Here is a 230,686-nt window from a genome sequence, read left to right on the forward strand (position 1 = left end):
ACTTCACCATTATCCATGATAAAGCAGTTTTCTTCTTCCACACCGCAGTCAATTGCTGTTTGTGTGTGGATTTTTTGCATTCTGAATTCTCCGTGAATAGGCATGAAGAATTTAGGTTTAATTAATCGCAGCATAAGCTTTTGCTCTTGCTGTCCGCCGTGACCTGATGTATGAATATTGTTTAAAGGTCCGTGGATAACTTCGGCACCAGCGCGGTAAAGCTGATTAATTGTTTTATTGACACTTAATGTATTCCCAGGAATCGGGGAAGATGAAAAGACAACTGTATCTCCAGGTATGATCTGGATTTGGCGATGTGTGCCGTTGGCAATCCTAGACATCGCTGCCATCGGTTCTCCCTGGCTTCCTGTACATAGAATCGTTACTTGATTTGCAGGTAAACGATTGATATGGTGCGGTTCAATAAACGTTTCTTTCGGAGCTTTAATAAACCCAAGCTCAAGACCAATATTGATTGCAGCTTCCATGCTACGTCCAAACACGGCAACTTTACGGCCAAATTCTACTGCTGCATCTGTAACTTGCTGCAGTCTGTAGATATTTGAAGCGAAAGTCGCGAAAATCAAACGTCCGTCTGCTCTGCGGAAAATATCTTGAATGCTTTCGCCGACTTTTCTTTCAGACATAGTGAAATTCGGCACTTCACTGTTTGTGCTGTCAGACAGTAGGCAAAGCACGCCTTCTTTTCCAATTTCAGCCATTTTTGTTAAGTTCGCAGGTTCGCCGACAGGAGTAAAGTCAAATTTAAAGTCTCCTGTATGAACGATTTGCCCTGGCGGTGTCTTAACGACAATCCCGTAAGAATCAGGGATGCTGTGTGTTGTCTTAAAGAAGGAAACAGATGTTTTTCTAAACTTAATCACATCATCTTCTTTAATTTCATGCATAGTTGTTTGTCTTAATAATCCATGCTCTTCAAGCTTATTGCGAACAAGAGCAAGAGCAAGCTTTCCGCCATAAAGAGGAATATTTACTTGTCTAAGCAAGTAAGGAATACCGCCAATATGGTCCTCGTGACCATGTGTAATGAATAATCCTTTAATTTTATCTGCGTTTTTCACAAGGAAACTATAATCAGGAATTACATAATCGATACCGAGGAGCTCGTCCTCAGGAAACTTAATTCCAGCATCAATAAGTATAATTTCATCTTGGAATTGCACACCGTATGTGTTTTTACCGATTTCCCCTAGTCCACCTAGAGCAAATACAGCTGTTTGATCGTTTTTAACAAATTTCATTATTCAATCTCCAATACTGTAAAATCTTCATTTTGTTTTTCATAGTCTAGGTAAGCTCCATCTACTGGGCGTACAAATTCAATATTGTAAGGTTTTTCAGCTAGTTTAGTACGGACATCTCTTTCTGATATACCTTCAACGTAAATTGTTTTTGTTTTTTCTCTTACTGGTACCTCTGTTTTTAATTCTTGGAAGTAAACTTTATAAACCATTTGAATCGCTCCTTAAAAAAATATTATCTAATTTTTATTATATAAAAGATTAACATGTTTTTCATGTTTTTCTATATAGAAATCGCTTTAATGTAAAGATATGTAAATTTGTAGGTTTCAATCTTTCCTGAAATCCTGCTTATTTTAGAACAATGATAATCGTATCATAGCATTATTTTCCCATAAATAATATAGATGAAACAGATGTTCACAAGCAAGTCCATGAAAAAAATAAAAGGCCCAACCCTCTGATAAGTGTACATGCATATAAAGGGCCATTCGACAGCCGTGCTTTATATACGTGTTGGCAAAATGAGGTCAGACCCTAATGGAACAATCGGTTAGTTTTTAAGCAATTGTTTTTTTACGCAACAAATCTTTCCACTGTCTACGAAGCTTTTGACGAAGCTTTTTTAACATAGTGGATCATCTCCTTACTTCCTATTTTAAACCATTCTTGTACAAAGTAAAGCCTTGCTTCTTAGTATATGGTGTATTTTGTCCTGAAAAGAGAAAATTATGTCTATAGTGGAGAATATTATAGGAGGAAAATTAGTAATGACTCTATATTGTTAGTATATGTAACACTAGTTAAATCTTTTATGTCAGGAGAGGTTTTTTTGAAAATGGGCGACAGAAGGCACTGCCTAATAGCAGCGCCTTAACCCATTATCTATCAATTGGAATCGCGTTTTCAACCGGTGTATACGGAGCTTCTGAATTGATATGGTCATAGAACATAACACCGTTCAAATGGTCAATTTCGTGCTGGAAGACGATAGCAATAAGTCCCTTAAGACGCAGCTTTATCTCCTTATTATCAAGGTCGACTCCCTTAACAGTGACTCTAGCATATCGCGGCACGAAACCAGGGATGGTCTCATCCACAGACAAACAGCCTTCGCCGCCAGTTAAATAAGACTTTTCAACAGAATGACTGATTATTTTAGGATTAAACAAGCAATAGCTGTAAAGTTTTCCATCCTCATCTTTAGCATGAACGGCAATCATGCGTTTTGGAACATTAATCTGTGGTGCTGCAAGGCCCACACCGCCCCTTAAGCCATACTTTTCAGCTTTTTCAGGGTCTTGGCTATTTATTAAATACTCCATCATGCTTTGTAAAATCTGTTTGTCTTCCTCGCTGGCAGGCAGAGAAACTTCTTCTGCTACATTTCTTAATGTCGGATGACCGTCACGAATGATATCCTTCATCGTTATCATACTGATCACGTCCTTTTGCATACATAAAATGATAAATACGAATATAAGTCTAACAGACAAATGCTAAAAAGTTAATCTTTTGGAATTCATCCAAAATTATATGAAAAATAAAATACTAGAATAAGTAATATAAAAGAAGAGAACGGAATAGCTTTTAATAGAAGATTACTATTTGGGTTTTCGTAAAGGTATTTGCCCTTATGTTTCACAAATGGCAGAATAGAGTGGTTATATCATAAAACCATACAGCATTATATTTATACTTAATAGCAAATGAAACGAGAGTGGGGAGGATATAATTGAAAAAAGCGAAAAGACTGGCAGCAGCAGCACTTATGATTGTCATTATTACCAGCTTGTCCGCTTGCAAGGGCTTCGAATCTTCTGGTGAAAAAATGCATGGCAAGCTGGAAAAGGTAGTAGAGCTAGAGAAAGAGTTTGAGGATCAGCAAGATCCGCTAGTAAAACTAGAAAAGAGTGAACAAGAGATTTACGCCAACATCATCTCGTTAGGGCTCGAAAAAATGGATGAAATAAAAAGTCTCTCAGATGAGGCACTTGCATCAGTAGCCAAACGGGAAGAATATATGAATAAAGAGGAAGAAAGCATCCAGAAATCAAAGGAAGCTTTTAAGAAGGTTAAACCAATTATTGAAGATATGGATGAAGATGAAAAAGACCTTAAAGCAAAAGCAGAGGAGTTATACAATGTCATGATAGACAGGTATGAAGTGCATGACCAATTGTATGCAAATTACACTACCGGCTTAAAGTATGATAAAGAGCTGTATGAAATGTTTAAAGACAAAGATGTAAAAATAGATGCGCTTGAAGAGCAGATTAATAAAATTAATGAAGTATATCAAAAAGTGCTTGCCAATAATGAAGAGTTTAATAAATTGACGAAGCAATACAATGAACAGAAGCTCGATTTTTATAAAAAAGCGGGAGTCGAAATTAAAGTAGAAGAAACACAAAATAAATAGACTAAAGTAAGCGTCTTAAGAGATTGGATGCCAGATAGGTATTGGATGTATATTCATTTACTTATCTGGGCATTCATTACACTAGGGCGCTTTTTGTTTTACATAGGCGTTTTTTAGGATGTTTTCGACAAAATGGCGAGCTGGAAAAAAATGTTGATATTATAATACAGTTTCGGATAGTGTTATTTTTATAGTACAGATATATAACAGCTGATAATACAGTTTAAATAAATATTTTTTAGCAAAATAAAAAAATACACAAAAAACATAGTACTTTAAGATTGACGGATAATATTTATGTATATTAAACTTATACATGTATTAAAAAGTTGTATTAATATATTTTATTGTACTTATTGATACAGAACATACGGATACCGAATTATTTATAAAGACGTTTTTTCTAGCGGATTTTGTGGAAAACTGCATAAGTATGGTTTTTTTTAAGTTGAAAAACAATGTGGAGGATAAACTAGAAAGCGCTGTCTAACTAGGTTACCACATTTTCATTACCATGAAACAACGAAAAGAAAATGCGTTAGATTTTTTTGATGCGTCTTTTTAAAAAGAAAGGAAAGGGTGGCTTAAATGGCTTCTAAAACGAAGAAGGCTCAATTAGATGTGCAAGCACAGCTTGAACAAGTAGAAAACCAATTTCAAACACTTCAGATTCTAAATGAAGAGGGCGAAGTGGTAAATGAATCTGCAATGCCTGATTTAAGTGATGAGCAATTACAAGAATTGATGACTCGCATGGTGTACACTCGTATTCTTGACCAACGCTCAATTTCTTTAAACAGACAAGGTCGTCTAGGTTTCTATGCACCGACTGCAGGTCAAGAAGCTTCTCAATTAGCTTCTCAATTTGCATTGGAGAAAGAAGATTTTATTCTTCCAGGATATCGTGATGTTCCTCAGTTAATCTGGCACGGACTTCCTTTATACCAAGCATTCTTATTCTCTCGTGGACATTTCAAAGGTAACCAAATGCCTGAAGGTGTTAACGTAATTTCACCGCAAATCATCATCGGTGCACAATACATCCAAACTGCTGGTGTAGCACTAGGTATGAAAAAACGCGGAGCGAAATCAGTAGCTATCACATACACAGGTGACGGCGGTGCTTCACAAGGTGACTTCTATGAAGGTATTAACTTTGCTGGTGCATTCAAAGCTCCTGCTATCTTTATCGTACAAAACAACCGTTTCGCAATCTCTACTCCAGTTGAAAAACAATCTGCTGCAAAAACGATTGCACAAAAAGCAGTTGCTGCTGGTATCCCAGGTATCCAAGTAGACGGAATGGATCCATTGGCTGTTTATGCAGCTGTTAAAGATGCTCGTGAAAGAGCTGTTAATGGTGAAGGTCCAACATTGATCGAAACACTTACTTATAGATATGGTCCACATACAATGGCTGGAGATGACCCAACTCGCTACCGTACATCAGATCTTGATAGCGAATGGGAAAAGAAAGATCCATTGGTTCGCTTCCGTAAATTCCTAGAAAACAAAGGAATCTGGAACGAAGAAAAAGAAAACGAAGTAATCGCTCGTGCTAAAGACGAAATTAAAGAAGCAATCAAACTTGCTGATGCTGAACCACAGCAAAAAGTAACTGACTTGATCAACAACATGTTTGAAGAGCTTCCAAATAACTTGAAAGAACAATATGAAATCTATGCAGCAAAGGAGTCGAAATAAGCCATGGCGCAAATGACAATGATTCAAGCAATCACTGATGCGTTACGCACAGAATTACGTAATGACCCGAACGTTTTAGTATTCGGTGAAGACGTAGGTGTTAACGGCGGTGTATTCCGTGCAACGGAAGGACTTCAAAAAGAATTCGGCGAAGATCGTGTATTCGATACTCCGCTAGCTGAATCCGGTATTGGTGGTTTGGCTGTAGGTCTTGGTCTTCAAGGCTTCCGTCCAGTTCCTGAAATCCAATTCTTCGGTTTCGTATATGAAGTAATGGACAGCATCAACGGTCAAATGGCTCGTATGCGTTACCGTTCAGGCGGACGTTACAATTCACCTGTTACTATCCGTTCTCCATTTGGCGGTGGTGTTCATACTCCTGAGCTTCACTCAGACAGCTTAGAAGCACTTGTAACAACTCAACCTGGTTTGAAAGTTGTTGTTCCATCAACACCTTACGATGCAAAAGGTCTATTGATTGCTGCGATCAGAGACAATGATCCAGTTGTTTTCCTTGAGCATTTGAAATTATACCGTTCATTCCGTGAAGAGGTACCTGAAGAAGCGTACACAATCGAAATCGGTAAAGCAGACGTTAAACGTGAAGGTAAAGACCTATCATTGATCGCTTACGGTGCAATGGTTCACGAATCACTTAAAGCTGCTGAAGAACTAGAAAAAGAAGGATACTCTGTAGAAGTTGTTGACTTGCGTACAATCAGCCCATTGGATGTTGATACAATCGTTGCTTCTGTTGAAAAAACAGGAAGAGCTGTTGTAGTTCAAGAGGCGCAAAGACAAGCAGGTATCGCTGCACATGTTATCGCAGAAATCAACGAGCGCGCTATCCTTAGCCTAGAAGCTCCAGTATTGCGTGTAGCTGCTCCTGATACTGTTTATGCATTTACACAAGCTGAGAACATTTGGCTTCCAAATTACAAAGATATCATTGAAACAGCTAAAAAAGTCCTTACTTTCTAATAAAGTAGTTATTAGTCAGGGATAATAAGAAGCAACGTAAATAATGGAAATGTAGGAGGTTGAATTACTTTGTCTTTTCAATTCAGATTACCGGATATCGGTGAAGGTATCCACGAAGGTGAAATCGTAAAATGGTTTGTTAAACCAGGCGATAAAGTTCAAGAAGACGACGTTTTGTGTGAAGTACAAAACGATAAAGCAGTAGTAGAAATTCCGTCTCCAGTTGACGGTACAGTAGAAGAAGTACTTGTAGAAGAAGGTACAGTTGCAGTTGTAGGTGATATCCTAATCACTTTCGATGCTCCTGGTTATGAAGACATTCAATTTAAGGGCGACCATGGACATGACGCTCCTAAAGAAGAAGCTAAAACAGAAGCTCAAGTACAAGGCACAGCAGAAGCTGGCGATACTGTAGCTAAAGAACCAGTCCAAACTCCTGCTGCTGCAGAAGAAGTGGATCCAAACAGACGCATTATCGCTATGCCATCTGTACGTAAATATGCTCGTGATAAAGGTGTGGAAATCCGCACAGTATCTGGTACTGGCAAAAACGGCCGTATTTCAAAAGAAGATATCGATGCATTCTTGAACGGTGGAGCTGCTGCACCTGCTGCAACAGAAGCTGCTGAAGCTACTCCAGCTGCAGAACAAGAAGCACCAAAACCACTTGCAATTCCAGAAGGCGACTTCCCAGAAACTCGCGAAAAAATGAGCGGTATCAGAAAAGCAATCGCTAAAGCGATGGTAAACTCTAAACATACAGCTCCACACGTAACACTTATGGATGAAGTAGAGGTTTCAAACCTTGTTGCTCACCGTAAGAAATACAAAGAAGTTGCTGCTGCTAAGGGCATTAAATTAACGTTCTTGCCATATGTTGTTAAAGCATTGACAAGTGCATTAAAAGAATTCCCAGCACTTAACACTTCTTTAGATGATGCTACAAGCGAAATCGTTCACAAGCACTACTACAACATCGGTATCGCTGCTGATACTGAAAAAGGACTTCTAGTTCCTGTTGTAAAAAATGCTGATCGTAAAGGAATTTTCAATATTTCTAACGAAATCAACGAACTTGCTGGTAAAGCTAGAGACGGTAAACTTGCTCCAGCTGAAATGAAAGGTGCTTCTTGCACAATTTCAAACATTGGATCTGCTGGCGGACAATGGTTCACTCCAGTTATTAACCACCCAGAAGTGGCTATCCTTGGAATCGGACGTATTGCAGAAAAAGCGATCGTTAAAGACGGCGAGATTGTTGCTGCACCAGTATTAGCTCTATCTCTAAGCTTCGATCACCGCATGATCGACGGAGCTACTGCTCAAAATGCAATGAATCACATCAAGCGTTTGCTAAACGATCCAGAACTATTGTTAATGGAGGCGTAAAAACATGGTAGTTGGAGATTTTCCTATTGAAACAGATACTATAGTCATTGGTGCTGGCCCTGGTGGGTATGTAGCTGCAATCCGTGCGGCGCAACTAGGACAAAAAGTAACAATCGTTGAGAAAAATGTATTGGGCGGAGTTTGCTTAAACGTAGGCTGTATCCCATCAAAAGCATTAATCACAGCAGGTCATCGTTTTGAGACTGCTAAGCATTCTGACGATATTGGGATTACTGCTGAAAATGTAAAAGTAGATTTCTCAAAAGTTCAAGAATGGAAAGCAAGTGTTGTTAACAAGCTTACTGGCGGTGTAGAAGGCCTTCTTAAAGGAAACAAAGTAGATATCGCTTATGGCGAAGCATACTTTGTTGATGCTAACACACTAAAAGTAATGGATGATAAGTCATCTCAAACTTACACTTTCAAAAATGCAATTATTGCAACTGGATCTCGTCCAATTGAAATTCCTGCATTCAAATACTCTAAACGTGTTCTAGATTCTACTGGTGCACTTTCTCTTAAAGAAATTCCAGAGAAAATCGTTGTTATCGGTGGAGGTTATGTAGGTACTGAGCTTGGTGGAGCATACGCTAGCTTCGGAACTAAAGTAACTATTCTAGAAGGTGCTGACGATATTCTTAACGGTTTCGAAAAGCAAATGTCTTCATTGGTAGTTCGCAACTTGAAGAAAAAAGGTGCGGAAATCATTACTAAAGCAATGGCTAAAGGTGTCGAAGAAACAGATACTGGCGTTACTGTAACATATGAAGCAAAAGGTCAAGAGCAAAAGATCGAAGCTGACTATGTATTCGTAATGGTTGGAAGAAAACCAAACACAGACGAACTAGGTCTTGAACAAGTAGGAATTGAACTTGCTGAACGCGGACTTATCAAAACTGATAAGCAATGCAGAACTACTGTAAGCAATATCTTTGCAATCGGTGATATCATTGAAGGACCACCACTTGCACATAAAGCTTCTTATGAAGGTAAAATTGCTGCAGAAGTTATCGGTGGTCACAATTCTGAAATCGATTATCTTGGTATTCCTGCTGTTGTGTTTGCTGAGCCAGAATTGGCTACAGTTGGACACACAGAAGCTTCTGCTAAAGAAGCTGGAATCGAAGTTACAGCTGCTAAATTCCCATTCGCTGCTAACGGCCGTGCACTTGCACTTAACCAAAGCGAAGGTTTCATGAAGCTTGTTACTCGTAAAGAGGATGGCCTAGTAATCGGTGCTCAAATCGCTGGTGCAAACGCATCTGATATGATCGCTGAACTTGGTCTAGCAATCGAAGCAGGTATGACTGCTGAAGACTTGGCAATGACTATCCATGCTCACCCAACATTGGGAGAGATCACTATGGAAGCTGCTGAAGTTGCAATTGGTAGCCCAATTCATATCATTAAGTAATAATAAAAAAACCTCTCTTTATAGAGAGGTTTTTTTTGTATTATTTAACAGTTTTCTATGTTTGGGTGCTGAGAATGGTTTGCAAGTTTGAGGGGACTATATAATGGAAGGAAAAATCGTTATTATACGGCATGAATTGTGAGGACATGCATAAATATAGTGTATCATACTTACATTTCATAATGGACGAACTTAAGCGGAATGGAGAGTGGGGTGTTTTCCTTGAAGGTTTATACGACAATTCTACTGCAACTTATGTTATGGAGCGGTTACTCTATCATTGAATGGCTGTCAGAACATGACCTTTTCATTTATAAAGTGGTGATGTTTGGCGTGTTTTTATACTTGGCTGTTATACTAGGGAATTACGTAAATAGGTCGCAAAGGAAAACCATGCTGGCTACTGCCATAAGTCTTTCTATTTATGGCTCCTTTCAGATGATTATGAGTATCATAGCAGTCGTTTAAGAGTGAATAAGGGTTCCTATCAATGTTTAGCATAACTTCTTGCCTTCCAGTCATTGTGGGCGTCTCACGCAACATTATATAAAAATAAAAAAAGCCTTCTATAATAGAAGTCTTTTTTCGTATAGTAGATCTTTAAAAATTAAAGTTCATCTTTTTTATCTTTTTTTCTGCCATTTTTATTAATTGCTTTTGTGCTGAAGCTTGCAACTACTGTGTATACACTGAAAATTAATAAGAAATAACAGATGAATGTAAACACAAGTGGAAATGGTTGAAGCTTTGTTTCCGTTTCTAAAGGTGATTGGAAAGTGAATTCAGCAGGGTAGGCATTTTCCTCTTCGGGTAATTGTACCTTTTGTTCAGCAAAGGGGATAGGTCCGCCAAAAACCAATGTTTCTTTCTGTTCTAACGGTTTTTTCTCTAAGTAGTTATGAAAGATGAACGGGGAACTTAAGCTGACGATAAGACTGATAATTGCAACTATAATAACTCTCTTCAATGAATAATTCTCCTATCTTTATCTATCTTTTCCCGCAAATAAATATATACGGATGCAGGTAGTTGCATCCGTATATGATTATGCAAATTTAAATTTAGCGGATAGCTTTATGTTCTTTAATAACGCGCAGTTTTTTGAAATCATAATCCTCAGGACCTTGCACAGGTAGTCCTGCTTCCATATTCCTGCGAATGTATTCCAGATTGTCCTCTGTAATAATTTCTCCAGGAATGAAAATAGGAATTCCCGGTGGATAGACCATGATGAATTCAGCAATAACTCTTCCAACAGAGTCATTAAAATCAACAAGCTCTGTTTCCGAATAGAACGCATCACGAGGAGTGACGGCAAGCAACGGTATATTAGGAAGCATTACTTTTGCTTCTACCTTGCCTGCTTTACTATGACATTCTTTGGACAGTTCATTTAATGCATGAAGGAGCATGTCTGCTTCTTTTTTTGTATCTCCTGGTGTAATAATACAAAGGATATTATATAAATCAGACATCTCTACTTCAATATTATAATGCTTACGCAGCCATTCTTCCACATCATGGCCTGTTAAGCCTAAATCCTTCACAGAAATAACTAGTTTAGTCGGATCAAAGTCGAAGGCCATAGATGAACCAACGATATCTTCACCTAAGCAATAAAGATGTTCGATTTCATTCACTCGTCTGCGAATGTTTTGGGCAAGCTCAATCGTATTATCAAGAAGTTTTTTTCCTTCTGTTGCTAAACGTTTTCTTGCTACATCTAATGATGCGAGCAATAAGTATGATGTGCTCGTTGTAGTCAGCATGCTCATAATCGCTTGGACGCGTTTATAATTAACAAGATTGCCCCTCATATTCAAAATGGAGCTTTGCGTCATCGAACCACCTAGCTTATGAACGCTGGTTGCTGCAATATCTGCGCCTGCCTGCATTGCTGACATTGGCAGCTCGTCATGGAAGTGTATATGCACACCATGAGCCTCATCGACGAGGACTGGTATATTATAAGAATGGGCTAAATCCACAATTTTTTTTAAGTCTGCAGCTATGCCAAAGTAAGTAGGATTTATTACTAATAAACCTTTTGCATCTGGATGTAAATCTAGGGCATGCTGAACAGCTTCCACTGTTATACCATGCGAAATGCCAAGCTCTTTATCCACTTCTGGGTGGATGAATATTGGAATAGCACCAGCAAAAACAATGGCAGACATAATAGATTTATGAACATTTCTTGGTACGATTATCTTATCTCCTGGACCACAAACGCTCATAATCATGGTCATAATGGCGCCGCTGGTTCCTTGTACCGAGAAAAAGGTATAATCAGCACCAAATGCTTCCGCTGCCAATTTTTGCGCTTGTTTAATAATTCCTTTCGGTTGATGAAGATCATCAAGTGGACCAATGTTTATTAAATCGATGGAGAGGGCATTTTCTCCAATAAACTCTCTAAACTCTGGGTCCATTCCATTTCCCTTCTTATGTCCAGGAATATGAAATTGAACAGGATTTTTTTTTGCATGTTCCAATAAACCGTGGTATAACGGTGTTTCGTATTGTGACAATTTATTACCACACCTCTTTAAGTTAGTATTTTGTTTGCCGTTTTCATAACGGATTTTGATCCTCCTAAAAATAGAAGTTTTCCACTGTTTGTAAAAACAAATGGATATTGGGTTTTACCCTTAAAAACTTATTAAATTCATAAAACAAAAGAATTATAGCACTTTTTATTTTTTTTGCATACAATTAGTTTTTACTATAAAGGAAAGAATTATTGTAACGAATTTATAAAATATATATTTGCCTTGTAATAACAGCCTAATTTCCGCAGTGAATTAAAGCTGGAAAGCATGTAGAAGTGTTTTAAACTGCGGCAGAATGCGTATAGTAGGAAGGTGTTTTACAATTTGTTTTTATTCCACTAAAATAAAGAGAACTAAAAATTTTAAAAAACAAAAGAGGTACTTATATGGAATATCAATACCCGATAGATATTGATTGGTCAACAGAGGAAATAGTTGAGGTAGTAAAGTTTTTTGAATGCATCGAAGCAGCATATGAGAAGGGGATTGAAAAGGAAGCACTTATGGAACAGTATAAGTTGTTCAAAAAAATTGTCCCTGGTAAAGCACAAGAAAAAAATGTATGTGATGAATTTGAAGAAGTCAGCGGCTATTCTACGTATCGCACTATAAAGAAGGCGAAGGAAGCGGAAGCTGGAACTAAAATAAAAATGCCTTAATAGAAAAGAGGAAGAAAACATATTGTTTTCTTCCTCTTTTTTAGATGGATAGTTTATAAAATGGCAGCAACGTTTCATATGTGTTGTCCACTAATTCAGCAAACTTTGCTCCGTCTTGTAAGATTGGATCATTTGCATCGAAATGTCTGCCAACAAGGAATTCGGCTTTTTTGACATCTCTGAATCTTTCCAATGCCTTTTGTAAGTCAATTTCAGCTATTGGGAAAGACTCCTTTTTCATATGATCCATTGATACTACAAAATCTCCTGGGATTTCTGTAGAGAATCGCTCCATATTCTCTAAAAATACATTTGCGATGCTGCTTTTGTTTGGCAGCTCGTAAATATAGGCAAGCCATATAAATACATGATCATCAAATAATCCAAGCTGGAAATGCGGATGCTGCTTATAGCCTCGTTTGTTCCCTGCAATTGCCATCCATGTATCCTTCGGAGGATTTACGGTGCGGCGTGCATGCTTCGCAATATGCAAATGCATTTCGATTCCTAGCTTGCTTGAAAGGCTGTCAGTCAGCTCTTGACCAATCTCCTTAAATTTCGGCTGTATGCGAGTTTGGATTGCTTCCATTCTTTCCTCTAAACCATCTATTGTAAATGTTTCGAAATCGTTTTTGTTAAAACCAGCAAATTTCATAATTTCTAGAAACTCCTTTACTCGTTTATATCTTAGCTTTTTGGGTAAACAGATTGTAAGAAGGAAAGCAAGTTAGTTAGAGAGCGTGTGATCATTTCTCTAAAACTTTTCTTAAATTAACTATCTGCTTACAGTAATTCCTAATTCTGTACCGCTATTCTGTATTTTAGCATACATATTGCTGACAAGAGAAATGATTAGGACTAAAGGTTAGGTAATAGCACATATTTGTACCACTGATAAGGAAAGCGACATATTATATAAGAAATAAAAGAAGCAATCCACTAAAGTCTATGGAAGGGGTGTACTGTCCGTGAAACAATTAATGAATTCATCAAAAAGAAATAGACTAGAAAATGAGAAGAAAGCTGTTTTGCGATTAGAAATGGATTATGAGCTTGCTACATTATTTGATGCAATTAAGGAAAACAATGAAATGCAGAAAAAAGCTAGCAAACAGAAGCTTGAAAAGATTCGACAGGAACTTCTGAGACTTAAGGCATTATAGGTAGCGGTTTAAAAATCATAAATAAAACCCTTCTCCCGGTTTTATTTATGATTTTTTCCGTTGTTGTCATTTTGTTGGAATTTATTTCTTCATGCATGATAAAATAACGATAAGCAAAAATATAAGAATAGCATACGGAATAGGGCAGCCTGAAAAAATTATTTCAGTACGAGAAGGATGAGAATATGACAAATTGGCAAGAGGTCGATACATATGCGAAACTTTGGATTAAAGAAGCGGGGGATAGGATAAAAAAATCCTTCACCAAAGAATTAGTAGTAGAAACAAAATCTAACAAAAATGACTTAGTTACAGAAATAGACAAAGGGACAGAGCAATTCCTAATAAGTAAAATAAAAGAGGTATACCCGGAACATCATATTCTAGGCGAAGAGGGCATGTCATCAGGAGTTAATGACCTGAAAGGGGTTGTCTGGATTATTGACCCGATTGATGGAACGATGAATTTCGTCCATATGCAACGGGACTTTGCCATATCAATCGGAATATACGAAGATGGAGTCGGCCAAATCGGACTTATTTATGATGTAGTCGCTGATGAACTTTATCATGTGAGAAAAGGGAACGGCGTATATATGAACAAAACGAAATTGAAGCCGTTAAAGCCTACTAAAGTGGAAGAAGCTATCATCGGCTTGAATGCAACATGGGTAACGGAGAATAAAAGGATTGATCCTAAATATCTTGCTCCGCTTACGAAGGATGCAAGAGGCACCCGCTCGTTTGGTTCAGCTTGTCTGGAGCTTGCCTATATCGCAGCAGGACGAATGGATGCCTATATAACGTTAAGGCTGTCTCCGTGGGATTATGCTGCAGGCAAGATAATGGTCGAGGAGCTCGGCGGTAAAGTAACCAGTCTCAAAAATGAAGAACTTGATATGCTGACGCAAAATTCATTCTTTGCCTCAAAACCAGATCTTCATGAAGAGATATTGCAAAACTATTTAAATAATGGAAAATGGTGAGACAGCAAATAATTGCTGTCTTTTTTAAATGTAAATAATGTTTCCGTTTACATTTATTTTTTTTACTGTTTTTTTTGTTTTAAGAGAAAAACCCTTTAGGTTATTCTCATTTTCTATGGTATAATGACTCAGTTATAATGTGTAAACTAATGATAAACGAGATAGACATTTCAGGTAGGAGTGAAATTTTTGAAGATTAGAGAAGATATTCGTAATATCGCTATTATTGCCCACGTTGACCATGGGAAAACAACGCTAGTTGACCAGCTGTTAAAACAATCTGGTACATTCCGTACGAATGAACATGTAGATGAGCGTGCAATGGATTCAAATGATTTAGAAAGAGAACGCGGTATTACAATCCTTGCAAAAAATACTGCAATTCAATATAAAGATACAAGAATCAACATCTTGGATACTCCAGGACATGCTGACTTCGGTGGAGAAGTAGAACGTATCATGAAAATGGTTGATGGTGTGCTTCTTGTTGTCGATGCATATGAAGGCTGTATGCCACAAACACGTTTCGTTCTTAAAAAGGCGCTTGAGCAAAACTTAACGCCAATCGTCGTAGTTAACAAAATTGACCGTGATTTCGCACGTCCAACAGAAGTTATCGACGAAGTACTTGATTTGTTCATTGAACTTGATGCATCTGAAGAGCAGCTTGAATTCCCAGTTATATATGCTTCTGCAATTAACGGAACTGCAAGCACAAACCCAGAGCAGCAAGATGAAAACATGCAATCATTATATGATGCAGTTGTTGAGCATATTCCAGCTCCAGTTGATAATAGAGATGAGCCGCTTCAATTCCAAGTATCTCTTCTTGACTACAATGACTATGTAGGACGTATCGGAATTGGCCGCGTATTCCGCGGAACAATGAAAGTAGGTCAGCAAGTTGCTTTAATGAAGCTTGATGGAACGGTAAAACAATTCCGTGTAACAAAAATCTTTGGTTTCTTCGGTCTGAAAAGACAAGAGGTAGAAGAAGCTTATGCTGGAGACTTGATTGCAGTTTCTGGAATGGAAGACATCAACGTAGGAGAAACAGTATGTCCTGTTGAGCATCAAGAAGCATTGCCTGTATTGCGCATTGATGAGCCGACATTGCAAATGACATTCCTAGTGAATAACAGCCCATTTGCAGGTAGAGAAGGTAAATACCTGACTTCAAGAAAAATTGAAGAAAGACTTCGTGCACAATTAGAAACAGATGTAAGCTTGCGTGTAGAAAACACAGATTCTCCTGATGCATGGACAGTATCTGGACGCGGTGAATTGCATTTGTCTATCTTGATTGAGAACATGCGCCGTGAAGGTTATGAACTACAAGTTTCTAAGCCAGAAGTTATCGTTCGTACTATCGATGGAGTTCGTTGTGAGCCAATCGAGCGCGTACAAATCGATGTGCCAGAAGAGCATACTGGAAGCGTTATGGAGTCTATCGGTGCCCGCAAAGGTGAAATGCTAGATATGATCAACAATGGTAACGGCCAAGTTCGTTTGATCTTCAATGTACCTGCACGCGGACTAATCGGATATACTACTGAGTTCTTAACACTAACTCGCGGTTACGGAATCATCAACCACACATTTGACAGCTACCAGCCAATGGCTTCAGGTCAAGTAGGCGGAAGACGTCAAGGTGTGCTTGTCAGCATGGAATCTGGTAAAGCATCTACTTACGGTATCATGCAAGTAGAAGACCGCGGTATCATTTTCGTAGAAGCTGGTACAGAAATCTATGAAGGAATGATCGTCGGAGAACACACTCGTGAAAATGACATCACTGTTAATATCACGAAAGTAAAACAAGCGACAAACATCCGCTCAGCAAACAAAGACCAAACAGCTACAATGAAAAAACCAAGAATCATGACTTTGGAAGAATCTTTAGAATACTTGAATGACGATGAGTATTGTGAAGTAACGCCTGAATCTATCCGTCTTCGTAAGAAGATCCTTGATAAATCAGAGCGTGAACGTGTAGCGAAAAAGAAAAAGCTTGCTGATCAATAATAATTAAAAAGGCTGTTCCTTTAGGGAACAGCTTTTTTTGTGTTTGATTTTTGAGTTCTGTTGAGATAGGTACTAGCGCTTTTATAGGGGCGTGTGATTGTTTGGGGAGGAGGTCATAGGTAAATAAAGCCAAGGAGGTGAAAACCGCACCTCCTTGGCTTATTCGTCTTATGCTAGTCGCCGATAAGCAGGCGCTCTGCGCTTTTCGTAATGTCTAGCTCCAGGCGGCAGCTGCTCGATGAACTTCCCTCTCCTCCCTACGATAAGTCAACATCGCTTCACTATCGTTCAGCGTGTTTCCTTTATCTCAGTCGAAGAGCTCCAGTTCATCAGCAGCTAAACGCCGCCTTCCGCTTTTCGGTTGTCCAGCTCCGAGCGCCATCGGCTCGAGGTCATAAGCCAAATAAGCCAATGAGGTTGAAAACCGCACCTCCTTGGCTTATTCGTCTTATGCTAGTCGCCGATAAGCAGGCGCTCTCCGCTTTTCGTAATGTCTAGCTCCGAGCGCCATCGGCTCGAGTCATAAGCCAAGCTGTCAAAGGGAGGTAAAGAACACCTCCCATTGCCACCTCGTCTTATGCTAGTCGCCGATAAGCAGGCGCTCTGCGCTTTTCTTTTACCATTCTTCTTCTTTTATTTTGCTTCTGTAGAGTACGAATTTTCCGGAGTCGATTCGTTTTTGTGTGTTTTCGGTTATTCTTGTTTCGCATTCTTTGCACATATATGTGTGAATGGGTCTGTTTCTTAGTCTTTTTGCTTGAAAGGAGTTTTCTTCAATATCTTCGATTTTGTCGCATATTACACATTTCACTCTCAATACGTGCACCTCTAATCAATCTTTGTTATTTATTTGATTATAGGTTTATTATAATAAAAAATGCTGTGGAAATCGAATGTTAGTCTTTCAAGTGATTGTTTGATTGTTCGTCTTGGTCTTTTTTGAGCTGATTCTTTTCGTTTTCGTTCAGTTTATTGTCAGGTGTTTTCAGATTGCTGCCTGGGTCGTTATTCAGGATATCTGCTGGTAATTCTGGGATAATTCTGCCGGTAATGTCGGCGAGTTCATTGAATATGCCTTGTACTGGTTCACCGTCCTGGATGTCTTCGGCAATTTCTGCTAGGCGCGCATTGATATCAGGATCTGCAACAATCATCGCATTTGCGCCATTTGGGTCGTTTTTAAGGCTTTCTGCTACAGCATACTTAATGGAGCCAACCTCTGATCGGTCTAAGTTAGAATTTATATCAATTCCGACAATAGCATATCTTCCTATTACTACGGCTGTGGCATCATTCACATTAGGAATGCTTGTTGCTAAATTTACAAGACGCTCGGAAATTTCTTGGCCGGATTTTCGATTTACATCATCTATCGTTGAGTTTTTAACGTCCGCTAGATCGTTGTCTGTTTGTGCATCACGATTACCGTTAGCGGCACAGCCAGCAAGCAATAGTACAAGACAAGTACATAAAATGCTTTTTTTCATGCAGGATTTCCTCCTTTTATGATGATTCCTCTAAAATTTTTTTACACTTCTAATGTTTATTGTGCAAAATATCTTCTATCTTTATTCGATAAAACATATATTTTATCAAGGTTCTTTCCGATATCGGAGAGTAGGGCAACTCATGACGTTTTAGAGCAGGAGGCATCAGTTTGAGTAAAATTTATGTTTTAGATACAAATGTCTTGTTACAGGATCCTTATTCCATTTTTTCTTTTGAAGAAAATGATGTAGTCATTCCAGCAGTAGTTTTAGAAGAGGTAGACAGCAAAAAAAGGTATATGGATGAAATAGGGAGGAATGCAAGACAAATATCCAGACTAATTGACAATCTAAGAGAATCAGGAAAGCTGCATGAAAGAATACCACTCGAAAATGGCGGCACATTACGAATCGAATTGAACCATCGCTCTTTTCACCAGCTGCAGGAAATTTTTGTGGAGAAAACAAACGATAACCGCATTCTGGCAGTTGCAAAAAACTTGTCTTTAGAGGAAGAGAAAAAAGAGGATGGACGAACTGTCATACTGGTTAGTAAGGATACGCTCGTCCGAGTGAAGGCAGATGCAATCGGCCTTGAATCAGAGGATTTTCTGAGCGACCGGGTGGTGGAAAACGATCATCTTTATACTGGTTTTACGGATGTACAAGTAACCTTAGATATATTAAATAAGTTTTATGAAAAAGGGCAGCTGCTTATTTCTGAATTGGGAGCTGGTTATAATACAGGAGCTTTTTATCCAAATCAATTTATCCTCCTGAAGGATGTACTTGGTTCGTCCTCATCAGCGTTAGCAGTGGTGGATGCAACTCGTAAGTATGTGAAGAAGCTCATTTTTGATCATGAACATATATGGGGAATTCGTCCGAGAAATGTTCAGCAGACGATGGCGATTGAACTGCTGCTGAAAAGAGACTTGCCGCTTGTCACATTGATTGGCAAGGCTGGAACAGGTAAAACTTTGCTTGCATTAGCATCAGGTCTGATGCAGACAGAGGATTATGGAGATTATAAAAAACTGCTTGTTGCAAGACCGATTGTACCAATGGGGAAGGACTTAGGTTTTCTTCCTGGAGAAAAGGAAGAGAAGCTGAGACCTTGGATGCAGCCTATCTTTGATAATCTGGAGTATCTTTTCAATACAAAAAAACCAGGAGAGCTGGAAGCAATACTAGCTGGAATGGGGTCTATTGAAGTAGAGGCGTTAACCTATATAAGGGGAAGAAGCATACCAGATCAGTTCATCATCATTGATGAAGCGCAAAACTTAACAAAGCATGAAGTGAAAACGATTCTGACACGAGTGGGAGAAGGCAGTAAAATAGTACTCATGGGAGATCCGGAGCAAATTGACCATCCGTATCTTGATGCTTTCAATAATGGTTTGACATATGTAGTCGAAAGGTTTAAAGACCAGCAGATTGCAGGGCATGTCAAGCTTGTCAAAGGAGAGCGGTCTGGTTTAGCCCAATTGGCTGCAGACCTGCTGTAATAAAGTATGTGCATCTATTTCAGGCTGTTGTGACAGTATATCCTTCTGAAAGTGTGTCTGATAAAAACGCATCTCGATTGACAGCTTGAGATCACGTTTAGAAAGATAAGCGGTTTCAAAACAGCCTGGCATAGTTGGATTTAAAGTACTTTAGTTAGTAACCATAAAAAGGGCAAGCTGATATAACTAAAAAGCAATGTTTAAGTAAGTTCAAATCCTGTGATGGACGTTAACGGCGTTTGGTCTATTCCTTTGTTTTTAAAAAATAAATGAATAGGTCCGCTGTCCGTTAGCGGCTTTCCGTTTTTGCAGAAAAGCAGCACCATCTCATCTACAACGCTTAGTGGGTAAGTAAGCTCCTTTTCTGCAGATTGGATCACAATTTGCTCTGCTTCTTTTAATGGCTCGGCATTTTTTATAAAAGGCGCAAGCGGCATGTAAAATGTACCTGTTATTATCTCTTGTTTTTTAAATTTTTTTCCTGCAGCTTTTTCAGGCAAATGTGCACCTTCAAGCAATTCCCGGTCCCAGTGCTTCGAAACCTCTTTCGTATATGCTTCCAAATCAGACTCAGATTGCGTCAAAGCAAATATTTCCTCACTTGTTTTTTTTCGGTCATCAAAAATCCAAACACTTGGATCGATAGTAATTGGAAATGCGACTAATCCCTTTACTTGCATGATTTGGTTCATATTTTTATCTCTCCTGTCTGTATGACTGCAATTAGTATGTATGTTTTTAGTATATCTTTTCTATGTTTCTTTGTCAGTTTTTAACTTTCGGCAGGTAAGGAGAATTCTAGATTAGCTTTCCTGTAAATAACTTTCTTGTGATAGTTCTTGCAATTTTCCTATGTTGAGTTTAAACTTTATAGATAGGATAATCGCTCGGAAACGGGGGGATAGGGTTGACTTCTGATATGATCATAAACCATAAAGAGAAAGCAAATGCACTGTTAAAAGCAGATGCTGACAAAATACTAAAGCTTATAAAAGTTCAAATGGATAACTTAACAATGCCGCAATGTCCTTTATATGAAGAAGTTCTGGATACACAAATGTTTGGATTATCCAAGGAGATAGATTTTGCTATTCGGTTAGGGTTAGTGGAAGAAAGCGTCGGCAAGAAGATACTAGACGAATTAGAAAAAGAACTCTCAGTATTACATGAAGCGTCTATAAGAAAATAATAAGCGAACTCAAACAAACGAACTTATTGTTTGAGTTTTTTTATTGTTGAAATCCATGTGATATTTTTTATATCATGTTAGAATAGTAAAAGCAGCAAAAGAAAAACTTCCAAGCTAATAGGCAGGAATTGAAACAAATGGCAGCGAATGTATTGTCATTGCTTAAACTTTAGTAAGGGGTAGCAGCGGATGTTCAAAAAAATCTTAAAATCATATGATTATACACTGATTGTTGCAATGGTATTACTTTCTCTATTTGGAGTAATTATGATATACAGTGCCAGTATGGTATCATCTGTCCAATATTATGGGGAAGACAGCAGCAGTTTCTTTTATAAGAAACAGATTCTTAACTTGCTTGTGGCAGGAGTGGCCTTTATTGTTGTCGCCCTTTTTCCTTATAAGGCATTTATGAGCAATAGATTTCTCGTTCCCATGGTTTTTATATCGTTAATTGGTCTTTTCGGTGTTTTTGTTCTTGGTCATGTGGCAGGAAATGCACAAAGCTGGTATAAGCTTGGAACGGCAAGCCTGCAGCCTGCGGAATTCGTTAAGCTGTCGGTGATTGTTTATCTCTCCGCCATCTATGCGAAAAAGCAATCTTACATAAACGAATTTAACAGAGGGGTTGCACCTCCGCTCGCATACTTATTGCTTGTATGTATGCTTGTCGGCTTACAGCCTGACTTTGGAACAGCAGCGATAATCTTCATGATTGCGGCAACGATTATTATCTGTTCCGGAATGAGTTTGAAGAACTTGTCAAAGCTAGCCGGCATCGGCCTTGCTGTAGTGGCAATTGCTGTAGTAGTTCTTCAGCTTTTTGGCAAAGATGTCTTGACTGAAAAGCAGCTGAGCAGGATTTTCGTATTTATGGATTCGCCTTTTGCTGAAGACATGGTCCAATCCACCGGCTACCAAATGAGCAACTCGCTTATTGCCATAGGCGGAGGAGGCTTAAAAGGTCTTGGATTAGGACAGGGTATACAAAAGCTCGGATATTTAACAGACGGCCACACAGACTTCATTATGGCGGTAATTGCAGAAGAGCTCGGTATTTTTGGAGTAGGCTTTGTAGTCGTATGCTTAAGCTATATCGTGTTAAGAGGTATATATATTGGATTGAAATGCAAAGATCCTTTTGGCAGCCTCCTTGCAATCGGGATTTCAAGCATGATTGGCATCCAGTCTTTCATTAACATCGGCGGTGTGTCAGGAGTGATACCTCTAACAGGTGTTCCGCTCCCTTTCGTAAGCTACGGAGGGTCATCGCTTGTACAGCTCGCCATAGGCATGGGAATATTGCTGAATGTTTCGATGTTCACTAAATATGAAAAAGTGTATAAAAATCGAGAAGAGGCTGTTCCTGAGGTTCCTTTGAGAAAAAGAATCGCACAGCAGGAAAGAATCTAGCATAAAGAAGATGCCCTAGTGGATTAGGGCATCTTCTTTAATTTTCCTATGTAAGTGAAGTATATCCATTTCAGTTATTTTATTTGGCTAACGGGGCAATTAGATTTATAATAGATTGTGGGTCGAAGGAATCTATTTCGCATAGAGAGACTTTTATTTTTTTGTAAAAAAATGCGGAAAAAAAGATTGAAATATGTTTTAATTATAAAAGGGCCTTTTTTCATCGTTTAAATGTTGTTAATAATTGTGAAATTGGGCACAAACAATCATTTACCTTTATGTTTATATAAAGGAAAGATGAGTTTAAGTGGGAATGAACAGTAATTCCAATTGCACTTTTAAGCTTTTTATAAAGGATATAGATTTGGTTTAAATAAGGGAGGAAACATCTATGGCAAATTATAGAGCGTATCCTGAAGCTCAGGTTGACGGGGAAGAATCACTGCCAAAAACATCTGCGTGGAAGGATTTCTTAGCGCTGATCAAAGTAGGTATTGTAAATTCTAACCTAATTACAGTCTTTACAGGATTGTGGCTGGCGCTGCATTTTTCTGGAGAGAAATTTTTGGTGAATATCGACACAGTCTTGTATACATTAATTGGTTCAGCCTTAATTATTGCAGGATCTTGTGCACTAAACAATTATATTGACAGGGATATTGATCCGCTGATGGAAAGAACTAAGGAGAGACCGACTGTTACTGGGAAAGTCACACCAGGCAAGGTTGCAGTTCTCGGATTCGGTTTGCTTGCAATCGGAACATTCTTTATGCTTCTAACGACTATCTCTGCAACGGTGATTGCATTGGTAGGAGCTTTCAGCTATGTGGTTGTCTACACAATGTGGTCTAAGAGAAGACTTGTTTCAAACACAGTTATCGGTAGCTTTTCCGGTGCTGTTCCGCCTTTAATCGGTTGGGCGGCAATTGATCCGAATCTTGATATTATGGCATGGAGCTTGTTCTTAATTATGTTCTTCTGGCAGCCACCGCATTTCTATGCATTGGCAATTAGAAGAGTAGAGGAGTACAGAGCAGCAGGAGTGCCGATGCTTCCTGTTGTAAAAGGCTTTGAAGTAACAAAAAAACATACGTATGCATGGGTTATCGCTTTACTTCCATTGCCATTCTTATTAGTGAAACTTGGTATTCCTTTCTTAATTCTGGCAACATTGCTTAATATCGGCTGGATTATCACAGGTATTATTGCAAGCAAGAAAAAGGACGAGATTAAATGGGCGACTGCTATGTTCGTATATTCTCTTCAATATATGACCATTTTATTCGTTGCCATGGTCCTTGTCACATTCATCATCTAAGTAAGAGGATATTCTATCAATGGATAGACACGATCATTCAACATAACTCCAATACTTAAGGCAGACTTACTTAACAGTAATTCCTAAAGCAGGCACAGTATACTTGATTCTTGCTTTAGGAAGCCGTTAAGATGAAAGGGAAAGCTAGACAAACTTTGGAGAGATTGTCGAATAGAAGTGTTATCCTTTTGCTAGAATATCCTTTTTTTGTCTTGCTTGTTTCGTACATATTTTTATTGTGTGCAAGGTACACTTGTTAAAAGCTTAGGGAATTCCCTTTAAAAATACTTATTTAGAGAGGGTTTGAAAATGAATTATTCACTACCGGTTTTACCTACTATTAGCACTGCATTTATTGTATTGAGTGCGATTTTTGTCGCAATTGGCTGGGGCTTAATAATCAAACGAAAATTGGAAGCACATCAAAAAGCAATGCTTATTGGCGCAATCTGTGCGGTTATTTTCTTTGTCATCTACGCTTCCAGAACTATTTTTATTGGGAATACTGCATTCGGTGGACCAGATGATATTAAAATATACTACACAATATTTCTGATTTTTCATATCACTTTAGCAACAACAGGCGCTGTGTTAGGAATTACGATGCTTGTCACAGGTTATAAGAAGAAATATGAAATTCACCGTAAGATTGGCCCAACTACGAGCATCATCTGGTTCTTCACTGCCATTACCGGTGTTGCGGTTTATTTACTGCTTTATGTAATCTATCATGGCGGAGAGACTACCTCTGTTATTAAAGCTATACTAGGATTTTAATTTCTAAAAAGTTCAGTCTATCAGATTTTATTTTAATAATGCTATACTATTTAGTAAGCAGCAAACATATAATGATAGAAATGATGGTAGAGAGGGGGTTCAGCCTCTGAAGACATTACTCAGAATTGTAATTATTATTTCTATATTGCTAGCGGTCTGGTTTTACATGAGTATTACTGATACAAGTGAAAACTCTGATGCCCTTGTAGATGACGGCACGAACTCAGCGAAAGTCGATGAAGGTCTTTCAGAAGAAGCGGACGAAGACACATCGATTTCAATGCCTGAAGAGGGGCTTGGAAGCATGATCGGCAGCAGTGCAAAGGACCTTGTCAAAAAATACGGAGAACCAGCAAGAAAAGACCCATCCAATTACGAATATGAATGGTGGATATACAATCAAGATTCCTCTAAATATTTTCAGGTTGGTGTGCTCGATGATAAAGTGGTGACGATTTTTGCAATTGGACAAGATGTGAACATAGCTCCGTACAAGATTGGCGAAGAAATCGGCAATATATATGAAAAGACACCAATCGAGACAAATATCAGTTTGAATTATGAGGACTCCTCCTACCGGTTTGAGCTTTCAGAAGATGAAATTAACAACAGGCCTCTTGTGAAAATGGGCGATTATTATGTGCAGCTGTACTTTGATAAGTTTACAGGAACACTCTCAAGCGTCCGTTATATGGATGCACGAACATTGCTTCAAATCAGGCCGTATGAGCTTGTATACAGAGGAGAGCTTTTGGAAGCAGATTTGGTAGTGAAGGAAAATGAAGCTGTTGAGGATGGCAATGAACGTCAAATATTAGATATTACGAATGTTATTAGAAGCAGGTTTAATTTAGGGAAGGTTCAATGGGATGAAGACACAGCAACAGTAGCTTTAGGTCATAGTGTAGATATGTATGATACGAAGAATTTTTCCCATACATCTGATAAATATGGCGACCTGGAGGAACGGCTCAAGACAGGAGATGTTTTTTATCAGCTTGCAGGGGAAAATATAGCAGCGGGATACACAGATGCAGCTGCTGTTATGGAAGGCTGGCTGAACAGCAAGGGGCACAGGGAATGCCTCTTGAATGAAAGCTTCACCCATTTAGGTGTAGGAGTATATAATAAATACTACACGCAAAACTTTATTGAAAAATGGTAAAAGGTTAACTGCAGCACTTTTATTGCTAAGAATCCACTTAACAATAAAAGTGCTTTTTTATGCCCAATTTTCTTTTGCCAACTAGGCACCTTTTAAGGAAGTTAACATATAGTAAGGTAGGCAAATTCAGCGTAATAGAGGTGAAAAAAGCATGTCAGGTAAACAACTTCATCCTTCAGTCCAACAATTTAAAGAGTTTGTGAAAGAGAATCCCCACATTATTCAAGAGGTGAGAAGTGGCGAAGCAACATGGCAGCAGTTATTTGAAGATTGGTACTTGCTGGGAGAAGAAGACGCTCGCTGGAGCAGTGAGCAAAATACAGGGCAAAGTACAGAAAAAACCGAAGAGACAGGAACAAATACAAGTAAATCATTATGGATGTCTTCTATTATGGATTCCATAAAAAATATGGATCAAAATCAGCTGCAAGGCTATATCGCTAATATCAACCAAGCGCTTGGTACAATTCAAGGTGTCATTGCGCAGTTTTCTCCAAACAGCAGCCCCTCTCAAGAGGCCAGCAAAGGTAAAGTGCAACAGCCGACAGGTCCTTTTGCATTTAGAAAAGATTAAGGAGGCAAATCTTTGAGGAAAAACGTGAAAGAGTACTTAGAGGAAAACAGGGAATTGCAGCAATTTATCCGGGAACAGCCGCTTTGGTACAGACAATTAAGCAGAAATCCAGGTGAATTACAGAGTTTTGAAGTTGCTTCATTACATTATTATAAAAAGACTATTCCTCATCATGTGGAGAAGTTTTCCAATGGTGTCCAAATGGCCTCGATGATGGTCGGGATGTTCCAAGCAATGAACTCACAATCGTGATGGTAAATTTTCGGCACTCTGTGTGAGTAAAAAGGGAAGCAGCAGCGAATACTAAACGAAAAGAATTCATGTTAGGGAGCTGTTCCTTATGAAAAAAATTCTAATGTTTTGTATTCCTGCTTTATTCCTTTTGAATGGCTGCAACAATGACGTTCCAGATCCTCAAGTGAAGGAGGAAGGACAAGCAGCAATGAATTTAGGAAGTGAAACAGCATTAGCATCAGCATACGTTCAGAGTCAAGATATTACCGTGCATTACCTCATTAAGGGTAATAATGTTTATATTGATTGTAAAGCACCATCTCTTTCTTTTCGCGAAGACAGTGGCAAGGAAACAGGGAAAATTATATTAGAAATGGACGGCAAGAATGTAGGGGAATACAAAAGCGCCGCATTTGTTGTCAGGAATGTAGAAAGCGGCCAGCACCAAGCTCTTCTTAAAATTATTAATAACAAAGGGATAAATTTGTTTCAAAAAGAATTTAGCGTGACAATCAACTAAGTCCTGTTAAGGCAGGTTTATGTACAGCTGTTTTCGTAACAGATTGCTTTCTTTTCTCGTATTTATCAGTTAAAATGAGAATTGGAGGTGAGCTAATCGTGCTTGCTACAACTGAAATGCTTATGTTACAAGAAGAGGCAGAGTCCATAGCGGAAATGATATTGGAATCAGATGTGGCAGAACAATATCGTATGCGCATGGCAAACCTTATAACTGATAAAGAAACACAGGGGAAAATCATTTCTTTTAATGAAATGAAAGAACTGTACGAAGAAGTGCAGCGCTTCGGCAAATATCATCCTGAGTATAAGAGAGTTATGATGGAAATCAGACAGCTCAAAAGGGATATGGATATGGACGAGAATGTTGCTGCATTTAAGATAGCAGAAAATAATCTGCAAAAATTGCTCGATGAGGTCAGTGTTATCATCGGAAGATCTGTTTCTGAATTCGTAAAGGTACCAACAGGAAACCCATTCTTCGATGAGCTTTCCGGCTGCAGCGGAGGCTGCGGAAGCGGAGGCAGCTGCAGCTGTTCGGCATAAATGATAGAAGGCGATGATGATTGCTTCATCGCCTTTTTTATGGATTAATGAAGGCGGAACCTTTCTAAAATTTACATAATTCATATGAATTTTTTTATTGCTATGCTAGAATATAAAAAAATAGAAGCGGGGGAATATCATGCTAGGGCAGAGACAAGGCATCATCGTGTACCTTTATTCGTTGAAGCAGGCGAAAATGCTGCGCAGATATGGAAATGTCCACTATATTTCCAAACGATTAAAGTATGTTGTGCTATATACTAATTTAACGGAAACAGAAGCTCTAATGGAAAAGTTAAACTCCTTTTCATTTGTGAAAAAAGTAGAGCCTTCGTATAAACCGTTTTTAAAAATGGAATTTGAAAATTCTAAACCGGACAAAGCAAAAGAATATGATTATAAGATGGGCATATAAAAAAACTAAGAATACATCTTGGTTTTTTTATTTTGAAAAAAAAAACCTGCAAGCTATTTGCTTGCAGGCTCCTTCTATATCCTCTTACAGGAAAGAAGGTAAAGGGAGAGGAGAAACCGGAGGAAGAACTTATGGGGAAACGTAAGTCTTCTCCGCGGTTGGCAACAACATCCTCGAATAGATGTTGTTAATTACAGTATTGCCAAGGAAGCGCACCTTATACATCAAAGTTTGCTTTTTTGTGAAAAATTAAAAACAGCTTGAGATTTGTGTGTGCCGATATCTGATTCTTTATAGAAGTGTAAATGAGTGTTGGAATCCCGGGAATGTTTATGATAGGATAGTCAATGATAAACTATCAACTAATAAATCAGTGGTGATGTATGATGAGAGTCGTTTCAGGAACGAATAAAGGCATTTCATTAAAGGCGGTGCCTGGCAATTCGACAAGACCGACTACGGATAAAGTGAAAGAAGCAATCTTCAATATGATTGGCCCGTATTTTGAAGGCGGAATTGGTCTCGACCTGTTTGCCGGCAGTGGTGGATTAGGGATTGAGGCGTTAAGCAGGGGGCTTGAAAAGGTCATTTTTGTTGATAAGGATGGAAAAGCTATACATACAGTTAAGACGAATATCGCTGCTTGCAAATTGGAAGCTAAAGCAGAGGTTTATCGCAATGAAGCAGACAGGGCGCTTAAAGCGCTAATAAAAAGAGATGTAGTTTTTGATTACATATTTTTAGACCCGCCTTATAAAAAACAGCAATTGGAGAAATTAGTCCTGATTATTAATGAAGAGGGCCTCCTTGCTGATGATGGTGTAATAGTTTGCGAACATGGTTCAGAAGTAGCACTCCCGGAAAAAATCGGCAGTTTTCAGCAAATTAAATATGAAAAGTATGGAATCATTGCTGTATCGATTTATTCAAAACAAACAGATATGGAGGAAAATGCATAAATGGCTAGTATTGCAGTATGTCCTGGCAGTTTTGATCCAATCACAAATGGTCATATCGACATTATTAAAAGAGGGGCAAAAGTTTTTGATCAAGTTTATGTTTGTGTTTTAAACAACTCATCGAAAAAGCCGTTTTTTTCTGTGCAGGAAAGACTTGAGTTAATAAAGGAAGTAACAAAGGACATTCCTAATGTAACTGTCTCCTCATATGAAGGTCTTCTTATTGAATATGCGAAAAGTGTCAATGCAACTGCCATCATTCGCGGCCTTCGTGCTGTTTCTGATTTTGAGTATGAGATGCAGATCACATCTATGAACAGAGTCTTATCAGATGAAATTGAAACTTTTTTTGTGATGACAAATAACCAATATTCATTTTTGAGCTCTAGTATTGTGAAAGAGGTCAGTAAATACGATGGAGATATATCTGAACTCGTACCGCCATCGGTTGAGAGTGCGTTAAAGGAAAAATTTCGTCAGTTAAAAAGTACAGATAAAAAGGGATTGTGAAGATTTTTCACAATCCCTTTTTTGTTAAACTGTCCGTTTCTTTCCTGGAAGCCGGAAGAAAAGGATGACAACATAAACGGACAAGCAAATAATGGTAAATGCCGGACCTATCTCCATCCATTTTTGCATAGCTTGGCTAATCCATCCCTGGTCTTCTAAAAACGCGGGCATCGCAAACGCTGGTTTATCATCATTAAGGAAATTCGCGCTGAAAACATCCCAGAACAAATACGTGTAAATACTTGCAAAAATAGCTTGCAGAATTCGTGCGAAGAAGAACGGCTTAAAACCAATATCTGTTTGTGCTAAGATACTTGCAACCTGTGCTTGCACACTCAATCCGCAAAAGCCAAGAATCATGCTTGTCACAATTGCTTGTTGCATTAAAGTGCTCGATTCTACTCCGCTTGTTAATTTACTTCCCAGCGTAATCTCGAAAATCCCGGCAATAAATGGGATAGACAAAGCGGTGGAGAAGGAAAAAAGCTCAAAGAATTTATCTATGAACCCAGCCAAAAGGGAAGTTACCTGCAAGTGAAACAGCAAGCGATTAATAACAGAAAAAAGAATGATGAACCCGCCTACCATTAATAGAGACTGTATGGAAGATGTTACAGCATCACCTAGCAGCTTTCCTAATGGACGCTTATCCTTCAAGCGGGTGTGATGAAGCTCCCGCAATGCACGCTTCAAAGAAGGAACTTTGCTGCTCTTTTTATCTTTCGGAATCTTTTCATCTACTCCGTAAAATCTCATACAAAGACCGACAGTAAAATTCGCTAAGTAATGGGCTCCTGCCAGCAGAAATCCAAGCTTCGGATTATGAAAGAAAGCAGCAGAAACGGCGCCGATAATGAACATCGGGTTAGAAGCATTTGAAAAGGAAACGAGCCTTTCAGCTTCAACCTTCGTAATTTGCTTTTCTTCTCTTAACCTGGCTGTTAATTTTGCTCCTGTAGGGAAGCCGGATACCATCCCCATCGCCCATACAAACCCGCCGACACCTGGAACTTTAAAAAGTGGGCGCATTACCGGTTCTAGTAAAACCCCTAAAAATCGAACAACTCCAAATCCGATTAAAACTTCAGATAAAATGAGAAAAGGAAGCAATGATGGAAAGACGATTGTCCACCATGTGTTTAGACCGTCCTTGGATGCTTCGACTGCTGTTGCAGGGAATGTAACTAGTGCAAAAGCTAAAAAAGATGCAGTGCCAGCTAGAATTATGGTTTTCACTTTCGAACGATACAAGAATATATTCCCTCCCCTTTATAAAACATCTATTTCAAACTCGTCCTTTTAGCCCTCTACCAAACAATATACTCATAAGCAGAAAAAAAAGACCATAAGATTACTATGACCAAATTAAATAATTGGAGGGTTTTCCTTTAATGAATAGACCGAAGATTGGATTAGCACTTGGTTCCGGCGGTGCCAGAGGGTTTGCGCATATCGGCGTCATCAAAATATTAAAAGAGGCCAATATTCCGATAGATTATATCGCAGGAAGCAGCATTGGAGCGATAGTTGCTTCCCTTTATGCGGCAGGCTCAGATATTGACAGACTTTATTTCATCTCTAAATTTTTTAAACGAAAATATTATCTTGATTTCACACTCCCGAGAATGGGTTTTATAGCAGGAAACAAAGTGAAAGAGCTTATTCATTTGTTTACGTATGGAAAAAATATTGAAGATTTGGATTTCCCTATTGCGATTGTCGCAACAGATTTGTCGTTGGGAGAAAAGGTTGTCTTTAAAAAGGGGCCGATTGCAGAGGCTGTCAGGGCAAGCATTTCGATTCCAGGCATTTTTGTGCCGGAAAAAATGGACGGGCGGCTTCTAGTGGACGGAGGAGTAATCGATAGGATTCCTGTTTCTGTCGTGAAAGAAATGGGGGCAGACTTAGTGATTGCCGTTGATGTAGCAAATGTAGGCAATGATGCCGAGATAAGCTCTATATACGATGTCATCATGCGCAGTATTGACATTATGCAGCGGGAGCTTGTTAATTATCGGGAAGAGGCGAGTGATTTTATGATAAGGCCCCAAGTTGAAATGTTTAACAGCAAGGCTTTTACCGATTTAGAGAAAATAATTGAAAGAGGAGAAGAGGAGGCAAGACTGCATACAGCTAACATAAAAAAAGCGATAGCAAAATGGAAAAGAGAAAAAAAGGAATGACCTGTTTTTACTTGGTCATTCCTTTTTTTTATTCATCTACCATGATAGGAACATGACTGTATTCCATCGCTAATAGCTCCTTCTGGTTTGCAGGGTGTGCACCCAGTGCATAAATAGATGCTGCTCGTATGTCTAAGTCAATTTGATGATGTTGTATGGAAGAAAGCTTGCTGATAAGTGGGAGTTTAAGTGTCTTTTTGTGCTTCTTCAAATAAGCTCTCCCTAGTTTTGTGCTGCCTAACAGTCGCAAGTATGCAGGTGTGTCGTTCTTTTGTATTTCCCCTTTTGTTGTGTTTGTCAGAATATGGACACATATTCGCTGGAGCCTTGTCCAAGTGTAGCGTTTCGTTTTCAACAAGGACATGAACTCCTGAAAGGAATCTGCTTTTTGACAAATCGCCAAAATTCGGTTCTCAATACCTTCCTCCACTTCATAAATCGTTTGCAGTTCACTCGGTGACATTTGTATAAGCCTAAACTTAAGATATGGCCAGTAATTTTCCCAATGATGAAAAATAGAGAAGGTTTGTTTGTAGTCTTCTAAGATCTTCAGAGTAGTGGTATTCACGTAGGGTGCAATCGTTTGAACGCTATGTTTTTCAAAAATTTCCTTGCGGATGCTCGTAGCGCTGGCAATAGTCTCGGAACTAAAATATGAATCATGATAATTTGCTTTAATCCGCGGAATTGTATAAAGACCCATCTGCAAGCCTTTTGACATTACTGCTTTTACATACTCAAAGCCCAAAATATTGTTTGGCAATGTTAAGTCGGCAATATTATCCTCACCTGTTGTTAAATCCGTAAAGGCAAGTGACATTGCTTTTGGATAACTGCAGCCTTCCTGCAGATGCTGCTTGATCCTTTCAGCGAATAAAGCATTCTTGCTAGTCAAGATATGGTATGCATTCATAAATTCATTGATTTTTCCAGACTCGCTGCCAAAGCAAACAGCATGACAGTGTAAACTGTCCAACAACTGTACTGCTCCTTGTGCAAAAATGGTTGCATGTTGTACGCTGAACGCATAGGGAAGTTCAATGACAAGATCAGCACCGCCAGAGATCGCCATCTCTGCTCTGTGCCATTTGGAAACTAATGCAGGTTCGCCCCGCTGCAGGAATGGTCCACTCATAACTGCTATGACAATATCTGCATCTGATAATTCCTTTGCTTTTTGGATATGATGTAAATGTCCATTATGAAATGGATTATATTCGACAATTATCCCAACAGCTTTCATTTCAAATCTCCTTACAAGTTTCTTTCAAGAATGATTGGCATTGCTTTCGTAACTATATCGATTAAAGCTCAATTTCTTATCCTAGAATACATGATAAAGAAACGATAAGCAAAGCTTATAAAGCAAGGATTCTTTTTGCGGAAAAAGGTGCAGCCATAATATTTGCAATTCCGTCTATTCGAGGTAGAATAGATACAGTGCTATTGCATTAGAATTGCAAACCCATCATGCTTTTAAGTATAAAAGGGAAAAGCAAAGATAGTGTAAAGAAAAAATATTGACAAATAATTATATGAAAGCTATAATTACCTTTGTTGCCTTGGGGTGATATATATGAAATGGACGTTAAGCCAGTTACAAAAATACCGAAGTAAGGGACTATCTATTGATGAAACAATCAACGCAGATGGAATTAAGGAAGTTGATTCCTCCATCAGGCGTGTATCTCCTATGCATATTACAGGAAGAACAGATATTGATTCAAAGAAAGTGACTTTTCATTTAAAAATACAAGGTCATTTAGTATTACCTTGCTCTCGTACTTTAGTAGACGTGGATTATCCAATTAATGTAGAAACGACTGAAACTTTCCTTTTGAATGTTCCGGATTATGAAACAGGAGAAGAGGAAGTTCATCAAGTAAAGGGCGATGTAATTGACTTATTGCCAATTATAGAAGAAATACTTTTACTTGAAGTACCAATGCAAGTCTTCTGTGAAGACAGTACAGAAGAGGGTGCTCCTCAATCCGGTAAGGACTGGGAAGTTATCCATGAGCAAGAGAAGAAGGAGAAAGTTGATCCTCGGCTTGCAGGACTTGCGAAATTTTTTGAAAATGAGTAAAGCTCCTTGCTTTATGCTTGGACAAACAAGAAAACCTGAGAATGGATTGTATCTGCTCTCAAGACTTTCTTAATACTCTTTAAGGAGGTGGGAAGAATGGCTGTACCTTTTAGAAGAACATCTAAAACTGCAAAAAGAAAACGTCGTACACATTTTAAATTACAAGTGCCTGGTATGGTAGAATGCCCTAACTGTGGTGAAATGAAACTTGCTCACCGCGTATGTAGCGCTTGCGGAACATACAAAGGTAAAGAAGTTGTAAGCAACTAATTTTCCTTTGAAAAAAGCACCGGACAAATAGTCCGGTGCTTTTTTTGTGCTTAAGTTAATCTTAGGAGAAAAAAACACTTAGTTATTTGTATAATAGAGGTATTAAATAGTAGTGACGAAGGAGGCAGCTTTGGCGTGATTGTGGTCAGTTCCTGTTTAGCAGGGTTGAAGGTAAGATATAACGGGTCGCATAGTCTTAATGAAAAGATTAAAGAGCTGATTGACAAAAAAGAGGCGATTGCCGTTTGTCCAGAATTGCTGGGAGGTTTTCAGACACCAAGAGAGCCCTGTGAAATTAAAGGCGGCAATGGCTATGATGTGCTCGATGGTCATGCAATTGTAATAGATAAAAGTGGGAATGATGTTACAGATTTATATGTAGATGGTGCCTTTAAAACACTGGCTGTTGTGAAGCAGCTGCAGGCGAGTACAGTCGTTCTTAAAGAGTCTAGCCCATCTTGTGGTAGCAGCTATATATACAATGGTAATTTTGAAGGGATACAGCATGAGGGAGCAGGAATTACAACAGCGCTATTAAGAAGGGCAGGAATTAAAGTTATATCAGAGAACGAACTCGCAAAAGCGTTGCTGTGATAGACTAGCTTTTTAGAAAATTTCAGAGTAGATTCTTTGTGAAATGCAGGTTTAGGCCAATAACTAGTCTAGTTAAGACAAGTCTTGTTTTGTTCTAGTGTGATTTTAAATATTTTTTTTCTAAAAGACTAAATATCAGTCTATCTTTTCTAGTATACGCATATGTATGAATAAAAAACACTAGGAGGGATTTAGCTGATGTCAACAACAAGACAAGATGCTTGGTCAAAAGATGAAGATATACTGCTAGCAGAAGTAGTACTCCGTTTAATTAGAGAAGGTGGAACACAGCTTCAAGCGTTCGAGGAAGTAGGAAAGCTATTAACAAGAACAAGTGCAGCATGCGGATTCCGCTGGAATTCATATGTGCGCAAACAATATAAATCAGCTATTGAATTAGCAAAGAGCCAAAGAAAGCAGTTAAAAAAAGGTTTTGTTCTTGTGGAAGAGCCAGTGGAAGAAGTTTCTTTCATAGGCGGTCAGCCAGAGCCTGTTGAAACGAAAAACTTTGAAGAAATTTTAGAATATTTAAAAGATATATATCAAAAATCTTTACAGCTTGAAGAACATCATAAGCTTGATAATGCAGCTGTTAAAGAGACTGCTGAACTTGAAGCAAAAATTAGTGAGCTGCACAATGAGAACCAAAAGCTCCAAAAGGAATTGCAAACAATGGATGAAGCCTATAAAGCGCTAGTTGATTTGATGGAAAAGGCTCGTAAAATGGTTGTATTTAAAGAAGAAGAAAAACAACAAAACGCTTAACAAAAGCAACATGGTCTTGCCCCCTTGAACCTTTCTTTGCAAAAGGATTCAAGGGGGCTTTTTCGTCTAAACGGATATATCTCCCTATAAAATTTTTCATTCATAATTATTTTTTCTGATCATATGGAACTGTTTTTGCTTTACACCTTTTATATTTATAGGTACTTTGGTCTTAATTGCTACTAATTTAGCTGGAAAATGTTAAGATGGTACTACAGAATAATAAAGAATACAGGGGAAAAGGTGTTGAAATGAAAATAAGCATTATCGGCGGTGGGGCTATTGGCTTGCTTTGTGCAGCTTATTTAGCACCAAAACATGATGTAACCGTATTTGTCCGCACACAAAGCCAAAAAGCACAATTAAGGGAAAAGGGACTGACCCTTTTTTTGGCGAATAAAGAAGAACAGCATCATTTTACGGTAGAATTATTTGAAAATTGGGATGGAGCAGGAGATCTGTCCATCATAACTGTTAAGCAGTATCAGCTTTTGCCTGTGATGAAAAAAGTGACGGAACTGTCATCCGAAATCAGAGGGCTTTTGTTTCTGCAAAATGGAATGGCTCACCTGGAAGCACTAAATAGTTTGGCAGTGGAAGAATTATATGTTGGGATTGTAGAGCATGGTGTGATGAAGCTCGACAGCACTTCTATTAGACACACCGGAATCGGGACGATTCAAATTGCTAGTCTACCATTTAAAGACCAAGTCCGTTTGAATCTGACAGGCACTATTCTAGAGCAGGACAGTATTCCAGGATTTTTGGTGCAGATTCAGCCAGACCCGATATTGATGATGCAAAAAAAACTGGTAGTAAACTGTTTGGTTAATACATTGACAAGCATTTTGGAAGTGACTAATGGCCAGCTACTCGAAAATCCTCACTATAAACGACTTCTAGCACCTTTTTTAGCAGAGATAACGGATACCTTCGGCTGGAATGAACAAAAAAAAGAGACATGCAAACAGTACGTTTGGAAGGTTATTAAGCAGACAGCTGCAAATAAGTCTTCTATGCTGAAGGACATAGAGGCAGGGAGAGAGACAGAAATTGATGCTATCTTAGGGTATGTGTTGAAGATTGCTGCACAGACAAATAAACATCTGCCGTTATGCGCTGCCTATTATGCCATGCTAAAAGGCAAAGAGCAGGAAAGGAAAGGGGGGATATAATGTTTCAATTTACGTCTGCAGTCATTAGTTTTTTCGTTGCATTCCCAGTTATTTGCTATCTTTTGATATTTATCCTCAGTAAACAAATGACGAAAAAACATAAATTATCTGTACATATTGCGTTAGATATAAGCACGCTCTTTTTTATCATTTCTGTCCATTTTTTAATTATATCTATTTGGGGAAAGTCCATGCTGTCTTATATATTGTTAGTGATCCTTTTTATTGGTGTCTTCATTGTGATCCTTCATTGGAAAGTGAAACAAGAAATTATTTATAAGAAAGTCTTCCGAGGATTTTGGAGAATTAACTTTCTGCTCTTTTTTTGTGCCTATCTTTTTTTAATGGCATACGGACTCGTCTACTATGTAATGAAACAGTTTGGCATATAGCTAATGAGCATATCTGAAAGAAAAAGACAATTTTTAAGCAAAGTCTTTTTCTTTTTTTTAAAGAGAATGCTATACTCTCTATGTATGTAAAGTATAGGTTATTTTCTTTAAGCAATATAATAATCACGGACGACATAAAATAATAAATAAAAATGAAAACTTTTTTGATGAGAAAGGAAGTACATAAATGGAGATGGTAAATCTCTCGTTGCCAGCGGGGAATCAGTTTGTGACAGATTATTTATCACAGGACGATAAAGTGAAAGGTTTTTATCATTATAATCATGGTGATAAAGATAGTTATTTTCAAAGGGTGAAGGAACTGGAGAAGAGACAGTTCATGAGAAATGAATTAGCTGATCATATTGCTGGTTATATGAGAGCTTTTCCGCAATCAGAGAAAGTCCAGCAAAATATCGCCAATTTAAGAAAGGACAACAGTGTTGTTGTCATTGGTGGACAACAGGCTGGTATACTTACAGGCCCGCTCTATTCTGTACATAAAATCATCAGCATCATTCTCCTTGCAGAAAAAAAGGGTAGTGAGCTTGGAATACCTGTAGTTCCTGTATTTTGGATTGCTGGTGAAGATCATGATTATTTGGAAGTAAACCATGTATTTGTGCCTGGAGCAGAGAAAATGGAAAGAAAAACATTCCCGCAAAGGGTAGTGGAAAAGAAGATGGCTTCCGATATTGAGCTCGATAAAGAAATTTGTTATGCATGGGCAGAGAAGCTAATCAAGGCTGATGGCGAAACAGAGCATTCAAAAGAGCTCTTGGTATTAGTGAAAGAGGCAGTTGATGCATCCCATACTTTTGTTGACCTGTTCAGCTATTTAGTGATGCACTTATTCCAGGAGTTTGGTTTACTGATTGTTGATTCAGGTGATAAAGCATTACGTGTTCTCGAAAAAGAAATTTTCTTAAACCAAATAGACCAGTTTAAAGAAATAGGAGAAGCTGTTCAAAAACAGCAAACGATTGTTAAAGAAAGCGGCTATTCTACAGTTATTGAAATGAGTGATAATCCTGTCAACTTGTTCTATTATGATGAAGAAAATTCAGAGAGAATACTGCTTACATATGATGAAGAAAAAAGTCTGTTTGTCGGTAAAGACCAGACAGTACATTTTACGTTAGAGGAATTAAAGGAAATCGCAAGTGAATTCCCTCATAAGCTTAGCAATAATGTGGTGACAAGACCAATCATGCAGGACCTTCTTTTCCCGACACTTGCGTTTATTGGCGGTCCTGGGGAAATCGCTTATTGGGGCGAGTTGAAGCAGGCTTTTGAACAAATGAATATTAAAATGCCGCCAATTGTACCGCGTCTAAATATCACCTTGCTTGAGAGATGTGTGGAAGCTGATATGGAAGAGCTTGGTTTAACGCTCGCAGATGTATTACAGTCAGGCACAGAGGAAGCATGCAACTCGTTCCTTGCAGCTGTTAGCAATGATAAGGTGGATGATCTTATTGTTCAGTTGAAATCCGACATTGCCAATAAATACAAGGATTTGCAAAGTGAAATGGAAAAAACCATGAAAGGCATGCTGCCATTGCTTCAAAAGAATGAGAATCTCCTGCTTAATCAAGTGGATTTCCTCGCTAAAAAGGTGGAAATGGACCTAAAGACGAAGCATGAGGTGATTTTAAATAAGTATGCACGAATTGAACGATGTATCAGGCCAGACGGGATACCGCAAGAGCGTGTATGGAATATTTTCTACTTTTTGAATCACTTTGGTCTTCATTTCCTTGAAGATGTACTGAAGCTGCCGATGGAGTTTGACGGCAGCCACAAGGTTGTTAAATTGTAATATTTGTAGCTGTCCTGTTAAAAAGGGCAGCTTTTTTTGCGTTTATCAGGCAAAATCAAACATTTTTCCTCAAATGTTCAGTAAAACAGCCGAAATAAAAGGCGAAACCGCAAAATTTGCTAATAAAAATACAGGGATATCTCTTGCAGGAAATGCATAATACAGATAGAATTTATGTATCAGTGGTGGAAAGTGGGGGAATGTGGTACATTGAGGTTAGAAAGTGGGGGTTGCAGGTATGTTTATGGGCGAATATCATCATAATGTTGACGCCAAAGGTCGTTTGATCGTACCTGCGAAATTTAGGGACCATTTAGGGGAAACCTTTATACTAACCCGCGGACTTGATCAATGTTTATTCGGTTACCCGCTCTCAGAATGGGAGATAATAGAAGAGAAGCTGAAGGCGCTGCCTTTAACGAAAAAGGACGCTCGGGCTTTTACACGTTTTTTCTTTTCTGGAGCCACAGAATGCGAGCTCGATAAACAAGGGCGCATTAATATTGCTTCCCCGCTTGTGCAGTATGCAAAGCTGGAAAAGGAATGCATAATTTTAGGTGTATCCAATCGCATCGAAATCTGGAGTAAATCACTCTGGGAAGAATATTTTTCAGAATCTGAGGATTCTTTTGCAGAAATTGCAGAAAATATGATTGGCTTTGATATTTAAAAATGGTTTTTAGAATAATCTATAGACAGGTGGACAACATGTTTAAACATACTACAGTATTGCTGAATGAGGCCGTTGACGGCTTAAATATACAACCAGATGGCATTTATGTCGACTGTACGCTTGGTGGAGCAGGACATAGTGAACTGATTCTATCCAAACTATCTGACAAAGGCAGACTGATTGCTTTTGACCAAGATGAGACAGCTATCATGAATGCAGAGAAAAAACTTGAACCCTATAAGGACAAGCTGACAATCGTCAAAAGCAACTTCAGCAATTTAAAGGAAGAAATACATAATCTTGGAATTACAGGTGTGGATGGGGTGCTTTACGATTTAGGTGTTTCCTCACCTCAGCTAGATACACCAGAAAGAGGCTTCAGCTATCACCATGATGCCCCTCTCGATATGAGAATGGACAGTGATGCAGATATATCTGCATACGAAGTTGTTAATAATTGGAAGTACGAAGATTTAGTGAGAATCTTTTTCCGTTATGGGGAAGAGAAATTTTCAAAGCAAATCGCCCGCAAGATTGAAGCGGCAAGGGAAACAAAGCCTGTAGAAACGACTGGGGAGCTTGTTGAATTAATTAAAGACGCAATTCCAGCACCTGCAAGACGAAAAGGCGGACATCCGGCAAAAAGAGTATTCCAAGCCATCAGAATTGCTGTAAATGATGAATTGGGTGTTTTTGAAGACTCCATTGGACAAGCTATTTCATTGTTAAATAAGGGCGGAAGAATAAGTGTCATTACCTTCCATTCCCTTGAAGATAGAATTTGCAAGGCTGCATTTAAAAAGGCGAGCGATTTACCTGACTTACCGCCAGGTTTGCCAATCATTCCTGATGAGTTTCAGCCAGAGTTAAAGCTAATCACTAGGAAACCGATTGTTCCGTCTGAAGAAGAGCTTGAAGAAAATAACAGAGCAAGATCTGCGAAGCTTCGCATTGCAGAGAAATTATAAAAACTTTAGGAGGTATACAAATGAGCAATTTAGCGCGAAAGCTGCAGCAGGAACAGTTTCAGCAAGAAGAAAAACAAACATTTAAAAAGGTAATAAAGCAAACTAAATCATTATTATCTCCTGGAGAAAAACTGCTTGGAATTGCTTTCGTTGCATTGCTGTGCATTGGCGGTGTGAAGATTGTCAGCAACCAAGCAGAGATTTATCAAGTGAACAAGGATATCCAAGTTGCCGAAGGCTCGATTTCTAAGCTTGAGAAGTCCAATAAGGAACTGGATATTGAAGTGAAGGATTTGAGCAGCTTTGAAAGAATTAGGGAAGTGGCAGAAAAACTTGGCCTTGATTTTAGCAAAGATAATGTAAAGGTTGTGCAATAAAAAATGATTCGAAAGCAGCAGAATATTAACCTTGGAGCAGCCATCTTGTTTTTATTTTTCTGTCTGCTCTTTTTTATTTTAATCGTCCGGTTTGCCGTCATTCAATCAACAGGGAAAGTCTCTGGTGAGGTGCTGGCAAAAGAAGCTGAAAAAAAATACAGCTCCTCTATGGTATTAGAAGCGTCGAGAGGGACGATTTATGACAGAAATAAAGATGTGATTGCAGAGGATGCGTCATCCTATAAGCTTGTAGCAGTTACAGACAGTTCTTTGAGCAAGAATGATACTGAAAATCCAATTCATGTGGCTGATCCAGAAAAAACGGCTAAAGAGCTTGCTAAATATATTGATATGGAAGAATCAGAGATATATAGAATCTTGACAAAAGAAGGAGCTAAGCAGGTAGAATTCGGATCTGCAGGTAAAAATCTTTCTTATGAAACAAAGAAGAAAATTGAAGACTTAAAGCTTCCTGGTGTTCTCATAGTGGAAGGGAAAAAACGCTTCTATCCTAATGGAACATTTGCTTCCCACGTCATCGGGTATGTAGAGGAAAAGGAAGATGAGGCAACAGGTAAATATACAGCTACAGGTAAACTGGGCATTGAAGAGAGCTTGAATAATCTTCTCACAGGTAAAGACGGTTACTTAAATTATAAGCGGGATATTTGGGGATATATACTGCCAGATTCAGAGGAAGATATAACACCTGCTCAGAACGGTGATGACGTCTATTTGACATTGGATAAAAAAATTCAATCCTTCCTAGAAGATACGATGTCGAAGGTGCAGGAGAAGTATAATCCGAAAAAGATGATTGCGATTGTGGCAAATCCAAAAACTGGTGAAATTTTAGCTATGAGCCAGCGGCCTAGCTTTGACCCGGAAACATTGGAAGGAATCAATGCTACTTGGCATAATGAAGCAATCGAAACTTCCTATGAGCCTGGGTCAACGATGAAAATCTTCACATTGGCAGCGGCGATTGAAGAGGGCAAGTTTGATGCAAACGCAAAATATCAATCAGGTTCATACAAAGTAACAAAAAATTCGCAGACAATCCATGACCATAATGGAAGCGGCTGGGGATCAATAACTTATTTAGAAGGAGTTCAGCGCTCATCTAATGTGGCCTTTGCAAAAATTGCGAAAGAACAGCTTGGCTTTGAAAAGCTGCGAGAGTACATCACAAACTTTGGACTTGACCAAAAAACAGGGATTGACTTGCCGCATGAAGCGAACAGCTCGATTGCCTTTACTTGGCCTGTTGAGAAAATTACAACTGCATATGGACAAGGAACAGCCTTGACTCCTATTCAGCAAATCCAAGCGGTAACGGCCATTGCCAATGACGGCAAAATGGTCAAGCCACATGTAATTGACAAGATTGTTGATCCGAATACGAATAAAGTGGTAAAACAAGTGAAAACAGAGGTTGTCGGAACACCTATTTCAGCAGCTACAGCTAAAGAAGTTCGCGACATTTTAGAAACAGTAGTGACAGATCCTAAAGGGACAGGCTATAAAAAATATAATGTTGATGGGTACAGTGTTGCCGGTAAAACGGGCACGGCCTCCATTCCGAAAGCAGGCGGCGGCTATTTAACAGGAAGCAGCAATTATGTTTTCTCCTTTTTAGGAATGGCGCCGAAGGACGACCCAGAACTTGTTATGTATGTGGCAGTTCAGCAGCCTGAATTGAAAGAAACACAAACAGGTTCTGACCCTGTTGCTGAAATCTTTACATCTGTTATGAAGAGCAGCCTTCAATATATGGAGATTCAGCCTACTGCTGACAGTTCCCTGCAAACAGTTGATGTCCCAGATCTTGCTGGTATGAGCACATCTGTAGCGGAAAAAGAACTGAAGAAATCTGGTTTAGAACTGGTAGTAACAGGTGAAGGTAGCACGATTACAGACCAGCTCCCTGCTGCAGGGGAAAGTTATCTCGAAGGAGAAAAAATTGTCGTGAAGACAGACGGAAAAGGAACTGTGCCAGATATGATTGGCTGGTCATTGCGAGATATACTAAAAGTGACAGACTTGCAGTCCTTAAAGCTGAAAACGAACGGCAACGGCTATGCGACAAAGCAAAGCATAAAAGCAGGTAAAACAGTCAAGGAAAATGATACATTAACGATACAATTGAAAAAACCAGAATAAAAAATAAGGTCCGCATGCAGCGGGCCTTATTTTTTTGTAAAGGGATGGTAAATGCCTGCAACTTCTATAGTCTTTGATTCTAAACAGAGGTGTACAAGCATATATTGGAACGAGCCATAGAAAAAGGAGGTTCTAAATGGATGCGGGTTTCAAACGTAACCGTTCGTAAGCGGTTGACGATTGCTTTAATTGTAGGCATTGCTATTTTTTTTATCATTGACTTGAGACTTGGGTATGTGCAATTTTTTCTTGGGGATGAATTGACAAGTAAAGCGAAAAGCTTATGGAGCAGACAAATTTCCTTTGAGCCGGAACGAGGCGAAATTGTTGACAGGAACGGTGTTGCATTAGCGACAAATATCAGTGCTCCAACCGTGTATGTTGTTCCGCGGCAATTAAAGGACCCAGCAGATGCTGCTGAAAAGCTTGCGGCAGTCCTAGAAGCGGACAAGGAGAAGATATATAAAGAGTTAATTCAAAAAGAAATGAGTGTCAGATTGCCTGAGGGCAGAAAGATTTCTCACGAAAAGGCAAAAAAGGTAAGAGCGTTAGATATTGACGGTGTGTATATAGGCGAGGATTCTAAAAGGTCTTATCCTTACGGAAACTACTTGTCACATGTTTTAGGATTTGCAGGGATAGATAATCAAGGCTTAATAGGTCTTGAACTGGAATATGATGATGAATTAAAAGGCTCGAAGGGGTCTGTGCAATATTATTCTGATGCTAAAGGGCAGAGGATGAATGATATGGCAGATGATTACGAAGCCCCTGTTAACGGAAACGACTTGAAGCTGACAATTGACACGAGAGTGCAGACAATTATAGAGCGGGAGCTGGATATCGCCGAACAGACTTACAACCCAGACAGCATAATCGCCATTGCGATGAATCCGAATACAGGTGAAATTATGGGGATGTCAAGCAGACCTGGCTTTGACCCGGCAGATTTCCGTAATGTTTCATCAGAGGTTTTTAACCGAAACTTGCCGATTTGGAGCGCATATGAGCCGGGATCGACATTCAAAATTATTACCCTTGCTGCAGCCTTAGAAGAAGGCAAGGTAGACTTGGAAAAAGACACATTTACAGACCCAGGTTATGCTGATGTCGATGGAACGAAGCTGAAATGCTGGAAGCGCGGCGGGCACGGTGCACAAACCTTTTTAGAAGTTGTCCAAAACTCCTGTAACCCTGGATTTGTATCGTTAGGGCAAGAGCTGGGTAAGGATACTTTGTTTAAATATATTCGCAGCTTCGGATTTGGCGAAAAAACCGGAATTGATCTTCAGGGAGAATCGAAAGGTATCCTTTTTAACTTAGATAGGGTCGGACCTGTTGAGCTTGCGACAACTGCCTTTGGACAAGGTGTTGCTGTAACGCCTATCCAGCAGGTGACAGCATTATCAGCAGCCATCAATGGTGGCACATTGTACACGCCATATGTGGCAAGCGAGCTGATTGACCCAAACACAGGTGAAGTCATTATGAAGAAGGAGCCAGTTGCAAAAAGGAAGGTAATATCCGAAGATACTTCGAAAAAAATCAGGGAAGCGCTGGAAAGCGTCGTTGCCCAAGGCTCAGGGGGGAAAGCCTTTGTAGATGGGTACCGTGTCGGCGGGAAGACAGGAACAGCCCAAAAAGCTTCTGGCGGAAAATATTTAGAGAATAACTTTATTGTTTCCTTTATCGGTTTCGCACCAGCAGACGATCCTGAGCTTGTCGTGTATGTGGCGGTCGATAATCCGAAAGGTACAGTCCAATTTGGTGGAGTAGTAGCAGCTCCGATTGTAGGAAGCATCATGGGTGACAGCCTTCGCGCGCTTGGAGTGAAGGAAAGGAAGGATCAGCTGGAAAAAGAATATAAATATCCAGAAAATCCTTTAATCGAAGTTCCAGATTTAGTAGGCCTGACGAAAAAAGAAATCAGTGAAGTTTTCCTTAACCTCAAGATTGAGCCGAGCGGAAGCGGAGACACTGTTATCAAGCAGTCGCCAGAGCCGGGAACAAAGGTAAAAGACGGCTCAACCATTCGTTTATACTATAATAATTAACCACACCTTTTAAGATAAAGGCGGCACAATCGCCGCCTTTATTTTTCATTATTACGGAGAAAAAACCGAACACGATGGCACAATTCCTTTTTATCATGTAAAATATAAACGCTAAGAAAAAATGCATTTTCTAACATTGGTCATGCATTTGATATAATATTAGTATTTATGAATAAAATGAGTACATATGGATTTATTAGAAAAGAGGATTTGAATCATGCAGTTAAAACAATTATTAAAAAGCTTAGGGCCATATGCTTTATATAATGGAACAGATGCAGAAATCACTTCAATTGAAAATGATAACCGCAAAGTGGGTCAAGGCAGCTTGTTCATCTGCATCAAAGGATTTACTGTCGATGGACATGATTTTGCTCATAAGGCTTATGAGGCAGGTGCCGCTGCTATCCTTGCAGAAAGAGAATTAGCGGAAGACTTTGACATACCGGTCATTATTGTAAAGGACACGAAAAGGGCGAGCAGCATTCTTGCTGACGCGTTCTATGGTCATCCAACACAAAAGCTAAAGCTTATCGGCATAACAGGAACAAATGGCAAAACAACAACAAGCCATCTGATTGAGACAATCCTGCAAAAGGCTAATAGACGTACAGGTATCATTGGAACAATGTATACAAAAATAGACAATGAAATTCAGGAAACAAAAAACACTACACCAGAAGCAGTAACTTTACAAAAGATTTTTCATCAAATGACAGAAAAACAGGTGGATACTGCCGTGATGGAAGTTTCTTCCCATGCCTTATATGAAGGCAGGGTGTTTGGCTGCGATTATGATGTGGCAGTGTTTACGAACTTGTCACAGGATCATCTAGATTTCCATGGCACGATGGATGAATACAGAAGAGCAAAAGGCTTGTTATTCACAAGGCTGGGCAATGTTTATTCAACGGAACATCCGAAATATGCTGTTTTGAACAAGGATGATGCTGCAAGTGAAGAATATGAAAAACTGACAGCAGCAATTGTCGTTACGTATGGAATTGACAAAGATGCAGACATCATGGCGAAGGATATACATATCGATGCAGGTGGAACGAAGTTTGAATTAATAACACCTGCAGGAAGCTATGCCGTTTCCCTGCAAATGGTCGGCAAATTTAGTGTATATAATGCTTTAGCGAGTATTGCAGCAGCGTTTGTGAGCGGCATTCCAATGGAAACGGCTATTTCCGCCCTTGAATCAGTAAAGGGTGTGTCAGGCAGATTTGAGACAGTTGATGCAGGTCAGGATTTTTCTGTTATCGTCGACTATTCTCATACACCAGACAGTCTTGAAAATGCCCTTGTAACCATTAAAGAGTTTGCAAAAGGTGATATTCATGTTGTTGTCGGCTGCGGCGGTGACAGAGATAAAACGAAGCGTCCTTTAATGGCAGAGATAGCGTGCAGATATGCCGACCATGCTATATTTACAAGCGACAACCCAAGAAGCGAGGACCCGCTTGAGATATTGAAAGACATGGTTTCAGGCGTTCCTGGCAAGGAATATAACGTCATTGCCGACAGAAAAGAAGCTATTGATCATGCGGTTAAGACTGCAAAAGCAAATGATGTTATTTTAATTGCAGGTAAAGGGCATGAAACGTATCAGCAAATAGGAGCACAAACTTTTGACTTTGATGACCGCCTTGTAGCGAAAGAGGCGATATTAGGAGTGAAAAAATGACACTGTCCTATAAAACTATTCTGCAGGCAATTCCTGATGCGAAAGGATACGCAAATGAAGAGATAAACTTTTTGACGGTTTCTTTTTTCAGTGATGAACAGCAGACTAAAGGACTGTTTGCGCCCTTGTATGGCAAAGAGTCCGGGGATTTGTCCACAGCAATTGCAAATGGTGCAATAGGAGCAATATGGGACAAAGAAGAAGAAATACCATCCTATACACCAAATCATTTTCCAATATTCTATACAAATGATATAAAGAAAGGCTTATACAAAATGATCGAACTATATGAACAAAACTTAAATGGACAACAACAAGCTAAATTTATTTATGCAAAAGACAAAAGCGCGAAGGCCTTGGAAACATACGACGGAGCTGTAATCAAAAATGTGCTTGGCGCTGTGAAAGGAGGGGAATGAACATGATGGAGAAAGTTATCTTTTTTACAATAATATTAGGGTTTTTAATAACGGTTCTTACTTCACCAGTTTTTATTCCCTTCTTGAGAAGGCTGAAATTCGGACAAAGCATTAGAGAGGAAGGCCCAAAATCCCATCAGAAGAAATCAGGGACGCCAACAATGGGCGGACTGATGATTTTATTATCTGTTGTCGTAACAACACTCGTAATGACTTATAAGTTTACAGAGCCGACTATGAAAACATACATGCTCCTTTTTGTTATGTTAGGATTCGGATTGCTTGGCTTCTTGGATGATTTTATTAAAGTTGTGATGAAAAGGAATTTAGGATTAACTTCCAGACAAAAGCTTTTAGGTCAAATTGTTATTTCCGTTATTTTCTATTTTGTGCTGATGCAAAATGATTTCTCAACAAGCATCAATATTCCGCTGATTGATAAATCATTTGATCTCGGTTGGTTTTATGTTGTATTCATCGTCTTCTGGCTTGTAGGTTTTTCAAATGCAATCAACCTTACAGACGGTTTAGACGGACTAGTGTCCGGAACCTCTGCCATAAGCTTTGGTGCGTTTGCGGTACTTGCATGGAGCCAGTCACAGTTTGAAATCAGCATTTTTTCTGTGGCAATTGTCGGTGCTGTTTTAGGCTTTTTAGTATTCAATGCCCATCCTGCGAAGGTATTTATGGGAGATACAGGTTCATTAGCTTTAGGAGGAGCAATTGCGGCAATCGCTATTTTAACGAAGCTGGAAATTTTGCTTATTCTAATCGGGGGAGTCTTTGTTATCGAAACATTGTCAGTTATCCTTCAAGTAATTTCCTTTAAGTCAACAGGAAGAAGGATTTTCCGAATGAGCCCGCTTCACCATCATTATGAGCTTGTAGGCTGGTCAGAATGGCGCGTTGTTGTGACATTCTGGAGTGTAGGATTGCTGTTTGCAGTATTAGGAATTTATATTGAGGTGTGGTTATAAAAATGAAACATATCACTGATTATCATCATAAAAAGGTACTTGTATTAGGTCTTGCGAAAAGTGGCGTTAGCGCTGCTTCTCTTTTGCATAAATTAGGGGCGTTTGTGACTGTGAACGACAGCAAGCCACTTGGAGAAAATCCTGAGGCGCAAGAATTGCTGGAGCAGGGGATTACGGTTATATGCGGCAGTCACCCTGTGGAGCTATTAGAGGAAGGATTTCAATTAATTGTGAAAAATCCTGGTATTCCATACTATAACCCAATGGTTGAAAGAGCTGTAGAAAAAGGGATTCCCATCATTACAGAAGTGGAGCTTGCTTATAAGGTTTCTGAGGCTCCTTTTCTTGCGATTACTGGTTCAAATGGCAAGACAACGACAACTACCCTATTGTTTGAGATGCTTGAGGCTGCCAGCAAAAAGCCACTGATTGCGGGGAATATTGGAACTGTTGCTGCAGATGTCGCACAAAAAGCAGAAGCTGACAATCAAATTGTTATTGAGCTTTCATCATTCCAGCTGATGGGGATTGATCAATTCAAGCCGAAAGTCGCGATTATTACGAATATTTATGATGCCCATCTGGATTACCATGGCACTAGGGATGAGTATGCAAAAGCGAAGGGTAATATTACAAACAACCAGGATGAGCATGATTACCTTATTGTCAATGTGGAGCAAGAAGTGGTAATGGATATTGCCCGCAGAAGCAAAGCAACCATCATTCCTTTTTCAACAGTAAAGCCCCTTGAATTCGGAGCATTTGTAAAAGATGGTTCTATTTACTTCCATGATGAAAAAGTGATTGAGGTTAAGGATATCGTATTGCCTGGCGCTCATAATTTGGAAAACATTTTGTCTGCCATTGCGGCAGCGAAGCTGACTGGTGTTGACAATAACAGCATTCACCGTGTATTGAGCTCATTCAAAGGGGTAAAACACAGATTGCAGTTCATTGATGAGATCCAAGGGAGACGCTTTTATAATGATTCAAAAGCAACGAATATCCTTGCGACGGAAAATGCGCTTGCAGCGTTTACGGCACCGACCATTCTTCTTGCTGGAGGCTTAGACAGAGGCAATGAGTTTGATGAGCTCATTCCGTCCCTTAAAAATGTCAAGGCGATGATTACGTTTGGCCAAACTGCTGAAAAACTGGAGCGAATTGCCAAAGAGGCAGGAATAAAAACTATCCAACGTGTCGATAATGTGGACAAAGCTGTACCGGCTGCTTTCCAGCTATCTGAGGAAGGCGATGTTATCCTTCTGTCACCAGCATGTGCAAGCTGGGATCAATACAAAACTTTTGAAGTCAGAGGAGACATTTTTATTGAAGCGGTGCATAAGCTTAAATAAGGGCTTGTTTACATCCATCGTTTCAAATTAGGAAAATGATGATTAAGGTGATTTTATCACCTTAAAAGGGATAGGAATGTCACCCTTCATTCTAAAGTCCGATGCAAGCCCTAATACTTGCAACTCGAGGTGTGGAAAAGGTGCCGACAAAAAAAACAACTCCCGACATATTCCTTATTATCATCACGTTTACATTACTGGCGATAGGACTGATCATGGTGTACAGTGCAAGTGCTGTATGGGCAGATTACAAGTTTGATGATTCTTTCTTCTTTGCAAAAAGACAGATGCTTTTTGCCGGAGTCGGGATTGTCGCCATGTTTTTCATCATGAATATCGACTATTGGACTTGGAGAACATGGGCGAAAATTATCGTTATTGTATGTTTTGTTCTGTTAGTATTTGTACTTATACCGGGAATTGGGAATGTCCGTAATGGATCGCGCAGCTGGATTGGAGTGGGAGCATTCTCCATTCAGCCATCAGAATTTATGAAGATGGCGATGATTGCTTTCCTTGCAAAATTTCTGTCAGAAAATCAGAAAAAGATTACTTCCTTTAAAAAGGGGCTTGTGCCAGCATTAGGCATTGTATTTTTAGCGTTTGGGATGATTATGCTTCAGCCTGATTTAGGGACAGGCACCGTCATGGTTGGGACAAGTGTTGTGATGATTTTTATCGCTGGTGCAAGAATACGGCATTTCGTGTTTCTCGGTTTGATTGGACTAGCCGGCTTTGTCGGACTGGTTGCCTCAGCGCCGTACCGGATTAAAAGGATAACTTCTTTCCTTGATCCGTGGTCAGACCCTCTTGGAAGCGGCTTTCAAATCATTCAGTCTTTATACGCGATAGGACCAGGAGGATTGTTTGGCCTAGGGCTTGGAGAAAGCAGACAAAAATTCTTTTACTTGCCAGAGCCGCAAACGGACTTTATTTTTGCGATTCTTTCAGAAGAGCTTGGATTCATTGGAGGCTCTTTGATCCTGCTGCTGTTTTCCTTACTGCTGTGGAGAGGCATTAGGATTGCCCTCGGAGCACAAGATTTGTTTGGAAGCTTGCTAGCTGTAGGAATTATCGCAATGGTTGCCATTCAAGTTATGATCAATATCGGAGTTGTAACAGGCTTAATGCCAGTTACTGGGATTACACTGCCGTTCTTAAGCTATGGCGGATCTTCCTTGACATTAATGCTTGTGGCAATAGGGGTTTTATTGAATGTGAGTCGCTATTCGAGATATTAAATAAAGAGAAGCAGCATTACACGGAGAGGATGGCTTAAAGCCTTCCTTTTTTTTATGCGTTCAGCAGGTAATTTTATTTAAAATCTTCATATAATTCACTAATATAAACAAATGATAACAATTATTTCACTACGAATGTAGGGAGAGGGGAGGGGAAGGGGGAGGATGCTCAAATAAAATGCTTGTTTGACAAGGGGTTATTAATGCAAGCCCCGCAAATGAAGCTCTTTTTATCCTTCAATAAATGTATTACAATTTGTTTTCAATTTTAGTAAATTACACGAATAGGTTTAAAATATAGTACAATAGGGAACATCTAGTTTTGGGCTTTAAGAAAATCCTCCAAAATATTCAAAGAAGATAGTTTCTGTTTTTCATAAATAAAGCTATAATAAAGAAGATTTGAAAATCGTAAATAAATGCTTAAATAAGCAGCTAGAACAAGTACGTGTTATGAGGTGGGAAAATGAAAATAGTGGTTAGCGGCGGTGGTACCGGAGGACATATTTATCCAGCACTTGCCTTAATCCGTGAAATACAAAAAGAAGTCAAGGATGTCGAGTTCTTATACATAGGAACAGAACAAGGGCTAGAGAGTAAACTAGTGCGCCGTGAAAATATTCCATTTAAAGCGATACATATAACTGGTTTTAAACGAAAGCTCTCACCTGAAAATGTGAAAACCGTTTGGAGATTTATTTCTGGTGTCAATAAATGCAAGAAAATCTTGAAAGAATTCCAAGCAGATGTGGTAATTGGAACAGGCGGTTATGTTTGCGGACCTGTAGTGTATGCTGCCGCAAAAATGGGGATTGCTACGATTATTCATGAACAGAACAGTGTGCCTGGATTGACTAATAAATTCTTGAGCAAGTATGTCGATAAAGTGGCAACATGCTTTGCCGAAGCAGAACAGTTTTTCCCGAAGGAAAAGGTTGTTCTAACAGGCAACCCTCGTGCATCGGAAGTATTAAACCAGGATGCAATTAAAGGAAAGCTTTCTGCCGGACTTAAACTTAATAGCCCAGCTGTGCTAATCTTTGGAGGCTCAAGAGGAGCGAGACCGATTAATGATGCGGTTATTGCTGCATTGCCTGAGTTTGGGAAGAAGGATTATCAGATCCTTTATGTAACGGGAGAAGTCCATTATGAATCAGTGAAGAAGGAAGTCGAAAAAGTCGGCAATCCGGAAAATGTGATTATCAAACCGTTTGTGCATAATATGCCAGAGGTGCTTGCAGGAATTGACCTGACAGTAGCAAGGGCAGGAGCTACAACATTGGCTGAGCTCACGTCCCTTGGAATTCCAAGCATTTTAATCCCAAGCCCTTACGTGACGAATAACCATCAAGAGAAAAACGCCCATTCACTTACTAATAACGGTGCAGCAAAACTATTGCTTGAACGTGAATTGACTGGTGATAGCCTGGTGAAAGACATCGATGATATTATGCTGCAGCCTGAAAAGTTGAAAAGCATGAAAGCTGCTTCATTGGAATTAGGGATTCCAGATGCTGCGATGAGACTTTTCAATGTTATGAAGGATGTCACAAAATAATCAGTTGGGTGGGAAAAGTTTTCCGTTTCCCATCCAGACTTTTCTTCAATTAATGTAATCAGGATGCTATAATCAAACATTAGAAGAGTTAAGTCTATTATATTTGTAATAGACAAGCTTTATCACCTTGAAAGTCATGAAAAAAGTTTCAAAACAAGACATTTTCTGCTTTAAATAAAACAGATATATTCCGATATATATTAAGTGATTATGAAACGGCAGCTTACATACTGTTGCTTGTTTGTTAGAGGTGGTTATTTGGATAAAGGGAAGATTGTTTCCATTGAAGATAGAATTCCTAAATTGAAACAGCAGCGAAAAAAGAAAGCAAACAAACGCCTCATATTTCTGCTCATGCTATTTTTTCTCCTCATTGGATGCATTATTTACTTTCAGTCACCATTAAGCAATGTGAAAGAAACAATCGTGACAGGAAACATCTTGTATACGGAAGGGGAGATAGAGGAAATCAGCGGAATCAGCTCTTCGACAAATATTTGGACTATAAAAAAGGACAAGATTGAAGAAAAACTGAATGCACTGCCTGAAATCAAGTCATCCTCTGTTTCTTTAAAGCTTCCAAACAAAGTGAATATTGAAGTGGAAGAATATAAACGGATTGCTTACATGGTAAGCGGCAATAAGTATATTCCCATTCTGGAAAGCGGAACTGAATTAGAGGGAAGAAGCTCTGAATCAACACCGTATGATGCTCCGCTCATTATGGATTTTGATAATGACAAAGCGCTGGAGAAAACAGTCAAGGAGCTGAAAAAACTCCCAGCTGGTGTTTACAATGCTATCTCTGAGATCCATTACACACCGAAAAAAACGGATTCATACCATATTAATGTATTTATGAATGATGGATTTGAAGTGGCAGCCTCTTTAAGCACTTTTGCAGAGAAGATGGAACACTATCCATCGATTATCAGCCAATTGAATCCAAAGAAAAAGGGCGTTATTGACTTAGAAGTCGGCTCTTATTTCAAGGAGTATGGATCATCAGAAGGAGAGGGAAATAGTGAAGAATAAACGAAAGGGGAGCCACGTAATCTTTTCTTTTGTTTTTCTTGTACTAGGGTTCATTGTTGCCTTTGCCTTCCAAATGGCCAATGCTGAAGACGGTCCGAAAAGTTTGAGTGACAGCCAGTTTGATCGGGATCTTGCATTGCGAAATGAGCTGATCGAACAAGAAGAAAGAAATAATGAGCTTTATAAAGAGCTCGAACAAGTTCAAAAGGATCTGTCCGATTACGAAAAAGAGCTCTCCACAAAAGCGGATGCCTATTACAATCTTGCTGAAGATGCCAATAATTACCGCATGTATTTAGGCAAGGTTGGCGTTGTGGGACAAGGAGTGCAGGTTACTCTAGAAGATGGGAATTATGATCCGAATGATGATAATGTTAATAATTATCTTGTTCATGAACATCATATCTTTGAAGTGGTGAATGAGCTTTATGTTTCAGGCGCAGCAGCCGTTAGCATTAACGGCCAGCGCTTAAGCCATGATTCTTATATTCTATGTAATGGACCTGTGATTGAAATTGACGGAAATCAGTATCCTGCTCCATTTGTGATTACTGCCATTGGAGACAGTGAAGTAATGGAAGGTGCATTAAACATTAAAGGCGGAGTGAAGGATACATTGGTGAATGAAAACATCAAATTCACACTCGAAAAGAAAGAGACCATTACAATGGAGGCACTTAGAACAAATTAGGTGAAAAGAGATGTGCTGCCGAATATTTATTATGGAAGTATGGTGAAGGCATGAACAAAAAACTTTTCACTATGACAATAATCTTGCTAGTAATCGGGTTTATGCTTGCCGTTCAATTCCAAACAGTCAAAAAGCCGAAGGTGAGAGACACAAGGGATACTTGGGAGTTAAAGCAAGCCCTTCTCAAGGAAAAAGAAACGGAGCTTAAGCTGTTAAGCGATATTCGTGCAAACAGCCAAAAAGTCGACGAGTATAAAAGCGACAGCTCACAGACGAAAGAAGAGCTCCTTCAAGAGACAATTGCTGAGCTGAAAGATGATATTGGTCTTACAGAAAAAGCTGGATATGGAATCGTTATTTCCATTCAGCCTGTCAGCTCAGATTTGCTGATGGGTGATGAGCAAGGCGCCATTACAGCCGATCTTTTGAAACGGCTCATTAATGAGTTGAATTTGTACGGCGCAAAGGAAATAGCCATTGACGAACATCGTTACATTAATACTTCTGTCATTAGGGATATTAATGGGGAGACAAAGATGAACGGTTATTCTGTCAACAAATTTCCTTTGACGATAAAAGTGATTGCTGCAGATAAAAACAGTGCCGAGCAGCTGTATAATCGCATGAAGGTTTCACAATCAGCGGATGATTTCTTTATGGACAATCTGTTGCTGGATGTTAAAAAGCCGCAGCAAACAATAACCATTCCAGCATATGAAGACAATATCCGGATTCGGTATATGAAGCCTGCAGGAGATGAAGAAGGAGGCGGTGCTTAATGTGGCTGCCTATATTTGGCCTTATTATCGGCATATCACTTGGTCTTATGACAGATATTACAGTCCCGGATGAATATGCCAACTATTTGTCAATTGCAGTACTAGCAGCACTCGATACGCTGTTTGGCGGCATCAGGGCGCATTTGCAGAACATATATGATGAAAAGGTGTTTGTATCAGGTTTTTTCTTTAATATTCTCCTTGCTGCAAGTTTAGCTTTTCTCGGTGTTCATCTTGGTGTAGACTTATACTTAGCTGCCATATTTGCCTTCGGTGTAAGGCTGTTTCAAAATATCGCAGTCATTAGAAGAATCATCTTGACAAAGTGGGAAAATAAACGAGAAAAAACTGAAAAAAATCAATCATAAAAAAGGGAATATATTAGTTTTGGCGAATTATTTAATAAATAATATATTAATAGGGAATTTTATTCATTAAAATTTAACATTCGCTAAATAAGCAGGATAGCTGTTGTTCACTTATTTTTAAAAAGCAAAAGGAGGTGCCCGAGAATGAACAGCAATGAATTTTATGTAAGTCTAGACATCGGTACATCCAGCGTGAAAGTAATCATCGGCGAAATGATTAATGAGTCCTTAAACATTATTGGAGTAGGCATCGTACCTTCTGAAGGGTTGAGGAAGGGTTCTATTGTCGATATAGATGAAACCGTTCATTCCATACGAAGAGCTATTGAACAGGCGGAAAGAATGATTGGTGTAGAAATTAAACAAGTTATTGTTGGCGTTTCGGGAAATCATGTAAGCTTGCAGCCCTCACATGGAGTAGTGGCAGTTTCAAGTGAAAATCGTGAAATAACAATAGAAGATGTAATGAGAGTAAAGGATGCAGCACAAGTTGTTTCCATTCCGCCTGAGAGGGAGATAATCGACATTATCCCAAAGCAGTTTATCGTGGATGGTCTTGATGAAATTACAGATCCTCGCGGGATGATAGGCGTCCGCCTTGAAATGGAAGGAATCATTATAACAGGCAGCAAGACAATATTACATAATACGCTTCGCTGCGTGGAAAAAGCAGGCCTTGAGATTGTTGATATTACATTGCAGCCTCTTGCCGCTGGTTCCTTCGCGCTGTCAAAGGATGAAAAAAATCTTGGAGTGGCACTGCTTGATATTGGAGGCGGGTCTACTACAATCGCTGTTTTTGAAAATGGCTTCTTGAAAAAAACAAGCGTCTTGCCAATCGGAGGAGATCATATAACAAAAGATCTGTCCATTGGCTTGCGAACAACAACCGAAGATGCAGAAAAAATCAAAGTGAAATATGGCTATGCCTATTACAATCACGCATCAGAGGAAGAAGTATTCAGCGTTCCGATTATCGGAAGTGACCAGCATCAGCAGTTCAACCAACTGGAAATTGCCGATATTATTGAAGCAAGATTGGAAGAAATGTTTGATTTAGTGATGGACGAGCTAGAAAGACTAGGTGTGTATGATCTTCCAGGCGGTTTCGTACTTTCTGGAGGAGTCGCCGGAACAAAAGGCATTTTGGAATTGGCCCAGGAAGTTTTCCAAAATCGGGTCCGCATCGCGATACCTGATTATATTGGTGTAAGGGAAGCTCAATATACAACTGCTGTCGGCTTGATTAAATTCTCATACAAGAACAACAAGCTGCAAGGCGGCAGTATTCAACAGGCTGAGCCTGTTGCAGTTGGGGAACCAAAGGAAAAAAGAGCACCAAAACAGGCTCCACCAAAAGCTTCATACGAAAAACAGCCTGTCGAAAAAGGACCTTCCAAGCTAAAGAAATTTATGGGATACTTTTTCGATTAAAAGATAAAAAACATAAGAACTATTAAAATGGTATGTTTACTCCATATCACCAAGATTTGAGACGCGGACAGTTCGATACTGCTGAATATCGACGAATTAGGAGGATTTGTCATGTTAGAATTTGATACAAATATAGATTCATTAGCTGTAATAAAAGTTATTGGTGTCGGTGGCGGCGGGAACAATGCTGTCAATCGAATGATTGAACATGGTGTTCAAGGAGTAGAGTTTATTGCAGTAAATACGGACGCACAAGCGTTAAACTTATCAAAAGCTGAAGTGAAAATGCAAATCGGCGGCAAACTGACAAGAGGTTTGGGTGCCGGTGCTAACCCTGAAGTGGGTAAAAAAGCTGCAGAGGAAAGCAAAGAACAAATCGAAGAGGCTCTAAAAGGAGCTGATATGGTATTTGTTACTGCAGGTATGGGAGGCGGAACAGGTACTGGTGCAGCACCTGTTATCGCACAAATCGCAAAAGACATCGGCGCATTAACAGTTGGTGTTGTAACAAGACCGTTCACATTTGAAGGCAGAAAGCGTTCAACACATGCAGCAAGCGGTATCTCTGCTCTTAAAGAAGCTGTAGATACTTTGATTGTCATCCCGAATGACCGCTTGCTTGAAATTGTGGATAAGAGCACTCCGATGCTTGAAGCATTCAGAGAAGCAGATAATGTACTCCGTCAAGGTGTACAAGGTATCTCTGACCTTATTGCAACACCAGGGTTAATCAACCTTGACTTCGCTGATGTGAAAACAATCATGGTTAACAAAGGATCTGCATTGATGGGAATCGGTGTTGCATCAGGAGAAAATCGCGCGGCAGAAGCAGCGAAAAAGGCAATTTCATCACCGTTGCTTGAAACATCTATCGATGGAGCGCAAGGTGTGTTAATGAACATTACGGGCGGATCTAACTTAAGCCTATATGAAGTTCAGGAAGCAGCTGACATTGTCGCTTCTGCATCTGACCAAGATGTTAACATGATCTTCGGTTCTGTTATTAACGAAAACTTAAAAGACGAAATTGTCGTAACAGTAATTGCAACTGGATTTAACCAAGATGCGATTCAAGTATCTGCTTCAAGGCCATCTTTAAATAGCATGAAGCCTTCAAGCAACCCTAGCAGCTCACGTGAAGTGAAACGCGAGGAAAATCCAAACAGTGCAAAAGAGCCTGTACGCGGAAACTCAATCCAAACAGGTGAAGATACATTGGATATACCAACATTCTTACGTAACAGAAATCGCAGAAGATAAAAAAAAGCGGGATAATTTCCCGCTTTTTTTTTTATGCTTTCATAGCCTGGGAAATAATTTCATTTTAAAAAAACTGAAAATTTACCATTAGAACAAACTTATAGCAGAAGGCAAGAAATAGTGACAAAATCTGTTGTTAATAGAGAAAATTTCTGATTTTTTGATTACAGGAAGCGACACACTTTCCTCAAGCAGTAGGTTATACTTTTTCGTAACAGATTAATAGAGTTAGATGAGCAAGCAATCATGCCATAAAACTTTAGGAAGGAGGCTCAAACTACTTGGCCGTTTATTTAGATGTCATATGGCTGCTAAATTTCTTGTTTGACAGCTTGCTGCTCTACTTGACAGCCATCATCTTAAAAAGAGACGTAAAGCTTTGGAGAGTGCTGTGCGGCGGCCTGATAGGATCGATAATCATTCTTTTGGCAGTTACTCCATACCACATCTATACAAGTCACCCGATTTCAAAGCTAGGCTTCTCTTGTGTGATGATTTTGACTGTTTTTGGCTTTAAAAGACTGCGCTATTATCTTAGTGGATTAATGACCTTTTATTTTGTCACCTTCCTGATTGGAGGGGTCCTGATTGGCAGCCATTATTTTGTTCAGTTTGATTTTCAATTATCTTCTTCTGTTATGCTAGCTAGTGTTAAAGGTTTTGGTGATCCAATCAGCTGGCTGTTTGTATTGCTTGGCTTTCCAGCAGCCTGGCATTTTTCTAGAAAGAATGTAGAAAGCATTGAAATAACAAAAATCAAATATGAAGAGATTGTCCAAGTGAGCTTTCAAATAGCCGGCAAGGCTTTTACTTTAAAGGGGCTCGTTGACAGCGGCAACCAAGTATATGATCCAATTTCAAGAGTTCCCGTCATGTTTGTATCTATTAATGGAATGGGCGATGATCTGCCAGCTGAGTTATGTGAAATTGTTGATGACTCGGAAGCGATTATTCATGGGCAAAAGCAGCTAAGTGATGACTGGCAATACCGGATGCGCATTATCCCCTATAAGGTGATGGGGAAAGAGCATCAGCTCATGATTGCCATTAAGCCAGAACAGCTTGTCATTGAACAAAAAGATGACAAATATTTAGTGGAAAAAGGGCTGATTTCTTTTACAAGACAGCAGCTTTCATCAGATGATGCTTTTTCATGCATTGTGCATCCTAAAATGCTGACAGGCAAAAAAATCAATGTGGTAAACGAAGGAATGGTTAGTTAATATACTATACTCTTTTGATACATCATTTAGAAGGAGGACAATTATGAAAAAACTAAAGCTTCGCTTAACTTACTACTGGTATAAGCTATTAATGAAATTAGGTTTGAAAACAGATGAAGTTTTTTATATTGGCGGAAGCGAAGCATTGCCTCCACCGTTAAGCAAAGAAGAGGAAGAAGAACTGCTTCTGAAGCTGCCAGAAGGTGATCAGGCAGCAAGATCTATTTTAATTGAACGTAATTTGCGTCTTGTTGTTTATATTGCCAGGAAATTTGAGAATACGGGCATCAATATTGAAGACTTAATTAGTATTGGAACCATCGGACTAATAAAGGCTGTCAATACTTTTAATCCTGAAAAGAAAATCAAGCTTGCTACATATGCATCAAGATGTATCGAGAATGAGATACTGATGTATTTGAGAAGAAACAATAAAATACGGTCAGAGGTTTCCTTCGATGAACCGCTGAATATTGACTGGGATGGCAATGAACTGCTGTTATCAGATGTAATGGGTACAGAGGAAGATATCATCACGAAAGACCTCGATGCAAGCGTCGATAAAAAACTGCTCATAAGGGCATTGCATCAGCTTTCTAAAAGAGAGAAGCAAATTATGGAGCTGCGCTTCGGCCTTGGAACAGGCGAAGAAAAGACGCAGAAGGATGTAGCAGATATGCTTGGCATTTCTCAGTCCTATATATCCAGATTGGAAAAAAGGATTATAAAAAGACTGCAAAAGGAATTTAATAAAATGGTGTAGAGTGATCTGTCAGCTAAACTTCAACTAACAAGGATGAATTAATTCTTCTTTCTTGTTAGAAAGTGCGGCTGGCATTTTTTGTCGAATAAAAAATTTTTTTGTGTGAATTATTATTGCAGAAAAACATTGTACTGATAGTTTTTTGAAGAGAAAACGGTAGTGAATTTGGATTAGGATGGAAAATCACTTATGCATATTTTTCCTTCTCAAGGAGATACTGTTTTTTGTACAGCAGCTCCTGTGAGGAGGGAAATAGATTGACTCGAAATAAAGTAGAAATTTGCGGTGTGGATACATCTAAGCTTCCAGTATTGAAAAACGAAGAAATGAGAGAGCTCTTCAAGCAAATGCATCAGGGAGATATTACCGCAAGAGAAAGTCTCGTTAATGGAAATCTCCGCCTTGTATTAAGTGTGATTCAAAGGTTCAACAATAGAGGCGAGTTTGTCGATGACTTATTTCAAGTTGGTTGTATCGGTCTAATGAAATCTATTGATAATTTTGATTTAAGTCAAAACGTAAAGTTTTCCACCTATGCTGTCCCGATGATAATTGGTGAAATTCGCCGTTACTTGCGTGACAATAACCCGATAAGGGTGTCCAGGTCCTTAAGGGATATAGCTTATAAAGCATTGCAAGTCAGAGAGCGATTAATGAGCAAGACATCAAAGGAACCAACAGCTGAGGAAATTGCAAAAGAGCTTGATATTCCCCATGAGGATATCGTCTTCGCATTGGATGCAATTCAAGATCCAGTCTCTCTTTTTGAGCCGATCTATAATGACGGTGGCGATCCAATCTATGTGATGGATCAATTGAGTGATGAGAAGAACAAGGATATACAATGGGTGGAAGAACTCGCCCTCAAAGAAGGAATGCGAAGATTGAACGATCGGGAAAAACTTATTTTAAGAAAGCGTTTTTTTCAAGGGAAAACGCAAATGGAAGTTGCTGATGAAATAGGTATCTCCCAAGCTCAAGTATCAAGACTGGAAAAGGCTGCTATTAAACAAATGAATAAAAATATCCAAAGCTAGTAGTGAGCTTGTACATGAGAACTGCCGAAAAAATGTTTCGGCAGTTTTTTTATGGGCAATTATCTCCCTGACGTACGAGAATTTGTACTAATTATCGTAATTGGCAACATATATTTTTATAAAGGCTATCCTTGCATTCAGTGATTATTATATAGGAGTGGGAGCAATGCTTAAAATTTCTGATTTTCAAATAAAAGATGTCGTCAATGTAGCGAATGGGAAAAAGCTTGGTAATATTGGAGATATAGATATTAATTTGCAGACAGGAAAGATTGAATCGATTATTATTGGCGGGCCAGGAAAGGTATTAGGATTCTTCAATAGAGAAGCAGATATTGTGATTCCATGGAGCAATATTTTAAAAATCGGAGAAGACGTAATCTTAGTTAAATATACAAAGTCGCTCGAGCTCACAGAAGTGGAAGAATAGGGCGAAATATTATTGGTTTTTTTATGACCAATGCACAAGTCTATGGTAAACTATAAAAAAAAGCTGAGGTTATAAAAAATGGAACCTTTCTTATTACATGAAAATGAATATTTTACCATTCAATCATGGTGTAAAGACTACCCGCAATTAGCAGCAGGATTCACTACAAAAAACGGCGGCACAAGCATTGGCCATCATAAAGGTTTAAATATGGCCTATCATGTTAATGATTCAAATGAGAAGGTAACAGCAAATCGCCAAATTGTCGCAAATAAACTCCATTTCCCGTTGAGAAATTGGGTTGGTTCTGAACAAACCCATAAGAACAACATTTGGGAAGTGACAAAAGCAGATGTAGGTAAAGGGGCGTGCGACTATGAAAGTGCATTGCCAGATACAGATGGCTTATTTACAATGGATGAAGGTATTTTATTGACCCTTTGCTATGCTGACTGTGTTCCGCTGTATTTCATCCACAGGAAAACGAAGGCGATCGGCATTGCCCATGCCGGCTGGCAAGGTACTGTCAAGAAAATTGCCAACAAAATGGTCGAGGTGTTCAAATCACACGGAATTGATTCGAGTGAAATTGAAGTAGCTATCGGTCCGTCCATAACTGACGAACAATACATAGTAGACGGGCGTGTCATAAACAGAGTTGAAGATGCGTTAGATAAAGATGATGATAAGCCATATGTGCTTGTCTCCCCGAATCAATATTCATTGAGTTTACAAAAGCTGAACAAACAGCTGTTAATAAAGGCAGGTATTCAGGAATCCAACATTTTGGTGACTGGCCTTTGCACAAGTGTTCAGGAGTCATACTTTTATTCCCACAGGCGAGATCAAGGGAAAACAGGAAGAATGATGAGCTTTATTGGCTGGAGAGAGGATGTTTAAAGTAAGATGCAAGTAAAGGTTAATTTGCAAGAAATTAGGGAAAAGATGAAATTGGCTTGTGAAAAAGTCAATAGATCTGTTGAAGATATCACCATTATCGCAGTGACAAAATATGTTACAATAGAAAGGGCAAAAGAGGCAGTAGAGGCAGGTGTGACCAATCTTGGCGAAAACCGGGAAGAAGGCTTGCTTGCCAAGCGTGAGGTGCTGATGGACGAGCCGGTTTGGCATTTTATCGGTTCCTTGCAAACGCGTAAGGTGAAGAGCATTATTGATCATGTGGATTATATCCATTCCTTGGACCGCTTATCTTTAGCCAAAGAAATTAATAAGCGTGCATCCAAAAAGATCAAGTGTTTTGTTCAGGTCAATGTATCGCAAGAAGAATCTAAGCACGGCATTGCCCCTGAGGAGACAATTGACTTCATCAAAAGCCTCGATGCATTTCCAAATATCGAAATAGTCGGCTTAATGACAATGGCGCCATTTACAGATAACGAAGAGTTTCTGCGCAGCTGCTTCCGTAACTTAAAAGCACTGCAAACAGAAGTTCAGAGCTTAAAAATCAGCAATGCCCCGTGCACGGAGCTTTCCATGGGAATGTCTAACGACTACTCGATTGCCATTGAAGAAGGTGCAACGATGATTCGTATCGGTACAGCACTCGTTGGCAGCGATAAATAGGAGGTTTAGAAATTGAGTATAAAGTCGAAAATAAAAACATTTTTTTTCTTAGAAGATGAAGATTATGAGGAAGAAGAGTATGAACAGGAGCAGGAGCCAGTGAGAAATCAACAGAGACAGCAGCCAACACAGTCCTATTTTCAACAGCAGCAACAACAGCAACAGCCTGTTCAGCAGCAAAAACAAAATGTTGTCAGCTTGCAAAGCGTGCAAAAGTCGTCCAAAGTATTTTTGGTTGAGCCAAGAGTTTATGCAGAAGCACAGGATATTGCGGACCAGTTAAAAAATAGACGTGCAGTTGTCGTGAACCTGCAAAGAATTGATAAAGAACAAGGAAAACGAATCGTCGATTTCTTAAGCGGAACTGTTTATGCAATCGGTGGAGACATCCAAAAAGTGGGTACAGATATCTTCCTATGCACACCGGATAATGTCGAAGTATCAGGGAACATCTCCCAAATACTTCAAGAAACTGAATTTGAAAATGCGAGGTGGTAATCTTAGATGGATTTGGTCTTTTTAATTATTTCAAGAGTACTAACTTATTACTCTTATGCGCTGATCATTTATATTTTCATGTCATGGATACCTAATGCAAGAGAAACTGGAATCGGAATCTTCCTTGCCCGTATTTGTGAACCGTATTTAGAGCAGTTCAGAAAGATAATTCCGCCAATCGGTATGATTGATATTTCTCCGATTGTGGCTATCTTTGTTTTGAATTTAGCAGGCAATGGTGTTAGACAGTTATTTCTATGGTTTTAAAATCAGGGCTTACATTAAGCCCTTTTTTCATGCAGTCATTTAGATACATCTATTAAAGGAGTTTGTAATATGTCGATATACCAGCATTTTCGGCCAGAGGAAAAGGAATTCATTGATCAAGTGCTTAATTGGCGTCAATATGTGGAGGATGCTTATGCGCCGAAACTGACAGATTTTTTAGATCCTCGCGAACAGAAGATTGTTAATACAATTATTGGACAAAATGCAGATGTTTTAGTATCGTTTTCTGGCGGGACGAGAGCTGCTGAAAGAAAACGGGCATTTCTGTATCCTTCCTACTATGAAGTAGAGCAAGCGGACTTTCAGCTGTCCTTACAAAATATCGAGTATGCGAAAAAGTTTGTTACGATTGAGCATCCGCAAGTGCTTGGTAGTATTATGTCATTAGGATTATCGCGCAGTAAGTTTGGGGATATTCTCATTAAGGACGGCGATGTTCAGCTGATTGTAGGTAAAGAAGTAGAAGACTACATCCGCTTGCAGCTTGACTCTATCGGAAAAGCAAAGGTATCGTTACATCCAATTCCTTGGGAGAGGGCAATTGCTATAGAGGAAGAATGGGTTGAAACAAGCACAACACTTACCTCATTAAGGCTTGATGCAACGATTGCTGCAATTTACAACATTTCGAGACAAAAGGCCCAAGGCTACATTGCAGCAAGTCATGTGAAAGTAAACTGGGGTACTGTGGAAAACATCTCTTTTACTTGTGAAGAAGGAGATGTTATTTCCGTCAGAGGACATGGCAGGTCAATCATTAAATCACTCGAAGGTAAAACAAAAAAAGATAAATGGCGGATTGTTATCGGCAAATTAAAATAATCAGTCATTTGTTTTACAAACACTAATAATTTTCATGTCATTCCAAAATTCCATAGTTATTTATATATTATCTATGTTACAATATTTTCAACAGTATAATTTGTCTCACTTCCTGTTTTTTTGGCGTTTTCTCTTTGGAAATGCAGGAATACTAAAAAAGCTGTCGAAAAAAATACATAAGAAATTGAAGTTTGGGAGGTGGCATTATGCCATTAACACCGTTGGATATTCACAATAAGGAATTCAGCAAAGGATTTCGCGGTTATGATGAAGATGAAGTAAATGAGTTTTTAGACCAAATAATCAAGGACTATGAAAATATAATTCGTGAGAAAAAAGAACTAGATGCAAGACTTAGTGAATTAGATGATCGCATCGGGCACTACAATAATATAGAAGAAACATTAAATAAATCAATCGTTGTTGCTCAAGAGGCAGCTGAGGAAGTAAAGCGAAACGCTCAAAAAGAAGCAAAGCTGATCATTAAAGAAGCAGAAAAAAATGCTGACCGCATTATCAATGAATCACTTTCTAAAGCAAGAAAAATCGCATTGGAAATTGAAGAGTTAAAAAAGCAGTCAAAAGTGTTCCGCACACGCTTCAAAATGCTGATCGAAGCGCAGCTTGATATGCTGAACAACGATGATTGGGATCATTTGCTTGAATATGAGCTTGATGCATCAGAGCTTAACTCAACGAAATAATTGCAGAGAGCTTGACGAAGCATCTGTTAATAGCCTATAATTTGTACACAAAACAATATTCATGCGTACGTTGATAGGGACAGTACAATTACTGTTGGCTTATTTTAAGCGAGCTGGGGACGGTGGAAGCCTGGCATAAGCGGGAATTGGAATATCACCCTTGAGTCCTTTTCTGAAAGGCTTTTTAGTAAGAAAAGGCGGTTCATAACCGTTAAAAAATGCTTAAGTGGATAGTCTAACTATCTATAAGGGTGGTACCGCGGGAGAATAAACCTTCTCGTCCCTTTTTGGGATGAGGGGTTTTTTTATTGTCTAAAAACCACAAGATACATCCCTAACGCATCAAAAAACCATGAATTTAGAACATTATTTGGAGGATTTTTAATGGAATATAAAGATACCTTGCTCATGCCGAAAACGGCTTTCCCGATGAGAGGAAACTTGCCAAACCGTGAGCCTGAAATTCAAGCAAAATGGAATGAAATGAATATTTATGAAAAAGTTCAAGAACGCACTAGCGGCCGTCCGCTTTATGTTTTGCATGACGGACCTCCTTATGCGAATGGAGATATCCATATTGGACATGCATTGAATAAAATTTTGAAGGATTTTATTGTGCGCTTTAAGTCGATGACTGGTTTCCAAGCACCATACGTTCCTGGCTGGGATACACATGGATTGCCGATTGAACAAGCTTTGACTAACAAAGGTGTTAAACGTAAGGAAATGACAATCGCTGAGTTCCGTAAGCTGTGTGAAGAATACGCTCTTGGCCAAATTGACAGCCAAAGAGAGCAATTCAAACGCCTAGGTGTACGGGCTGATTGGGAAAATCCATACATCACATTAAAGCCTGCATACGAAGCACAACAAATTAAAGTGTTCGGGGAAATGGCGAAAAAAGGCTATATTTATAAAGGTAAAAAGCCGGTTTATTGGTCTCCTACAAGTGAATCTGCTTTGGCAGAAGCGGAAATTGAATACCAGGACAAACAATCTCCATCCATCTATGTTGGCTTTAAAGTAAAGGATGGCAAGAATGTGCTTAGTGAAGATGTACAAATTGTGATTTGGACAACAACACCATGGACAATTCCTGCAAACCTTGGTATTTCTGTTCACCCTGACTTGACATATGTTGTAGTGGAAGAAAAAGGAAATAAGTATTTAGTTGCTAAAGACTTGCTAGAAGCAGTTAAAACAGAAGTGGCATGGGAAGAAGCAGCTATCATCCAAGAGGTTCAAGGTTCTGAATTGGAATACATTAAAGCACTTCATCCACTATATGACCGTGAATCATTAGTAATGCTTGGCGAGCATGTAACAACAGATGCAGGTACTGGCTGTGTTCATACTGCACCAGGACATGGTGAGGATGACTTCATTGTTGGTCAAAAGTATAATCTCGAAGTTCTTTGTCCAGTTGATGACAAAGGTGTTATGACAGACGAGGCGCCAGGATTTGAAGGTTTATTCTATGATAAAGCTAACAAGCCGATCACAGAAGCATTAGAAGAAGCGGGAGCTTTATTGAAGCTGAAATTTATCACACACTCCTATCCGCATGACTGGAGAACGAAAAAACCGGTTATTTTCCGTGCGACAGCACAATGGTTTGCGTCTATTAAAGATTTCAGACAAGACTTGCTTAACGCAGTCCAAGAAACAAAATGGGTTCCGGCATGGGGAGAAACAAGATTATTCAATATGGTTCGCGACCGCGGTGACTGGTGTATTTCCAGACAGCGTGCATGGGGTGTTCCGATTCCGGTATTTTATGCTGAAAATGGTGACAGCATCATAACAGACGAAACAATTGAGCATATCTCTAACTTGTTTAGAGAGCATGGTTCAAATATCTGGTTTGAAAGAACTGCAAACGAACTTCTTCCAGAAGGCTTCACACATCCTGGCAGCCCGAATGGAAACTTTACAAAAGAAACAGATATCATGGATGTTTGGTTCGATTCTGGTTCTTCTCATCAATCTGTACTAGAAGAAAGAGAAGAATTGCAAAGACCTGCAGACCTTTACTTGGAAGGTTCTGACCAATATCGCGGGTGGTTTAACTCCTCCCTATCTACAGCTGTAGCTGTAACAGGCAAAGCGCCATATAAAGGTGTATTAAGCCATGGCTTCGTTTTAGACGGTGAAGGCAGAAAAATGAGTAAGTCTCTTGGAAACGTTATGGTTCCTTCAAAAGTAATGAATCAGCTTGGTGCTGATATCTTGCGTTTATGGGTAGCTTCTGTTGATTTCCAAGCAGACGTGCGTGTATCTGATGCTATCTTGAAGCAAGTAACAGAAGGTTACCGCAAAATCAGAAACACATTCCGTTTCTTACTTGGAAACCTTGCTGACTTCAACCCAGCAGAAAATGCTGTTGCGTATGAAAACTTGCGTGAAGTAGATCAGTATATGTTAGTGAAGCTGAATAATCTAATCAAAAATGTTACAGTATCCTATGATAAATTTGAGTTCTCAACTATTTACTCAGATATCAACAATTTCTGTACATTAGACTTGAGCTCCTTCTACCTTGATTTCTCAAAAGATGTCCTTTATATTGAAGCGGCAGATAATCATGAAAGAAGAGCTATTCAAACTGTATTGTATGAAAGCTTGATTGCATTAGTGAAATTGATGGCGCCGATTCTTCCGCACACAGCAGAAGAAGTTTGGGAGCATATCACATCTGTTAAAGAAGAAAGTGTGCAGCTGACAGACTTCCCAGAATATGTGGAATATGACAACGCACAAGCTCTAACAGAAAAATGGAGCAAGTTCCTAAACTTGCGCGATGACGTGTTAAAAGCTTTAGAAGAAGCCCGCAATCAAAAAGTAATCGGTAAATCACTTGCAGCGAAAGTTTCCCTGTATGTACGTGAAGATGCGAAAGAATTGCTGGATTCCATCGAAGAGAACTTGAAGCAGCTGTTCATCGTGTCAGGCTTTGAAATTGCTGGTAAGTTTGAGGAAGCTCCAGACAATGCGCTGAAATTAGAAAATACTGCTATTGTCGTTGCAAAAGCAGAAGGAGAAACATGTGATAGATGCTGGACAGTAACACTTGATGTTGGAACTGTTGAAGAACATCCAACATTATGTGCTCGCTGTGCAACAGTAGTACAAGAAAATTATTAATATGTTAACATTCCGGCGAAAGCCGGAATGTTTTTTTTGGTCAGTTTTCCCTTCAGCTAAAAAAAATTCCACCTCCGTAAATTGTTGTTATGCCTGTTAAATCTTAAGCCGGTTTTTGAACATCAATTTGGAAAAGCTATCTGTAACAACATAGAAACGGAGGAATTTAGCCATGAACCTTGATGTTGAAAAGCTTTATACAGAACTCCGTATGACACAAATAGAACTACAAGCCACACTTAGAGTGAAAAGATCTTCAAAAATAAACCACTATATTGAGGCAGAGCTGCTGGATGTGGAAGAATCAATGCGCAGGCTGGAAAATGGCCAATTCGGAACATGTGAAATTTCAGGAGAATTAATGCCTGCAGAATTATTGCAGCTTGTGCCCACCATCAAATCAAAAAAAGATTTGGAACAAATGCAAACCTACTACAGAAAGTCCTTGCACTAAAGAAAACTTACATTATTTAAAGGAACCCTTAGAAAAATAAGCTTCAAGACGGCACAAGCTATCGTTTTTAAGTAGTTTATGCTAAAATGCTAAAGGAGACTCGAGAATTGGAGGAAACTTTAGTGTTTTATTACATAATTGCACTTATAATCATTGCATTGGATCAATGGACAAAATGGCTTGTGGCAACGAAGATGGAACTTGGAGAAAGCATTACTGTCATTGAGAATTTCTTCTATATAACATCCCATCGCAACAGCGGTGCTGCTTGGGGGATTTTGGAAGGGCAAATGACATTCTTCTATATCATCACAGCAGTTGTTATTGTCGGCATCGTTTATTTCATCCAGAAAGGTGCAAAAGGCAAGTTGCTTTATGGAGTTTCCTTAGGCCTGATTCTTGGCGGGGCTATCGGAAACTTTATTGACCGCGTCAGACATCAGTATGTCGTGGACTTTGTAAATACGTATATCTTCAATTATGATTTTCCTATATTTAATATTGCAGACTCATCTTTAGTAATTGGTGTTATATTGCTTATCATTGTGATGCTAAAGGAGGAAAGAGAAGCAAAGAAGGAGAAAGAAAATGGAAAAAAGGGAACATATCATTCAGAGTGAACAAGTAAGTGAAAGAATAGATAAAATCGTTTCAACTATCAACAAAGAATGGTCGCGCACACAAGTGCAGCAATGGATTAAGGACGGCCATGTGACTGTGAACGGCAATGTGGTAAAGACAAAGTACAAAGGCATCTTGAATGATGTTGTTACAATTGAAATTCCAGAATTAACAGAGCTTGATGTTCTGCCAGAGGAAATGGATTTGGAAGTGTATTATGAGGATAGTGACGTCATTGTCGTCAACAAACCAAAAGGGATGGTTGTACATCCTGCCCCTGGTCATGTAACAGGAACACTTGTAAACGGCTTGATGGCCCATTGTAAAGATCTTTCTGGAATTAATGGTGTCATGCGTCCAGGGATTGTCCACCGCATTGACAAAGATACGTCCGGTCTATTAATGGTTGCCAAAAATGATGCAGCTCATGAAAGCCTTGTGAACCAGCTTGTTGCAAAAACAGTAACAAGAAAATATAAAGCACTTGTTCATGGAAGCATACCTCATGATTACGGAACAGTGGATGCACCGATTGGCAGAGACCCTAAAGACCGTCAAAAAATGGCAGTTGTTGATAACGGCAAGCATGCTGTCACTCATTTTCACGTATTAGAGCGCATCGGTGAGTATACATTCATTGAATGTCAGCTAGAAACAGGAAGAACGCACCAAATCCGCGTTCATATGAAATACATCGGTTTTCCGCTGGCAGGCGATCCTAAGTACGGACCGAAAAAAACGATCGACATCGGCGGCCAGGCGCTTCATGCTGGCATCCTTGGATTCGACCACCCAAGAACAGGTGAATATATTGAATTTGAAGCACCGCTTCCGAAAGATTTTGAAGAGTTGCTAGATAATATTAGAAATAATCGTTGACAAAATTCGAGCTTTATTATAAGATTAACTCAATTAAATAAGTCCTTTAAGTCAATCCTGTGAGGTTGAGAAGGTATCGGATTTGTTTCATTAGATAGCCATGAACGGCTATCGGTCTGTCCTCTCACTGAATAGGTGGGAGGATTTTTATTTTAAGAAAAAGGTGATGCAGATGTCACGTAAGGCACAAGTCCTTGATGACCAAGCGATTCGAAGAGCATTAACGAGAGTTGCGCACGAAATCATTGAAAAGAATAAAGGTATTGAGAACTGCGTATTAGTCGGTATTCGCACGAGAGGAATTTATATCGCAAACCGCCTTGCAGAAAAAATCTCGCAAATTGAAGGCAAAAGCATAACGGTTGGAGAATTGGATATTACATTATACCGTGATGACTTAAGCAAAAAGACAGAGAATCAAGAGCCGCTTGTTAAAGGTTCAGATATCCCTACAAGCATTGAGGACCTTAAGGTAATTCTTGTGGACGATGTCCTGTACACAGGAAGAACAGTCCGCGCAGCAATGGATGCCTTGATGGATGTGGGAAGACCTGGGTCGATACAGCTTGCAGTCCTTGTAGACAGAGGACACAGAGAGCTTCCGATTCGCGCTGATTATGTTGGCAAAAACATTCCGACTTCAAGCTCAGAAAAGATTGTAGTAGAGCTCGTAGAAGTTGATGGTCAAGATGAAGTAAATATATACGAAAATTAAATATAACCCTTTTTAAATGACAGTCCAGAGAGGCTTCAAAGGGGGAAATGGAATACAGGTGTGTTTTCACCTGTCCAAAAACCCCTTTTTGCCATGCGGAAAGGGGTTTTTTATTGGAATTGCGTATACTAACAACACGAACTAAGTACATGCACCATAGATGGAAAGAGGGAAAAATATGAATCAAACAAAGCCAATACTCGGCATAAAAGATAAACCAAATGCATCCCAATGGATTACATTAAGCTTACAGCACTTATTCGCCATGTTTGGATCAACTGTGTTAGTACCATACTTAATCGGCTTGAGTCCAGCAATTGCATTGATTTCAAGCGGACTGGGAACACTAGCTTTCCTCCTCATTACGAGATTTAAAGTTCCTGCCTATCTAGGCTCATCCTTTGCCTTTATCGCTCCAATGATTGCGGCACAAGAGCTTGGCGGACCTGGAGCTGCGATGATTGGAACCTTCATAGCAGGTCTTGTATACGGAATAGTCGCATTGATTATTAAAAAAGGTGGCTATCGCTGGATTATGAACTTGCTGCCGCCAATCGTTGTCGGACCAGTAATCATGGTAATCGGGCTTGCACTTGCTGGAACAGCAGTCGGCCAGGCGATGTATGAAAATAACGGAACACCAGATCAAACTTACAGTCTCTTATATCTATCAGTAGCATTAGTAACATTGCTTGCGACGATATTATTCACGATTTTCGGTAAAGGAGTATTCAGCTTCATTCCGATTCTTGCAGGGATTATCGTTGGCTACGTTTACGCATTATTAGTAGGAGTTGTTGATTTCCAAGGTGTCATCGATGCTAAATGGCTTGCAATGCCAGAATTCATATTCCCATTCAGGGATTATGACCTTACGATAAACAGCGCCATCCTGGCATTGTTCGTGCCAGTCGCAGTTGTAACACTTGCAGAGCATATCGGTCATCAGCTTGTATTAAGCAAAGTTGTCGGTAAAGATTATATTAAAGACCCAGGACTTCACCGCAGTATTTTAGGTGATGGTACAGCAACCTTAATTTCCTCCTTAATGGGTGGACCGCCAAAAACAACTTACGGTGAAAACATCGGAGTATTAGCAATAACAAGAGTATATAGTGTATATGTTCTTGCGGGAGCAGCAGTATTTGCCATCCTGTTCGGATTCATCGGGAAGATTACAGCACTTATCCAATCGATTCCAACACCTGTAATGGGGGGAGTATCCATTCTGTTATTCGGAATCATCGCATCCTCTGGATTGAGAATTTTGGTAGATGCAAAAATGGACTTCTCGAAAAACAGAAATCTTGTGATTGCATCAGTAATTTTGGTTACTGGAATCGGTGGAGCTTCCATTCATATCGGTACAGACTTTAAACTAGAAGGAATGGCACTTGCAGCAATTCTAGGCATCATCTTAAACTATGTGCTTCCAGGAAGAGAAAAGTCCACAGACGACTTGTTCGAAGAAGAAGCAGTAAAAGAAACTAAATAGTTACACCTTTTAAACAAGTACAGAGAGACTTATAAGGGTGTTGAAGGTTAGGCGAAGGGATCCGCTTATTTAAGCAGGCTTAAATAAGGATCTTTAGCCAAGAACATTCAACTTTTAGCACCCATTTTTCAAAGATGGGTGCTTTTTTTGCCCGAAAAACATTGACGATAGCAGAAAAAGTCCATGAAGGAGGCAATAAATAATGGAAAACTTATTAACAACCTCGGAACTGACAGTGCTTGAAATAAAAGAAATACTGGAGGAAGCACAAGCCTTTGCAGAAGGGAAGGAGTGGAAGCCAGCCAAGCAGTTATTTTTAGCAAACCTGTTCTTTGAGCCTAGCACAAGAACGAAGTGCAGCTTTGAAGTAGCAGAAAGAAAGCTGGGTCTTGAAGTCATTCCTTTTGAAACGACTACTTCTAGCGTTGTTAAGGGAGAAACATTATATGATACTGTCCGGACATTGGAAAGCATCGGTGTGAACGGTGTTGTTATCCGCCATAACGAGGATAATTACTTTCAGGAACTAATCGGGAAAGTTAAGATTCCTGTTATCAATGCGGGAGACGGTTGCGGGAATCATCCGACACAATCCTTGCTTGATCTTCTGACAATCAAACAGGAATTTAAATCTTTCCATGGTTTGAAAATCAGCATCATCGGTGATATTCGCCACAGCCGTGTGGCTAGGTCGAATGCAGATGCGCTGACAAGGCTTGGTGCAAATGTAGTTTTCTCCGGGCCGAAAGAATGGTTTGATGACAGCATCCTGAAAGAAGCAAACTATGAGGATATTGATACTGCGATTGAAACCTCCGATGTTGTCATGCTGCTGCGTATTCAGCATGAACGGCATGAAAGCGGAGCCTCTTGGACAAAAGAAGATTATCATCAAATGTATGGTTTGACTACAGAAAGAGAAAGACGCATGAAGCCAGGCAGCATTATTATGCACCCTGCTCCTGTTAACAGGGATGTAGAAATTGCAGATGAGTTAGTAGAATGCGACCGGTCCAGAATTTTTAAACAAATGGAAAATGGAGTATTCATCCGCATGGCAGTATTAAAAAGATCTTTACAATCAGTTGAGGGAGGAAATGTACATGTCAATGATTATCAAAAATGGCCAGTTGCTTAATGAAAAAGGGGAAGTTATTACACAGGATATTCTCATTCAAGACGGAGTCATCGCTGAAATCGCTCCACAGATTAATACAGCAGCCGAAGAAGTGATTGATGCTAAGGGCAAGCTGGTAGCACCAGGTTTCATTGATGTCCATGTGCATTTGCGCGAGCCTGGCGGAGAGAAGAAGGAAACAATTGCGACCGGAACAATGGCTGCTGCTAGAGGCGGATTCACAACAATCGCCAATATGCCTAATACTCGTCCAGTCCCGGATACAGTCGAGAACTTTCAAAATTTAATGAATCGCATTAACGAAACAGCAAATGTTCATGTTCGTCCGTATGCATCCATTACAATCAGACAATTAGGTGCAGAGCTGACAGATTTTAAAGCTTTAAAGGAATTAGGAGCATTTGCATTCACAGATGATGGTGTTGGTATTCAAGAAGCAGGAAAAATGCTTGAAGCGATGAAGCTTGCAGCAAGCCTTGATATGGCCATTGTAGCTCATTGCGAAGACAATAGCCTTATAAATAAAGGGTCAGTTCATGAAGGGAAGTTTTCTAAAGAGAACAACCTAAATGGCATTCCATCTGTCTGTGAATCTGTACATATAGCAAGGGATATCTTGCTTGCAGAGGCAGCAGATTGTCACTACCACGTTTGCCATATCAGCACAAAGGAATCTGTCCGCATAGTAAGAGACGCGAAGCGAGCAGGCATTAACGTAACAGCAGAAGTGTCACCGCATCATTTATTACTATGTGACGAGGACATCCCTAGCATCGACACAAACTATAAAATGAACCCGCCTTTAAGAGGAAAAGCAGACAGAGAAGCATTAATAGAAGGCTTGCTAGATGGAACAATAGATTTCATTGCAACAGATCATGCTCCGCATACAGCAGAAGAAAAAGCACAGCCAATTGAGTTAGCTCCATTTGGAATTGTCGGCTTGGAAACAGCATTTCCGCTTTTATATACACACTTTGTAAAAGAAGGCATCATGACCTTGCAGCAACTAGTCAGCTTTTTGACAAATAAACCGGCAGAAACATTTAAGCTGGAAGCAGGAACAATTGCAGTCGGCAAAACTGCAGATATTGTCATCGTAGATTTAGAAGATAAGGAGACTATCAATCCAGAAAACTTCTTATCTAAAGGGAAAAATACCCCGTTTGCAGGATGGGTTTGTCAAGGATGGCCTGAAACAACGATTGTGGCCGGAAAAATCGCTTGGAGAAAGGAAAGTGTACACGCATGAAAAAACAGCTGATTCTCGAAGATGGTACCGTATTTATCGGGCAAGGTTTTGGAGCAGATACTAATACTATTGGGGAGGTAGTCTTCAATACAGGTATGACAGGGTATCAGGAAATTTTGTCAGATCCATCATACTGCGGTCAAATTGTAACTTTAACATATCCATTAGTAGGCAACTATGGAATTAACCGAGATGATTTTGAATCAATCGCACCAGCAATTAACGGATTTATTGTGAAGGAAGTTTGTGATGCTCCGTCTAACTGGAGAAATGAGCTGTCATTGGATGAGTTTTTTAAACAAAAGAACATACCAGGACTTGCTGGGATTGATACAAGAAAATTAACAAGAATCATTCGTAAATACGGTACATTAAAAGGAGCAATCTGCAGCATGGAAGAGAATGTAGAAGATGTCATTAGACAGCTGCAATCTTCCGAGCTGCCGACAGACCAAGTACAGCAAGTGTCAACTAAAAAAGCATATCCAAGTCCAGGCAGAGGAAGCCGGGTCGTGCTAGTTGATTACGGCATGAAACATGGAATCTTAAGAGAGCTGAATCAGCGTGACTGTGATGTCATTGTTGTGCCTTATAATGCGACAGCTGAAGAAATTCTGTCTTTAAGTCCAGATGGTGTCATGCTGTCAAATGGACCTGGAGATCCAAAGGATGTTCCAGAGGCGATTGAAGCGATTAAGGGCATTATCGGCAAGGTTCCACTATTCGGTATATGCTTAGGCCATCAACTGTTTGCATTAGCAAGCGGCGCAAACACAGAGAAAATGAAGTTCGGACACAGAGGCTCTAACCACCCTGTAAAAGATTTGCTGACAGGCAAGGTTTCCTTAACTTCCCAAAACCACGGCTACACAGTGAATGAAGAATCTATTGAACAAACAGACTTAGAAATTACTCATTTAGCACTAAATGACGGGACGATTGAAGGATTGCAGCATAAACAGTATCCAGCATTCACCGTGCAATACCACCCAGAAGCTTCACCAGGACCAGAAGATGCGAACTATTTATTCGATCGATTCATGTCCATGATACTAACACAGAAAAAGGATGGTGCCGCATATGTCAAAGCGTAAAGATATTAACAGCATACTAGTTATAGGATCAGGTCCAATCATCATTGGTCAGGCAGCAGAATTTGACTATGCAGGAACACAAGCATGTATGGCCTTGAAAGAAGAAGGATATCGTGTCATCCTGGTCAATTCCAATCCGGCAACAATCATGACAGATACAGAAATGGCAGACAGTGTCTATATTGAACCACTGACACTAGAATTCGTAAGCAGAATTATCCGCAAGGAAAGACCTGATGCGATTCTGCCGACACTTGGCGGTCAAACAGGCTTAAATCTCGCTGTCGAACTATCAGAGGCTGGAGTTCTTGAAGAATGCGGCGTGGAAGTTCTCGGAACGAAGCTTTCTGCCATTCAGCAGGCAGAGGATAGAGACTTATTCCGCAACTTAATGAATGAACTTGGTGAGCCAGTTCCTGACAGTGAAATTATTCATAACATGGATGAAGCTAAAGCGTTTGTGGAACAAATCGGTTATCCAGTTATCGTTCGTCCTGCCTTTACATTAGGAGGAACTGGAGGCGGCATCTGTCATAATGATGATGACCTGAACGAAATCGTGACAAGCGGTTTGAAAAACAGCCCGGTTACACAATGTCTGTTGGAAAAAAGCATTGCCGGATTTAAGGAAATCGAATATGAAGTAATGCGCGACAGTAATGATAATGCAATCGTAGTCTGCAACATGGAAAATATTGATCCTGTCGGCATTCATACTGGGGATAGCATCGTAGTTGCACCAAGCCAAACATTAAGCGATAGAGAATACCAGATGCTGCGAAACACATCATTAAAGATTATTCGTGCACTAAAAATCGAGGGTGGATGTAATGTGCAGCTGGCACTGGATCCAGACAGCTTCCAGTACTATATTATCGAGGTAAATCCAAGGGTAAGCCGTTCGTCCGCTCTTGCCAGCAAAGCAACCGGCTATCCAATCGCGAAGCTTGCTGCTAAAATCGCTGTTGGCTTAACATTGGATGAGATGATGAACCCAGTAACAGGAAAAACATATGCAAGCTTTGAGCCTGCACTCGACTATGTAGTAAGCAAAATCCCTCGCTTCCCGTTTGATAAATTTGAATCTGCTAAAAGAAATCTAGGCACGCAAATGAAAGCGACTGGCGAGGTTATGGCGATTGGCAGAACATTTGAGGAATCGCTTCTTAAAGCAATCCGTTCATTGGAAGCAAAGGTTTACCACTTTGCATTGAATTCTGGCGAAAAAGTTAGTGATGAACTTCTGGAAAAAAGAATTCGAGTTGCAGGTGACGAAAGATTATTCTATGTAGCAGAAGCATTAAACAGAGGCGTTTCCATTGAAACAATCCATGACTGGAGCAAAATAGACTTATTCTTCCTGCATAAATTAGAAGGTATTATCAAGTTGGAAAGACAGCTTGCAGAACATCCGTTTGATTTGGAATATGCAAAAATCGCTAAAGAAAAGGGCTTTGCTGATATACAGCTTGCAAAATTATGGAATACGACTGAACTTGAGGTGTACAACTGGAGAAAAGACAACAAGCTTGTGCCAGTTTACAAGATGGTTGATACATGTGCAGCTGAATTTGAATCCGAAACACCATACTACTATGGCACCTATGAGGATGAGAATGAATCTGTCGTAACAAACAAAAAAAGCATCGTCGTATTAGGATCTGGTCCAATCCGAATCGGACAAGGAATCGAGTTCGACTATGCAACAGTCCATTCTGTCTGGGCAATCAAAGAAGCAGGCTATGAAGCGATTATTATCAATAATAACCCAGAAACTGTGTCTACAGATTTCAGCGTTTCTGACAAACTGTATTTTGAGCCACTGACAATTGAAGATGTTATGCATATCATCGACTTAGAAAAACCAGAAGGTGTAGTTGTTCAATTCGGCGGACAAACAGCAATCAACTTAGCTTCAGAGCTGGCAAACAGAGGAGTTAAGATTCTTGGAACTTCCTTAGAAGATTTAGATAGAGCAGAAGACAGAGATAAATTCGAATCCAGCCTGCACGCATTAGGCATTCCACAGCCTGAAGGAAAAACGGCATTGACAGTAGAGGAAGCAGTAAAAGTAGCAGACTCTATCGGGTATCCGGTGCTTGTGCGCCCATCCTATGTGCTGGGTGGAAGAGCAATGCAGATTGTATATAAAGAAGAAGAGCTGATTCCATATATGGAAAAAGCGGTAGAGGCAAGTCCAGGACAGCCGATTTTGATTGACCGCTACCTAACTGGTAAGGAAATTGAAGTAGATGCAATCTGTGATGGGGAAGATGTAGTGATTCCAGGCATCATGGAGCATATTGAAAGAGCAGGGGTTCACTCAGGTGATTCTATCGCGGTCTATCCGCCGCAAAGCTTATCAGCGGAAATTAAACAAACATTGATTGAGTATACAACGAAACTAGCAAAAGGATTAAATATCGTAGGGCTTTTAAATATCCAGTATGTTGTTTCAAAAGGCGAAGTGTTTGTACTGGAAGTTAACCCGCGCTCAAGCAGAACGGTTCCTTTCTTGAGCAAAATCACAAATGTGCCAATGGCAAAAATCGCTACAAAGGTGATTCTGGGCAACAGCTTGAAAGCGCAAGGTTATACATCCGGGCTTGTTGAAGAAAAGCAGGGCGTATTTGTTAAAGTTCCAGTCTTCTCGTTTGCGAAGCTGCGCCGTGTGGACATAACGCTTGGACCTGAGATGAAATCAACTGGAGAAGTAATGGGTAAAGACATTACTTTGGAGAAAGCTTTATATAAAGGATTGATTGCTTCTGGCATGAAAATCCAGACATTTGGAACAGTTTTGCTTACAATCGGTGATAAGGACAAGGAAGAAGCATTGCTGCTTGCGAAGCGTTTCGTCAATATTGGATACAGCTTAATGGCAACTAGCGGAACAGCAGAGTTTTTGCAGGACAATAATATTCCAGTCAAAGTGGTGGATAAAATCGGCGGCGAAGGCACGACATTGATTGATGTCATCCGCGATGGACAGGCGCAATTTGTGATCAACACATTCTCTAAAGGAAGCCAGCCAGCTCGCGATGGTTTCAGAATAAGAAGGGAATCAGTTGAAAATGGAATTCCATGCCTAACCTCTCTTGATACAGCAGAAGCAATTCTGCGAGTTGTAGAATCAATGACATTCTCTGCTGAAGCGATGACACCAGCAGGCAAGCAATGGGAGGCGGTCCTTGCATGATCAAAAATGAAAAATGCACCGTGATTTCACACAAGGAAATAGCAGAAAACATTATGGAGCTCACCTTAAAAGGTGAGCTTGTTCATGAAATGAGCGCGCCAGGCCAGTTTGTACACATTAAGGTCGCAGACGGCTTTGATCCTTTATTAAGAAGACCTATAAGCATATGTAATATCAATCACGAAGAGAATACCTTCACAATGATATACAGAGCGGAAGGAAAGGGGACGAAGCTGCTTGCACAAAGAAAAGAGCAGGAGCTGATCGATGTCCTTGGCCCTCTTGGGAATGGCTTTCCTGTAGATGGAGCTAAACGAGGAGAAACCGCTTTGCTTGTTGGAGGCGGAATCGGTGTTCCGCCATTATACGAGCTTGCCCAGCAATTGACAGCAAAAGGAGTAAATGTCGTCATTGTCCTTGGATTCCAAACAGCTTCAGCAGCTTTCTATGAACAGAAATTTGCTGCAATGGGAGCGACTTTTGTAGCAACAGTGGACGGAACAATGGGTGTAAAAGGGTTTGTTACAGATGTAATTACACAAGAAGATATCCAGTATGATGTTCTTTATTCATGCGGGCCGACACCAATGCTAAGAAATCTGGAGAAAAACTTTGCTAAAGAAAGAGCCTATATTTCTTTAGAAGAACGAATGGGCTGCGGCATTGGCGCATGCTTTGCATGTGTGTGTCATACGAAAGAAGACCCAACAGGCATCTCCTACAAAAAGATTTGCACAGACGGACCAGTATTCAAAGCAGGGGAGGTAGTAATATGAACAGATTGAATGTCGAGCTTCCAGGCTTGAGTTTAAAAAATCCAATTATGCCTGCATCAGGCTGCTTCGGATTCGGGCGGGAATACAGCAATCTTTATGACCTGAGCAAATTAGGCGCAATAATGATTAAGGCGACAACGGTAGAGCCAAGATTCGGAAATCCGACACCGCGTGTTGCAGAAACTAACTCTGGAATGCTGAATGCGATCGGTCTGCAAAACCCTGGCTTAAAAAAGGTAATGGGCGAAGAGCTGCCGTGGTTAAGTGGCTATGATGTGCCGATTATCGCAAATGTGGCAGGATCGTCTGAAGAGGATTATATAGAGGTCGCAAGAGAAATATCAAAGGCGCCAAATGTGGCAGCATTGGAGCTTAATATATCTTGTCCAAATGTTAAGACTGGGGGCATTGCCTTTGGTACCATTCCAGAAGTGGCAAAAAGCTTGACGAAAAAGGTGAAGGAAGTTTCGGGAAAACCTGTTTACGTAAAGCTGTCGCCTAACGTCACTAATATAGTGGAAATGGCAAAAGCGGTAGAAATGGGCGGTGCAGACGGCCTGACTATGATTAACACATTGCTAGGAATGCGCCTTGATTTAAAGACAGGCAATCCTATCCTTGCTAATAAATCAGGAGGATTATCAGGACCTGCCATTAAGCCTGTTGCTATTCGCATGATTTATGAAGTGAGCCAGCATGTAAAGCTCCCGATTATCGGCATGGGCGGGGTTTCCAGTGCAGAAGATGTCCTTGAATTCTTCTATGCTGGCGCAAGTGCTGTTGCAGTCGGCACAGCAAACTTTGTAGACCCATTCATCTGTCCTAATATCATTGAGGACCTGCCGGCATTACTGGACAAATACGGAATAGACCACATCTCAGAATGTACAGGAAGGAGCTGGGGAAAGAATGAACAACTCACTTATCATCGCGCTTGATTTTCCCGACAAAACAGAGGTTTTCCGCTTTTTAGACCGCTTTAACGAGGAAAAGCTGTTTGTTAAAGTAGGCATGGAGCTTTTCTATCAAGAAGGGCCGAATATCGTACGAGAATTAAAGGAACAAGGCCATCAAGTGTTCCTTGACTTAAAACTCCATGATATACCAAATACAGTGAAGAGCGCGATGCGCAATATCGCAGGACTGGGTGCAGATCTTGTCAATGTCCATGCAGCAGGAGGAATCCGCATGATGGAAAGCGCTCTTGAAGGCCTCGAGGCTGGAACAACTGCAGGACAAAAAAGACCATACGCAATAGCTGTAACACAACTCACAAGTACTTCACAGGAAGAAATGCAAACATGGCAGCAAATAAAGCTTCCATTGCATGAATCTGTTGCTCAATATGCGGCGATTACAAAACAAGCAGGCATGGACGGTGTCGTTTGTTCGCCCCTTGAAGCGAGCATGATCAGAGAACAACTTGGAGCAGACTTTTTGACAGTAACACCAGGCATCCGATTGGCACAAGCTGATGTTCAAGACCAGGTGCGTGTGGCCACACCACACTCAGCTAAAGAATCAGGGGTATCGGCCATTGTTGTCGGCAGACCAATTACACGCGCACAAGATCCGTATGCAAGCTATCAATTGTTCAAAACAGAATGGGAAGGTGTAACATTATGAAAGAAAGAATTGCAGAACAGCTACTAAAAATAAAAGCGGTATTTTTACAGCCCAATGATCCATTTACATGGTCTTCAGGATTAAAATCACCCATTTATTGTGATAACCGTTTAACATTGTCTTATCCAGAAGTACGTAAAGAAATCGCTCAAGGATTGGCAGACTTAATTAAAGAAAACTTCCCTGAAACAGAGATAGTGGCAGGAACAGCTACTGCTGGCATTCCTCATGCTGCATGGGTAAGTGATGTGCTTGATTTGCCGATGGCATACGTCCGTTCAAAGGCAAAGGAACATGGCAAAGGCAACCAAATTGAAGGAAAAGCGGAAAAAGGCCAAAAGGTCGTTGTGGTAGAAGACTTAATTTCGACAGGAGGCAGTGTAATTACTGCTGTAAACAGTCTGCGTGAAGCCGGCTGTGAGGTGCTCGGAGTTGTATCGATCTTTACATACGAGCTGCCAAAAGGAAAAGAACTGTTGAAGGATGCAAATATAGAAAGCCATTCTTTAACTGGTTATACAGCGCTTCTGCATGTGGCACAGCAACATGGCTACATTAAGGAAAGTGATGTTGCAAGCCTGCAGGCATGGAAGGAAAATCCTGCTGAATGGGGCAAGTAAACAAAAGGAGGATAATCCCGGTTTAACCCGGGATTATCCTCTTATTTTTTTAAGGAAATAACCGTTTCTTCGTCTGGTGTAACATAAACTGTCTGCTGATTATCGTAAATTACAAAGCCAGGCTTTGCCCCGCTTGGTTTTTTTACATGGCGGACTAGTGTATAGTCAACAGGAACGGAACTCGATTGTCTAGCCTTGCTGAAATAAGCAGCCAGTTTTGCCGCTTGCAAGATTGTTTCCTCTGAAGGGTTTTTGCTGCGGATAACCACATGACTGCCTGGTATATCCTTCGTATGCAGCCAAATTTCATCTCTTGCTGCGACTTTATTAGTTAAGTAATCATTTTGCTTATTATTTTTCCCTACTAATATTTCTGTTTCATCATAAGTATACTGGTCAAGAACAGGCTTCGCATTTTGCGGCTTTTTGGCTTGTTTTTTCTGTCTTTCTCTTAAATAGCCTTCCTCTATTAATTCCTCGCGTATTTCCTGGATATCTTTCGGAGAGGCAGTCAATATTTGGTGATACAAGGCCTCAAAATATTCTAGCTCCGTTTTTGCAATAGCAATCTGTTCCTTAATGATATCAATAGAGTTTTTCGCTTTTTGATAGCGAGTGAAATACTTTTGGGCATTCTCAGATGGTGATAGTCTTGGATTCAATTCAATATCCATGCTGCTTCCGTCAGGGTCGTAATAATTGATAACTTCAAGCTTTTCCATCCCTTTTTTAGCAGCATATAGATTGGCGGTCAGCAGTTCACCAAGGAGCTGGTAATGATCAGCATTTTCTGCTTCAGATAAAGTTCTTTCCAGCTTGCTGATTTTTTTGCTGTTTTTATCCCGCTCATTTTGAATAAAACGCTCTAAATCATTGCTCTGCTGCTTAACACGATCTCTTTCGGCTTTCCCGAAATAGAAGCGGTCGAGCATTTCACTTAATGTAGAAAAGCTTTTTGCTTCACCGCCGACATGTTCAATCGGCACGAAATAAAAGTATTCCTTGTTTTCAGTCATCATGATTGCAGGCTCGAATTTTTCGGTTTTCACGATGGTCATCGCTGCTGCAAAGGCTGCGGGTAGAGTCGTTCTATTCGCTAGCCCTGCTTTGTATACGATCTCCTTAGCGATGAGCGGTGATAGGCCGGAAAAATGCTGAACAAGCTGCTTATCGAGCTTTCCGCTATTGAAATCAACCTTTTTGAGTACATCTTCTTCCGTTGCTTCAAGAGGGTTGCTTTTTTCTTGAGCTGGCGGTGAGATATATTCATAACCAGGCAAAATGGCCCGATGGCTGTTAACCGCATAGGAAACATGCTTAATGCTGTCCAAAATTGTTTTTTTCTCTTGATCCACTAAGATGATGTTGCTGTGTCTTCCCATGATCTCAATGATCAGCTTTTTATAGGAGATATCACCGATTTCATTGCGTCCTTTTACTTCAAGGACAATGATCCGTTCATTTTCGACTTGATATATATTTTCGATAAAGTAGCCTTCTAAATGCTTGCGCAGAAGCATACAGAACATAGGCGGTTCTTTAGGATTTTCATATGATTCTTGAGTGAGCTGAATTCTTGCATAGCTTGGATGAACGGAAAGAAGCAGCTTTTGGTTTTTGCTGTTTGCCCGGACAATTAAGACAATTTCATTCGTAAAAGGCTGCTGAACCTTATTAATTCTTCCCCCTTTAAGATTTTGCGATATTTCCGAAGCCATCGCTCTAGTAAATAAACCATCAAATGACATAATAAACATTCCTTTTCTTTACGAGTAAAAACATAAGTACCTTCTATTAATGTACATGAAATCTCTTTTATTATAAAGCATCAGCCTCTATTAGGGAATTTACGGCTTGTGAGGGGCTTTTTATGCTTTTCCAATTATTAATAGCATTATTTCACAAATGCATGAATATGATTTCTTATATAGTGGTGTGGGACAACTATGTAGGTTTGGCAGGTGTTCGAACGACTATAATTTCTTCGCCTTTTTAAGTGGCGAGCCTGATTTTAGAAAAGGGGGAAGTGAGATGGCCGGATGAACTATCATGAAATGAATGAGAACGAAGTGGAAGAAGCATTGAATACCGATTTTTCGGCTGGATTGTCGGATGATGATGTCGGCAAGCGCGTAAAGCAATTCGGATCAAATGAGTTGGAGGAAGGAGAGAAGCAAAGTGCTTTGCTCTTATTCTTCAACCAGTTCAAGGATTTTATGGTTCTGGTGCTTTTAGCAGCAACGTTGATTTCAGGTTTATTAGGCGAATATATCGATGCGATTGCAATCATTGCAATCATCATTCTCAATAGTTTTCTTGGTTTTTTCCAGGAGAGAAGGGCTGAAAAATCACTTTCTGCATTGAAGGAGCTTTCGCAGCCGCAAGTCCAAGTGCGAAGAAATGGCGAATGGATAAAGGTGCTGTCAAGAGAGCTTGTGCCTGGAGATGTAATCAAGTTTTCCAGTGGTGACAGAATTGGTGCAGATGTTCGTGTTATCGAATCACGGAGCTTGGAAGTAGAAGAGTCAGCTTTGACAGGTGAGTCAGTGCCTGTGCAAAAAGTGACTAACTCTATAAAAAATCCCAATTTGACTTTGGGTGATATGGAAAACATGGGCTTCATGGGAACAATGGTCACAAGAGGAAGCGGCATGGGGGTTGTCATTGCTACAGGGATGAAAACGGCTATGGGCCAAATTGCAGATCTTTTGCAAAATGCAGAGTCACAAACGACACCGTTGCAGCGCAGACTTGAACAGCTCGGAAAAATCTTGATTGTCACAGCGTTGTTCTTAACGGTACTTGTTGTTGGTATTGGTGTGCTGCAAGGCAATGATCTGTATACAATGGTGCTTGCAGGTGTATCTTTAGCTGTTGCAGCTATCCCAGAGGGACTGCCAGCAATTGTAACTATCGCACTGAGCCTCGGTGTACAAAAAATGATTCGTAAAAATGCTGTTGTCCGGAAGCTTCCAGCTGTAGAGACGCTCGGCTGTGCTTCTATAATCTGTTCAGATAAAACAGGAACATTAACACAAAATAAGATGACAGTAACTAAGATTTGGAGCAGCGGGCGTACTTGGTCTGTGGACGGTGCAGGGTATGAACCGCAAGGGAATTATTATGAAAAAGATCAAGTTATTGATCCTAAAAACGAAAAAGGCCTGCAGCAGCTCCTCACATTCGGGATGCTCTGCAATCATGCAGAAATTGAACAAAAATCGGGTGAGTATGTTTTGAATGGTGACCCAACAGAAGGGGCGCTAATCGTTGCCGGGATGAAGGCCGGATTTACGAAAAGCCAGCTGTTGAGTCAATTCGAGATAGTAAAGGAATTCCCATTTGATTCAACAAGAAAGATGATGAGTGTCATTGTTAAGGATTCTACTGGAAGACAGTTTGTTGTAACAAAAGGCGCCCCAGATGTGTTAATTGGACAAAGTAAGACAATCTTGATGGGGAATAGAATGGAGAACATCGGCAGTCGGGAGAAGTCGGTCGTACAAGCTGCCATTGATGGACTTGCATCCCAAGCATTAAGAACAATTGCCATCGCTTTTAAAGAGATTTCTGCTAACACTATTATTTTGCATGAAAAAGAAGCAGAAAGCGAGCTTGTGTTTATTGGACTGCAAGGAATCATCGATCCTCCGCGTCCAGAAGTGAAACAGGCCGTAAAGGAATGTAAGGAAGCTGGAATTAAAACGGTTATGATTACAGGTGACCATGTGATTACAGCAAACGCCATTGCTAAACAGCTTGGCATTGCTAACAGCCAGTCAAAAGTGCTTGAAGGTAAAGAGCTTTCAAATATGAGTGTGGAAGAATTAGAGGATGTTGTAGAGGATGTTTCTGTGTTTGCTAGGGTTTCACCTGAGCATAAGCTGAAGATTGTTCAGGCCTTCCAAAACAGGGGTCATATCGTGGCAATGACAGGTGACGGAGTCAATGATGCTCCAGCTATTAAGACGGCTGATATCGGGATTGCGATGGGCATTACAGGCACAGATGTAGCCAAAGAAGCTTCTTCCCTTGTTTTAATGGATGACAACTTCGCTTCTATTAAAGCAGCGATTATAGAGGGAAGAAATATCTATGAAAATATCCGCAAATTTATCCGCTATTTGCTAGCATCCAATGTTGGTGAGATTCTAGTGATGCTTTTTGCAATGATATTAGGACTGCCCCTGCCGTTAGTGCCAATCCAGATTCTTTGGGTTAACCTAGTCACAGATGGTCTGCCAGCGATGGCGCTTGGATTAGACAGACCAGAAGATAATGTCATGAAGCGTGATCCGCGCAGTCCGAATGAAGGTGTATTTGCAAGGGGACTTGGCTGGAAGGTTATTTCCAGAGGTTTTCTAATCGGGTTATCAACTATCGCGGCCTTTATGTTCGCATATAATGAAAATCCTGATAATCTTGCATACGCCCAGACAATTGCCTTTGCTACATTAGTAATGGCACAGCTGATTCATGTTTTTGACTGCCGCAGTGAAAAATCAATCTTGTCCCGCAATCCATTTGGAAATATGTATTTAGTTTGGGCGGTTATTTCTTCCTTACTGTTAGTGCTTGTCGTTATTTACGTACCAGCATTGCAAAGCATTTTCCATACAGTAGCCATCGTTCCAAAGGATTGGCTAATGGTGATAGGTCTAGCTTCTGTTCCAACTTTTTTACTAGCAGGATCATTTTTGTTAAGTAAATCAAAATAAAATATGTTATAATCCAAAAGGTACTAGAGATAACTCTATGCCTTTTGTTTTTTTTATGTGGATATCTCTTAATGAGCAAGTGATTAAATGGCAGCAGCAAAGCGAAATGCCAAAACATTTGGATGTGTTGATATATGGTGAAAAGCATGACGGGCTATGGGCTAGGTTCCCGAAACGGTGAGGGCATTACCATAACTGTCGAAATTAAGACTGTTAATCACCGCTTCTGTGAACAGACTGTCCGTATGCCGAAACAATATATACTATTGGAAGATGCAGTGAAAAAGACAATAGCAGCTTATATACATAGAGGAAGAGCAGAAATATTCATCACGATTGAAGGCGATAATGCCAAAAATCAAAAGATGGTCGTTGATTGGCAATTGCTTGATGAGTATTACCGAGTACTTGAAGAAATGAAAGCCAGGTATGGCATCAGCCAAGCGGTGTCGATTCATGAGCTGTTGGAAAACAAAGATTGCTTTAAAACATTGGACGATTCCATTAATGCTGCAGTACTGGAGCCGCTCCTATTGGATGCTGCAGGTGAAGCTGCACAGCATTTGTCTGTAATGAGACAAGCGGAAGGACGGTTGTTAAAGGCCAGCATAAGCATATTGCTCGAAAACGTCCGCCAAGTCACAGACCAGTTGAAGGAACTTGCGCCAAAAGTGGTTGAAAGCTACCGGGAGAGGCTCAAGGAAAAGCTGGAAAGCTATACAAATGGTCTTTTTGATGAGAGCAGGCTTTTGACAGAAGTTGCAATATTTGCTGACAAAGCCGATATTTATGAAGAATTGGTGCGCATGTATAGCCATATTCACCAATTTACTTCTATAATAGAGGAAACTGGACCTGTTGGCAGAAAGCTTGATTTTCTTTTACAAGAGATGAACAGGGAAGCGAATACCGTCGGCGCAAAAGGCAATGCGGCAGATATAGCCTCTGTTGTAGTGGAGCTGAAAAGTCTCTTAGAGAAAATAAAGGAGCAAGTCCAAAACATTGAATAAGGAACGTTTAGATTAAGTCTAACTCGTCAAAAATAATACAATATGATTGGGGTAGAATTATGTCCATCAAGCTAATTAACATTGGTTTCGGTAATATTGTTTCTGCAAACCGGATCATTTCGATCGTAAGTCCTGAATCAGCTCCAATTAAGCGAATTATTCAAGATGCTAGAGATCGAGGCTCACTTATTGATGCAACATATGGCCGGAGAACAAGAGCCGTAATTGTGATGGATAGCGATCATGTTATCCTGTCGGCTGTTCAGCCTGAAACAGTTGCACATCGATTAAATGACCGTGATGAAATTTTGGATGAAGGGTAGGAGAAAGATTTGGTAGATAAAGGGCTTTTGATTGTTTTGTCAGGACCTTCCGGAGTAGGTAAAGGAACGGTCCGCAAGGAGATTTTCTCTCAGGAAAATACTTCTTTTGAATATTCCATTTCCATGACAACAAGGCTTCCGCGTACTGGTGAAGTGGATGGAACTGATTATTTCTTTAAGACTAGAGAAGAATTTGAAGATTTAATCGAGCAAGGGAAGCTGCTGGAATATGCTGAGTTTGTCGGCAATTATTACGGCACGCCTGTCGACTATGTCAGAGAGACAACAGACAGAGGGAAAGATGTTTTCCTTGAAATAGAAGTGGAAGGTGCAAGGCAAGTAAGGGAGAAATTTCCTGATGGCCTGTTTATATTCTTAAGCCCGCCGAGTTTGTCCGAGTTGAAAAACCGCATTGTGACAAGAGGTACAGAAACAGAAGAAATCATTAATAACCGTATGAATGTGGCAAGAGAAGAAATTGAAATGATGCACTTGTATGACTATGTAGTTGAAAATGATACAGTTGAAAATGCATGTGAAAAAATAAAAGCAATTATTGTTGCAGAGCATTGCAGAAGAGAAAGAGTAGAACCAAAATATAAAAAAATGCTGGAGGCTAACTAATCTATGCTAAATCCATCTATTGATTCTTTATTAACTAAAATTGATTCAAAATATTCATTAGTGTCTGTTGCTGCTAAAAGAGCAAGAAAGCTTCAATTAAACGCAAAACCGCAATTGGATAAATATATTTCACACAAAAACGTAGGAAAAGCGCTAGAGGAAATCAATCATGATCAGCTGACATACCGTGTAAACGACCCAGCTGAAACAGAATGATCTATTAGATTCACGTTTAGAAGAGTGAATATCAACAAAAAAAGACTGGATCTTTCATCAGATCAGTCTTTTTTCATGGAGTGGACAAAGTTTGTAAACTCACGAGTTACCTCAGGTGAAAAATCTTTTAATTTCTTGCATAATAAGAAGTACTAAAGAAGAGAAAGAAGTGGATGCAAATTGTTACAAGGTAAAAAGATTCTATTATGTGTGACAGGGGGTATCGCTGTCTATAAGATGTGTGCGTTGACTAGCAAGCTTACCCAAAAAGGTGCAGAAGTCAAAGTAATCATGTCTGAATCGGCTATGCAATTTGTGTCCCCGCTCACATTTAAGGCGCTTTCGAAAAACGAGGTGTTCACAGATACTTTTGATGAAAAAGATCCAAAAGTCATCGCGCATATTGACCTTGCAGATTGGGCTGATTTGATTTTAGTCGGACCGGCAACCGCTAATATCATTGGGAAGTTGGCGAACGGAATTGCTGATAACATGATTTCCACAACACTGTTAGCGGCAACCGCTGAGGTGTGGATTGCTCCAGCAATGAATGTGCATATGTATGATCATCCAGCTGTGCAAAAAAATATAGCAGTATTGTATGATTACGGGTACCGTTTCATTAATCCAGGAGAAGGCTATTTAGCATGCGGCTATGTTGGAAAAGGCAGATTAGAAGAGCCGGAAAAAATCATTGAGCATATGGAGGCTCATTTTCAAGGGGAAAAGAAGCTGCTCGAGGGGCAAACGGTTTTGGTAACAGCAGGACCTACCCGGGAAAAAATTGACCCAGTGCGGTTTGTTTCCAACCATTCAACTGGAAAGATGGGTTACAGCATAGCGAAGCAGGCAATCAAAATGGGAGCAAAAGTAATTCTTGTTACAGGACCTACTCATTTGACACCTCCTAAAGAAGCGGAAGTATTTCCTGTCGAAAGTGCGGAGGAAATGTACGAGCGAGTTATGGAAAACAGCAATCATGCCGATATTATTGTGAAAACTGCTGCAGTCAGCGACTATAAGCCTGTCTTGGCACATGAGCATAAAGTTAAAAAGAAAGACGGCACAGAAATGATCGAGTTTACGAGAACAAAGGACATTTTGCTGGAGCTGGGAAAACGAAAAACCAATCAAGTGCTGGTCGGCTTTGCTGCTGAAACACAGAGCGTTGATGAATATGCCCGTGAAAAGCTCAACCGGAAAAATGCTGACATGATAGTAGCCAACAATATAACTGCTGCAGGAGCGGGATTTGGCACAGATACAAATCTAGTGACCATCTATAAACGCAATGGCGAAAAGGATGAGCTGCCTCTTATGACAAAGGATGAGGTCGCAAAAAAGATTCTCGAGCAAGCTTATAAAATAAAGGAAGAGATTTAAAATGAGTGTTGCAAAGGTAATTGTGGACGTGCCTGCAAAGCAAACGGACAGGCCGTTTGACTATTTAATACCAGAGCACTTGGAAGAAGTCATTCAGCCAGGAATGCGGGTGATTGTGCCGTTTGGACCGAGAAAGGTGCAGGGATTTGTTGAATCCATAGAAGAGACATCATCCTTTAAGTCACTGAAAAAAGTGATTGAACCGATGGATGTTGTTCCAGTGTTAAATGAAGAGCTGCTATTGCTTGGGGACTGGCTTTCCAAAACAACATTATGCTATAAAATCTCTGCCTATCAGGTAATGCTGCCACCTGCATTAAAAGCGAAATACGAACGAAGCCTTAAACTTATAAAGGAAGACAGGGAACTTTTGCTGCCTGAAGGACTAAGACAGCTTTTTAAAAACGAAGAGACAGTGCTTTGGGAGGAAGCGATAAAGCATGCTTCCATTCCTGCGATTCAGAAGCTTGTTAAAGACAGTATTGTGGAAGTTCAATATAAAGTCCAATCAAGGGGAAAGCAGAAAAAAACAAAGCATATCATTCCGCTGATGAGTGCAGATGAAATGCAAAGATATGCAGATTCTTTGTCTAAGCAAGCAAGTAAACAAAAGCAAGTGGTCGAGTTTTTTATTGAAAACAGAGATCCGATTGAACAAAAGCAATTGCTTGAAAGATTACAAATTTCAAGTTCTGCAGTAAAAGGCCTTGTGGAGAAGCAAGTATTAGCTGAAAAAAACATGGAAATCTACCGTGATCCCTATGAGCAAAGGCAATTTGCCAAAACAGAGCCACTTACCTTAACAGCCGAGCAGGCAAAAGCAATCGAGCCAATCCATTCATCCATTAGGAATGATAAGCATGAAGTGTTTTTGCTGTATGGCGTTACAGGAAGCGGCAAAACAGAGGTTTATCTGCAGTCCATTCAAAATGTCCTTGAAAAAGGAGAAGAAGCCATTGTTCTCGTTCCAGAAATTGCTTTAACTCCGCAAATGGTTAATCGTTTTAAAGGACGGTTCGGCGACCAGGTAGCGGTCCTCCACAGCGGATTATCTGTCGGGGAAAAGTATGATGAGTGGAGAAAAATCCAACGTAAAGAAGTGAAGGTAGTAGTAGGTGCCAGATCCGCGATATTCGCTCCGTTTGAGAATCTTGGAATTATCATCATCGATGAGGAACATGAGATGACGTATAAGCAAGAAGAAAACCCAAGATATCATGCAAGAGATGCAGCGATTGAAAGAGGAAAACGTCATGGCTGTCCTGTTGTTCTTGGCAGTGCTACACCGTCACTGGAGAGCTTCGCCCGAGCGCAAAAGGGTGTCTACACCCAATTGTCGCTTCCGAGCAGAATGAATAACAGACCGCTGCCGCAAGTTGAAATTGTCGATATGCGGGAAGAGCTTAAAGAAGGAAACCGCTCCATGTTTTCACGGGTGCTTTTAGAAAAGCTTAAAGTGCGCATTGAAAAACAGGAACAGACTGTATTGTTCCTGAATAAACGGGGGCATTCTTCGTTTGTCATGTGTCGTGATTGTGGTTATGTGGTAAAATGTCCTCATTGTGATATCAGCTTAACTTATCATCGCTTTTCTAATCAGATGAAATGCCATTACTGTGGTTATGAAGACCAGACGCCGCTTCAATGTCCTGAGTGCAACAGCGAGCATATTCGCTATTTCGGCACAGGAACGCAAAAAGTTGAGGAAGAGCTCGTTAAAGTGCTGCCAGAAGCAAGAGTTATTCGCATGGATGTTGATACAACAAGTCGCAAAGGTTCACACGAGAAGCTTTTAAGAGAGTTTCAAGAGGGCAATGCAGACATATTGTTAGGAACACAGATGATTGCCAAAGGGCTGGATTTTCCGAAAATCACGTTAGTTGGAGTGCTTTCAGCAGACACGATGCTGCATTTGCCTGATTTTCGATCTTCAGAAAAGACATTCCAGCTTCTAACCCAGGTCAGCGGGCGGGCTGGCAGGCATGAATTGGCAGGGGAAGTAATCTTTCAGACATACACACCGGACCATTACAGTATTGAATTGGCAAGCCAGCAAGATTATGACAGCTTTTATCAGAGTGAGATGATGATAAGAAGAAACCACTCCTATCCTCCTTACTATTATATAACACTAATAACTGTCAGCCATGAGGAACTGATGAAAACAGTCGCCGTAACGGAACAAATTACGAAAGTCGTGCGACATAAGCTTTCTCCTAAGACGGTCGTATTAGGACCAGTTGCTTCCCCTATTTCCAGAATAAAAAATAGATATCGGTATCAGTGTCTGATAAAATACAAACAGGAACCAAACCTGAAAGAGGTATTGAAGTCGATTTTAGATCACTATCAAGGTGAAATGAGCACAAATGGTTTACAAATTTCGATAGATGTTAATCCTTATATACTAATGTGATAGCATTATTAAAATAAAAAAAGTATTTTTAGATATAAAAGTTATTGGAGGAAAAGCAGTGTCTGTAAGAAAAATAGTGCTGTCTCCTGATCCGGTTTTAGAACAGCCGTGTACGGAAGTAACAGTTTTTGACAAAAAGTTAGCAAAATTACTAAATGATATGTATGATACAATGCTAGAATTTGACGGTGTTGGGCTAGCAGCTCCGCAAATTGGCATAGGAAAACGCATTGCAGTTGTTGATATTGACGATGGTTCTGGAACGATTGAACTTATTAATCCTGTGCTGCTGTCTGCAGACGGTGAACAAACTGGACCAGAAGGCTGCTTGAGCTTTCCAGGCCTTTTCGGTGAAGTAAGCAGACCATACTCCATTAAAGTCCAAGCACAAAATCGCAGAGGGAAATGGTTTACGATTGAAGCAGAGGACTTTTTGGCAAGAGCCATTTTACATGAGATGGATCATTTGGACGGAGTGTTATTTACTTCCAAAGTATCTAGATATTTAGAAGAAGATGAACTTGAAGGAGTGGAGAGCTGATGACGAAAATAGTATTTATGGGAACGCCTGACTTTTCCGTGCCGGTTTTGCAGCGCATCATTGGGGACGGTTATGAAGTTATTGCCGTTGTCACACAGCCTGATCGCCCTGTTGGCAGAAAAAAAGTGCTTACTCCTCCACCAGTAAAAGTTGAAGCATTAAAGCACGGTATACCAGTTTACCAGCCAGAGAAAATACGTCAATCTGAAGAATTAGCGCAAATAATCGCTTTGAATCCTGATTTAATTGTGACAGCTGCTTTCGGTCAAATTTTGCCGAAAGAGCTTCTTGATGCTCCGAAACTGGGCTGTATTAATGTCCATGCGTCTCTGTTGCCTGAACTTAGAGGCGGAGCGCCAATCCATTACAGCATTATTCAAGGGAAAGAGAAAACTGGTATTACCATCATGTACATGGCGGAAAAACTAGATGCGGGAGACATCCTGACTGTTGCAGAAGTGCCGATTGAGGAAGAAGATACAGTTGGTACATTGCATGATAAACTAAGTGAAACAGGCAGTGAGCTCCTGTCCAGCACCTTACCTAAGCTGATTGCCGGTGAATTAACACCGATTCCTCAAGATGACGAGAAGGCGACATTTGCACCAAATATAAAAAGATCTGATGAAAGAATCGACTGGTCGTCATCAGGAGAGCAGATATACAATAAAATTCGCGGCATGAACCCGTGGCCTGTTGCCTTTACAGAATACGAAAGTAAGCCGATGAAGATATGGGGAGCAAAAAAAATAGCTAGACAGACAGATGCTCTTCCAGGCACGATTGTAAGCATTGAGGAAGACGGTCTAATCGTAGCAACTGGCAGCGGTTCGTTCATAAAGATTACAGAACTTCAGCCAGCAGGCAAGAAAAAAATGACAGCTGACGTTTTCCTGCGTGGTGCAGGTGCGAAGCTTGCTGTCAAGGAAATATTAGGAGTTATCAATGAAAACTAAAAAGAAAAACGTCAGGGAAGCAGCACTCGAAATTTTAGAGAGCATTAACAGCAACCAGGCATACAGCAACCTGCTGTTGAACAGCAGCATTAAAAAAAATGAAATACCGCAAAAGGATATCGGGCTTTTGACAGAAATCGTCTACGGCACACTGCAGCGGAAAATGACCTTGGACTTTTACTTGGATACCTTTTTGACAAACAAGAAAAAGATGGAAAGCTGGGTCATTACACTTTTGCAAATGACTTTATATCAGCTCGTATTTCTGGATCGTATTCCAGATCATGCTGCTATCAATGAGGCAGTTGAGATTGCAAAAAGAAAAGGTCATAAAGGAATAGCAGGTCTTGTAAATGGTGTTCTTCGCAATATCCAAAGAAAAGGGCTTCCTGCCTTTGATTCCATTAAGGATCCAGCCGAAAGGCTTTCCATTGAGATGAGTCATCCTTTGTGGCTTGTTAAACGCTGGATAGATCAGCTTGGTTTTGAAGACACAAAAAAAATGTGCGAAATTAACTTAACTGCTCCTGTGCAGACAGCACGGGTCAATACAACCAAAACAACAGTCGGTGAATGTTTGCGTATGTTAGAGGAGGAAGGCTATCAAGTTGCAGCAAGCGACATTATTCCTGAAGGCATCCAAGGACTAAAAGGCAATCTCGCTAATTCTGACTGCTTTAAGCAAGGCTTGTTGACAATTCAGGACGAGAGTTCTATGATTGTTGCCTATGCTCTTAATGTGGATGGAGACGAAACTGTCCTGGATGCATGTGCTGCACCAGGAGGCAAATCAACTCATATAGCTGAAAAGCTTCAAAATGGTGGCAATGTGCTATCTGTTGATTTGCATGAGCATAAAGTGAAACTTATTCAGCAAAATGCCCAAAGACTTCATTTGGATAATATTAACACAAAAGCGATGGACAGCCGTCGTTTGCCTGAAGTATTGGAGAAAGAATCCTTTGACAGAATTCTGCTTGACGCCCCTTGCTCCGGTTTTGGGGTAATGAGGAGAAAGCCTGATATTAAATACGCAAAAAAAGAAGAGGATGTCAGCCGTCTTCATACGATACAGCTTCAGCTCCTTGAATCATTATCTCCATTGTTAAAAAAGGGCGGTACAATGGTTTACAGCACTTGTACTGTTGATAAAGCGGAGAATGAAGCAGTGCTGGAACAATTTTTGCAAACAAATAACCAATTTGAAAAAGATACAAGTTTAGTGGAACGATTGCCCGCATCTATTCAGAAATATGCAAATGGGCATGAACTGCAGGTATTACCACAATATTTTGGCTCTGATGGCTTTTATATTGCGGCATTAAGAAAGAAGGTGCAATAAAATGGAACAAGTAAAATCATCAAGAAGAAAACAAACAGCAGAACCGACAATCCCATCCATCTACTCTTTGCAATTGGACGAGTTGAGAGAATGGTTAAAAGAGCATAATGAAAAAGCGTTTAGAGCAGAACAAATCTTTGAATGGCTTTATAAAAAAAGGGTTACTTCCTTTGAAGATATGTCTAACTTGTCGAAAAATCTCCGTTTGCTTTTAGAAGAGAATTTCACAATTACAACATTAAAAACGATTATTGAACAAACATCAAGTGATGGTACTATTAAATTTTTATTTGAACTTCATGATGGATATTCCATTGAAACAGTTTTAATGAGACATGATTATGGTAATTCTGTATGTGTAACGACACAAGTCGGCTGCCGTATCGGCTGTACATTCTGTGCTTCTACCCTTGGTGGATTAAAAAGAAACCTAGAAGCAGGAGAAATTGTTGCTCAAGTCGTAAAAGTACAGCAAGCCCTTGATAAATTGGATGAGCGTGTAAGCTCTGTCGTAATCATGGGAATTGGTGAGCCTTTTGATAACTTCAACAGCATGCTCAGCTTCTTAAAAATCATTAACCATGATAAAGCATTAAATATCGGTGCTAGACATATCACGGTTTCGACAAGTGGTATCATTCCGAAGATCTATGAATTTGCCGACCAGAACATGCAAATCAACTTTGCCGTTTCTCTGCATGCTCCAAATACGGAAATTAGAAGCAGACTTATGCCAATCAACAGAGCGTATAAGCTTCCTGAATTAATGGATGCTATCCGTTATTATATTAATAAAACAGGACGAAGAGTAAGCTTTGAGTATGGTTTATTCGGAAATGTTAATGACCAGGTAGAACATGCGGAAGAATTGGCTAAACTTGTAAAAGGGGTTAAATGCCACGTGAATCTAATACCTGTTAACTATGTTCCAGAACGCGATTATGTTCGCACACCAAGAGATCAAATTTTCTTGTTTGAGAAAACGTTAAAAGACCGTGGTGTAAATGTAACAATCCGCAGAGAACAAGGTTCAGACATTGATGCTGCTTGCGGCCAGCTTCGCGCGAAGGAGAGACAAGAAGAGACGAGGTGATAACTTTTGAGTCAAATATTCATGACAGATAAAGGGAAAGTCAGACAGCATAATGAAGATAGTGGAGCGATTTGCTTCAACAAAGCCGGACAGCGCCTTGCCATCGTAGCCGATGGTATGGGCGGCCACCGTGCTGGTGATGTTGCAAGCCGTTTAACTGTTGAAAATCTAGCTAACTTTTGGGAGAATGCGGAAGCAATCATAACAGCAGATGCAGCTGAAAACTGGTTAAAATCGCATATTCTTGAAGTCAACAAGATTGTTTTGCGTTATGCCCAAGAAAACCCGGAATGTGATGGGATGGGGACAACGATTATAGCTGTTATCAGTACAGACAGTTTTTCTACGATTGCCCATGTCGGCGACAGCCGCTGTTATCTCTATAACGAGGACGGCTTTAAGCAGCTTACAGAGGACCATTCCCTTGTGAATGAGCTAGTAAGGATGGGACAGATCACGAAGGAGGATGCTGAGCATCATCCGCGAAAAAATGTTGTGCTGCGGGCGCTAGGCACAGATGAGCAGCTTGACATAGACGTGATTACGATTGTTTTTGAACAGGGAGATGTTATTTTCATTTGTTCGGACGGCTTATCTAATAAAGTGGGAGACGAGGAGATTAAGGAAGTGCTTGGAGCTCCAGAAACTTTAGAACGAAAGGCTGAGTATTTAATTGAAACAGCCAATAAAAATGGCGGCGAAGATAATATAACAGTCATTATCCTTGAATTTTTTGACGGTAATAAAGCAGGTGAAGCAAGATGATGATAGGCAAAAGGATAAGTGGTCGCTATAAGATAATTGATATGATCGGCGGCGGGGGAATGGCCAATGTTTATCTTGCCCATGATATGATTCTTGACCGTGATGTAGCAGTGAAAATGCTGCGTCTGGATTTCGTCAATGATGAAGAATTTATCCGTCGTTTTCACAGAGAAGCACAATCGGCCACCAGTTTGGCTCATCCGAATATCGTCAATATTTATGATGTCGGCGAAGAAGGAAACATCTATTACATTGTCATGGAATATGTGGCAGGAGACACCTTAAAACAATACATACAAAAACATTCTCCCGTGCCTATTGAAACAGCATTAGATATCATGAGACAGCTGACATCCGGAATTTCTCATGCCCATCAAAACAATATTGTCCACAGGGATATAAAGCCCCATAATATTTTAATTGATAACCATGGCAATGTTAAAATCACAGATTTTGGCATAGCGATGGCATTGAGTGCAACGAGCATTACGCAGACAAACTCGGTACTCGGATCTGTCCATTATTTATCACCAGAACAGGCGCGAGGCGGGATGGCCAATAAAAAGTCGGATATATATTCACTGGGGATAGTCATGTTTGAGCTGCTGACAGGAAGACTGCCGTTTTCAGGCGAATCAGCAGTTTCCATCGCCTTGAAGCATCTCCAGTCAGAAACGCCGAGTGTCAGGAGATGGAACAGTGAGGTTCCGCAAAGTGTGGAGAACATTGTCTTAAAAGCAACTGCAAAAGATCCATTCCACCGCTACAGCAGCATGGAAGAAATGCAAGAGGATTTGCGGACAGCACTTGACCCGGAACGGATAAATGAACCGAAATTTCATGTCCCGGTGGATGATGAAGCAACGAAAGCTATTCCGATTATTACCGATGACCGCAGCTTTCCTAACTTAGACGAAACAATTGTACATGCGAAGGAAGAAAAGCATGCAAAGGAAGAACCGAAGGAGAAGGCAGGCAAAGAGAAAAAGCAAAAAAAGCCGAAAAAGAAAGGGAAAAAGCTGACGATTGCGTTAGTTTCTACATTTTTGGTTTTAGTTATTCTCGCCATACTGACAATCACACTTTTTCCGGCCATTTACATTCCTGAGGAAATTGCGGTCCCTGATGTTGCAGGTTCGACAAAAGATGAAGCAATATCAGAACTCGAAGCAGCTGGTTTTAAAATCGGAGAAATCAAGACACTAAATGATGAAGAAGTGGATGCAGGTTCTATAATCCGCACAGCACCGAAAGCAGGCAATAATGCGAAACAAGGTGCATCAATCACCCTTTATGAAAGCTTAGGGAAAGAGAAGTATGAACTGGATGATTACGTCGGCAGGGAATATGAAGATGTTGTGAAGCTGTTGGAAAAGCAGGGCTTTAAGAACATCAGCAAAGTGGAGGAATTCGATGAATCACAGCCTTCTGGAACTATCCTTGAACAAGATTTTGAAAAAGGAGACGAAGTCGTTCCGGAAGATGCTGAGTTAGAATTTACGATCAGCAAAGGAGCACAGTTTATTAAACTGACAGATTTGGCTGGTTATACAAAAAAAGAAGTCAATGATTATATTGATGAACAAGATTTAGCCGTGACCTTCACGGAGGAATACAGCGACACCGTCGATGAAGGAAAAGTCATTTCTCAAACACCGGCAGCGGGTACAAATGTGCGGATTAGCGCACAAGTTTCTGTTGTGCTTTCAAAGGGTAAGGAAGAAGTGCCCCCTAAAGAAGTAACACAGGAAATCACGATACCATTTGAACCGACTGAAATGACAGAAGACGGACAGCCGAAAGCGCAAGAAGTAAAAATATATATTGGCGATTTGGAAAATAATATGACAGAGCCAATAGATACCTTTTCTATAACGGAAACGACAAAAAAGACAATTACACTAAGAATTCCAGAAGGCGGAAAGGGCTACTATCGCGTGTTTCGTGATCAAAGTGTCATCATTGATGAAGAAGTGCCATATCCAGGTTAAGGAGCGTTATAATCTATGCCAGAAGGCAAAATCATTAAAGCATTAAGCGGTTTTTATTATGTGATTAGCGATGGAGAGATTACACAGTGCCGAGGCAGGGGTGTATTCCGCAAGAATAAAATCACCCCATTAGTAGGCGACGAAGTAGTATTTCAGGCAGAGAATGTGACAGATGGTTATATTTTGGAGGTAAAGGAGCGCAAGAATGAACTGATTCGGCCCCCGATTACCAATGTTGATCAGGCAATACTTGTATTTTCCAGTGTGGAGCCTGATTTCAGCACTGCATTGCTGGATCGTTTTCTTGCATTAGTCGAATTCAACCGGATTGATCCTGTTATTTGTATCACAAAGATGGATTTGACGAGTGAGGAAGAAGCAAACAGGATGAAAGAATATGCTGCTTACTATGAGCAAGTCGGCTATAAGGTCATCCTTACTTCTTCTGAAACAGAGCAGGGTATTGAAACACTGCTCCCTGAACTAAGTGGAAAAATATCCGTATTTGCAGGCCAATCAGGTGTTGGCAAGTCGTCTCTTTTAAATGCAATCCGTCCAGATTTAAGTTTAAAAACAGATGAAATATCATCCCATTTAGGAAGGGGTAAACACACTACCCGCCATGTGGAGCTCATAACTGTCGGAGATGCTCTAGTAGCAGATACGCCGGGCTTTAGTTCCTTAGAGTTTGAGGATGAAATGGAGCTGGAGGATTTAAATTATTGTTTCCCTGAAATAGAAAGCACAAGCGCAGCTTGCAAGTTTAGAGGCTGCTTGCATCTGTCTGAGCCGAAATGTGCTGTTAAGGCGGCAGTCGACGCTGGTAATATTCAAGAGTACCGCTATGAGCATTATAAAGACTTCTTGCAAGAACTAAAAGACAGGAAGCCGAAATATTAATCAAATTAATAAAGAGCATGGATGTAATTCCCATGCTCTTTTTTTGCTAACTAAAGGGAGGAACTAACGTGAAAATTAATATTATGGCAGGCGGTCCAGCCGGTCTAATACCGTCATTGCCTGGATATATGGAAGATAACAGCAAATGGGTAGGTGTGGACAGGGGAGCTCTATATTTAGTGGAAAGAGATATTCCTATCTTTGCATCGTTTGGCGATTTTGACTCTGTAACAGATGCCGAAAGACAACGGATTAGCAGCCATTCACATGAGTTAAAAACCTTTAAGCCGGAAAAGGATGAAACAGATATGGAACTTGCAATCAACTGGGCTATAAGCTTCGGTGCGTCCACTATAAGGCTATTTGGAGCAACTGGAGGGAGATTAGACCATACGATTGCGAATCTCCAGTTATTGCTTAAGTATTTAACCGAGCATCCTGATGTAACGATTGAAATAATAGATAAGAAAAATATCGTCACAATAGTCAATGCAGGCACTTATAAATTAAAAAGAGAGGAAAGCCGCCGCTATGTGTCTTTTTTTCCGTACGGATCTGAAATAACTGGTCTAACTTTACAAGGCTTCAAATATCCTTTAAATGATAGGGATCTTCCTGTCAGCAGCACATTGTGTATCAGCAATGAAATTATTGAGGATTATGGTACTTTTTCATTTGCGAGCGGCATATTAATGGTGGTAAGGAGTCATGATTAATGATGGAAAAAATATGTACTCATTTTGGATTTTTTGAATAGCATGTAGTGTGTTGTAGCGAGTTTGCGGTTTTTTGCTAATGTTGAAGGAGGGACGGTATTCATGAGATTTTATACCATTAAATTGCCTAAGTTTTTAGGCGGGCTTGTCCGTGCAATGTTAGGAACATTCAAAAAAGAATAAACACCAGTATGGGAAGCATTTCTTTTTTGTACAGACAACCTTTCATTTTTAGATTAGTGTTGTCTGTACAAAATAGACCGACTTCATTTGAAAATTTAGACAAAAATAAAAAAGGACAGCAATGTGTCCTTTTTTATTTTCGCATTATACGCGTTCAACTTTACCAGATTTAAGAGCTCTAGCAGAAACCCAAACACGTTTAGGTTTACCGTCTACTAAAATACGAACCTTTTGAAGGTTTGCTCCCCAAGTACGCTTGTTAGCATTCATCGCATGGGAACGAGCATTACCTGTAGTTGTTTTTTTACCAGTTACAACACATTTACGTGGCATGTATATTTCCCTCCTTATAACCAAAACTCATCATAAACGAGCTTTAAAAATTCATAGATAGCATTAATCTTGAGAAATATCCTAAATAGTCCTCACAAAGATACTTTAATAATTTATCATACAACGGACATGAATGCAATAGCTGTGATGGAAGGTTTCAAGAAAATTTCCTTGACATGTTTTTTACAGGGAGAAAAAAGCAGTGTGTATATTGTTGTAATCTAGTGAAACAATAGAAGAAAAAAATATAATTGGAGAGCGCGAAATCAGCTTAAACAGACAAAAAAACGCTAAGTCTGTTGCATTAATTTCCAAATAGTAAAAGGCTGGAAAGCTTTTTATAGCCAGAAATAAAAGGTTTTCAACAATAGCTTTCAAAAAGCAGTGTGTTATAGTAAAATGTCATTAGTCAAGGAGCAATTCCAAAGGGGGAACACTCATGTCCATTGAACTAAAAACAAATTTCGGACAAATTGATATTTCAACAGAAGTAATCGCAACAATCGCAGGAGGAGCTGCTGTTGATTGTTATGGCATTGTTGGGATGGCATCAAAAAATCAAATTAAAGATGGATTAACAGATATTTTGCGAAAAGAAAACTTCACTCGCGGAGTTATGGTTCGAAAAGTAGATGATGAAGTGCATATTGATATGTATATAATTGTAAGTTACGGAACGAAAATTTCCGAGGTTGCGCACAATGTTCAATCTAAAGTGAAATATACACTCAATAAAACAGTTGGACTTGCCGTTGACTCGGTTAATATTTACGTTCAGGGAGTTCGTGTCACGAACCCGTAGTGAGGAGGAAATCTTAGTGACAATTACAGTCTTAGAAGGAAAGCGATTTGCCGAAATGGTAATCCAGGGAGCAAACCATTTATCCTCTAATGCTAATTATGTAGATGCGTTAAATGTTTTCCCAGTGCCCGATGGAGATACAGGAACAAATATGAACCTGTCGATGACATCTGGTGCAAAGGAAGTTCAAAATAATATTCAGTCCCACATCGGCAAAGTCGGAGTATCCCTTTCAAAGGGACTGCTTATGGGAGCCAGAGGGAATTCTGGTGTTATTCTTTCCCAATTATTCCGCGGCTTCTCAAAATCAATTGAACAAAAAGAGAGCATCACTGCGCAAGAGTTCGCAAATGCCCTCCAGTTCGGCGTGGAAACCGCTTATAAAGCAGTAATGAAGCCGGTTGAAGGAACGATTTTGACTGTTGCAAAAGATGCGGCGAAAAAAGCAGTTAAATCAGCAGAAAAGACAGATGATATCACAGAAGTTTTGACAGATGTTGTTACAGAAGCAAAAGCGTCTTTAAACAGAACACCTGAACTGCTGCCTGTGCTGAAAGAAGTTGGCGTTGTGGACAGCGGTGGCCAAGGTCTTGTTTTTGTCTATGAAGGCTTCTTGTCTGTCCTGACTGGAGAAGAGCTGCCAGAGACAGTACAGCAAACAGTTTCTATGAACGATCTTGTTAACGCTGAGCACCATAAAAATGTTCATGGCTTCATGAATACAGAAGATATCGAGTTTGGATACTGTACGGAATTCATGGTGCGTCTTGAAGAAGATAAACTGGAAGGCAAGCCGTTCTCAGAGGATCAATTCAGACAGGATTTAAGCAAATACGGCGATTCATTGCTAGTCATTGCAGATGATGAAGTTGTTAAGATACATATCCACTCCAATCTGCCAGGTGAAGTTCTAACGTTTGGGCAAAAATATGGAAATCTTATTAAGATGAAAATAGAGAACATGCGTGAACAGCACAGCAGCTTGGTTGAAGGATCAAAGGAATCCTTTGATGCTCCAACCCAAAAGCGTGAGGAGCTAAAAGAATACGGTATTGTTACTGTGTCTATGGGAAGCGGTATTGCTGACATGTTCCGCAGCATCGGGGCACATAGTGTCATTGAAGGCGGACAAACGATGAACCCGAGCACAGAAGATATTGTCAATGCTGTGAAAAAGGTTCATGCTAAAAAAGTGTTCATTCTGCCTAATAACAAAAATATCATCATGGCAGCAGAACAGGCAGCACAGGTTTTAGAGGAAGATGTTGCAGTTATTCCGTCTAAAACAGTGCCGCAAGGAATGTCCGCATTGCTTGCATTCAATCCGACAAGTGATATGGAGTCAAATAAAAAAGGTATGATTGCTGCGTTAGAGCATGTGAAAACAGGTCAAATAACGTATGCAGTCAGAGATACAACAATTGACGGACTTCAAATAGAAACAGGGGACTTCATGGGAATAGCAGATGGAAAGATTGTGGCTAAAGGCAAGGATAAAGCACAATCTGCTAAAGAGCTGCTTAGTACGATGATTGACGAAGATTCAGAAATACTGACAATCATCAAAGGGGAAGATGCCCTTGATGAAGAGTTAGAAGCAATCGTATCCTTTGTAGAAGATAAGTTTGAAGATGTAGAAGTGGAAATTCATGACGGTAAACAGCCGCTGTATTCCTTCATTTTCTCAGTCGAATAAACAAAAAAATAAAATCATGGTGATTTTTTCCACTGTTTAAAACAGTGGTTTTTTTGTGTTTAACGAATGAAATGGAAAAAGAAGAAATATCGGCGTAACTTGCATAACCTATGTTATTATATTAAAAGAATTTACGTTTTTTCGCGTTTGAATAATATAGATTGTTTGTTTTGTGTTCACGAGTCAGTTTAAGGGAGAGTTATTTATATGAAATATAAAAGCGTTTTTGATATTATTGGACCAGTAATGATCGGCCCGTCCAGTTCCCATACAGCAGGCGCGGCAAGAATTGGCCGGGTGGCAAGAAGCTTGTTTGAAAGACAGCCGAAATGGGTTGATGTACATCTGTATGGATCATTTGCTGAAACCTATAAGGGCCATGGAACAGACGTTGCCATCGTGGGAGGTATTCTTGATTTTGATACTTTTGATGAAAGAATAAAATCATCCCTTGAGTTGGCTGAGCAAAGGGGAATGAAGGTTCAGTTTCATGTAGAAGAGGCCATTCCGGAACATCCTAACACCGCAAGAATTCGTGTAGGCGATGATGACGGTGAACTGGAACTTGTCGGAATTTCAATCGGTGGTGGAAAGATTGAAATCACAGAACTTAATGGTTTTCAACTCAAGCTATCCGGGCATCATCCAGCCATTCTTGTTGTTCATAATGACAGGTTTGGTGCGATTGCTAAAGTGTCTAATGTTTTGGCAAAATATGAAATTAACATTGGGCATATGGAAGTAAGCCGGAAAGAAAAAGGAAAACTTGCCTTAATGACGATTGAGGTAGACCAAAATATAGAAGAAAAAATTCTGAAAGAAATAGAAGACCTTGAAGGAATGGAAAAGGTTACAAGAATTGTTGATTAAGCTAGGGGGAAGAACGATGTTTCGAAATGTAGCGGAACTTGTAGAGATGGCAAACACGCAAAATAAGCCCATCTCAGAAATAATGATTGAGCAAGAGATAGAAATTACAGGAAAAACAAGGGAACAAGTTATTGCCCAAATGGATACAAATTTAACAGTGATGGAGCAGGCAGTTGAACGAGGGCTTAACGGTGTTGTTTCCCATTCAGGCTTAACTGGCGGAGACGCAGTGCTTATGCAAGAGTATATAAATAAGGGCAACTTCCTGTCAGGTGAAGTAATCCTTGATGCTGTCAGCAAAGCGGTTGCAACAAATGAAGTGAACGCGGCAATGGGAATGATTTGTGCGACTCCGACAGCAGGCTCTGCTGGCGTTGTTCCAGGAACATTATTTGCAGTGAAAAACAAACTGAATCCAACTAGGGAGCAAATGCTTAACTTTTTATTTACATCAGGAGCATTAGGGTTTGTTGTTGCAAACAATGCGTCTATCTCTGGTGCAGCTGGAGGCTGCCAAGCGGAAGTCGGATCAGCTGCAGGTATGGCAGCGGCAGCTATTGTAGAAATGGCAGGAGGCACGCCAGAACAAAGCGCTAATGCGATGGCAATCACGTTAAAAAATATGCTTGGACTAGTATGTGACCCAGTTGCTGGACTAGTGGAAGTTCCATGTGTGAAAAGAAATGCAATGGGAGCAGCAAATGCGATGATAGCAGCAGATATGGCGCTTGCAGGAATTACAAGCAGAATTCCGTGTGATGAAGTTATCGATGCTATGTACCGCATTGGTCTAAGTATGCCGTCAAGCTTAAGAGAAACAGCGCAAGGAGGGTTGGCAGCAACACCAACTGGCCGGAGACTGGAAGCAGAAATCTTCGGTAATGCTGCAGCAGGAAAGTGAATAAAAATTTAAATCTTCCATTGGACCAGCTAAAAGGCGTCGGACCTGAGACAAGAAAACAGTTAGAAGACATGCGAATTCACACGATTTATGATTTGCTTGAATATTTCCCTTATCGTTATGAAGATTTTCGTGTCCGTAATCCAGAAGATATGAAGCATGAAGAAAAGGTGACAGTAGAAGGGAAGGTCCATAGTGAACCTTCCCTAATCTTTCACGGACGCAAAAAATCCCGATTAACGGTGAAAGTGCTAATTGGCAATGTTTTAATTAGTGCTGTCTTTTTTAACCAGCATTATTTAAAAAACAAGCTGGCTCTAGGAGAGCTGATTACCGTTACAGGTAAATGGGATCAGCACCGGCAAACAATAACGGCAACACATCTGCAAGTCGGCAGTAACCAAAAAGCCCAAGACTTTGAGCCTGTTTATACGGTAAGAGGAAGTATAACGGTTAAAGCTTTAAGGAAATACATTTCAGCAGCGCTCACTCAATTCGAGCAGGAAATAGAAGAAATTTTTCCAGATTCACTTTTAGCGAAATATAAGCTGATGAGAAGAAGTGACGCACTGCGAATCATCCACTTTCCGCCTAGTAGAGAAGAGTTAAAGCTTGCTAGAAGGCGGTTTGTTTACGAAGAATTCTTGCTGTTTCAATTAAAAATGCAGGCATTGCGGAAGCACGAGCGCGAAAACTCGCAAGGAATGAAGCAGGAATATAAGCTTGATATGCTGATGGATTTCATTAACGGTCTGCCGTTTCCCCTTACGAGCGCACAAAAAAGGGTTGTAAATGAGATATTAAAAGATATGAAAAGTCATTACCGTATGAATCGGCTTTTACAGGGAGATGTAGGCTCTGGGAAGACGGTTGTAGCTGCCATCGTTTTGTATGCAACCATTCTTGCAGGTCATCAAGGTGCTTTAATGGTTCCAACTGAAATTTTGGCAGAGCAGCATGCAGAATCACTTACGTCCATGTTTTCAAAAGTAGGAATCCGAGTTGCTTTGCTGACAAGCTCTGTCAAAGGAAAAAAAAGACGAGAACTTTTAAGCGAGCTGAAAGAAGGAAATATACACATCTTAGTCGGCACGCATGCCCTTATACAAGACGATGTCGAATTCCAATCACTTGGTCTTGTTATTACAGATGAGCAGCATCGCTTCGGTGTTGAACAGCGCAGAGTGCTGAGAGAGAAAGGGTCAAGTCCAGATGTTCTCTTTATGACAGCGACACCGATTCCAAGAACGCTTGCGATTACAGCTTTTGGAGAAATGGATGTAAGTATTATTGATGAGATGCCGGCAGGGCGAAAAGCGATTGAAACATACTGGGTGAAACATGATATGCTGACACGAATACTGCAATTCATGGAGAAAGAGCTCTCCCAAGGAAGACAAGCATATGTCATTTGTCCGCTGATAGAAGAATCAGAGAAGCTGGATGTGCAAAATGCAATAGATGTGCATACAACATTGGCGACCTTTTTCCAAGGCCGTTATAAGGTTGGACTCATGCACGGCAAGCTTCCTGCAGTTGAAAAGGATGCCATTATGAAGGAATTCAGCGAAAATGAAACACAGATTCTTGTCAGCACAACAGTAGTCGAGGTTGGTGTAAATGTTCCAAATGCTACATTCATGCTCATTTATGATGCAGAAAGATTCGGTCTGTCACAGCTGCACCAACTTAGAGGCCGTGTCGGCCGGGGCGATGCTCAATCATATTGTGTGCTAATAGCAGATCCGAAAACGGATGTTGGAAAAGAACGAATGAAAATTATGACGGAAACAAACGACGGGTTTGTTTTGAGCGAAAAAGACTTGGAGCTTAGAGGCCCAGGTGACTTTTTTGGCAGGAAGCAAAGCGGTGTGCCAGAATTTAAGATGGCAGATATGGTTCATGACTATCGAGTTCTTGAAACAGCCAGAAATGACGCCGCTGTTCTTGTCGACTCGAAGGCGTTTTGGGAGTCTGATGAATACCGCATTTTAAGGGAGATGCTCGAGCGAACGGGAGTAATGTCAGGAGAAAAACTGGATTAAAACGAGAATGGAAGAAAGGCAGATTGCAAAGTTACAGCTTGCAATCTGCCTTTTATTTATTATATACTACTATTAGTACCTAGTCTTAATAGCGCGGACGGTGTTGCAGATGAGAAGAAGCAAAAAAGAACGGCAATCATTGTTAGTACAAACAATTAAAGAAACACCTTTCATTACAGATGAAGAATTGGCGGAAAAATTTTCGGTTAGTGTGCAGACAATCAGATTAGATCGTTTAGAATTATCCATTCCTGAGCTGAGGGAAAGGATAAAAACGGTTGCGACGAAGACACTAGAGGATGAAGTGAAATCATTGCCGATTGAAGAGGTAATCGGAGAAATTATAGATGTCGAATTAGACAGCAACGCTATATCTATGCTAGAAATCATGCCAGAGCATGTTTTCAAGCGGAACGGTATTGCCAGAGGGCATCATTTGTTTGCACAGGCGAATTCTTTAGCTGTTGCTTTAATAGATGATGACTTGGCTCTTACTGCTAAAGCTAATATCCACTTTACATCTTCTGTCAATTTAGGAGAACGTATCATCGCAAAAGCAAAAGTAACAAATATTGACGAGAAAAGTGGCAGAACAACAGTCGAAGTAAACAGTTATGTGCAGTCTGAACTTGTTTTTAAAGGTCATTTTGAAATGTACCGGTCAAAAAATAAATAACTGGGAGAAATTATTATGAGAATTGCGTTAGATGCAATGGGCGGAGATAACGCACCAAAGGAAATTGTCGCTGGTGCTATAAAAGCTGTTCAAGCTTTTCCAGATATCGAAATTCTGCTTGTTGGTGACGAAAAACAAATTAATCCCTTCTTGACGGAGAAAGAAAGAATATCTATTTTACATACGGAAGAACAAATACTTGCTACAGATGAACCTGCACGGGCAGTGCGAAGAAAGAAAAATGCCAGCATGGTTTTATGTGCAAATGAAGTAAAGGAACAAAAAGCCGATGCTTTTATTTCAGCAGGAAATACAGGCGCATTGATGGCAACAGGCCTTTTTGTCGTTGGCAGAATAAATGGCATTGAAAGACCAGCTTTAGCACCGACACTCCCAACGATAGGCGGAGATGGCTTTTTGCTACTTGACGTTGGTGCAAATGTAGATGCTAAACCGGAGCATCTTGTGCAATACGGGATAATGGGAAGTATCTATATGGAGAAAGCCCTTGGAATTGCCGAGCCGCGAGTTGGGCTTTTAAATATCGGAACAGAAGAGAAAAAAGGAAATGACTTAACGAAGAAAACCTTTGAAGAGTTAAAAAATGCCCCTATCAACTTTATCGGGAATGTTGAAGCAAGAGATTTGCTTGACGGTGTCTGTGATGTTGTTGTAACAGACGGGTTTACTGGGAATATGGTCCTTAAGACTATTGAAGGAACAGCATTGTCCATGTTTAAGATGCTTAAAGAAGTAATGACAAGCAGTTTAAAGACAAAGCTTGCAGCAGGTGCAATGAAACCGGAGCTAAGGGGCTTGAAGAACAAGCTTGACTACTCTGAGTATGGCGGTGCAGCATTGTTTGGTCTTAACGCCCCTGTTATTAAAGCTCACGGATCTTCTGACAGCAACGCGATATACAACGCCATCAGACAGACAAGAGATGTTGTAAAGTCTGAAGTAATCGGCACTATCAAGACAACGATTGAAAATGAAGGGTAATGCTAAAACAAGCAAACCAGCATAGAAAGGAAAGATGGTAATGAGTAAAATAGCTTTTATGTTTCCAGGCCAAGGCTCCCAATCTGTTGGAATGGGCAAGGATTTAGCGGCAAATTTTGAACCTGCCGGTGAAATTTTTAAAAAAGCAGATGAAAGATTAGGTTTTTCTTTATCTTCCATTATCTTTGAAGGCCCTAAAGAAGAGCTGACATTAACACAAAATACACAGCCTGCATTGCTTACAGCAAGTACAGCACTGCTTGAGCACTTTAAAAAGCATGGAATTCAAGCAGATTTTGTAGCAGGACACAGCCTAGGTGAATATTCTGCTTTAGTGGCTGCTAATGTTCTATCCTTTGAGGATGCAGTATATGCTGTCCGCAAAAGAGGGGAATACATGCAGGAAGCAGTCCCGGCAGGACAAGGGGCTATGGCTGCAGTCTTGGGACTTGAGCGCGGTAAGTTAACAGAGGTTACAGAGGCTGTTTCAAGTGAAGGAAACGCAGTACAGCTTGCTAACCTGAATTGTCCAGGTCAAATCGTTATTTCTGGAACAGTTAAAGGTGTTGAGCTTGCTTCTGAACAAGCAAAAGCAGCTGGCGCAAAACGGGCGATACCGTTGGAAGTAAGCGGGCCTTTCCATTCTGAGTTAATGAAGCCTGCTGCGGAAAGATTCGCATCCGTCCTTGATGAACTGTCTATGAACGACGCAGAGATTCCTGTAATCGCAAACGTAACAGCAGCACCACTTTCCGCAAAAACAGAAATCAAAGAAAAATTAATCGAACAGCTTTATTCCTCTGTTCTATGGGAGGATTCTATCCAAAAAATGATAGAATTAGGTGTTGATACATTTATCGAGATTGGACCTGGGAAAGTGTTGGCAGGTTTAGTGAAGAAAATTGACCGGAATGTGCGCATTTATTCTGTGTATGATGAAGAAACTAGCAACAGTGTTGCAGCAGCGTTAAAAGGAGACGAATAATATGAAACTAGATGGTAAAACAGCGTTAGTAACAGGCGGGTCTAGAGGAATCGGCCGTGCGATTGCTTTAAAACTTGCGAAAGAAGGAGCTAACGTAGCTGTCAATTACGCAGGAAGTGCAGCTCTTGCTAATGAAGTTGTTGAGGAAATCAAACAGCTTGGCAAAGATGCGATTGCAATCCAATGCGATGTTTCAAACGGCGAATCTGTAGCTGAGATGATAAAAGAAACAATTGCTCACTTTGGAAGCCTGGACATTCTTGTGAACAATGCTGGTATTACAAGAGATAACCTTTTGATGCGCATGAAAGAATCAGAGTGGGATGATGTTATCAACACGAATTTGAAGGGCGTCTTCCATTGCACGAAGGGTGTTACAAGACAAATGATGAAGCAAAGAAAAGGAAGAATTATTAACATTACTTCCATTGTCGGTGTAACAGGTAATCCCGGGCAAGCAAACTACGTAGCAGCAAAAGCAGGAGTTATCGGCTTAACGAAAACAACTGCTAAAGAGCTTGCAGCACGAAATATTACTGTAAATGCAGTTGCACCTGGGTTCATCACAACAGATATGACGGATAAACTGCCAGAAGATGTGAAAAATGCGATGCTTTCGCAAATTCCCCTTGCGAAATTCGGCGATCCGGATGATATCGCAAATGCAGTTGTATTTTTAGCTTCTGATGAGAGCGGCTATATTACAGGGCAAACAATCCACATTGATGGCGGTATGTATATGTAATAAATTTGAAATATGCTGATATTAATAAAAATGATGCAATCAAGAAATACTTTAACGTAAAGCTTATTTCAGCATATTTTTCATTTGTAATAAAAAGAGCATTTATTATTTGCTCGAAATGCTCTATAATCATTGAGGGGAGGTGACTAGAATGTCAGATGTATTAGAACGCGTAACGAAAATCGTTGTTGATCGTCTTGGAGTTGAAGAGTCAGAAGTTAAGCCTGAAGCTTCTTTCAAAGATGACCTAGGAGCAGATTCTCTAGATGTAGTAGAACTTGTTATGGAACTTGAAGATGAGTTCGACATGGAGATTTCTGACGACGATGCTGAAAAGATTGTAACAGTAGGAGATGCTGTTAATTACATAGGTAATCGTTAATCCAACCAATAAAAGCTCCGTTAAATAGCGGGGCTTTTAGATTGCAAAAAAATAGGGAAATTAATGCTGTCGAAGTTTATTAAAATGTACAGCGCACTTTTGCATGGAACCTTATACAAGCCTCTGTTAGAAAAATGCTGGCAAATGGCTGAAAGTTAGTTTAAAATAATAAGGATTTCATAAGCAAAAAGCGCATATAAAAGACAGCCTATCTGAAAGGAACGGCTTGGAGAGAAAAAACTTTCCAAGTTTCTTTGCGTTTTTTATCTGTTTTACTTAAACTTATTATTGATATGTAAACTTAGTGCTAAGGTGGAGGCAAAATGCGAGGCAACGGAAAAGATAAGAGACATACACGTCCAAATGATAAAAAATTAAAAGAATTGCAAGAAAATCTGGGCATCCAGTTTGAAAACGAAAAATTGTTAAAACAAGCATTTACTCATTCATCATATGTGAATGAGCATCGCAGAAAGCCTCATGAAGACAATGAAAGACTCGAATTTCTAGGAGATGCAGTATTAGAACTTACCGTTTCTCAATTCCTCTTTAAGAAATTCCCGATGATGAGCGAAGGTGAGCTGACGAAGCTGCGGGCAGCAATTGTTTGTGAACCGTCACTTGTTTCTTTTGCTAATGATCAATCGTTCGGCAAGTTTGTCTTGCTTGGCAAGGGAGAGGAAATGACAGGAGGGCGAGCTCGTCCAGCTCTTCTAGCGGATGTTTTTGAGGCATTTATCGGAGCTCTTTACCTGGATCAAGGACTGGAGCAGGTTGTTGTCTTCCTTGAGAAAGTCGTGTTTCCGAAGATTAATTCCGGTGCTTTTTCTCATGTGATGGATTTTAAGAGTCAGCTTCAGGAATTTGTCCAACGAGACGCAGTTGGGACTATTTCCTATCGAATTCTGCAAGAAAAAGGTCCTGCTCATAACAGGGAGTTCGTATCCCAAGTGTTCTTAAATGATATGGAGTTAGGAACTGGAACAGGACGCTCTAAAAAAGAAGCAGAACAGCATGCAGCACAGATGTCGTTAACTATGCTGAAGACAAAAGATGCTAAGACAGATAAAAACTGATAAAAGCACCTATAAGAAGAAAGCGAAATCACTGTTGATTCTTTGCTTTCTTAATAACCAAAGACAACTAGAGATGATGCAAAAAAGTAAAGGGGTTTAGGAGGTGAGGTAAGTGTTTTTAAAACGGTTGGATGTTGTTGGTTTTAAATCATTTGCTGATCGAATTGCAGTGGATTTTGTGCCAGGTGTGACCGCAGTGGTGGGACCAAATGGAAGCGGTAAAAGCAATATAACAGATGCAATTCGCTGGGTATTAGGAGAACAATCTGCCAAAAGCCTCAGAGGAAGTAAGATGGAGGATGTCATATTCTCGGGCAGTGATTCCAGAAAGGCAGTTAATTTTGCGGAAGTAACCTTAACACTTGAAAATGATGATCAGTTTCTCCCGCTAGACTATCACGAGGTGAGTGTAACCAGAAGGGTTTATCGCTCAGGGGAAAGCGAATATTTAATCAATAAGCAGTCCTGCAGGCTGAAAGATATTATTGAGTTATTTATGGACTCAGGGCTTGGAAGAGAAGCTTTTTCGATTATCAGCCAAGGGAAAGTGGAAGAAATCCTTAACAGCAAGGCAGAGGATCGCCGCTCCATCTTTGAAGAAGCTGCTGGTGTGCTTAAATATAAGACAAGAAAAAAGAAAGCAGAAGGCAAGCTTGTAGAAACACAAGAGAATCTAAACAGGGTGAATGATATTCTCCACGAGCTGGAAGGGCAAGTCGAGCCTCTGAAGATTCAAAGCTCTATGGCTAAGGAGTATCTTGACCATAAGGAAAATCTTGAACAAATTGAAGTAGCGCTAATGGTTCATGATATAGAGGAAGCTCATCAAAAGTTCGAAGCTATTTCAGCACAGCTTGAAGGCTACAAGGAAAAAGAGCTCCAACTTCTTTCTATGCTGCAAAGCAAGGAAGCTAAGATGGAAGAATGGAAGAACGACGTTTCTGCATTGGATGAATCCATCAATGACCTTCAGCAAGTGCTGCTCCTTGTAAGTGAAGAACTGGAAAAGCTTGAAGGCAGAAAAGAAGTACTGAAAGAACGGAAAAAGAACGCTGCACAAAACAGAGGGCAACTTGAAAAAAGCAAGGCAGAGCTGGAAGAGAAAGTATCTTTATTAAAGCAGCAAAAAGAGGAGCATCTTCTTTCAGTGACTCAGCTTAAGAGCGAAGCAACCCGGATTGAGGAAGAGCTAAAAGTCAACGAAAAGAAAATGCAGCTTTATAATGTTAATCTTGAAGAAAAAATTGAATCCTTGAAAAGTGATTATATCGAGTTGCTGAATGAACAAGCTGCCTCAAAAAACGAAAGCAGCTATATCACCCAGCAGCTGGAATCACAAACTCGGAAAACCTCTCTTCTAGATGAAGATAATGCAAAATTCACGTCGGAAAGAGCACGGATTGTGGCAGAGAAAGCCCGCATTACGGCAAGATTGGCTGAATTAGAAGCAGAATTGGCAAACAGTGCTGCTGGATACGAGCAAAAACAGCTAGCAGTGGATGAAATGAAGGCAAAAGTCCAAAAAATTGAAAAATCGCTGTATCAATCATACCAGTTCATTCAACAGGCGAAATCAAGAAAAGAGATGCTTGAGGAGCTTGAGGACGACTATGCTGGGTTTTTCCAAGGTGTTAAGGAAGTTCTTAAGGCAAGAGACAAGGCGCTTACTGGGATACATGGTGCTGTTGCAGAATTAATGAACGTTCCGAAAGAGTATAATGTCAGCATAGAAATTGCTTTAGGCGGTAGCATGCAGCATCTAGTTGTGGAAGCAGAACAGCATGCACGCCAGGCAATCGCCTATTTAAAGAAAAACGGCTACGGCAGAGCAACGTTTTTGCCAATGAGCATTATTAAGGGCAAAAAGCTGTCTGAATCTCAGCTTCGGTTAGTACAAGGCCATTCCTCCTTTATCGGAGTTGCAGCTGACTTAATTGCCTATGATTCAAAGTACCAAGACATTATGGGGAATTTATTAGGAAATGTCATTATCACAAAAGACTTAAAAGGCGCTAATGAAATGGCAAAGGCACTGCAATATAGGTCAAGATTTGTCACGCTAGAAGGGGAAATCGTTAATCCTGGCGGCTCCATGACAGGAGGAGCCATCAAGCAAAAGTCAGCGAGCATTCTTACACGTAAAGGTGAATTGGAAGACTTGAAGACAAAAATCTTTGAGATGGAAAAGACATCTTTAAAGTTGGAGGACCAGCTTAAAAAAGGGAAAAACACCACGCAAGAAGAAAGCGCAGCGTTAGAAGAACTGCGATTAAAGCAAGAGGATATCCGTTTCTCCATTCAATCCATTAAAGATGAACAGAGAGAGATTGAATTCGAAGAAAGAACAATGAATGAGAAGCTGTCCCAATATGATCGTAATAAGGCAGATTACCTTGATGAACAGCAAGCTTTAAAGGACAGGAAAATGCTTCTGAACGAAAAGCTTGGCGAGTTTGTGCAAAACATTCAAGCACTTGAGCAGGAGATTGCTCAATTGACCGAACAGAAAAATCAACAAAGCCAATCAAGAGAACAAGTTGCAGAGTCTATTGGCGAGTTGAGAGTAGCCTTCGCTGCAAAAAAAGAACAGCTTTCCAACGCAACAGAAAAGCTGGCTACGGTAACTTCTGATTTAGAAGAGTCAGAAGCTAAATGGCAGCTTGTGAAGGAAGACCTCGAGCTGCTGACATCTGAAATGACAGACAGTCATTCAGGTGAAGAGCATCTAGAGGATGCTGCTGAAAAAAAACAGCAGGAAAAGGCTGCTGCTATTCAGTTGATTGGCGAGCGCCGCGCAGAACGCCTGCAGCTCCAAATGCAGCTTGATGAACTCGATCTTGATGTAAAGGAAACACGCCGCATACACCGTGGTATGGTACAAGCTCTTAAAGACGAGGAAGTAAAATTAAACAGAATTGATGTAGAACTTGATTCAAGACTCACTAACTTAAGAGAAGAATACATGATGACATTTGAGGGAGCGAAGGAAGAGTATCCTCTAACAATGGAATTAGAAGATGCCCGTAAAAAAGTGAAGCTGATTAAGCTGGCTATGGAAGAGCTTGGAACAGTTAACCTTGGGGCGATAGAGGAATATGAAAGAATATCTGAAAGATATGATTTTCTTCTTGAGCAAAAGACCGACCTGGAAGAGGCAAAAGATACCCTTTACCAAGTAATTGACGAAATGGATGACGAAATGAAAAAACGGTTCCAGCAAACGTTCGAAGGAATTCAAGGCCATTTTGAAGGCGTGTTCCAGCGGTTGTTTGGCGGCGGTCATGCAGCATTGCGTTTGACAAATCCAGACGATTTACTGAACACAGGTGTAGAGATTGTCGCACAGCCTCCAGGGAAAAAATTGCAGAACTTAAGCTTGCTATCAGGCGGAGAAAGAGCCTTGACTGCAATTGCCTTGTTGTTTGCGATATTAAAGGTTCGTCCCGTGCCGTTTTGCATACTTGATGAAGTGGAAGCGGCCCTTGATGAAGCAAATGTATTCAGATTCAGTTCTTATCTGAAGTCTTACAGCAGTGAAACGCAATTCATTGTTATTACACACCGAAAAGGGACAATGGAAGAAGCAGATGTCCTATATGGTGTGACAATGCAAGAATCAGGCGTATCAAAGCTTGTTTCTGTTCGCTTAAGTGAAACAAGTGAGCTTGTTGCAACATAATCAATCAACTTTAAATGAGAAAGTGGGAATCAAATGAGTTTCTTCAAAAAGCTAAAAGAAAAAATGTCTCTGCAGACAAATACGGTTACGGAAAAATTCAAAGATGGACTAGCAAAAACTAGAAGTAATTTCTCCGATAAAGTGAATGATTTAGTGTCCAGATACCGCAAAGTGGATGAGGACTTTTTTGAAGAATTAGAAGAAATTCTTATCGGAGCAGATGTCGGCTTTGAGACAGTAATGGAATTAATCGACGAACTGAAGAGCGAAGTGAAAAAAAGGAATATACAAGATCCGAGAGAAGTACAATCCGTTATTTCAGAGAAGCTAGTAGCTATCTATCAAAATGGTGAGGAAGAAACTTCTGCCATAAATGTTCAGCAAGACGGGTTGACTGTAATTCTTTTTGTTGGTGTAAATGGAGTCGGTAAGACGACAACTATCGGCAAGCTCGCCCACCGATATAAATCAGAAGGCAAAAAGGTTGTACTTGCAGCAGGAGATACGTTCCGTGCAGGTGCCATTGAACAGCTTGAAGTATGGGGAGAGCGTGCTGGAGTGGATGTTATTAAGCAAGCTGCCGGCTCCGATCCTGCAGCGGTTATGTACGATGCTGTGCAGGCTGCAAAATCAAGAAATGCAGATATCCTCCTTTGTGATACGGCTGGAAGATTGCAAAACAAAGTTAACCTTATGAATGAATTAGAAAAAGTAAAACGCGTAATTGAAAGAGAAATCCCTGGTGCTCCACATGAAGTGCTTCTAGTGCTTGATGCAACAACAGGACAAAATGCACTTATTCAAGCGAAGACTTTCAAAGAAGCGACTAACGTAAGCGGAATCGTGCTTACTAAGCTTGATGGCACAGCAAAAGGTGGAATTGTGCTAGCTATCCGCAATGAGCTGCAAATACCAGTTAAATTAGTCGGACTTGGTGAAAAGATGGACGACTTACAAAACTTTGACGCAGAAAAATATGTATACGGCTTATTTTCCAACTTGGTTGAAGCGGAGGAAGAATAAGCAAAAGCTGTGCAGACATCCCGTTACTGTGATATCTGCACAGCTTTTTTTGTGTTATAAAAACAACAGCAAGGCAGATAATAAGACTGTGCAAAATATGATAAGAAAGCAAGGAGGAACATAATGTGTTCATACAGCTGATTCTCATAACTATCATGTTGTTTGGAGCGTTTCTGTCTATTAAAGGCCGACTTGTTCAACGCAGTTCCGTATGGCATCTTGGCAATATGCTAGGACAAAAAGGGCTGCTAGAGGAAGAAGCGTATCCAATAACATTAGAAGAGGAAAATCTATTTTTGCGCAGCCTTTCTGGAATACGGATGAAAATAATCGGTGCCCTAATGATGGGAATTACAGCTAGCCTAATCATCTTATTCCACATATAGTGGACTAAAGATCTTTTTGTCAAACCATTGATAAAGAGATCTTTTTTTTGTTATATATTGGAATAATTAACAAAAAATAAGAAGAACGTACTAGAGAAAGTATGTTATCATAGGGGTGTAATCTTTTTTTGTGAAAGAGGTTACATACATAAAACTTGAGGTGATTTTTGTAGATGAGTCTTAATTTGAGAGCGCCAAGAATTTTAGGCATTATTGCATTCGTACTGTTGTTAATCGGTTTCTTAATATCAATAGTACTTTATACGCAAATTGATAAGTGGGATATACTAAGAGATTCTTTTATAGATGCATATAATGCAGATCCGACATTCCAAGAAGATCTAGGACTGACGAACATGCCAAGTACAGCCGAGGAATTTGCTGATGATATGATTACAGCAGGGAAGAATTTCTTGCTACTACCTGTTATCAGTTCATTAATTGCATGCGCAGCAACTTTGTTCGGAATAATTATGATGAATAGGCTACCTCGCACAAGTGGTGTATTATTCATTATTATTGGGGTAATATCCCTTCTCTCTGTCGTTGTCCCTGTATTGTTGATTACAGCAGGCGTAATGATATTGCGCAGATCATCAAGATACAAAAATGAAGCGGGGATACCCGCTTAATACAAGTCCTGCTTGAAGCTTAGATAGGATACCCTCCTAAGCCTTCAGCAGGGCTTTTTTTTGTTTGATTATTTCAGTCGTAGTTTTTATACAGTGTTGAGAAACACTTTCTCCCTATGATAAAGGAAACATCGAATCGCTAACGCTCTTGGTGTTTCCTTTATCTCAGTCAAGGCCCTCCAGTTTCTCCGCCGCTAAACGGTCGTCTTCCGCTCGAGGTCATAAGCCAAGCTGTCCAAGAAGGGGGAAGAGCACCCCTTCTCGGCCACCTCGTCTTATGCTAGTCGCCGATAAGCAGGCGCCTTCCGCTTTTCTGTTGATCCAGCTGCGATGGCCTAGCGCCTAATGGACTTCCCTCTTCTCCTTGCGATAAGTCAACATCGACTCACTCCGTTCGCCGTGTTTCCTTTATCTCATACGAAGAGCTCCAGTCCATACGGCGCTAAACAGGCCATCTCCGCTTTTCAGTGTCCAGCTGCAGGCGCCATCGGCTCGAGGTCATAAGCCAAGCTGTCCAAGAAGGGGGAAGAGCACCCCTTCTCGGCCACCTCGTCTTATGCTAGTCGCCGATAAGCAGGCGCCTTCCGCTTTTCTGTTGATCCAGCTGCAGGCGACCAGCGTCTGCGAAACTTCAGTCCTCTCCCTGCGATAAGTCAACATCACTTCACTAACGTTCAGTGTGTTTCCTTTATCTCAGTCAAGGCCCTCCAGTTTCTCCGCCGCTAAACGGTCGCCTTCCGCTTTTCTGTTGACATCTTTTTTGTTGGTGTGTACAATAAGGGTGTAAAGGTGTTTGACTTAACATGGAGGTATTGTTCGATGCTTGAAAAAACAACACGAATGAATTATCTGTTTGATTTCTATCAGTCGTTGTTGACACCGAAGCAACGAAGTTACATGTCTCTTTATTATTTAGATGATTATTCTCTTGGTGAAATTGCTGATGAATATGACGTTAGCCGTCAAGCTGTTTATGATAATATTAAACGGACTGAGGCAATGCTGGAAGAATATGAAAATAAATTACTCTTACTTCAAAAGTTTCAAGAGCGTAATACTCTTTTTGTTCAAATAAAAGAGTTATTAAAGGATGATACTCCTTCGGTTTCAGCATTGCTGGAAGCAGTTTGCGAGCTGGAGAAATTAGATTAAGGAGGCGGCGCAATGGCATTTGAAGGTTTAGCTGACCGACTGCAGAATACGATCCAAAAGATCCGCGGAAAAGGGAAAGTAAATGAGGCGGATGTTAAGGAAATGATGCGTGAAGTCCGACTTGCATTGCTTGAGGCGGATGTTAACTTTAAGGTAGTCAAAGAGTTTGTTAAAAAAGTCAGTGAGCGTGCTGTTGGACAAGAGGTTATGAAAAGTCTGACTCCTGGACAGCAGGTCATTAAAGTTGTTAAAGAAGAACTTACGGAGCTGATGGGCGGAGAACAAAGCAAGATTGCTGTATCCAACCGTCCGCCGACAGTCATTATGATGGTTGGTTTGCAAGGTGCCGGTAAGACAACTACAACTGGAAAATTGGCTAATTTACTGCGTAAAAAGCATAATAGAAAGCCGTTGCTTGTTGCGGCAGACATATATCGTCCTGCGGCTATTAAGCAGCTCGAAACACTTGGTAAGCAGCTCGATTTCCCTGTTTTTTCACTTGGAGATCAAGTCAGCCCTGTTGAGATTGCGAAACAGGCGATTGCTAAAGCAAAAGAAGACCATCATGATTATGTGTTAATCGATACTGCAGGTCGTCTGCATGTGGATGAAGCATTGATGGACGAGTTAAAGCAAATTAAAGAGCTTTCCAATCCAGATGAAATATTCCTTGTAGTTGATGCGATGACAGGTCAGGATGCAGTCAATGTGGCAAGCAGCTTTAACGAGCAGCTTGGACTGACAGGTGTCGTATTAACGAAGCTAGATGGTGACACTCGAGGCGGGGCAGCGTTATCTATTCGTTCTGTTACACAAACACCGATTAAATTTGTCGGTTTGGGTGAAAAGATGGATGCATTAGAGGCGTTCCATCCAGAGCGTATGGCATCACGTATTCTTGGAATGGGTGATGTGCTAAGCCTAATCGAGAAAGCGCAAATGAATGTCGATGAAGAAAAGGCAAAAGAGCTGGAAATGAAAATGAAAACAGCTTCCTTTACTTTAGATGACTTTTTAGAACAGCTTGGACAGGTCCGTAACATGGGGCCTCTTGATGAGCTGCTGAAAATGATGCCAGGAGCCAACAAAATCAAGGGCTTGGATAATCTCCAAGTAGATGAAAAGCAAATCAGCCATGTGGAAGCGATTATTCGCTCCATGACAAAGGCAGAAAAAGAACACCCGGAAATCATCAACTCAAGCAGACGGAAGCGTATAGCTAAAGGGAGCGGCAGAACCGTTCCTGAAGTGAACAGGCTGTTGAAGCAGTTTGAGGACATGAAAAAAATGATGAAACAAATGACGGGTATGACTCAAAAAGGCAAGAAAAAAGGCAAGTTTAAATTACCATTTAACCCTTTTTAAGGGTGTTAACAAGCGGTTTTTTATTAATTTGAACAGAATGTTTAGTCTGACAAGAAAAAACACTTTACAAACTGTTCAACTATTGATATTATACTATCTTGTGTGAAACTATTCGGAGGTGCATTTTTAAAATGGCAGTAAAAATTCGTTTAAAACGTATGGGAGCTAAAAAGACTCCTTTCTATCGTATTGTAGTAGCAGATTCTCGTTCACCACGTGATGGACGTTTCATTGAAACAGTAGGAACTTACAATCCAGTAGCAAACCCTGCTATCGTGGATATCAACGAAGAGAAAGCTCTACAATGGTTACAAAATGGTGCAAAACCATCTGATACAGTTCGTAACCTTTTCTCTAACGAAGGTATCATGGAGAAATTCCACAACATCAAAAACGGTAAGTAATTCGTTTGAAGATGAAGGAATTAATTGAAACGATTGTTAAGCCCCTTGTGGATTTTCCGGATGATGTTGCGATAAAAGTTACTGAAGAGGATAATCGAATCATTTACTTGCTTTCTGTCAACAAGAATGACATGGGAAAGGTAATTGGGAAGCAAGGGCGGGTTGCTAAAGCGATTCGAACGATTGTTTACGCTGCTGGCTCACAGCAGCAAAAAAAGCTGGTTTTAGAAATTAGCGAATAATAAAGGAGGAGGGGGAACCCTTCTCCTTTATTTGTTTATATCTCTTTGCAGATTCTTTATACTAGAAGTGGGAGCGTATTGGTGGGATGCCGTTTGACGCTTTGCGAGCATTAAAAATAGCAGTGCATGGATAGGAGGAAAAAATGCAGATTCTCCAAACTGTCACAGTCAAACAAATATTAACCGAACAAACGAAACAAGCCTTAGAGAAGAAACTCACAGAAGAGCTGCTTCAGCTTGAAAAGGAGTGCGAACAATTCAAGTTTGAAGAAAAAAAGCTGCTTAAAAGTCATCCTGCAAATGCTATTAAACAGCAGATTAGCAAGAGACTTGCCAACAAAGAGGAAAAAAAGAAATCACTAGAGTTTCAATTAGCACAATTACATATACTACCATTGGGCAGTGAACTAAAAGAACAAGAGCTTACTGGCATTGTTGATATAAAAGTTGGAGATGTTTGGGATGAGGCCTTGCTTCATAAAACAATACTCCTGAAAGATGGAAAAGTTGTAGACATACGTTAGAGGTGATAATAGTGGAAAAATGGTTTAATGTAGGAAAGATTGTTAATACACATGGTATTCGTGGTGAAGTGCGTGTCATTTCCCGGACGGATTTTCCAGACGAAAGATATAAGATTGGCAATACGATTTTTCTATTTGGAGAAGGCAAAAAAGATCCAGAAGAACTAAAAATAAAAACACATCGCCTTCATAAAAACTTTAACCTTTTGACATTTGAGGGCTATGATAATGTTAATGAGGTGGAATACATGAAAGGCGGCGCTTTAAAGGTGCCTGAAAGCTTTTTAGGAGACTTGGCAGAGAATGAATACTATTTCCACGAAATCATCGGCTGTAAGGTTGTAACAGTTGAAGGAGACGAGATAGGGGTTATATCTGAAATTCTTACACCAGGTGCGAATGATGTATGGGTCATCAAAACTAGTAAAAAAGAAGAAGTTTTAATTCCTTATATCGAGGAAGTTGTTATGAAAGTAGATGTTAAGGAGAAGTTAGTTGTTATCGAGCCAATGGAGGGACTGTTATCATAATGAGAGTGGATGTATTAACACTATTTCCAGAAATGTTTGATGGTGTGTTTAACAGCTCTATATTGAAAAAAGCGAAAGAAGCAGAAAAGGTGACCTATGGTGTCACTAACTTCAGGGATTATTCTGATAACAAGCATCAGTCTGTGGATGATTATCCATATGGCGGCGGTGCGGGAATGGTCCTTAAACCTCAGCCGATCTTTGATGCGGTTGAGGATTTGCAAAAAAAGAGCGGCACTAAGCCGAAAGTGGTACTAATGTGTCCTCAAGGCGAGCGTTATACACAGAAAAAGGCGGAAGAGCTGGCTAAGGAAGAGCATTTAATTTTTATCTGCGGTCATTACGAAGGCTATGATGAGCGAATTCGCGAGCATTTAGCGACAGATGAGATTTCAATCGGCGATTATGTGCTTACAGGCGGCGAGCTTGGAGCAATGGTAGTGATTGATAGTGTCGTCAGACTTCTTCCAGGAGTACTTGGGAGCGAGGCGTCTCATGTGAATGATTCCTTCAGCACAGGACTGCTTGAGCATCCACACTACACCCGTCCTGCTGATTTCAGGGGGATGAAGGTGCCGGATACACTCATGTCAGGAAATCATGCTCATATTGACGAATGGAGAGAAAGAGAGTCGCTGAAAAGAACACTTGAAAGACGTCCGGATTTGCTGGAAAATTACCCGCTCACAGCAAAACAGCAAAAACTATTAAATGAATTGCAGAAAAACAAATAATAGATATTGATGTCTTAAGTTATTTATGTTAAGATAACACTTGTGACTTGAGCAGAAGTATTTCTGCAATGAAAGTCTTATAACGATGTTCCGCTGCAAGGATTTGACTGCAAGAGCGTCTGTTGGAAGGAGTTGAAAACGATGCAAAAATTAATAGAAGATATCACAAAAGAACAACTTCGTTCAGATCTTCCTGCGTTCCGTCCTGGTGACACTGTACGTGTACACGTTAAAGTTGTTGAGGGTACTCGTGAGCGTATTCAGGTATACGAAGGTGTTGTGATTAAGCGTCGTGGTGGTGGAATCAGCGAAACTTTTACAGTACGTAAAGTTTCTTACGGAGTAGGCGTTGAGCGTACATTCCCAGTTCATACACCAAAAATTGCGAAGCTTGAAGTTATTCGCCGCGGTAAAGTCCGTCGTGCTAAACTTTACTACCTACGTAACCTACGTGGTAAAAAAGCTCGTATTAAAGAAATTCGATAATATTTTCAAAAAAGAGCCTGTTCTTTGCAACAAGCTCTTTTTTATTGCAACTTGGCTATTCACCCTTTTTCTTCCGTACTTATATTAGGCATGATAATTTAATTAGGAACGGACCATGGCATTTTACTTCGACTTTTTATTTCGCTACAATAAAAGGGAGAGGGTTTGTCCTTTAGCATTATTTTGTTTAAAAAAGCCTTTTAATAAACTTAAGACAGTTACAATTAGAAGGCATGGAGAAGAGATGCTTACTAAAAACAAGGATTGGTGAACGAAATGGCAAAGAAGAAAAAGAAAAATGAGATATGGGAATGGGGTAAGGCGCTTGTAATCGCAGTAGCATTGGCTTTTGTGATCCGCTCCTTTTTATTTGCTCCGATCGTAGTGGACGGGGAATCGATGATGCCCACATTACATAATTCAGACAGAATGATTGTTAACAAGGTTAACTACAAAATCAGCGAGCCTAACCGCTTTGATATCATTGTTTTCCATGCCCCTGAAGGAAAGGATTATATCAAGAGAGTAATCGGTTTGCCTGGTGATACAATAGAGTATAAGGACGACGTTTTGTATGTGAACGGAAAAGCATATGACGAGCCGTACTTAGATGAATACAAAAAGCAGGTGACTGACGGACCGCTGACAGAATCCTTTAAACTCGAAGATAAAATCGGCAGAAGCACAGTTCCCGAGGGAGAACTGTTCGTAATGGGTGATAATCGCCGTGACAGCAAAGACAGCCGCCATATTGGGACAGTGTCTTATGAGAAAGTACTTGGCAACACGAGCGTGATTTACTGGCCGTTAACAGACATACAAATAGTGAACTAAGGCTTTGCTTATAAAGCAAGCTTGTAACTGAGGTGGATATTTTGACGATACAATGGTTTCCCGGCCATATGGCCAAAGCAAGAAGACAAGTAACAGAAAAGCTGAAGCTTGTGGACATTATTTTTGAGTTGGTGGATGCAAGAATTCCCCAATCTTCCAGAAATCCGATGATTGATGAGATCATCCAGCATAAGCCAAGGATTGTTTTGCTGAACAAGGCAGATATGGCAGATGGAGAAAGAACGAAAGAATGGATTGCCTATTTTAAAGAAAAAGGCATTCAAGCATTAGCGATCAACTCACAGGCTGGTGTTGGAATGAAAGAAATCACAGCTTTAGCTAATGTGGTGCTTGCAGAGAAATTCGACCGAATGCGAGCAAAAGGAATTAGACCCCGTGCAATCAGAGCAATGATTGTCGGAATTCCGAATGCAGGCAAATCAACATTAATCAACAGGCTTGCCAAAAAGAATATCGCAAAAACAGGGAACACTCCTGGTGTAACAAAAGCACAGCAATGGATTAAAGTAGGAAAAGAATTAGAGCTGCTTGACACTCCAGGGATTCTTTGGCCAAAATTTGAGGATCAAGAAGTAGGTTTAAAGCTTGCTTTGACTGGTGCGATTAAAGACACCATTCTTAATTTGCAGGATATCGCTATTTTTGGTTTGCGCTTTTTAGAGAAAGAGTATCCTGAAAGGCTAAAGGAACGGTTCCAGCTTGAAGAAATTCCAGAGGATATCGTTGAGTTGTTTGACAAAATCGGTGTAGTTAGAGGCTGCCTTACAGGAGGCGCTGTAGTCGATTATGACAAAGTTACTGAACTGGTCATCAGAGAAATCAGAAGCGAAAAATTCGGAAGGCTGACATTCGAAAGAGCAAGAGATTTCATAGAGGAAGACGAAAGCGATAATTAATAGTAGGGTGAGTCTGACCTTGTTAAAAAAGAGAATTGACCATTATTTTGGGCACTTCTCTTTTTTGATTTTGAGGATACATAACTTGTACTTAAATCTTTCATAATATGGGACGATATAAAGAGAGAGAAGGGAAGTTTCAACAGTGGCAAATGTAACATTAAAAGAAATAAAAGCTAGATTAGAGGATATAACAGACAATAATGACCCTTACTGGGAGACGATAAAAGAAGACAAAAGAGTCGGAGTGCAAAAGCTCGTAACTGCATGGGAAAAGCAAAAGGAAAAAGAGTTGCAGCTTCATGCCCGTTTTGTAGAGCTCTGCACATATGAAACAGAACTAAGAAAGCAAGGATATACATATATTGCAGGTATTGATGAAGTGGGAAGAGGCCCGCTTGCAGGTCCCGTTGTAACAGCAGCTGTTATACTCCCGGAAAACTTTTATTTGCCTGGAATAGATGATTCAAAAAAACTGTCTGAAGCAAAAAGAGAGCAATTTTACGAGATTATCCAAAAGGAAGCCGTTTCTATTGGAGTAGGCATTATCGCTCCTGCGGAAATTGACCGTATAAACATATACGAGGCGACCAAAAAAGGAATGCTTGCAGCCCTTCAAAATCTTGATCAGCAGCCTGACTTCCTGTTGATTGATGCGATGAAGCTTGACGTTCCATATCCAAGCAAATCGATTATAAAAGGAGACAGTAAAAGTGTTTCCATTGCTGCTGCTAGCATTATTGCGAAAGTCACGAGAGATGAAATGATGAGAGAGCTTGATAAAGAATTTCCAGCATACGGTTTTGCGAGTAATATGGGTTACGGCACAAAGGAACATCTTCTTGCTTTAGACAGAGAGGGATATACAATTCATCATCGCAAAAGCTTTTCGCCAATTAAGGAAATGGCAGAGGAGAATAGGAGCATGTAAATGAATGACATACGAATTGGACCAAGTTTTCAACCAAATCTAGAAAGAACAATCAGCTCAAAGCTGCTGGAGCTTCGCCAAGGCCAAATTATAATGGGGCATGTTAATAAGCATTTTCCCAACAATATGGCTGAAGTGCAGGCAGGAAGCCAAAGGCTCCTTGCAGAACTTTCTGCTCCCTTAAGCACAGACAAGAACTATTGGTTTCAAGTTCAAGACAATGAAGATGGGAAGCTTAGCTTAAAGGTATTATCAGCAGCAAGTCCAGTAAATCTTGATGGGGGGGCTGACTCTCTTCTTGAGCAATGGTCCTTGCCTCGTACAAATGATCTGAAAAACTTGGCAGCCCAATTGCTAAATGAAAAAATGCCGTTCAATAAAGAAATGCTCTTCCTTGCTGGAAAATGGATGGAATCAGCACAAGACAGCTCGAAAGCTATCGAAACAATTAAGGAAATGCTGCAGAGAAATCTTCCGTTCACAGAGAAGGTGTTTACAAGCCTAATGGCAACAAGGGACGGCAATACGATGAACAATCTTGCTGGTAAATTGCTGAGTGAGATGAGTGCTCAACAACTCTCTCTTCCAAAGCTCGAGGAAACATTAAGGTTGTTTGAGACGGGTAAAAATGTTGATTTGCCAGATGGCGGTGCCATCAAAGAGCATTTGCAAAGACTGCTGCATACAATTGGGTTTTCTTATGAAAATGAACTTTTGAACAATCCGGACGGAGGCAAAGGAGCTCAATGGAACCAGCTAAAACCGCTCCTGCTTGATGTATTAAAACAAGATGCTCCCGCTTCTGTAAAGGAGTTAGCAAATGCCCTTACGGACAAGATAACAGGTTTGCAGCTATTAAGTCAGGATTCAGGACCTATTACGCAGCTGATGCTTCAATTTCCCCTTCATTTTCAGCATCATTCCATGGATGCAACCCTGCAATACAGTGGAAAGAAAACGAAAGACGGAAAAATAGACGCAGACTTTTGCCGTATCCTTTTTTATCTTGATTTAGCATATTTAAAAGAAACAGCCATTGATATGCATGTGCAAAAGAGGATTGTTCATTTAACGGTCTTTAATGAAAACCGTGAGATTGAGCCGCTTATGAAAAGTATGCTTGCAGGTTTGCGAGAAAAATTGAACGAAGTCCAATACAGTCTGTCATCAATAGATTTTAAATCCTTTCAAGAAGATAAAGAGAAGAAAATAGATTTAGATTCAAAGCGAAATAACTCTGCCTACTACAAGGGGGTAGATTACAGAATATGAAGAACAAGGATAAGGAAAACCAGCGAAGGCAAGCGGTGGCTTTAAGCTACAAGCAGCATCAGCATGCAGCTCCAATAGTAGCTGCTAAGGGGAGCGGGTTGATTGCCGACAATATCGTGGAGAAGGCGAAAGAAAATGGAGTGCCAATCCAAGAAGATCCATCCCTTGTGGAACTGTTAAGCAAGCTCAATATCCAGGAACAAGTACCGGAAGATTTATATCAGGCTGTCGCAGAGGTGTTTGCTTTTATTTATAAGCTTGATAAAACCTATGGCACACAAAAGGAAATCTAGTATATTAGTCCCCTAAACGAAGGGGATTATTTTTTTATTGGAAAATAGAGCCTTTTTGATAGACAAAACGGTTGCTTTTTTATAAAATGAAAGCGTGAACAATAGAGTGTTTTTTCCAAAAAGTAAGAAAATATTGTGTTGATAAAGAATATTAATACAGTATTAAAGATACTTTTTAAAAGGAAGGGGTCCTTTTAAATTGGAAAAAATATTTTTTTGTCGAGAAGGAAAAAAGCCATTTTTTTTCGTCCTCGTACATAAGTAAGAGTATGCACTAATGAACCTGGCAAGAAGCGAAAGAAATTTTAGCAAAAGGGGTGTGGGAGAATGAATATTCACGAATATCAAGGGAAAGAAATTCTAGCATTAAACGGTGTAGCTGTTCCTAAAGGAAGTGTTGCTTTTACCGTGGAAGAGGCCCTGTTTGCTGCTGAGCATTTAAACAGTGATGCATGGGTTGTTAAGGCGCAGATTCATGCCGGAGGAAGAGGGAAAGCTGGCGGTGTCAAGGTTGCTAAGTCTCTCGATGAAGTGAAGCAATATGCTGAACAGATTTTAGGAAGCACGCTTGTCACACATCAGACTGGTCCTGAAGGAAAAGTTGTTAAACGTTTGCTGATTGAAGAAGGCTGCCGTATTAAGAAGGAATACTATATTGGCTTTGTAGTCGACCGCTCCACTTCCCGGATTGTCTTGATGGCATCAGAAGAAGGCGGAACAGAGATTGAGGAAATTGCAGCAACACAGCCTGAAAAAATCATCAAGGAAGTTATTGACCCGCTGACTGGGCTAACTCCTTTCCAGGCTAGAAGAGTTGCATTTGCCATCAATATCCCTGGTCCTCAAGTAAATAAAGCGGTTGCTTTTATGACAGGCCTTTATCGTGTATTTTGTGAAAAAGATTGCTCAATTGCCGAAATCAATCCTCTTGTATTGACAGAAGAGGGCGATGTAATGGCGCTCGATGCTAAGCTGAACTTCGATTCCAATGCCTTGTACAGACATAAGGATATTCTTGCATACCGTGATTTGGATGAAGAGGATGAGAAGGAACTGGAAGCTTCAAAATTTGATTTGAGTTATATTGCCTTGAACGGAAATATCGGCTGCATGGTAAATGGTGCTGGTCTTGCAATGGCTACAATGGATATCGTGAAGCATTACGGCGGAGAGCCGGCAAACTTCCTTGATGTTGGCGGCGGTGCGACAGCTGAAAAAGTTACTGAAGCATTTAAGATCATTCTGTCAGATGAAAAAGTGAAGGGCATTTTTGTTAATATATTCGGTGGAATTATGAAATGCGATATCATTGCAGAAGGTATCGTTGAAGCAGCTAAACAGGTGAGCCTGCAGGTGCCGCTTGTTGTTAGACTGGAAGGGACAAATGTAGAGCTTGGCCAAAAAATTCTTAATGAATCAGGCATCAATATAATATCTGCAAGCTCCATGGCGGACGGTGCAGAAAAAATCGTGTCATATGTACAAAAAGGAGGAGAAATCAATGAGCATATTCATCAATAAAGAAACAAAAGTCATTGTTCAAGGTATTACAGGGGCAACGGCTCTTTTTCATACGAAGCAAATGCTCGAATATGGCACAAAAATTGTTGCAGGGGTAACACCAGGCAAGGGTGGCACGGATGTAGAAGGTGTGCCGGTCTTCAATACGATGAAAGAAGCTGTTGAAGCGACAAACGCGACAGTGTCTGTCAACTATGTGCCTGCCCCGTTTGCAGCAGATGCTATTATGGAAGCTGTAGATGCAGAGCTTGACTTGACGATTTGTATTACAGAACATATTCCAGTTCTTGATATGGTGAAGGTTAAGCGATATATGGAAGGCAAAAAGACAAGATTAATAGGACCGAACTGTCCGGGAGTTATTACTCCTGAAGAATGCAAGATAGGAATTATGCCTGGTTATATCCATACAAAGGGCCATGTAGGCGTTGTATCCCGTTCTGGTACTTTGACATACGAAGCTGTCCATCAGCTTACACAGGCGGGAATAGGGCAGTCTACAGCGGTAGGAATTGGCGGAGACCCGGTTAATGGAACTGATTTCATTGACGTCTTAAAGCAATTTAACGAAGATGAAGATACTTATGCTGTTATTATGATTGGTGAAATCGGCGGAACAGCAGAAGAAGAAGCGGCTGAATGGGTAAAAGCCAATATGACAAAGCCTGTAGTCGGCTTTATCGGCGGTAGAACGGCACCTCCAGGAAAAAGAATGGGCCATGCGGGCGCCATCATTTCAGGAGGCAAGGGGACTGCTGATGAAAAGATTAAAACAATGAACGAGTGCGGCATTAAAGTAGCTCCTACACCTGCTGAAATGGGTGCAACATTAATTGAAGTTCTCAAAGAAACAGATCTTTTCGACAAGTGCAAAACCCATCAGGTAGAAGAAAGCAGAGTCTGATTTTAAAAAAAAGACTAGCCCCCTTTTGCGCCATGCAGTTGGGCTAGTCTTTTTATGCTGCAAAAAAACGACGTGTTTCTTCTATTATATAGCAAATCTTTGGAAACTATAGCAAGAAATGATTATAATAGAGATAGCAAGGTTTGTATTTTTATACTTTGCATAGAATATTGTGAGAAAGGAATTGAGTTACTTGCTAAAAAGTTTTAGAGAAAGATTAATACAGCTCCATCATTGCCGCAATATGTCTTGGAAAAGGATCTACACTCTCCTCAAAGCAGACCCTGATCTGCACGCCCTCAACCGTCCCCTTCAAAAAATCGTTACAGACTTTCACTCACACTCCATCCAGCAAACTATCCACCAATACGCCACATTAGGAATACAAACCATCACTTATTTTGATCCTGCATATCCAAGCTTGTTAAAAGAAATATATCAGCCTCCATGGGTGCTTTATGCAAAAGGAGATCTGTCTTTTTTGCAGGAGCAGCGAAAGTTGGCAATTGTAGGCTCCCGTTATCCGACAGTTTACAGTAAACAAGTAATTATAGCCATGATGACTAAACTTGTTCGCGAACGAGTAGTAATTGTCAGCGGTCTAGCAAAAGGTGTGGATGCTATTGCTCATAGGACAGCAGACGAACATAACGGCAAGACAATCGCCATTATTGCAGGAGGATTTAAGCATATTTATCCAAAGGAAAATATTTTACTTGCAGATAAAATAACAAGATCACATCTTCTTTTATCAGAGTATCCACCAGATACAAAACCATTAAAATGGCATTTCCCAATGCGCAACCGGATCATAAGCGGCCTCTCAAGGGGAACGCTTGTTGTCGAGGCAAAAAGAAAAAGCGGCTCGTTAATCACAGCGCATCTTGCTTTGCAAGAAGGAAGAGATGTTTTTGCTGTTCCTGGCAGCATATTCAGCCCCACTTCTTTTGGACCGAATGACTTGATAAAACAAGGAGCAAAGCCAGTTTTATGTGCGACTGATATATTAGAAGAGTGGGAATATTATCCATAAAATAGAATAGAAAAGGAAAAAAATGTTTTTCATCTATTTTCAAAAATTTTTAAAAAGGTATTGCTATTTTTTTGAATTTGTTATACTGTTTGCACAGATATAACTTTAATTTTTATGGATTTTCATTCATATAATAACGGTGTAACCGTTTACTTTTTTCGTAATGTTTGACAAAAGAGATCATAGTATACAATAATAGTGAATATTTATTATCCCTCTAAGGAGGACGTTGGATGTCAGAGTTTCTAGTAATCGTAGAGTCGCCTGCAAAGGCAAAAACGATTGAACGTTATTTAGGAAAAAAATATAAAGTAAAAGCATCAATGGGACATATAAGAGATCTACCAAGAAGCCAAATGGGTGTTGATACTGATAAAGAATATGAACCGAAGTACATAACGATCCGCGGAAAAGGTCCTGTTCTTAAAGAATTGAAGACAGCAGCCAAAAAGGCAAAAAAGATTTATCTTGCAGCCGACCCCGATAGAGAAGGGGAAGCAATTGCCTGGCATTTAGCCAACAGTCTGCAGGTTGATGTAGATTCGGATTGCCGTGTCGTATTTAATGAAATCACAAAAGACGCCATTAAAGAATCATTTAAACACCCCCGTCCAATTAATATGGATCTAGTTGATTCCCAGCAAGCAAGACGGGTGCTTGATCGCCTAGTAGGCTACAACATCAGCCCGCTGTTATGGAAAAAGGTCAAAAAAGGGCTTAGCGCAGGAAGAGTGCAATCTGTCGCAGTTCGTTTAATCATCGACAGAGAAAAAGAGATTAAAGCATTCGAACCGGAAGAGTACTGGACAATTGAATCAGACTTCGCAAAAGGGAAAACAAGCTTTGAAGCAGCTTTTTACGGGCTGAAAAATAAAAAAATGGAGCTGCATTCTCAAGCGGATGTAGACAATATTAAAAAACAGCTCAATGGCAATAAATTTACTGTTGAGAAGGTAACGAAGAAGGAACGTAAACGAAACCCAGCAGTACCTTTTACAACATCCTCCCTACAGCAGGAAGCTGCGCGAAAGCTAAACTTCAGGGCGAAAAAGACAATGATGCTTGCCCAGCAGCTTTATGAAGGAATAGATTTAGGCAAAAAAGAAGGGACAGTCGGTTTAATCACCTATATGAGAACAGACTCAACCCGTATTTCTGAAGTGGCTCAAAATGAAGCGTATGAATATATAACAGCCAACTACGGAAAAGAGTATACGAAAGAAGAAAACCGCAAAGAAAAGAAAAATACAAATGCACAGGATGCCCATGAAGCGGTAAGACCTACAAGTACGTTCAAGGAGCCAAACTCCCTGAAAGAGCACCTTTCTCGAGACCAGCTTCGCTTGTATAAGCTGATCTGGGAAAGATTCATTGCAAGCCAAATGGCGCCTGCTGTGATGGATACAATGAGTGTAGATTTACGTAACGGGGATGTCATATTCCGTGCAACAGGTTCAAAGATTAAGTTTCCTGGGTTTATGAAGGTGTATGTGGAAGGATCAGATGATGCGGTTGAAGAGCAGAACAAACAGCTTCCTGATTTGCAAGAGGGAGATGAAGTCATCAATAAGGACATCAATCCGAAGCAGCACTTCACACAGCCGCCACCAAGGTATACGGAAGCAAGGCTTGTTAAAACATTAGAAGAGCTTGGAATTGGCCGTCCTTCCACATTTGCGCCGACTTTGGATACTATCCAAAAACGCGGGTATGTGGCTCTCGATAACAAAAGATTTATACCGACTGAGCTTGGAGAAATCATTCATGAATTGATTCTCGAGTTTTTCCCGGAAATCCTTGACGTTGAATTTACAGCACATATGGAGCAGAATCTTGATAATATTGAGTCAGGCCAGATCAATTGGGTAAAGGTAATCGATAGTTTTTATAAGATTTTTGAACAAAGTCTCGAAAAAGCTGAAAAAGAAATGCAATCTGTCGAAATAAAGGATGAGCCTGCAGGGGAAGACTGTGAGGAATGCGGCAGTCCGATGGTATTTAAAATGGGCAGATATGGCAAGTTTATGGCATGCAGTAATTTCCCGGATTGCCGCAATACGAAGGCAATTGTCAAGGAAATCGGTGTGAAATGTCCTAAGTGCCGCGAAGGTAATATTATTGAAAGAAAAAGCAAAAAACGCCGAATTTTCTACGGCTGTGACCGTTTTCCGGAGTGCGATTTCATTTCATGGGATAAACCAATACAGCGTCCATGTCCGAAATGTGATAATATGCTTGTAGAGAAAAAGCTGAAAAAAGGTGTCCAGGTCCAATGTGTAGAGTGTGACTATAAGGAAGAACCTCAAAGCTAAAAAAAGAGTGAGCGGTCCATGCTCACTCTTTCCGTGTGTTTTTGAAGAAGTGTCTCCTGAAGTTTCTTAAATAATTAATCTTTAGTTGAAACTTTTCAACTTGGCAAACGTAGTGTAAAATGCTAAAGGATATAATTTTAAGCCGAAACTGTATGGACTTTTGTTTTTTTCTAGTCTTTCTACCGAAAACGGATAGGAATTAGCATACATATGCATGATAAAAATGCTATCGCCCATATAAAAACATATAGATATTTAAAAAAGTTGGAGGATTTACAATGCAAGATACACAAAAGGTAGTAAATGTCATCGGTGCAGGACTTGCAGGAAGTGAAGCAGCATGGCAAATAGCGAAAAGAGGTATTAAGGTAAACCTTTATGAAATGAGACCTGTCAAGCAGACGCCTGCCCATCATACTGATAAATTTGCAGAGCTTGTATGCAGCAACTCATTAAGAGGAAATGCACTTACTAATGCAGTTGGTGTTCTAAAAGAAGAAATGAGAAGACTGGACTCTGTTATTATTGAGTCTGCGGATCTTTGCGCAGTGCCGGCAGGTGGAGCACTTGCAGTGGACAGACATGAGTTTGCTGGCAGAGTGACAGAAATGGTGAAGAACCATCCCAATGTAACAGTTATTAATGAAGAGGTTACTTCTATACCAGAAGGGGTAACTGTTATTGCGACAGGACCACTTACGAGTGCAGCTCTTTCAGAAAGTCTAAAGGAGCTTACAGGGGAAGATTATTTGTACTTTTATGATGCAGCTGCTCCTATCATCGAAAAAGACAGCATAGACTTAGATAAGGTCTACTTGAAATCCCGTTATGATAAAGGGGAAGCAGCTTATCTGAACTGTCCGATGACAGAAGAGGAATTTGATCGATTTTATGAAGCGCTAATTAGTGCTGAAACTGTACCTTTGAAGGAATTTGAAAAAGAGATTTTCTTCGAAGGATGCATGCCGATTGAAGTGATGGCTTCAAGAGGGAGAAAGACAATGCTGTTTGGACCGATGAAGCCAGTTGGTTTAGAAGATCCGAAAACAGGAAAACGCCCTTATGCAGTTGTTCAGCTACGTCAGGATGACGCTGCAGGCACATTGTACAATATTGTCGGTTTTCAGACACATTTAAAATGGGGACCTCAAAAAGAAGTGCTACAATTAATACCAGGTCTTGAAAACGCTGAAATTGTTCGCTATGGTGTTATGCACAGAAATACATTCATTAATTCACCGAAGGTTCTAAATGCAACATATCAATTCAAAAACCGTCCAAACTTATTCTTCGCAGGCCAAATGACAGGCGTAGAAGGTTATGTAGAATCAGCAGCGAGCGGACTTGTAGCAGGTATTAATGCAGCGAAGCTTGTTAACGGCGAAGAACCAATTCAATTCCCTGTTGAAACAGCGATTGGAAGCATGGCTAGCTATATCACAAAGACGAATGCTAAAAACTTCCAGCCGATGAATGCTAATTTTGGACTTTTCCCTGAATTACCAACTAGAATAAAAGGGAAAAAAGAAAGATATGAACAGCACGCTAACAGAGCGTTGGAAACAATTCAGAACTTTATGAAGAATGTGTAAATTAATTGCTTGTCGCTACAAAGTATGTTAATATAGTGAAGCCGTTGTGAGGTGAAGCAATGAATAAGGAACAAAACGCTTTCTTGAACCTGTTTATTGAATACTTGAAGATTGAAAAAAACTGCTCACCATATACGATTGATGTCTACAAAAAGGACATCCAGCAATTTTATCTATTTATGTCCAAGCAGCTGCTTGAACATGTACAGGAAGTAAGCGCCCAAGAGGTGCGGATTTTTTTGACAGAGCTTTTCCATGAAGAGCTTGCAAGAAAATCAATTGCCCGCAAAATTTCAAGCCTTCGGAGCTTTTATCGATTTTTAGCAAGAGAAAATATAGTGGGATCTAACCCCTTTGCCGTTATCAGCATACCGAAACTTGAAAGCAGACTGCCTGATTTCTTTTACGAAGAAGAATTGCAGCATATCTTTCGTTCGGTAGATACGACAAGCATGCTTGGAAAAAGAAATGTCGCCATCCTGGAGCTCCTGTACGCAACAGGAATCCGGGTTGGCGAATGTACAAAAATCGAGATGAAGGATATTGATTTCAGCATCTCGACATTGCTTGTCAAAGGAAAAGGGAAAAAGGAACGGTATGTGCCGTTTGGGAGTTTTGCTCATTCCGCTCTTGAATCTTACATAAAGAACTGCAGAAGCAAGCTGATGGATAAATACAAGACGAATCACCCCTATTTATTTGTTAACTACAAGGGTGGTCCGCTGACAGAGAACGGTGTACGCGACATTCTTAACCGAATGATGGAACATTCTGCTGCCAAAGGAAAGATCCATCCGCATAAGCTTAGACATTCATTTGCTACACATCTCTTGGCAAACGGTGCCGATATGCGGACTGTTCAAGAATTATTAGGTCACGCCTTTTTATCGTCCACCCAGATTTATACGCATGTCACAAGCGAGTACTTAAAAAAAACATATATGTCCTTTCACCCAAGGGCATAGCTGTAAACGGATAAAGGAGGAAGTAAACATGTCTGGACTGCCACAGTTTCACGCAACTACTATTTTTGCTGTTCAACATAAAGGGAAATGCGCCATGTCAGGTGACGGCCAAGTCACTTTCGGCAATGCTGTCGTGATGAAACATACTGCCAAGAAGGTAAGAAAACTTTTTAATGGAAAAGTAATCGCAGGTTTTGCAGGCTCTGTTGCCGATGCCTTTACCTTATTTGAGCTATTCGAAGGAAAATTGGAAGAGTATAATGGGAATCTGCAAAGAGCAGCTGTAGAACTTGCAAAGCTTTGGAGAAGCGATAAGGTTTTACGCAAGCTTGAAGCAATGCTGATCATTATGAACGAAACTGATTTGCTGCTTGTATCTGGCACAGGGGAAGTAATTGAGCCGGATGATGGAATTTTGGCGATTGGCTCAGGCGGTAACTATGCTCTGTCAGCGGGAAGAGCGCTTAAACAATACTCAGGTGAACATCTTTCTGCATACGAAATAGCAAAAGCAGCTCTTGAAATCGCTGGCGATATTTGTGTATATACGAACAATAATATTATTGTAGAAGAATTATAAGGAGAGGATTACTTGATGAATAAGAACACAAGCTTAACACCTCGTCAAATTGTAGAACGTCTTGATCAATATATTGTTGGGCAAAAGGATGCCAAAAAAGCTGTTGCGATTGCGTTAAGAAACCGTTTTCGCCGCGGTTTGCTTGATGAGAAGCTGCGTGACGAAATCAGTCCGAAGAACATCCTTATGATGGGACCTACTGGTGTAGGTAAAACGGAGATAGCAAGGCGTATAGCGAAAATAGTCAGCGCTCCATTTGTTAAAGTGGAAGCTACTAAATTCACAGAGGTCGGTTATGTCGGCAGAGATGTTGAATCAATGGTAAGAGACTTGGTTGAAACATCTGTGCGAATCGTAAGAGAAGAAAAGATGGCTCAGGTAAAAGAAAGGGCAGAAGCAGCAGCTAATAATCGACTAGTTGATCTGATGATGCCTGCTTCGGCTAAAAAGCAAAAAAATTACAGTAATCCACTTGAAATGCTTTTCGGCGGCGGAAACACAGAACCTCAAGCAGAGGAGCCGACTGTGGAGGAATCAAGCCGCTACGAAAAAAGAAAAGTGCTTAAAGAAAAATTAGCACTTGGCGAGCTTGAGAACGAAGTGATTACAGTGGAAGTCGAAGAACAGCAGCCATCGATGTTTGATATGCTGCAGGGCTCAGGCATGGAGCAGATGGGGATGAATATGCAAGATGCATTAAGCAGTTTCATGCCGAAGAAAAAGAAAAAACGCAAATTGACTGTACGTGAAGCAAGGGTTGTCTTGACGAATGAAGAAGCCCAAAAGCTGATCGATATGGATGAAGTTACACAAGAGGCAGTCGTAAGAGCTGAACAAATGGGTATCATCTTTATTGATGAAATCGACAAAATTGCCAGCAAAAGCAGCGGAGGTTCTTCCGCTGATGTTTCAAGAGAAGGAGTTCAGCGTGATATTCTTCCCGTAGTAGAAGGTTCTACAATTGTGACGAAATATGGTTCTGTAAAAACAGACCATATATTATTCATTGCTGCTGGAGCTTTCCATATCTCCAAGCCTTCAGATTTGATCCCTGAGCTTCAAGGTCGTTTCCCAATTCGTGTGGAGCTTGGCAAGCTGACAGTGGACGATTTCTATCGCATCTTAGTCGAGCCGGATAATGCATTGATTAAGCAATATCAAGCATTACTGCAAACTGAAGGTATAGAAATTGAATTTTCTGACGATGCTATACGTAAGATAGCTGAAGTGGCTTTTGAAGTGAATCAGAACACAGATAATATTGGTGCTAGAAGGCTTCATACAATTCTTGAGAAATTACTCGAGGATTTATCGTTTGAAGCACCTGATATAACAATGGACAAAATTACCATTACACCGCAATATGTAGAAGAAAAACTAGGTGCAATTTCAAGAAATAAAGATTTAAGTCAATTTATTCTTTAACTTTAAGTCAGTGTTAGATTGTTAATAAAATACTCCTACAATGATTAGAGCAAATAAATGCTCTTGCCATTAGATAAAGAATAAATGATAGTTTCGGTTTTAGTTAATAGGAGGAAAAAGAAAATGGATTTATTGTCAAAAACGAGAAAAATTAATGCGATGCTGCAAAGAGCTGCTGGAAAACCAGTTAACTTCAAGGAAATGTCTGAGACATTGAGCGAAGTAATTGAGGCAAACATATTTGTAGTAAGCAGAAGAGGGAAGCTGTTAGGTTTTGCAATCAACCAGCAAATCGAAAATGACCGTATGATTAAAATGCTGGAAGACCGTCAGTTCCCAGAAGAGTACACAAATAATCTCTTCAATATTCAAGTAACTTCAAGCAACCTTGATGTGGAAAGTGAATACACTGCATTCCCAATCGAAAACAAAGAGCTATTCAGCAAAGGGTTGACAACTATCGTTCCAATCATTGGCGGTGGAGAAAGACTTGGTACGTTAATTCTTGCAAGACTGCAAGAGCAATTCCATGATGATGACCTTATTTTGGCTGAATATGGTGCGACAGTTGTTGGAATGGAAATTCTGCGTGAAAAAGCAGAAGAAATTGAAGAGGAAGCTAGAAGTAAAGCAGTTGTTCAAATGGCAATCAGTTCGTTGTCTTACAGTGAGCTTGAAGCAATTGAGCATATCTTTGAAGAGTTGAACGGAAATGAAGGACTTCTAGTTGCATCTAAAATTGCAGACAGAGTCGGTATAACAAGATCAGTAATCGTTAACGCATTGCGCAAACTTGAAAGTGCTGGTGTTATTGAATCTCGTTCACTTGGTATGAAAGGTACTTACATTAAAGTATTGAACGATAAGTTCTTATTAGAATTAGAAAAATTGAAAGCAAACTAATATAGAAAAAGAATCTTTTCCTTGTTGGAAAAGATTCTTTTTTTTGCTCTAAAACATTGTTTTTTAACAGGAAATTAGTGGGAAATAATATTCTTTTCTAACAGAATGTTGATAATCTGCGATTTTCGAACTACATGATTCGACATTTTTCCATAAAATTTCATTTACATTACAATCTCTGTCGATTATATTCGTTACATAGACAACAATATTTTTTCACCGATAGTTCATTGATACTATGAACTTAGTCGTTTAATTGTTAAGTAAATGCTGGTTATAAAAAACAAAAATATACCTTTTTAATTAGAAAATTGACCGATTTTATCATAAAGTTAACTAAAATAGGACTATAGAATCATTAAAATTGCGGTTCTACCGATAGACATATTATTTTTCATTTATTACAATTATAGACATCGCGTGAAAAATTCGTCATTAAACTGCAAAATTCTACAAAACGATAATTATAGATGTAAGAGGTGTGTGATGAAACTTTTTTCAAATACTATTTCAACACTTGAGAGTGCGTTAAATTACTCTAATACAAAACAGAAGGTTATATCGCAAAATATAGCTAACGTCGATACGCCTAACTATAAAGCGAAGGAAGTATCCTTCAAAAATACATTGTCAACAGCAATGAATGCAAATAAGACTGACAGCAGGCATTTTGATTTCGAAGGCTCAACTGGTTCTGTGAATGTTACTACAGATAAAAACGTTACTTACAATAACAATGGTAACAGTGTTGATGTCGAAAAAGAGATGAGTGAACTGGCAGAAAACCAGATTTATTACAATGCACTTGTTGAAAGAATTAGCGGCAAGTTCAATTCCCTATCAACTGTCATAAAAGGAGGAAGATAAGATGTCGATATTCCACAGCATGAATACAACTGCAACAGCATTAAGTGCAAACCGCTTGCGGATGGACGTCATTTCCTCCAATATGGCGAATGCAGAAACGACAAGAGGAAAGCTAGTTAATGGCGAGTGGGAGCCGTACAGAAGAAAATCAGTCGTATTACAAGCACAAGAAGGGAATTCCTTTGCATCACATTTAAGTGCAGCACAAGGAAGTAATGATGGAACAGGTAATGGTGTGAAAGTTAGTGCGATTGAGGAAGATACAGAAACACCTTTTGAACTAGTGTATGACCCAGAAAACCCAGATGCGAACGAAGATGGCTATGTACAAATGCCTAATGTAGACCCGTTAAGGGAAATGGTTGATTTGATGAGTACAACGAGATCGTATGAGGCGAATGTCACTGTATTGAACGCATCGAAAAGCATGCTTATGAAAACATTAGAGATTGGAAAGTAGAGGTATTCTAAATGGCAACAGTAAATTTTCCAGCAGTGTCATCCGCATTTCCTTTAAATAATTCTTCTGCAACAACGGCGAAAGCAACAGGTTCAGAAGTTCAAAAGAATTTTGCTTCTTTCTTAAAGGACTCACTTAATGAAGTAAATAAAGCACAGAACGAATCAGACGCTTTAACTAACAAGCTAGCCAAAGGGGAAGACGTCGACTTATCGCAAGTGATGATTACTTCTCAAAAAGCAAGCATTATGATGCAGGCAACAATGGAATTTAGAAATAAAGCAGTTGAAGCATACCAAGAGATGATGAGAATGTCTATTTAGGTTAGGGAATTAGGGGCGGTTATTAACATATAAAATAACGGTAACCGGGGGTAGAAATGAAAGAGAATATGAATAAGTTTTTTAATCCTTTAAAAGAATATTGGACAAACCGTTCGAAAAAGCAAAAGACAATGTTAATAAGCAGTGTTCTTTTGCTTCTTCTTGTGATATGTATTGCGGTTTTCTTTTTAACAAGAGTAAATTTAGTTCCTTTATACAGCAATCTGTCTCCATCCGAAACAGGTGCGATTAAAGAAAACCTTGATGGCAGAGGAATTAAGTCGGAAATTTCTGATGGCGGAAAAACGATAAGTGTTCCAGAAGAGGTTGTTGACACGCTGAAAGTTGAGTTGGCAGCTGAAGGGATTCCAAACTCAGGAAATATTGACTATTCGTTCTTTAGTGAAAATGCAAGCTTTGGAATGACAGATAATGAGTTTAATGTCATGAAGTTAGATGCAATGCAAACAGAAATCGCGAACTTGATCAAGGGGATTGACGGTATCAATGATGCGAATGTAGTCATTACATTGCCAAGTGAAGGTGTGTTTGTATCAGATGAAACAGGAGACGCTTCAGCCTCCATTGTACTGAACACAAAAGCAGGCTATAACTTCTCAGAGAGTCAAATAAAAGGATTATATACACTCGTCTCTAAAAGTGTACCAAACCTTCCTACAGAAAATATCGTCATAACAAACCAAAACTTTGAGTATTTTGACCTAAATTCTACAACTAATACAGCAGGTGATACATTCACTGCTCAAAACAATGTGAAGAAGCAAGTTGAAAAGGATATTCAAAGACAAGTACAGCAAATGCTTGGAACATTAATGGGACAAAATAAAGTCATGGTTTCAGTAACTGCTGATATAGACTTTACCCAAGAAAACAGAGAAGAAAACCTAGTTACACCAGTTGATGAAGAAAATATGCAAGGTATTGCTGTAAGTGCACAAAAAATCTCGGAAACATACACGGGAGAAAATGCAGCGGCACAAGGAACACCTGCTGCTGAAGAAGAGACAGATACAACAACTACTAACACAGAAACAACAACTTCTGGTGATGGCGACTATGAAAAAGTCGATGACACGATAAATTACGAGGTTAATAGAATTAAAAAGCAAATCTCAGAAAGCCCTTATAAAATCCGTGATCTTGGTATTCAAGTAATGGTTGAGCCGCCAACAGCAGATGATCCGACATCACTGCCGCAAGAAAGCATTGATGACATCACAAATATGCTAGGCACGATTGTAAGAACATCTATTGATAAGACGGCAGCTGGCGATCTTACTGATGAAGATTTACAAAATAAAATCGCTGTATCTGTTCAGCAATTTAACGGCAAAGCAACTACGACTGAAACAGTATCTGCTGGAATCCCTTGGTGGGTTTATGCAGTTGGTGGAGTATTGCTAGCAGTAATTGGACTATTAATCTTCTTAGTTATTAGAGCACGCAAGAAGAAAGCAGCAGAGCCGGAAGAAGAAATTATTTCTCCTGTCTCAATACCTGATGTAAACGAAGAAGTGGAATCAGAAGGAACGCTTCGCAGAAAGCAATTAGAGAAAATGGCGAAAGAAAAGCCGGAAGACTTTGCGAAACTCCTTCGCACATGGATAACAGAGGAATAAGGCTAGGAGGACAACGATGGCCAGAAAAGAAGCTACGGAACTTACGGGAAAACAAAAAGCTGCTGTTCTGCTTATATCTTTAGGACCAGATGTAGCAGCTTCTGTTTATAAGCATTTGAGTGAAGAAGAGATAGAAAAACTCTCCTTAGAGATTTCTGGTGTGAAGAAAGTAGAGAACACTTCAAAGGAAGAGGTACTAGAAGAGTTTCATAACATAGCATTGGCGCAAGATTATATTGCCCAGGGCGGTATTGGCTATGCAAAAACGGTCTTGGAAAAAGCGCTAGGATCAGACCAGGCATCTGTTATCTTGAATCGATTGACTTCTTCACTGCAAGTCAGACCATTCGATTTTGCAAGAAAAGCAGATCCGAGTCAAATCCTGAACTTTATCCAAAATGAGCATCCACAGACAATTTCATTGATTCTATCCTATTTAGATCCTACTCAGGCTGGACAAATATTGTCTGAACTGCCTCAAGAAATGCAGGCAGATATCGCAAAAAGGATTGCGGTTATGGACAGCACTTCGCCGGAAATTATCAATGAAGTAGAGCAAATCTTAGAGCGGAAATTATCTAGCACTGTTACGCAGGATTACACACAAACAGGCGGCATTGAAGCAGTTGTTGAAGTTCTTAACGGTGTCGATCGTTCAACAGAAAGAACAATTCTAGATGCGCTTGAAATACAAGATCCTGAATTGGCAGAAGAGATTAAGAAAAGAATGTTTGTATTCGAGGATATTGTTACATTGGATAACCGTGCAATTCAGCGTATTATCCGTGAGTGTGAAAACGAAGACCTCATGCTGTCACTAAAGGTTTCTGGCGACGAGGTAAAAGAAATTGTATTCAGCAACATGTCAGCAAGAATGGTCGAGTCCTTCAAAGACGAAATGGAATTCATGGGACCTGTCCGCTTGAAAGACGTCGAAGAAGCTCAATCAAGAATTGTTGCTATTATTAGACGTTTAGAAGACTCTGGTGAGATTGTCGTAGCACGCGGCGGAGGAGATGATATTATTGTCTAGGCTTATTAAATCAAGTTTGGCAAATGCAGAACAGGCAAATGAAAAAATCATCTCCATAAAATACGTGAATAGCTTTCAAACTGCAGATATTCAATCAGATGAAGAATATAAACGAATTGTTGATCAAGCAAAGCGCGAGGCTGCAGCAATTCTTGAAGAGGCAAAAAGCGAAGCAGCAGCTGCAAGAGAGCTGCTGCAGCAAGAAAAGGATAACTGGCAAACAGAAAAAAACACTTTGATGGAAGAAGCACATCGCGAGGGATACCAAATAGGTATCAACGAGGGTCAAAATGCTGGATACACAGAGTATGCAGAGTATCTTGAACAAGCAAAAAGCATCATTGAAGCTAGCAAGCTGGACTATGAGAATTATATTAATAGTGCAGAAACGGAAATTTTAGAGCTTGGTATGAAGGTTGCCGAAAAAATCGTTCAGACAAGCATTTCAGAAAATAAAGAACATTTCTTACAGCTAGTCAAAAAGGTTTTAAAAGAAACAAGAGATCAAAAGGAAATTCAGCTTCATGTTAATCCATTACATTATCAATATCTTCTGTCAGAGAAGGATGAATTATTAGCGCTGTTCCCAATTAAGCCAAGCTTGTTCATCTTTCCTGATGAAGCAGCAGCAGAAAATGGCTGTATTATTGAGACGGCTAACGGAAGAATTGAAGCGAGTGTGGATACACAGCTGTTAATGATTAAGCAGAAACTACTAGACCTATTGGAGAGTGAATGAGGATGAAAGCGGCAGAACTTCTATCATCGATTGATACCATCGATCCGTATAAACGTTATGGCAGAGTGAAAAAAGTGGTTGGTCTTATGATAGAGTCGCAAGGTCCTGAAAGCTCCATCGGTGATGTATGCAATATATATATAGGAACAAAGAAGAAACGAGTCATTAAAGCAGAGGTTGTAGGCTTTAAGGAAGACGGGATTATCCTGATGCCATATACGACTGTGAATGATATTTCGCCAGGCTGCCTTGTAGAAGGAACATCTGATCCTCTAGAAATCAAGGCTGGTGCCGGCATGATTGGTACAGTCGTCGATGCACTAGGTATGCCGCTTGATGGATCTTCCCTTCCAAAAGGCTTAAAAAGTGTGCCGATTGACCAAGATCCGCCAAACCCGTTAAAACGTCCGCCTATATCTGAATCAATGGAAGTGGGAGTTAGACTGATTGATGGTCTTCTTACTGTCGGGACAGGACAGCGCCTTGGTATTTTCGCAGGTAGTGGTGTCGGAAAAAGTACATTGCTCGGTATGATTGCCAGAAACACGAAAGCGGATCTTAACGTCATCGCCCTCATCGGAGAGCGGGGCAGAGAGGTAAGGGAATTCATTGAAAGAGATTTAGGTCCAGAAGGTTTAAAGCGATCCATCGTTGTTGTTGCAACAAGTGATCAGCCAGCATTAATGCGGATTAAAGGAGCTTATACTGCAACAGCAATTGCCGAGTACTTCCGTGATAAAGGCTTGAATGTAATGTTGATGATGGACTCTGTAACAAGGGTTGCGATGGCACAAAGGGAAGTGGGGCTTGCAATCGGTGAGCCGCCGACAACAAAAGGATATACTCCATCTGTTTTCGCCATCTTGCCGAAGCTTTTAGAAAGAACAGGTACAAATGAGCATGGCAGCATCACGGCCTTCTACACGGTCCTAGTTGATGGGGATGACATGAATGAGCCAATAGCCGACACTGTTCGGGGGATATTGGACGGTCACTATGTATTAGACAGGGATCTGGCCAATAAGGGCCAATATCCGGCAGTTAACGTTTTGAAAAGTGTGAGCAGGGTCATGAACCATATTGTTCCTAAAGCTCATGTGCGTGCAGCAGAAAAATTAAGAGATTTACTGAGCACCTATATCAACTCTGAAGATTTAATTAATATCGGGGCATACAAAAAAGGTTCCTCCTTGGAAATCGATACAGCAATCCGCTTATATCCTGATATTTTATCGTACATCAAGCAATCGACAGATGAAAAAATCTCCCTAGAAGAAAGTGTTCAGGCATTAATATCATTATCTGGAGTAGGGGATAACCGATGAGCTATAAGTTTAAGTTTGAAAAAATCATGACAATTAAAGAAAGAGAAAAGGATGAGGCGAGCGCGGACTACAACCAAGCTGTCAAGCGCTTTGAGGAAGCGGCCGAGAAGCTGTATGAGCTCTTGAAGCGCAAGGAAGAATTGGAAGAATACCAATCGAACGAGCTTGTTAGCGGACTTTCTGTTCAGTCAATCAGGCATCATCAGCATTTTATCAACAACTTAGCTAAGATGATTGAGCATAGTCAGCAAATGGTTGTTAACGCACGGAACTCCATGAATTTTTATCAGCAGAAGTTGATTGATAAAAACCTGGAAGTGAAGAAGTTCGTCAAAATCAAAGAGAAAGATTTACTACAATTTATCCATACAGAAAAGGTACTAGAGGCAAAGCAGATGGATGACATCTCCATCCAGCAATATATGCAGCCAGGAAGGTTAGGTAGCTAATGGATAACTTAATCGATGATAAAAAGAAATCATTTAACTTTTTTCAGCGTTTTCTGCTGGTTGTTGTTATACCAATAATGTTTGCTGTTGTCGTCGGATTAATCTTAATGGTATATTCCGGTGCGGATGTTGTCACAAAAGGAAAAGAATTAATGAATCAGATTCCATTCCTAAGTTCTGAGAAAGCATCAACAGATCAGATTATTGAAGACAATAAACAGAATATCGCAGATTTAGAAAGTCAGCTTAAAGAGCAGCAAACAAATATAGAAACACTAGAATCACAGCTAAAAGTGAGTGAAGAGGAAAGCAAGGCTTTGAAAGTTGACAAAATCAAGCTCCAGAATCAGCTCGATGAACTCAAAAATACACAAGAAAAAACACAAAAAGCCTTCGATGATATTGTAAAGACATATGAAACAATGTCAGCAAAAAATTCGGCGGCCATTATCTCAGAAATGTCTGAGAATGAGGGATTGAAAATATTGGCATCCCTTAAACCTGCTAAACTTGCGTCGATATTAGAGAAAATGGAACCTTCTGTAGCGAGCAAATATACAGAACTGTTAGCAGCAACTGATTCTGCAGGTGAAACTGCCACAGATAATAGCAGCACTTAAAACAGTATTAAATCCATTTATAGAAATGTTCTGAAAGGAGGTGACAAGATGCTGCTTAATAGTGTGGGGATAAATGCAACAGGAAATACATCAAGTCAGCTTTCCTTTAAGGCGGCAGATAAAAATAAATTTACATCAATGATCAGCGGGATGTTAAAAGGGAAAGCTCCGCAAGAAACAGCAGCGCCAGAGCAAGAGAAAAGCGCGAGTTTACAAGGCTTAACAGATATTTTAACAGAAGAACCGGTAGATCAAGAGCAACTCGCAGAAAGCTTAACTGCGATTCAGCAGCTTCTTGCTGCTAATGGAGAAGAAGGAAAGGATGTATCCGATTCTTTAGAAACAGCTTACGATCTAGTGATCAACCAATTGATGGATTTGTTGAAAGGGCTGGACATTGCAAACATTTCAAACGGCATGTTTACAAATACTGACCTTCCAGAAATGATCAACCAATTAAAGGCAATTCAGCAGGTTGCTGGCCAAAATCCTGATCTTTCCTTGAACAATCAGGCTGCAGATATGATTCAAAGCTTAGCTAAACTGTTCACAAGCTTAATGCAAGCAGCAGGTGGTCAATCACCAACAGCTTCCCAAGCAGCAGAAGCTGCAGCTATTTTGCAGAAAGAGGCCACTGATGACATGTCTGGGACTCCAAGCAGCAAAGCAGGTACAGAAAAAGATGGGCAAACTGCAGTAAAAACTTTGATAGATGCCATTATTCAAAAAGTCGAAACATTAGCTAAAAAGCAAGATAATGCTCCAGCATTGCCTAATAAGGTGCTGAACCCATTGCTTGTTGGAACACTAAAGAAGGCAGAAGCAACAACAGCTGCGGCAGTGACACAAGAGTCAGCTGCTGAACCAAAAGAAACAGACACATCAAGCAAAACAGAATGGAAGATGCCAGCAATTGCAGGACAGCTTCAAAATACAGCTTCTTTCGGAAAGCCAGGAGCATTAACGTTAATTCAAGGCTCAGGCAGCCCGGTTACTGGAAACGAACTCGAAGAGCAGCTTGAAAATATTTTAAAGAGCAGTTCGTTTACGAAAGTCGGCAACAGTCAAAAGCTGATATTAAGACTAGCCCCTGAAAATCTTGGGTCATTAAGAATTGAGATACTGCAAAATGATGGGAATATAGTTGCGAAGATAATGACAACCACAGCACAAGCAAAAGAAGCATTAGATGCTCATATGAACAGCTTAAAGCATGGGCTGAGCTCACAAAATCTTAATGTTGACAAGATTGAAGTTTCCTTTGTTCAACAAGCACAGGACAAAGAAACAAAGGATCAGCAAAGCCAGCAGGAAAACAAACAGCAGCAGCCTGCAGACAAAGAAGGGAATAAAGCAACAGACAAGGAGCAAGAGGAAACAAGCTTCATGGATGAACTTCTGCAAGCAGGATTGTAAGGAAAGGGGATTTACTAATTGGCAACTAAAATCGATGATTCTTCCCTTTATTTATCAAACTATCAGAATCAAACAAGTAATACGGGTAGCACAAGTCTGGGCAAAGATGACTTTTTAAAGATTCTTATTACGCAATTGCAAAACCAGGACCCGACAAACCCGATGGAAGATAAAGATTTTATAGCTCAAATGGCTACATTTTCAAGCTTAGAGCAAATGACAAATATGAACACAACAATGAGTAATTTCATCTCCTTGCAAACACAATCGAACTTGATTTCCTACGGACAGTTTGTCGGCAAGGAAGTTTCATGGACGAAAGTGGAAACAGGTGAAAATGGTGAACAATCCATTACATCTGGAAATGGCAAGGTTGCATCTATTGCTTATAAAGGAACAGATGTTGAATTTACGCTTGAGGATGGCACTGTTGTCAACCCTGGAAACATTTCGACTGTACACAGTGAATCTGCTGACAATAATTTAGTAACAGCAAGCCAGCTAATCGGCAAAACAGTTTCCTACATGAATGCAGACAACGAAGAAATTAGCAGTGTCGTTAAGTCAGTATCATTAAAAAATGGCCAAATCCAGCTTATATTGGATGATGACAAACAAAGCCAGATAACTGCAGGACAAATTACGAAAATTGAATAGGAAGTGATTAGATGGATAGACCTATTTATCCTTCTTTAAAATCACAGGCCGTAATCAATAGTGGCATAAAGACAATTAAATCAAACAGCAGCAATGCTTCTTTTTCATCACATTTACAAACATCAATGCTCTCACTCGATAAACTGTCAATCAGCAAGCATGCATCACAACGTCTCGAACAGCGAGGAATCGTGATAGATGAGGAACAGTGGAAGCAGATTGAACAGAAAGTGAAACAAGCAAAAAAAATGGGAGTCAAGGAATCACTCGTTTTGCTTAATGATGCAGCATTAATCGTCAGCGCAAAAAATAATACAGTGATTACGGCAATGAATCGTAAAGAAGCAACTGAGCAAATATTTACAAATATAAATGGCACAATAATTATGAATGAATAAAAAAAAAATCATTAGGGAGTCAGGCTGGACTGTAATGGAGGCCTAGCTGTGGATAGATAGAAGCAGCTTTTTACTAGAAAGGGGAAAATTAAATGTTACGTTCACTATATTCAGGAATCAGCGGTATGAAAAACTTCCAAACTAAGCTTGATGTTATTGGAAACAATATTTCTAACGTTAATACTTATGGCTTTAAAAAAGGGAGAACAACTTTCAGTGATCTTATCAGCCAAACATCTGCAGGTGCAACAGCTCCAACAGCAACTGCAGGCGGTATCAATTCTAAGCAAGTTGGTCTAGGTTCTCAAGTTGCTTCCATTGACACTATTCATACACAAGGAAGTATGCAAACAACTGGGAGAACGCTTGATTTAGCGATTTCCGGTGATGGATATTTCGTGGTACAAGATGCTGCAGGCTCTAACTTCTATACAAGATCCGGTAACTTCTACTTTGATGCAGACAGAAACATTGTAACATCAAGCGGATTGAAATTAGCTGGAGCAGGCACGATTCCTGAATCAGCACAATCCTTCAGTATCGGAACAGACGGTAGCATCTCATATGTGGATGAAAATGGTGAAACACAAGATGCAGGTCAAATTCAGCTTGCGAAGTTCTCTAACCCAGAAGGCTTGGATAAAGCTGGTGGCAACACTTACCAAGTATCCGGTAACTCTGGTGAAGCTACATTGACTTTTGCAAATGAAAACGGAGCTGGAACAATTAACAGCGGTTATTTAGAAATGTCCAACGTTGATTTATCTGAAGAATTTACAGATATGATTGTTGCCCAAAGAGGGTTCCAATCTAATACAAAAATCATCACTACTTCTGATGAAATCCTGCAAGAATTAGTTAACTTAAAACGATAATAAAAGGAGGAGCAGGAGAGGCAGATAAGTAGAAATCCCCCTCTCCTGTAAATAACAGTGATAAATGTTACTCGATTAAACGGAAAGACTTTCAAGCTTAATGCATTATTTATAGAAACAATAGAATCCTTCCCAGATACAACCATTACATTGGCGAATGGGAGAAAGTATGTTGTGAAAGAAAAAGAAGAAGAAGTTGTTAAGTTAATGAGAGCTTTTTATCAATCTGTTAACCTTTTTGGATTACCGAACTTGGGAGAGAGAGACGATGAAGAACAATAAAGTCCTTGTTATTATGTTAGTTTTAATACTGACAATTGCTCTTGTTGGAGCAGGAGCATTTGTGTATATTTGGAAATTTTCAGGAGAGAAAGAGGAGAAAGAACCTACGATTGATGAAGTAGTGGAAGCTTCTATTGATATTCCTGAATTAACAACCAATTTAGCAACCGATAACTTCATCCGCATATCCTTTAAAGTGCAAACAGATAGTAAAAAAGCGGCAGAAGAACTAGAAAAACGAATTTTCCAAGTTCAGAATATTATCATTCAAGAGCTTTCTGAAAAAACACCGAAAGATATGCAAGGTAAAGAAGGTCAAGTTAAGTTGGAAAATGATTTGAAAGAAAAGATTAATGAGTTAATGCAAGAAGGTAAAGTAGTGCAAGTATATATAACAAATTCTCTTCTCCAATAATAATGGGATGAATGATGAGATTTGAGGTGAAGGTTTTTGTCAGGAGATATTTTATCCCAAAATGAAATTGATGCATTATTGTCTGCGTTGTCATCAGGTGAGATGGACGCAGACGAATTAAAGAAAGAACAGCAAGAGAAAAAGGTTAAGGCTTATGATTTTAGAAGAGCTCTCCGTTTTTCTAAAGATCAAATCAGAAGTTTGACTAGAATCCACGAAAACTTCGCAAGACTTTTGACGACATATTTTTCTGCTCAGCTCAGAACATTAGTGCAGATTTCGGTTACTTCAGCAGATCAGATTCCTTATGAAGAATTTATCCGGTCTATACCGAAAATGACGATTCTGAATGTGTTTGAAGTCACACCGCTTGATGGAAGAATCTTGATGGAAGTGAACCCGAATATTGCTTATGCAATGATGGACCGCATGATGGGCGGTAAAGGAACAAGCGTCAATAAAGTAGAAAACTTGACGGAGATTGAGTCGAAGATTATGTCGAATACATTCGAGCAGGCCTTCGATTACTTAAGAGAAGCATTAGAGGATATTGTGGAAATTGAACCGACGCTGTCAGAGTTTGAAGTGAACCCGCAGTTTTTGCAAATGGTTTCTCCAAACGAAACAGTTGTCGTTATATCTCTAAATACAACAATCGGTGATACAAGCGGAATGATAAATATCTGTATCCCGCATGTTGTGTTAGAGCCAATAATACCGAAGCTGTCTGGACACTATTGGATGCAGACAGAAAAGAAAGCACCTGTGCCTGAAGTGGCTCAAGCGTTGCAAAATAACATTCAAAAATCGATTGTTCCTGTCGTTGCTGAACTTGGAACATCGGATATTTCTATCCAAGACTTCCTGATGCTTGATATAGGGGATGTTATTGAGATGAATCAAACGATAGATCAACCCTTGATTATTAAAGTTGGAGACATACCTAAATTTATCGGACAGCCTGGAAAAGTGAATAAGAAGGTTGCTGTACAAGTATTAGGGACTTTAGAAAGGGGGAAAGAAGATGGTGAGTAAAGATATGCTTTCACAAGATGAAATTGATGCTCTATTAAGAGGGGATAATCCTGAACCGCAGGAAGAATTAGCAGTGGAGGATTACTTAAATTCAATCCAAGAAGATGCACTAGGTGAAATTGGAAATATTTCATTTGGAAGCTCTGCAACAGCACTTTCTACGCTTTTAAATCAAAAGGTGGACATCACAACGCCTAATGTGACGGTTGTCCTGAAGAAAGACTTAGCAGAGGAATTCCCACATCCATATGTGGCAATCAGTGTGAATTATACAGAAGGTTTCTCTGGCATGAACCTGTTGGTTATCAAGCAATCAGATGCAGCTGTCATTGCGGATTTGATGCTTGGAGGTGACGGCACTAATCCGCCGGAAATGCTTGATGAAATCCAATTAAGCGCAGTTCAAGAAGCAATGAACCAAATGATGGGTTCAGCTGCTACATCTATGTCGACAATTTTTAGTAAAAAGGTGGATATTTCGCCGCCTGCTATCGACATCTTAAATTTGTCAGATGGAGAAGGAGCAGAAACGATTCCAGATCATGATATATTCGTCAAAATCTCTTTCCGTTTAAAAATCGGAGACTTGATTGATTCGAATATTATGCAGCTATTGCAGCTTGATTTTGCAAAAAGCCTTGTAGATAGTCTATTGAACCCGTCTGCAGAGCCTGCTGAACCGCCAGTTCCGGCCCAAGAAGAAGCACCACGGCCAGAGCCTGCTTTAGCGCCGCCAGTTCAACCTAGCTATGCAGAACAGAATTCGGCACCGGCACCAAGCTATGCGCCGCCGCAGCCACAAAGACAGCAGAGCACACCGCAGCACTTTGGGTCAAGCTACAGCGGAGCTCAGCCAAATGTACAGCCAGCAGTTTTCTCTAATTTCGAAACCTTCACACCAAATGAGAGTGAAGCAAGGAATTTGAACATGCTGTTAGATATTCCTTTAAAGGTTACAGTCGAGCTAGGCAGAACAAAGCGTTCTGTTAAGGAAATCCTCGAGCTGAGCTCTGGGTCTATTATTGAACTGGACAAGCTTGCAGGTGAACCAGTTGACATTCTTGTCAATAACAGGCTTATTGCGCAAGGTGAGGTTGTAGTTATTGACGAAAACTTTGGTGTTCGTGTAACAGACATTGTAAGTCAATCAGACCGCTTAAACAATTTAAAATAATCTAATTTATATTTATGGGGGTAGAGAGTTATGGCACAGAAAATACTAATTGTAGATGACGCAGCATTTATGAGAATGATGATTAAAGATATCTTATCTAAAAATGGATATGAGGTAGTTGGAGAGGCTGCAGACGGTGCACAAGCTGTCGAGAAATATAAAGAAACACAGCCAGATTTAGTGACAATGGATATCACAATGCCAGAGATGGATGGTATCACTGCATTGAAAGAAATCAAAAAAATCAATCCAAATGCGAAAGTCATTATGTGTTCAGCAATGGGTCAGCAAGCGATGGTTATTGATGCTATCCAAGCTGGAGCGAAAGACTTCATCGTTAAACCTTTCCAAGCGGATCGTGTTCTTGAAGCAATCGGCAAAACATTAGGATAATTTAGAAACAAATACTAGAGGGTGTCATACTTGAATACAAAACAGTTATTTATTAAATGTTCACTACTCTTAATTGTTCTGCTAGGCTTTAATCATCAAGCCTATGCAGAACAACTTGATAATAGTGTCTATGATGCAATTGAAAAAAATCAGAACCAAACAGAAGAAAACAATAAAAGTAATGAACAAACGGATAACGGCGGGACAGAAGCAACGACAGAAACTAATGATACTGCGGTAACAGAAGCTGGCGATGTGGGGCTTACATTTTGGGATTTTGTCAGAATGATTTTTGCCACTCTTTTTGTTATTGCACTGCTTTATGTTGTGCTCCGCTTTATTAACAAACGTAATCATGTGTTTAAAAGCACACAAATTATTGAAAATCTGGGCGGTACGACATTAGGTGCCAATCGATCTATACAAATTGTGAAAGTCGGCAAACGCTTGCTCGTGGTTGGAGTCGGCGAAAGCATCCAGCTTATAAAGGAAATAGACGATGAAGAGGAATATAAAAGCCTCATCAAAGACTATAACCAAAAGATGGACCAGCTTATACAGCCAAGCGATATTGTGACAAAGGTTATGAATGGCATAAAGAATTATCCTAACCAGAAACAGCAGCAACAATCTTTCGCCAGTCATTTAAAGAAGCAGTTGCAAGAGGTATCGAACGGCCGCAAAGAAATAATGAATGAATTGAAAAAGAGAGGTTCAGAAAAAGATGAATGAGTTTATGCAGCTTTTTAATGACAGTGCACCAGAAAATGTTTCCACTTCTGTGCAATTGTTATTGCTATTGACTGTCCTTTCTTTAGCTCCAAGCATCCTAATATTGATGACTAGCTTTACGAGAATCGTCATTGTTCTTTCCTTTGTCAGAACGGCGCTTGCGACACAACAAATGCCGCCAAACCAAGTTATCATCGGCTTATCCTTGTTTATGACGTTCTTCATAATGGCACCTACATTCCAAGAGGTAAACAAAACAGCCTTAACACCATTATTTAATGAGGAGATTAGTCTCGAACAAGCATATGAGAATGCAGCAGTCCCCTTTAAGGAATATATGAGTAAGCATACAAGACAGAAGGATTTAGCTTTATTTCTCAACTATTCGAAAGCGGAAACACCAGAATCTATCCAAGATATACCACTGACAACATTAGTTCCGGCTTATGCAATCAGCGAATTGAAAACAGCCTTTCAAATTGGCTTTATGATATTCATTCCATTTTTGGTTATCGACATGGTCGTTGCCAGTATCTTAATGTCTATGGGTATGATGATGCTGCCGCCTGTTATGATTTCACTGCCATTTAAAATATTGTTGTTTGTAATGGTAGACGGCTGGTATTTGGTAGTTGAATCTTTATTAGAAAGCTTTTAAGAAGGGTGATGCATCATGTCACAAGAAATGGTTATATCAATTGCGGAAAAAGGGGTCCTTACGGTTTTAGTCGTTAGTGGGCCATTGCTTATTATAGCCCTTGCCGTAGGGTTGTTAATCAGTATATTTCAGGCTACAACCCAAATCCAAGAACAGACGCTTGCATTCGTGCCAAAAATTGTTGCTGTCCTTTTAGGGATTATCTTTTTTGGAGCTTGGATGTTAAGCCATCTTTTATCCTACACAAGTGACATCTTTTCAAACCTGACAAGGTTTATAGGGTGAAGCTATGGAGGATTTTTTAGCAAAGTTCCCGGCTTTTTTGCTGATTGTTGTAAGGGTGACATCCTTCTTCCTTATGCTCCCTCTCTTTTCTTATCGGACGATACCGACAAGTCATAAAGTAGGTTTTTCATTTTTTCTTTCATTAATGATGTTTTTTGGAATGGAAACCCCAACATTAGAAGTGGACGGGGCATATTATCTCCTTATTATTAAAGAAGCGATGGTCGGACTGTTTATCGGTTTTCTAGCATATATGCTATTTTCAGCTGTCCAAGTTGCCGGGGGATTAATTGACTTTCAGATGGGATTTGCCATCGCCAATGTTGTTGATCCGCAAACCGGTACACAAAGTCCGCTGACAGGGCAGTATTTAAATATTATTGCTCTCTTTTTTTTATTGGCAATTAATGGTCATCATTTGCTTTTGGATGGTGTATTTTACAGCTATCAATTCATTCCACTTGACCAGGCATGGGTCAACTTCGGTGATGAAAACATCATGCAATATGCCGGAAAAACACTCGCATTAATGTTTGCCATTGCATTCCAAATGTCCATCCCAGTTGTGGGCGCGATCTTTTTAGTCGACGTTGCTCTTGGGATAGTCGCAAGGACTGTTCCCCAATTAAATATTTTTGTTGTAGGTGTGCCGGTGAAAATTGTGGTTGGTCTTATTATGCTGATCATTGTAATGGGTGCTATCATGGCATCTGTTTCCAATCTGTTTTCGACGATATTGACGACAATGCGGGATATGATGAATTTGATGGGAGGTTAGTAGCATGCTGTTAAGATTGGATTTGCAGTTTTTCTCTGGTGAAAAAACAGAAAAGGCCACACCGAAAAAAAGGCAGGATACCCGTAAAAAGGGTCAGGTTGCCAAAAGCCAAGATATAAATACTGCTCTCGTGCTGCTGGCTGTCTTTGCTGTCCTTAACTTTGTAGGCGGGTCGATGATGAAAGGGATAGTTTCCCTTCTGAATTTTTCCTTCCAGGATCTTATGCTCATGGATTTGACAGAACATAATATTAAAAGTGTCTTTATTGAGATACTAATACAAACGGCTGTAATTTTAAGCCCAATCATGGCAGCTGCATTAGTTGCTGGTGTGATTGCCAACTACTTGCAAGTTGGCGTGCTTTTCACGACAGAACCGATTAAGTTTAAGCTCGAAAAAATAAACCCGTTATCAGGCTTAAAAAGAATGTTCTCGATAAGATCCATTGTCGAACTGCTTAAATCTATCTTGAAAATTACTGTTATCGGCATTGTTACATTTGCTATTCTTTGGAACAAGCTGGAGGAAATTCTTCTCCTTTCCCAAAAGTCAATCGGGGCTACCTTAATTACCTTGGCAAAATTAACGGTTCAAATGGGGTTATACGGTTCTGGAGCACTGTTATTTTTAGCTCTTTTTGATTATTTATATCAAAAATATGATTATGAAAAAAACATCCGGATGTCAAAGCAGGACATCAAGGATGAATATAAAAACATCGAAGGGGACCCACTAATCAAATCAAAGATTAAACAGAGGCAAAGAGAGATGGCAATGCGCCGAATGATGCAGGATGTGCCGAATGCCGATGTGGTTATTACAAATCCGACTCATTATGCAATCTGTTTAAAATACGATGAAGATAAATACGATGCCCCGTATGTTGTTGCTAAAGGTGTTGATTTTCTGGCTCAGAAAATTAAGCTGATTGCAAAGGAACATGAGGTTATCACAGTGGAAAACAGGCCTCTAGCACGAGCACTGTACAGCCAAGTAGATGTTGGGGAAACAGTCCCTGAAGAGTTTTTTAAAACAGTTGCGGAAATACTTGCATATGTCTACCGCACAAAAAAACAGCATTCTTAGTCAGACCTTTAAATATAGATGTTTGGTTGTTAGTTAGGAGCGAAAATATATGTCTGGTAGAGATTTAACCGTCGTATTCAGCGTAATACTAATCATAGCGATGCTCATTATTCCATTCCCTACATGGTTGCTAAGCATCTTGATTTTGCTGAATATTTCTTTAGCACTATTAATTTTATTATTGACGATGAACATGAACGAAGCGCTGGAGTTTTCCATCTTTCCATCGCTCTTGCTTTTAATGACACTGTTCCGGCTTGGGCTGAACGTATCGACAACAAGATCTATCCTTTCCACTGGGGAAGCTGGCGGAGTTGTTCATACGTTTGGAACCTTCGTGGTCGGCGGAAACTTGGTTGTTGGACTTGTCGTCTTTGCCATCTTGGTTATTATTCAATTTATTGTTATCACAAAAGGGTCGGAGCGTGTATCAGAAGTTGCTGCCCGTTTTACTCTTGATGCGATGCCAGGTAAGCAAATGGCAATCGATGCCGATTTAAACGCCGGTCTTATTTCCGAGTCAGAAGCAAGAACACGCAGGGAAAAAGTCAGCAGAGAGGCTGATTTCTACGGTTCGATGGATGGTGCGAGCAAATTTGTTAAAGGTGATGCCATTGCCGGTATCATCATCGTCTTCATCAACTTAATTTTTGGGATTGTCATCGGGATGACACAGCTGGATATGCCAATAGCTGATGCAGCGCAAAACTTCTCGCTCATGTCTATCGGGGATGGGATCGTCAGCCAAATACCAGCCTTATTAATTTCAACTGCAACAGGGATTGTCGTAACAAGAGCAGCTTCTGACGGCAACTTAGGTTCTGATTTAACAAAGCAGCTACTATCTTATCCGAAAATGCTGTATGTAGCAGGCGGAACTATTTTTGTCCTTGGCTTGATTACACCTATTAATGACCTACTCACAATTCCTATTGCTGGATTGCTCGCTTTTGGAGGATACGCATTATCAAAAGCACCGAAACAGGATCTCGAGGAAATGCTGGAAATCGAAGAGGAAGTCCAGACAAACGAACTGAAAAGTCCAGAAAGTGTTGTCAGCTTATTGAATGTAGATCCGATTGAATTCGAATTCGGCTATGGGTTAATTCCGTTAGCTGATGCCAATCAAGGGGGCGACCTTCTTGACCGGGTTGTAATGATTAGAAGACAGTTGGCAATTGAGCTTGGTCTTGTTATTCCTGTTGTGCGCATTAGGGATAATATTCAGCTCCAGCCGAATGAATACCGTCTGAAAATCAAAGGCAATGAAATGGCAAGGGGAGAGCTGCTGCTTGATCATTACTTAGCAATGAGTCCAGGAATGGATGATGACTCTATTGATGGTATTGATACAGTTGAGCCGTCATTCGGTCTGCCAGCCAAATGGATAACCGAAACGGTTAAGGAACAGGCAGAGATTTTCGGCTATACGGTAGTTGATCCGCCATCTGTTGTTTCCACGCATATTACAGAAGTTATTAAAGCAAATGCTCATGAGCTGTTAGGACGTCAAGAAACAAAGCAGCTTGTTGATCATGTGAAGGAATCTTATCCAATCCTTGTAGAAGAAGTTACACCAAATCCATTATCAATTGGTGATATTCAAAAAGTTTTGGCTAAACTATTAAAAGAAAATGTTTCAATCCGCAACTTGCCCGTTATTTTTGAAACATTGGCTGATTACGGGAAAATCTCTAGTGATACTGAATTGCTGGCTGAATATGTAAGACAGGCTTTAGCCCGTCAGATTACTAATCAGTATTCAAGCAATGTGGATACACTGAAGGTAATTACTCTTTCAGGCAAAGTAGAGAAGCTGATAGCAGACAATATTCAGCAGACAGAGCACGGAAATTATTTAGCGTTGGATCCAAGTATATCTCAAGCTATTTTAGAAGCTGTTGCCTCACAAGTAGAGCAGCAATCTATTATGGAACAAGTGCCGATTATTTTGTGTTCACCTGCTGTGCGTATGTATGTGCGTCAGCTGACAGAAAGATATTTCCCGCAGGTTCCAATATTGTCTTATAACGAATTAGAAGCAAATGTGGAAGTTCAAAGTGTTGGGGTGGTGACGGTAGAATGAAAATAAAAAAATATGTTGCAGCAAGCATGCCTGAAGCGATGAAGCGAATTCGGGCAGAATTAGGTAATGACGCGGTGATATTGCATTCGAAAATCATTCACACCGGCGGTTTTTTAGGAATGTTTAAAAAAAGAAATATAGAAGTACTTGCTGCAATAGACCCTGAATTGGCAGAAGCAAAGGCACCAGTTGAAAAACCGATGCCAACACCGAAGCTGATTTCAAAAGTCGAGCGTAGTCCAATAGAGGAGCCTAAAGTGAAGGCTCCTGTTCTTGCAGATGATAACATCTTAAGACAGCTTGCCCAAATGAATGAAAATATTCAAAGAATGGCAGAAAGCGGTAATGCACTACAGATGGAGCTGCCGCAACAGCTAAAGTCAGTAATCGATCGCTTAAAGAAACAAGACCTAGATAGTGATCTTCAATCAAGTTTGACAGCAAAGCTGTTGGAAAAATGGTATTTAGCTGGAGCAAACAGCAGTGATGAAGAGGTGCGTAGCTGGGCACAAGAATTCCTTTATGAAGAGATGAATCAATACACATTTGGCGGATTAACGCTTACGAAAAAATTTGTGAATGTCATCGGTCCTACTGGTGTTGGAAAAACTACTACATTAGCCAAAATGGCAGCGGAATTTATGATGAAACATAACAAAAAAATCGGGTTCATCACAACAGATACATATAGAATCGCTGCAATAGACCAACTGAAAACATATGCCAATATACTCAATGTCCCAATTGAAGTTTGTTACAACTTAGAAGATTTTGAAAAAGCGGCCCAAAGCCTGTCAGACTGTGATGTCATATTAGTGGATACAGCTGGTAGAAATTTCCGCAACCAACAATATGTTCAAGATTTGAAAGAAGTGGTCGATTATAATAGAGACATGGAAACATTGCTTGTTTTGTCACTAACCGCAAAACAGTCAGATATGGAAGAAATTTATCAGCAATTTTCCTCGATTCATATCGATCAGTTTATTTTTACGAAAATGGATGAAACATCAACATATGGAGCCATGATAAACCTCGTGGTTAAATACAAAAAGGGTGTGGCATATTTGACTACAGGACAAAACGTTCCAGATGATATTATGCCGGCAAATCCCCGCGAAATTGCAAAAAGGATAATTGAGGTCGATTAATATGACAGATCAGGCGGCAATGCTCAGAAAAAGATTCGAACAGTTTCATAGCGATAAGAAGCAAAAGACATTAGCCGTTGTCAGCGGAAAGGGCGGAGTAGGGAAATCTAATTTTTCCTTAAATTTTTCCTTATCGCTTAAAAGAAAGGGCTATTCTGTCTTATTGATAGACATGGATATTGGAATGGGAAATGTGGACATTTTAATGGGTTCACAGCCAAGATATACGATTGTCGATTTTTTTAAGAATCACGCCTCCTTTTCTGATATCATCCATAGCGGTGCAGGAGGAATTGATTTTATTGCAGGAGGTTCAGGCTTAACTGATTTTCTTGACATGGAAGAAAGGCAGCTTGAAAGATTTTTTCAGGAATTCGAAAGTCTTATGCGTCAATACGATTATATTCTGTTTGATATGGGAGCAGGAATAAGCACAGACAGCCTTAAGTTCATTCTATCTGTTGATGACGTTATTGTTATAACGACACCTGAGCCTACATCTATTACAGATGCGTATGCTGCAATGAAATTTATTCACTTGCAGAAGGATGATATTCCCTTTTATATAGTTGTAAACAGAACAATTAGCACACTTGATGGAAAAGAAACATACCAAAAGCTTAAAAATGTCATGGGCCGATTTTTGGATAGAGATATTATCAATCTTGGGCCGATTCCTGATGATCAGAATGTGGCAAGAGCGGTAAGGAAACAAGTTCCATTCATTATTTTTAATGAAAACTCACAAGCCTCTAAAGCTTTGTCAGAAATAGCCGATAGATATTGTAAACAACAGTTTGCAGATCCTCAAGATAACAAAAGGCCGTTTATGGCGAAATTAAAGAGGCTGCTGTTTGAAAGGTAGTGGAGTTGCCGTGGGAAAAATTAATATCTTGATTGTTGACGATTCGGCGTTTATGCGTAAGCTTATTTCCGATTTTCTCACAGAAGACTCACGCATGTCGGTCGTAGGCACTGCCAGAAATGGTCAAGATGCATTAAAGAAAATAAAGGAACTTAAACCAGACGTGGTCACGATGGATGTCGAAATGCCAATTATGGATGGCATCAGTGCATTAGAACAGATCATGAAGGAAAATCCAGTCCCTGTCATCATGCTTTCGAGCACGACAAAGGTAGGAGCAGAGAATACGATTCAGGCGATGCAAATCGGAGCAATCGATTTTATAGCAAAGCCTTCTGGAGCGATATCTCTTGATTTATATAAGGTTAAAGAAGAATTAATTGAGAAGGTAATTTCAGCAAGCAAAGTGAAGCTCTCTAAATTGCTTCCACCGCAAGTGCAGGAAAAAAGTTCTATTATCAATCGTCCTACTTATAGTAGAATAGAACCAAAAGAAGTAATGCCAGTCAAACCAATTAAACCGACAGATCCGAGCTGGAATGCTGCAGCTAATAAACTTGTTGTTTTAGGAACGTCAACAGGCGGGCCAAGAGCACTGCAGCATGTTATTACAAAACTTCCTGCAAATATAAATGCGCCAATCTTGATTGTTCAGCATATGCCGGCAGGTTTTACCCAGTCACTTGCCAATCGCTTAAATTCTCTTTCAGAGATAACAGTCAAGGAAGCGGAACATGGAGAGACTATTCATAAAGGCGTCGCGTATATTGCACCTGGTGGATATCACTTAAAAGTGAAATCCTCTGGGAATAGCCTTGTCGTTCATCTAGACCAATCGGCACCTGTAAATGGTCATAGACCGAGTGTTGATGTCATGTTTGAATCGGCAAGTGAACTCGAAACCTATCATAAGCTAGCTGTTATTATGACTGGTATGGGCTCTGACGGCACGAACGGGCTGATCAAGCTTGTCAATAAAGGAAAAGTTAAGTCGATTGCAGAATCAAAGGAAACTTCCATCGTATTTGGAATGCCAAAGGCAGCCATTGCGACAAACTATGTAAATGAAATTCAAAATGTAGAAAATATCGCACAAACAATAATGAAATATGTATAAACGCCAAGGGGTGTAAACTATATGGAGATGAGTCAGTATTTAGAAGTATTTATTGAAGAAAGCAAGGAGCATTTGCAAACATGTAATGAGCAATTGCTGGAATTAGAAAAAAATCCAGAAAACCTACAAATTGTAAATGAAATATTCCGTTCTGCCCATACATTAAAAGGGATGTCGGCAACAATGGGATATGAAGACCTTGCAAGCCTTACCCACCAGATGGAAAACGTGCTTGATGCAATTAGAAACGAGAAAATTTCTGTTTCTCCAGAAGTTCTCGATGTTATCTTCCTTGCTGTTGATGACTTAGAGGCAATGGTGGAATCAATCGCGAGCGGTGGCGACGGAAAAAGAAACGTAGAAGAAGTTGTAAAGAAGCTCGCAGCAATAGAAAACGGCGAAGCATTTGTTGAGACAGGTGCTGAGGAAGCAGCTGCCGCTGTTGTGGAAGAAAAAGCATTAACGCAAAACAGCTATGACGAATTTGAGATAACAGTTATGCAGCAATCGAAGGAACAAGGCTTCAACGCTTACGAGATTGAAGTGTCACTAAGTGCAAGCTGCTTGTTGAAAGCAGCTAGGGTGTTCATGATATTTGAAGCATTAGAATCATTAGGTGAAGTGATTAAATCTAATCCTCCTGTTGAAGAGCTGGAAGAAGAAAAGTTTGAGAACTCTTTCATGGTTACAATTGTTTCAAAAGAAGAGCCTAGCCAAATTGAAGCGAAAATTATGAAGGTTTCTGAAGTTGAAAAAGTAGTAGTTAAAGAATTTGCTGCATTTGAAGTAACAGTTGCAGAAGAAGTTACAGAAACTGCTCCAGCAGTTCAGGAAACAGCGGTTGCAGCGGTAACACCAAGTGCAGCTCCGAAAAAAGAAGAGGAAAAACCTGCTGCTGTAGCGAAGCAATCAAGCAAAACAATCAGAGTTAACATCGAGCGTCTCGATATTTTGATGAATTTGTTTGAGGAGCTTGTGATTGACAGAGGAAGGCTTGACCAGATTTCGCAAGATCTGCAAGTTCAAGAGCTGCATGAGACAGTGGAAAGAATGTCCCGCATTACCGGCGACCTTCAAAATATTATCTTAAACATGCGAATGGTACCGGTTGAGACTGTATTTAACCGTTTCCCTCGTATGGTTAGACAGCTGGCAAGAGATTTGAACAAAAAAATCAATCTAGAAATCATCGGTGCTGATACAGAATTAGACAGAACGGTTATCGATGAAATCGGGGACCCGCTTGTTCACCTTATCCGAAATGCACTTGACCATGGTGTTGAGTCACCGGAAGTTCGAAGAGCGAACAATAAAAACGAAGAAGGTACAGTAGTCCTAAGAGCCTATCACAGTGGAAACCATGTATTCATTGAGCTTGAAGATGACGGTGCCGGCATCAATAAAGAAAAAGTCCTGCAAAAAGCATTAAGCAAAGGCATTATCACGCAAGAAACGGCTAATAGCTTAACAGATTCACAGATTGCAGAACTTATTTTAGCATCTGGCTTCTCTACAGCAGATAAAATTTCAGATATCTCTGGCCGCGGTGTTGGCCTTGATGTAGTAAAAAGCACGATTGAATCATTAGGCGGAACAATCACAATTGAATCACAAGAAGGAAAAGGCTCCTTATTCTCTATCCAGCTGCCATTGACACTTTCCATCATTTCCGTGATGCTTGTGGAAATTCAGCAGGAAAAATATGCGATTCCTTTATCATCTATTATTGAAACAGCAATCGTCAATAAGAACGATGTGATGCAAGCACATAATCAAACAGTAATTGATTTCCGCGGCAAAGTAGTTCCGCTTCTATTCTTGAAGGATATCTTTGAAGTTCCTGTTACGAAGGAAGAAGAGGAGTTCTATTCTGTTGTTATTGTGAGAAAAGGTGAAAAGCTGGCAGGATTTGTTGTTGACTCCTTCATTGGACAGCAAGAAGTCGTCTTAAAATCACTAGGTAATTATTTGACAAATGCATTTGCTATTTCAGGTGCAACTATTCTAGGAGATGGGCAAGTAGCCTTGATCGTTGACTGCAACGCCCTGATTAAATAACGTCAGAATTCATGCAAAGATAGATTGATAGAGAGGAAGAAATGAAATGGTAGAATCGGTTTCAACAGAAGTAAAACTGATTATTTTCGAATTGAAGGGAAAAGAGTATGCGATTCCTGTTAACGATGTAAGATCGATTGAAAAAATCATGCATATTACGAGAATCCCAAATATTGCTCCATTCGTAAAAGGAGTTATAAACTTACGTGGAGTTGTTACACCAATCATTGATCTGCGCAGGCGTTTTGATTTAGAAGAAATCGAGCATACAGATCAAACAAGAATTATCATCATAGCGATTGAGGACATGGAAGTTGGATTGATTGTAGATGCTGCCAATGATGTGGTTGATGTTAATTCAGACGATTACGAGCCAGCTCCAGAGGTTGTAGGAGGCAAGGAAGTTGATTATATCAGCGGCGTCGTGAAAGTGGACAAACGCTTGCTTATCCTTGTTAACCTTGAAAGAGTGTTCGATCGAGAAGAACTAAAAAAATATGCTAGAAGTGAAGTTTAATGAGCTTTACAGACAAGATTAATTCGCTTCATCTCGACATTTTGCGGGAGATAGGGAATATTGGGGCAGGAAATGCTGCCACCGCTCTGTCAAAGCTTCTTAATAAAAAGATTGATATGAAGGTTCCGAATGTAGAAATCGTTTCATTTGATGAAATGATGGATATGGCAGGCGGATCAGATAATATAGCAGCAGGAGTGTTCCTTAGAATTGAAGGGGATGCTCCTGGCAGCATGTTTTTCATGTTGCCGCTTGAACAAGCGACGAATTTCATCAGAGATATGATCGGTGATGAGACAGTCCAATTAGCTGAACCTCCATATGAAGAATTAGCATTATCTGCTTTGCAGGAGCTAGGCAATATTCTGTCAGGCTCTTATTTATCTGCACTTTCTGACTTTACAAATCTATCTTTATATCCATCAGTACCAGCACTTGCTATTGATATGGTCGGCGCAATTGTCAGCTACGGGCTGATTGAACTTTCGCAAGTGAGCGATTATGCTATCGTCATCAACACTGCCCTCAATGAAGATGAAAAATCAATTTCTGAAACAGTCAAAGGTCATTTTTTCTTACTTCCAGACCCAGACTCTTTTCATACCTTGTTTGAATCATTGGGAGTGAAGCTTGGATGATGATCGATCAGGCTGTTGTTATAAAGGTCGGTATTGCGGATATGAACACAGTAAAAGCACCGGATGTCATTCGTACTTCCGGGCTTGGCTCCTGTGTCGGCATTGTTTTGTATGATGAGAGAAGATCGATTGCAGGTTTGGCACATATAATGCTTCCTGACTCCTCTCTAAGCAAGAGCGGCCCAGTTAATATTGCTAAATTTGCTGATACTGCGATTCCTGAGCTTGTAAACAGACTAGGGGAACTGGGGGCTAGCAAGTTTTCCTTAAAGGCGAAAATCGCCGGCGGAGCGCAAATGTTCCAGTTTAGCGGAACAAGTGATATTATGAGAATCGGTCCGCGCAATGTAGAGGCAGTTAAAAAGGAACTGAATGCACTCAATATTAAAATTTACGGAGAGGACGTAGGCGGCAACAGCGGAAGAACGATAGAATTTAATCCTGCTACCTATGAGCTTGCGATTCGTACTGTAAATAAGGGAACACATATTATTTAAGGATTTATCAGAAATATCCAAAGAATAGGAAAGTCTGTCACTTAAAAGAGTGCAGGCTTTTTTGTTTACCATAAACTATTATATTAATAGTTCAAAAGAACTATATAAAACGAAAAATTCAATCCTTTTTTTTACATAAGGTAATTTTACAACAAAAATAGGTTAAATGTACTATTCCGCAGAAATTTCGACAATGTTAAAGTTTAATAGGTGGAAAGCTGTTTAATCACTTGAAGAAACGGGTTTTCAGCGTCAGTTTAAAAAACTGTTTTAATAAAAATGTAGGATAAGCGGCTTATCAAATTAAAGTAGTACAATTATCTTATTGAGTAGTAAAGTACTATTCTGTTTTAAATAATAAATGATTTGCATAAAAGTCTGCTCGGGTCAGGAAGTACCTGAAAGAAAAAGCCTTTCTTACACTTTAGCCGTAGTAGCTTTTGTTTAAAAGAAGGTTTTTAGTATGGGAATGGCTCAGAGCGTTCAAAATAAAGAAATAATACCAAATGGAATGGAAATGCTGTTTTGAGGAGGATGTTTATGGCAAGCGAGACGACGTTAGAGGAGAAAAATGCATGGGAGATGTGGATAACCACTAGAGATACAGATGCGTGCAACACATTGATAAAAAAATATATGCCCCTTGTTAGCTTTCATGTGCAGCGCATTTCTGTAGGTCTTCCTAAGAGCGTCTCAAGAGAAGAGCTGAACAGTTTAGGAATGATCGGCCTATATGATGCACTGGAAAGATTTGATCCTAAACGCGATCTGAAGTTTGACACATACGCGTCTTTTCGCATTAGAGGAAGCATTATTGATGGTTTAAGGAAAGAAGACTGGCTTTCTCGAGGCACGCGGGAAAAGACAAAAAAAATCGAGGCAGCAATTGAAAAGCTCGAGCAGAAAATGATGCGAAATGTGACAGTTCAGGAAATTGCCAATGAGCTCGATTTGTCGACAGAAGAAGTGTACTCGACGATGAATGAACATTTCTTTGCCAATGTCCTCTCCATTGATGAGCAGCTTAATGAATCGGATGAAAAAGAAGGCCCGACATTCGCCATCAGGGATGATAAAACAGAAATACCGGAAGAAAAAGTAATGAAGGATGAATTAATTAAGGAAATGGCATCCATGATTGAGACATTAAACGATAAAGAACAGCTTGTTTTAAGCTTGTTTTATAAAGAAGAGCTTACATTAACAGAAATTGGACAAGTCATGAATTTATCTACTTCCCGTATTTCACAAATCCACTCGAAAGCAATCTTTAAATTAAGACATTCATTAGAGAAGGTCATTTAAAGGGAGTGGGAAAGGGAAATGAGCTTAAAGGCGATTGAAATGCAGGTAGCCTTACCCCGCACATATGATGCTGGGAAAATCCAGGAGCAGCAGGACCAACGAGGGCAATTGATGAATAATCATGCCCTGCAAGCTACCTTGCAAGAAGAATTGAAAAAAAGGACAAGTGTTGTTAAAGGGGAAGAAAAGGGGAATGTCTCCAATAACAACCAACAAGACAGGGAGAGCGCAGATTTGCCGAAAGGGAAGAAGAAACGCACCCAGGAGGAGCTGTCCCTTCCTGATCACCCGTATAAAGGGAATATGATAGACTATAGTGGATAGATTGAGGGAATAAAATGGTTAATTTTCTGCTTGTTTTTAGTATTGCGTTAAATATATTGGCGCTGTTATGCATTGCGCTGTTGTTTATTAGACAAAACAGACTGGCTGCATTTGAAAGCCGACAAGAAAAAGCTTTGGAAGAAATGGAAGAAATCGTTTCGACATTTATTGCGGAAATAAAAGAAGAGAACGAATTGTTCCTGCAAAGAATTCATGAGCTTGATGAACAGCCGAAAAAAAGCCTGGAAGAAGCTGTCGAAGAAAAAGAGGACAAGAATGAGGAGCCTGCTTCATTTACAGTGCCAAAGGCGAATCCTTATGCAGCAGCAGTCAAATCCTATCAAACTTATGACAGTAACATAAAGCCAGATGATGTGGAAGAACTATTGGATCTTATTTTACCGCAAAGCGAAGTTCTTGCTGAAGATGACTCAATAGTAGAAGAAATAGAGCAAGAACCAAAGGAAATGTCCCTGCTTGAACAAGTTATAGAGCTTGAGAAGCAAGGCGAAACGATTGAACAGATTGCCAAAAAATTAAACAAAGGTAAGACAGAAATAGAGCTTTTACTGAAATTTAGACAAAATAATCAGGAATAGCTTGATTGTCTATCATACATATGCTATATTAAAAAACGGTGTTAATACACACGCTTTTGGATTTAATCATTGGTGCTGTTTATACAGTTTTGATTAAAAATGATAAAGGCGGAGGAAAACAAAACCATTAGGAGGAACAAACATGTCAGTAATCTCAATGAAACAATTGCTTGAAGCTGGTGTACACTTCGGTCACCAGACTCGCCGTTGGAACCCAAAAATGAAAAAATACATTTTCACGGAGCGTAACGGCATCTACATCATCGACCTTCAAAAGACAGTTAGAAAGGTTGAAGAAGCTTACAACTATGTGAAAGAACTTGCTGGTAACGGCGGAACTGTTCTTTTCGTAGGAACTAAAAAACAAGCTCAAGATTCAGTTAAAGAAGAAGCTATCCGTTCTGGTCAATACTATGTAAACCAACGCTGGTTAGGTGGAACTTTAACTAACTTTGAAACAATCCAAAAACGTATTGCTCGTTTGAAAGAAATCGAAAGAATGTCTGAAGACGGTACTTTCGAAGTACTTCCTAAAAAAGAAGTAGTTCAATTGAACAAAGAGCTTGAGCGCTTGGAAAAATTCTTGGGCGGAATCAAAGAAATGAAAAAAATGCCAGATGCATTATTCATTGTTGATCCACGCAAAGAGCGCATTGCAGTTGCAGAAGCGCATAAATTGAATATTCCAATCGTTGGAATTGTTGATACAAACTGTGATCCAGACGAAATTGATGTTGTTATCCCAGCGAACGACGACGCAATCCGTGCTGTGAAACTATTAACTGCAAAAATGGCAGATGCTATTCTAGAAGCTAAACAAGGCGAAGAAGTAACAACTGCTTAAGTCAAATAACTGTGTCTGCTAGAAAAACGAACAGCGCATAGAGATCACAATGTGGTCTTTATCAACCTAGTAGTCTTTTGCTAGACACACTAGTTTAGGGACTTGTGAAAAAGGTGATAAAGAGCAGCCCTCTTATCACCTTTTTTTAAAGAGAATTGCTTAAAAGCAATAATAAATGGAAAAACAATAAGTATACGTACATACGGAAAATACAAGGAGGCAATTAACATGGCTGTAACAGCTCAAATGGTTAAAGAACTACGTGAAAAAACAGGTGCTGGTATGATGGACTGCAAAAAAGCACTTACAGAAACAAACGGCGACATCGAAAAAGCAATCGATTTCCTTCGTGAAAAAGGTATCGCTAGCGCTGCTAAAAAAGCAGACCGTATCGCTGCAGAAGGTACTACTTACATCGCTGTAGAAGGTAACGAAGCAGTTATTCTTGAAGTGAACTCAGAAACTGATTTCGTTGCTAAAAACGAAGGTTTCCAAGTGCTTGTTAAAGAACTTGCAGCACATCTTCTAAGCAGCAAGCCTGCAACTGTAGAAGAAGCTGTAGCTCAAAACATCACTGAAGGAACTACTGTTGAATCTCACATCAATGCTGCTATTGCTAAGATTGGCGAAAAGCTTTCATTACGCCGTTTTGAAATCAAATCAAAAACAGACAGCGACGCTTTCGGTGCTTACCTTCACATGGGCGGACGCATCGGTGTTCTAACAGTATTAGAAGGCTCTACTGATGAGTCTGCAGCTAAAGATATCGCTATGCATATCGCTGCACTAAACCCTAAATACGTTTCTCGTGACCAAGTTTCTCAAGAAGAAGTGGAACACGAAAGAGAAGTATTAACTCAACAAGCTCTTAACGAAGGCAAACCAGAAAACATCGTTGCAAAAATGGTAGAAGGCCGCCTTGGCAAATACTTCGAAGATGTTTGTGTTCTTGACCAAACTTTCGTTAAAAACCCAGACCAAAAGGTTCGTCAATTCGTTGAGTCTAAAGGTGCAACTTTGCGTGAGTTCGTTCGCTACGAAGTAGGAGAAGGAATCGAAAAACGCGAAGATAACTTTGCTGAAGAAGTAATGAACCAAGTTAACAAAAAATAATATTTGTCGGATTCAATATAGGAACACTCCTGTGTTCCTTATATTGTGTATCATTCATGAAATGGTTAGTTGATTGGATGCGCTCTTCTTCCAAAACCACTGCTTTTTCCATCTTGGAAGAAAAGCAGCATGGAATGGCTAAAGAATGGTGTTTCGACAAGTTTAAGAAGGGGAGCACATTGTGTTCCCTATTTTTAAAGACATTTAATACATACGGAGGTTTCCATGAGTAATCCAAAATATAAACGTGTTGTTCTAAAATTAAGCGGGGAAGCTTTAGCTGGCGAAGCTGGTTTTGGCATTAATCCTGCTGTCATCAAAAATGTAGCGGAGCAAGTGAAGGAAGTTGCTGAACTAGGTGTAGAAGCTGCCGTTGTAGTCGGCGGCGGGAATATTTGGAGAGGCAAAATCGGTGAGGAAATGGGCATGGACAGAGCAAATGCCGATTATATGGGAATGCTTGCCACTATCATGAACTCATTAGCCTTGCAGGACAGTTTAGAACAATTAGGTATTGAAACACGTGTACAAACATCAATTGATATGAGACAAATAGCTGAACCTTACATCAGAAGACGTGCGATTCGCCACCTAGAGAAAAAACGTGTTGTTATTTTCGCTGCAGGAACTGGAAATCCGTACTTCTCCACAGATACTACTGCTGCATTAAGAGCTGCTGAGATTGAAGCAGAAGTTATCTTGATGGCTAAAAACAATGTGGACGGAGTTTACTCTGCAGATCCTAGAGTAGATAAAAACGCAACTAAGTATGATCAGCTGACTTATTTTGATGTGATTAAAGATGGACTTGCTGTCATGGATTCAACTGCATCATCCCTATGTATGGATAACGATATTCCACTGATTGTATTCTCTATTATGGAAGAAGGCAATATTAAAAGAGCAGTTATGGGTGAAAAAATCGGAACATTAGTAAGGGGGAAAAAATAATGCCAAAACAAGTCATTTCAAGTACAAAGGAAAGAATGGATAAAGCAATCCAAAGCTATTCACGTGAACTTGCAAGCATCCGTGCAGGAAGAGCTAATGCAGCCCTTCTAGATCGCATCAATGTGGATTACTACGGAGCGCCAACACCAGTAAACCAACTAGCTGGAATCAGCGTGCCGGAAGCAAGACTGCTTGTCATTCAGCCTTACGATAAATCAATTCTAGGTGAAATCGAAAAAGCTATTCTAAAATCAGATATTGGGTTAAACCCAACGAATGATGGTAATATCATTCGCCTGACTATCCCAATGCTTACAGAAGAACGCCGTAAAGAACTGGTTAAAAACGTTAAAAAAGAATCAGAAGAAGCGAAAATCGCTATCCGTAACATCCGCAGAGATGGGAATGACGATTTGAAAAAGCTTGAAAAGAACGGTGAAATCACAGAAGATGCTTTGCGTGGTTACAGTGATGATATTCAAAAGCTTACAGATGATTACATTACAAAAGTGGATGCATTGACAAAAGAGAAAGAAAAAGAAATTCTAGAGGTATAATAGAAAGTTTGCTGCCAAAAAGGGAAGCGAATTTGAATTTACCAAAGCCTTTTTCACTCTTTCTCTCGCTAAGGAAGATATAATGCAGACTTTAATGGTTGCATGCCAGAGATGAATTCAATTAAGATTTCGTAACCTCTCGGGTAGCCAGTGCTTTCTCATCTTATTCCAGTAATAAGGTAGCGTTAAAGCTTCTGGGCAAGAGGGTGCGTAAAAGACCCTGTTTTATATGCCTGAATGATTGGTTAGGGCTTTGTCTAAACTAAAGAACCCTCTATTATTAGGGGGTTTTTCGCTTTATTATAAGCTATTTGTATTTTTGGTTGCTTATGCAGTCTAGTTTCCTATAAGATATAAAGGGAACATTGTAAGCCTACCCTCACTGTTTTTGCGCATACAAGGAATGTGGATGTTTTTCTACTTATATAAGAAAAAGCTAAAGTAACATAAGAAGGATATAATTGATGTGAGAGGATCTACTTTGGAGGAACAATAGTATGTTTAACAAATTAAGGTTATGGAAGACGGGGACCACTACTAATACTCTCCAAGACCAGATAAGCAAAATAAAGCAGCAGAAAGTTCCGGAGCATGTCGCTATCATAATGGACGGCAATGGCAGATGGGCTAAAAAAAGAAAGCTGCCAAGGATAGCTGGCCATCATGAAGGAATGAAATGTGTCAAACGCATTACGAAGATGGCTGATGATTTGGGGATAAAAGTTTTGACCCTATATGCCTTTTCAACAGAAAATTGGAAACGGCCGAAAACGGAAGTTGATTATATCATGTCACTGCCTGAACAGTTTTTAGGAACCTTCTTGCCGGAGTTAATTGAGAAGAATGTTCGCGTGACTGCCATTGGATATAAAGAAAAGCTTCCGGAACATACCTTAAAAGCATTGGATAATGCAGTGGAAAAAACAAAAAATAATACTGGCTTGAATTTGAATTTCGCTTTGAACTATGGGAGCAGATCGGAAATTCTTCAAGCGGTAAGCAACATCGTAAAAGATTGTCAAAACGGAAGTATGGAAGCAATGGACATTACAGAAGAAGTCTTTTCATCTTATTTGATGACAGGCGGACTGAATGATCCGGATTTGCTGATTCGCACAAGCGGCGAAATCCGTATAAGCAACTTTATGCTGTGGCAGCTTGCCTATACAGAGCTTTGGTTCACAGATGTCCTCTGGCCGGATTTCAAAGAGGAGCATTTAATCGAAGCTATTGAAGTATTCCAAAGTCGCCAGCGGCGTTTTGGAGGAGTCTAATAAGGGTTGTGAATGTATGAAACAGAGAACTATTACAGGAGTGATTGCGGCAGCTATTTTTATCCTGTTTATCTTGCTTGGCGACATGCCATTGGTGCTGTTTACATTTTTAATTGCGGCCATTGGTTTATACGAGCTGCTGAAGATGAGAAAGCTTCCGCTTTTATCTTTTAGCGGCATTCTTTCCTTGCTGGTGACATGGATATTTATATTGCCAGATCAATACAGCGGTTTTCTAGCACATTGGAACTTGTCAAAAACAGAAATAGGCTTGCTTGCCATCATGCTTTATTTAAGCTATATGGTTGCATCTAAAAACAAATTTACTTTTGATGATGTCGGCTTTTCCGTCCTTTCTGTCCTTTATATGGGTGTCGGTTTTCATTTTTTTGTGCAAATTTCAAATAATGATCTGACTATCCTCGTTTACTCATTATTTATTATTTGGGCGACAGATTCAGGTGCTTATTTTATTGGACGAGCTATCGGAAAAAGGAAGCTTTGGCCGGAAATTAGTCCGAATAAGACTGTTGAAGGCTTTATCGGAGGCATTGTTTGTGCCGTTATCGTTTCAGTTCTATTTTATGTGTTTGGCTACATAGAATGGTCTATAATACCGTTTATTACAATCATCTTGTCTATTTTTGGACAAATTGGTGATTTGGCAGAATCTGCGCTTAAACGCCATTACGGTGTTAAAGATTCTGGTAAGATTCTTCCGGGACATGGCGGCATCCTGGATCGTTTTGACAGTTTACTGTTTGTTTGGCCGCTGCTGTATTTTATTTTAGATATAGTAGGTAAAATATAATCAGCATTTAAGTTTGAAAAATGCTGTGAATTTACGAATGAAGAAATATAGCAACATGGTCTGGGAGTGAGACAGTGAAACATATCAGTTTATTAGGTGCAACTGGTTCGGTAGGAACACAGACGTTGGATGTCATAAGAGAACATCCCGATAGCTTTAAGCTTGTCGCCTTTTCTTCAGGCAGAAATATAGAGCTGACAAGGCAGATCATCGCAGAATTCCAGCCAGCATTAGTATCGGTTACTGAAAAGGAAGACTGCGACAAATTAAAGGTTGAGTTTGCTAATACCAAGTTTACGTTTGGTCAGGAAGGTTTGGTAGAGGTAGCAGTCTTTGACAAGGCGGACATACTGGTGAATGCTGTGCTTGGAAGTGTCGGTTTATACCCTACTTTACAGGCAATTGAAGCAAAAAAGACAATTGCAATTGCCAATAAAGAAACATTGGTGACAGCTGGTCACTTGGTGATGGAAGCAGCGAAAAAGAATAATGTTCCCATCCTCCCTGTTGATAGTGAACATTCAGCTATTTATCAATGCTTGCAAGGTGAAAAAGAAAAAAATATTGAACGCTTAATCATAACAGCCTCAGGCGGCAGCTTCCGTGATTTATCGAGAGCAGACCTGCAGCATGTGACAGTAGAGGATGCCCTAAAGCATCCAAATTGGTCAATGGGTGCGAAAATCACGATTGATTCTGCAACAATGATGAATAAAGGCTTGGAGGTTATCGAGGCATTTTGGTTATTTGCATTGCCTTATGATCAAATTGATGTCTTATTACATAAGGAAAGCATCATCCACTCTATGGTCGAATTCCATGACAGCAGTGTCATTGCTCAGCTTGGCACACCAGACATGAAAGTGCCTATTCAATACGCGCTGACATATCCGGACCGCCTTCCCCTTCGATCGTCAGAACGTCTCGATCTTGCAAAAATCGGGAAACTGCATTTTCAGGAGATGGATCTTGAACGGTTCCGCTGTCTGCATTTCGCGATTGAAGCGGGCAAAGCCGGCGGTACGCTGCCAACCGTTTTAAATGCTGCCAATGAAGTGGCTGTTTCCAGGTTCTTGAAAGGGGAAATCAGCTTCTTGCAAATTGAAGAGCTGATTGAAAGAGCGTTGAACAATCATCGTCTTATCGCTAATCCAAGCCTTGCCATTATCCAAGAGGTTGATCAAGAAACGAGAAAAATTGCAAGCACACTTCTATAAAAAGGTGGTTATATATTGTATACAGTAGTTGCTTTTATTATCATTTTTGGTGCGTTAGTGTTTTTTCATGAGCTCGGACACTTCGTATTTGCAAAAAGGGCAGGTATCCTGTGCCGTGAATTTGCAATTGGATTCGGTCCAAAAGTCTTTTCTCAAAAGAGAGGAGAAACAACGTATACCATTCGTCTTCTTCCATTAGGCGGATTTGTCCGCATGGCTGGGGAAGACGCTGAAATGATTGAAATTAAAGCAGGACATCGGATTGGGCTGCTTTTTGGCAAAGATGGATCAGTGGAGAAAATCATTCTTAATAACAAAGAAAAGTATCCGAATGCAAGAATAATTAATGTTGAAGCTGCCGACCTAGATCACGATTTAACGATCAAAGGTTATGCAGAAGATGATATGAATGAAGAGCTGCAAGTATTCCGAATTCATAGAGAAGCGGTTATCATCGAAAATGGCATTGAAACACAAATTGCGCCATATGATCGTCAATTCAATAGTAAAACTCTATGGCAACGCACATTGGCTATCTTTGCAGGGCCGATGATGAACTTTGTTCTAGCTTTCGTTGTGTTTGTTATCATTGCTTTAACACAAGGAATGCCTTCCAATGAGCCGAAGCTTGGCAAATTGACAGAGGATGGTGTGGCAATCACTGCAGGCTTAAAAGAAGGAGATACTGTATTAAGTATTGACGGACAATCTGTTTCTTCTTGGGAGGATGTTGTCTCTATCATTCAGAAGAGCCCAGGTGAAGAGCTGGAGTTCCTGCTTGTCCGAAACGGGCAGGAAATGACTGTTGACGTTACGCCTAAAGAAACGGAAGTGGAAGACGGAGAAAAGATCGGATTAGTTGGTGTATACAGCCCGATGGAAAAATCCCCGTTAAAAGCATTCCAATACGGTGTAACAGAAACCTATACATGGACGAAAACGATCATTGGAGCAGTCGGTAAACTGGTAACAGGACAATTCTCCATCGATGCGTTAAGCGGACCTGTGGGAATCTATAAATCAACGGATACGGTCGCTCAATCAGGTATATACTCATTGATGAGATGGGCGGCTATCTTGAGCATTAACTTAGGTATCATGAACTTGCTGCCGCTGCCGGCTCTTGACGGCGGAAGATTGATCTTCTTTGCTATTGAGGCAATCAGAGGCAAGCCGATTGACAGGCATAAAGAAGGAATTGTTCACTTTGTTGGCTTTGCATTGCTGATGCTGCTAATGATTGTGGTAACGTGGAACGATATTCAGCGTTTCTTCCTTAAATAATCAATTAGTTAATCTGTGAATGGGTGAGGAGAAAATAGACCTCACCTTCATTCGTGATTTGTTTGAAAATAAAAATAGAGGTGCTAAATAATGAAGCAAAGTAAAATGTTAATCCCGACTTTAAGGGAAGTGCCAGCAGACGCAGAAATTAAAAGCCATCAGCTGCTTTTGCGCGCAGGCTATATCAGGCAGAATGCGAGCGGAATATATTCTTATTTGCCATTAGCAAATAAAGTGCTGAAAAAGATTGAACAAATTATCCGTGAAGAAATGGATAATTCAGGATCAGTCGAGCTGCTAATGCCTGCTATGCAACAAGCAGAACTTTGGCAAGAGTCTGGCAGATGGTATTCTTACGGACCAGAATTAATGCGTCTAAATGACCGTAATAATCGTGAATTCGCCCTCGGTGCAACACATGAGGAAGTAATCACAAGCCTAATTAGGGATGAAATTAAATCATATAAGCGTTTGCCTTTATCTCTTTATCAAATTCAAACGAAATTCAGAGATGAAAAGAGACCAAGATTCGGGATTTTACGTGGCCGTGAGTTCATCATGAAGGATGCTTATTCCTTCCACAGCTCTCACGAAAGTCTTGGGGAAGTGTATGATGCAATCTTCCAGGCATATTGCAATATTTTTGAAAGATGCGGTTTGAACTACCGTGCTGTTATTGCAGACAGCGGCGCTATGGGCGGAAAAGATACGCATGAATTTATGGCACTTTCCGATGTTGGAGAGGATACAATCGCTTATTCAACAGAATCAAACTATGCAGCTAATATTGAAATGGCACCAGTGCTTGCTGTATATGAAAAAGAGGATACACCTCAAGGCGAGCTTGAGAAGGTAAAAACAGAAAACGTTAAAACAATCGAGCAAGTTTCAGCTTTCTTGAATGTTTCAGAAAATAAATGCATCAAATCACTTCTATTTAAAGTGGACGACAAGCATGTACTTGTATTAGTTCGCGGAGATCATGAAGTGAACGATATTAAATTGAAAAACTTGCTTGAAGCATCAACTGTCGAGCTTGCTGATGCGTCCGAAACAAAGAATATTCTAGGCTGCAGTGTTGGTTCACTCGGACCAATCGGCGTTAAAGATGTGGAAGTAATTGCAGATAATGCGGTTCAATATGTTGTTAATGGTGTTTGCGGAGCAAATGAAGAAGACTATCATTATACGAATGTAAACCCAGAAAGAGACTTTGCTGTAAGTCAATATGCTGATTTGCGCTTCATTCAAGAAGGGGATGTTTCTCCAGATGGAAAAGGTACAATCGTGTTTGCAAAAGGAATTGAAGTTGGTCATGTCTTTAAACTAGGAACTCGCTACAGTGAAGCAATGGGTGCGAGCTATCTGGATGAAAATGGCCGTTCTCAGTCTATCATCATGGGCTGCTACGGTATCGGTGTGTCTAGAACAATGGCTGCAATCGTTGAGCAATTTAATGATGAGAGAGGCATCGTTTGGCCAAAAGCAATCGCACCATTCGATCTGCATCTGATTACAGTTAATGCTAAGGACGAAGCTCAAACAGAATTGACAGACAAGCTATATAATAGCTTGAAGCAAAACCGTTATGATGTGCTTGTTGATGATCGTGCGGAAAGAGCGGGAGTAAAGTTTGCAGATTCTGATTTAATCGGTTTGCCAATTCGTATTACTGTCGGCAAAAAAGCGGCAGAAGGAATTGTAGAACTGAAAGAAAGAAGCAGCGGCGAGGTTCATGAGGTTCATGTTGATAATCTGCTTGAGACTCTTGCAAAGCTTTCCAACTAAGTTTTACAGCTACAGCGACAAGCTGTAGCTTTTTTTATGGTGTAAATAGGCTGCCAACCGTTCTTTAAATTGCCAACATTTAAGCAGCCTTTTATTCAATAAGAAAAAATAGATTATGATATAATGTAGCTTGGTAGAGCACCAATAAAAGAAATATAGAAAAGTAAGGGGAGAACAAATGGCAGAAATAGAAGGGAAATTGGAACGATTTCAATTGCTATTGCAGCAGCTTCAATTAACAGATGATGCGATTGTTACCCATTTTCGTAACGCTAAAATAGATAAAATAGTCATTGAAAGAAAAGCGAAAAAATGGCATTTCCATTTCGCGTTTGAAAGCATTATTCCTTATAACATTTATCAATTGTTCACAACTAAACTTGTCAGCAATTTCGAGCATATTGCAACAGTGACATTCAATATAAATGTTCAATCAAGCCTTGCTGATGAAATACTTATAAGGGATTATTGGTCTGCATGTATTGAACAAATGCAGGGAATTGCACCGCCGCTCATTAAATTGCTTAATGAACAAGTGCCGAAAATTCAAGGCAACAAGTTGACGATAACAGTCAATAACGAAATGGAAGGACTGGCTATTAAGCGCAAATATGCTGATTTAATTTCAAATGCTTATCAGTATTTTGGTTTTCCAGCTATGATGATCGATACAGAAGTGGCAACTCAAGAGACGAATGACGCATATGCCCAGTTCCTTGAAGCGAAAAGACTGGAAGATCAAGAAAGAGGAAAACAGGCCATGCTTGATATTCAGAAGATGGAGGCTGACAAAGAAGCTGGCGATGCGAGCATTCCATCAGGTCCGCTTACAATCGGCTTAACAATTAAGGATGACAGCGACTACCGCCGACTTGAGGAAATTGTCGATGAAGAAAGACGAGTGACAATTGAAGGATACGTGTTCTTCGCAGAGACGAAGGAGCTTCGCAGCGGCAGAACATTGCTGACATTCAAGATTACCGACTACACTAGCTCCATCATGGTGAAGATGTTCTCAAGAGACAAGGAGGATGCAGCGTTATTCCAGCTTGTTAAAAAAGGAATGTGGCTAAGGGCGCGAGGCAGCATTCAGAACGACACCTTTGTCAGAGACTTAGTGATGATCGGGAATGACTTAAATGAAATAAAGCCAGTCGAAAGACAGGACACAGCTAAAGAAGGCGAAAAAAGAGTCGAGCTTCATCTCCATACTCCAATGAGCCAAATGGATGCTGTTTCCTCTGTTGGCGCGCTTGTCGGCCAGGCGAAAAAATGGGGTCATAAAGCGATTGCTATAACCGATCACGCAGTTGCCCAATCCTTTCCGGAAGCCTTTGGTGCCGGAAAGAAAAATGGCGTGAAAATCCTTTACGGAGTCGAAGTGAATCTAGTCGATGACGGTGTGCCGATTGCATATAACGAAAAGGATCTGCATTTAGAAGATGCAACATATGTCGTGTTTGACGTAGAGACAACTGGGTTATCTGCTGTTTACAATACAATCATTGAATTGGCAGCGGTGAAGATTCATAACGGAGAAATTATCGACCGCTTTGAATCATTTGCAGACCCTCATCACAGATTGTCGGCAACAACCATTAATCTGACTGGAATTACAGATGATATGGTCCAAGGTGCGCCAGAGATTGGTATCGTCCTGCGCAAATTCAAAGACTGGGCTGGAGACAGCATACTTGTTGCTCACAACGCTTCCTTTGATGTCGGATTTATTAATGTCGGCTATCAAAAGGCTGGAATGCCAAAATCAGATAATCCTGTCATTGATACATTGGAACTAGGAAGATTTTTGTATCCAGAGATGAAAAACCATCGATTGAACACACTTGCGAAAAAGTTTGATATTGAACTGACACAGCATCACCGTGCCATTTACGATGCAGAAGCAACGGGATATTTAGTGTTGAAAATGTTGAAGGATGCACAGGAAAAAGGCATCACCAATCATAATCAGCTTAATGAGAATATGGGGCAAGGCAATGCCTATCAAAGAGCCCGTCCGTATCATTGCACACTGCTAGCCCAAAATGATGTTGGTTTGAAAAACCTATTCAAGCTAGTCTCAATTTCTCACTTGAATTATTTCTACCGTGTGCCGCGCATACCGCGTTCTGTCCTGCAAAAGCACAGAGAAGGATTGCTTGTCGGCTCGGGCTGTGATAAAGGAGAAGTATTTGAGGCAATGATGCAAAAAGCGCCGGAAGAAGTGGAAAGTGTGGCGCCGTTTTATGATTATCTGGAAGTAATGCCGAAAGAAGTATATGCCCATTTAATTGAAATGGAGCTAGTACAAAATGAAAAGGCCCTTGAAGAAATCATCGGAAATATCACAAAGCTCGGTGAGAAACTTGATATACCTGTTGTCGCAACAGGAAATGTCCATTACCAAAACCCGAACGACAAAATTTACAGACAAATACTCGTCGGTTCTCAAGGCGGAGCTAACCCGCTGAACAGGCATAAACTTCCTGATGTTCATTTCAGGACTACAAATGAAATGCTTGACGGCTTCCGCTTTTTAGGAGAAGACAAAGCAAAGGAAATCGTCGTTGCCAACAGCAATAAGATTGCCGATATGATAGATGAAATCAAGCCGATTAAAGATGACTTGTACACACCGAAAATTGAAGGCGCAGATGAAGAAATGCGCGAAATGAGCTACAGCATGGCCCGAAGAATATACGGGGACGAATTGCCAGAAATCGTAGAGGCAAGGCTAGAGAAAGAGCTGAAAAGTATTATCGGCCATGGATTCGCCGTTATCTACTTGATTTCTCATAAACTGGTGAAGAAATCATTGGATGATGGATACTTGGTAGGATCACGTGGATCTGTCGGATCATCCTTCGTTGCCACAATGACCGAAATCACAGAGGTTAATCCGCTTCCGCCTCATTACGTTTGTACAAGCTGTAAGCAATCAGAATTCTTCAATGACGGATCAGTCGGTTCAGGCTTTGATTTGCCAGATAAGGACTGCCCGAATTGTGGAATTAGATATAAAAAAGACGGACATGATATTCCGTTTGAAACCTTCCTTGGGTTTAAAGGGGATAAGGTACCTGATATAGATTTGAACTTTTCCGGGGAATACCAACCAAAAGCCCATAACTATACAAAGGTGCTGTTTGGTGAGGAATATGTTTACCGTGCAGGAACGATAGGTACTGTCGCAGATAAGACAGCTTACGGATATGTTAAGGCGTATCAGCAGGATAATAACCTGCAAATTAGAGGTGCGGAAATTGATCGGCTTGCATCAGGCTGTACTGGTGTAAAACGTACTACAGGTCAGCATCCAGGGGGAATTATCGTAGTACCTGATTATATGGATATTTACGACTTTTCACCTATTCAATTCCCGGCAGATGATAGAAATTCTGAATGGAAAACGACTCACTTTGACTTCCATTCCATTCATGATAACCTACTTAAGCTTGATATACTTGGACACGATGATCCGACTGTTATCAGGATGCTACAGGATTTGAGCGGGATTGATCCGAAAACCATTCCGACAGATGATCCGGAAGTAATGAAAATCTTCAGCGGTACGGAGTCACTTGGTGTTACAGCGGAACAGATTAATTGCAAAACAGGTACTTTTGGAATACCAGAGTTCGGAACTAAATTCGTCCGACAAATGCTTGAGGATACAAAACCAACTACATTCTCAGAGCTTGTCCAAATCTCTGGACTTTCACATGGTACAGACGTTTGGCTCGGCAATGCACAAGAGCTTATCCACAATAATATCTGTAACCTGAGTGAAGTTATCGGCTGTCGTGATGACATCATGGTTTACCTGATATACCAAGGTTTAGACCCGGCATTTGCCTTTAAAATCATGGAAAGTGTCCGTAAAGGTAAAGGTCTAACTGATGAGATGGAAGAGGAAATGCGTAAAAATGAAGTGCCGGAATGGTACATTGATTCTTGTAAAAAGATAAAATATATGTTCCCGAAGGCGCATGCTGCGGCTTACGTCCTCATGGCCGTAAGGATTGCCTATTTTAAAGTGCATCTTCCGCTTCTTTACTATGCAGCATACTTCACAGTTAGAGCAGAAGATTTTGATGTAGACGCCATGGTGAAAGGCGCCCAAAGCATTAAAGCAGTTATAGATGAAATCAGCGGCAAAGGTCTTGATGCATCTACTAAGGAGAAAAACTTGCTTACAGTTATGGAGCTTGCTTTCGAAATGGTAGAGCGAGGATTCTCTTTCCAAAAAGTCGATTTATATAAATCAAGTGCTTCTGAATTCATTATTGAAGGAAATACTCTTATTCCGCCGTTTAACAGTATTCCAGGCCTTGGAACAAATGCGGCATTGAATATTGTGCGTTCAAGACAAGACGGCGAGTTTCTGTCTAAAGAAGATTTGCAACAGCGCGGAAAAGTGTCTAAAACTATCATGGAGTACTTGGATAACCATGGCTGCTTAGCTGACATGCCGGACCAAAACCAGCTGTCACTATTCTAAGACAGTTTGTTAATTTAGGGAAAAGGCAGGCGGAGCCTTGCTGTATCAGAGTTCTATTTGCATAAATAGTGCGGTTATGGTATAGTTTAGTTGGAAATACTAAAGATAACTTTCGCGAATGGAGAGTGGGGCAACCCACTCTTTCCTATTGTACGCACCTTTTTACGGGTGGTATTTTCTATTTGGAAAGCGAAAAATTATTAAACAGGTTAGACAAGAAAAGCATGCTTGAACAGTCTGCATTCTTGCCTCAATAATTGTTCCTTGCTTAAGGAGGGAAAAAGTTTGAGCAAAGTAACAGGGATAGTCGAAGAAATGGTTAACCCAATATTAGAAGATCTTAACTTAGAACTAGTTGACATTGAGTATGTAAAAGAAGGTCCTAACTACTTTTTGCGCGTCTTCATTGATAAGGACAATGGTGTAGATATTGATGAGTGTGCTGCGGTCAGCGAAAAGCTAAGCGAAAAACTGGATGAACTGGATCCGATTCCAGAAAACTATTTCCTAGAGGTTTCTTCTCCTGGTGCCGAAAGACCTTTGAAGAAGGATAAGGATTTCCAAAAGGCAATTGGGAAAAATGTACATATTAAAACATATGAACCGATTGACAACGAAAAAACCTTTGAAGGAATCCTTACAGGTTTTGATGGCAATGTTGTCACAGTAGAAGTGAAAATCAAAACTAGAAAAAAAACCATTGAAATTCCTTATGAGAAAGTTGCTAAAGCTAGGCTTGCAGTGAGCTTCTCGTAAGAAATACGAAGTGCTTTGGCAAAATTTTATAGCAAAGCACTTTTGCACTTATTTTATTTTTGCGTCAAGCCCTTAAACCTTCGACACTTAATAGTCAGGCCCGACTTCTAGTACTGACTCGTAAGTTGTTTGGTTTGGTCAAAGGGCTTCCGCTCTATATTTTCCGTTGAGGTTAAAGGGGGATACACTCTCATGAGCAGTGAATTAGTAGATGCTCTTGTATTGCTTGAGAAAGAAAAAGGAATTTCGCGTGATGTAATTATTGAGGCTATTGAAGCCGCACTTATTTCTGCATACCGCCGAAACTTCAATCAAGCACAAAATGTTCGCATAGATTTAAATTTAGGTTCAGGTACAATGCGTGTATTTGCACGTAAAGAAGTGGTGGATGAAGTTTTTGATCCGCGTTTGGAAATTTCATTGGAGGATGCTCAAAAGGTAAATCCAAACTATGAAGTGGAAGATGTCGTGGAACTGGAAGTGACTCCAAAGGACTTCGGCCGAATTGCTGCGCAAACAGCTAAACAAGTTGTTACACAGCGTGTTCGTGAAGCGGAAAGAGGAATCATCTATTCGGAATTCATCGACCGTGAAGAAGATATTATGACAGGTATTGTTCAGCGCCAAGACAGCAAGTTCATTTACGTGAGCTTAGGAAAAATCGAAGCGATTCTACCTGCAAATGAGCAGATGCCAAATGAATTTTACAAGCCTCATGATCGTATTAAAGTATTTTTGACGAAAGTTGAAAAAACAACAAAAGGTCCACAAATTTATGTGTCTAGAACACATCCTGGCTTGCTAAAAAGATTGTTTGAAATGGAAGTTCCAGAAATCTATGACGGCACTGTAGAAATTAAGTCTGTTGCTCGTGAAGCTGGTGACAGATCTAAAATCTCTGTACACTCTGAAAATGAAGAAGTAGATCCAGTAGGTTCATGTGTTGGCCCTAAGGGAACTCGTGTTCAGACAATTGTTAATGAACTTAAAGGGGAAAAAATCGATATCGTCCAATGGTCGCAAGATCCAAAGGTGTTTGTTGCTAATGCTCTAAGCCCATCTAAAGTGTTGGAAGTAATTGTAGATGAGGAAGAAAAAGCAACAACTGTTATCGTTCCTGATTATCAGCTTTCATTAGCAATCGGAAAAAGAGGTCAAAACGCTCGCCTTGCTGCTAAGCTGACTGGCTGGAAGATTGACATCAAATCTGAAACAGATGCAAGAGAAGCTGGGATTTATCCAACTGAAGCTTCGCTGTTAACGTTTGATGACAATGATGAGGAAGAAGAGGATTTTCGCTTAAACAGTGAAGATTTAGATTGATTGGGGTGAATGAGTGTGAACAGCAGAAAAAAAGTACCAATGCGCAAATGTGTTGCTACAGGTGAAATGAGACCAAAAAAAGAACTAGTTCGCATCGTTCGCTCGAAGGAAGGTCTAGTATCTGTTGATTTAACTGGAAAGAAATCAGGACGCGGAGCATATCTTTCTAAGGATAAAGAAGCAGTGCTTTTAGCCAAGAAAAAGAATATTCTAGGAAATCAGCTTGACGTTGCAATTGAAGATTCTGTATACGACGAGCTGCTTGATTTAATAGAGAAGGAGCAAGGACAATCCAAATGAACAATAATCAATGGATGTCATTACTTGGCTTAGCATATCGAGCGCGGAAAATTACCTCTGGTGAGGAACTTACCGTAAAAGAAATTAGAAGCGGAAATGCAAAACTAATATTATTGTCGGAAGATGCTTCACAAAACACGGCCAAAAAAATAATGGACAAGTGCCATTCCTATAAAGTGCCGTTTAAAATGGTACCTAACCGGGAAGTGCTTGGACAGTCAATAGGCAAAGAAGCAAGAGTGGTTGTCGCTGTTTTGGATAATGGATTTGCAAAAAAACTTTTAACGCTGCTCGATTAATTCTTGCGGGGGTGAAATGATGAGTAAAATGCGAGTTTACGAATACGCAAAAAAATTCAACATATCAAGTAAAGATGTTATTACAAAGCTGAAAGACATGAATGTAGAAGTCTCGAATCATATGACAACACTAGAAGAGGAAGCAGTAAAAAAATTGGATAGTATTTATAATAAAAGTACAGAAGCGATACAAAATAACAATAAGAATGCTGTATCAAAAAATATAGCAGAAACTTATGAAGAAGAAAGTGATGCAATGGCTGAAAAAGGAAAAACAACTCAAACTAAAACTAATAATACAAAACCAGGTTTCAACAAACCAAAAGGCAACAACAACAACAATAATAACAATAAAAACAGAAATAACAACAACAATCGCAAGGGGAAACAAGGTCAAGCTCCAGCAGCTCCTCCAGCTCCTAAAAAAGAAAAAGAACTGCCAACAAAAATTACGTTCAGTGATTCATTAACAGTTGCAGAACTTGCAAAAAAACTGCATCGTGAACCTTCTGAAATCATCAAAAAATTATTCATGCTTGGTGTAATGGCTACGATCAACCAAGATCTTGACAAAGATTCCATTGAACTAATTGCTGGAGATTATGGTGTAGAAGTAGAAGAAGAAATTAAAATTGATACAACTGATCTTGAAGTGTATTTTGGTGATGACGAAGAAGCTGCTTTAATCGAACGTCCATCTGTTGTTACAATCATGGGTCACGTTGACCATGGTAAAACAACATTGCTTGACAGTATCCGTAACACGAAAGTGACTGCAGGTGAAGCAGGCGGTATTACACAGCATATCGGTGCATACCAAATTGAAGAGAACGGTAAAAAAATTACCTTCCTTGATACACCAGGACATGCTGCGTTTACAACAATGCGTGCACGCGGTGCTAAAATTACGGATATCACAATCCTTGTTGTTGCAGCTGACGACGGAGTAATGCCTCAAACAGTTGAAGCAATTAACCATGCGAAAGCGGCTGAAGTGCCAATTATCGTAGCTGTAAACAAAATGGATAAACCGACTGCAAACCCAGACAGAGTTATGCAGGAACTGACAGAACATGGATTAGTACCAGAAGCTTGGGGTGGAGATACTATTTTTGTACCGCTATCTGCATTAACTGGTGAAGGTATTGATACACTTCTTGAAATGATTCTTCTTGTAGGGGAAGTAGAAGAGTACAAGGCTAATCCAGATCGCAATGCTGTTGGTACAGTTATTGAGGCAGAGTTGGATAAAGGTAAAGGTTCTGTTGCGACATTATTAGTCCAGAACGGAACATTAAACATCGGTGATCCAATCGTTGTCGGAAACACATTTGGCCGTGTCCGTGCAATGGTAAATGATCTTGGCCGTCGTGTTAAAACTGCAGGTCCATCTACTCCTGTTGAAATCACGGGATTAAATGAAGTACCGCAAGCTGGTGACCGCTTCGTTGTATTTAAAGACGAAAAAACGGCACGCCAAATTGGTGAAGCACGTTCTTCTATAGCAATTCAGGCACAGAGATCTGAAAAGGCAAGAATCAGCCTTGATAACTTATTCGAACATATGAAACAAGGCGAAATGAAAGACTTGAACATCGTACTAAAAGCAGACGTTCAAGGTTCAGCTGAGGCGCTAGCAGCAGCACTTTACAAAATCGAAGTTGAAGGTGTAAATGTTAAAATCATCCATACTGGTGTCGGTGCTATTAACGAATCTGACATTACGCTAGCAGCTGCTTCTAATGCGATTGTTATCGGCTTTAACGTAAGACCAGATGTCAACGCGAAAAGAGCTGCAGATGCCGAAGCAGTAGATGTGCGCTTACACCGCATTATCTATAAAGTAATTGAAGAGATTGAAGCGGCGATGAAAGGTATGCTTGATCCTGAGTTCGAAGAGAAAGTTATCGGTCAGGCTGAAGTTCGCCAAACATTCAAAGTTTCAAAAATCGGTACGATTGCTGGTTCTTATATAACTGATGGAAAAATTACAAGAGACAGCGGTATCCGCATCATCAGAGATGGCATTGTTATCTTTGAAGGAGAAGTTGATGCGCTGAAACGTTTCAAAGATGATGCAAAAGAGGTTTCTCAAGGGTATGAATGTGGTATCACTATTAAGAACTTCAATGATATGAAAGAAGGAGACATCATTGAAGCTTATGTAATGCAAGAAATTGAGCGCAAATGATTGTCGGTCTTCTGACAGTTGAGTGCATCATTTATGATGCTCATTCGCTCAAGGAGAAGCGCGCTGTACTCCAGCGAATTATGGATCGCTTGAAACAAAAATTTAATATAGCTGTTTCGGAGGTTGACTTCCAGGATATGTGGCAGCGGACAGAGCTCGCCGTTGTAACGGTAGCATCTGTCAAGGTTGCAGCAGAAAGAGAGCTTCAGAATGCTTTGAAGCTGATCGATTCATTTCCGGAAATTGAAGCTTCGACGACAGCTATAGAATGGCTTTAATAGAACGAGGTGAGAATGTTATGAGCCTTAGACCCAACCGTGTTGGCGAACAAATGAAAAAAGAGCTTGGCGAGATCATTACGAGAAAGATTAAAGATCCTCGTATTGGCTTCGTTACAGTTACAGATGTTCAAGTAACAGGTGACCTGCAGCAGGCAACTGTATACATTTCCGTATTGGGAGATCAAGAACAACGCGAAAATACCCTAAAAGGGCTGGCAAAAGCAAAAGGATTTATACGTTCTGAAATTGGACAAAGAATTCGCTTGCGCAAAACGCCAGAGATTACTTTTGAATTTGATGAGTCTATTGATTACGGAAACAGAATCGATACATTGCTTCATCAAATAGCAAGAGAATCGGAATCAGAATCAGATAAATAAGAAAGCTGTTAAATAATTTTAGCAGCAAGTATGACTCCTATTTTCATCTGTCTTAAAAGCAAAGAGGGTATTCCTCTTTGTTTTTGAAACAATAGACAATAGGAGTCATTTTGTTTAACAGAAAGGGTTGGAAAATATGGAGGGCATTTTGCCATTATGGAAGCCGAAGGGCATGACATCACACGACTGTGTGTTTAAGCTTCGCAAAATATTGCGCATGAAAAAAATCGGTCATACAGGGACATTGGATCCTGATGTTACAGGTGTTCTACCGATTTGCTTAGGAAGGGCGACTAAGGTTGCTGAATACATAACAGATGCAGGTAAATCGTATGAAGGGGAAGTAACCATCGGATACTCCACAACAACAGAAGACAGCTCAGGCGACAAGGTCGAGGAAAAAGTCGTGACAGGTTCCATTACAAGGGAACAAGTGGAGGAAGTACTCCGTTCACTGACAGGTGTAATTAAACAAACTCCACCGATGTTTTCAGCTGTGAAAGTCAATGGGAAAAGGCTCTACGAGTATGCGAGACAGGGAATAGAAGTAGAGCGGCCAACACGGGAAGTGACAATCTACAAGATAGAACTGCTTGATGAGTGCGAGTCACTGTCCGGTGAGCAAGTTTCCTTCCGCTTTAAAGTGGATTGCAGCAAAGGGACATATATTCGAACATTAGCAGTTATGATTGGAGAGAAGCTCGGTTACCCTGCTCATATGTCGGATCTATCAAGAACCCGTTCGGCCACAATGACTTTGTCCGATTGTCTTACCTTTGAGCAGATTGAAGAAGCGCAAAGTAAAGGGCTTTTAGAGCAAAGCTTGAGACCGATTGAGGATGCGCTCAGTTATTTGCCGAAATATGAAATAAATGATACATTAGCTATGAGAGTCCGCAACGGTGCAGTGCTTGAAGCGCCGCCCGAGCTCCTCCAAACGGAAGGGCCAATTGCTGTGTTTACGGAAAGTGGTGAAGCTATAGCGATTTATGTGCATCATCCTTCCAAACAAGGAATGATAAAGCCTTCAAAAATTTTAAAGGTTTTGTAAATAGACTGTAGCGTTGTCGGTATAAGGACAGGCATAAGAAAAATAAATTTCAGGTGCTAGAAAAAGGTGAGTCAAGTTTGAGAGTAGTGAGAATAGATAATATAGAAAATATGCATTCTATGGAAATTCCTTCACTGGTTATGGCTTTGGGCTACTTTGACGGAGTCCATCTTGGCCATCAGAAGGTCATCGGGGAAGCTAAAAAAATTGCCGGCGAATTGGGATTGAAGACTGGAGTTATGACCTTTGATCCCCATCCGTCTCTAGTGTTGTCAAAAGAAAAGAAACAAATCGGTCTGATTACGTCACTGGAAACGAAAATTGCTGAGATGGAGAAGCTTGGTGTTGATTACTTATTTATCGTCCATTTCACAAAAGAGTTTGCCGGATTGCATCCGCAAAGCTTTGTTGATCAATATTTGGTGGATCTTAATGTTAAGCATGTTGTTTGCGGGTTTGATTATACGTATGGAATGAAAGCAGCAGGCACTTCCGAAACATTGGCTCTTCATGGCCGTGAGCGGTTTGGGACAACAATAATCAGCAAGGAGACCTTTGAAGGGGAGAAGGTTAGCTCAACCTTAATCAGATCCTATATAAATGCTGGAGATATGGAAAAGGTTCCAAAGCTCCTTGGCCGTTTCTACACAAACCACGGTAAAGTCATTCACGGCGACAAGCGGGGCAGAACTATTGGTTTCCCAACAGCGAACGTCAAGACTGGGGACGAGGAAATCATTCCTCCACAAGGCGTATATGCTGTGAAAGTGAATGTTGGCGAGAAATGGTATAATGGCGTCTGTAATGTGGGAACGAAGCCGACATTCCATCCTGGCAAGACTGTTCAATCCGTCGAAGCGCATATTTTCGAGTTTAATCAAGATATTTATGATCAGATTATTACCATTGAATGGCATATGCGGATAAGAAGCGAGAAGAAATTTAACGGCATTCAAGAGCTTGTTGAGCAAATTGAAAGAGATAAGCAGACAGCAATTGCTTACTTTGCTAATCTATAATGTTTAAAAATAACTAGGATTGGCAATGATAGTGACAGGTATCCCAATCCTAAAAAATTAATAGATGATTTTCTTGCTTTTTTTATGAAAAAAGGTTATTCTTATAAACGTACTAAAAACAACCTTTGCTTGGCAAAATCGAATCACCAACGTTTTGCTCAGTAAATGGGGATTAGTGTAATAGGATATAGGAGGTGAAACAGGATGGCAATCACTCAAGAACGTAAAAACGAACTTATCAATGAGTACAAAACGCATGAGAACGATACTGGATCTCCAGAAGTTCAAATCGCTGTCCTTACTGAGTCTATTAACAACCTGAATGATCATTTACGTACACACAAAAAAGATCATCACTCACGTCGTGGTCTTTTGAAAATGGTAGGTAGACGTCGTAATCTACTAACTTACCTACGTAATAAAGACGTTCAACGTTACCGTGTTTTAATCAACAAACTTGGTCTACGTAGATAGTATTAAAAAGCGGGATACTTGTTCCCGCTTTTTTATTGTGCAAGAAGACAACTATAACTATTGACATATATACTTGATAACTAATGAATAGATTACATAATTGTTGGTGGACACTGACTTTTGACATAAACGAATTTAACTGAAATAATATGTAATAAGTATTTTGGTAATGATAAAAAATATCCATGTAGGTTTAGGTAGCACTAAAATAACCAAAACCTCTAACAAGTGAAATGAGTAGAGAGGGGTTTTTAGAATGGGACAAGATAAACATGTCTATTCAATGGACTGGGCAGGCAGGAAGCTCTCAGTCGAAATCGGCCAATTGGCAAAACAAGCAAACGGCGCAGCATTGGTGCGTTACGGGGATACAGCAGTTCTAAGTACAGCAACTGCATCAAAAGAACCAAAGAATTTAGACTTCTTTCCTTTAACAGTTAACTATGAAGAGCGTCTGTATGCTGTTGGTAAAATCCCAGGCGGTTTTATTAAAAGAGAAGGCAGACCAAGTGAAAGAGCAATCTTGGCGAGCCGTTTAATCGATAGACCAATCCGTCCGCTATTTGCTGATGGTTTCCGTAACGAAGTACAGGTTGTCAGCCTTGTAATGAGTGTGGATCAAGATTGCACGTCGGAGATGGCGGCAATGTTCGGATCTTCCTTGGCATTATCTGTATCTGATATACCGTTCGGAGGACCGATTGCAGGCGTATATGTCGGCAGAATTGACGGCGAATTCATCATCAATCCAACAGTGGAACAAGCAGAAAAAAGCGATATTACGCTTGCTGTTGCAGGAACTAAGGATGCCATTAACATGGTTGAAGCAGGCGCTTTAGAAGTACCTGAAGAAGTGATGCTTGAAGCAATCATGTTTGGACATAACGAAATTAAAAAGCTAATTGAATTCCAAGAAAAGATCGTATCCGAAATCGGTAAAGAAAAAGTAGATGTAGTTCTTTATGAGTTGGACAAGGATATTGAAGCAGAAGTTCGCGGACTATGCGAAAAAGAAATGCTTGATGCGATCAGAGTTCAAGAAAAGCATGCTCGTGAAGCAGCTATTAGAGAAGTGAAAAATTCTGTTGTTGCGAAATATGAAACAGAAGAAGCAGATGAAGACAAGCTGAAACAAGTAAAGCAAATTCTTGATAAACTTGTTAAAAATGAAGTTCGTCGTCTCATCACAGAAGATAAAGTAAGACCTGATGGACGTGGACTTGAAGAGATTCGCCCACTGTCATCAGAAGTTGACCTTCTTCCACGTACACATGGATCAGGCTTGTTTACTCGCGGACAAACTCAAGCGCTCAGCATTTGTACTTTAGGAGCATTAGGTGATGTGCAAATCTTGGACGGCCTTGGTGTCGAAGAAGAAAAACGCTTTATGCATCATTATAACTTCCCTAACTTCAGCGTTGGTGAAACAGGGCCAATGCGCGGACCTGGACGTCGTGAAATCGGACATGGAGCACTTGGTGAAAGAGCATTGGAACCAATTATTCCATCTGAGAAGGATTTCCCTTATACAATCCGTCTAGTATCAGAAGTGTTGGAATCTAATGGTTCTACATCCCAAGCAAGTATCTGTGCAAGCACGCTTGCAATGATGGATGCTGGTGTTCCGATTAAAGCTCCGGTTGCAGGTATTGCAATGGGTCTTATTGCATCAGGCGAACATTACAGTATCTTAACAGATATTCAAGGCATGGAAGACCATCTTGGAGATATGGACTTTAAAGTAGCAGGTACAGCAAAAGGTGTTACAGCATTGCAGATGGATATTAAGATTGAAGGACTTTCAAGACAAATTCTTGAAGAGGCTTTGCAACAGGCAAAAATCGGCCGTATGCAAATCCTTGAATCAATGCTTGCAACAATCCAAACACCAAGAGAAGAACTGTCCACATATGCACCAAAAATATTAATGATGACAATTAATCCAGATAAAATCCGTGATGTTATTGGGCCAAGCGGTAAACAAATCAATAAAATCATTGAAGAAACTGGCGTAAAAATTGACATTGAACAAGATGGAACAGTGTTTATCTCTTCAGTGGATGATGAAATGAACAAAAAGGCGAAAGCGATTATCGAAGATATTGTCCGTGAAGTTGTTGTCGGTCAAATGTATCTTGGTAAAGTAAAACGAATTGAAAAATTCGGAGCATTTGTAGAAATCTTCAACGGTAAAGATGGACTAGTTCATATTTCTGAACTTGCAGAAGAAAGAATCGGTAAGGTCGAAGATGTTGTTGCGATCGGTGACGAAATTCTTGTTAAAGTAACAGAAATTGATAAACAGGGCAGAGTAAATCTTTCCCGCAAAGCTGTACTGAAGGAACAAAAAGAACAAGCAGAAGATGCAACAAAATAATTTTTTAAAATGAGGTTTGACTCTAATGATTTCTGTATTTAACGCAGCTATTGCTGTTAGGCAGTGAATTTTTAAGGGTCTGCCTTTTTTTATATAGATGGTAAAAAGACTGCCAAGCTTTAGATATTTACGCTTTTCATTACGTTCTACCTTGTCCTCCTTCTACATAAAGATTTAGTAGGAGGGGATTTAGAATGAAAAGAATAATTCCGATGGCTGGTCTATTGTTAGCAGCATGGTTTGTTGCCAACAATCCATTGTCCAATACATATGTAGCAACTTTAGTTGATAACAGAGAGAGTGTGACTGTGTCCAAAAGCACTAGTCCACTGTATGAAACAATTGAAAGTAATGCAGACAAGTACAGAGTCGAAGCAGTTGATGCGAAGATTGATCCTGTGTGGAAGGCGATTCCAGGTATTAATGGGTTAGAGGTCGACGTACAGGCATCCTACAAGAAAATGAAAAAAGCCGGCGTTTTTGATAAACAAAAACTCGTATATAAACAACTAAAGCCGAAGGTGCATCTCGAAGATCTTCCGGCAGCAGCCATTTATAAAGGCAATCCTGAGAAAAAAATGATCAGCTTTATCATTAATGTTGCTTGGGGCAATGAATATCTGCCTGATATTTTAGCAACTTTAAAAAAGCATCATGTTAAGGCAAGTTTTTTTCTTGAGGGCAGATGGGTTCAAAAAAATCCAGAATTGGCAAAAATGATCGCAGAGGCTGGCCACGAGGTAGGCAATCATTCTTACACACATCCTGATATGAGCAAAATTAGTGAAGCGAAAATCAGAGAAGAAATAACAAAAACAAATGATGTAATTGAAGCAACAACAGGAAAAACAGTAACATGGCTTGCGCCTCCGAGCGGTTATTATAATGAATCAGTTGTGAAAATTGCTAAAGAGCAAAACTTAGGCACCTTAATGTGGTCAGTTGACACAATTGATTGGCAAAAGCCGAGTCCGGAAGTGTTGCTGCAGCGTGTAATGGGTAAAGTCCATAATGGAGCAATGATTTTAATGCATCCAACCGAATCTACGGCAAACAGTTTAGATGAACTCATCAGCCAAATCCAAGCTAAAAATTTGGAAATTAATACTGTCACAGAAATGCTCAGCGAGGACCGTTCTATGCCTGATAAGTAATTGTTTGCAAGTTTTAGAACAATTATTTTCATAATGAAACAACTTTTTGGCAAAAATACGAAGAATAAGATATACTAGCAGTCGCGAGCAGTTACATTGGCAAACGAGAACAGGAGGAACTTACTTGATAAAAAGATACACTTGCCAAAACGGAGTTAGAATAGTGCTGGAAAATATCCCTACCGTGCGTTCTGTAGCTATCGGTGTTTGGATTGGCACTGGGTCTAGAAAAGAAGACGAAAAAAATAATGGCGTGTCTCATTTTTTAGAGCACATGTTTTTTAAAGGAACAAAAACAAGAAATGCTAGAGAGATAGCTGAGTCATTTGATAGCATCGGCGGTCAGGTTAATGCATTCACTTCAAAAGAGTACACTTGCTATTATGCAAAAGTACTTGATACACATGCAGATTTTGCACTTGAGGTGCTTGCTGATATGTTCTTCCATTCCACTTTTGAAGAGGGAGAGCTGAAGAAAGAGAAAAATGTCGTCTACGAAGAAATAAAAATGTACGAAGACACACCTGACGATATTGTTCATGACTTATTGAGCCAGGCAGTGTATGAGAAGCATCCGCTTGGTTATCCGATTTTAGGGACAGAGGAAACATTAAGCACTTTCAATGGCGATACATTGAGAGAGTATATGTTTGAACATTACACACCTGAAAATACGGTTATCTCCATTGCAGGAAATATCACAGATGACTTTATCGCTGAAGTGGAAAAATACTTTGGAGCGTTTGAAGCAGGTAAAAGTGAAAGAGAAATTAGTAAGCCATCGTTCCATACGAACAGAATTTCTCGTAAAAAGGAAACAGAGCAGGCACATCTTTGCCTAGGATATGAAGGATTGCAAGTTGGCCATGAGGATATGTACAGCTTGATTTCTTTAAATAATATTCTTGGCGGCAGCATGAGCAGCAGATTGTTCCAGGATGTAAGGGAGCAAAAAGGCTTAGCATATTCAGTCTTTTCTTATCATTCCTCCTTCCAAGACAGCGGAATTGTGACAATCTACGGCGGAACTGGTGCAAAACAGCTGGATGAGCTGTATGAAACGATTCAGACGACTCTTGCTAACCTAAAACGAGATGGCATTACTGAAAAAGAGCTTTCAAACAGCAAGGAGCAGTTAAAAGGCAGCTTGATGCTGAGCTTAGAAAGCACAAACAGCCGAATGAGCCGCAACGGTAAAAATGAATTATTGCTTGGAAAACACCATACTTTAGATGAGATTATTGCGAAAATAGACAAGGTATCCAATGCAGATGTGAACAAGATGGCACATCAGATTTTCACTGATTCCTTTTCTGTATCGCTTATCAGTCCTGACGGCAATATGCCGAAAAGCCTTCTATAATATAGAAGGGGTTACATAAAAAATACTTTTAGCTAGTCTAATTCTCTACCTCTGTTGATATGATAATAGAAAAGCATTAATCATTAGGAGGCAGAGAAATGAGACTAAGCGAATTAAGCGGAAAAGAGCTTGTAGATGTGAAAAATGCCGTCCGGCTTGGCATGCTCGGTCAAACAGATTTAGAAATAAATGAAAAGGACGGGCAAATCAAAACTTTGTTGATTCCCTCCCTTAAATGGTTTGGCTTCCGGAAGACAGGGGATGAACTGAGAGTGCCTTGGTCCCATATAAAAAAAATCGGCACTGATATGATTATTATCGATATTCCGAATAAGGATGACACGACTAATTTGTAAAAGTCCGGCCCATTATCCCAAGTTAACATAACAGGGATAAATGGCGCCGGGCTTTTTTTGTTTTTGGAAAATACTGCATGCGATGATTTTAGAGGAAAATCTATAAAGCAACTCACCTAAAACAAGATCGTGACATAAGATGTTGGAGTAGTAATTGATTAGTGTTAGGATCTTTAAAAAAGAAGGTGAAATATACATGCTGACAGGGATGAAAATCGCCATTATCGGCGGCGATGCAAGGCAGCTCGAAATTGTCCGCAAGCTGACAGAGCAGCATGCACAGCTTTCTTTAGTTGGCTTTGAACAGCTGGATCATGCTTTTGCTGGAGCCACAAAAGAAAAGATCGATAATGTGGATTTTTCAATGATTGATGCGATCATTCTGCCTGTTAAAGGAACCGATCTAAACGGACAGGTGGATACAATCTTTTCAAATGAAAAGGTTTTTTTAACAGAAGAATTGCTAGAGAAAACACCGTCCCATTGTACTATTTATTCGGGAATCACCAATGACTATTTAAATGGCATTATCTCAAGTACAAATCGTTCGCTCGTACAGCTGTTTAACAGAGATGATGTGGCAATACTGAACAGCATTCCAACGGTAGAAGGCACGATTATGATGGCTATTCAGCATACGGATACAACCATTCATGGTTCGAATATCCTAATACTTGGTTTAGGCCGTGTTGGAATGAGTGTAGCAAGGACGTTTCATGCATTAGGAGGCAAGGTGAAGGTTGCAGCAAGTGAGAGCGAGCACCTGGCCAGAATCTTAGAAATGGGCTTGACGCCCGTCCCGTTATCAGAATTAGAAAAAGCGGTTTGTGATATAGATATGTGCATTAACACCATTCCCCACCTTGTTGTTACATCCTCTGTCATTGAAAAAATGCCACTGCATACATTAATCATTGATCTTGCCTCAAAACCAGGTGGTACAGATTTCCAATATGCAGAAAAAAGAGGGGTTAAGGCGCTGCTTGCACCTAGCTTGCCTGGAATTGTTGCGCCTAAGACTGCTGGGAATATACTAGCAGAGGTTCTATCACAGCTGCTGCAAGAAGAATGGCAAAGTCGAAAGGAGCAATCATAAATGAGCTTACAAGGAAAAAGAATCGGATTTGGAATTTCTGCTTCCCACTGCACATATGCAGAAGTTATGCCGCAAGTAGAAAGGCTTGTAAGTCTTGGAGCTGATGTCGTTCCTGTTGTTACAGGCAATGTTCAGCATACAGACACAAGATTTGGTAAAGGATTGGAATGGATCGGTAAACTGGAGGAAGTAACAGGGAATGAAATTATTGACAGCATTGTCAAAGCGGAGCCTCTAGGACCTAAAATTCCCCTTGATTGCATGGTAATAGCTCCGCTTACTGGGAATAGCATGAGTAAATTCGCTAATGCTATGACAGACAATGCAGTACTTATGGCAGCAAAAGCTACGCTAAGAAACCAAAAGCCAGTCGTTTTAGGTATATCGACGAATGATGCTTTAGGCTTAAATGGAGTTAACCTAATGCGCTTGATGGCAACAAAACATATTTATTTCATTCCTTTCGGCCAGGACGATCCAGACAAAAAGCCAAATTCCATGGTTGCAAGAATGAGCATGCTGGCTGAGACAATTAACGCTGCATTAGAAGGAAAACAAATACAGCCTGTTATCGTCGAAAAATATTTAGATAAGTGAAAATAATAGAATAATTTATACTGTTTTTTAACTTTTTGTCATATTTCAAGTAAAAAGGTTCTGTTCATATAGCACGAATATGTTAAAATAGAGAATATTCATTTGGCGGCGAGCTTGTCGCCGTCATTAATTGTATAATATACAGAGAAAACACCTGAAAGAAGGGGAGCCTTTATGGAGCAAAAAAAAGGATTTAATGTAGCAGTGGTTGGAGCAACTGGAGCAGTAGGACAACAAATGATTAAAACATTGGAAACAAGAGATTTTCCCATTTCAAAAATAACTCTTTTGTCTTCTAAGCGTTCTGCAGGGACAAAGGTTACTTATAAAGGCAAGGAAATCACAGTGGAGGAAGCGACACCTGAAAGCTTCCAAGGAATTGACATTGCCTTGTTCTCAGCAGGCGGAGGCGTATCAAAGGATCTTGCACCACATGCTGTAGAGCATGGTGCGATTGTAGTCGATAATACAAGTGCATTCCGCATGGATGAAAACGTACCGTTGGTCGTTCCAGAAGTGAATGAAGAAGATTTGCATAAGCATAACGGCATTATCGCAAATCCAAACTGTTCTACTATTCAAATGGTTGTAGCTCTTCAGCCGTTAAAAGAAAAATACGGTTTGAAGAAAGTGCTTGTCTCCACATACCAAGCTGTTTCAGGATCAGGTGCAGCAGCGGTGGATGAGCTTAACAGCCAGACGAAAGCAATCATCAATGAAGAGAGCTTTGAACCGAAAATTCTTCCAGTAAAAAGCGATAAGAAGCATTATCAAATTGCCTTCAACGCTATTCCGCAAATTGACGTATTTACGGACAACGGATTTACGTATGAAGAAATGAAAATGATTAACGAAACGAAAAAAATTATGCATGACGAGGATCTTAAAGTAGCGGCTACTTGTGTGAGAATCCCTGTTGCTACAGGCCATTCTGAATCCGTTTATTTTGAACTGGATGCAACAGACGTAACAGCATCCGATATCCAAAGCTTGCTGAAAGACGCTCCAGGTGTCATTTTGCAGGACGACATCCAAAATCAAGTATATCCAATGCCGGCTGATTGTGTCGGATCAAATGATGTATTTGTAGGTCGTATCCGCAAAGACCTTGATACAGAAAACGGGTTTCATATGTGGGTTGTTTCCGATAACCTGCTAAAAGGTGCTGCGTGGAATTCTGTTCAAATCGCTGAAAGTCTTGTAAAACTGGGACTAGTGAAATAAACAAGAATACACTTTTTACACAGCACATCTCTTTATTATATTCTAAGCAGCGTTGCCCTTATCATAAATTTGCGGCAAACTGTTTCATATAATAGCAATAAGGGGACATGTTTGAGGAACTGCAGCTTTCTAGCAAATGAAGATGCGGATTCTTCATAGTGATCCCCTTTTTATTAAGAAACACTTTTTAAAAGTGTCCAGAGGTGTATAGCAATGACAAACATAGTAGTACAGAAATTCGGAGGAACATCTGTAAGAGATGAAAACAGCCGAAATCAAGCAAAAGAGCATATTCAAGACGCTTTAGCAAGCGGTAAAAAGGTAGTAGTTGTTGTATCTGCAATGGGAAGAAAAGGAGAGCCGTATGCAACAGATACTCTTCTGTCTCTAATTGGAGGTTCTGACAGTCATTTAAGCAAAAGAGAAAATGACTTGCTGCTATCTTGTGGAGAAATCATTTCCAGCGTTGTGTTCACACAGCTTTTACTGGAAAATGACATAAAAGCAGCTGCACTTACAGGCGCACAAGCTGGCTTCATCACAAACGATGATTTTACGAACGCAAGAATATTGGAAATGGATTGCACTCGCGTATTAAAAGAGCTTGAAACACATGATGTCGTCGTAGTAGCCGGATTCCAAGGTGCTGCTACAAACGGAGATACGACTACTTTAGGCAGAGGGGGCAGTGATACTTCTGCAGCAGCATTAGGCGCAGCTTTAAATGCTGAAGTAATCGATATTTTCACAGATGTGGAAGGCATCATGACTGCAGATCCGCGCATTGCAGAAAATGCAAGACCTCTTTCTGTTGTCACATATACAGAGGTGTGCAATATGGCGTATCAAGGTGCTAAGGTAATTCACCCTAGAGCTGTGGAAATTGCAATGCAGGCGAAAGTTCCAATCCGCATTCGTTCCACACATTCAAAGGGAACTGGTACGCTTGTGACATCTAGCAGTGATGACAATAAAGGCAGTGATATCCAGGAAAGACCAGTAACGGGGATTGCTCATGTAGCAAACGTTACTCAAATTAAAGTTCTCGCCAAAAAAGACCAATATGATCTGCAATCACAAGTCTTTAAAGCGATGGCCAATGAAGAAATCAGTGTTGACTTTATTAATATTTCACTGAACAGTGTTGTTTACACTGTAACCGATGAAATGGCTAAAAAGGCGACAGCTGTTCTTCAGGAAATGGGCTATGACCCGATTGTAGAGAGTGAATGTGCAAAGGTATCTGTAGTTGGTGCCGGCATGGCAGGTGTACCTGGTGTCACTTCAAAAATAGTCACTGCACTTTCAGGTGAGGGAATTCGTATTTTGCAATCAGCGGATAGCCATACAACCATTTGGGTCCTCGTTAAACAGGAAGATTTAGTACGTGCTGTAAATGTATTGCATGATTCGTTTGATTTAGATAAGGAACAGCATTAATCACAACAAGATTGAAAATGAGAATAGGAGTGGAACGATGGGTTTATTTGGTAGAGTGTCAACGGCCATGATTACACCATTTGATGCAAAGGGACATATTGATTTTCCAAAAACAACACAGATTGTTAACCATTTGATAGCAAATGGAACAGATTCCTTAGTTGTTGCAGGAACGACAGGCGAATCTCCAACATTATCAAAACAGGAAAAGATAGCATTATTCAAACATGTGGTAAAGGTAGTGGAAAAGAGAGTTCCAATCATCGCAGGGACTGGTAGTAATAACACTTATGACTCCATCGAGATGACAAAAGAAGCAGAACGGGCTGGGGTGGATGCCGTAATGGTTGTAGGCCCATACTATAACAAGCCAAACCAAGAAGGCATGTATCAGCATGTGAAGGCAGTCGCAGATAGCACAACCCTTCCAGTCATGATTTATAATATTCCAGGTCGTTCTGCTGTAAATATCGAACCCGAAACAATTATTCGATTATCAGCTGTTGAAAATATTGTTGCAGTTAAGGAAGCAAGTGGAAACTTAAACAACATCACAAAAATTATCGCAGGCACCCCGGATGATTTTTATGTGTACAGCGGAGATGACAGCTTAACATTGCCATTGCTTTCCGTTGGCGGAACAGGAGTTATCTCTGTTGCCTCACATGTAATCGGTCCAGAAATGCAGGAAATGGTTGGTGCTTTCCTTGAAGGAAACTACAAAAAAGCAGCGCAAATGCATCAAAAATTGCTGCCTGTCATGACTGCACTATTTGCTGCACCGAACCCAGTGCCAGTTAAAACAGCCCTGCAATTAAAGGGAATTGATGTTGGATCTGTCAGATTGCCTCTAGTGCCGCTGACAGAAGAAGAGAGAACAAAACTAGCAAGCTTTTTCTAATGCAGTTATTAGTGGATAGATCAGTTAAGTAAACGAAGCAAAATAGGAATTACATAGCTAGTCTATCCATATAGACGTAAAACAATTTTAGTCAAGGCTTATAGACATGTGGAAAAAACAAATCCAGATTTCCCGTTAAGCCCTGCTGTGCTTGCAGTAGAACTTCGGGAGATTTGGATTTTTTGTTTCATTTTGTTATTATTGGTTATTCATTGTTTAGGAGGATTTGAAATTGGAGACAAAGAATACGCTGCAGAAAAAATTGCAGCCGAGACATATCAGCCTTATGGCGATGGGAGGGGCAATTGGGACAGGCATCTTTAAAGGAAGCGGAGAAACAGTAGGTGTCGCTGGTCCAGGAGTAGTTGTTACTTATATTTTTGCCGGTTTATTATTATTAGTCGTGATGGGAGCCATTGCTGAAATGGCGATTGCATACCCAAACACAAATATGAAGGGCTTCATTTTAAAGGCTTTTGGAAGCAGAATGTCTTTTATTGTTGGCTGGCTTTACTGTGTTCTGTGGCTTGCCGTTTGTATTATTGAAGTGGTTGTAGCAGGAAGCTTTTTGCAATATTGGTTTCCAAACATTCCATTATGGGTATTAAGCATTCTTTGTACCATATTTATTTTGAGCATCAATTTGATGAACGTAAAGCATTATGGAGAGTTTGAGTTTTGGTTTGCTGGCATTAAAATCGCAATGATTATCGTCTTTATTATATTAGGTGCCGGTATCTTATTTGGCATCATTCCTTCAGATGGAGCAGATTATTTCCGCAATTATACAGAGCATGGAGGCTTTTTCCCGAATGGGTGGTCATCCATTTTTGCAGCACTATTAGTAGTTATGTTTTCATATGGTGGCTCTGAGCTTATCGGTGTTACCGTAACAGAGGCGCAAGATGCAGAAAAGATTCTGCCGAAAGTTATTAAAAGTTTTATTTTCCGCATTGTGCTTTTCTATACATTGCCAATTCTTGTTATATGCGGATTGATTCCTTGGAATGAATTGACAGAATCTTCAAGCCCGTTTGTACAGGTGCTTTCCATGTCAGGTCTTCAAGGAGCTGCACATGTGATGAACTTTATTTTAATTATCGCGGTGTTATCCGCAGCAAACTCGGGCATTTACGGCTGTACTAGAATGCTTCACTCTCTTGCAGAGGAAGGAGAGGCGCCTAAGGCTTTCAGTAAATTATCAAAAAGCGGTGTGCCGACATACAGTTTAATACTGACAGGGATAGTATTGATTCTCGGATCAATGATTGCTTTAGTCGCACAAGATGAAGTCTTTACGATTCTAATGGCATTCCCAGGCTTTGTCGTATCAATCGTTTGGGTAAGTATTTGCCTTGCTCAAATCAAACTGCGCAAAAGCTATCCGACAATGCCGAGTTTTCGTCTATGGGGATATCCATATATCACAGGACTTGCAGCTGCAGCACTAACATTAATCAGCATCAGCTTTGTATTAAATAAAGACAACCGAATAAGCATTATGGCATGTTTGCTTGTACTAGTTTACTTAATCATACATGCGGCATTTAAATTTAAGAAAACAAAATAAAAAACATGCTTTTGCATAAGGATTTTTCTTGCAAAAGCGTTTTTTACTCTAAGGTAACGCCGTATTTCTCCCTCCATCTTGCAGGCGTTTTCTTTGAAATTGGTTGTAAACATTTAAATAGATAAAGTATAATATTGTTAACTGATCAATGGTCGGCTAACTCAACATAGGAGGAAACAAAAATTGAAAACAAATGAAAAGATAAAGCTGGTCGCCCTCGGAGGAGTAGGGGAGAACGGAAAAAATATGTTGGCAGTCGAAGTCGATGAAGACATATTTGTAATTGACGCTGGCTTAATGTATCCACAAAACGAGATGCTTGGAATTGATATTGTTGTTCCAGATATCTCTTATTTAAAGCAGAACGAAGAAAAAGTAAAAGGTATCTTTTTGACGCACGGACATGAGGACCATATTGGGGGTCTATCCTTCTTTTTAAGAGAGCTGAACGTACCTGTTTATACGACAAGGCTTACTGCTGAACTGGCAAAAGAGAAAATGAAGGAACAGGACTTTAAAGGGCAAGTTCGTTTTGAAATTGTCACATCAAAAACTGTTCTGAAATTCCCTTCTGCGTCTGTATCCTTTTTTAAAGTGAACCACAGTATTCCTGACAGTATTGCTATTGTCATTCACACTTCTGAAGGTGCGATTGTACATACTGGCGACTTTAAATTTGACCAAACTGCAGGCGATCTTTATAAGCCGGAATTTGCAGAGATGGCGAAAATTGGGGAGAAAGGCGTTCTTTGCTTGCTTTCTGACAGTACGGATGCAGACAAGCCGGGCTACTCAACGTCAGATGCAGTCGTAACAGAGGAATTGACAGCTGCTTTTCTTCGTACAAAAGGCCGAATAATTGCAACTGTGTTCGCAACAGATTTGAACAGAATTCAACATATCTTTGATGCAGCTGCGAAGGCAAAGCGCAAGATTGCGATAATGGGGAAAAACCTTCAAGTTATCTTAAATATTGCGATGAAGCACGGTTATATCGATATTGCCGAAGATATTCTAGTATCATTCCAGGAAATCCAAGGATTTGAGAAAAATCAAACGATTATTTTAACAACAGGAAACAAAGGTGAACCTGTTGAAGCGCTGCAAAGAATGGCAAGGAAAAACCATAAGCAAGTAAATATTGGCGATGGAGATACAATTCTATTTGCAGCATCTTCACTCCTTGGCAGTGAAGTGTTTGTTGGAAAAACAATCGACATGCTTTACCGACTTGGTGCAAGTGTCCTTACAGGAAACAAAACATTCAATAGTTCGAATCATGGTAGCCAAGAAGAGCTTAAGCTTATGATCAATATTCTAAAGCCGAAATTCTTCCTGCCGATTCACGGGGAATACCGCGTGTTGAAAGCACATGCTCAGCTAGCGGAAAAAACCGGCTTGCAACCGCAAAATATCCATATCCCTGAACTAGGTGAAATGATTGAAATTAAAGACGGCAAGCTTCGTTTAAGCGGCAAGGTTCAATCAGGCAATGTACTTATTGACGGAAGCGGTATTGGCGATGTCGGCAATATTGTTTTAAGAGACCGTAAACTTTTATCACAGGACGGAATTTTGACAGTTGTCGTAACATTGAATAAGCAAGAGCGAAAAATCTCTGCCGGACCTGAAATTATTACTAGAGGATTTGTCTACGTTAGAGAGTCCGAACAGCTGCTTGAAGAAGCTGCAAATCGGGTTAAAGACATTGTCGAAAAAAGCATTAGCAAAGACAGCTTTGATTGGACAGGCATTAAACAAGATATTAGAGATACATTAAATCAGTTCTTGTACGAAAAAACAAAGCGCAGACCGATGATTCTGCCGATTATTATGGAAGTTAAAACGCCAAGAAAGTAAGGATAAAAAAGTTTCCTTGTGCAATCAAGGAAACTTTTTTGCATGTACGTTTCCTTCAAAGGAAAGATTAGTGGGTAGATATGGCGTTTAACATTATGAGGTGACAAAATGAGCAAAGCAAAAGGCAAGAGTGGTATAGGCAGAGGGACCGGTAAAAAAGGCTGGAACCGCTGGCAGGCTAGTGCTAAAAAAGCCAAAAGTGCAAAACCCTATAAAAGCAAAGGGGTAAAACACAAACAAGATAGTGAAAACGAACAAGGATAAACGGGAGTAGGATCTTGCTATGAGCAAGGTCCTTTCTTTATGCTCATATCCTTACAGTCTTAAACGGCACCTGGCTTGATTACGATGTCGAATAGAAAGATATTAAAAGGACAAGCACATTAATGTTCAGCCAAATGACGAGGCTTTGCGGAATTTTTATTTTGGTTCGCATGAAATTCTCCTTCTAGCTTCATAATAAAAACATCATGTGAAAGGAAGGGAGAAAATTATGGCTAACCGAAATGAAGCAAATAATACAGAAGAGACTCAGCCAAAAGAAGACAAACCAGCATCTTCTTTAATGGAAAAAATACAGCAGCTTGGTCAAACGAATGTACCGCAACTATCGCAGGATTCTAAAATACATTGTTTAACAATTGTTGGGCAGATTGAAGGACATCTTCAGCTTCCGCCACAAAATAAAACAACTAAATATGAGCATCTTATTCCGCAAATTGTCGCCATTGAGCAAAACCCGAAGATTGAAGGAGTACTTGTCATTTTGAATACAGTCGGCGGTGATGTAGAGGCAGGTTTGGCAATTTCTGAAATGCTTGCTAGCCTTTCTAAGCCAACTGTTTCCCTTGTGCTAGGGGGAGGACATTCAATTGGTGTGCCGATTGCTGTATCTTGTGATTATTCATTCATAGCAGAAACAGCAACAATGACGATACATCCAATTCGTTTGACAGGTCTTGTTATTGGAGTTCCGCAAACCTTTGAGTATTTGGATAAGATGCAGGAGCGAGTAGTGAAATTCGTGACAAAGCACAGCAAAATTGAAGAAGATGGCTTTAAAGACTTAATGTTTGCAAAAGGTAACCTGACAAGGGATATTGGAACAAATGTAATTGGCAGTGATGCAGTGACGTCTGGACTGATTGACAGTGTCGGCGGAGTGGGCGAAGCGATGACAAAGCTAAATGAGCTCATTGAACTGAATAAAGATAAGAACGAAGGTATCGTACAATGATTATGTATACGATGATGCCGGAGGAGTTAATGTTTCCTATCGGTCAAGAAACGTATGAAAAACAGCAAGTAATTGATTTTAACGGTATTCCGCTCCTCGTTGCCAAAAATGAGATGCATGAATATGAGGTAGTGCGTGTGCTTTCGACAGATCCAAGCCATTATTTGCATGCTCCTGTTCAGCCAGGGGCAAAGATTCCATTATTATGACTGTATTTTTCCATCTTATGATATAATAGAATTGAATAACCAAACATTAAGCAGCCGAACTAAGGCTGCTTATTTCATACATAAAGATACTTAAGAAAACATAGAAACATTAGGTGATAAACATGGCAAAAAGAAAAACAAGAAAAACGAAAAAGAAACAGCATCTGAAAAAAACAATTCAGTATGAACTTGCTGCTCTTCTTTTAATTACGTTAAGCTTTATCTCTATCTTGCAGCTAGGAGTTGTAGGAAAGACGATTGTGCTGTTCTTTCGTTTCTTTACGGGTGAATGGTATATTTTAAGCCTCCTTGGGCTGATTGTATATGGCGGCTATTTGATGTGGAAAAGAGAGAAGCCATATTTATTTCATACTAAACTGAATGGCCTCTATTTAATTGTTGGAGCAATCCTGCTTTTAACCCATGTATCTTTGTTTAATATGCTGTCAGGAGAAGGTAGATTTACCAATCCAAGCGTCATTTTTAATACTTGGGAGCTGTTTTGGTATGAAGCGGACGGCAATGCCTCAAAGATTGGCTTGGGAGGCGGTATGATTGGGGCAGTCCTGTTTGCGATGTTTCATTATTTATTTGATACGGCAGGCACGCAAATTGTCAGCTTCTTAGCCATTATTACAGGTATAATTCTGTTGACAGGCAAGACGCTCAGCGGTGCTTTCCGCAAGATGATGCTGTCTATTTGGAGCTTTATAAAGCGGCAATGGCTGGAGTTTCTAGATGATATTCGTGAGTGGAAAGAAGCGCGCATTGCGAAAAGGGAAGCGAAAAAAGCGGACAGGCAGTCAGACCGGACAGCAAGGAGACAAAGAGTGGAGCGTAGACAAGAAGCTGAGGAGGAAGTTCAGCCTTTAATTGTTAATCCACCTATCCAGCAGTCTGAAGAGCCTGCATATGCTGAACCTATCATTTCTTCTTTTACAGAGAATGCTTATGATGACAGACAAGTCCAGGAAGAAGCTGGCAACGCTAGTGAACCAATTGAAACAGAGGAGATTATTGCTCCGATTACCTTCACAGAGGTGGAGAATAAAGATTATGAGCTTCCGCCTATCAAACTATTAATGGCCCCGAAAAAGGCAGACCAAAGCGGAGAATATGAACAAATTCATGCAAATGCAGCAAAGCTGGAGAGAACATTCCATAGTTTTGGTGTTAAGGCAAAGGTAACTGAGGTCCATCTCGGCCCTGCTGTCACAAAGTATGAAGTGCATCCGAGCGAGGGAGTTAAGGTAAGCAAGATTGTCAATTTAAGTGATGACTTGGCATTGGCTCTTGCGGCAAAGGACATCCGCATTGAAGCGCCAATCCCAGGCAAATCGGCAATTGGGATTGAAGTGCCTAATTCGGAAGTAGCGATGGTGTCATTACGGGAAGTGCTCGAAACGAATAAAAATGATAAGCCGGAAAGTAAGTTAATGATCGCATTCGGGCGAGATATTACAGGGAATGCTGTTTGTGCTGAACTGAATAAGATGCCCCATCTGCTTGTTGCCGGAGCAACCGGGAGCGGTAAGAGTGTCTGCATCAATGGGATTATCACAAGCATTCTCATGCGGGCAAAACCGCATGAGGTTAAGATGATGATGATTGACCCGAAGATGGTCGAGTTGAATGTGTATAATGGTATTCCCCATCTCCTTGCACCTGTTGTTACGAATGCGAAAAAAGCATCTCAGGCTCTTCAGAAGGTCGTAAGCGAAATGGAAAGAAGATATGATTTGTTTTCCCATACAGGAACTCGTAATATTGAAGGCTATAATGACTATGTCAAAAGGTATAATGCAGAGGAGCAGGAAAAGCAGCCTCTTTTGCCGTATATTGTCGTGATCGTAGATGAGCTTGCAGACTTAATGATGGTCGCGTCTAATGATGTGGAAGATTCGATAACAAGACTGGCGCAGATGGCGCGTGCAGCTGGAATTCATTTAATCATCGCAACACAGCGCCCTTCTGTTGATGTAATCACAGGTGTCATCAAGGCGAATATCCCTTCACGGATTGCCTTTGCTGTATCTTCTCAAACAGATTCTCGGACAATCCTTGACATGGGCGGAGCGGAGAAGCTTCTTGGCCGCGGTGATATGCTGTTTTTCCCATATGGAGCGAGCAAACCAGTTCGTGTTCAAGGTGCTTTCTTGTCGGATGAGGAAGTGGAAGAAGTAGTGGACTTTGTTATCGGCCAGCAAAAGGCCCAGTATCAGGAGGAGATGATTCCTGATGAGATTGCTGAAACAAATCAAGGAGCTGTAGAGGACGATTTGTATGGAGAAGCTGTCGACTTGATTATTGAAATGCAGACTGCGTCTGTAAGTATGCTACAAAGACGGTTTAGAATCGGATATACAAGAGCTGCCCGCCTCATTGACGAAATGGAGGCAAGGGGCATCGTCGGTCCGTATGAGGGCAGCAAACCGCGGACAGTTCTTGTGCCAAAAGCATCAGAAGAGATCAATTTATAAAACGGATTATCTTTCGTACGCCGAAATAGGTTATACTATTAAAGTTCGGTTTTAAGCATTATAATACAAATGTTTTACTAGACTAAAGGAAAAAATATCTTGTAAAGACGAATATTAAGAGAAAGAAGCAATAGAATTGGAAGTCATTTCCGGACAATTGTTTCTTTTCTCTTTTTTTTTCGACTTATTTCACAATTCACTATTTATTTATTAGTCAAAAAGTGTTATAGTATTTTCGATTAGTAGGAATGATTGAACATCAGATGTCTGATGTCTTAGAAAGTTTTTGGAGGAAGGTCGCATGCTAATTAAGTCAGATACAAGGCATTTATATTTGCAGGTTGTGGACAGACTGAAACGTGATATTGAGAATGGGATTTACAAAGAAAAAGAAAAATTCCCTTCTGAATTTGAGCTTGCAAAAACTTTGGGCGTAAGCAGAGCTACTTTAAGAGAGGCGCTGCGCACACTGGAAGAGGAAAATGTCATCATAAGGCGTCATGGCGTTGGGACATTTGTCAACAGCAAGCCGCTTTTCAATTCAGGCATTGAACAGCTCCACAGTGTGACCCACATGATTCGGCAAGCTGGAATGAATCCAGGAACAATTTTTCTAAGTTCAACAACTCAATGTTCAACTGAAGAGGATGCAAGGCGTTTTTCCTGCACGCAAGACGAAGAGATAGTAGTGATCGAACGTGTTCGAACTGCTAACGGAGAGCCTGTTGTTTATTGTATAGACAAGCTTCTGCAAAATATTCTGCCTGAAAGATTTTCGTATGAAAACGATTCAATTTTTCAGTTTTTGGAAGCGGATGCCCAAAAGAAAATTACATATGCTGTCGCGCAAATCGAGCCGATCGGCTATCATGAAAAAATCTCTCCGATCTTACAATGCGAGCCTGAAACTGCACTGCTAGTCTTAAAGCAGATGCATTATGATGAAAAGGATGAGCCGGTGCTTTATTCAGTCAATTACTTTAGAGCCGATAAGTTTAGCTTTCAAGTGCTAAGAAAACGAATTTATTCGTGACAATCGGAGAAACTATTGTTAAAGCATTTCTCACTATGAAAACAAAAAACAAAAAAAATTAGGGGGTACAAACCTTGAAAAAGCGTAAATTTGGTTTAGCGCTGTCCTTAGTACTTGCTGCTGGGACTGTTTTAGGGGCTTGTGGTAAAAACGATGATAACGAAGGATCTTCTGGAGAAGAAAAGAGTGATTCTTTCAGCGTTGCAATGGTAACAGATGTCGGCGGTGTTGATGATAAATCATTCAACCAGTCAGCATGGGAAGGCCTGCAAGCTTTCGGTAAAGCAAATGGACTTGACAAAGGAAATGGTATCGACTATTTACAATCTCAATCAGACTCTGATTATTCAACAAACTTGAACAGCTTAGTACGCCAAAAATATGACTTAGTGTATGGTATTGGTTTCATGATGGAAGGGGCAATTGATGAAATTGCTAAACAGCAAACAGATGCTCATTTTGCAATTGTTGATGCTGTAGTTGACGAACCAAACGTAGCAAGCATTACATTTAAGGAACAAGAAGCAGGCTTCCTTGCTGGAGTAGCTGCTGGTAAAGCAACAAAAACAAATAAAATCGGATTCATCGGCGGAGTAGAAAGTGAAGTTATCACTCGCTTTGAAGCTGGCTTTGAAGCTGGTGTAAAAGAAGCTAACCCTGACGCTACAATTGATTCCCAATATGCTGGTGCATTTGACAAGCCGGAAGTTGGAAAAACAATTGCAAGCAAAATGTACTCTTCTGATGTTGACGTAATTTTCCACGCTTCAGGCGGAACTGGTGCTGGTCTTTTCACAGAAGCTCGTGAGCTAAAGGAAAAAGATCCATCAAGAGCAATCTGGGCAATCGGTGTTGACTCTGACCAAGCATCTGAAGGTGTTGTCGGCGACCACAATATCGTATTGACTTCTGCACTTAAAGGTGTGTCTGCTGCAGTTCAAGATATCTCAACTAAAGCTCAAGAAGGAAACTTCCCAGGCGGAGAAACTTCTGTATACGGACTTGCTGAAGACGGTGTTGGTCTAGCTGAAATCAACGAAGAAGCAGAAAACAAAGCAGACATCGAAGCTGCTGTTAAAGAATGGACAGACAAAATTAAAAACGGTGAGTACACTGTTCCTGATACTGTACAATAATTAGATTTAAGAAGTTTTTACAGGAATAAGTGGTTTGCATGGCAAAACACTTATTCCTTTTTTACGACCATAACTAGAATTTTAACTAAAAGGCAGAAGCCTTCTGCTTTTTATTAAAAATTTTACGATGGTGAAATTATAGCGAAATAGTTAAATATCATAGGTTGCAGAAATTCCTCTTACTGCTGACACTTAAATATTTTTTTGCCAGCTGTATTTTTAATTATTTGACATTCGTTTGTGGAGAAGAAGGAGTGAATGAGATGGAATATGTTATTGAGATGCTGAATATCCGAAAAGAATTTCCTGGAATTGTTGCCAATAACAATATAACCCTTCAGTTAAAAAAAGGGGAAATTCATGCATTGTTAGGGGAAAACGGTGCAGGAAAGTCAACATTGATGAACGTATTGTTCGGACTTTATCAGCCGGAAAGAGGAGAAATCAGAGCAAGAGGGAAAGTGGTCAACATCTCCAACCCTAATGTAGCGAATGATTTGGGCATCGGGATGGTCCATCAGCATTTCATGCTGATCGATACCTTTACTGTTACAGAAAACATTATTTTAGGAAAAGAAACAGTAAGTAAAGGAAAAATAGACTTAAAAAAGGCAGAAAATGAAGTAAGAGAAATCAGTGAGCGTTACGGGCTTGCAGTAGACCCACGGGCGAAAATTTCTGATATTTCTGTAGGTATGCAGCAAAGGGTGGAAATCTTAAAGACTTTATACCGCGGAGCGGAAATCCTTATCTTTGATGAGCCTACTGCTGTGCTGACACCTCAGGAAATTACAGAACTCATTGGCATCTTTAAAACATTGATTAAGGAAGGAAAATCCATCATCTTAATCACTCATAAGCTGAAGGAAATCATGGAAGTTTGTGATCGTGTAACCGTTATCCGCAAAGGGGAAGGAATCGGTACATACGATGTAAGCGGAACAAATCCAACAGAGCTTGCAAACTTGATGGTCGGCCGTGAAGTTACATTCAAAACCGACAAAAAAGCACCGCAGCCTAAAGAGACAGTTTTGGAAATTTCTGATTTGACTGTTAAAGATTCTAGGGGAGTACCTGTTGTAAATTCGCTTAACTTGAATGTCCGTGCCGGCGAAGTAGTCGGAATTGCCGGTGTAGATGGTAACGGGCAGTCAGAGCTGATTGAAGCGATAACAGGGCTGCTAAAAAAAGATAACGGAAGCATTAAACTGAACGGCAAAGAGCTCAGCGTGCTGACACCTAGAAAAATCACAGAAAGCGGTCTCGGCCATATCCCGCAAGACCGTCATAAACACGGCTTAGTTCTTGATTTCCCAATTGGTCAAAACATGGTGCTGCAAACGTATTACAAACAGCCATTTTCTAAGGCTGGCTTCTTGAACAAACGGGAAATTGATTTAAAAGCGAAAACGCTGATTGAAGAGTTCGATGTAAGAACACCTGGCGCACATACTCCAGCGAGAGCTTTATCAGGCGGTAATCAGCAGAAGGCAATCATCGGAAGAGAAGTGGACAGAAACCCAGATCTTTTGATTGCGGCACAGCCGACACGCGGACTTGATGTTGGAGCGATTGAATTTATCCATAAACGTCTGATAGAACAAAGAGATAAAGGAAAAGCGGTGTTGCTTGTTTCCTTCGAACTAGAGGAAATCTTAAATGTTAGCGACCGGATTGCTGTTATCTTTGAAGGGAATATTATTGCGGAGGTAGACCCGAAGAATACAACAGAACAAGAGCTAGGATTATTAATGGCAGGATCGAAAGATAAAAAAGTGGGTGTGGAGAAGAATGTCTAATACAATAAGAAAAATAAGTATACCTGTTATATCTGTATTGCTGGGCATTATAGTTGGAACAATCATCATGCTCGTTACCGGCTATGATCCTGCTGCAGCATATACTGCACTGTGGAACGGCGCATTCGGCGAAGTCTACTTTGTCGGTGAAGTAGTGCGCCAGATTACTCCGTTAATCCTTGCAGGACTTGCAGTGGCATTTGCCTTCCGTACAGGCTTGTTTAATATCGGAGTAGAGGGTCAATTAATCGTCGGCTGGCTTGCAGCAGTGTGGGTCGGAGTCGCTTTTGATTTGCCGAAAATCATTCATTTGCCGTTGGCAGTGCTTGCAGGAGCAGCTGCAGGTGCATTATGGGCATTTGTGCCAGGATTTTTAAAAGCACGCTTCCGAGTGCATGAAGTAATCGTCAGCATTATGATGAACTATATCGCATTGCATGTATCAAACTATTTAATTCGTAATGTATTAACAGATAAGGCAGACCGTACGGAAAATATTCCGGCATCTGCGTCTCTTCGCTCAGATTTCTTGAGCAGCATGACAGATTATTCCCGTTTACACTGGGGAATTTTAATAGCTCTAGCATGTGTGCTTATTATGTGGCTTATTCTTGAGAAAACCGTTAAAGGCTATGAATTGAAAGCAGTTGGCTTTAACCAGAATGCTTCGCAATATGCCGGTATGAATGTTAACAGAAATATCGTTCTTTCTATGGTAATCTCTGGTGCCTTTGCAGGTCTTGCAGGTACAATGGAAGGATTAGGAACATTCGAATATGTCAGCAATAAAGCTGGATTCACAGGCGTAGGATTTGATGGAATCGCCGTTGCTCTTCTCGGTGCAAATGGACCATTAGGTATTGTCTTTGCAGCCGCTTTATTCGGCTTCTTGAAAGTCGGAGCGTTGAATATGCCGCTCGAGGCTGGTGTGCCGAATGAAATGGTTGATATCATCATCGCATTAATCGTATTCTTCGTGGCAGCAAACTATATGATACGCATCTTCTTAGAGAAAATGAGCAAAAATAAAAGTAAAAAGGGGGAGAAGTAAGTGGGATTAATGGATGTATTATTAATTGTCATTCCTTCTTCACTATTATGGGCTGCTCCGCTGATTTTTACTGCGCTTGGCGGTAACTTCTCAGAGCGTGCCGGTGTTGTTAATATCGGGCTAGAAGGTCTTATGCTGATGGGGGCATTCTCTTCCATCGTATTCAACTTAACTTTTGCAGACAGCTTAGGAGCATGGACTCCATGGGTAGCCTTATTGTGTGCAATGGTCGTTGGCGCAGTCTTTTCCTTGCTGCATGCTGTTGCGTCCATCACATTCCGCGCTGATCAGACTGTTTCCGGTGTTGCGATAAACTTGCTTGCAGCAGGTTTGGCAATGTTTTTGGTTAAACTGATTTATGACAAAGGACAAACTGCAACAATTCAATACAGCTTCAAAAAAGTGGATATTCCAGTATTGAAAGATATTCCAGTCATTGGAGAATTGTTCTTCCAGAATACGTACTGGACATCTTATCTGGCTATTATAGTAGCTATTATTTCTTGGTTTGTAATGTTCAAAACACCATTCGGTCTTCGTCTCCGTGCTGTTGGGGAGCATCCGATGGCAGCTGATACAATGGGTATCAATGTTACTAAAATGCGCTATATCGGTGTTGTTTTATCTGGTGCGTTAGGCGGTATCGGCGGCGGTGTGTTCGCACAGTCGATTACAAATGACTTCACTCATTCTACAATCAGCGGACAAGGGTTCATGGCTCTTGCAGCATTGATTTTCGGAAAGTGGAATCCATTAGGAGCGATGGGTGCGGCCCTGTTCTTCGGATTTGCCCAATCATTGAGCATCGTCGGAAGCAGCTTGCCATTCCTTGAGAACATTCCGAATGTATACTTGCTGATTGCCCCATATGTGCTGACAATCATCGCACTTACTGGCTTCATCGGCAGAGCAGATGCACCGAAAGCTTCCGGTGTCCCATATATAAAAGGAAGCAGATAATTATATTACAAAAATCTCCTAGTTGCATTTATGCAACAGGAGATTTTTTTGTTTTAAGGATTATGAAGTGGTATTAAAACATACGATTTGATAAACACGGTTGTGATTTGCACGAAAGAAACTTGAAAACGTGTGCTTAACAAAGTTATAGTAAGAATATCCTTTGTATTAGAGTCAATACTATAGTTATAAAAATATGCATTTTTTAGTGCAGTGAACTTAGGAGGTAGCCCATGAGTGTTGCTGAAGAGAAAGTCAGGAAATACGGCGGATATAATCTGCATACTGTTAAGACAGAGAAGTTTAAAACAAATAATATTGTCGTAAAGTGGAAGGCTCCCATTACAGAAGAAAGTGCTACATTAAGGGCTCTTTTGCCGTATGTCCTGCAAAACAGCTCCAATAAGTACCCAAATACCGCAACACTTCGTTCATATTTGGAAGAGTTATATGGAGCGACATTTTTTATTGACCTTTCCAAAAAAGGTGATTATCAAATTATTTCCTTCTCCTTAGAAATAGCTAATGAAAAGTTTTTGAGCAATCCAGACCCGCTGCTGAAAAAAGGCGTCGATTTTTTGGCGGAAATTCTTTTTAACCCTAACGGAGATGGAAAATCCTTTGTAGCAAAAATAGTCGAAGATGAAAAAAGGGCCTTGAAGCAAAGAATTCAATCCATTTATGATGACAAAATGAGGTATGCTAATTTCCGTTTAGTAGAAGAAATGTTTAAAGGAGAGCCATATGCTTTAGGTGTAAACGGCATTGCTGATAAGGTAGATCCTATCACAGCAGAAGAACTGTATCAATACTATGAGAAATCGCGACAAGAGGATCAAATCGATGTATTTGTTGTAGGAGATATTGATGAAGAGGAAATAGCCTCTTATATAAGCACAAAGCTGCCATTTGCTGATAGAACGGCTTCCGAACATACGAGGGCGGTACATAAGGAAGTAAAGGAAAAGGAAGTAAAGGAAGTTCAAGATGTGAAACAAGGCAAACTTCATATCGGTTACAGAACAAATGTTGTGTATGGGGATGAAGATTATTTTGCTTTGCAAATATTCAATGGCATTTATGGCGGCTTTTCCCACTCCAAGCTTTTCCTTAATGTAAGAGAAAAAGAAAGTCTTGCTTACTATGCTGCAAGCCGGATTGAAAGTCATAAAGGCTTGTTGATGGTTTTGTCAGGGATTGACCAGCAAAATTATGAAAAGGCTGTATCTATCATTAAGGAGCAGTTAGAGCTAATGAAAAAGGGTGATTTCACTGATGATGAAATTATGCAGACAAAGGCAGTCACTCATAATCAAATACTTGAAACACTTGATACAGCAAGAGGTATGATTGAGGTGTTCTACCATAATGCAGTAAGCGGTGTAAAAGTGGATATGTCCCAATGGCTGCAATCCATCAGCAAGGTAACGAAGGAAGAAATTCAAAGTGTTGCTAATAAAATCGAATTGGATACAATCTATTTCCTATCAGGATCGGAGGGGAATAACTAATGGAAAAAATCTCTTTTGAACAGCTGCAGGAAGAACTTTTCTTTGAAGAGCTTGATAATGGGCTTAAAGTCTATATTCTCCCGAAAAAAGGCTTCAACAAAACATTCTGTACGTTTACAACAAATTACGGGTCTGTTGACAACATGTTCGTCCCGTTGAACGGAACAGAATATAAAAAAGTTCCAGATGGCATCGCTCATTTTCTAGAGCACAAGCTTTTTGAGAAGAAGGACCGTGATGTCTTCCAAGAGTTCAGCAAAAACGGAGCTTCTGCTAATGCATTTACCTCCTTTACAAGAACGGCTTATTTATTTTCTAGCACACAGAATGTTGAAAACAACCTAGAAACATTAATTGATTTTGTGCAAGATCCATATTTCTCTGAACAGACAGTTGAAAAGGAAAAAGGTATTATCGGCCAAGAAATTACCATGTATGATGATAATCCTGACTGGCGTTTGTATTTTGGCTTGATTGAAAACATGTATAAAAACCATCCTGTTAAAATTGATATTGCAGGTACAATTGAGTCGATATCACATATTACAAAGGATTTGCTGTATGAGTGCTATGATACTTTTTATCACCCTAGCAATATGCTCTTGTTTATTGTCGGTCCGGTAGATCCTAACGAATATATGGAAAGTATTAAAGCAAACCAGCAGAAGAAGGACTATACGAAAAAGTCGGAAATAAAAAGGCAGTTTGAGGAAGAACCACTAGAGGTGCATAAAAAGAAACAAGTGCTTAATATGAATGTGCAAACATCCAAATGCCTTGTCGGCGTTAAAGCAGTGGACACCGAGCAGCAAGGTGCTGAAATGCTGAAGAATGAGCTGTGTATTAACACGTTGCTCGACTTGCTTTTCTCTAACAGCTCCGAAAATTATCAACATCTGTTTTCTGAAGGGTTGATTGATGATACCTTCTCTTATGATTATACACAGGAAAAGGGCTTTGGCTTTGCGATGGTCGGCGGAGATACAAGCAAGCCGGATGAACTTGCAGAGCAAATTCAAAAAATACTTCTAGAGGCAAAATCAACTGCGATTCAAAAGGAAACGCTTGAACGGTCGAAAAAGAAACGAATCGGAACCTTCCTTCGTGCCGTTAATTCACCTGAATATATTGCGAATCAGTTTACAAGATATTCCTTCAATGATATGAATTTATTTGATGTTGTCGGAACGATTGAACAAATAACTGTAGAGGACATTCAGGCAGCTGCACAGCGGTTTATTGACGAAGACAGAATCACTGTCTGCCAAGTTGTGCCAAAGGCATAGCATAAGGCAGTTAACAGCAAAAAGGAAATGGGATGAAACCCACTTCCTTTTTTGCTGTACACATTAGAAATGACGGAGTGAACAAAATGGGGAAACATATTTTAATTACAGGAGCAACAGGGGAAATTGGCACAGCCATTGCAAAATTGCTAGCAAGCAAGGGGTATTCCTTGTATTTGCATTATAACCAGAATGAGGAGGCTATCCGAAAACTACTTGAAGAGATAGCGCCATTTGGTCAAGATTATATAGCAATAAAAGCTGACTTAAGCAAACGGGATGGATATAAACAAGTGATAAATTCGATTTTTTCCCTTGATGGTATCGTGTATGCCAGCGGAGTGAGTGTTTACGGAATGTTGGCGGATACGACTGATGAAATAATGGACCAGCTATGGAATCTACATGTCGCTTCCTTAATATCTGTCACAAGGGAGCTTTTGCCGAAAATGACACAAAAGCAAGCTGGCAATATTGTCGCTATATCTTCGATTTGGGGACAAATCGGTGCATCGATGGAGGTTGCTTATTCCACTGTAAAGGGTGCCCAACTATCCTTCGTTAAGGCATTGAGCAAGGAAGTTGCCAGAAATGGTATTCGCGTTAATGCTGTGGCACCTGGTGCTATCGATACAAAGATGCTCGGCATGTTTACAGCTGAAGAAAAGGAATGGATGGCAGAGGAAATTCCGATGGGCAGGCTTGGAAAGGCAGAGGAAGTCGCACAAAGCGTTTTATTTTTGCTGTCTGGCGACTCCTCTTATTTAACAGGACAAGTATTATCACCAAATGGCGGCTGGCATGTGTAAAAGATTTTTTCCTAAGTTGTTATGCATATAATTCGGTTGAACAATCCAAAATAACTATGTAATACAACTTACAGAATGGAAAGGAGTACCTCTATGTCTATATTGCAAAACTGGGATCAATGGAAAGACTTTTTAGGTGACCGCCTTAATCATGCACAAAACGAAGGAATGAACAAAGGCGTTATTGGTGATCTTGCATTCCAAATTGGTGATTACTTATCAAACCAAGTAGAACCAAAAAACGATCAGGAAAGAATTCTTGCTGATCTTTGGTCTGTTGCTTCTGAAGAAGAGCAGCATGCAATTGCGAACATGATGGTCAAGCTTGTTCAAAACAACGGAACTGACCGTTAATTAGGGTTATTTTTCGAGGCGGCTATATCTATAGGGAGATCCGTAAAAAGCAAGAAGGCAATTAAAGCTATTCCTTTTTTTCATTTTATGGTCACCTTATGGATAAGCTGCCTCTTTTCCTTTTTGAAAAACAGCTTCAAATAATACATAGCTGCACATGCTTCTAATTTTATCGGAAAGTGCTTGGTTTTTTCTTTCATCTTTAGGAACTTTCCTTTATTATTATATAGAGTTAAAAAAACGAACAGAACAAGATTTGGGGAGGATTTTTTTGAGAGAGAAGGAATGGTATCTGGAATATGAAATCCAAAAAAATCGACCTGGACTACTCGGGGAAATATCATCATTGCTAGGTATGCTTTCCATCAATATTATTACCATCAATGGGGTCGATGATGGGCGGAGAGGCCTTTTAATGACAACAACCGATGATGAGCAGGTGAGGCGTCTGGAATCCATCCTTTATACGATGGACACGATCAAGGTGTTCAAGCTCCGTGTGCCGACTCTTCGGGACAAAATGGCTGTGCGTCATGGCAGATACATACAAAGAGATGCAGATGACAAAAAAACATTTCGGTTTGTCCGCACTGAACTGGGGCTATTGGTCGATTTTATGGCAGAACTGTTTAAGCTCGAAGGACATCGGCTAATAGGGATAAGAGGAATGCCCAGGGTTGGCAAAACAGAATCGATTGTCGCAGCAAGCGTCAGTGCTAACAAAAGGTGGCTTCCAGTCAGCTCAACGTTATTAAAACAGACTGTCAGAAGTTCACTGATTCAAGATGAGTATAGTGAGAACAATCTTTTTATTATAGATGGAGTTGTTTCTAGCAAGCAGATAAACGAGAAGCATTGGCAGCTGATCAGGGAAGTGATGCGCCTTCCTGCTGTCAAAGTGGTCGAGCATCCGGATGTGTTTGTTCATAATACGGAATATTCACTAGATGATTTTGATTATATTATCGAGCTTCGTCATGAGCCGAATGAAGAAATCATCTTAGATGTCCGCAAAAAGAATGCGCTGCTTTTACAAAATGAGTTTCAAGGATTTGATTTTTAGCAAGTTGGAAGGTGTTATTTGTGAGTGAACTAGGAAACAGATTAAAAGAAGCAAGGCTTGCAAAAGGCTTAAGCCTTGAGGAGCTGCAAGAAATTACAAAAATACAAACCCGTTATCTTATCGGGATTGAAGAGGGCAACTTCAGCATGATGCCCGGGAATTTTTATGCCAGAGCGTTCATTAAACAATATGCGGAAGCAGTAAATTTGCCTGCTGATGACTTGTTTGAAGAATATAAGAGCGAAATCCCGTCAAGCGGCAATGAGGAAATACCAGAGAAGCTCTCAAGGGTGACATCAAGACAAACGATGTCAGAAGGCGGATCAAAGGTATTTGATATATTGCCGAAGATTCTTATCACATTGCTCGTTATTGGTGTGGCTGCCATTGCATGGTATTTCATATCAAAAGGTGGCAATGGTGACTCTGCTGCAGAGAATGAAAACGCCCCAACAGAAGCGAAGTATGGCGAGTCAGAAACGCTGAAGGATACGGAAAACAGCGAGGCGAAAGATGACAATGCCTCTGAAGAAAAAGCGGCCGATACAGCAACTAAAGAAGATGAGCCTGCTGAAGAAGAGGAAGAGGAAACGCCTAAGCAGGAAATTACCGTTAGCGGAACAAGCGGAAGCGCCTCTACATATGAATTGAAAAATGCGGACAAGTTCAGCGTCAAGCTTGTTTCAACAGGACAGACATGGGTGAACATGCAAAACGGCAAAGGGTATTCTTTCTTCCAAGGCATTCTCGATAAAGATGGAGAAGAATCTAAGACAGTAGATTACTCGAAGGAAACAGAAGCGGTGCTTGTCATCGGTAACAGCAGTCAAACAGAGGTTTATGTTAACGATGAGAAAATCGATTTTGCTGTTTCGCCGTCAGATTCCGTACGCCAAGACATCACAATCAAGTATGTCAAGGATAGTGAATAACAAAAAACATTTAGCAAGAAAAAAGGGCTGTGTAATCGGCTCTTTCTTGCTTTTTGCAGACTTCTTTCTTAATATGCAGCATGTTTAGAGAGTCTGCTAGGTCACTATATTTCGCTTTTTTTATTATTATTGGGTATAATACTAATGTTTTCATACTATTTTGGCTAATTTTGCGTAACGTAAGTCTTCTTTGACTGGCCAATGATGAAATAACGCTATTTTTGTACATAAAACGGAGGAAGTAAGATGAATTTACCTAACAAAATAACCATTTCAAGAATACTGTTAATTCCGGTATTTTTAGTCATTATGCTTGCAGACTTTTCTTGGGGCGAACTGGAGCTGCTTGGCGTTTCATTGCCTGTGACTCATTTTGTCGGCGCACTTCTGTTCATTTTGGCATCGACAACAGATTGGGTTGACGGCTACTTCGCACGAAAATATAATCTCGTGACAGACTTGGGCAAATTTCTTGACCCTTTGGCAGATAAACTGCTTGTATCAGCTGCTCTAATTGTACTTGTAAGTTTTGATATGGCTTCTGCCTGGATTACTATTGTCATTATCAGCAGAGAATTTGCTGTAACAGGGCTGCGTGCTATTCTTGCAAAAGGCGGAGAAGTGGTCGCTGCAAACATGCTTGGGAAAATAAAGACATGGGCACAAATCGTCGCAATTTCCGCATTGCTTTTGCACAACATGATTTTTGAATTGATTGGACTACAATTCGATCAAATCGCTTTATGGGTTGCTTTAATCTTTACAATCTGGTCTGGTTGGGACTATTTCGCTAAGAATAAGCATGTTTTTGCTAATTCTAAATAATTTTCAGCAGAAATTAACTTTTGAATTAAAGGCAAGTTGGGAATAAGGAAAGAGACACCCATATATGGGAGAGAGAAAGGGGAAATGAACGGATGAATGCAGAAATCATAGCTGTTGGTTCTGAGCTACTGCTCGGTCAAATCGCCAACACAAACGCCCAATATATTTCAAAGCAACTGGCAAATCTCGGAGTAAATGTTTATTATCACACAGCGGTTGGGGACAATTCAACCCGCTTGGAGGATGCGATTAAGATTGCCGAGTCTCGTTCAGATCTTCTTATTTTTACCGGGGGCCTTGGTCCTACAAAGGATGATTTGACGAAGGAGACAATCGCTTTGCATCTTGGGAAAAAGCTTGTCTTTGATGAAGATGCTCTCCATTCAATCGAGCAATACTTTGTGCGTTCTAAGCGCACGATGACAGAAAATAACAAGAAGCAGGCGCTAGTACTGGAAGGCTCCCGCATACTTGCAAATGATCATGGAATGGCGCCTGGAATGTTCCTTGAAAAAGACAGCCGTTTCTACATGCTCCTTCCTGGTCCGCCTAAGGAAATGCAGCCAATGTTCGATGTATACGGCTATCAGGCACTGCAGGAAAAGCTGACAACAAAAGAGCTTATCGTCTCAAGAGTGCTGCGCTTTTTCGGCATAGGAGAATCGCTGCTGGAAACAGAAATTGTTGATTTGATTGATAAGCAGTCAAATCCGACAATCGCACCGCTGGCTGGCGAAGGGGAAGTCACTCTCCGCATAACATGCAAGCATGATTCACAAGAGGAAGCAGAGCGTTTAATTGATGCTGCTGAAACAGAGATTTTTGAACGTGTCGGCGAATTCTTCTATGGGTATGATGACACGACTCTTGCTAAAGAGCTTTCTAAGGAATTAGAGAAACACGGACTGACTGTCGCTGCGGCCGAAAGCCTCACCGGCGGATTGTTCCAGCAGGAAATGACGAACATCCCAGGAGCAGGCGTTGTTTTTGGCGGTGGAGTGGTCTGCTATACGAATGAAGTGAAGCAAAATGTTCTTTCTGTTAAGGAAGAGACTATTAAGAAACACGGTGTTGTAAGTGAGCAGTGTGCAATCGAACTGGCTGAAAACGTCGCTAAACTGATTGGCACAGATATCGGAATCAGCTTCACAGGAGTCGCTGGTCCTGATGAGTTAGAAGGGCATCCGGTTGGAACTGTTTATATCGGAATTGCTGTGAAAGGAAAACCGACTATTTCAGAAAAGCTTCTTCTTGGAGGAGGACGTTCGGCAAACAGAAGCAGATCGTCAAAATACGGACAATTTTTCCTGCTTAAAGAATTGAAGAAGCTGTAATTAGCACTCCTGGCTCGTTTCTTAGTTATGGTGCAGCATTTTAAAAAAAACGAATGAATGTTCTACTTTTTGCTGTACAAACTCGGAGAAAAAGAGTATATTTAATATATATTCTTGAACACCAAATGAATCTGCCGAATGGGAAATGATTCATTTTTATATATTAAAGGAGGAGAATTTTTTGAGCGATCGTCAAGCTGCTTTAGAAATGGCATTAAAACAAATAGAGAAACAATTTGGTAAAGGTAGTATCATGAAATTAGGAGAACAGACAGACCGGGTTGTCTCCACTATTCCGAGCGGTTCATTAGCATTGGATGCAGCACTTGGGGTTGGCGGATATCCACGAGGCCGTATTATTGAAACCTATGGTCCTGAAAGCTCAGGTAAAACGACTGTTGCTCTACATGCAATTGCAGAAGTTCAAGCAACTGGTGGACAAGCTGCATTTATCGATGCAGAGCATGCGTTAGACCCTGTTTACGCACAAAAGCTCGGTGTAAACATTGATGAGCTGCTTCTTTCTCAGCCGGATACGGGAGAACAAGCGCTTGAAATCGCGGAAGCATTGGTAAGAAGTGGTGCCGTTGATATCCTTGTTATCGATTCCGTTGCAGCACTTGTACCTAAAGCGGAAATTGAAGGAGAGATGGGTGATTCCCATGTTGGTTTGCAAGCTCGCTTGATGTCACAAGCGCTTCGTAAGCTTTCAGGTGCAATCAACAAATCGAAAACAATCGCGATTTTCATTAACCAGATTCGTGAAAAAGTCGGCGTTATGTTCGGAAACCCTGAAACAACACCAGGTGGCCGTGCATTGAAATTCTATTCAACTGTTCGCTTAGAAGTTCGCCGTGCTGAAACACTTAAACAAGGTACGGATATAGTCGGAAATAAAACGAAAATCAAAGTTGTGAAAAATAAAGTAGCACCGCCGTTCCGAGTTGCGGAAGTCGACATCATGTATGGAGAAGGTATATCCAAAGAAGGCGAGACAATTGATCTTGGTTCTGAGCTGGATATTGTTCAAAAGAGCGGATCTTGGTATTCTTATAATGATGAGCGTTTAGGCCAAGGCCGTGAAAATGCGAAGCTTTTCCTTAAAGAAAACAAAGATATTCTTCTTGAAATTCAGAAGAAGATTCGTGACCACTACGGTTTGGATAACGAAGTTGTCTTAAAACCAGGACAAGATGAAGAAGACCAAGAGTCTTTTGAATTAGTAGACTAACGTAAAGGATAGGATAGCGGTCACTAGACTGCTATCCTTTTTTCGTTATTTGAAAAACAGCTAAAGGTGCTGTTTAGGTATTTTTTTCCTGTCTATACTAGTAATACGAATCGATTTTATCTGAGGGTTGGGAATTAGAATCTATTCGTTTCGCAACAGTTTTTTACAAGAAGAGAGAAAGATGTATAATTTACCAGTAAATGCTAGATTATGCATAGGCGAATAAGATGAAACCCCTTAAATTAGTGTCTATCCTCCTAATTCAAGCTCTTGACAATGAATTGGCACAACTATACAATTATATTGTATATTTTACATTTTTATGAGTATGAAAAACCTAGAAACTATGTGCTAGGGCAGTATTTTCGCTTTAAAAAGAACTATAAGCCAATACTTTTAAAATCGTAACAACACAATTTAATAGCAAGAGGAGGTGAAATGATGGAAACCAATACAATTATCATCTCCATTTTGCTTGGCCTAATCGTAATTGCCGTTGTTGGCTTTGTTGTATATTTTATTCGTAAGTCCAATGCTAATGCAAAAATTGCTAATGCGACAATGACTGCTGAACAAATGATTGAAACTGCAAAACGTGAAGCAGAAGCATTGAAAAAAGAAGCTTTGTTAGAAGCAAAGGATGAGATTCACAAGCTTCGCAGTGAAGCAGAACTAGAAGTTCGTGATCGAAGAAATGAACTACAAAAACAAGAAAATCGTTTATTGCAAAAAGAAGAAAACCTTGACCGTAAGGGAGAGGCGCTTGATAAACGGGAAACAATTTTAGAAAAGAGGGACGATTCTCTTAATAAAAGACAACAGCATATGGAAGAGATGGAGAGCAAAGTGGATGAGATGGTTCGCAAGCAGCAAACTGAACTAGAGCGCATTTCCGGTTTAACTCGCGAAGAGGCAAAATCCATCATTTTAGACAAAACAGAGCAAGATATCGCCCATGATATCGCTATAATGATTAAAGAAAGCGATACAAGAGCAAAAGAGGAAGCAGACAAGAAAGCGAAAGAAGTTCTGTCGCTTGCTATCCAAAGATGTGCCGCAGATCATGTTGCCGAAACAACTGTATCCGTGGTTAACTTGCCTAATGATGAGATGAAAGGCCGAATCATCGGTAGAGAAGGGCGCAACATTCGTACGCTTGAGACACTTACTGGAATTGATTTAATTATTGATGACACACCAGAAGCTGTCATTCTTTCAGGTTTTGACCCTATCAGAAGGGAAACAGCAAGACTGGCCCTTGATAAGCTTGTGCAGGATGGCCGCATCCATCCAGCTCGCATTGAGGAAATGGTCGATAAGGCAAGACGTGAAGTTGATGAACATATCCGTGAAATCGGTGAACAGACAACATTTGAAGTTGGTGTACATGCACTTCACCCTGACTTGATCAAAATTCTCGGCCGTTTAAAATTCAGAACAAGCTACGGCCAAAATGTGCTGAAACACAGTATAGAGGTTGCACAGCTTTCAGGTATACTTGCTGCGGAACTTGGGGAAGATGAAACACTTGCGAGAAGAGCAGGATTGCTCCATGACATCGGAAAAGCTATTGACCATGAAGTCGAAGGAAGCCATGTTGAAATTGGGGTAGAACTTGCCACCAAGTATAAAGAACATCCTGTGGTTATTAATAGCATTGCTTCCCATCATGGCGATACAGAGCCTACTTCTATTATTGCGGTACTTGTTGCTGCTGCTGATGCACTTTCAGCTGCAAGACCTGGTGCCCGCAGAGAGACACTAGAGAATTATATTCGCCGTCTCGAAAAATTAGAAGAAATCTCTGAATCATATGATGGTGTTGAGAAGTCGTTTGCTATTCAAGCAGGCCGTGAAATACGAATAATGGTTAAACCTGACTTGATTGACGATTTGGAATCACATCGATTAGCACGTGATATCCGCAAAAAGATCGAAGAAGAGCTGGATTATCCAGGACATATCAAGGTTACAGTTATACGTGAAACAAGAGCTGTTGAATACGCAAAATAAAAAAACGGTGCCATGTGCACCGTTTTTATTTTGAAAAGCTGTATAAGAGAAAAAGAATGAATGTATGTTAAACTTAAGAGAACCTAGTTTGGATAGGAAGCTGCCATATTTGGCAGGGCTTCATAGAAAGGATTTATATTATGCATATTTTATTTATAGGCGATGTGGTCGGATCGATGGGAAGGGACATGATTAAAGAATATGTGCCGAAGCTGAAGGAAAAATACCGCCCTCAATTGACGATTATTAATGGTGAAAATGCTGCTGGCGGCAAAGGGATTACAGAAAAAATTTACCGCGGCTTTTTAGAGGTAGGAGCTCAAGCGGTGACTTTAGGTAATCACACTTGGGATAATCGGGAGATTTTTGATTTTATTGATGAAGCCAAATATTTGGTGAGACCAGCCAATTTTTCGGAGAATAATCCTGGCAAAGGCATGGTTTTTGTCAAAATCAATGATATAGAAGTAGCTGTCATCAATCTGCAAGGAAGAACCTTCATGAATCCAAGTGATGATCCATTTGTAAAAGCAGATGAACTGATTGCTGAAGCGAAAAAACGAACAGATATTATCTTTGTTGATTTTCATGGAGAGGCAACAAGTGAAAAGCAGGCAATGGGCTGGTACTTAGATGGCAGGGTTACAGCAGTTATCGGAACACATACCCATGTACAAACAGCTGATAACCGCATCCTTCCGCAAGGAACAGCATTTATGGCAGATGTCGGCATGACAGGCCCCTATGACGGCATATTAGGAATGGAACGGTCAGCTGTCATTAACAGATTTTTGACAAACTTGCCGACACGCTTTGAGCCGCCAAAAGCAGGAAGAGCGACTTTGAGTGCATGTCTGATCGAGGTGGACAAAAAAACCGGCAAAGCGAAAAAAATCAACCGAATCCTTATTAATGAAGATCATCCATTCTTCTCTTAATAAAGTGGAAACCGAAACGTAAAGTTTCGGTTTTTTTATTTTGTTATACAGTGTTTTACGCAATTTAGGATTATTTTTCCTAAATTTTTGTCCAAGCTGGAATAAGTGTTTTAAAAGCAGAATATAGTAGCAATGGAATGATATATATCCTGATGTGTTCTATTAATATGCTGAACATGCGGGGGGGTTAACAAGGAGGAGCTAGAAATGGAGATATTAAAGGTTTCAGCAAAGTCTAGTCCCAATTCTGTAGCTGGTGCGCTTGCAGGTGTTCTGCGTGAAAGAGGCGGAGCAGAAATCCAAGCTATTGGTGCAGGTGCATTGAATCAAGCTGTTAAAGCAGTTGCTATCGCAAGAGGGTTTGTAGCACCTAGCGGAGTGGATTTAATTTGTATCCCAGCCTTCACTGATATCGTTATTGACGGTGAGGAACGAACAGCCATCAAGCTTATTGTAGAGCCTAGATAAACAGGCGAAAAATAGGCAAATGAACAAACCATAACCCTGTTAACACTGCTCTTTTACATAGTAAATAGCCGGCAGAGGAATAAGGGACTGAACCTGTATGATTAGCCATACAGGTTCTTTTTTTAGCAAGTAGGCGCTTTTGGATAAAAGCAGAATATAATATAGTTAATTATGATTTCACGAGGTGAGAAGATGGCAGCATTGCCTTTTTTTGATGGACATTGTGATGTGTTGTTTAAAATGTTTTTAGACCAGAAGATTCACTTTCATGAAAGCAACAAACTGCAAGTTACCTATAAGGGATTACGCAGCAGCGGAGCAAAGGTTCAATGCTTTGCGATTTATCTGCCTGAATCCGTGCATCCTGATGTGCGCTTTGATGCAGCCTTGAGAATGGTTGATATCTTTTATGAACAAATCTTAAAACCGAATCCGCTTTTAAAGCTAATTAAAAGCCAACAGAATATTGATTCCCTATTGCCGGATGAAATCGGTATTGTCTTAACATTAGAAGGGTGTGAAGCAATCGGGGAGGATTTAGTTAAGCTTAAAACCTTGCTGCGTCTTGGCGTTACCTCTGTTGGACTGACTTGGAATCACGCCAACGCTGTAGCCGATGGAGCGATGGAGCCCAGAGGGGCTGGGCTGACTGTCTTTGGCAAAGAAGTAGTGAAAGAGCTTAATAGTCAGAAAGTCTGGTGCGATGTCTCCCATCTTTCAGAAAGAGGCTTTTGGGATACACTGGAAGTGGCAGACTACCCATTCGCTTCTCATTCGAACGCGTACACATTATGTCCTCATCCAAGAAACTTGCGAGATGATCAAATAAAAGCGCTGATTGATGTGAACAGTGTTATCGGCATCACATTTGTTCCACCTTTTTTGAGCGGAACAGACTCTGCGGCGCTAACAGATGTGATTCGGCATGTAGATTATATTTGTTCATTAGGGGGCGAGGATCATGTGGGATTCGGCTCCGATTTTGATGGCACAGACTCATTTGTGTGCGGCCTCGAGTCCATTTATGGCTATGAAAATCTAATCAATGAACTGTTAAAATACTATACTACCAGTCAGACAGAAAAGTTTCTGTTTCAGAACATGAAAAAACGGTATCCACACGAGTAGCCAACATTCGTTCATCCAGTATGCTCTAAGAACCTTCCTATTGTGTTCATAGCTTGAAAGGCTTATACTAATATAATGTAAACTTGTCAAAACTAGCATATGAATGCGTTAATGGGAAATTTTTCAACAAAAGCTTATGGATGATAATGACATCTCATCGATAAGAGAGGAGTATGTTAAATGAACGAAAAACAGCGTTTAGAAACTCAAAAATTGGATACTGTTACTTCAACGGTTAAAAAACCTGAAAAAGACTACAGCAAATATTTTGAAACTGTCTATACACCTCCATCCTTAAGGGATGCAAAGCGCAGAGGAAAGGAAGAAATCCGTTATGAAAATGACTTTGTGATTTCTGAACAATTCCGCGGTATGGGAGAAGGACGGAAGTTTTATATCCGCACATTCGGCTGCCAGATGAACGAACATGATACAGAAGTAATGGCAGGTATTTTCTTAAGTTTAGGCTATGAGCCGACGAATACAGTAGAGGATGCGAATGTCATCCTGCTGAACACATGTGCAATTCGTGAAAATGCAGAAAATAAAGTGTTCGGTGAGCTTGGTCATCTTAAGTCTCTGAAAACAGAGAAGCCTGATCTCCTACTTGGCGTTTGCGGCTGTATGTCTCAAGAGGAATCTGTCGTTAATAAAATTTTAAAAACATATAACCAAGTTGATATTATCTTTGGAACTCATAATATTCACCGTTTGCCAAACATCCTTCATGAAGCTTATATGTCCAAGGAAATGGTCGTAGAAGTATGGTCGAAGGAAGGGGATGTTATTGAAAACCTTCCGAAAGTACGTAATGGACAGATTAAAGCATGGGTTAATATTATGTACGGCTGTGATAAGTTCTGTACATACTGTATTGTGCCTTATACTCGAGGCAAGGAAAGAAGCCGACGTCCTGAGGATATTATTCACGAAGTCCGTCAGTTGGCAGCACAAGGCTATAAGGAAATCACACTCCTAGGACAGAACGTTAATGCATATGGTAAAGACTTTACAGATATGAACTACCGTCTAGGTGACTTGATGGATGAAATCAGCAAAATCGATATTCCGCGCATTCGTTTTACAACAAGCCATCCGCGCGACTTTGATGACCATTTGATTGAAGTTTTGGCTAAAGGCGGCAATATGGTTGAGCATATTCATTTGCCAGTACAATCAGGTTCTTCTGATGTATTGAAAATCATGGCTCGAAAATATACGAGAGAGCAGTATTTAGAGCTTGTTCGCAAAATGAAAGCAGCGATTCCAAACTTGACGTTAACAACAGATATCATCGTCGGCTATCCAAATGAAACAGAAGAGCAATTCCAAGAAACACTTTCTTTATATGAAGAAGTTGGCTTCGAAGCTGCTTATACGTTCATTTATTCACCGCGTGAAGGAACTCCTGCTGCCAAAATGAAGGACAATGTGCCGATGGAAGTGAAAAAGGAACGTCTGCAGCGCTTGAATGCATTGGTGAATGCAAAATCAGCTGAATCCATGAAGAGCTATAAAGGCCAAATCGTGGAAGTACTTGTAGAAGGCGAAAGCAAAAAACAATCGGATGTGCTTGCAGGCTATACGCGCAAAAACAAGCTTGTGAACTTTGTCGGTCCGAAATCAGCAATCGGCAAGCTCGTATCAGTTAAAATTACAGATGCGAAAACTTGGTCATTAAATGGTGAAATGATTGAGATTATCGAAGCTGTAGAGGCAAACTGAGATGGCTAAATATTCTAAAGAAGAAATATTGAAGCGGACAGAAGAGCTTGCCAAAATGATTCAGGAAACAGAAGAGGTTGATTTTTACATACGTGCGGAAAAACAAATCAACCAAAACAGTAAAGTGAATGACCGAATTGCTCAGATTAAAAAGCTGCAGAAGCAAGCAGTAAATTTGCAGCATTATGGAAAAATTTCAGCACTGAAGGAAACAGAAGCGAAGATTGATGCACTTCAAGCAGAAATTGACGAGATACCGATCGTATCAGAATTTAAAGAATCACAAAAAATTGTCAATGACATGCTGCAGCTCGTGACGAAAACAATTGCCAACAATGTTGTTGATTCCTTTGATGATATAAATACAACAAACAAAAATAAACTTCATTAAGAAGCATGTTAAAAAGCCAACAATGTTGAACTGCGCCCCAATTGGTAGACTCTGTCTAACAATTGGAGGTGCAGTTTTTTTATGACTAAATACAAGTGATATAAAATTAAATATTGTCCAAGGCTTCAACCCGAAAGTAATTGCCACTAATGGATACTGCATTCTTTTTAAAATCCCTAGTTATACAATGGTGTATAATTAGCAGAGATAAATGAAGGTTGGCGATATAGAAGCCCCTGAACCGCAAGAAAAGGGGCATCCATCCGTAAAAAAACCAACCTATTCACTTGTTTCGGAGATGTTAGAGAAAGCCCTTGAACGTTCACCAGAAGAGCAAATCAGATCAAGGCTGGCATTACCAGATGAAACAATATCATCATGCCCTCCAAAAAAGAGGAATGAAACAAAGTATGTCTCATAAAGGAAACT

Annotated in this window: 227 protein-coding genes, 1 pseudogene and 1 other annotated feature (2 of these 229 only partly in view); of the genes and pseudogenes, 215 read left to right on the top strand and 13 right to left on the bottom strand. The window is 40.1% G+C overall.

Annotation, left to right across the window (positions count from 1 at the left end):
* The 3 genes from rnjA to def (L8T27_RS06400) all read right to left on the bottom strand — a co-directional run.
* A protein-coding gene (rnjA, locus tag L8T27_RS06390; RefSeq protein ID WP_233314598.1) for a ribonuclease J1 crosses the window boundary here: on the bottom strand, positions 1–1,262 show its 5' portion. 406 nt of this gene lie to the left of the window's left edge; only the first 1,262 of its 1,668 coding nucleotides appear in the window; it begins with the start codon at positions 1,260–1,262; the stop codon falls past the left edge of the window.
* On the bottom strand, positions 1,262–1,474 hold the full coding sequence (locus L8T27_RS06395; protein WP_233314596.1) for a DNA-dependent RNA polymerase subunit epsilon: 213 nt from the start codon (positions 1,472–1,474) through the stop codon (positions 1,262–1,264). The genes rnjA and L8T27_RS06395 overlap by 1 nt, the downstream gene beginning before the upstream one ends.
* Positions 1,475–2,143: 669 nt before the next feature.
* Positions 2,144–2,698 carry a peptide deformylase gene (gene def / locus L8T27_RS06400; RefSeq protein WP_233314595.1) on the bottom strand — a complete coding sequence of 185 codons (555 nt, stop codon included), beginning with the start codon at positions 2,696–2,698 and terminating at the stop codon, positions 2,144–2,146.
* 299 nt (positions 2,699–2,997) lie between these two features.
* Between def (L8T27_RS06400) and L8T27_RS06405 the strand changes: the two genes are divergently transcribed.
* The 6 genes from L8T27_RS06405 to L8T27_RS06430 all read left to right on the top strand — a co-directional run bounded on the left by L8T27_RS06405 (position 2,998) and on the right by L8T27_RS06430 (position 9,640).
* On the top strand, positions 2,998–3,684 hold the full coding sequence (locus L8T27_RS06405; RefSeq protein ID WP_237941157.1) for a YkyA family protein: 687 nt from the start codon (positions 2,998–3,000) through the stop codon (positions 3,682–3,684).
* 588 nt (positions 3,685–4,272) lie between these two features.
* Entirely contained in the window at positions 4,273–5,388 is a 1,116-nt protein-coding gene (gene pdhA / locus L8T27_RS06410) for a pyruvate dehydrogenase (acetyl-transferring) E1 component subunit alpha (RefSeq protein ID WP_233314593.1), read from the top strand.
* 3 nt (positions 5,389–5,391) lie between these two features.
* Positions 5,392–6,369, top strand: coding sequence for an alpha-ketoacid dehydrogenase subunit beta (locus L8T27_RS06415; protein WP_233314591.1), 978 nt, complete (start codon positions 5,392–5,394; stop codon positions 6,367–6,369).
* 69 nt (positions 6,370–6,438) lie between these two features.
* The gene (locus L8T27_RS06420) at positions 6,439–7,758 is read left to right on the top strand and encodes a dihydrolipoamide acetyltransferase family protein (RefSeq protein ID WP_233314590.1); all 1,320 of its coding nucleotides are present in this window, start codon (positions 6,439–6,441) and stop codon (positions 7,756–7,758) included.
* Between the two features lie 4 nt (positions 7,759–7,762).
* The gene (gene lpdA, locus L8T27_RS06425; RefSeq protein WP_233314589.1) at positions 7,763–9,172 is read left to right on the top strand and encodes a dihydrolipoyl dehydrogenase; all 1,410 of its coding nucleotides are present in this window, start codon (positions 7,763–7,765) and stop codon (positions 9,170–9,172) included.
* Between the two features lie 213 nt (positions 9,173–9,385).
* Positions 9,386–9,640 carry a hypothetical protein gene (locus tag L8T27_RS06430; RefSeq protein ID WP_311315869.1) on the top strand — a complete coding sequence of 85 codons (255 nt, stop codon included), beginning with the start codon at positions 9,386–9,388 and terminating at the stop codon, positions 9,638–9,640.
* 139 nt (positions 9,641–9,779) lie between these two features.
* Here L8T27_RS06430 and L8T27_RS06435 read toward each other — a convergent pair whose 3' ends face one another.
* Together L8T27_RS06435 and L8T27_RS06440 are read right to left on the bottom strand one after the other, a co-directional pair.
* Entirely contained in the window at positions 9,780–10,139 is a 360-nt protein-coding gene (locus tag L8T27_RS06435) for a hypothetical protein (RefSeq protein WP_233314571.1), read from the bottom strand.
* Between the two features lie 94 nt (positions 10,140–10,233).
* Positions 10,234–11,703, bottom strand: coding sequence for an aminotransferase class I/II-fold pyridoxal phosphate-dependent enzyme (locus tag L8T27_RS06440; protein ID WP_233314568.1), 1,470 nt, complete (start codon positions 11,701–11,703; stop codon positions 10,234–10,236).
* A gap of 407 nt (positions 11,704–12,110) precedes the next feature.
* Here L8T27_RS06440 and L8T27_RS06445 point away from each other — a divergent pair, with 407 nt between their 5' ends.
* The gene (locus tag L8T27_RS06445; RefSeq protein WP_233314565.1) at positions 12,111–12,383 is read left to right on the top strand and encodes a UPF0223 family protein; all 273 of its coding nucleotides are present in this window, start codon (positions 12,111–12,113) and stop codon (positions 12,381–12,383) included.
* A 40-nt stretch (positions 12,384–12,423) separates the two neighbouring features.
* Here the strand turns inward: L8T27_RS06445 and L8T27_RS06450 are convergent, their stop codons facing one another.
* Positions 12,424–13,038: a YktB family protein gene (locus tag L8T27_RS06450; RefSeq protein ID WP_233314564.1), complete on the bottom strand. Its 615-nt coding sequence runs from the start codon at positions 13,036–13,038 to the stop codon at positions 12,424–12,426.
* A 313-nt stretch (positions 13,039–13,351) separates the two neighbouring features.
* Here L8T27_RS06450 and L8T27_RS06455 point away from each other — a divergent pair, with 313 nt between their 5' ends.
* From L8T27_RS06455 to typA, 3 genes are all read left to right on the top strand, one after another.
* The gene (locus tag L8T27_RS06455) at positions 13,352–13,546 is read left to right on the top strand and encodes a hypothetical protein (RefSeq protein ID WP_233314562.1); all 195 of its coding nucleotides are present in this window, start codon (positions 13,352–13,354) and stop codon (positions 13,544–13,546) included.
* A gap of 185 nt (positions 13,547–13,731) precedes the next feature.
* A complete protein-coding gene (locus tag L8T27_RS06460; protein ID WP_233314560.1) occupies positions 13,732–14,532 on the top strand; it encodes an inositol monophosphatase family protein in 801 nt (266 codons plus the stop codon).
* Positions 14,533–14,721: 189 nt separating this feature from the next.
* Positions 14,722–16,557, top strand: a complete 1,836-nt coding sequence (typA, locus tag L8T27_RS06465) for a translational GTPase TypA (RefSeq protein WP_233314557.1) — start codon at positions 14,722–14,724, stop codon at positions 16,555–16,557.
* A gap of 616 nt (positions 16,558–17,173) precedes the next feature.
* Here the strand turns inward: typA and L8T27_RS06470 are convergent.
* Positions 17,174–17,374 carry a YlaI family protein gene (locus L8T27_RS06470; protein WP_233314545.1) on the bottom strand — a complete coding sequence of 67 codons (201 nt, stop codon included), beginning with the start codon at positions 17,372–17,374 and terminating at the stop codon, positions 17,174–17,176.
* Between the two features lie 79 nt (positions 17,375–17,453).
* Positions 17,454–18,044, bottom strand: a complete 591-nt coding sequence (locus L8T27_RS06475) for a YhcN/YlaJ family sporulation lipoprotein (RefSeq protein WP_233314542.1) — start codon at positions 18,042–18,044, stop codon at positions 17,454–17,456.
* 170 nt (positions 18,045–18,214) lie between these two features.
* Between L8T27_RS06475 and L8T27_RS06480 the strand changes: the two genes are divergently transcribed.
* The gene (locus L8T27_RS06480) at positions 18,215–19,555 is read left to right on the top strand and encodes a PhoH family protein (RefSeq protein ID WP_233314536.1); all 1,341 of its coding nucleotides are present in this window, start codon (positions 18,215–18,217) and stop codon (positions 19,553–19,555) included.
* Positions 19,556–19,755: 200 nt separating this feature from the next.
* Here the strand turns inward: L8T27_RS06480 and L8T27_RS06485 are convergent, their stop codons facing one another.
* The gene (locus L8T27_RS06485; protein WP_233314535.1) at positions 19,756–20,247 is read right to left on the bottom strand and encodes a peptidyl-prolyl cis-trans isomerase; all 492 of its coding nucleotides are present in this window, start codon (positions 20,245–20,247) and stop codon (positions 19,756–19,758) included.
* Positions 20,248–20,462: 215 nt separating this feature from the next.
* Between L8T27_RS06485 and L8T27_RS06490 the strand changes: the two genes are divergently transcribed.
* From L8T27_RS06490 to coaD, 12 genes are all read left to right on the top strand, one after another.
* On the top strand, positions 20,463–20,744 hold the full coding sequence (locus L8T27_RS06490) for an Fpa/YlaN family protein (RefSeq protein ID WP_233314534.1): 282 nt from the start codon (positions 20,463–20,465) through the stop codon (positions 20,742–20,744).
* Between the two features lie 189 nt (positions 20,745–20,933).
* Positions 20,934–22,157 (top strand): FtsW/RodA/SpoVE family cell cycle protein, encoded by a 1,224-nt coding sequence (locus L8T27_RS06495; protein WP_233314532.1) that lies wholly within the window; start codon positions 20,934–20,936, stop codon positions 22,155–22,157.
* Positions 22,158–22,548: 391 nt separating this feature from the next.
* A complete protein-coding gene (gene cyoE, locus L8T27_RS06500; protein ID WP_233314531.1) occupies positions 22,549–23,475 on the top strand; it encodes a heme o synthase in 927 nt (308 codons plus the stop codon).
* A 309-nt stretch (positions 23,476–23,784) separates the two neighbouring features.
* Positions 23,785–24,252 carry a DUF420 domain-containing protein gene (locus L8T27_RS06505; protein ID WP_233314530.1) on the top strand — a complete coding sequence of 156 codons (468 nt, stop codon included), beginning with the start codon at positions 23,785–23,787 and terminating at the stop codon, positions 24,250–24,252.
* A gap of 106 nt (positions 24,253–24,358) precedes the next feature.
* Complete coding sequence (locus L8T27_RS06510) at positions 24,359–25,417, top strand: CAP domain-containing protein (protein ID WP_396953775.1); 1,059 nt, start codon at positions 24,359–24,361, stop codon at positions 25,415–25,417.
* A 151-nt stretch (positions 25,418–25,568) separates the two neighbouring features.
* Positions 25,569–25,991 carry a YlbD family protein gene (locus L8T27_RS06515; protein ID WP_233314528.1) on the top strand — a complete coding sequence of 141 codons (423 nt, stop codon included), beginning with the start codon at positions 25,569–25,571 and terminating at the stop codon, positions 25,989–25,991.
* Between the two features lie 12 nt (positions 25,992–26,003).
* The gene (locus L8T27_RS06520) at positions 26,004–26,243 is read left to right on the top strand and encodes a YlbE-like family protein (RefSeq protein WP_233314527.1); all 240 of its coding nucleotides are present in this window, start codon (positions 26,004–26,006) and stop codon (positions 26,241–26,243) included.
* Between the two features lie 88 nt (positions 26,244–26,331).
* Entirely contained in the window at positions 26,332–26,745 is a 414-nt protein-coding gene (locus L8T27_RS06525) for a hypothetical protein (protein ID WP_237941158.1), read from the top strand.
* Between the two features lie 98 nt (positions 26,746–26,843).
* Entirely contained in the window at positions 26,844–27,290 is a 447-nt protein-coding gene (locus L8T27_RS06530) for a YlbF/YmcA family competence regulator (protein WP_233314524.1), read from the top strand.
* Positions 27,291–27,429: 139 nt separating this feature from the next.
* Entirely contained in the window at positions 27,430–27,705 is a 276-nt protein-coding gene (locus tag L8T27_RS06535) for a YlbG family protein (RefSeq protein WP_233314523.1), read from the top strand.
* A gap of 386 nt (positions 27,706–28,091) precedes the next feature.
* Positions 28,092–28,664 (top strand): 16S rRNA (guanine(966)-N(2))-methyltransferase RsmD, encoded by a 573-nt coding sequence (gene rsmD / locus L8T27_RS06540; protein ID WP_233314790.1) that lies wholly within the window; start codon positions 28,092–28,094, stop codon positions 28,662–28,664.
* Positions 28,665–29,174 carry a pantetheine-phosphate adenylyltransferase gene (gene coaD / locus L8T27_RS06545; protein ID WP_233314522.1) on the top strand — a complete coding sequence of 170 codons (510 nt, stop codon included), beginning with the start codon at positions 28,665–28,667 and terminating at the stop codon, positions 29,172–29,174.
* Positions 29,175–29,198: 24 nt separating this feature from the next.
* Here coaD and ylbJ read toward each other — a convergent pair whose 3' ends face one another.
* Complete coding sequence (gene ylbJ, locus L8T27_RS06550; RefSeq protein ID WP_233314521.1) at positions 29,199–30,425, bottom strand: sporulation integral membrane protein YlbJ; 1,227 nt, start codon at positions 30,423–30,425, stop codon at positions 29,199–29,201.
* A gap of 140 nt (positions 30,426–30,565) precedes the next feature.
* On the opposite strand from ylbJ, the gene L8T27_RS06555 reads away from it, so the two are divergent.
* The gene (locus L8T27_RS06555) at positions 30,566–31,357 is read left to right on the top strand and encodes a patatin-like phospholipase family protein (protein WP_233314520.1); all 792 of its coding nucleotides are present in this window, start codon (positions 30,566–30,568) and stop codon (positions 31,355–31,357) included.
* Between the two features lie 28 nt (positions 31,358–31,385).
* Here the strand turns inward: L8T27_RS06555 and L8T27_RS06560 are convergent, their stop codons facing one another.
* A complete protein-coding gene (locus L8T27_RS06560; protein ID WP_237941159.1) occupies positions 31,386–32,600 on the bottom strand; it encodes a nucleotidyltransferase in 1,215 nt (404 codons plus the stop codon).
* Between the two features lie 333 nt (positions 32,601–32,933).
* On the opposite strand from L8T27_RS06560, the gene L8T27_RS06565 reads away from it, so the two are divergent.
* The 48 genes from L8T27_RS06565 to pyrE all read left to right on the top strand — a co-directional run bounded on the left by L8T27_RS06565 (position 32,934) and on the right by pyrE (position 81,865).
* Positions 32,934–33,443: a YceD family protein gene (locus tag L8T27_RS06565; RefSeq protein WP_233314518.1), complete on the top strand. Its 510-nt coding sequence runs from the start codon at positions 32,934–32,936 to the stop codon at positions 33,441–33,443.
* Between the two features lie 96 nt (positions 33,444–33,539).
* A complete protein-coding gene (gene rpmF, locus L8T27_RS06570; protein WP_016200993.1) occupies positions 33,540–33,713 on the top strand; it encodes a 50S ribosomal protein L32 in 174 nt (57 codons plus the stop codon).
* Between the two features lie 135 nt (positions 33,714–33,848).
* Positions 33,849–34,307 (top strand): 2-thiouracil desulfurase family protein, encoded by a 459-nt coding sequence (locus L8T27_RS06575; protein ID WP_233314517.1) that lies wholly within the window; start codon positions 33,849–33,851, stop codon positions 34,305–34,307.
* 198 nt (positions 34,308–34,505) lie between these two features.
* A complete protein-coding gene (locus L8T27_RS06580) occupies positions 34,506–35,072 on the top strand; it encodes an RsfA family transcriptional regulator (protein ID WP_233314515.1) in 567 nt (188 codons plus the stop codon).
* Between the two features lie 251 nt (positions 35,073–35,323).
* Positions 35,324–36,247 (top strand): 2-dehydropantoate 2-reductase, encoded by a 924-nt coding sequence (locus L8T27_RS06585; protein ID WP_237941160.1) that lies wholly within the window; start codon positions 35,324–35,326, stop codon positions 36,245–36,247.
* Positions 36,247–36,639, top strand: a complete 393-nt coding sequence (locus L8T27_RS06590) for a DUF3397 domain-containing protein (protein WP_233314513.1) — start codon at positions 36,247–36,249, stop codon at positions 36,637–36,639. The genes L8T27_RS06585 and L8T27_RS06590 overlap by 1 nt, the downstream gene beginning before the upstream one ends.
* A gap of 187 nt (positions 36,640–36,826) precedes the next feature.
* Entirely contained in the window at positions 36,827–38,461 is a 1,635-nt protein-coding gene (gene bshC, locus L8T27_RS06595; RefSeq protein WP_233314512.1) for a bacillithiol biosynthesis cysteine-adding enzyme BshC, read from the top strand.
* Positions 38,462–38,699: 238 nt separating this feature from the next.
* Positions 38,700–39,131: a division/cell wall cluster transcriptional repressor MraZ gene (gene mraZ, locus L8T27_RS06600; protein WP_233314511.1), complete on the top strand. Its 432-nt coding sequence runs from the start codon at positions 38,700–38,702 to the stop codon at positions 39,129–39,131.
* Between the two features lie 38 nt (positions 39,132–39,169).
* The gene (rsmH, locus tag L8T27_RS06605; protein WP_233314510.1) at positions 39,170–40,102 is read left to right on the top strand and encodes a 16S rRNA (cytosine(1402)-N(4))-methyltransferase RsmH; all 933 of its coding nucleotides are present in this window, start codon (positions 39,170–39,172) and stop codon (positions 40,100–40,102) included.
* A gap of 20 nt (positions 40,103–40,122) precedes the next feature.
* A complete protein-coding gene (ftsL, locus tag L8T27_RS06610) occupies positions 40,123–40,479 on the top strand; it encodes a cell division protein FtsL (RefSeq protein WP_233314509.1) in 357 nt (118 codons plus the stop codon).
* A gap of 3 nt (positions 40,480–40,482) precedes the next feature.
* Positions 40,483–42,642, top strand: a complete 2,160-nt coding sequence (locus L8T27_RS06615; RefSeq protein ID WP_237941161.1) for a penicillin-binding protein — start codon at positions 40,483–40,485, stop codon at positions 42,640–42,642.
* Between the two features lie 140 nt (positions 42,643–42,782).
* Positions 42,783–44,696, top strand: coding sequence for a stage V sporulation protein D (locus L8T27_RS06620; RefSeq protein ID WP_237941162.1), 1,914 nt, complete (start codon positions 42,783–42,785; stop codon positions 44,694–44,696).
* A gap of 217 nt (positions 44,697–44,913) precedes the next feature.
* Positions 44,914–46,386: a UDP-N-acetylmuramoyl-L-alanyl-D-glutamate--2,6-diaminopimelate ligase gene (locus L8T27_RS06625; protein WP_237941163.1), complete on the top strand. Its 1,473-nt coding sequence runs from the start codon at positions 44,914–44,916 to the stop codon at positions 46,384–46,386.
* Positions 46,383–46,805 carry a hypothetical protein gene (locus L8T27_RS06630; RefSeq protein ID WP_233314501.1) on the top strand — a complete coding sequence of 141 codons (423 nt, stop codon included), beginning with the start codon at positions 46,383–46,385 and terminating at the stop codon, positions 46,803–46,805. The genes L8T27_RS06625 and L8T27_RS06630 overlap by 4 nt, the downstream gene beginning before the upstream one ends.
* 2 nt (positions 46,806–46,807) lie before the next feature.
* Positions 46,808–47,782 carry a phospho-N-acetylmuramoyl-pentapeptide-transferase gene (gene mraY, locus L8T27_RS06635; RefSeq protein WP_233314500.1) on the top strand — a complete coding sequence of 325 codons (975 nt, stop codon included), beginning with the start codon at positions 46,808–46,810 and terminating at the stop codon, positions 47,780–47,782.
* Positions 47,783–47,784: 2 nt separating this feature from the next.
* The gene (murD, locus tag L8T27_RS06640; RefSeq protein WP_237941164.1) at positions 47,785–49,137 is read left to right on the top strand and encodes a UDP-N-acetylmuramoyl-L-alanine--D-glutamate ligase; all 1,353 of its coding nucleotides are present in this window, start codon (positions 47,785–47,787) and stop codon (positions 49,135–49,137) included.
* Positions 49,138–49,277: 140 nt separating this feature from the next.
* Entirely contained in the window at positions 49,278–50,378 is a 1,101-nt protein-coding gene (gene spoVE, locus L8T27_RS06645; RefSeq protein WP_233314498.1) for a stage V sporulation protein E, read from the top strand.
* A 466-nt stretch (positions 50,379–50,844) separates the two neighbouring features.
* Positions 50,845–51,936: an undecaprenyldiphospho-muramoylpentapeptide beta-N-acetylglucosaminyltransferase gene (gene murG, locus L8T27_RS06650; RefSeq protein WP_233314496.1), complete on the top strand. Its 1,092-nt coding sequence runs from the start codon at positions 50,845–50,847 to the stop codon at positions 51,934–51,936.
* Between the two features lie 258 nt (positions 51,937–52,194).
* A complete protein-coding gene (locus L8T27_RS06655) occupies positions 52,195–52,971 on the top strand; it encodes a cell division protein FtsQ/DivIB (protein ID WP_237941165.1) in 777 nt (258 codons plus the stop codon).
* Positions 52,961–53,662, top strand: coding sequence for a DUF881 domain-containing protein (locus tag L8T27_RS06660; protein ID WP_233314494.1), 702 nt, complete (start codon positions 52,961–52,963; stop codon positions 53,660–53,662). The genes L8T27_RS06655 and L8T27_RS06660 overlap by 11 nt, the downstream gene beginning before the upstream one ends.
* A 50-nt stretch (positions 53,663–53,712) precedes the next feature.
* Positions 53,713–54,441, top strand: a complete 729-nt coding sequence (locus tag L8T27_RS06665; protein WP_237941166.1) for a DUF881 domain-containing protein — start codon at positions 53,713–53,715, stop codon at positions 54,439–54,441.
* Positions 54,441–54,809, top strand: a complete 369-nt coding sequence (locus L8T27_RS06670; protein WP_233314492.1) for a small basic family protein — start codon at positions 54,441–54,443, stop codon at positions 54,807–54,809. Before L8T27_RS06665 ends, L8T27_RS06670 begins: the two co-directional genes overlap by 1 nt.
* A 144-nt stretch (positions 54,810–54,953) precedes the next feature.
* Entirely contained in the window at positions 54,954–56,243 is a 1,290-nt protein-coding gene (ftsA, locus tag L8T27_RS06675; RefSeq protein ID WP_233314490.1) for a cell division protein FtsA, read from the top strand.
* 111 nt (positions 56,244–56,354) lie between these two features.
* Positions 56,355–57,503 carry a cell division protein FtsZ gene (gene ftsZ / locus L8T27_RS06680; RefSeq protein ID WP_233314489.1) on the top strand — a complete coding sequence of 383 codons (1,149 nt, stop codon included), beginning with the start codon at positions 56,355–56,357 and terminating at the stop codon, positions 57,501–57,503.
* A 281-nt stretch (positions 57,504–57,784) separates the two neighbouring features.
* Positions 57,785–58,726 (top strand): sigma-E processing peptidase SpoIIGA, encoded by a 942-nt coding sequence (gene spoIIGA / locus L8T27_RS06685; protein WP_233314488.1) that lies wholly within the window; start codon positions 57,785–57,787, stop codon positions 58,724–58,726.
* A 43-nt stretch (positions 58,727–58,769) separates the two neighbouring features.
* Entirely contained in the window at positions 58,770–59,489 is a 720-nt protein-coding gene (sigE, locus tag L8T27_RS06690) for an RNA polymerase sporulation sigma factor SigE (RefSeq protein ID WP_233314486.1), read from the top strand.
* A 257-nt stretch (positions 59,490–59,746) separates the two neighbouring features.
* Positions 59,747–60,526 carry an RNA polymerase sporulation sigma factor SigG gene (sigG, locus tag L8T27_RS06695; protein ID WP_233314485.1) on the top strand — a complete coding sequence of 260 codons (780 nt, stop codon included), beginning with the start codon at positions 59,747–59,749 and terminating at the stop codon, positions 60,524–60,526.
* 166 nt (positions 60,527–60,692) lie between these two features.
* Complete coding sequence (locus L8T27_RS06700) at positions 60,693–60,956, top strand: YlmC/YmxH family sporulation protein (protein WP_233314484.1); 264 nt, start codon at positions 60,693–60,695, stop codon at positions 60,954–60,956.
* A 78-nt stretch (positions 60,957–61,034) separates the two neighbouring features.
* The gene (gene pgeF / locus L8T27_RS06705) at positions 61,035–61,856 is read left to right on the top strand and encodes a peptidoglycan editing factor PgeF (RefSeq protein WP_233314483.1); all 822 of its coding nucleotides are present in this window, start codon (positions 61,035–61,037) and stop codon (positions 61,854–61,856) included.
* Between the two features lie 6 nt (positions 61,857–61,862).
* Positions 61,863–62,540 (top strand): YggS family pyridoxal phosphate-dependent enzyme, encoded by a 678-nt coding sequence (locus L8T27_RS06710; RefSeq protein WP_233314482.1) that lies wholly within the window; start codon positions 61,863–61,865, stop codon positions 62,538–62,540.
* A 12-nt stretch (positions 62,541–62,552) separates the two neighbouring features.
* Positions 62,553–63,038, top strand: coding sequence for a cell division protein SepF (locus L8T27_RS06715; RefSeq protein WP_233314480.1), 486 nt, complete (start codon positions 62,553–62,555; stop codon positions 63,036–63,038).
* Between the two features lie 6 nt (positions 63,039–63,044).
* The gene (locus L8T27_RS06720; RefSeq protein ID WP_233314478.1) at positions 63,045–63,305 is read left to right on the top strand and encodes a YggT family protein; all 261 of its coding nucleotides are present in this window, start codon (positions 63,045–63,047) and stop codon (positions 63,303–63,305) included.
* 69 nt (positions 63,306–63,374) lie between these two features.
* The gene (locus L8T27_RS06725; protein WP_233314477.1) at positions 63,375–64,148 is read left to right on the top strand and encodes a YlmH family RNA-binding protein; all 774 of its coding nucleotides are present in this window, start codon (positions 63,375–63,377) and stop codon (positions 64,146–64,148) included.
* Between the two features lie 206 nt (positions 64,149–64,354).
* Positions 64,355–64,852, top strand: a complete 498-nt coding sequence (locus L8T27_RS06730; protein ID WP_233314473.1) for a DivIVA domain-containing protein — start codon at positions 64,355–64,357, stop codon at positions 64,850–64,852.
* A 61-nt stretch (positions 64,853–64,913) separates the two neighbouring features.
* Positions 64,914–65,140 (top strand) — a binding site (T-box leader).
* 96 nt (positions 65,141–65,236) lie between these two features.
* Positions 65,237–67,996, top strand: coding sequence for an isoleucine--tRNA ligase (gene ileS, locus L8T27_RS06735; RefSeq protein ID WP_233314472.1), 2,760 nt, complete (start codon positions 65,237–65,239; stop codon positions 67,994–67,996).
* A 172-nt stretch (positions 67,997–68,168) separates the two neighbouring features.
* Positions 68,169–68,450 (top strand): hypothetical protein, encoded by a 282-nt coding sequence (locus tag L8T27_RS06740; RefSeq protein ID WP_233314471.1) that lies wholly within the window; start codon positions 68,169–68,171, stop codon positions 68,448–68,450.
* An 86-nt stretch (positions 68,451–68,536) separates the two neighbouring features.
* A complete protein-coding gene (gene lspA / locus L8T27_RS06745; RefSeq protein WP_245399854.1) occupies positions 68,537–69,070 on the top strand; it encodes a signal peptidase II in 534 nt (177 codons plus the stop codon).
* Positions 69,039–69,950 carry an RluA family pseudouridine synthase gene (locus L8T27_RS06750; protein WP_233314470.1) on the top strand — a complete coding sequence of 304 codons (912 nt, stop codon included), beginning with the start codon at positions 69,039–69,041 and terminating at the stop codon, positions 69,948–69,950. Before lspA ends, L8T27_RS06750 begins: the two co-directional genes overlap by 32 nt.
* Before the next feature lie 172 nt (positions 69,951–70,122).
* Positions 70,123–70,665 (top strand): bifunctional pyr operon transcriptional regulator/uracil phosphoribosyltransferase PyrR, encoded by a 543-nt coding sequence (gene pyrR, locus L8T27_RS06755; RefSeq protein ID WP_233314469.1) that lies wholly within the window; start codon positions 70,123–70,125, stop codon positions 70,663–70,665.
* A 178-nt stretch (positions 70,666–70,843) separates the two neighbouring features.
* A complete protein-coding gene (locus L8T27_RS06760; protein WP_233314468.1) occupies positions 70,844–72,160 on the top strand; it encodes a solute carrier family 23 protein in 1,317 nt (438 codons plus the stop codon).
* Between the two features lie 202 nt (positions 72,161–72,362).
* Positions 72,363–73,298 (top strand): aspartate carbamoyltransferase catalytic subunit, encoded by a 936-nt coding sequence (locus tag L8T27_RS06765; protein ID WP_233314466.1) that lies wholly within the window; start codon positions 72,363–72,365, stop codon positions 73,296–73,298.
* Entirely contained in the window at positions 73,264–74,550 is a 1,287-nt protein-coding gene (locus L8T27_RS06770; RefSeq protein ID WP_237941167.1) for a dihydroorotase, read from the top strand. The genes L8T27_RS06765 and L8T27_RS06770 overlap by 35 nt, the downstream gene beginning before the upstream one ends.
* Positions 74,547–75,644, top strand: a complete 1,098-nt coding sequence (locus tag L8T27_RS06775; protein ID WP_233314464.1) for a carbamoyl phosphate synthase small subunit — start codon at positions 74,547–74,549, stop codon at positions 75,642–75,644. Before L8T27_RS06770 ends, L8T27_RS06775 begins: the two co-directional genes overlap by 4 nt.
* Positions 75,631–78,843 carry a carbamoyl-phosphate synthase large subunit gene (gene carB, locus L8T27_RS06780; RefSeq protein WP_233314463.1) on the top strand — a complete coding sequence of 1,071 codons (3,213 nt, stop codon included), beginning with the start codon at positions 75,631–75,633 and terminating at the stop codon, positions 78,841–78,843. The genes L8T27_RS06775 and carB overlap by 14 nt, the downstream gene beginning before the upstream one ends.
* On the top strand, positions 78,840–79,619 hold the full coding sequence (locus tag L8T27_RS06785; RefSeq protein ID WP_233314454.1) for a dihydroorotate dehydrogenase electron transfer subunit: 780 nt from the start codon (positions 78,840–78,842) through the stop codon (positions 79,617–79,619). The genes carB and L8T27_RS06785 overlap by 4 nt, the downstream gene beginning before the upstream one ends.
* Entirely contained in the window at positions 79,616–80,557 is a 942-nt protein-coding gene (locus L8T27_RS06790; RefSeq protein ID WP_233314453.1) for a dihydroorotate dehydrogenase, read from the top strand. Before L8T27_RS06785 ends, L8T27_RS06790 begins: the two co-directional genes overlap by 4 nt.
* A complete protein-coding gene (pyrF, locus tag L8T27_RS06795) occupies positions 80,529–81,245 on the top strand; it encodes an orotidine-5'-phosphate decarboxylase (protein WP_233314452.1) in 717 nt (238 codons plus the stop codon). The genes L8T27_RS06790 and pyrF overlap by 29 nt, the downstream gene beginning before the upstream one ends.
* Positions 81,242–81,865, top strand: coding sequence for an orotate phosphoribosyltransferase (gene pyrE, locus L8T27_RS06800; protein ID WP_233314451.1), 624 nt, complete (start codon positions 81,242–81,244; stop codon positions 81,863–81,865). Before pyrF ends, pyrE begins: the two co-directional genes overlap by 4 nt.
* A gap of 41 nt (positions 81,866–81,906) precedes the next feature.
* Here pyrE and L8T27_RS06805 read toward each other — a convergent pair whose 3' ends face one another.
* Positions 81,907–83,613, bottom strand: coding sequence for an Rqc2 family fibronectin-binding protein (locus tag L8T27_RS06805; RefSeq protein ID WP_237941168.1), 1,707 nt, complete (start codon positions 83,611–83,613; stop codon positions 81,907–81,909).
* Positions 83,614–83,904: 291 nt separating this feature from the next.
* On the opposite strand from L8T27_RS06805, the gene L8T27_RS06810 reads away from it, so the two are divergent.
* From L8T27_RS06810 to spoVM, 16 genes are all read left to right on the top strand, one after another.
* Positions 83,905–86,583, top strand: a complete 2,679-nt coding sequence (locus tag L8T27_RS06810; RefSeq protein ID WP_233314449.1) for a calcium-translocating P-type ATPase, SERCA-type — start codon at positions 83,905–83,907, stop codon at positions 86,581–86,583.
* A 134-nt stretch (positions 86,584–86,717) separates the two neighbouring features.
* On the top strand, positions 86,718–87,593 hold the full coding sequence (locus L8T27_RS06815; RefSeq protein WP_233314448.1) for a YicC/YloC family endoribonuclease: 876 nt from the start codon (positions 86,718–86,720) through the stop codon (positions 87,591–87,593).
* Positions 87,594–87,652: 59 nt separating this feature from the next.
* The gene (remA, locus tag L8T27_RS06820; RefSeq protein WP_101576563.1) at positions 87,653–87,916 is read left to right on the top strand and encodes an extracellular matrix/biofilm regulator RemA; all 264 of its coding nucleotides are present in this window, start codon (positions 87,653–87,655) and stop codon (positions 87,914–87,916) included.
* A gap of 9 nt (positions 87,917–87,925) precedes the next feature.
* Positions 87,926–88,540: a guanylate kinase gene (gmk, locus tag L8T27_RS06825; protein ID WP_233314447.1), complete on the top strand. Its 615-nt coding sequence runs from the start codon at positions 87,926–87,928 to the stop codon at positions 88,538–88,540.
* Between the two features lie 3 nt (positions 88,541–88,543).
* Complete coding sequence (gene rpoZ, locus L8T27_RS06830; RefSeq protein WP_233314446.1) at positions 88,544–88,756, top strand: DNA-directed RNA polymerase subunit omega; 213 nt, start codon at positions 88,544–88,546, stop codon at positions 88,754–88,756.
* A 180-nt stretch (positions 88,757–88,936) separates the two neighbouring features.
* The gene (gene coaBC / locus L8T27_RS06835; RefSeq protein ID WP_233314445.1) at positions 88,937–90,139 is read left to right on the top strand and encodes a bifunctional phosphopantothenoylcysteine decarboxylase/phosphopantothenate--cysteine ligase CoaBC; all 1,203 of its coding nucleotides are present in this window, start codon (positions 88,937–88,939) and stop codon (positions 90,137–90,139) included.
* 1 nt (position 90,140) lies between these two features.
* Positions 90,141–92,555, top strand: coding sequence for a primosomal protein N' (gene priA, locus L8T27_RS06840; RefSeq protein WP_237941169.1), 2,415 nt, complete (start codon positions 90,141–90,143; stop codon positions 92,553–92,555).
* Positions 92,556–92,613: 58 nt separating this feature from the next.
* Positions 92,614–93,096, top strand: coding sequence for a peptide deformylase (gene def, locus L8T27_RS06845; RefSeq protein WP_233314443.1), 483 nt, complete (start codon positions 92,614–92,616; stop codon positions 93,094–93,096).
* Complete coding sequence (gene fmt, locus L8T27_RS06850; protein ID WP_237941170.1) at positions 93,096–94,052, top strand: methionyl-tRNA formyltransferase; 957 nt, start codon at positions 93,096–93,098, stop codon at positions 94,050–94,052. Before def (L8T27_RS06845) ends, fmt begins: the two co-directional genes overlap by 1 nt.
* Positions 94,042–95,394: a 16S rRNA (cytosine(967)-C(5))-methyltransferase RsmB gene (rsmB, locus tag L8T27_RS06855; protein WP_237941171.1), complete on the top strand. Its 1,353-nt coding sequence runs from the start codon at positions 94,042–94,044 to the stop codon at positions 95,392–95,394. The genes fmt and rsmB overlap by 11 nt, the downstream gene beginning before the upstream one ends.
* 1 nt (position 95,395) lies before the next feature.
* The gene (rlmN, locus tag L8T27_RS06860; protein ID WP_233314440.1) at positions 95,396–96,487 is read left to right on the top strand and encodes a dual-specificity RNA methyltransferase RlmN; all 1,092 of its coding nucleotides are present in this window, start codon (positions 95,396–95,398) and stop codon (positions 96,485–96,487) included.
* Between the two features lie 6 nt (positions 96,488–96,493).
* Complete coding sequence (locus L8T27_RS06865) at positions 96,494–97,252, top strand: Stp1/IreP family PP2C-type Ser/Thr phosphatase (protein ID WP_282581425.1); 759 nt, start codon at positions 96,494–96,496, stop codon at positions 97,250–97,252.
* Positions 97,249–99,243 carry a Stk1 family PASTA domain-containing Ser/Thr kinase gene (pknB, locus tag L8T27_RS06870; RefSeq protein ID WP_237941172.1) on the top strand — a complete coding sequence of 665 codons (1,995 nt, stop codon included), beginning with the start codon at positions 97,249–97,251 and terminating at the stop codon, positions 99,241–99,243. Before L8T27_RS06865 ends, pknB begins: the two co-directional genes overlap by 4 nt.
* A gap of 15 nt (positions 99,244–99,258) precedes the next feature.
* Positions 99,259–100,143 (top strand): ribosome small subunit-dependent GTPase A, encoded by an 885-nt coding sequence (rsgA, locus tag L8T27_RS06875; protein WP_233314438.1) that lies wholly within the window; start codon positions 99,259–99,261, stop codon positions 100,141–100,143.
* Positions 100,144–100,211: 68 nt separating this feature from the next.
* Positions 100,212–100,859 carry a thiamine diphosphokinase gene (locus L8T27_RS06880; protein WP_233314437.1) on the top strand — a complete coding sequence of 216 codons (648 nt, stop codon included), beginning with the start codon at positions 100,212–100,214 and terminating at the stop codon, positions 100,857–100,859.
* Between the two features lie 102 nt (positions 100,860–100,961).
* Positions 100,962–101,042, top strand: coding sequence for a stage V sporulation protein SpoVM (gene spoVM / locus L8T27_RS06885; protein WP_032088878.1), 81 nt, complete (start codon positions 100,962–100,964; stop codon positions 101,040–101,042).
* 144 nt (positions 101,043–101,186) lie between these two features.
* On the opposite strand, the gene rpmB is transcribed toward spoVM, so the two are convergent.
* Positions 101,187–101,375: a 50S ribosomal protein L28 gene (rpmB, locus tag L8T27_RS06890; RefSeq protein WP_066393509.1), complete on the bottom strand. Its 189-nt coding sequence runs from the start codon at positions 101,373–101,375 to the stop codon at positions 101,187–101,189.
* Between the two features lie 439 nt (positions 101,376–101,814).
* Here rpmB and L8T27_RS06895 point away from each other — a divergent pair, with 439 nt between their 5' ends.
* The 127 genes and pseudogenes from L8T27_RS06895 to L8T27_RS07525 form a co-directional block, all read left to right on the top strand.
* Positions 101,815–102,177 (top strand): Asp23/Gls24 family envelope stress response protein, encoded by a 363-nt coding sequence (locus L8T27_RS06895; protein WP_233314436.1) that lies wholly within the window; start codon positions 101,815–101,817, stop codon positions 102,175–102,177.
* A 16-nt stretch (positions 102,178–102,193) separates the two neighbouring features.
* Complete coding sequence (locus tag L8T27_RS06900) at positions 102,194–103,873, top strand: DAK2 domain-containing protein (RefSeq protein ID WP_233314435.1); 1,680 nt, start codon at positions 102,194–102,196, stop codon at positions 103,871–103,873.
* A 207-nt stretch (positions 103,874–104,080) separates the two neighbouring features.
* A complete protein-coding gene (gene sdaAB / locus L8T27_RS06905) occupies positions 104,081–104,743 on the top strand; it encodes an L-serine ammonia-lyase, iron-sulfur-dependent subunit beta (RefSeq protein ID WP_233314434.1) in 663 nt (220 codons plus the stop codon).
* 16 nt (positions 104,744–104,759) lie between these two features.
* Entirely contained in the window at positions 104,760–105,644 is an 885-nt protein-coding gene (gene sdaAA, locus L8T27_RS06910) for an L-serine ammonia-lyase, iron-sulfur-dependent, subunit alpha (RefSeq protein WP_237941173.1), read from the top strand.
* Positions 105,641–107,689: an ATP-dependent DNA helicase RecG gene (recG, locus tag L8T27_RS06915; protein ID WP_237941174.1), complete on the top strand. Its 2,049-nt coding sequence runs from the start codon at positions 105,641–105,643 to the stop codon at positions 107,687–107,689. The genes sdaAA and recG overlap by 4 nt, the downstream gene beginning before the upstream one ends.
* Before the next feature lie 109 nt (positions 107,690–107,798).
* A complete protein-coding gene (gene fapR / locus L8T27_RS06920; RefSeq protein WP_233314431.1) occupies positions 107,799–108,365 on the top strand; it encodes a transcription factor FapR in 567 nt (188 codons plus the stop codon).
* A gap of 15 nt (positions 108,366–108,380) precedes the next feature.
* Positions 108,381–109,367: a phosphate acyltransferase PlsX gene (gene plsX / locus L8T27_RS06925; protein WP_233314430.1), complete on the top strand. Its 987-nt coding sequence runs from the start codon at positions 108,381–108,383 to the stop codon at positions 109,365–109,367.
* 40 nt (positions 109,368–109,407) lie between these two features.
* The gene (fabD, locus tag L8T27_RS06930) at positions 109,408–110,352 is read left to right on the top strand and encodes an ACP S-malonyltransferase (protein ID WP_233314429.1); all 945 of its coding nucleotides are present in this window, start codon (positions 109,408–109,410) and stop codon (positions 110,350–110,352) included.
* A gap of 1 nt (position 110,353) precedes the next feature.
* Positions 110,354–111,097 (top strand): 3-oxoacyl-[acyl-carrier-protein] reductase, encoded by a 744-nt coding sequence (gene fabG / locus L8T27_RS06935; protein ID WP_233314428.1) that lies wholly within the window; start codon positions 110,354–110,356, stop codon positions 111,095–111,097.
* 151 nt (positions 111,098–111,248) lie between these two features.
* Positions 111,249–111,479: an acyl carrier protein gene (locus tag L8T27_RS06940; protein ID WP_185766980.1), complete on the top strand. Its 231-nt coding sequence runs from the start codon at positions 111,249–111,251 to the stop codon at positions 111,477–111,479.
* A 323-nt stretch (positions 111,480–111,802) separates the two neighbouring features.
* Positions 111,803–112,555 carry a ribonuclease III gene (rnc, locus tag L8T27_RS06945; protein ID WP_233314427.1) on the top strand — a complete coding sequence of 251 codons (753 nt, stop codon included), beginning with the start codon at positions 111,803–111,805 and terminating at the stop codon, positions 112,553–112,555.
* A gap of 112 nt (positions 112,556–112,667) precedes the next feature.
* The gene (smc, locus tag L8T27_RS06950) at positions 112,668–116,234 is read left to right on the top strand and encodes a chromosome segregation protein SMC (RefSeq protein ID WP_237941175.1); all 3,567 of its coding nucleotides are present in this window, start codon (positions 112,668–112,670) and stop codon (positions 116,232–116,234) included.
* A gap of 33 nt (positions 116,235–116,267) precedes the next feature.
* Positions 116,268–117,257 (top strand): signal recognition particle-docking protein FtsY, encoded by a 990-nt coding sequence (gene ftsY / locus L8T27_RS06955; protein WP_233314425.1) that lies wholly within the window; start codon positions 116,268–116,270, stop codon positions 117,255–117,257.
* Positions 117,258–117,382: 125 nt separating this feature from the next.
* Positions 117,383–117,643, top strand: coding sequence for a hypothetical protein (locus L8T27_RS06960; protein ID WP_233314424.1), 261 nt, complete (start codon positions 117,383–117,385; stop codon positions 117,641–117,643).
* 173 nt (positions 117,644–117,816) lie between these two features.
* Positions 117,817–118,275, top strand: a complete 459-nt coding sequence (locus tag L8T27_RS06965; RefSeq protein ID WP_237941176.1) for a DUF4064 domain-containing protein — start codon at positions 117,817–117,819, stop codon at positions 118,273–118,275.
* An 819-nt stretch (positions 118,276–119,094) separates the two neighbouring features.
* Positions 119,095–119,427, top strand: coding sequence for a putative DNA-binding protein (locus tag L8T27_RS06970; protein ID WP_233314422.1), 333 nt, complete (start codon positions 119,095–119,097; stop codon positions 119,425–119,427).
* A gap of 12 nt (positions 119,428–119,439) precedes the next feature.
* The gene (ffh, locus tag L8T27_RS06975; protein ID WP_233314421.1) at positions 119,440–120,792 is read left to right on the top strand and encodes a signal recognition particle protein; all 1,353 of its coding nucleotides are present in this window, start codon (positions 119,440–119,442) and stop codon (positions 120,790–120,792) included.
* Between the two features lie 131 nt (positions 120,793–120,923).
* Positions 120,924–121,196, top strand: a complete 273-nt coding sequence (gene rpsP, locus L8T27_RS06980) for a 30S ribosomal protein S16 (RefSeq protein ID WP_127734638.1) — start codon at positions 120,924–120,926, stop codon at positions 121,194–121,196.
* 11 nt (positions 121,197–121,207) lie between these two features.
* Positions 121,208–121,438, top strand: coding sequence for a KH domain-containing protein (locus tag L8T27_RS06985; protein WP_233314787.1), 231 nt, complete (start codon positions 121,208–121,210; stop codon positions 121,436–121,438).
* Positions 121,439–121,581: 143 nt separating this feature from the next.
* The gene (locus L8T27_RS06990) at positions 121,582–121,962 is read left to right on the top strand and encodes a YlqD family protein (protein ID WP_237941177.1); all 381 of its coding nucleotides are present in this window, start codon (positions 121,582–121,584) and stop codon (positions 121,960–121,962) included.
* Positions 121,963–121,973: 11 nt separating this feature from the next.
* Positions 121,974–122,492, top strand: coding sequence for a ribosome maturation factor RimM (gene rimM / locus L8T27_RS06995; RefSeq protein WP_233314419.1), 519 nt, complete (start codon positions 121,974–121,976; stop codon positions 122,490–122,492).
* Positions 122,492–123,226, top strand: a complete 735-nt coding sequence (gene trmD / locus L8T27_RS07000) for a tRNA (guanosine(37)-N1)-methyltransferase TrmD (protein WP_237941178.1) — start codon at positions 122,492–122,494, stop codon at positions 123,224–123,226. Before rimM ends, trmD begins: the two co-directional genes overlap by 1 nt.
* Positions 123,227–123,367: 141 nt before the next feature.
* Positions 123,368–123,712 (top strand): 50S ribosomal protein L19, encoded by a 345-nt coding sequence (rplS, locus tag L8T27_RS07005; RefSeq protein WP_127734629.1) that lies wholly within the window; start codon positions 123,368–123,370, stop codon positions 123,710–123,712.
* Positions 123,713–123,988: 276 nt separating this feature from the next.
* Positions 123,989–124,546, top strand: coding sequence for a signal peptidase I (lepB, locus tag L8T27_RS07010; RefSeq protein ID WP_233314417.1), 558 nt, complete (start codon positions 123,989–123,991; stop codon positions 124,544–124,546).
* 41 nt (positions 124,547–124,587) lie between these two features.
* Positions 124,588–125,463, top strand: coding sequence for a ribosome biogenesis GTPase YlqF (gene ylqF / locus L8T27_RS07015; protein ID WP_237941179.1), 876 nt, complete (start codon positions 124,588–124,590; stop codon positions 125,461–125,463).
* A gap of 145 nt (positions 125,464–125,608) precedes the next feature.
* The gene (locus L8T27_RS07020; RefSeq protein WP_237941180.1) at positions 125,609–126,394 is read left to right on the top strand and encodes a ribonuclease HII; all 786 of its coding nucleotides are present in this window, start codon (positions 125,609–125,611) and stop codon (positions 126,392–126,394) included.
* Positions 126,395–127,666 carry a hypothetical protein gene (locus tag L8T27_RS07025; protein ID WP_237941181.1) on the top strand — a complete coding sequence of 424 codons (1,272 nt, stop codon included), beginning with the start codon at positions 126,395–126,397 and terminating at the stop codon, positions 127,664–127,666.
* Entirely contained in the window at positions 127,663–127,959 is a 297-nt protein-coding gene (locus L8T27_RS07030; RefSeq protein ID WP_233314413.1) for an EscU/YscU/HrcU family type III secretion system export apparatus switch protein, read from the top strand. The genes L8T27_RS07025 and L8T27_RS07030 overlap by 4 nt, the downstream gene beginning before the upstream one ends.
* 327 nt (positions 127,960–128,286) lie before the next feature.
* Complete coding sequence (gene sucC, locus L8T27_RS07035; RefSeq protein ID WP_233314412.1) at positions 128,287–129,480, top strand: ADP-forming succinate--CoA ligase subunit beta; 1,194 nt, start codon at positions 128,287–128,289, stop codon at positions 129,478–129,480.
* Positions 129,461–130,384 carry a succinate--CoA ligase subunit alpha gene (gene sucD, locus L8T27_RS07040; protein WP_233314411.1) on the top strand — a complete coding sequence of 308 codons (924 nt, stop codon included), beginning with the start codon at positions 129,461–129,463 and terminating at the stop codon, positions 130,382–130,384. Before sucC ends, sucD begins: the two co-directional genes overlap by 20 nt.
* A 193-nt stretch (positions 130,385–130,577) precedes the next feature.
* Complete coding sequence (gene dprA / locus L8T27_RS07045; RefSeq protein ID WP_237941182.1) at positions 130,578–131,417, top strand: DNA-processing protein DprA; 840 nt, start codon at positions 130,578–130,580, stop codon at positions 131,415–131,417.
* A gap of 233 nt (positions 131,418–131,650) precedes the next feature.
* Entirely contained in the window at positions 131,651–133,729 is a 2,079-nt protein-coding gene (gene topA, locus L8T27_RS07050) for a type I DNA topoisomerase (RefSeq protein WP_233314409.1), read from the top strand.
* 278 nt (positions 133,730–134,007) lie between these two features.
* Complete coding sequence (gene trmFO, locus L8T27_RS07055) at positions 134,008–135,321, top strand: FADH(2)-oxidizing methylenetetrahydrofolate--tRNA-(uracil(54)-C(5))-methyltransferase TrmFO (protein ID WP_233314408.1); 1,314 nt, start codon at positions 134,008–134,010, stop codon at positions 135,319–135,321.
* A gap of 59 nt (positions 135,322–135,380) precedes the next feature.
* Positions 135,381–136,286, top strand: coding sequence for a tyrosine recombinase XerC (gene xerC, locus L8T27_RS07060; RefSeq protein ID WP_233314407.1), 906 nt, complete (start codon positions 135,381–135,383; stop codon positions 136,284–136,286).
* 37 nt (positions 136,287–136,323) lie between these two features.
* Positions 136,324–136,866, top strand: a complete 543-nt coding sequence (hslV, locus tag L8T27_RS07065) for an ATP-dependent protease subunit HslV (RefSeq protein ID WP_233314786.1) — start codon at positions 136,324–136,326, stop codon at positions 136,864–136,866.
* Between the two features lie 15 nt (positions 136,867–136,881).
* On the top strand, positions 136,882–138,291 hold the full coding sequence (hslU, locus tag L8T27_RS07070; protein ID WP_233314785.1) for an ATP-dependent protease ATPase subunit HslU: 1,410 nt from the start codon (positions 136,882–136,884) through the stop codon (positions 138,289–138,291).
* 123 nt (positions 138,292–138,414) lie between these two features.
* A complete protein-coding gene (gene codY, locus L8T27_RS07075) occupies positions 138,415–139,194 on the top strand; it encodes a GTP-sensing pleiotropic transcriptional regulator CodY (protein ID WP_233314406.1) in 780 nt (259 codons plus the stop codon).
* Positions 139,195–139,680: 486 nt separating this feature from the next.
* Positions 139,681–140,061: a flagellar basal body rod protein FlgB gene (gene flgB, locus L8T27_RS07080; RefSeq protein WP_233314405.1), complete on the top strand. Its 381-nt coding sequence runs from the start codon at positions 139,681–139,683 to the stop codon at positions 140,059–140,061.
* Position 140,062: 1 nt separating this feature from the next.
* A complete protein-coding gene (gene flgC, locus L8T27_RS07085; protein WP_233314404.1) occupies positions 140,063–140,521 on the top strand; it encodes a flagellar basal body rod protein FlgC in 459 nt (152 codons plus the stop codon).
* Positions 140,522–140,532: 11 nt separating this feature from the next.
* Complete coding sequence (gene fliE, locus L8T27_RS07090) at positions 140,533–140,844, top strand: flagellar hook-basal body complex protein FliE (protein ID WP_233314403.1); 312 nt, start codon at positions 140,533–140,535, stop codon at positions 140,842–140,844.
* Between the two features lie 56 nt (positions 140,845–140,900).
* Entirely contained in the window at positions 140,901–142,484 is a 1,584-nt protein-coding gene (gene fliF / locus L8T27_RS07095) for a flagellar basal-body MS-ring/collar protein FliF (protein ID WP_233314402.1), read from the top strand.
* 16 nt (positions 142,485–142,500) lie between these two features.
* The gene (gene fliG, locus L8T27_RS07100) at positions 142,501–143,517 is read left to right on the top strand and encodes a flagellar motor switch protein FliG (RefSeq protein WP_233314401.1); all 1,017 of its coding nucleotides are present in this window, start codon (positions 142,501–142,503) and stop codon (positions 143,515–143,517) included.
* Complete coding sequence (gene fliH, locus L8T27_RS07105; protein ID WP_233314400.1) at positions 143,510–144,256, top strand: flagellar assembly protein FliH; 747 nt, start codon at positions 143,510–143,512, stop codon at positions 144,254–144,256. Before fliG ends, fliH begins: the two co-directional genes overlap by 8 nt.
* A gap of 2 nt (positions 144,257–144,258) precedes the next feature.
* Positions 144,259–145,581 carry a flagellar protein export ATPase FliI gene (gene fliI / locus L8T27_RS07110; RefSeq protein WP_233314784.1) on the top strand — a complete coding sequence of 441 codons (1,323 nt, stop codon included), beginning with the start codon at positions 144,259–144,261 and terminating at the stop codon, positions 145,579–145,581.
* The gene (fliJ, locus tag L8T27_RS07115; RefSeq protein ID WP_233314399.1) at positions 145,578–146,030 is read left to right on the top strand and encodes a flagellar export protein FliJ; all 453 of its coding nucleotides are present in this window, start codon (positions 145,578–145,580) and stop codon (positions 146,028–146,030) included. The genes fliI and fliJ overlap by 4 nt, the downstream gene beginning before the upstream one ends.
* Positions 146,030–146,650, top strand: coding sequence for a MotE family protein (locus tag L8T27_RS07120; RefSeq protein WP_233314398.1), 621 nt, complete (start codon positions 146,030–146,032; stop codon positions 146,648–146,650). The genes fliJ and L8T27_RS07120 overlap by 1 nt, the downstream gene beginning before the upstream one ends.
* 48 nt (positions 146,651–146,698) lie before the next feature.
* A complete protein-coding gene (locus tag L8T27_RS07125) occupies positions 146,699–148,066 on the top strand; it encodes a flagellar hook-length control protein FliK (protein WP_237941183.1) in 1,368 nt (455 codons plus the stop codon).
* 18 nt (positions 148,067–148,084) lie between these two features.
* A complete protein-coding gene (gene flgD / locus L8T27_RS07130; RefSeq protein ID WP_233314396.1) occupies positions 148,085–148,723 on the top strand; it encodes a flagellar hook assembly protein FlgD in 639 nt (212 codons plus the stop codon).
* An 11-nt stretch (positions 148,724–148,734) separates the two neighbouring features.
* The gene (locus L8T27_RS07135) at positions 148,735–149,121 is read left to right on the top strand and encodes a TIGR02530 family flagellar biosynthesis protein (RefSeq protein WP_233314395.1); all 387 of its coding nucleotides are present in this window, start codon (positions 148,735–148,737) and stop codon (positions 149,119–149,121) included.
* A gap of 92 nt (positions 149,122–149,213) precedes the next feature.
* Positions 149,214–149,996, top strand: a complete 783-nt coding sequence (gene flgG / locus L8T27_RS07140) for a flagellar basal body rod protein FlgG (protein ID WP_237941184.1) — start codon at positions 149,214–149,216, stop codon at positions 149,994–149,996.
* Positions 149,997–150,053: 57 nt separating this feature from the next.
* Positions 150,054–150,278 carry a flagellar FlbD family protein gene (locus L8T27_RS07145; RefSeq protein WP_237941185.1) on the top strand — a complete coding sequence of 75 codons (225 nt, stop codon included), beginning with the start codon at positions 150,054–150,056 and terminating at the stop codon, positions 150,276–150,278.
* Positions 150,265–150,693, top strand: coding sequence for a flagellar basal body-associated protein FliL (gene fliL, locus L8T27_RS07150; protein ID WP_233314392.1), 429 nt, complete (start codon positions 150,265–150,267; stop codon positions 150,691–150,693). The genes L8T27_RS07145 and fliL overlap by 14 nt, the downstream gene beginning before the upstream one ends.
* A gap of 36 nt (positions 150,694–150,729) precedes the next feature.
* The gene (fliM, locus tag L8T27_RS07155) at positions 150,730–151,728 is read left to right on the top strand and encodes a flagellar motor switch protein FliM (protein ID WP_233314391.1); all 999 of its coding nucleotides are present in this window, start codon (positions 150,730–150,732) and stop codon (positions 151,726–151,728) included.
* Entirely contained in the window at positions 151,718–152,902 is a 1,185-nt protein-coding gene (gene fliY / locus L8T27_RS07160) for a flagellar motor switch phosphatase FliY (protein ID WP_237941186.1), read from the top strand. The genes fliM and fliY overlap by 11 nt, the downstream gene beginning before the upstream one ends.
* A 30-nt stretch (positions 152,903–152,932) precedes the next feature.
* Positions 152,933–153,295 carry a chemotaxis protein CheY gene (locus tag L8T27_RS07165; protein ID WP_233314389.1) on the top strand — a complete coding sequence of 121 codons (363 nt, stop codon included), beginning with the start codon at positions 152,933–152,935 and terminating at the stop codon, positions 153,293–153,295.
* Positions 153,296–153,325: 30 nt separating this feature from the next.
* On the top strand, positions 153,326–154,027 hold the full coding sequence (locus tag L8T27_RS07170; protein WP_237941187.1) for a flagellar biosynthetic protein FliO: 702 nt from the start codon (positions 153,326–153,328) through the stop codon (positions 154,025–154,027).
* Positions 154,020–154,685: a flagellar type III secretion system pore protein FliP gene (fliP, locus tag L8T27_RS07175; RefSeq protein ID WP_233314387.1), complete on the top strand. Its 666-nt coding sequence runs from the start codon at positions 154,020–154,022 to the stop codon at positions 154,683–154,685. Before L8T27_RS07170 ends, fliP begins: the two co-directional genes overlap by 8 nt.
* 15 nt (positions 154,686–154,700) lie before the next feature.
* Positions 154,701–154,970: a flagellar biosynthesis protein FliQ gene (fliQ, locus tag L8T27_RS07180; RefSeq protein WP_233314386.1), complete on the top strand. Its 270-nt coding sequence runs from the start codon at positions 154,701–154,703 to the stop codon at positions 154,968–154,970.
* A gap of 4 nt (positions 154,971–154,974) precedes the next feature.
* Positions 154,975–155,748 (top strand): flagellar biosynthetic protein FliR, encoded by a 774-nt coding sequence (gene fliR / locus L8T27_RS07185; protein ID WP_233314385.1) that lies wholly within the window; start codon positions 154,975–154,977, stop codon positions 155,746–155,748.
* Positions 155,749–155,752: 4 nt separating this feature from the next.
* Positions 155,753–156,835, top strand: a complete 1,083-nt coding sequence (flhB, locus tag L8T27_RS07190; RefSeq protein WP_233314384.1) for a flagellar biosynthesis protein FlhB — start codon at positions 155,753–155,755, stop codon at positions 156,833–156,835.
* Between the two features lie 49 nt (positions 156,836–156,884).
* Positions 156,885–158,921 (top strand): flagellar biosynthesis protein FlhA, encoded by a 2,037-nt coding sequence (gene flhA / locus L8T27_RS07195; RefSeq protein ID WP_237941188.1) that lies wholly within the window; start codon positions 156,885–156,887, stop codon positions 158,919–158,921.
* Positions 158,918–160,072 (top strand): flagellar biosynthesis GTPase FlhF, encoded by a 1,155-nt coding sequence (gene flhF, locus L8T27_RS07200; protein WP_237941189.1) that lies wholly within the window; start codon positions 158,918–158,920, stop codon positions 160,070–160,072. The genes flhA and flhF overlap by 4 nt, the downstream gene beginning before the upstream one ends.
* Position 160,073: 1 nt before the next feature.
* The gene (locus tag L8T27_RS07205) at positions 160,074–160,937 is read left to right on the top strand and encodes a MinD/ParA family protein (RefSeq protein WP_233314381.1); all 864 of its coding nucleotides are present in this window, start codon (positions 160,074–160,076) and stop codon (positions 160,935–160,937) included.
* Positions 160,938–160,947: 10 nt separating this feature from the next.
* Positions 160,948–162,054 (top strand): protein-glutamate methylesterase/protein-glutamine glutaminase, encoded by a 1,107-nt coding sequence (locus L8T27_RS07210; protein WP_282581429.1) that lies wholly within the window; start codon positions 160,948–160,950, stop codon positions 162,052–162,054.
* A gap of 21 nt (positions 162,055–162,075) precedes the next feature.
* On the top strand, positions 162,076–164,112 hold the full coding sequence (locus L8T27_RS07215; RefSeq protein ID WP_237941190.1) for a chemotaxis protein CheA: 2,037 nt from the start codon (positions 162,076–162,078) through the stop codon (positions 164,110–164,112).
* A gap of 46 nt (positions 164,113–164,158) precedes the next feature.
* Positions 164,159–164,629 carry a chemotaxis protein CheW gene (locus L8T27_RS07220; RefSeq protein ID WP_233314379.1) on the top strand — a complete coding sequence of 157 codons (471 nt, stop codon included), beginning with the start codon at positions 164,159–164,161 and terminating at the stop codon, positions 164,627–164,629.
* Positions 164,629–165,267 (top strand): chemotaxis protein CheC, encoded by a 639-nt coding sequence (locus L8T27_RS07225; protein WP_233314378.1) that lies wholly within the window; start codon positions 164,629–164,631, stop codon positions 165,265–165,267. The genes L8T27_RS07220 and L8T27_RS07225 overlap by 1 nt, the downstream gene beginning before the upstream one ends.
* A complete protein-coding gene (locus tag L8T27_RS07230; protein ID WP_282581430.1) occupies positions 165,267–165,764 on the top strand; it encodes a chemotaxis protein CheD in 498 nt (165 codons plus the stop codon). The genes L8T27_RS07225 and L8T27_RS07230 overlap by 1 nt, the downstream gene beginning before the upstream one ends.
* A 540-nt stretch (positions 165,765–166,304) precedes the next feature.
* Positions 166,305–167,069, top strand: a complete 765-nt coding sequence (locus L8T27_RS07235) for a FliA/WhiG family RNA polymerase sigma factor (protein WP_267913299.1) — start codon at positions 166,305–166,307, stop codon at positions 167,067–167,069.
* 18 nt (positions 167,070–167,087) lie between these two features.
* Complete coding sequence (locus L8T27_RS07240) at positions 167,088–167,393, top strand: hypothetical protein (RefSeq protein ID WP_233314376.1); 306 nt, start codon at positions 167,088–167,090, stop codon at positions 167,391–167,393.
* A gap of 14 nt (positions 167,394–167,407) precedes the next feature.
* Positions 167,408–167,992 carry a hypothetical protein gene (locus tag L8T27_RS07245; protein WP_237941191.1) on the top strand — a complete coding sequence of 195 codons (585 nt, stop codon included), beginning with the start codon at positions 167,408–167,410 and terminating at the stop codon, positions 167,990–167,992.
* Between the two features lie 142 nt (positions 167,993–168,134).
* Complete coding sequence (gene rpsB, locus L8T27_RS07250; protein WP_233314374.1) at positions 168,135–168,836, top strand: 30S ribosomal protein S2; 702 nt, start codon at positions 168,135–168,137, stop codon at positions 168,834–168,836.
* Positions 168,837–169,064: 228 nt separating this feature from the next.
* Positions 169,065–169,949, top strand: a complete 885-nt coding sequence (tsf, locus tag L8T27_RS07255) for a translation elongation factor Ts (RefSeq protein ID WP_233314373.1) — start codon at positions 169,065–169,067, stop codon at positions 169,947–169,949.
* A 225-nt stretch (positions 169,950–170,174) separates the two neighbouring features.
* Complete coding sequence (gene pyrH / locus L8T27_RS07260; RefSeq protein ID WP_233314372.1) at positions 170,175–170,900, top strand: UMP kinase; 726 nt, start codon at positions 170,175–170,177, stop codon at positions 170,898–170,900.
* Positions 170,900–171,457: a ribosome recycling factor gene (gene frr / locus L8T27_RS07265; protein WP_233314371.1), complete on the top strand. Its 558-nt coding sequence runs from the start codon at positions 170,900–170,902 to the stop codon at positions 171,455–171,457. Before pyrH ends, frr begins: the two co-directional genes overlap by 1 nt.
* A 497-nt stretch (positions 171,458–171,954) precedes the next feature.
* Positions 171,955–172,731 carry an undecaprenyl pyrophosphate synthase gene (locus tag L8T27_RS07270; RefSeq protein WP_233314370.1) on the top strand — a complete coding sequence of 259 codons (777 nt, stop codon included), beginning with the start codon at positions 171,955–171,957 and terminating at the stop codon, positions 172,729–172,731.
* Between the two features lie 16 nt (positions 172,732–172,747).
* Positions 172,748–173,542 (top strand): phosphatidate cytidylyltransferase, encoded by a 795-nt coding sequence (locus L8T27_RS07275; RefSeq protein ID WP_233314369.1) that lies wholly within the window; start codon positions 172,748–172,750, stop codon positions 173,540–173,542.
* Positions 173,543–173,616: 74 nt separating this feature from the next.
* The gene (gene dxr, locus L8T27_RS07280; RefSeq protein ID WP_233314368.1) at positions 173,617–174,759 is read left to right on the top strand and encodes a 1-deoxy-D-xylulose-5-phosphate reductoisomerase; all 1,143 of its coding nucleotides are present in this window, start codon (positions 173,617–173,619) and stop codon (positions 174,757–174,759) included.
* Positions 174,760–174,774: 15 nt separating this feature from the next.
* The gene (gene rseP / locus L8T27_RS07285; protein ID WP_233314367.1) at positions 174,775–176,043 is read left to right on the top strand and encodes an RIP metalloprotease RseP; all 1,269 of its coding nucleotides are present in this window, start codon (positions 174,775–174,777) and stop codon (positions 176,041–176,043) included.
* 90 nt (positions 176,044–176,133) lie between these two features.
* On the top strand, positions 176,134–177,831 hold the full coding sequence (locus tag L8T27_RS07290; protein WP_237941193.1) for a proline--tRNA ligase: 1,698 nt from the start codon (positions 176,134–176,136) through the stop codon (positions 177,829–177,831).
* Positions 177,832–178,009: 178 nt separating this feature from the next.
* Complete coding sequence (locus tag L8T27_RS07295) at positions 178,010–182,332, top strand: PolC-type DNA polymerase III (RefSeq protein ID WP_233314365.1); 4,323 nt, start codon at positions 178,010–178,012, stop codon at positions 182,330–182,332.
* Positions 182,333–182,617: 285 nt separating this feature from the next.
* Positions 182,618–183,088, top strand: coding sequence for a ribosome maturation factor RimP (rimP, locus tag L8T27_RS07300; RefSeq protein WP_233314364.1), 471 nt, complete (start codon positions 182,618–182,620; stop codon positions 183,086–183,088).
* 192 nt (positions 183,089–183,280) lie between these two features.
* The gene (gene nusA / locus L8T27_RS07305) at positions 183,281–184,411 is read left to right on the top strand and encodes a transcription termination factor NusA (protein WP_233314363.1); all 1,131 of its coding nucleotides are present in this window, start codon (positions 183,281–183,283) and stop codon (positions 184,409–184,411) included.
* 15 nt (positions 184,412–184,426) lie between these two features.
* Positions 184,427–184,711, top strand: coding sequence for an RNase P modulator RnpM (gene rnpM / locus L8T27_RS07310; RefSeq protein WP_233314362.1), 285 nt, complete (start codon positions 184,427–184,429; stop codon positions 184,709–184,711).
* Positions 184,708–185,010: a YlxQ family RNA-binding protein gene (locus L8T27_RS07315; RefSeq protein WP_233314361.1), complete on the top strand. Its 303-nt coding sequence runs from the start codon at positions 184,708–184,710 to the stop codon at positions 185,008–185,010. Before rnpM ends, L8T27_RS07315 begins: the two co-directional genes overlap by 4 nt.
* A 19-nt stretch (positions 185,011–185,029) precedes the next feature.
* Positions 185,030–187,201, top strand: a complete 2,172-nt coding sequence (infB, locus tag L8T27_RS07320; protein WP_233314781.1) for a translation initiation factor IF-2 — start codon at positions 185,030–185,032, stop codon at positions 187,199–187,201.
* Positions 187,198–187,479, top strand: a complete 282-nt coding sequence (locus L8T27_RS07325; RefSeq protein WP_233314360.1) for a DUF503 domain-containing protein — start codon at positions 187,198–187,200, stop codon at positions 187,477–187,479. The genes infB and L8T27_RS07325 overlap by 4 nt, the downstream gene beginning before the upstream one ends.
* A gap of 20 nt (positions 187,480–187,499) precedes the next feature.
* Complete coding sequence (gene rbfA, locus L8T27_RS07330; RefSeq protein WP_233314359.1) at positions 187,500–187,862, top strand: 30S ribosome-binding factor RbfA; 363 nt, start codon at positions 187,500–187,502, stop codon at positions 187,860–187,862.
* Positions 187,863–187,998: 136 nt separating this feature from the next.
* Positions 187,999–188,913 carry a tRNA pseudouridine(55) synthase TruB gene (gene truB, locus L8T27_RS07335; RefSeq protein ID WP_237941194.1) on the top strand — a complete coding sequence of 305 codons (915 nt, stop codon included), beginning with the start codon at positions 187,999–188,001 and terminating at the stop codon, positions 188,911–188,913.
* 77 nt (positions 188,914–188,990) lie between these two features.
* Positions 188,991–189,932, top strand: coding sequence for a bifunctional riboflavin kinase/FAD synthetase (gene ribF / locus L8T27_RS07340; RefSeq protein ID WP_233314357.1), 942 nt, complete (start codon positions 188,991–188,993; stop codon positions 189,930–189,932).
* A 204-nt stretch (positions 189,933–190,136) separates the two neighbouring features.
* Complete coding sequence (rpsO, locus tag L8T27_RS07345) at positions 190,137–190,406, top strand: 30S ribosomal protein S15 (RefSeq protein WP_101175791.1); 270 nt, start codon at positions 190,137–190,139, stop codon at positions 190,404–190,406.
* 256 nt (positions 190,407–190,662) lie between these two features.
* A complete protein-coding gene (gene pnp / locus L8T27_RS07350; RefSeq protein WP_233314356.1) occupies positions 190,663–192,783 on the top strand; it encodes a polyribonucleotide nucleotidyltransferase in 2,121 nt (706 codons plus the stop codon).
* A gap of 194 nt (positions 192,784–192,977) precedes the next feature.
* Positions 192,978–193,937 carry a polysaccharide deacetylase family protein gene (locus L8T27_RS07355; protein WP_233314355.1) on the top strand — a complete coding sequence of 320 codons (960 nt, stop codon included), beginning with the start codon at positions 192,978–192,980 and terminating at the stop codon, positions 193,935–193,937.
* 124 nt (positions 193,938–194,061) lie between these two features.
* Complete coding sequence (locus tag L8T27_RS07360; protein ID WP_233314354.1) at positions 194,062–195,300, top strand: M16 family metallopeptidase; 1,239 nt, start codon at positions 194,062–194,064, stop codon at positions 195,298–195,300.
* A gap of 98 nt (positions 195,301–195,398) precedes the next feature.
* Entirely contained in the window at positions 195,399–195,656 is a 258-nt protein-coding gene (locus L8T27_RS07365; RefSeq protein ID WP_233314353.1) for a YlmC/YmxH family sporulation protein, read from the top strand.
* Between the two features lie 196 nt (positions 195,657–195,852).
* The gene (gene dpaA / locus L8T27_RS07370; RefSeq protein ID WP_237942271.1) at positions 195,853–196,752 is read left to right on the top strand and encodes a dipicolinic acid synthetase subunit A; all 900 of its coding nucleotides are present in this window, start codon (positions 195,853–195,855) and stop codon (positions 196,750–196,752) included.
* Positions 196,753–197,349 (top strand): dipicolinate synthase subunit B, encoded by a 597-nt coding sequence (locus L8T27_RS07375; RefSeq protein WP_233314352.1) that lies wholly within the window; start codon positions 196,753–196,755, stop codon positions 197,347–197,349.
* 174 nt (positions 197,350–197,523) lie between these two features.
* Positions 197,524–198,573, top strand: a complete 1,050-nt coding sequence (asd, locus tag L8T27_RS07380; RefSeq protein WP_237941195.1) for an aspartate-semialdehyde dehydrogenase — start codon at positions 197,524–197,526, stop codon at positions 198,571–198,573.
* Between the two features lie 213 nt (positions 198,574–198,786).
* A complete protein-coding gene (gene dapG, locus L8T27_RS07385) occupies positions 198,787–200,013 on the top strand; it encodes an aspartate kinase (RefSeq protein ID WP_237941196.1) in 1,227 nt (408 codons plus the stop codon).
* Between the two features lie 37 nt (positions 200,014–200,050).
* Entirely contained in the window at positions 200,051–200,914 is an 864-nt protein-coding gene (dapA, locus tag L8T27_RS07390) for a 4-hydroxy-tetrahydrodipicolinate synthase (protein ID WP_233314349.1), read from the top strand.
* Between the two features lie 286 nt (positions 200,915–201,200).
* The gene (locus L8T27_RS07395; protein ID WP_233314779.1) at positions 201,201–202,484 is read left to right on the top strand and encodes an amino acid permease; all 1,284 of its coding nucleotides are present in this window, start codon (positions 201,201–201,203) and stop codon (positions 202,482–202,484) included.
* Positions 202,485–202,667: 183 nt separating this feature from the next.
* Positions 202,668–204,344 (top strand): ribonuclease J, encoded by a 1,677-nt coding sequence (locus L8T27_RS07400; RefSeq protein WP_233314348.1) that lies wholly within the window; start codon positions 202,668–202,670, stop codon positions 204,342–204,344.
* A gap of 108 nt (positions 204,345–204,452) precedes the next feature.
* Positions 204,453–204,608 carry a DUF3934 domain-containing protein gene (locus L8T27_RS07405; protein ID WP_233314347.1) on the top strand — a complete coding sequence of 52 codons (156 nt, stop codon included), beginning with the start codon at positions 204,453–204,455 and terminating at the stop codon, positions 204,606–204,608.
* Between the two features lie 229 nt (positions 204,609–204,837).
* Positions 204,838–205,581 carry a ClpP family protease gene (locus L8T27_RS07410; protein ID WP_233314346.1) on the top strand — a complete coding sequence of 248 codons (744 nt, stop codon included), beginning with the start codon at positions 204,838–204,840 and terminating at the stop codon, positions 205,579–205,581.
* Positions 205,578–205,790 (top strand): YlzJ-like family protein, encoded by a 213-nt coding sequence (locus L8T27_RS07415; protein ID WP_233314345.1) that lies wholly within the window; start codon positions 205,578–205,580, stop codon positions 205,788–205,790. Before L8T27_RS07410 ends, L8T27_RS07415 begins: the two co-directional genes overlap by 4 nt.
* A 122-nt stretch (positions 205,791–205,912) precedes the next feature.
* A complete protein-coding gene (locus L8T27_RS07420) occupies positions 205,913–208,270 on the top strand; it encodes a DNA translocase FtsK (protein ID WP_233314344.1) in 2,358 nt (785 codons plus the stop codon).
* Between the two features lie 301 nt (positions 208,271–208,571).
* Positions 208,572–209,303, top strand: a complete 732-nt coding sequence (locus L8T27_RS07425; protein WP_233314343.1) for a GntR family transcriptional regulator — start codon at positions 208,572–208,574, stop codon at positions 209,301–209,303.
* A 74-nt stretch (positions 209,304–209,377) separates the two neighbouring features.
* Positions 209,378–210,439: a BMP family lipoprotein gene (locus L8T27_RS07430; RefSeq protein ID WP_233314342.1), complete on the top strand. Its 1,062-nt coding sequence runs from the start codon at positions 209,378–209,380 to the stop codon at positions 210,437–210,439.
* A 263-nt stretch (positions 210,440–210,702) separates the two neighbouring features.
* Complete coding sequence (locus L8T27_RS07435; protein WP_233314341.1) at positions 210,703–212,238, top strand: ABC transporter ATP-binding protein; 1,536 nt, start codon at positions 210,703–210,705, stop codon at positions 212,236–212,238.
* On the top strand, positions 212,231–213,289 hold the full coding sequence (locus tag L8T27_RS07440; RefSeq protein WP_233314340.1) for an ABC transporter permease: 1,059 nt from the start codon (positions 212,231–212,233) through the stop codon (positions 213,287–213,289). Before L8T27_RS07435 ends, L8T27_RS07440 begins: the two co-directional genes overlap by 8 nt.
* On the top strand, positions 213,290–214,249 hold the full coding sequence (locus L8T27_RS07445) for an ABC transporter permease (RefSeq protein ID WP_233314339.1): 960 nt from the start codon (positions 213,290–213,292) through the stop codon (positions 214,247–214,249).
* 233 nt (positions 214,250–214,482) lie between these two features.
* A complete protein-coding gene (yfmF, locus tag L8T27_RS07450; protein WP_237941197.1) occupies positions 214,483–215,760 on the top strand; it encodes an EF-P 5-aminopentanol modification-associated protein YfmF in 1,278 nt (425 codons plus the stop codon).
* Positions 215,760–217,046, top strand: a complete 1,287-nt coding sequence (yfmH, locus tag L8T27_RS07455; RefSeq protein WP_237941198.1) for an EF-P 5-aminopentanol modification-associated protein YfmH — start codon at positions 215,760–215,762, stop codon at positions 217,044–217,046. Before yfmF ends, yfmH begins: the two co-directional genes overlap by 1 nt.
* Positions 217,047–217,132: 86 nt before the next feature.
* Positions 217,133–217,855 (top strand): elongation factor P 5-aminopentanone reductase, encoded by a 723-nt coding sequence (gene ymfI, locus L8T27_RS07460; protein WP_233314336.1) that lies wholly within the window; start codon positions 217,133–217,135, stop codon positions 217,853–217,855.
* Between the two features lie 93 nt (positions 217,856–217,948).
* Entirely contained in the window at positions 217,949–218,209 is a 261-nt protein-coding gene (locus tag L8T27_RS07465; protein WP_233314335.1) for a DUF3243 domain-containing protein, read from the top strand.
* Between the two features lie 271 nt (positions 218,210–218,480).
* A complete protein-coding gene (locus tag L8T27_RS07470) occupies positions 218,481–219,272 on the top strand; it encodes a YmfK family protein (RefSeq protein ID WP_233314334.1) in 792 nt (263 codons plus the stop codon).
* 20 nt (positions 219,273–219,292) lie between these two features.
* The gene (locus L8T27_RS07475; RefSeq protein WP_233314333.1) at positions 219,293–220,204 is read left to right on the top strand and encodes a helix-turn-helix domain-containing protein; all 912 of its coding nucleotides are present in this window, start codon (positions 219,293–219,295) and stop codon (positions 220,202–220,204) included.
* 246 nt (positions 220,205–220,450) lie between these two features.
* Positions 220,451–221,029: a CDP-diacylglycerol--glycerol-3-phosphate 3-phosphatidyltransferase gene (pgsA, locus tag L8T27_RS07480; protein WP_233314332.1), complete on the top strand. Its 579-nt coding sequence runs from the start codon at positions 220,451–220,453 to the stop codon at positions 221,027–221,029.
* Between the two features lie 92 nt (positions 221,030–221,121).
* Entirely contained in the window at positions 221,122–222,363 is a 1,242-nt protein-coding gene (locus L8T27_RS07485) for a competence/damage-inducible protein A (protein WP_237941199.1), read from the top strand.
* Positions 222,364–222,544: 181 nt separating this feature from the next.
* Complete coding sequence (gene recA, locus L8T27_RS07490; protein ID WP_233314330.1) at positions 222,545–223,594, top strand: recombinase RecA; 1,050 nt, start codon at positions 222,545–222,547, stop codon at positions 223,592–223,594.
* 441 nt (positions 223,595–224,035) lie between these two features.
* Positions 224,036–225,607 (top strand): ribonuclease Y, encoded by a 1,572-nt coding sequence (gene rny, locus L8T27_RS07495; protein WP_233314778.1) that lies wholly within the window; start codon positions 224,036–224,038, stop codon positions 225,605–225,607.
* Positions 225,608–225,747: 140 nt separating this feature from the next.
* A complete protein-coding gene (locus L8T27_RS07500; RefSeq protein WP_237941200.1) occupies positions 225,748–226,545 on the top strand; it encodes a TIGR00282 family metallophosphoesterase in 798 nt (265 codons plus the stop codon).
* Positions 226,546–226,752: 207 nt separating this feature from the next.
* Positions 226,753–227,013 (top strand): stage V sporulation protein SpoVS, encoded by a 261-nt coding sequence (gene spoVS / locus L8T27_RS07505; RefSeq protein WP_016201204.1) that lies wholly within the window; start codon positions 226,753–226,755, stop codon positions 227,011–227,013.
* Between the two features lie 192 nt (positions 227,014–227,205).
* The gene (locus L8T27_RS07510) at positions 227,206–228,141 is read left to right on the top strand and encodes a dipeptidase (protein WP_233314328.1); all 936 of its coding nucleotides are present in this window, start codon (positions 227,206–227,208) and stop codon (positions 228,139–228,141) included.
* A 180-nt stretch (positions 228,142–228,321) separates the two neighbouring features.
* A complete protein-coding gene (miaB, locus tag L8T27_RS07515; RefSeq protein ID WP_233314327.1) occupies positions 228,322–229,866 on the top strand; it encodes a tRNA (N6-isopentenyl adenosine(37)-C2)-methylthiotransferase MiaB in 1,545 nt (514 codons plus the stop codon).
* 1 nt (position 229,867) lies between these two features.
* Positions 229,868–230,257, top strand: a complete 390-nt coding sequence (locus tag L8T27_RS07520) for a YlbF/YmcA family competence regulator (RefSeq protein ID WP_233314326.1) — start codon at positions 229,868–229,870, stop codon at positions 230,255–230,257.
* 271 nt (positions 230,258–230,528) lie between these two features.
* A pseudogene (locus L8T27_RS07525) lies at positions 230,529–230,686 on the top strand (IS3 family transposase); its annotated part runs 196 nt beyond the window's last position; the annotation flags it as partial.

This window comes from Niallia sp. Man26 (assembly GCF_022049065.2).
Classification (GTDB): Bacteria; Bacillota; Bacilli; order Bacillales; family Cytobacillaceae; genus Niallia.

Bases quoted from the DNA above. Each gene is read 5' to 3' on its own strand.
- L8T27_RS06395 (WP_233314596.1), bottom strand. From the start codon at position 1,474: ATGGTTTATAAAGTTTACTTCCAAGAATTAAAAACAGAGGTACCAGTA.
- def (WP_233314595.1), bottom strand. From the start codon at position 2,698: ATGATAACGATGAAGGATATCATTCGTGACGGTCATCCGACATTAAGA.
- pdhA (WP_233314593.1), top strand. From the start codon at position 4,273: ATGGCTTCTAAAACGAAGAAGGCTCAATTAGATGTGCAAGCACAGCTT.
- L8T27_RS06415 (WP_233314591.1), top strand. From the start codon at position 5,392: ATGGCGCAAATGACAATGATTCAAGCAATCACTGATGCGTTACGCACA.
- lpdA (WP_233314589.1), top strand. From the start codon at position 7,763: ATGGTAGTTGGAGATTTTCCTATTGAAACAGATACTATAGTCATTGGT.
- L8T27_RS06445 (WP_233314565.1), top strand. From the start codon at position 12,111: ATGGAATATCAATACCCGATAGATATTGATTGGTCAACAGAGGAAATA.
- L8T27_RS06450 (WP_233314564.1), bottom strand. From the start codon at position 13,038: ATGAAATTTGCTGGTTTTAACAAAAACGATTTCGAAACATTTACAATA.
- L8T27_RS06460 (WP_233314560.1), top strand. From the start codon at position 13,732: ATGACAAATTGGCAAGAGGTCGATACATATGCGAAACTTTGGATTAAA.
- L8T27_RS06475 (WP_233314542.1), bottom strand. From the start codon at position 18,044: ATGAAAAAAAGCATTTTATGTACTTGTCTTGTACTATTGCTTGCTGGC.
- L8T27_RS06485 (WP_233314535.1), bottom strand. From the start codon at position 20,247: ATGAACCAAATCATGCAAGTAAAGGGATTAGTCGCATTTCCAATTACT.
- L8T27_RS06495 (WP_233314532.1), top strand. From the start codon at position 20,934: ATGTTCAAAAAAATCTTAAAATCATATGATTATACACTGATTGTTGCA.
- cyoE (WP_233314531.1), top strand. From the start codon at position 22,549: ATGGCAAATTATAGAGCGTATCCTGAAGCTCAGGTTGACGGGGAAGAA.
- L8T27_RS06505 (WP_233314530.1), top strand. From the start codon at position 23,785: ATGAATTATTCACTACCGGTTTTACCTACTATTAGCACTGCATTTATT.
- L8T27_RS06515 (WP_233314528.1), top strand. From the start codon at position 25,569: ATGTCAGGTAAACAACTTCATCCTTCAGTCCAACAATTTAAAGAGTTT.
- L8T27_RS06525 (WP_237941158.1), top strand. From the start codon at position 26,332: ATGAAAAAAATTCTAATGTTTTGTATTCCTGCTTTATTCCTTTTGAAT.
- L8T27_RS06535 (WP_233314523.1), top strand. From the start codon at position 27,430: ATGCTAGGGCAGAGACAAGGCATCATCGTGTACCTTTATTCGTTGAAG.
- rsmD (WP_233314790.1), top strand. From the start codon at position 28,092: ATGAGAGTCGTTTCAGGAACGAATAAAGGCATTTCATTAAAGGCGGTG.
- coaD (WP_233314522.1), top strand. From the start codon at position 28,665: ATGGCTAGTATTGCAGTATGTCCTGGCAGTTTTGATCCAATCACAAAT.
- L8T27_RS06555 (WP_233314520.1), top strand. From the start codon at position 30,566: ATGAATAGACCGAAGATTGGATTAGCACTTGGTTCCGGCGGTGCCAGA.
- L8T27_RS06560 (WP_237941159.1), bottom strand. From the start codon at position 32,600: ATGAAAGCTGTTGGGATAATTGTCGAATATAATCCATTTCATAATGGA.
- L8T27_RS06565 (WP_233314518.1), top strand. From the start codon at position 32,934: ATGAAATGGACGTTAAGCCAGTTACAAAAATACCGAAGTAAGGGACTA.
- rpmF (WP_016200993.1), top strand. From the start codon at position 33,540: ATGGCTGTACCTTTTAGAAGAACATCTAAAACTGCAAAAAGAAAACGT.
- L8T27_RS06580 (WP_233314515.1), top strand. From the start codon at position 34,506: ATGTCAACAACAAGACAAGATGCTTGGTCAAAAGATGAAGATATACTG.
- L8T27_RS06585 (WP_237941160.1), top strand. From the start codon at position 35,324: ATGAAAATAAGCATTATCGGCGGTGGGGCTATTGGCTTGCTTTGTGCA.
- L8T27_RS06590 (WP_233314513.1), top strand. From the start codon at position 36,247: ATGTTTCAATTTACGTCTGCAGTCATTAGTTTTTTCGTTGCATTCCCA.
- bshC (WP_233314512.1), top strand. From the start codon at position 36,827: ATGGAGATGGTAAATCTCTCGTTGCCAGCGGGGAATCAGTTTGTGACA.
- mraZ (WP_233314511.1), top strand. From the start codon at position 38,700: ATGTTTATGGGCGAATATCATCATAATGTTGACGCCAAAGGTCGTTTG.
- rsmH (WP_233314510.1), top strand. From the start codon at position 39,170: ATGTTTAAACATACTACAGTATTGCTGAATGAGGCCGTTGACGGCTTA.
- ftsL (WP_233314509.1), top strand. From the start codon at position 40,123: ATGAGCAATTTAGCGCGAAAGCTGCAGCAGGAACAGTTTCAGCAAGAA.
- L8T27_RS06615 (WP_237941161.1), top strand. From the start codon at position 40,483: ATGATTCGAAAGCAGCAGAATATTAACCTTGGAGCAGCCATCTTGTTT.
- L8T27_RS06620 (WP_237941162.1), top strand. From the start codon at position 42,783: ATGCGGGTTTCAAACGTAACCGTTCGTAAGCGGTTGACGATTGCTTTA.
- L8T27_RS06625 (WP_237941163.1), top strand. From the start codon at position 44,914: ATGCAGTTAAAACAATTATTAAAAAGCTTAGGGCCATATGCTTTATAT.
- L8T27_RS06630 (WP_233314501.1), top strand. From the start codon at position 46,383: ATGACACTGTCCTATAAAACTATTCTGCAGGCAATTCCTGATGCGAAA.
- mraY (WP_233314500.1), top strand. From the start codon at position 46,808: ATGATGGAGAAAGTTATCTTTTTTACAATAATATTAGGGTTTTTAATA.
- murD (WP_237941164.1), top strand. From the start codon at position 47,785: ATGAAACATATCACTGATTATCATCATAAAAAGGTACTTGTATTAGGT.
- murG (WP_233314496.1), top strand. From the start codon at position 50,845: ATGAAAATAGTGGTTAGCGGCGGTGGTACCGGAGGACATATTTATCCA.
- L8T27_RS06665 (WP_237941166.1), top strand. From the start codon at position 53,713: ATGAACAAAAAACTTTTCACTATGACAATAATCTTGCTAGTAATCGGG.
- L8T27_RS06670 (WP_233314492.1), top strand. From the start codon at position 54,441: ATGTGGCTGCCTATATTTGGCCTTATTATCGGCATATCACTTGGTCTT.
- ftsA (WP_233314490.1), top strand. From the start codon at position 54,954: ATGAACAGCAATGAATTTTATGTAAGTCTAGACATCGGTACATCCAGC.
- ftsZ (WP_233314489.1), top strand. From the start codon at position 56,355: ATGTTAGAATTTGATACAAATATAGATTCATTAGCTGTAATAAAAGTT.
- sigE (WP_233314486.1), top strand. From the start codon at position 58,770: ATGAAAAAACTAAAGCTTCGCTTAACTTACTACTGGTATAAGCTATTA.
- L8T27_RS06700 (WP_233314484.1), top strand. From the start codon at position 60,693: ATGCTTAAAATTTCTGATTTTCAAATAAAAGATGTCGTCAATGTAGCG.
- pgeF (WP_233314483.1), top strand. From the start codon at position 61,035: ATGGAACCTTTCTTATTACATGAAAATGAATATTTTACCATTCAATCA.
- L8T27_RS06710 (WP_233314482.1), top strand. From the start codon at position 61,863: ATGCAAGTAAAGGTTAATTTGCAAGAAATTAGGGAAAAGATGAAATTG.
- L8T27_RS06720 (WP_233314478.1), top strand. From the start codon at position 63,045: ATGGATTTGGTCTTTTTAATTATTTCAAGAGTACTAACTTATTACTCT.
- L8T27_RS06725 (WP_233314477.1), top strand. From the start codon at position 63,375: ATGTCGATATACCAGCATTTTCGGCCAGAGGAAAAGGAATTCATTGAT.
- L8T27_RS06730 (WP_233314473.1), top strand. From the start codon at position 64,355: ATGCCATTAACACCGTTGGATATTCACAATAAGGAATTCAGCAAAGGA.
- ileS (WP_233314472.1), top strand. From the start codon at position 65,237: ATGGAATATAAAGATACCTTGCTCATGCCGAAAACGGCTTTCCCGATG.
- L8T27_RS06740 (WP_233314471.1), top strand. From the start codon at position 68,169: ATGAACCTTGATGTTGAAAAGCTTTATACAGAACTCCGTATGACACAA.
- lspA (WP_245399854.1), top strand. From the start codon at position 68,537: ATGCTAAAGGAGACTCGAGAATTGGAGGAAACTTTAGTGTTTTATTAC.
- L8T27_RS06750 (WP_233314470.1), top strand. From the start codon at position 69,039: ATGGAAAAAAGGGAACATATCATTCAGAGTGAACAAGTAAGTGAAAGA.
- pyrR (WP_233314469.1), top strand. From the start codon at position 70,123: ATGTCACGTAAGGCACAAGTCCTTGATGACCAAGCGATTCGAAGAGCA.
- L8T27_RS06760 (WP_233314468.1), top strand. From the start codon at position 70,844: ATGAATCAAACAAAGCCAATACTCGGCATAAAAGATAAACCAAATGCA.
- L8T27_RS06765 (WP_233314466.1), top strand. From the start codon at position 72,363: ATGGAAAACTTATTAACAACCTCGGAACTGACAGTGCTTGAAATAAAA.
- L8T27_RS06770 (WP_237941167.1), top strand. From the start codon at position 73,264: ATGTCAATGATTATCAAAAATGGCCAGTTGCTTAATGAAAAAGGGGAA.
- L8T27_RS06775 (WP_233314464.1), top strand. From the start codon at position 74,547: ATGAAAAAACAGCTGATTCTCGAAGATGGTACCGTATTTATCGGGCAA.
- carB (WP_233314463.1), top strand. From the start codon at position 75,631: ATGTCAAAGCGTAAAGATATTAACAGCATACTAGTTATAGGATCAGGT.
- L8T27_RS06785 (WP_233314454.1), top strand. From the start codon at position 78,840: ATGATCAAAAATGAAAAATGCACCGTGATTTCACACAAGGAAATAGCA.
- L8T27_RS06790 (WP_233314453.1), top strand. From the start codon at position 79,616: ATGAACAGATTGAATGTCGAGCTTCCAGGCTTGAGTTTAAAAAATCCA.
- pyrF (WP_233314452.1), top strand. From the start codon at position 80,529: ATGAACAACTCACTTATCATCGCGCTTGATTTTCCCGACAAAACAGAG.
- pyrE (WP_233314451.1), top strand. From the start codon at position 81,242: ATGAAAGAAAGAATTGCAGAACAGCTACTAAAAATAAAAGCGGTATTT.
- L8T27_RS06805 (WP_237941168.1), bottom strand. From the start codon at position 83,613: ATGTCATTTGATGGTTTATTTACTAGAGCGATGGCTTCGGAAATATCG.
- L8T27_RS06810 (WP_233314449.1), top strand. From the start codon at position 83,905: ATGAACTATCATGAAATGAATGAGAACGAAGTGGAAGAAGCATTGAAT.
- L8T27_RS06815 (WP_233314448.1), top strand. From the start codon at position 86,718: ATGGTGAAAAGCATGACGGGCTATGGGCTAGGTTCCCGAAACGGTGAG.
- remA (WP_101576563.1), top strand. From the start codon at position 87,653: ATGTCCATCAAGCTAATTAACATTGGTTTCGGTAATATTGTTTCTGCA.
- rpoZ (WP_233314446.1), top strand. From the start codon at position 88,544: ATGCTAAATCCATCTATTGATTCTTTATTAACTAAAATTGATTCAAAA.
- priA (WP_237941169.1), top strand. From the start codon at position 90,141: ATGAGTGTTGCAAAGGTAATTGTGGACGTGCCTGCAAAGCAAACGGAC.
- fmt (WP_237941170.1), top strand. From the start codon at position 93,096: ATGACGAAAATAGTATTTATGGGAACGCCTGACTTTTCCGTGCCGGTT.
- rsmB (WP_237941171.1), top strand. From the start codon at position 94,042: ATGAAAACTAAAAAGAAAAACGTCAGGGAAGCAGCACTCGAAATTTTA.
- rlmN (WP_233314440.1), top strand. From the start codon at position 95,396: ATGGAACAAGTAAAATCATCAAGAAGAAAACAAACAGCAGAACCGACA.
- pknB (WP_237941172.1), top strand. From the start codon at position 97,249: ATGATGATAGGCAAAAGGATAAGTGGTCGCTATAAGATAATTGATATG.
- rsgA (WP_233314438.1), top strand. From the start codon at position 99,259: ATGCCAGAAGGCAAAATCATTAAAGCATTAAGCGGTTTTTATTATGTG.
- spoVM (WP_032088878.1), top strand. From the start codon at position 100,962: ATGAGATTTTATACCATTAAATTGCCTAAGTTTTTAGGCGGGCTTGTC.
- rpmB (WP_066393509.1), bottom strand. From the start codon at position 101,375: ATGCCACGTAAATGTGTTGTAACTGGTAAAAAAACAACTACAGGTAAT.
- L8T27_RS06895 (WP_233314436.1), top strand. From the start codon at position 101,815: ATGTCCATTGAACTAAAAACAAATTTCGGACAAATTGATATTTCAACA.
- sdaAB (WP_233314434.1), top strand. From the start codon at position 104,081: ATGAAATATAAAAGCGTTTTTGATATTATTGGACCAGTAATGATCGGC.
- sdaAA (WP_237941173.1), top strand. From the start codon at position 104,760: ATGTTTCGAAATGTAGCGGAACTTGTAGAGATGGCAAACACGCAAAAT.
- fapR (WP_233314431.1), top strand. From the start codon at position 107,799: ATGAGAAGAAGCAAAAAAGAACGGCAATCATTGTTAGTACAAACAATT.
- plsX (WP_233314430.1), top strand. From the start codon at position 108,381: ATGAGAATTGCGTTAGATGCAATGGGCGGAGATAACGCACCAAAGGAA.
- fabD (WP_233314429.1), top strand. From the start codon at position 109,408: ATGAGTAAAATAGCTTTTATGTTTCCAGGCCAAGGCTCCCAATCTGTT.
- fabG (WP_233314428.1), top strand. From the start codon at position 110,354: ATGAAACTAGATGGTAAAACAGCGTTAGTAACAGGCGGGTCTAGAGGA.
- L8T27_RS06940 (WP_185766980.1), top strand. From the start codon at position 111,249: ATGTCAGATGTATTAGAACGCGTAACGAAAATCGTTGTTGATCGTCTT.
- rnc (WP_233314427.1), top strand. From the start codon at position 111,803: ATGCGAGGCAACGGAAAAGATAAGAGACATACACGTCCAAATGATAAA.
- ftsY (WP_233314425.1), top strand. From the start codon at position 116,268: ATGAGTTTCTTCAAAAAGCTAAAAGAAAAAATGTCTCTGCAGACAAAT.
- L8T27_RS06965 (WP_237941176.1), top strand. From the start codon at position 117,817: ATGAGTCTTAATTTGAGAGCGCCAAGAATTTTAGGCATTATTGCATTC.
- L8T27_RS06970 (WP_233314422.1), top strand. From the start codon at position 119,095: ATGCTTGAAAAAACAACACGAATGAATTATCTGTTTGATTTCTATCAG.
- ffh (WP_233314421.1), top strand. From the start codon at position 119,440: ATGGCATTTGAAGGTTTAGCTGACCGACTGCAGAATACGATCCAAAAG.
- rpsP (WP_127734638.1), top strand. From the start codon at position 120,924: ATGGCAGTAAAAATTCGTTTAAAACGTATGGGAGCTAAAAAGACTCCT.
- L8T27_RS06985 (WP_233314787.1), top strand. From the start codon at position 121,208: ATGAAGGAATTAATTGAAACGATTGTTAAGCCCCTTGTGGATTTTCCG.
- L8T27_RS06990 (WP_237941177.1), top strand. From the start codon at position 121,582: ATGCAGATTCTCCAAACTGTCACAGTCAAACAAATATTAACCGAACAA.
- trmD (WP_237941178.1), top strand. From the start codon at position 122,492: ATGAGAGTGGATGTATTAACACTATTTCCAGAAATGTTTGATGGTGTG.
- rplS (WP_127734629.1), top strand. From the start codon at position 123,368: ATGCAAAAATTAATAGAAGATATCACAAAAGAACAACTTCGTTCAGAT.
- lepB (WP_233314417.1), top strand. From the start codon at position 123,989: ATGGCAAAGAAGAAAAAGAAAAATGAGATATGGGAATGGGGTAAGGCG.
- L8T27_RS07025 (WP_237941181.1), top strand. From the start codon at position 126,395: ATGAATGACATACGAATTGGACCAAGTTTTCAACCAAATCTAGAAAGA.
- L8T27_RS07030 (WP_233314413.1), top strand. From the start codon at position 127,663: ATGAAGAACAAGGATAAGGAAAACCAGCGAAGGCAAGCGGTGGCTTTA.
- sucC (WP_233314412.1), top strand. From the start codon at position 128,287: ATGAATATTCACGAATATCAAGGGAAAGAAATTCTAGCATTAAACGGT.
- sucD (WP_233314411.1), top strand. From the start codon at position 129,461: ATGAGCATATTCATCAATAAAGAAACAAAAGTCATTGTTCAAGGTATT.
- topA (WP_233314409.1), top strand. From the start codon at position 131,651: ATGTCAGAGTTTCTAGTAATCGTAGAGTCGCCTGCAAAGGCAAAAACG.
- trmFO (WP_233314408.1), top strand. From the start codon at position 134,008: ATGCAAGATACACAAAAGGTAGTAAATGTCATCGGTGCAGGACTTGCA.
- xerC (WP_233314407.1), top strand. From the start codon at position 135,381: ATGAATAAGGAACAAAACGCTTTCTTGAACCTGTTTATTGAATACTTG.
- hslU (WP_233314785.1), top strand. From the start codon at position 136,882: ATGAATAAGAACACAAGCTTAACACCTCGTCAAATTGTAGAACGTCTT.
- codY (WP_233314406.1), top strand. From the start codon at position 138,415: ATGGATTTATTGTCAAAAACGAGAAAAATTAATGCGATGCTGCAAAGA.
- flgB (WP_233314405.1), top strand. From the start codon at position 139,681: ATGAAACTTTTTTCAAATACTATTTCAACACTTGAGAGTGCGTTAAAT.
- flgC (WP_233314404.1), top strand. From the start codon at position 140,063: ATGTCGATATTCCACAGCATGAATACAACTGCAACAGCATTAAGTGCA.
- fliE (WP_233314403.1), top strand. From the start codon at position 140,533: ATGGCAACAGTAAATTTTCCAGCAGTGTCATCCGCATTTCCTTTAAAT.
- fliF (WP_233314402.1), top strand. From the start codon at position 140,901: ATGAAAGAGAATATGAATAAGTTTTTTAATCCTTTAAAAGAATATTGG.
- fliG (WP_233314401.1), top strand. From the start codon at position 142,501: ATGGCCAGAAAAGAAGCTACGGAACTTACGGGAAAACAAAAAGCTGCT.
- fliI (WP_233314784.1), top strand. From the start codon at position 144,259: ATGAAAGCGGCAGAACTTCTATCATCGATTGATACCATCGATCCGTAT.
- fliJ (WP_233314399.1), top strand. From the start codon at position 145,578: ATGAGCTATAAGTTTAAGTTTGAAAAAATCATGACAATTAAAGAAAGA.
- L8T27_RS07120 (WP_233314398.1), top strand. From the start codon at position 146,030: ATGGATAACTTAATCGATGATAAAAAGAAATCATTTAACTTTTTTCAG.
- L8T27_RS07125 (WP_237941183.1), top strand. From the start codon at position 146,699: ATGCTGCTTAATAGTGTGGGGATAAATGCAACAGGAAATACATCAAGT.
- L8T27_RS07135 (WP_233314395.1), top strand. From the start codon at position 148,735: ATGGATAGACCTATTTATCCTTCTTTAAAATCACAGGCCGTAATCAAT.
- flgG (WP_237941184.1), top strand. From the start codon at position 149,214: ATGTTACGTTCACTATATTCAGGAATCAGCGGTATGAAAAACTTCCAA.
- fliL (WP_233314392.1), top strand. From the start codon at position 150,265: ATGAAGAACAATAAAGTCCTTGTTATTATGTTAGTTTTAATACTGACA.
- fliY (WP_237941186.1), top strand. From the start codon at position 151,718: ATGGTGAGTAAAGATATGCTTTCACAAGATGAAATTGATGCTCTATTA.
- L8T27_RS07165 (WP_233314389.1), top strand. From the start codon at position 152,933: ATGGCACAGAAAATACTAATTGTAGATGACGCAGCATTTATGAGAATG.
- fliP (WP_233314387.1), top strand. From the start codon at position 154,020: ATGAATGAGTTTATGCAGCTTTTTAATGACAGTGCACCAGAAAATGTT.
- fliQ (WP_233314386.1), top strand. From the start codon at position 154,701: ATGTCACAAGAAATGGTTATATCAATTGCGGAAAAAGGGGTCCTTACG.
- fliR (WP_233314385.1), top strand. From the start codon at position 154,975: ATGGAGGATTTTTTAGCAAAGTTCCCGGCTTTTTTGCTGATTGTTGTA.
- flhB (WP_233314384.1), top strand. From the start codon at position 155,753: ATGCTGTTAAGATTGGATTTGCAGTTTTTCTCTGGTGAAAAAACAGAA.
- flhA (WP_237941188.1), top strand. From the start codon at position 156,885: ATGTCTGGTAGAGATTTAACCGTCGTATTCAGCGTAATACTAATCATA.
- flhF (WP_237941189.1), top strand. From the start codon at position 158,918: ATGAAAATAAAAAAATATGTTGCAGCAAGCATGCCTGAAGCGATGAAG.
- L8T27_RS07205 (WP_233314381.1), top strand. From the start codon at position 160,074: ATGACAGATCAGGCGGCAATGCTCAGAAAAAGATTCGAACAGTTTCAT.
- L8T27_RS07215 (WP_237941190.1), top strand. From the start codon at position 162,076: ATGGAGATGAGTCAGTATTTAGAAGTATTTATTGAAGAAAGCAAGGAG.
- L8T27_RS07220 (WP_233314379.1), top strand. From the start codon at position 164,159: ATGGTAGAATCGGTTTCAACAGAAGTAAAACTGATTATTTTCGAATTG.
- L8T27_RS07225 (WP_233314378.1), top strand. From the start codon at position 164,629: ATGAGCTTTACAGACAAGATTAATTCGCTTCATCTCGACATTTTGCGG.
- L8T27_RS07230 (WP_282581430.1), top strand. From the start codon at position 165,267: ATGATCGATCAGGCTGTTGTTATAAAGGTCGGTATTGCGGATATGAAC.
- L8T27_RS07235 (WP_267913299.1), top strand. From the start codon at position 166,305: ATGGCAAGCGAGACGACGTTAGAGGAGAAAAATGCATGGGAGATGTGG.
- L8T27_RS07240 (WP_233314376.1), top strand. From the start codon at position 167,088: ATGAGCTTAAAGGCGATTGAAATGCAGGTAGCCTTACCCCGCACATAT.
- L8T27_RS07245 (WP_237941191.1), top strand. From the start codon at position 167,408: ATGGTTAATTTTCTGCTTGTTTTTAGTATTGCGTTAAATATATTGGCG.
- rpsB (WP_233314374.1), top strand. From the start codon at position 168,135: ATGTCAGTAATCTCAATGAAACAATTGCTTGAAGCTGGTGTACACTTC.
- tsf (WP_233314373.1), top strand. From the start codon at position 169,065: ATGGCTGTAACAGCTCAAATGGTTAAAGAACTACGTGAAAAAACAGGT.
- pyrH (WP_233314372.1), top strand. From the start codon at position 170,175: ATGAGTAATCCAAAATATAAACGTGTTGTTCTAAAATTAAGCGGGGAA.
- frr (WP_233314371.1), top strand. From the start codon at position 170,900: ATGCCAAAACAAGTCATTTCAAGTACAAAGGAAAGAATGGATAAAGCA.
- L8T27_RS07270 (WP_233314370.1), top strand. From the start codon at position 171,955: ATGTTTAACAAATTAAGGTTATGGAAGACGGGGACCACTACTAATACT.
- L8T27_RS07275 (WP_233314369.1), top strand. From the start codon at position 172,748: ATGAAACAGAGAACTATTACAGGAGTGATTGCGGCAGCTATTTTTATC.
- L8T27_RS07290 (WP_237941193.1), top strand. From the start codon at position 176,134: ATGAAGCAAAGTAAAATGTTAATCCCGACTTTAAGGGAAGTGCCAGCA.
- L8T27_RS07295 (WP_233314365.1), top strand. From the start codon at position 178,010: ATGGCAGAAATAGAAGGGAAATTGGAACGATTTCAATTGCTATTGCAG.
- nusA (WP_233314363.1), top strand. From the start codon at position 183,281: ATGAGCAGTGAATTAGTAGATGCTCTTGTATTGCTTGAGAAAGAAAAA.
- L8T27_RS07315 (WP_233314361.1), top strand. From the start codon at position 184,708: ATGAACAATAATCAATGGATGTCATTACTTGGCTTAGCATATCGAGCG.
- infB (WP_233314781.1), top strand. From the start codon at position 185,030: ATGAGTAAAATGCGAGTTTACGAATACGCAAAAAAATTCAACATATCA.
- L8T27_RS07325 (WP_233314360.1), top strand. From the start codon at position 187,198: ATGATTGTCGGTCTTCTGACAGTTGAGTGCATCATTTATGATGCTCAT.
- rbfA (WP_233314359.1), top strand. From the start codon at position 187,500: ATGAGCCTTAGACCCAACCGTGTTGGCGAACAAATGAAAAAAGAGCTT.
- truB (WP_237941194.1), top strand. From the start codon at position 187,999: ATGGAGGGCATTTTGCCATTATGGAAGCCGAAGGGCATGACATCACAC.
- rpsO (WP_101175791.1), top strand. From the start codon at position 190,137: ATGGCAATCACTCAAGAACGTAAAAACGAACTTATCAATGAGTACAAA.
- pnp (WP_233314356.1), top strand. From the start codon at position 190,663: ATGGGACAAGATAAACATGTCTATTCAATGGACTGGGCAGGCAGGAAG.
- L8T27_RS07355 (WP_233314355.1), top strand. From the start codon at position 192,978: ATGAAAAGAATAATTCCGATGGCTGGTCTATTGTTAGCAGCATGGTTT.
- L8T27_RS07365 (WP_233314353.1), top strand. From the start codon at position 195,399: ATGAGACTAAGCGAATTAAGCGGAAAAGAGCTTGTAGATGTGAAAAAT.
- dpaA (WP_237942271.1), top strand. From the start codon at position 195,853: ATGCTGACAGGGATGAAAATCGCCATTATCGGCGGCGATGCAAGGCAG.
- L8T27_RS07375 (WP_233314352.1), top strand. From the start codon at position 196,753: ATGAGCTTACAAGGAAAAAGAATCGGATTTGGAATTTCTGCTTCCCAC.
- asd (WP_237941195.1), top strand. From the start codon at position 197,524: ATGGAGCAAAAAAAAGGATTTAATGTAGCAGTGGTTGGAGCAACTGGA.
- dapG (WP_237941196.1), top strand. From the start codon at position 198,787: ATGACAAACATAGTAGTACAGAAATTCGGAGGAACATCTGTAAGAGAT.
- dapA (WP_233314349.1), top strand. From the start codon at position 200,051: ATGGGTTTATTTGGTAGAGTGTCAACGGCCATGATTACACCATTTGAT.
- L8T27_RS07395 (WP_233314779.1), top strand. From the start codon at position 201,201: ATGGCGATGGGAGGGGCAATTGGGACAGGCATCTTTAAAGGAAGCGGA.
- L8T27_RS07405 (WP_233314347.1), top strand. From the start codon at position 204,453: ATGAGCAAAGCAAAAGGCAAGAGTGGTATAGGCAGAGGGACCGGTAAA.
- L8T27_RS07410 (WP_233314346.1), top strand. From the start codon at position 204,838: ATGGCTAACCGAAATGAAGCAAATAATACAGAAGAGACTCAGCCAAAA.
- L8T27_RS07415 (WP_233314345.1), top strand. From the start codon at position 205,578: ATGATTATGTATACGATGATGCCGGAGGAGTTAATGTTTCCTATCGGT.
- L8T27_RS07420 (WP_233314344.1), top strand. From the start codon at position 205,913: ATGGCAAAAAGAAAAACAAGAAAAACGAAAAAGAAACAGCATCTGAAA.
- L8T27_RS07425 (WP_233314343.1), top strand. From the start codon at position 208,572: ATGCTAATTAAGTCAGATACAAGGCATTTATATTTGCAGGTTGTGGAC.
- L8T27_RS07435 (WP_233314341.1), top strand. From the start codon at position 210,703: ATGGAATATGTTATTGAGATGCTGAATATCCGAAAAGAATTTCCTGGA.
- L8T27_RS07440 (WP_233314340.1), top strand. From the start codon at position 212,231: ATGTCTAATACAATAAGAAAAATAAGTATACCTGTTATATCTGTATTG.
- yfmF (WP_237941197.1), top strand. From the start codon at position 214,483: ATGAGTGTTGCTGAAGAGAAAGTCAGGAAATACGGCGGATATAATCTG.
- yfmH (WP_237941198.1), top strand. From the start codon at position 215,760: ATGGAAAAAATCTCTTTTGAACAGCTGCAGGAAGAACTTTTCTTTGAA.
- ymfI (WP_233314336.1), top strand. From the start codon at position 217,133: ATGGGGAAACATATTTTAATTACAGGAGCAACAGGGGAAATTGGCACA.
- L8T27_RS07465 (WP_233314335.1), top strand. From the start codon at position 217,949: ATGTCTATATTGCAAAACTGGGATCAATGGAAAGACTTTTTAGGTGAC.
- pgsA (WP_233314332.1), top strand. From the start codon at position 220,451: ATGAATTTACCTAACAAAATAACCATTTCAAGAATACTGTTAATTCCG.
- L8T27_RS07485 (WP_237941199.1), top strand. From the start codon at position 221,122: ATGAATGCAGAAATCATAGCTGTTGGTTCTGAGCTACTGCTCGGTCAA.
- rny (WP_233314778.1), top strand. From the start codon at position 224,036: ATGGAAACCAATACAATTATCATCTCCATTTTGCTTGGCCTAATCGTA.
- L8T27_RS07500 (WP_237941200.1), top strand. From the start codon at position 225,748: ATGCATATTTTATTTATAGGCGATGTGGTCGGATCGATGGGAAGGGAC.
- spoVS (WP_016201204.1), top strand. From the start codon at position 226,753: ATGGAGATATTAAAGGTTTCAGCAAAGTCTAGTCCCAATTCTGTAGCT.
- L8T27_RS07510 (WP_233314328.1), top strand. From the start codon at position 227,206: ATGGCAGCATTGCCTTTTTTTGATGGACATTGTGATGTGTTGTTTAAA.
- miaB (WP_233314327.1), top strand. From the start codon at position 228,322: ATGAACGAAAAACAGCGTTTAGAAACTCAAAAATTGGATACTGTTACT.
- L8T27_RS07520 (WP_233314326.1), top strand. From the start codon at position 229,868: ATGGCTAAATATTCTAAAGAAGAAATATTGAAGCGGACAGAAGAGCTT.